173 protein-coding genes and 9 pseudogenes (1 of these 182 running past the window's edge) are annotated in these 230,686 nt (G+C 71.3%); 90 read left to right on the top strand and 92 right to left on the bottom strand.

Features of this window, described 5'->3' with window-relative positions:
- The 4 genes from ABZV77_RS02300 to ABZV77_RS02285 form a co-directional block, all read left to right on the top strand.
- Window positions 1-9, top strand: the 3' end of a protein-coding gene (locus ABZV77_RS02300; RefSeq protein WP_356249365.1) for a Tat pathway signal sequence domain protein. It extends 783 nt beyond the left edge of the window; only the last 9 of its 792 coding nucleotides appear in the window; its start codon lies beyond the left edge, outside the window; the stop codon is at window positions 7-9.
- Between the two features lie 64 nt (window positions 10-73).
- Window positions 74-1,393: a copper amine oxidase gene (locus ABZV77_RS02295; protein WP_356249363.1), complete on the top strand. Its 1,320-nt coding sequence runs from the start codon at window positions 74-76 to the stop codon at window positions 1,391-1,393.
- A gap of 103 nt (window positions 1,394-1,496) precedes the next feature.
- A complete protein-coding gene (locus ABZV77_RS02290; RefSeq protein WP_356249361.1) occupies window positions 1,497-2,738 on the top strand; it encodes an SAV2148 family HEPN domain-containing protein in 1,242 nt (413 codons plus the stop codon).
- A gap of 136 nt (window positions 2,739-2,874) precedes the next feature.
- Window positions 2,875-3,585: a 3'-5' exonuclease gene (locus ABZV77_RS02285; RefSeq protein WP_356249359.1), complete on the top strand. Its 711-nt coding sequence runs from the start codon at window positions 2,875-2,877 to the stop codon at window positions 3,583-3,585.
- A 4-nt stretch (window positions 3,586-3,589) separates the two neighbouring features.
- On the opposite strand, the gene ABZV77_RS02280 is transcribed toward ABZV77_RS02285, so the two are convergent.
- Entirely contained in the window at window positions 3,590-4,453 is an 864-nt protein-coding gene (locus tag ABZV77_RS02280) for an aminoglycoside phosphotransferase family protein (RefSeq protein WP_356249357.1), read from the bottom strand.
- Between the two features lie 170 nt (window positions 4,454-4,623).
- Between ABZV77_RS02280 and ABZV77_RS02275 the strand changes: the two genes are divergently transcribed.
- Genes ABZV77_RS02275 through ABZV77_RS02265 form a run of 3 tightly spaced genes read left to right on the top strand, consistent with a single transcriptional unit; the run spans window position 4,624 to window position 7,672 of the window.
- On the top strand, window positions 4,624-5,547 hold the full coding sequence (locus tag ABZV77_RS02275) for a sugar ABC transporter permease (RefSeq protein ID WP_356249355.1): 924 nt from the start codon (window positions 4,624-4,626) through the stop codon (window positions 5,545-5,547).
- Window positions 5,547-6,380 (top strand): carbohydrate ABC transporter permease, encoded by an 834-nt coding sequence (locus ABZV77_RS02270; RefSeq protein ID WP_356250148.1) that lies wholly within the window; start codon window positions 5,547-5,549, stop codon window positions 6,378-6,380. The genes ABZV77_RS02275 and ABZV77_RS02270 overlap by 1 nt, the downstream gene beginning before the upstream one ends.
- Window positions 6,380-7,672 (top strand): sugar ABC transporter substrate-binding protein, encoded by a 1,293-nt coding sequence (locus tag ABZV77_RS02265; RefSeq protein ID WP_356249353.1) that lies wholly within the window; start codon window positions 6,380-6,382, stop codon window positions 7,670-7,672. Before ABZV77_RS02270 ends, ABZV77_RS02265 begins: the two co-directional genes overlap by 1 nt.
- Here ABZV77_RS02265 and ABZV77_RS02260 read toward each other — a convergent pair.
- Window positions 7,669-8,358: a response regulator transcription factor gene (locus ABZV77_RS02260; RefSeq protein ID WP_356249351.1), complete on the bottom strand. Its 690-nt coding sequence runs from the start codon at window positions 8,356-8,358 to the stop codon at window positions 7,669-7,671. The genes ABZV77_RS02265 and ABZV77_RS02260 overlap by 4 nt on opposite strands.
- Window positions 8,355-9,584 carry a sensor histidine kinase gene (locus tag ABZV77_RS02255; protein WP_356249349.1) on the bottom strand — a complete coding sequence of 410 codons (1,230 nt, stop codon included), beginning with the start codon at window positions 9,582-9,584 and terminating at the stop codon, window positions 8,355-8,357. Before ABZV77_RS02255 ends, ABZV77_RS02260 begins: the two co-directional genes overlap by 4 nt.
- Before the next feature lie 222 nt (window positions 9,585-9,806).
- On the opposite strand from ABZV77_RS02255, the gene ABZV77_RS02250 reads away from it, so the two are divergent.
- Both ABZV77_RS02250 and ABZV77_RS02245 read left to right on the top strand, forming a co-directional pair.
- On the top strand, window positions 9,807-12,032 hold the full coding sequence (locus ABZV77_RS02250) for an MMPL family transporter (RefSeq protein ID WP_356249347.1): 2,226 nt from the start codon (window positions 9,807-9,809) through the stop codon (window positions 12,030-12,032).
- Window positions 12,029-13,627 (top strand): alpha/beta hydrolase, encoded by a 1,599-nt coding sequence (locus tag ABZV77_RS02245; RefSeq protein ID WP_356249345.1) that lies wholly within the window; start codon window positions 12,029-12,031, stop codon window positions 13,625-13,627. Before ABZV77_RS02250 ends, ABZV77_RS02245 begins: the two co-directional genes overlap by 4 nt.
- On the opposite strand, the gene ABZV77_RS02240 is transcribed toward ABZV77_RS02245, so the two are convergent.
- Complete coding sequence (locus tag ABZV77_RS02240) at window positions 13,606-14,454, bottom strand: helix-turn-helix transcriptional regulator (protein WP_356249343.1); 849 nt, start codon at window positions 14,452-14,454, stop codon at window positions 13,606-13,608. The genes ABZV77_RS02245 and ABZV77_RS02240 overlap by 22 nt on opposite strands.
- A 129-nt stretch (window positions 14,455-14,583) precedes the next feature.
- Here ABZV77_RS02240 and ABZV77_RS02235 point away from each other — a divergent pair, with 129 nt between their 5' ends.
- Window positions 14,584-15,993, top strand: coding sequence for an MFS transporter (locus tag ABZV77_RS02235; RefSeq protein WP_356249341.1), 1,410 nt, complete (start codon window positions 14,584-14,586; stop codon window positions 15,991-15,993).
- A 60-nt stretch (window positions 15,994-16,053) separates the two neighbouring features.
- Here ABZV77_RS02235 and ABZV77_RS02230 read toward each other — a convergent pair whose 3' ends face one another.
- The gene (locus ABZV77_RS02230) at window positions 16,054-17,130 is read right to left on the bottom strand and encodes a hypothetical protein (RefSeq protein ID WP_356249339.1); all 1,077 of its coding nucleotides are present in this window, start codon (window positions 17,128-17,130) and stop codon (window positions 16,054-16,056) included.
- A 192-nt stretch (window positions 17,131-17,322) separates the two neighbouring features.
- On the opposite strand from ABZV77_RS02230, the gene ABZV77_RS02225 reads away from it, so the two are divergent.
- From ABZV77_RS02225 to ABZV77_RS02190, 8 genes and pseudogenes are all read left to right on the top strand, one after another.
- Complete coding sequence (locus ABZV77_RS02225) at window positions 17,323-17,718, top strand: MarR family winged helix-turn-helix transcriptional regulator (RefSeq protein ID WP_356250146.1); 396 nt, start codon at window positions 17,323-17,325, stop codon at window positions 17,716-17,718.
- Between the two features lie 13 nt (window positions 17,719-17,731).
- Window positions 17,732-19,031 (top strand): annotated as a pseudogene (gene mgt / locus ABZV77_RS02220) (macrolide-inactivating glycosyltransferase).
- Window positions 19,032-19,211: 180 nt separating this feature from the next.
- Complete coding sequence (locus tag ABZV77_RS02215; RefSeq protein ID WP_356249337.1) at window positions 19,212-20,213, top strand: CDP-alcohol phosphatidyltransferase family protein; 1,002 nt, start codon at window positions 19,212-19,214, stop codon at window positions 20,211-20,213.
- 365 nt (window positions 20,214-20,578) lie between these two features.
- Complete coding sequence (locus ABZV77_RS02210) at window positions 20,579-21,787, top strand: S8 family serine peptidase (protein ID WP_356249335.1); 1,209 nt, start codon at window positions 20,579-20,581, stop codon at window positions 21,785-21,787.
- Window positions 21,788-21,860: 73 nt separating this feature from the next.
- Window positions 21,861-22,412 carry a DUF1697 domain-containing protein gene (locus tag ABZV77_RS02205; protein WP_356249333.1) on the top strand — a complete coding sequence of 184 codons (552 nt, stop codon included), beginning with the start codon at window positions 21,861-21,863 and terminating at the stop codon, window positions 22,410-22,412.
- On the top strand, window positions 22,405-22,773 hold the full coding sequence (locus tag ABZV77_RS02200) for a nuclear transport factor 2 family protein (RefSeq protein ID WP_356249331.1): 369 nt from the start codon (window positions 22,405-22,407) through the stop codon (window positions 22,771-22,773). The genes ABZV77_RS02205 and ABZV77_RS02200 overlap by 8 nt, the downstream gene beginning before the upstream one ends.
- Before the next feature lie 18 nt (window positions 22,774-22,791).
- Window positions 22,792-23,799, top strand: a complete 1,008-nt coding sequence (locus ABZV77_RS02195) for a 2-dehydropantoate 2-reductase N-terminal domain-containing protein (protein WP_356249330.1) — start codon at window positions 22,792-22,794, stop codon at window positions 23,797-23,799.
- 85 nt (window positions 23,800-23,884) lie between these two features.
- Entirely contained in the window at window positions 23,885-24,541 is a 657-nt protein-coding gene (locus tag ABZV77_RS02190; RefSeq protein WP_356249328.1) for a DsbA family protein, read from the top strand.
- Between the two features lie 19 nt (window positions 24,542-24,560).
- Here the strand turns inward: ABZV77_RS02190 and ABZV77_RS02185 are convergent, their stop codons facing one another.
- The 16 genes from ABZV77_RS02185 to ABZV77_RS02110 form a co-directional block, all read right to left on the bottom strand.
- The gene (locus ABZV77_RS02185; RefSeq protein WP_356249326.1) at window positions 24,561-25,106 is read right to left on the bottom strand and encodes a GNAT family N-acetyltransferase; all 546 of its coding nucleotides are present in this window, start codon (window positions 25,104-25,106) and stop codon (window positions 24,561-24,563) included.
- A 52-nt stretch (window positions 25,107-25,158) separates the two neighbouring features.
- Window positions 25,159-26,016 carry a hypothetical protein gene (locus ABZV77_RS02180; RefSeq protein ID WP_356249324.1) on the bottom strand — a complete coding sequence of 286 codons (858 nt, stop codon included), beginning with the start codon at window positions 26,014-26,016 and terminating at the stop codon, window positions 25,159-25,161.
- Window positions 26,017-26,027: 11 nt separating this feature from the next.
- The gene (locus ABZV77_RS02175; RefSeq protein ID WP_356249322.1) at window positions 26,028-26,792 is read right to left on the bottom strand and encodes a sirohydrochlorin chelatase; all 765 of its coding nucleotides are present in this window, start codon (window positions 26,790-26,792) and stop codon (window positions 26,028-26,030) included.
- A 6-nt stretch (window positions 26,793-26,798) separates the two neighbouring features.
- On the bottom strand, window positions 26,799-27,710 hold the full coding sequence (locus ABZV77_RS02170; RefSeq protein ID WP_356249320.1) for an ABC transporter permease: 912 nt from the start codon (window positions 27,708-27,710) through the stop codon (window positions 26,799-26,801).
- The gene (locus tag ABZV77_RS02165; protein ID WP_356249318.1) at window positions 27,697-28,488 is read right to left on the bottom strand and encodes an ABC transporter ATP-binding protein; all 792 of its coding nucleotides are present in this window, start codon (window positions 28,486-28,488) and stop codon (window positions 27,697-27,699) included. The genes ABZV77_RS02170 and ABZV77_RS02165 overlap by 14 nt, the downstream gene beginning before the upstream one ends.
- Window positions 28,489-28,522: 34 nt before the next feature.
- The gene (locus ABZV77_RS02160) at window positions 28,523-29,626 is read right to left on the bottom strand and encodes an aliphatic sulfonate ABC transporter substrate-binding protein (RefSeq protein WP_356249316.1); all 1,104 of its coding nucleotides are present in this window, start codon (window positions 29,624-29,626) and stop codon (window positions 28,523-28,525) included.
- A gap of 202 nt (window positions 29,627-29,828) precedes the next feature.
- Window positions 29,829-31,205, bottom strand: a complete 1,377-nt coding sequence (locus ABZV77_RS02155) for a GTP-binding protein (RefSeq protein WP_356249315.1) — start codon at window positions 31,203-31,205, stop codon at window positions 29,829-29,831.
- Window positions 31,206-31,207: 2 nt separating this feature from the next.
- Window positions 31,208-32,146 carry a sulfate adenylyltransferase subunit CysD gene (cysD, locus tag ABZV77_RS02150; protein ID WP_356249313.1) on the bottom strand — a complete coding sequence of 313 codons (939 nt, stop codon included), beginning with the start codon at window positions 32,144-32,146 and terminating at the stop codon, window positions 31,208-31,210.
- On the bottom strand, window positions 32,143-32,724 hold the full coding sequence (gene cysC / locus ABZV77_RS02145) for an adenylyl-sulfate kinase (RefSeq protein WP_356249311.1): 582 nt from the start codon (window positions 32,722-32,724) through the stop codon (window positions 32,143-32,145). The genes cysD (ABZV77_RS02150) and cysC (ABZV77_RS02145) overlap by 4 nt, the downstream gene beginning before the upstream one ends.
- Window positions 32,721-33,437, bottom strand: a complete 717-nt coding sequence (locus ABZV77_RS02140) for a phosphoadenylyl-sulfate reductase (protein WP_356249309.1) — start codon at window positions 33,435-33,437, stop codon at window positions 32,721-32,723. The genes cysC (ABZV77_RS02145) and ABZV77_RS02140 overlap by 4 nt, the downstream gene beginning before the upstream one ends.
- Window positions 33,434-33,613 carry a hypothetical protein gene (locus ABZV77_RS02135; protein ID WP_356249307.1) on the bottom strand — a complete coding sequence of 60 codons (180 nt, stop codon included), beginning with the start codon at window positions 33,611-33,613 and terminating at the stop codon, window positions 33,434-33,436. The genes ABZV77_RS02140 and ABZV77_RS02135 overlap by 4 nt, the downstream gene beginning before the upstream one ends.
- The gene (locus ABZV77_RS02130; RefSeq protein ID WP_356249305.1) at window positions 33,610-35,307 is read right to left on the bottom strand and encodes a nitrite/sulfite reductase; all 1,698 of its coding nucleotides are present in this window, start codon (window positions 35,305-35,307) and stop codon (window positions 33,610-33,612) included. Before ABZV77_RS02130 ends, ABZV77_RS02135 begins: the two co-directional genes overlap by 4 nt.
- Before the next feature lie 147 nt (window positions 35,308-35,454).
- Window positions 35,455-35,538, bottom strand: coding sequence for a putative leader peptide (locus ABZV77_RS02125; RefSeq protein ID WP_317850486.1), 84 nt, complete (start codon window positions 35,536-35,538; stop codon window positions 35,455-35,457).
- 112 nt (window positions 35,539-35,650) lie between these two features.
- Window positions 35,651-36,238, bottom strand: a complete 588-nt coding sequence (locus ABZV77_RS02120; protein ID WP_356249303.1) for a GNAT family N-acetyltransferase — start codon at window positions 36,236-36,238, stop codon at window positions 35,651-35,653.
- 44 nt (window positions 36,239-36,282) lie between these two features.
- Entirely contained in the window at window positions 36,283-37,581 is a 1,299-nt protein-coding gene (locus ABZV77_RS02115; RefSeq protein WP_356249301.1) for a GAF domain-containing protein, read from the bottom strand.
- A 266-nt stretch (window positions 37,582-37,847) separates the two neighbouring features.
- Window positions 37,848-39,482: an acyl-CoA dehydrogenase family protein gene (locus ABZV77_RS02110; protein ID WP_356249299.1), complete on the bottom strand. Its 1,635-nt coding sequence runs from the start codon at window positions 39,480-39,482 to the stop codon at window positions 37,848-37,850.
- 17 nt (window positions 39,483-39,499) lie between these two features.
- On the opposite strand from ABZV77_RS02110, the gene ABZV77_RS02105 reads away from it, so the two are divergent.
- Window positions 39,500-40,672 (top strand): YihY/virulence factor BrkB family protein, encoded by a 1,173-nt coding sequence (locus ABZV77_RS02105; RefSeq protein ID WP_356249297.1) that lies wholly within the window; start codon window positions 39,500-39,502, stop codon window positions 40,670-40,672.
- Window positions 40,673-40,704: 32 nt separating this feature from the next.
- On the opposite strand, the gene ABZV77_RS02100 is transcribed toward ABZV77_RS02105, so the two are convergent.
- Window positions 40,705-41,541, bottom strand: coding sequence for an NAD(P)H-binding protein (locus ABZV77_RS02100; protein WP_356249295.1), 837 nt, complete (start codon window positions 41,539-41,541; stop codon window positions 40,705-40,707).
- Window positions 41,542-41,688: 147 nt separating this feature from the next.
- Here ABZV77_RS02100 and ABZV77_RS02095 point away from each other — a divergent pair, with 147 nt between their 5' ends.
- Both ABZV77_RS02095 and ABZV77_RS02090 read left to right on the top strand, forming a co-directional pair.
- The gene (locus ABZV77_RS02095) at window positions 41,689-42,627 is read left to right on the top strand and encodes an AraC family transcriptional regulator (RefSeq protein ID WP_356249293.1); all 939 of its coding nucleotides are present in this window, start codon (window positions 41,689-41,691) and stop codon (window positions 42,625-42,627) included.
- A 10-nt stretch (window positions 42,628-42,637) separates the two neighbouring features.
- On the top strand, window positions 42,638-43,363 hold the full coding sequence (locus ABZV77_RS02090) for a DUF6597 domain-containing transcriptional factor (protein ID WP_356249291.1): 726 nt from the start codon (window positions 42,638-42,640) through the stop codon (window positions 43,361-43,363).
- On the opposite strand, the gene ABZV77_RS02085 is transcribed toward ABZV77_RS02090, so the two are convergent.
- Window positions 43,360-43,776: a VOC family protein gene (locus tag ABZV77_RS02085; protein ID WP_356249289.1), complete on the bottom strand. Its 417-nt coding sequence runs from the start codon at window positions 43,774-43,776 to the stop codon at window positions 43,360-43,362. The genes ABZV77_RS02090 and ABZV77_RS02085 overlap by 4 nt on opposite strands.
- Before the next feature lie 140 nt (window positions 43,777-43,916).
- Between ABZV77_RS02085 and ABZV77_RS02080 the strand changes: the two genes are divergently transcribed.
- Together ABZV77_RS02080 and ABZV77_RS02075 are read left to right on the top strand one after the other, a co-directional pair.
- Window positions 43,917-44,588, top strand: coding sequence for a DUF4389 domain-containing protein (locus tag ABZV77_RS02080; RefSeq protein WP_356249287.1), 672 nt, complete (start codon window positions 43,917-43,919; stop codon window positions 44,586-44,588).
- A 37-nt stretch (window positions 44,589-44,625) separates the two neighbouring features.
- Entirely contained in the window at window positions 44,626-45,036 is a 411-nt protein-coding gene (locus ABZV77_RS02075) for an NUDIX hydrolase (protein ID WP_356249285.1), read from the top strand.
- 9 nt (window positions 45,037-45,045) lie between these two features.
- Here the strand turns inward: ABZV77_RS02075 and ABZV77_RS02070 are convergent, their stop codons facing one another.
- Both ABZV77_RS02070 and ABZV77_RS02065 read right to left on the bottom strand, forming a co-directional pair.
- Window positions 45,046-45,816 carry a hypothetical protein gene (locus ABZV77_RS02070; protein ID WP_356249283.1) on the bottom strand — a complete coding sequence of 257 codons (771 nt, stop codon included), beginning with the start codon at window positions 45,814-45,816 and terminating at the stop codon, window positions 45,046-45,048.
- A gap of 43 nt (window positions 45,817-45,859) precedes the next feature.
- On the bottom strand, window positions 45,860-47,281 hold the full coding sequence (locus ABZV77_RS02065; protein WP_356249281.1) for a hypothetical protein: 1,422 nt from the start codon (window positions 47,279-47,281) through the stop codon (window positions 45,860-45,862).
- A 54-nt stretch (window positions 47,282-47,335) separates the two neighbouring features.
- Here ABZV77_RS02065 and ABZV77_RS02060 point away from each other — a divergent pair, with 54 nt between their 5' ends.
- Entirely contained in the window at window positions 47,336-48,157 is an 822-nt protein-coding gene (locus ABZV77_RS02060; protein ID WP_356250144.1) for a dienelactone hydrolase family protein, read from the top strand.
- Window positions 48,158-48,169: 12 nt separating this feature from the next.
- On the opposite strand, the gene ABZV77_RS02055 is transcribed toward ABZV77_RS02060, so the two are convergent.
- Complete coding sequence (locus ABZV77_RS02055; protein ID WP_356249279.1) at window positions 48,170-51,031, bottom strand: glycoside hydrolase family 2 TIM barrel-domain containing protein; 2,862 nt, start codon at window positions 51,029-51,031, stop codon at window positions 48,170-48,172.
- Between the two features lie 185 nt (window positions 51,032-51,216).
- On the opposite strand from ABZV77_RS02055, the gene ABZV77_RS02050 reads away from it, so the two are divergent.
- On the top strand, window positions 51,217-51,918 hold the full coding sequence (locus ABZV77_RS02050) for a pyridoxamine 5'-phosphate oxidase family protein (RefSeq protein WP_356249277.1): 702 nt from the start codon (window positions 51,217-51,219) through the stop codon (window positions 51,916-51,918).
- Between the two features lie 27 nt (window positions 51,919-51,945).
- Here the strand turns inward: ABZV77_RS02050 and ABZV77_RS02045 are convergent, their stop codons facing one another.
- A complete protein-coding gene (locus ABZV77_RS02045; RefSeq protein ID WP_356249275.1) occupies window positions 51,946-53,232 on the bottom strand; it encodes a hypothetical protein in 1,287 nt (428 codons plus the stop codon).
- Window positions 53,214-54,491 carry a hypothetical protein gene (locus tag ABZV77_RS02040; protein ID WP_356249273.1) on the bottom strand — a complete coding sequence of 426 codons (1,278 nt, stop codon included), beginning with the start codon at window positions 54,489-54,491 and terminating at the stop codon, window positions 53,214-53,216. The genes ABZV77_RS02045 and ABZV77_RS02040 overlap by 19 nt, the downstream gene beginning before the upstream one ends.
- Window positions 54,492-54,690: 199 nt before the next feature.
- Here ABZV77_RS02040 and ABZV77_RS02035 point away from each other — a divergent pair, with 199 nt between their 5' ends.
- Window positions 54,691-57,231, top strand: a complete 2,541-nt coding sequence (locus ABZV77_RS02035) for a polysaccharide lyase family 8 super-sandwich domain-containing protein (RefSeq protein WP_356249272.1) — start codon at window positions 54,691-54,693, stop codon at window positions 57,229-57,231.
- A gap of 33 nt (window positions 57,232-57,264) precedes the next feature.
- Here ABZV77_RS02035 and ABZV77_RS02030 read toward each other — a convergent pair whose 3' ends face one another.
- Window positions 57,265-57,471: a ferredoxin gene (locus ABZV77_RS02030; RefSeq protein WP_356249270.1), complete on the bottom strand. Its 207-nt coding sequence runs from the start codon at window positions 57,469-57,471 to the stop codon at window positions 57,265-57,267.
- Window positions 57,472-57,480: 9 nt separating this feature from the next.
- Window positions 57,481-58,698, bottom strand: coding sequence for a cytochrome P450 (locus ABZV77_RS02025; RefSeq protein ID WP_356249268.1), 1,218 nt, complete (start codon window positions 58,696-58,698; stop codon window positions 57,481-57,483).
- A 304-nt stretch (window positions 58,699-59,002) separates the two neighbouring features.
- Here ABZV77_RS02025 and ABZV77_RS02020 point away from each other — a divergent pair.
- Together ABZV77_RS02020 and ABZV77_RS02015 are read left to right on the top strand one after the other, a co-directional pair.
- A pseudogene (locus ABZV77_RS02020) lies at window positions 59,003-59,440 on the top strand (GNAT family N-acetyltransferase); the annotation flags it as partial.
- 177 nt (window positions 59,441-59,617) lie between these two features.
- Window positions 59,618-60,397, top strand: coding sequence for a class I SAM-dependent methyltransferase (locus ABZV77_RS02015; RefSeq protein ID WP_356250142.1), 780 nt, complete (start codon window positions 59,618-59,620; stop codon window positions 60,395-60,397).
- Here ABZV77_RS02015 and ABZV77_RS02010 read toward each other — a convergent pair.
- The 4 genes from ABZV77_RS02010 to ABZV77_RS01995 form a co-directional block, all read right to left on the bottom strand.
- Window positions 60,373-60,915 carry a hypothetical protein gene (locus tag ABZV77_RS02010; protein ID WP_356249266.1) on the bottom strand — a complete coding sequence of 181 codons (543 nt, stop codon included), beginning with the start codon at window positions 60,913-60,915 and terminating at the stop codon, window positions 60,373-60,375. The two genes, ABZV77_RS02015 and ABZV77_RS02010, sit on opposite strands and share 25 nt — an antisense overlap.
- Window positions 60,916-60,944: 29 nt before the next feature.
- Window positions 60,945-61,874 (bottom strand): hypothetical protein, encoded by a 930-nt coding sequence (locus ABZV77_RS02005; RefSeq protein WP_356249264.1) that lies wholly within the window; start codon window positions 61,872-61,874, stop codon window positions 60,945-60,947.
- A gap of 24 nt (window positions 61,875-61,898) precedes the next feature.
- Window positions 61,899-63,416 (bottom strand): hypothetical protein, encoded by a 1,518-nt coding sequence (locus ABZV77_RS02000; RefSeq protein ID WP_356249263.1) that lies wholly within the window; start codon window positions 63,414-63,416, stop codon window positions 61,899-61,901.
- Window positions 63,417-63,610: 194 nt separating this feature from the next.
- Complete coding sequence (locus ABZV77_RS01995; protein ID WP_356249261.1) at window positions 63,611-64,387, bottom strand: methyltransferase domain-containing protein; 777 nt, start codon at window positions 64,385-64,387, stop codon at window positions 63,611-63,613.
- A 284-nt stretch (window positions 64,388-64,671) separates the two neighbouring features.
- Between ABZV77_RS01995 and rsgA the strand changes: the two genes are divergently transcribed.
- Window positions 64,672-65,790 (top strand): ribosome small subunit-dependent GTPase A, encoded by a 1,119-nt coding sequence (rsgA, locus tag ABZV77_RS01990; RefSeq protein WP_356249259.1) that lies wholly within the window; start codon window positions 64,672-64,674, stop codon window positions 65,788-65,790.
- A 214-nt stretch (window positions 65,791-66,004) separates the two neighbouring features.
- On the top strand, window positions 66,005-67,435 hold the full coding sequence (locus tag ABZV77_RS01985) for a DNA-3-methyladenine glycosylase 2 family protein (protein ID WP_356250140.1): 1,431 nt from the start codon (window positions 66,005-66,007) through the stop codon (window positions 67,433-67,435).
- 44 nt (window positions 67,436-67,479) lie between these two features.
- On the opposite strand, the gene ABZV77_RS01980 is transcribed toward ABZV77_RS01985, so the two are convergent.
- Together ABZV77_RS01980 and ABZV77_RS01975 are read right to left on the bottom strand one after the other, a co-directional pair.
- Window positions 67,480-67,962, bottom strand: coding sequence for a DUF456 domain-containing protein (locus ABZV77_RS01980; RefSeq protein ID WP_356249257.1), 483 nt, complete (start codon window positions 67,960-67,962; stop codon window positions 67,480-67,482).
- 41 nt (window positions 67,963-68,003) lie between these two features.
- Complete coding sequence (locus ABZV77_RS01975; protein WP_356249255.1) at window positions 68,004-69,029, bottom strand: helix-turn-helix domain-containing protein; 1,026 nt, start codon at window positions 69,027-69,029, stop codon at window positions 68,004-68,006.
- 220 nt (window positions 69,030-69,249) lie between these two features.
- Between ABZV77_RS01975 and ABZV77_RS01970 the strand changes: the two genes are divergently transcribed.
- The 3 genes from ABZV77_RS01970 to ABZV77_RS01960 all read left to right on the top strand — a co-directional run bounded on the left by ABZV77_RS01970 (window position 69,250) and on the right by ABZV77_RS01960 (window position 76,510).
- Complete coding sequence (locus tag ABZV77_RS01970; RefSeq protein WP_356249253.1) at window positions 69,250-73,020, top strand: S8 family serine peptidase; 3,771 nt, start codon at window positions 69,250-69,252, stop codon at window positions 73,018-73,020.
- 130 nt (window positions 73,021-73,150) lie between these two features.
- Complete coding sequence (locus tag ABZV77_RS01965; protein ID WP_356249251.1) at window positions 73,151-74,647, top strand: protein phosphatase 2C domain-containing protein; 1,497 nt, start codon at window positions 73,151-73,153, stop codon at window positions 74,645-74,647.
- Between the two features lie 120 nt (window positions 74,648-74,767).
- Complete coding sequence (locus tag ABZV77_RS01960; RefSeq protein WP_356249249.1) at window positions 74,768-76,510, top strand: pyruvate dehydrogenase; 1,743 nt, start codon at window positions 74,768-74,770, stop codon at window positions 76,508-76,510.
- Between the two features lie 215 nt (window positions 76,511-76,725).
- On the opposite strand, the gene ABZV77_RS01955 is transcribed toward ABZV77_RS01960, so the two are convergent.
- Complete coding sequence (locus tag ABZV77_RS01955; RefSeq protein ID WP_356249247.1) at window positions 76,726-79,770, bottom strand: glycoside hydrolase family 38 C-terminal domain-containing protein; 3,045 nt, start codon at window positions 79,768-79,770, stop codon at window positions 76,726-76,728.
- 177 nt (window positions 79,771-79,947) lie between these two features.
- On the opposite strand from ABZV77_RS01955, the gene ABZV77_RS01950 reads away from it, so the two are divergent.
- Window positions 79,948-80,433, top strand: a complete 486-nt coding sequence (locus ABZV77_RS01950) for an ATP-binding protein (RefSeq protein WP_356250138.1) — start codon at window positions 79,948-79,950, stop codon at window positions 80,431-80,433.
- Window positions 80,434-80,463: 30 nt separating this feature from the next.
- Here ABZV77_RS01950 and ABZV77_RS01945 read toward each other — a convergent pair whose 3' ends face one another.
- Both ABZV77_RS01945 and ABZV77_RS01940 read right to left on the bottom strand, forming a co-directional pair.
- Window positions 80,464-81,540, bottom strand: a complete 1,077-nt coding sequence (locus ABZV77_RS01945; RefSeq protein WP_356249245.1) for a DUF2637 domain-containing protein — start codon at window positions 81,538-81,540, stop codon at window positions 80,464-80,466.
- Between the two features lie 222 nt (window positions 81,541-81,762).
- Window positions 81,763-82,644 carry a (2Fe-2S)-binding protein gene (locus tag ABZV77_RS01940; RefSeq protein WP_356249243.1) on the bottom strand — a complete coding sequence of 294 codons (882 nt, stop codon included), beginning with the start codon at window positions 82,642-82,644 and terminating at the stop codon, window positions 81,763-81,765.
- Window positions 82,645-82,860: 216 nt separating this feature from the next.
- Between ABZV77_RS01940 and ABZV77_RS01935 the strand changes: the two genes are divergently transcribed.
- Complete coding sequence (locus tag ABZV77_RS01935) at window positions 82,861-83,514, top strand: GntR family transcriptional regulator (RefSeq protein ID WP_356250137.1); 654 nt, start codon at window positions 82,861-82,863, stop codon at window positions 83,512-83,514.
- A gap of 38 nt (window positions 83,515-83,552) precedes the next feature.
- Here the strand turns inward: ABZV77_RS01935 and ABZV77_RS01930 are convergent, their stop codons facing one another.
- Entirely contained in the window at window positions 83,553-84,314 is a 762-nt protein-coding gene (locus ABZV77_RS01930) for a hypothetical protein (protein WP_356249241.1), read from the bottom strand.
- Window positions 84,315-84,500: 186 nt separating this feature from the next.
- Window positions 84,501-86,177 (bottom strand): PucR family transcriptional regulator ligand-binding domain-containing protein, encoded by a 1,677-nt coding sequence (locus ABZV77_RS01925; RefSeq protein WP_356249239.1) that lies wholly within the window; start codon window positions 86,175-86,177, stop codon window positions 84,501-84,503.
- Window positions 86,178-86,515: 338 nt separating this feature from the next.
- On the opposite strand from ABZV77_RS01925, the gene ABZV77_RS01920 reads away from it, so the two are divergent.
- From ABZV77_RS01920 to ABZV77_RS01900, 5 genes are all read left to right on the top strand, one after another.
- A complete protein-coding gene (locus ABZV77_RS01920) occupies window positions 86,516-87,406 on the top strand; it encodes an FAD binding domain-containing protein (RefSeq protein ID WP_356249237.1) in 891 nt (296 codons plus the stop codon).
- Entirely contained in the window at window positions 87,406-87,999 is a 594-nt protein-coding gene (locus tag ABZV77_RS01915; RefSeq protein ID WP_356249235.1) for a (2Fe-2S)-binding protein, read from the top strand. The genes ABZV77_RS01920 and ABZV77_RS01915 overlap by 1 nt, the downstream gene beginning before the upstream one ends.
- A gap of 2 nt (window positions 88,000-88,001) precedes the next feature.
- Window positions 88,002-90,392, top strand: a complete 2,391-nt coding sequence (gene pucD / locus ABZV77_RS01910; RefSeq protein ID WP_356249233.1) for a xanthine dehydrogenase subunit D — start codon at window positions 88,002-88,004, stop codon at window positions 90,390-90,392.
- Window positions 90,393-90,624: 232 nt separating this feature from the next.
- A complete protein-coding gene (locus ABZV77_RS01905; RefSeq protein ID WP_356249231.1) occupies window positions 90,625-92,082 on the top strand; it encodes an NCS2 family permease in 1,458 nt (485 codons plus the stop codon).
- A 44-nt stretch (window positions 92,083-92,126) separates the two neighbouring features.
- Complete coding sequence (locus ABZV77_RS01900) at window positions 92,127-93,314, top strand: XdhC/CoxI family protein (RefSeq protein ID WP_356249229.1); 1,188 nt, start codon at window positions 92,127-92,129, stop codon at window positions 93,312-93,314.
- Between the two features lie 32 nt (window positions 93,315-93,346).
- Here the strand turns inward: ABZV77_RS01900 and ABZV77_RS01895 are convergent, their stop codons facing one another.
- From ABZV77_RS01895 to ABZV77_RS01850, 10 genes are all read right to left on the bottom strand, one after another.
- Entirely contained in the window at window positions 93,347-93,799 is a 453-nt protein-coding gene (locus tag ABZV77_RS01895; protein WP_356249228.1) for an SRPBCC family protein, read from the bottom strand.
- A gap of 55 nt (window positions 93,800-93,854) precedes the next feature.
- Complete coding sequence (locus tag ABZV77_RS01890) at window positions 93,855-94,664, bottom strand: polysaccharide deacetylase family protein (RefSeq protein ID WP_356249226.1); 810 nt, start codon at window positions 94,662-94,664, stop codon at window positions 93,855-93,857.
- Window positions 94,665-94,740: 76 nt separating this feature from the next.
- Window positions 94,741-95,292: a hypothetical protein gene (locus ABZV77_RS01885; RefSeq protein ID WP_356249224.1), complete on the bottom strand. Its 552-nt coding sequence runs from the start codon at window positions 95,290-95,292 to the stop codon at window positions 94,741-94,743.
- Between the two features lie 39 nt (window positions 95,293-95,331).
- Complete coding sequence (locus ABZV77_RS01880) at window positions 95,332-95,757, bottom strand: hypothetical protein (protein WP_356249222.1); 426 nt, start codon at window positions 95,755-95,757, stop codon at window positions 95,332-95,334.
- 25 nt (window positions 95,758-95,782) lie between these two features.
- Window positions 95,783-96,595, bottom strand: a complete 813-nt coding sequence (locus ABZV77_RS01875) for a hypothetical protein (RefSeq protein WP_356249220.1) — start codon at window positions 96,593-96,595, stop codon at window positions 95,783-95,785.
- A 49-nt stretch (window positions 96,596-96,644) separates the two neighbouring features.
- Window positions 96,645-97,208 carry a hypothetical protein gene (locus ABZV77_RS01870; RefSeq protein ID WP_356249218.1) on the bottom strand — a complete coding sequence of 188 codons (564 nt, stop codon included), beginning with the start codon at window positions 97,206-97,208 and terminating at the stop codon, window positions 96,645-96,647.
- Window positions 97,209-97,235: 27 nt separating this feature from the next.
- Window positions 97,236-98,810 (bottom strand): hypothetical protein, encoded by a 1,575-nt coding sequence (locus ABZV77_RS01865; protein ID WP_356249214.1) that lies wholly within the window; start codon window positions 98,808-98,810, stop codon window positions 97,236-97,238.
- 12 nt (window positions 98,811-98,822) lie between these two features.
- Window positions 98,823-100,181 (bottom strand): aminotransferase class V-fold PLP-dependent enzyme, encoded by a 1,359-nt coding sequence (locus ABZV77_RS01860; RefSeq protein WP_356249212.1) that lies wholly within the window; start codon window positions 100,179-100,181, stop codon window positions 98,823-98,825.
- A 948-nt stretch (window positions 100,182-101,129) separates the two neighbouring features.
- Complete coding sequence (locus ABZV77_RS01855) at window positions 101,130-103,487, bottom strand: glycosyltransferase family 39 protein (RefSeq protein ID WP_356249210.1); 2,358 nt, start codon at window positions 103,485-103,487, stop codon at window positions 101,130-101,132.
- Window positions 103,488-103,681: 194 nt separating this feature from the next.
- Window positions 103,682-107,608, bottom strand: coding sequence for a hypothetical protein (locus ABZV77_RS01850; RefSeq protein WP_356249208.1), 3,927 nt, complete (start codon window positions 107,606-107,608; stop codon window positions 103,682-103,684).
- A gap of 1,161 nt (window positions 107,609-108,769) precedes the next feature.
- Here ABZV77_RS01850 and ABZV77_RS01845 point away from each other — a divergent pair.
- Window positions 108,770-111,841, top strand: a complete 3,072-nt coding sequence (locus tag ABZV77_RS01845; protein WP_356249206.1) for a hypothetical protein — start codon at window positions 108,770-108,772, stop codon at window positions 111,839-111,841.
- A gap of 15 nt (window positions 111,842-111,856) precedes the next feature.
- On the opposite strand, the pseudogene ABZV77_RS01840 reads toward ABZV77_RS01845, so the two are convergent.
- The 6 genes and pseudogenes from ABZV77_RS01840 to ABZV77_RS01815 form a co-directional block, all read right to left on the bottom strand.
- A pseudogene (locus ABZV77_RS01840) lies at window positions 111,857-113,446 on the bottom strand (glycoside hydrolase); the annotation flags it as partial.
- A 38-nt stretch (window positions 113,447-113,484) separates the two neighbouring features.
- Window positions 113,485-114,927: an RICIN domain-containing protein gene (locus ABZV77_RS01835; RefSeq protein WP_356249204.1), complete on the bottom strand. Its 1,443-nt coding sequence runs from the start codon at window positions 114,925-114,927 to the stop codon at window positions 113,485-113,487.
- A gap of 50 nt (window positions 114,928-114,977) precedes the next feature.
- Window positions 114,978-116,741, bottom strand: coding sequence for a beta-galactosidase family protein (locus tag ABZV77_RS01830; protein WP_356249202.1), 1,764 nt, complete (start codon window positions 116,739-116,741; stop codon window positions 114,978-114,980).
- 63 nt (window positions 116,742-116,804) lie between these two features.
- On the bottom strand, window positions 116,805-117,764 hold the full coding sequence (locus ABZV77_RS01825) for a carbohydrate ABC transporter permease (protein WP_356249200.1): 960 nt from the start codon (window positions 117,762-117,764) through the stop codon (window positions 116,805-116,807).
- 3 nt (window positions 117,765-117,767) lie between these two features.
- Window positions 117,768-118,679, bottom strand: coding sequence for a sugar ABC transporter permease (locus tag ABZV77_RS01820; protein ID WP_356249198.1), 912 nt, complete (start codon window positions 118,677-118,679; stop codon window positions 117,768-117,770).
- Window positions 118,680-118,709: 30 nt separating this feature from the next.
- Window positions 118,710-120,047 (bottom strand): sugar ABC transporter substrate-binding protein, encoded by a 1,338-nt coding sequence (locus tag ABZV77_RS01815; protein ID WP_356249196.1) that lies wholly within the window; start codon window positions 120,045-120,047, stop codon window positions 118,710-118,712.
- A gap of 331 nt (window positions 120,048-120,378) precedes the next feature.
- Here ABZV77_RS01815 and ABZV77_RS01810 point away from each other — a divergent pair, with 331 nt between their 5' ends.
- Together ABZV77_RS01810 and ABZV77_RS01805 are read left to right on the top strand one after the other, a co-directional pair.
- Entirely contained in the window at window positions 120,379-121,428 is a 1,050-nt protein-coding gene (locus tag ABZV77_RS01810; RefSeq protein ID WP_356250135.1) for a LacI family DNA-binding transcriptional regulator, read from the top strand.
- A gap of 51 nt (window positions 121,429-121,479) precedes the next feature.
- Window positions 121,480-122,496, top strand: a complete 1,017-nt coding sequence (locus ABZV77_RS01805) for a hydroxyacid dehydrogenase (RefSeq protein ID WP_356249194.1) — start codon at window positions 121,480-121,482, stop codon at window positions 122,494-122,496.
- 10 nt (window positions 122,497-122,506) lie between these two features.
- Here the strand turns inward: ABZV77_RS01805 and ABZV77_RS01800 are convergent, their stop codons facing one another.
- A complete protein-coding gene (locus tag ABZV77_RS01800; protein WP_356249192.1) occupies window positions 122,507-123,544 on the bottom strand; it encodes an LD-carboxypeptidase in 1,038 nt (345 codons plus the stop codon).
- Window positions 123,545-123,677: 133 nt separating this feature from the next.
- Between ABZV77_RS01800 and ABZV77_RS01795 the strand changes: the two genes are divergently transcribed.
- From ABZV77_RS01795 to ABZV77_RS01775, 5 genes are all read left to right on the top strand, one after another.
- The gene (locus ABZV77_RS01795) at window positions 123,678-124,538 is read left to right on the top strand and encodes an ABC transporter ATP-binding protein (RefSeq protein ID WP_356249190.1); all 861 of its coding nucleotides are present in this window, start codon (window positions 123,678-123,680) and stop codon (window positions 124,536-124,538) included.
- A complete protein-coding gene (locus tag ABZV77_RS01790; RefSeq protein WP_356249188.1) occupies window positions 124,535-125,518 on the top strand; it encodes an iron-siderophore ABC transporter substrate-binding protein in 984 nt (327 codons plus the stop codon). Before ABZV77_RS01795 ends, ABZV77_RS01790 begins: the two co-directional genes overlap by 4 nt.
- Before the next feature lie 4 nt (window positions 125,519-125,522).
- The gene (locus tag ABZV77_RS01785) at window positions 125,523-127,589 is read left to right on the top strand and encodes an iron ABC transporter permease (protein ID WP_356249186.1); all 2,067 of its coding nucleotides are present in this window, start codon (window positions 125,523-125,525) and stop codon (window positions 127,587-127,589) included.
- Between the two features lie 184 nt (window positions 127,590-127,773).
- On the top strand, window positions 127,774-129,306 hold the full coding sequence (locus tag ABZV77_RS01780; RefSeq protein ID WP_356249184.1) for a SulP family inorganic anion transporter: 1,533 nt from the start codon (window positions 127,774-127,776) through the stop codon (window positions 129,304-129,306).
- Between the two features lie 202 nt (window positions 129,307-129,508).
- Complete coding sequence (locus ABZV77_RS01775; protein WP_356249182.1) at window positions 129,509-129,991, top strand: STAS domain-containing protein; 483 nt, start codon at window positions 129,509-129,511, stop codon at window positions 129,989-129,991.
- An 8-nt stretch (window positions 129,992-129,999) separates the two neighbouring features.
- Here the strand turns inward: ABZV77_RS01775 and ABZV77_RS01770 are convergent, their stop codons facing one another.
- From ABZV77_RS01770 to ABZV77_RS01745, 6 genes are all read right to left on the bottom strand, one after another.
- Window positions 130,000-130,533, bottom strand: coding sequence for a VanZ family protein (locus ABZV77_RS01770; protein ID WP_356249180.1), 534 nt, complete (start codon window positions 130,531-130,533; stop codon window positions 130,000-130,002).
- A 37-nt stretch (window positions 130,534-130,570) separates the two neighbouring features.
- Entirely contained in the window at window positions 130,571-130,963 is a 393-nt protein-coding gene (locus ABZV77_RS01765; RefSeq protein WP_356249178.1) for a DUF2267 domain-containing protein, read from the bottom strand.
- 71 nt (window positions 130,964-131,034) lie between these two features.
- The gene (locus ABZV77_RS01760) at window positions 131,035-131,955 is read right to left on the bottom strand and encodes a YihY/virulence factor BrkB family protein (RefSeq protein WP_356249176.1); all 921 of its coding nucleotides are present in this window, start codon (window positions 131,953-131,955) and stop codon (window positions 131,035-131,037) included.
- A gap of 387 nt (window positions 131,956-132,342) precedes the next feature.
- Window positions 132,343-132,777 carry a hypothetical protein gene (locus tag ABZV77_RS01755; RefSeq protein WP_356249174.1) on the bottom strand — a complete coding sequence of 145 codons (435 nt, stop codon included), beginning with the start codon at window positions 132,775-132,777 and terminating at the stop codon, window positions 132,343-132,345.
- Window positions 132,778-132,811: 34 nt separating this feature from the next.
- The gene (locus ABZV77_RS01750) at window positions 132,812-133,075 is read right to left on the bottom strand and encodes a hypothetical protein (protein ID WP_356249172.1); all 264 of its coding nucleotides are present in this window, start codon (window positions 133,073-133,075) and stop codon (window positions 132,812-132,814) included.
- The gene (locus tag ABZV77_RS01745) at window positions 133,072-133,485 is read right to left on the bottom strand and encodes a DUF2089 domain-containing protein (protein WP_356249170.1); all 414 of its coding nucleotides are present in this window, start codon (window positions 133,483-133,485) and stop codon (window positions 133,072-133,074) included. The genes ABZV77_RS01750 and ABZV77_RS01745 overlap by 4 nt, the downstream gene beginning before the upstream one ends.
- Window positions 133,486-133,669: 184 nt before the next feature.
- On the opposite strand from ABZV77_RS01745, the gene ABZV77_RS01740 reads away from it, so the two are divergent.
- From ABZV77_RS01740 to ABZV77_RS01720, 5 genes are all read left to right on the top strand, one after another.
- Window positions 133,670-134,605: an anti-sigma factor RsbA family regulatory protein gene (locus ABZV77_RS01740; RefSeq protein WP_356249169.1), complete on the top strand. Its 936-nt coding sequence runs from the start codon at window positions 133,670-133,672 to the stop codon at window positions 134,603-134,605.
- A 194-nt stretch (window positions 134,606-134,799) separates the two neighbouring features.
- The gene (locus ABZV77_RS01735) at window positions 134,800-136,641 is read left to right on the top strand and encodes an APC family permease (protein ID WP_356249167.1); all 1,842 of its coding nucleotides are present in this window, start codon (window positions 134,800-134,802) and stop codon (window positions 136,639-136,641) included.
- A 285-nt stretch (window positions 136,642-136,926) separates the two neighbouring features.
- Window positions 136,927-137,370, top strand: a complete 444-nt coding sequence (locus ABZV77_RS01730) for a hypothetical protein (RefSeq protein ID WP_356249165.1) — start codon at window positions 136,927-136,929, stop codon at window positions 137,368-137,370.
- Complete coding sequence (locus tag ABZV77_RS01725; RefSeq protein WP_356249163.1) at window positions 137,367-139,475, top strand: bifunctional polysaccharide deacetylase/glycosyltransferase family 2 protein; 2,109 nt, start codon at window positions 137,367-137,369, stop codon at window positions 139,473-139,475. The genes ABZV77_RS01730 and ABZV77_RS01725 overlap by 4 nt, the downstream gene beginning before the upstream one ends.
- Entirely contained in the window at window positions 139,472-140,608 is a 1,137-nt protein-coding gene (locus ABZV77_RS01720) for an LCP family protein (RefSeq protein WP_356249161.1), read from the top strand. The genes ABZV77_RS01725 and ABZV77_RS01720 overlap by 4 nt, the downstream gene beginning before the upstream one ends.
- Window positions 140,609-140,626: 18 nt before the next feature.
- Here the strand turns inward: ABZV77_RS01720 and ABZV77_RS01715 are convergent, their stop codons facing one another.
- Entirely contained in the window at window positions 140,627-141,976 is a 1,350-nt protein-coding gene (locus ABZV77_RS01715) for a phosphatase PAP2 family protein (protein WP_356250133.1), read from the bottom strand.
- Between the two features lie 99 nt (window positions 141,977-142,075).
- The gene (locus ABZV77_RS01710; RefSeq protein ID WP_356249159.1) at window positions 142,076-142,429 is read right to left on the bottom strand and encodes a PRC-barrel domain-containing protein; all 354 of its coding nucleotides are present in this window, start codon (window positions 142,427-142,429) and stop codon (window positions 142,076-142,078) included.
- A gap of 215 nt (window positions 142,430-142,644) precedes the next feature.
- Between ABZV77_RS01710 and ABZV77_RS01705 the strand changes: the two genes are divergently transcribed.
- Window positions 142,645-142,884: a hypothetical protein gene (locus ABZV77_RS01705; RefSeq protein WP_356249157.1), complete on the top strand. Its 240-nt coding sequence runs from the start codon at window positions 142,645-142,647 to the stop codon at window positions 142,882-142,884.
- A 22-nt stretch (window positions 142,885-142,906) separates the two neighbouring features.
- Here the strand turns inward: ABZV77_RS01705 and ABZV77_RS01700 are convergent, their stop codons facing one another.
- Window positions 142,907-143,368: an Rrf2 family transcriptional regulator gene (locus tag ABZV77_RS01700; RefSeq protein WP_356249155.1), complete on the bottom strand. Its 462-nt coding sequence runs from the start codon at window positions 143,366-143,368 to the stop codon at window positions 142,907-142,909.
- Between the two features lie 155 nt (window positions 143,369-143,523).
- Here ABZV77_RS01700 and ABZV77_RS01695 point away from each other — a divergent pair.
- The 4 genes and pseudogenes from ABZV77_RS01695 to ABZV77_RS01680 form a co-directional block, all read left to right on the top strand.
- Window positions 143,524-144,201, top strand: a pseudogene (locus ABZV77_RS01695) (FAD/NAD(P)-binding protein); the annotation flags it as partial.
- An 801-nt stretch (window positions 144,202-145,002) separates the two neighbouring features.
- Window positions 145,003-145,521, top strand: a complete 519-nt coding sequence (cysC, locus tag ABZV77_RS01690) for an adenylyl-sulfate kinase (RefSeq protein ID WP_356250131.1) — start codon at window positions 145,003-145,005, stop codon at window positions 145,519-145,521.
- On the top strand, window positions 145,518-146,459 hold the full coding sequence (gene cysD / locus ABZV77_RS01685) for a sulfate adenylyltransferase subunit CysD (RefSeq protein ID WP_356249153.1): 942 nt from the start codon (window positions 145,518-145,520) through the stop codon (window positions 146,457-146,459). The genes cysC (ABZV77_RS01690) and cysD (ABZV77_RS01685) overlap by 4 nt, the downstream gene beginning before the upstream one ends.
- Before the next feature lie 2 nt (window positions 146,460-146,461).
- Window positions 146,462-147,784: a GTP-binding protein gene (locus ABZV77_RS01680; protein ID WP_356249151.1), complete on the top strand. Its 1,323-nt coding sequence runs from the start codon at window positions 146,462-146,464 to the stop codon at window positions 147,782-147,784.
- On the opposite strand, the gene ABZV77_RS01675 is transcribed toward ABZV77_RS01680, so the two are convergent.
- The 8 genes from ABZV77_RS01675 to ABZV77_RS01640 form a co-directional block, all read right to left on the bottom strand.
- On the bottom strand, window positions 147,776-148,513 hold the full coding sequence (locus tag ABZV77_RS01675) for a sulfotransferase family protein (RefSeq protein ID WP_356249149.1): 738 nt from the start codon (window positions 148,511-148,513) through the stop codon (window positions 147,776-147,778). The genes ABZV77_RS01680 and ABZV77_RS01675 overlap by 9 nt on opposite strands.
- Window positions 148,514-148,582: 69 nt before the next feature.
- Window positions 148,583-149,575 carry a methyltransferase gene (locus tag ABZV77_RS01670; RefSeq protein ID WP_356249147.1) on the bottom strand — a complete coding sequence of 331 codons (993 nt, stop codon included), beginning with the start codon at window positions 149,573-149,575 and terminating at the stop codon, window positions 148,583-148,585.
- Window positions 149,572-150,390, bottom strand: a complete 819-nt coding sequence (locus ABZV77_RS01665) for an alpha/beta fold hydrolase (protein WP_356249145.1) — start codon at window positions 150,388-150,390, stop codon at window positions 149,572-149,574. Before ABZV77_RS01665 ends, ABZV77_RS01670 begins: the two co-directional genes overlap by 4 nt.
- Complete coding sequence (locus tag ABZV77_RS01660; protein ID WP_356249143.1) at window positions 150,387-153,635, bottom strand: amino acid adenylation domain-containing protein; 3,249 nt, start codon at window positions 153,633-153,635, stop codon at window positions 150,387-150,389. Before ABZV77_RS01660 ends, ABZV77_RS01665 begins: the two co-directional genes overlap by 4 nt.
- A gap of 25 nt (window positions 153,636-153,660) precedes the next feature.
- On the bottom strand, window positions 153,661-153,873 hold the full coding sequence (locus tag ABZV77_RS01655) for an MbtH family protein (protein ID WP_356249141.1): 213 nt from the start codon (window positions 153,871-153,873) through the stop codon (window positions 153,661-153,663).
- Window position 153,874: 1 nt separating this feature from the next.
- Window positions 153,875-165,862, bottom strand: a complete 11,988-nt coding sequence (locus ABZV77_RS01650; RefSeq protein ID WP_356249139.1) for an amino acid adenylation domain-containing protein — start codon at window positions 165,860-165,862, stop codon at window positions 153,875-153,877.
- A gap of 99 nt (window positions 165,863-165,961) precedes the next feature.
- Window positions 165,962-166,903 carry a TauD/TfdA family dioxygenase gene (locus ABZV77_RS01645; protein WP_356249137.1) on the bottom strand — a complete coding sequence of 314 codons (942 nt, stop codon included), beginning with the start codon at window positions 166,901-166,903 and terminating at the stop codon, window positions 165,962-165,964.
- A 148-nt stretch (window positions 166,904-167,051) separates the two neighbouring features.
- Window positions 167,052-176,711 (bottom strand): amino acid adenylation domain-containing protein, encoded by a 9,660-nt coding sequence (locus ABZV77_RS01640; RefSeq protein WP_356249136.1) that lies wholly within the window; start codon window positions 176,709-176,711, stop codon window positions 167,052-167,054.
- A gap of 442 nt (window positions 176,712-177,153) precedes the next feature.
- Between ABZV77_RS01640 and ABZV77_RS01635 the strand changes: the two genes are divergently transcribed.
- The 16 genes from ABZV77_RS01635 to ABZV77_RS01560 all read left to right on the top strand — a co-directional run bounded on the left by ABZV77_RS01635 (window position 177,154) and on the right by ABZV77_RS01560 (window position 201,890).
- Window positions 177,154-185,214: an amino acid adenylation domain-containing protein gene (locus ABZV77_RS01635; protein ID WP_356249134.1), complete on the top strand. Its 8,061-nt coding sequence runs from the start codon at window positions 177,154-177,156 to the stop codon at window positions 185,212-185,214.
- Window positions 185,215-185,274: 60 nt separating this feature from the next.
- Complete coding sequence (locus ABZV77_RS01630) at window positions 185,275-185,529, top strand: acyl carrier protein (RefSeq protein WP_356249132.1); 255 nt, start codon at window positions 185,275-185,277, stop codon at window positions 185,527-185,529.
- Window positions 185,526-186,761, top strand: coding sequence for an acyl-CoA dehydrogenase family protein (locus tag ABZV77_RS01625; RefSeq protein WP_356249130.1), 1,236 nt, complete (start codon window positions 185,526-185,528; stop codon window positions 186,759-186,761). The genes ABZV77_RS01630 and ABZV77_RS01625 overlap by 4 nt, the downstream gene beginning before the upstream one ends.
- Window positions 186,751-187,791, top strand: a complete 1,041-nt coding sequence (locus ABZV77_RS01620; protein ID WP_356249128.1) for an HAD-IIIC family phosphatase — start codon at window positions 186,751-186,753, stop codon at window positions 187,789-187,791. The genes ABZV77_RS01625 and ABZV77_RS01620 overlap by 11 nt, the downstream gene beginning before the upstream one ends.
- A complete protein-coding gene (locus ABZV77_RS01615; RefSeq protein ID WP_356249126.1) occupies window positions 187,788-188,381 on the top strand; it encodes a cupin in 594 nt (197 codons plus the stop codon). Before ABZV77_RS01620 ends, ABZV77_RS01615 begins: the two co-directional genes overlap by 4 nt.
- A 99-nt stretch (window positions 188,382-188,480) precedes the next feature.
- Window positions 188,481-188,630 carry a hypothetical protein gene (locus ABZV77_RS01610; RefSeq protein WP_157868926.1) on the top strand — a complete coding sequence of 50 codons (150 nt, stop codon included), beginning with the start codon at window positions 188,481-188,483 and terminating at the stop codon, window positions 188,628-188,630.
- 183 nt (window positions 188,631-188,813) lie between these two features.
- Window positions 188,814-190,793 carry a radical SAM protein gene (locus ABZV77_RS01605; RefSeq protein WP_356249124.1) on the top strand — a complete coding sequence of 660 codons (1,980 nt, stop codon included), beginning with the start codon at window positions 188,814-188,816 and terminating at the stop codon, window positions 190,791-190,793.
- A gap of 12 nt (window positions 190,794-190,805) precedes the next feature.
- Window positions 190,806-193,370, top strand: a complete 2,565-nt coding sequence (locus ABZV77_RS01600) for a RiPP maturation radical SAM C-methyltransferase (protein WP_356249122.1) — start codon at window positions 190,806-190,808, stop codon at window positions 193,368-193,370.
- Between the two features lie 6 nt (window positions 193,371-193,376).
- Window positions 193,377-194,063 carry a class I SAM-dependent methyltransferase gene (locus ABZV77_RS01595; protein WP_356249120.1) on the top strand — a complete coding sequence of 229 codons (687 nt, stop codon included), beginning with the start codon at window positions 193,377-193,379 and terminating at the stop codon, window positions 194,061-194,063.
- A gap of 802 nt (window positions 194,064-194,865) precedes the next feature.
- Complete coding sequence (locus tag ABZV77_RS01590; protein ID WP_356249118.1) at window positions 194,866-195,900, top strand: hypothetical protein; 1,035 nt, start codon at window positions 194,866-194,868, stop codon at window positions 195,898-195,900.
- A gap of 103 nt (window positions 195,901-196,003) precedes the next feature.
- Complete coding sequence (locus ABZV77_RS01585; protein WP_356249116.1) at window positions 196,004-197,530, top strand: amino acid permease; 1,527 nt, start codon at window positions 196,004-196,006, stop codon at window positions 197,528-197,530.
- Window positions 197,531-197,586: 56 nt separating this feature from the next.
- On the top strand, window positions 197,587-198,387 hold the full coding sequence (locus tag ABZV77_RS01580; RefSeq protein WP_356249115.1) for a GNAT family N-acetyltransferase: 801 nt from the start codon (window positions 197,587-197,589) through the stop codon (window positions 198,385-198,387).
- 179 nt (window positions 198,388-198,566) lie between these two features.
- Window positions 198,567-199,208 (top strand): HAD family hydrolase, encoded by a 642-nt coding sequence (locus ABZV77_RS01575; protein WP_356249113.1) that lies wholly within the window; start codon window positions 198,567-198,569, stop codon window positions 199,206-199,208.
- 108 nt (window positions 199,209-199,316) lie between these two features.
- Window positions 199,317-200,492: a helix-turn-helix transcriptional regulator gene (locus tag ABZV77_RS01570; RefSeq protein WP_356249111.1), complete on the top strand. Its 1,176-nt coding sequence runs from the start codon at window positions 199,317-199,319 to the stop codon at window positions 200,490-200,492.
- Between the two features lie 319 nt (window positions 200,493-200,811).
- A complete protein-coding gene (locus tag ABZV77_RS01565) occupies window positions 200,812-201,294 on the top strand; it encodes a hypothetical protein (RefSeq protein ID WP_356249109.1) in 483 nt (160 codons plus the stop codon).
- Window positions 201,295-201,548: 254 nt separating this feature from the next.
- Window positions 201,549-201,890 carry a DUF397 domain-containing protein gene (locus ABZV77_RS01560; protein ID WP_356249107.1) on the top strand — a complete coding sequence of 114 codons (342 nt, stop codon included), beginning with the start codon at window positions 201,549-201,551 and terminating at the stop codon, window positions 201,888-201,890.
- 413 nt (window positions 201,891-202,303) lie between these two features.
- Here ABZV77_RS01560 and ABZV77_RS01555 read toward each other — a convergent pair whose 3' ends face one another.
- The 3 genes from ABZV77_RS01555 to ABZV77_RS01545 are packed head-to-tail and all read right to left on the bottom strand — an operon-like array spanning window position 202,304 to window position 204,963.
- Window positions 202,304-202,990: a response regulator transcription factor gene (locus tag ABZV77_RS01555; protein ID WP_356249105.1), complete on the bottom strand. Its 687-nt coding sequence runs from the start codon at window positions 202,988-202,990 to the stop codon at window positions 202,304-202,306.
- Window positions 202,991-202,995: 5 nt separating this feature from the next.
- Complete coding sequence (locus tag ABZV77_RS01550) at window positions 202,996-204,147, bottom strand: sensor histidine kinase (protein ID WP_356249103.1); 1,152 nt, start codon at window positions 204,145-204,147, stop codon at window positions 202,996-202,998.
- A gap of 27 nt (window positions 204,148-204,174) precedes the next feature.
- Complete coding sequence (locus ABZV77_RS01545; protein WP_356249102.1) at window positions 204,175-204,963, bottom strand: hypothetical protein; 789 nt, start codon at window positions 204,961-204,963, stop codon at window positions 204,175-204,177.
- A gap of 392 nt (window positions 204,964-205,355) precedes the next feature.
- Here ABZV77_RS01545 and ABZV77_RS01540 point away from each other — a divergent pair, with 392 nt between their 5' ends.
- From ABZV77_RS01540 to ABZV77_RS01525, 4 genes are all read left to right on the top strand, one after another.
- Window positions 205,356-205,865 carry an RICIN domain-containing protein gene (locus ABZV77_RS01540; protein WP_356249100.1) on the top strand — a complete coding sequence of 170 codons (510 nt, stop codon included), beginning with the start codon at window positions 205,356-205,358 and terminating at the stop codon, window positions 205,863-205,865.
- 180 nt (window positions 205,866-206,045) lie between these two features.
- Entirely contained in the window at window positions 206,046-207,485 is a 1,440-nt protein-coding gene (locus ABZV77_RS01535; protein WP_356249098.1) for a vanadium-dependent haloperoxidase, read from the top strand.
- 137 nt (window positions 207,486-207,622) lie between these two features.
- A complete protein-coding gene (sigK, locus tag ABZV77_RS01530) occupies window positions 207,623-208,207 on the top strand; it encodes an ECF RNA polymerase sigma factor SigK (protein WP_356249096.1) in 585 nt (194 codons plus the stop codon).
- Window positions 208,204-208,959 carry an anti-sigma factor gene (locus tag ABZV77_RS01525; RefSeq protein ID WP_356249094.1) on the top strand — a complete coding sequence of 252 codons (756 nt, stop codon included), beginning with the start codon at window positions 208,204-208,206 and terminating at the stop codon, window positions 208,957-208,959. The genes sigK and ABZV77_RS01525 overlap by 4 nt, the downstream gene beginning before the upstream one ends.
- 52 nt (window positions 208,960-209,011) lie before the next feature.
- Here ABZV77_RS01525 and ABZV77_RS01520 read toward each other — a convergent pair whose 3' ends face one another.
- The 6 genes from ABZV77_RS01520 to ABZV77_RS01495 form a co-directional block, all read right to left on the bottom strand.
- Complete coding sequence (locus ABZV77_RS01520; protein WP_356249092.1) at window positions 209,012-209,812, bottom strand: DUF1295 domain-containing protein; 801 nt, start codon at window positions 209,810-209,812, stop codon at window positions 209,012-209,014.
- The gene (locus tag ABZV77_RS01515; RefSeq protein WP_356249090.1) at window positions 209,809-211,119 is read right to left on the bottom strand and encodes a cyclopropane-fatty-acyl-phospholipid synthase family protein; all 1,311 of its coding nucleotides are present in this window, start codon (window positions 211,117-211,119) and stop codon (window positions 209,809-209,811) included. The genes ABZV77_RS01520 and ABZV77_RS01515 overlap by 4 nt, the downstream gene beginning before the upstream one ends.
- Window positions 211,116-212,399: a cyclopropane-fatty-acyl-phospholipid synthase family protein gene (locus ABZV77_RS01510; RefSeq protein ID WP_356249088.1), complete on the bottom strand. Its 1,284-nt coding sequence runs from the start codon at window positions 212,397-212,399 to the stop codon at window positions 211,116-211,118. The genes ABZV77_RS01515 and ABZV77_RS01510 overlap by 4 nt, the downstream gene beginning before the upstream one ends.
- Entirely contained in the window at window positions 212,396-213,136 is a 741-nt protein-coding gene (locus ABZV77_RS01505) for a DUF1365 domain-containing protein (protein ID WP_356249086.1), read from the bottom strand. Before ABZV77_RS01505 ends, ABZV77_RS01510 begins: the two co-directional genes overlap by 4 nt.
- Window positions 213,133-214,449, bottom strand: a complete 1,317-nt coding sequence (locus tag ABZV77_RS01500) for an FAD-dependent oxidoreductase (protein WP_356250129.1) — start codon at window positions 214,447-214,449, stop codon at window positions 213,133-213,135. The genes ABZV77_RS01505 and ABZV77_RS01500 overlap by 4 nt, the downstream gene beginning before the upstream one ends.
- Window positions 214,450-214,661: 212 nt before the next feature.
- The gene (locus ABZV77_RS01495; RefSeq protein ID WP_356249084.1) at window positions 214,662-215,315 is read right to left on the bottom strand and encodes a fasciclin domain-containing protein; all 654 of its coding nucleotides are present in this window, start codon (window positions 215,313-215,315) and stop codon (window positions 214,662-214,664) included.
- A 196-nt stretch (window positions 215,316-215,511) separates the two neighbouring features.
- On the opposite strand from ABZV77_RS01495, the pseudogene ABZV77_RS01490 reads away from it, so the two are divergent.
- A pseudogene (locus ABZV77_RS01490) lies at window positions 215,512-215,716 on the top strand (molybdopterin-binding oxidoreductase); the annotation flags it as partial.
- Window positions 215,717-215,793: 77 nt separating this feature from the next.
- Here ABZV77_RS01490 and ABZV77_RS01485 read toward each other — a convergent pair.
- From ABZV77_RS01485 to ABZV77_RS01475, 3 genes are all read right to left on the bottom strand, one after another.
- Window positions 215,794-216,501, bottom strand: a complete 708-nt coding sequence (locus ABZV77_RS01485; protein ID WP_356249082.1) for a class F sortase — start codon at window positions 216,499-216,501, stop codon at window positions 215,794-215,796.
- A 59-nt stretch (window positions 216,502-216,560) separates the two neighbouring features.
- A complete protein-coding gene (locus tag ABZV77_RS01480) occupies window positions 216,561-217,403 on the bottom strand; it encodes a hypothetical protein (RefSeq protein ID WP_356249080.1) in 843 nt (280 codons plus the stop codon).
- A 201-nt stretch (window positions 217,404-217,604) separates the two neighbouring features.
- The gene (locus ABZV77_RS01475; protein ID WP_356249078.1) at window positions 217,605-217,877 is read right to left on the bottom strand and encodes a hypothetical protein; all 273 of its coding nucleotides are present in this window, start codon (window positions 217,875-217,877) and stop codon (window positions 217,605-217,607) included.
- Window positions 217,878-218,047: 170 nt separating this feature from the next.
- Here ABZV77_RS01475 and ABZV77_RS01470 point away from each other — a divergent pair, with 170 nt between their 5' ends.
- Both ABZV77_RS01470 and ABZV77_RS01465 read left to right on the top strand, forming a co-directional pair.
- Entirely contained in the window at window positions 218,048-218,698 is a 651-nt protein-coding gene (locus tag ABZV77_RS01470) for a fasciclin domain-containing protein (RefSeq protein WP_356249076.1), read from the top strand.
- Between the two features lie 113 nt (window positions 218,699-218,811).
- Window positions 218,812-219,822, top strand: coding sequence for an NAD-dependent epimerase/dehydratase family protein (locus tag ABZV77_RS01465; RefSeq protein WP_356249074.1), 1,011 nt, complete (start codon window positions 218,812-218,814; stop codon window positions 219,820-219,822).
- Window positions 219,823-219,867: 45 nt separating this feature from the next.
- Here ABZV77_RS01465 and ABZV77_RS01460 read toward each other — a convergent pair whose 3' ends face one another.
- Together ABZV77_RS01460 and ABZV77_RS01455 are read right to left on the bottom strand one after the other, a co-directional pair.
- A complete protein-coding gene (locus ABZV77_RS01460) occupies window positions 219,868-220,980 on the bottom strand; it encodes a HAMP domain-containing sensor histidine kinase (protein WP_356249072.1) in 1,113 nt (370 codons plus the stop codon).
- Window positions 220,981-220,982: 2 nt separating this feature from the next.
- A complete protein-coding gene (locus tag ABZV77_RS01455; protein ID WP_356249070.1) occupies window positions 220,983-221,756 on the bottom strand; it encodes a response regulator transcription factor in 774 nt (257 codons plus the stop codon).
- 123 nt (window positions 221,757-221,879) lie between these two features.
- Here ABZV77_RS01455 and ABZV77_RS01450 point away from each other — a divergent pair, with 123 nt between their 5' ends.
- From ABZV77_RS01450 to ABZV77_RS01440, 3 genes are all read left to right on the top strand, one after another.
- The gene (locus ABZV77_RS01450; RefSeq protein ID WP_356249068.1) at window positions 221,880-222,659 is read left to right on the top strand and encodes a glycosyltransferase family 2 protein; all 780 of its coding nucleotides are present in this window, start codon (window positions 221,880-221,882) and stop codon (window positions 222,657-222,659) included.
- Window positions 222,660-222,765: 106 nt separating this feature from the next.
- Complete coding sequence (locus tag ABZV77_RS01445) at window positions 222,766-223,383, top strand: DUF2064 domain-containing protein (protein ID WP_356249066.1); 618 nt, start codon at window positions 222,766-222,768, stop codon at window positions 223,381-223,383.
- Window positions 223,380-224,186: a methyltransferase domain-containing protein gene (locus ABZV77_RS01440; RefSeq protein WP_356249064.1), complete on the top strand. Its 807-nt coding sequence runs from the start codon at window positions 223,380-223,382 to the stop codon at window positions 224,184-224,186. Before ABZV77_RS01445 ends, ABZV77_RS01440 begins: the two co-directional genes overlap by 4 nt.
- A gap of 364 nt (window positions 224,187-224,550) precedes the next feature.
- On the opposite strand, the gene ABZV77_RS01435 is transcribed toward ABZV77_RS01440, so the two are convergent.
- Window positions 224,551-225,795: a molybdopterin-dependent oxidoreductase gene (locus tag ABZV77_RS01435; RefSeq protein ID WP_356249062.1), complete on the bottom strand. Its 1,245-nt coding sequence runs from the start codon at window positions 225,793-225,795 to the stop codon at window positions 224,551-224,553.
- 113 nt (window positions 225,796-225,908) lie between these two features.
- Between ABZV77_RS01435 and ABZV77_RS01430 the strand changes: the two genes are divergently transcribed.
- Window positions 225,909-227,348 (top strand): hypothetical protein, encoded by a 1,440-nt coding sequence (locus ABZV77_RS01430; protein WP_356249060.1) that lies wholly within the window; start codon window positions 225,909-225,911, stop codon window positions 227,346-227,348.
- A 166-nt stretch (window positions 227,349-227,514) separates the two neighbouring features.
- On the top strand, window positions 227,515-227,955 hold the full coding sequence (locus ABZV77_RS01425; protein ID WP_356249058.1) for a hypothetical protein: 441 nt from the start codon (window positions 227,515-227,517) through the stop codon (window positions 227,953-227,955).
- A 41-nt stretch (window positions 227,956-227,996) separates the two neighbouring features.
- Here the strand turns inward: ABZV77_RS01425 and ABZV77_RS01420 are convergent, their stop codons facing one another.
- Window positions 227,997-228,527, bottom strand: coding sequence for a 2'-5' RNA ligase family protein (locus tag ABZV77_RS01420; RefSeq protein ID WP_356249056.1), 531 nt, complete (start codon window positions 228,525-228,527; stop codon window positions 227,997-227,999).
- 67 nt (window positions 228,528-228,594) lie between these two features.
- On the opposite strand from ABZV77_RS01420, the pseudogene ABZV77_RS01415 reads away from it, so the two are divergent.
- From ABZV77_RS01415 to ABZV77_RS01400, 4 genes and pseudogenes are all read left to right on the top strand, one after another.
- Window positions 228,595-229,085: pseudogene (locus ABZV77_RS01415) on the top strand (IS5 family transposase); the annotation flags it as partial.
- 608 nt (window positions 229,086-229,693) lie between these two features.
- Window positions 229,694-229,780 (top strand): annotated as a pseudogene (locus tag ABZV77_RS01410) (hypothetical protein); the annotation flags it as partial.
- A gap of 6 nt (window positions 229,781-229,786) precedes the next feature.
- Window positions 229,787-230,098: a hypothetical protein gene (locus ABZV77_RS01405; RefSeq protein WP_356250127.1), complete on the top strand. Its 312-nt coding sequence runs from the start codon at window positions 229,787-229,789 to the stop codon at window positions 230,096-230,098.
- A gap of 5 nt (window positions 230,099-230,103) precedes the next feature.
- A pseudogene (locus ABZV77_RS01400) lies at window positions 230,104-230,219 on the top strand (IS5/IS1182 family transposase); the annotation flags it as partial.
- 191 nt (window positions 230,220-230,410) lie between these two features.
- On the opposite strand, the pseudogene ABZV77_RS01395 reads toward ABZV77_RS01400, so the two are convergent.
- A pseudogene (locus tag ABZV77_RS01395) lies at window positions 230,411-230,686 on the bottom strand (fusidic acid esterase FusH); the annotation flags it as partial.

The raw sequence follows: 230,686 nt of genomic DNA, 5'->3' as shown, positions 1-230,686 counted from the left end.
CTCGGCTGATCCCGGCCGCCCACGCACGACACCACACGCCAACTTCTCCTCGTACGAGGGAGTCCACTCCGCAATGCACGTCAACAGACTTTCGCGCGCCCGCAAAAGGGTCACCATGGCCCTTGCGGTCTCCGCGCTCCTCGGCGGCGCCGTCGGCGTCGCCGCACCCGCATCGGCGGCCCCGCAGGCGCCCCCGGCCGCACCCACGGCCGCGGCCGACTGCAGTGACGCCTACAAGATCGAGCAGACCGTCGACGGCGGCACGACCTGGCGCATGTGCTGGCACTACAACACGCTCTCCGGCCTGATCCTCGACAAGATCAGCTACCAGCCGAAGGGCGAGCCGAAGCCGATCCCCGTCCTCACCAGCGCCCGGCTCGCCCAGGTGCACGTGCCCTACGACGACGGCCAGGCCGAGTACGACGACGTCACCGGCACCGACTTCGGCCAGGCCCTGCAGAACCTCAACCCCGGCGAGTGTCCCGGCGGCACCATCAAGACCGTGAAGGTCCCGCACCGCGGCAACGTGAAGGGCCTGTGCGCCACCACGCGCGCGCGGGGACACGCCTACCGCCTCAACGACGACCAGAGCACCGGCGGCACCGGCAAGGTCTACACCGGCCAGGGCAAGGACCTGCTCGTGTACACCGTGAACAAGGCCTCCTGGTACGAGTACATCACCGAGTGGCGCTTCTCCTCGGACGGCACCATCACCTCCAACGTCGGCGCCACCGGCAGCCTCTCGCCGTACGACTACGACGGCGGCGACAGCCGCGGCTGGCCGATCGGCAAGGGCGACCAGGCCAAGGCCGAGAGCCACGCCCACAACGTCTTCTGGCGGCTCAACTTCGGCTTGGACGGCTCCCCGAAGGCCAAGGTCGAGCAGTACGACTCCAAGGTCACCCCGCCCACCGGCGACGGCAGCCCCACCACGAAGACCACCCGCACCAAGGTCACCAAGGAGCTTGCGGGCGACCGCAAGGACATGCGCTGGTGGCGCGTGGTCAGCAACACCGGCAAGAACAAGGACGGCCACCCGCGGTCGTACGAGATCGTGCCCGGTCCCAGCACCAAGCACGCGGGCCGCGAGTTCACCAAGCACGACGTGTACTTCACCCAGTACAAGAAGTGCGAGCAGTACGCGAGCAACAACCCGGGCTGCCCCAACGGCACCCCGGACAGCGTCGACAAGTGGGTGAACGGCCAGGCCATGGACCACCCGGTCACCTGGGTCCACGTCGGCTTCCACCACATCGCGCGCGACGAGGACCAGCAGCCGATGCCGGTCCACTGGCAGGGCTTCTCGCTGGCCGCGCGTGACGTCACCGCTATGAGCCCGCTCACTCCGCAGGACCTCGCCAACCAGAACGGCCAGCCTCCGCTGGGTCGTTGAGAAACCACCCTGCCCATCGGGCTGCACCGCCCGCCGCTCCCGGAGTACCCTTCCTTGATCGTTGACCGGGGGAGTGTTCGCGGGAGCGGAAGGCGGTGCGCGGGTGAGCTCGGGCGGGCGGGAGCTGCCCCCTGGTGACGAGGGTCACGAGGGGAGCTCTGGGGACGTACCCCCCGGAGCGGTGTCCCTGGCCCGGCCGATGGAGATGGGATCTCAGATCGGACCGGAACTGGACTGGGATGCCGACGCCTGGCGCGAGGTCCGTACGCGCGCACAGCGCGCGGGCCGGGCCTACATCTGGCTGAACCTGGTGGAACAGCGGCTGCGCGCGGTCGTGGCCGCTGTTCTGCGTCCCGTCTACGAACCCGTCCACGCCGACGACTGGGTCGTCGCCGCGGCGGGCCCGGCCGGGCAAGAGTGGGTGCAGCGGGCCGTCGCCGTGCGCGAGGTGAGCCGCCGCAAGGGCTATCTGCTCGACCCCGCCGACGACAACGTCCTCAGCTTCCTGACGCTGCCGCAGCTCCGCGAGCTCATGGTGCAGCACTGGCCCTGCTTCGAGCCGTACTTCGACGACCGGCGCGACGTCGAGCTGGCCCTCGACGAGCTGGAGGTCACCCGGAACGTCGTCTCCCGCAACCGCGCCCTCTCCGAGACGGTCCTCGCCCAGGCCGAGCGCGCCTCGGCCCGGCTCCTGGACATACTCGGCTCGGGCACCGACACGCCCTCCGCGCGGCGGCTGCCCGTCGACGCCGTCGAGGACCTGGTCGGTGACCGGTACGCGGACGTGGTGGCCGTGCACTCGGACCGGGTGCGGCTCCTGCGGCAGTTCCCCGCCGAGGACATCTTCGGCGGCGCCCGTCGCCTGGACGCGATCGGCATAGGCCTCAACCTCCTCGTGCAGAACTTCTCCGGGCGCCGCCTGGTCAGGCTCGCCGAGTCCGGCTGCCGGGTGCGGCTGCTCTTCCTCAACCCGGCGAGCAGCGCGGTCAAGCGCCGGGAGCGTGAACTGGGCATAAAAAAGGGCGAGTTGAGTCGCTCCGTCGAGATGAACATTCTCCACTCGCGCCGGGTCAGGGCGCGCCTGCGGGACCCCGGCGCCTTCGAGATCCAGGTCTTCGACGAGACGCCGCGCTTCACCGCCTACCTGGTCGACGGGGACGGCGCGGACGGCATCGGCGTCGTCCAGTCGTACCTGCGCAGGACCCGTGGGATGGAGGCGCCGGTCCTGGTGCTGCGCGGCGGAAGCCGGGTGGTCAAGTCGGGCGATCCGGGCGAGGGCGGTCTTTTCGCGACATACCGCGAGGAGTTCGAGGTGGCCTGGGCGGACTCGCGTCCGGTGTCGTGACTCCTGCCGTGACTCCTGCCGTGACTCCTGTCGTGATCCCGCGGACGGGTGAAGTGGAATCCGCCCCTCGGATTGTCAGTGGCGCATGGGATCGTGGTGGTCACTGGGGGAAAGCACCACGAAGAAGGGGGCGGCCATGGGCTGGCACCGGGAGCTGCTGATCGGTTTCGACCTGGAGACGACAGGGACGGATCCGAGCGAAGCGCGCATCGTCACCGGAGCGGTGATCGAGGTCAAGGACGGCGAGACGCTGGGGCACCGCACCTGGCTCGCCGATCCGGGAGTCCCGATCCCAGCCGAAGCCGTGGCCGTGCACGGCATCACGAACGAACGGGCGGCGGCCGACGGCCGCCCCGCCGCCGAGGTGGCGGACGCCCTCGCCGACGTCCTGACGTCGTACTGGCAGTCGGGCGTCCCGGTCGTGGCGTACAACGCGGTCTTCGACCTGAGCCTGCTCTCCGCCGAGCTCCGCAGGTACGGCCTGCGGTCCCTGCGCGACCGGCTCGGCGGCATCGACCCCGGCCCGGTGATCGATCCGTACACGATCGACCGCTCCGTCGACCGCTATCGCAAGGGAAAGCGCAACCTGGAAGCGGTCTGCAAGGAGTACGGAGTGCTCCTGGAGTCCGCCCACGACGCCGCGGCCGACGCCCAGGCGGCCGCCCGCCTCGCCTGCGCGATAGCCGACCGCCACCCGAAGGTCGCCTCCCTCGGCCCTGCGGACCTGCACCGCAGCCAGATCGAGTGGTATGCGGAATGGGCCGCGGACTTCCAGAACTTCCTGCGCAAGAAGGGGAAGGCGGACGCGGTGGTGGACGGCGTGTGGCCGCTCCGAGAAGAGGGCTGACCGCTCAGAAGGGGTACCAGCGGACTTCGGCGTCCCCGTCCCGGAGGGAAGCAACCCGCCGGCGGAACTCGACGAGCGCCTTCGGATTGGCGGGCGCATGCTGCGCGACCCACGCGCAGCTGGCCGTCTCCCGGGCGCCCCGCAGCACGGCGCACCCCTCCCACTCCCGCACGTCCCAGCCGTACGTGGACACGAACCCGTCGTACGCCTCCGGCGCGAGTCCGTACCGATCGCGGGAGAGCGCCATGACGACCAGGTCGTGCTCCCGCAGGTCGAAGGAGAAGGTCTCCAGGTCCACGAGCACGGGTCCGTCCGGGCCGACCAGGACATTGCGGGGCAGCGCGTCCCCGTGGATGGGCCCCGGAGCGAGGCGGGGCTTCAGGGCCGAGGCCGCCGCCGCGAACCCGTCCCTGCGCTCCCGCAGATAGTCCGCGTCGGCCGGATCGACCGCGTCGCCCGCCAGCCGCAGCCACCGCTCCACGCCACCGAGCAGCTCCCGGCGGGGAAGGTCGAAGGAGGGGGAGTCCAGTTCGTGCACGAGACGGATCAGCGCCGCAAGGTCACGCGGCTCGGCGGGGCGCACCGCGTCCGGCAGCCGGTGCCAGAGCGTCACCGGATGGCCGTCCACCAGACGGGCATCGGGCTCGGCGGCCCGCACGGCGGGGACGCCCGCCTGCTCCAGCCACCGGGCGACGGCCGACTCGCGCCGCGCCCTCGCGAGGAGCTCGGGGGCCGCGCGGCCGATCTTGACGACCAGCTCGCCGACGGCGAACACCGCGTTCTCGCCGAGGGCGAGCAGCCGGGCCCCGCCCGCCGGAACCGGCAGATCCGCCGCGTCCAGTACGTCCCGCGCCCGTGCCTCGTCCATCTCGTGCCTCCCGCACCCGTTGCCCCGTTCGCCCGACAGTCTCGCATTCGCACAGGCCAACCGGCTTGCGAGGGCGCGCAGCTGCTTGACGTATCAAGATCACATCAGCACGATGACGGAGGCCGCCGGGGCGGCCGGACCCGAACAAGCCGCCCGAAGGAGCCGATCCCGTGACATTGGCGACCGCAACGAAGCGGTCAGCGAGAGGCACGCAGGGACGCGGAGCCGCGGATCACGGCGCGTGGTTCCTCGTGCTGCCCGCCCTCATCCCGATCCTCGTCCTCAGCGTCGGCCCGCTCCTCTACGGCATCGCGCTGGCCTTCACCGACTCCCAGGCGGGCCGCACCGAGCCCACCCAGTGGGTCGGCGCCCTGAACTTCCAGGACCTGCTGCACGACACGCTGTTCTGGGACTCGTTCCGGATCGGCCTGGTGTGGGCGTTCGGCGTCACCGTGCCGCAGTTCTTCCTCGCGCTCGGCCTCGCCCTCCTGCTCAACCAGCCGCTGCGGATGCGCTGGCTGGCGCGGGCGCTGGCGATCATCCCCTGGGCGATGCCCGAGGTGGTCGTCGGCATCATGTGGCGGCTCGTCTACCACCCGGACGCGGGCGTGCTCAACGAGACGCTGTCCAACCTCGGCCTGGGGGAGGGGAAGGACTGGCTGACAGGGACCGCCACCGCGCTCTTCGCCGTCATCGTCGTCGGCATCTGGGCCGGTATGCCGCAGACCACCGTCGCGCTGCTCGCCGGACTGCAGAACACCCCGCGCGAGCTGCACGAGGCCGCCGCGATGGACGGCGCGGGCGCCTGGCGGCGCTTCCGCACGGTCACCTGGCCCGCGATCAAGCCGATCGCCCTCGCCATCACGGCGCTGAACTTCATCTGGAACTTCAACTCGTTCGCCCTGGTCTACGTCCTCACGCAGGGCGGCCCCGGCGGCCGCACCCGCCTGCCCATGCTCTTCGCCTACGAAGAAGCGTTCCGCTACGGCCAGTTCGGCTACGCCGCGGCCATGGGCTGTGTGATGGTCGCGGTGATCTCCGTGATCCTCGCCGTCTACCTCGTCGGCCGCCTGAAGGGAGACGACGAGGCATGATGCGTACGAAGAAGACGACCCGCGCCGCGCAGTACCTGGCACTCGCCGGTTACCTGGTCTTCCTCGCCTTCCCGTTCCTCTGGCTGATCTCCACGGCCTTCAAGCCCGCGCGGGAACTGGGCAGCCTGCACCCCACCTGGATCCCCAAGGACCCGACGCTCGACAACTTCCGGCAGGCCTTCGACGAGCAGCCGCTGCTCAGGGCCGCGGGCAACTCCCTGATCGCGGCGCTCAGCGCGGCCCTGATCGCGGTCGTCATCGCGACACCGATGGCGTACGTCATGGCCAGGCACCGCAACCGCGTCGCGAAGGCGGCCACCGGATGGGTGGTGATCAGCCAGGCGTTCCCGTTCGTCCTGATCATCATCCCGCTGTTCCTGATCCTGAAGAACCTGCACCTGATCAACTCGCTGCTCGGCCTGATCATGGTGTACGTGGTGTGGTCGCTGCCGTTCGCGCTGTGGATGCTCGTCGGATACGTCCGCGCGGTCCCCACCGAGCTGGAGGAGGCCGCCGCGGTGGACGGCGCGAGCAAGGTCCGCACCTTCGTCTCGGTCGTCGCGCCGCTGCTCGCGCCCGGGATCGTGGCCACCGCGATGTTCGCCTTCATCACCGCATGGAACGAGTTCTTCTTCGCGCTCGTCCTGCTCAAGACCCCGGAGAAGCAGACGTTGCCGGTCATCCTCAACCGCTTCATCGGCACGGAGGGCGTCGCCGACCTCGGCCCGCTCGCGGCGGCCGCGTTCCTCGCGACCATCCCCTCGCTCGTCATCTTCGCGATCATCCAGAAGCGGATCACGGGCGGCATGCTGGCGGGGGCGGTGAAGGCCTGATGCGCACGGCACCGCGGCTGTTCTCCGCCGTCGCCGCCCTCACGCTGCTGCTCGCCGGATGCAGCGGCGACTCCGGGGACGACGACGGGAAGATCACCCTCCAGTTCCAGTCCCTTGCCTGGCAGAAGGAGTCCGTCGACGCCAACAAGGCGCTCGTCAAGGAGTGGAACGCCACCCACCCCGACGTCAAGGTCGAATACCTCCAGGGCAGTTGGGACAGCGTCCACGACCAGCTGCTCACCTCCTTCGAGGGCGGCGAGGCGCCGGACATCATCCACGACGCGTCGGACGACCTCGCCGACTTCGCGTACGGCGGCTATCTCGCGGACATCGGCGACCTCCTGCCCGAGCGCCTCAAGTCCGACATCCCGGAGCGGAGCTGGGAGACGGCGACCTTCGACGGGAAGGTCTACGGAGTGCCGTTCCTCCAGGAGCCGCGCGTCCTGATCGCCAACGCCAAGTGGCTGAAGGAATCGGGCGTGCGCATCCCCACGCCGGAGAAGCCGTGGAGCTGGCCGGAGTTCCGGAAGATCACCAAGGAGCTCGGCGACGGCAGCGACGGCAAGTACGGCGTCGCCTGGCCGCTGAAGGAGCCGGTCTCCGCCACGCTCAACCTCTCCATGTCGACCGGCGGGAAGATGTTCCACCGCGGCGCGGACGGCAAGGTCGACGTCCGCTTCGACAAGGCCGACGAGATCATGCCCCGTACGGTCCACGACCAGGTCAACGTCGACAAGAGCGCATCGGGCACGACCCTCGGCATGGGCGGGTCCGACACCCTGCCCGGCTTCTTCGGCGGCAAGTACGCGATGGTCCCGCTCGGCTTCTCGTACCGCCAGCAGATCGTCCAGCAGGCGCCCAAGGGCTTCGACTGGCAGGTGCTGCCCGCCCCGGCCGGTGCGGAAGGGCTCGCACAGGGCGTCAGCCCGCAGACCCTGTCCGTCGCCGAGGACAGCGCGCACAAGAAGGAGGCGGCCGAGTTCATCGACTTCTTCCTGCAGCCGAAGAACATGGTGAAGCTCGCGCGCGGCGACTGGATGCTGCCGACCGGCGCGGAAGCGCTGAAGGACCCCGCCCTGCGCACGGCGAAGGACGGCTGGTCCGCGGGCACCGCCCTCTCCGAGCACCTGCGCCCGGCGCCCGCCCAGTCCGTGCGCGGCTATCCCGAGTGGAAGGACAAGGTCGCGACCCCGGCGCTCCAGGAGTACTACAGCGGGGCGATCGACCTCGACGAGCTGCGGAAGCGGCTGGTGAAGGACGGGAACCTGGTGCTCGCCAGATACCAGCGCTAGGGCCGTCCCGCCTGCACGAGCCCCGACTCGTACGCCGCGATGACCGCCTGCGCGCGGTCGCGGACGCCGAGCTTGGCGAAGATGCCGGTGGCGTGGTTCTTCACGGTCTGGACGCCGATCGCCATCTGCCCCGCGATCTCGGTGTTGTCGAGGCCCGATGCGATCAGCCGCAGCACCTCTACCTCGCGCGGGGTGAGCCCGGACAGGTCGGCGCCCGGCGGGTGCGGCACCGGGGCCGGGGCCACGAACGTGGCGAGCAGCCGGGTGAGCAGCCGCGGGGCGACGACGGCCTCGCCGCGGTGGACGGTGCGCAGCGCGGCCACCAGTTCCTCGGGGGAGACGTCCTTGGGCAGGAACCCCGAGGCCCCCGCCCGCAGGGCGCCGACCACGTGCTCGTCCATGTCGAAGGTGCTGAGCGCGAGGACCCGGCACCGGGGCAGCTCGGCGGCCAGGCGCTCGGTGGCCCTGACCCCGTCGAGCACCGGCATGCGGATGTCCATCAGGACGACGTCGGGGTGCAGTTCGTGGGCCGCCGCGATGGCCTGCTCGCCGTCGTCCACCTCGCCGATGACCTCGATGGCGGGGTCCGAGCGCAGGATCAGGGAGAGGCCGCGGCGCACGAGCGGCTGGTCGTCGGCGATGAGCACAGTGATCCGGCCGGGGCCGGATTCGGTGGGGGAGGTCATCGGGTCGTCCCGCCCTTCTTGTACGTGTCGGCTTCGGGGGCATCGGCTTCGTACGTGTCGGCGGGCAGCGGCACACTCGCGACCACCGCGAACCCACCCTCCGCACGGCGGCCGACCTGGAGGGAACCGTCGTGCAGAGCGACGCGTTCCCGCATGCCCAGCAGACCGTATCCACCGCTTCCGCCGGGCGCCTTGCCGTCACCGGCGCCGTCGTCGGTCACCTCGACGGAGACCCGGTCCGGGAGGTAGGCGAGCCGCACCGTGGCGCGGGCGGGACCCGCGTGCTTGCGGGCGTTGGTCAGCGCTTCCTGGGCGATGCGGTAGAGCGTGAGCCCGACGGTCATCGGCAGCGGCCGGGGCCGCCCGGTGACATGGAGCTCGGCGGGCAGCCCCGCGGCGGTCGAATCGGCGACGAGCCGCTCGATGCCGTCCACCCCGGGCTGCGGCTCCGACGGCGTCTCCTCCGGGCCCTCGGCGCTGCGCAGGACACCGAGGAGCTGCCGCATCTCGTGCAGGGCCGTGCGGCCCGAATCCTCCAGGGTCACCAGCGCCTCGCGGGCCGTCTCGGGATCGCGGTCCATGGTCGACCTGGCGCCGCCGGACATCAGGTACATCGTGGTGATGTGGTGGGCCACGATGTCGTGGAGCTCCCGTGCGATGCGGCGCCGTTCCTCGGTCACCGCGCGGTCGGCGAGGAGCTTGCGGTTGATGTCCAGCTGGCTCTTCCACTGCCGCACGGCCAGGCCCACCGCGACGATGAGGCAGGGCGTGACCAGCACGTCGGTGATGCCCATGCCCAGGAAGGCCACGTCGTTGTGCAGATACCGCGCGGTCTGCACGGGCGCGGTGGCGACGACGCCCAGCACCACGGCGCGCCGGTCGCTGTACCTGGCCACCGTGTAGAGCGCCACCGCCACGGCGCCGCCGTAGCTGTTCGACATCGGCGCGCCCGGGTCCACGGCAAGGCCCAGGTTGACGGCCAGTTGCACGACGAGGACCGCGCCGAGCACCGGCAGGGGGTGCCGGCGCCGGAAGAGCAGCGGGAACAGGGAGAGGCAGATCAGCAGGACGCCCGGCACGGTGACGGGTGCCCCCGGCCCTTCTTCGCCGGGCGCGCAGTAGGCCAGTACGTCGAGCGTCACCGCGGCGACGGCGACCGCCGCGCCGCCCCATGACGGCCGTGCCTTTCCCGCGGGTGGTACCGGAGGGAAGAAATCGCGTCCCATCCGGGCGCCTCCACAGTGAGCTGATCGAGCCGGGCCATCTCTTTTCCGCACCATTACATCCCGTACCGTCGGGCGTTTGATCGGCGCGGGGTCGGTTCTTGTCCCCAGTACTGGAGTACTGCCTGCGGCGGAGTGCCGGACCCGGGTCCCGGGTGCGTCCCCTTCCGGCGGCCGACGTTCTCAAGGGGCCCCGCGTGATGACCTGTTGGCATGATCCGCAAGTTGACCTCTTTCTCCACCCGGCATCGATGGCTGACGGTCGTCGTATGGACCGTTCTCGGTGCCGCGCTCTCGTTCGCGGGAAACGCGATGATGTACGACGTCACCGACTCCCAGGCCGGGGACTTCCTGCCCAAGAAGTACGACTCGGCCGTGGCGCTGCGCATCGCCGAGGAGGATTTCGGGACCAAGCCCGACCCCAATGCGCTGACCGTGCTCGTCGCCAGGGACGACGGCAGGAAGCTCACCCCCGCCGATCAGCGGCGGATCGCGGGCACCGCGGCCGACCTGGGCCGGGAAAGGGTCGCCGCGGACCAGCCCGAACCGCTGATGAAGGACCATTCCCAGACCCCGCGGGTCGCGCCGGGCGCGGTGGCTCCGGACAAGAGTTTCCGGCTCCTCACGGTGTCGCTCGACGGAAATCCCAATGACCCCGGTCTGCAGGACGTCTACAAGAAATTCCGTGACCATGCGAAGGACGAGTTCGCGGACGCGGATCTGCGCGTCGGATTCACCGGCGGAATCGCTTCCACGGTGGACAACGCGGATGCCGAGGAAAGCACGGCGGCCGTCGTCGCCGGTCTGACGATGGGCCTCATAGTTCTGCTGAACGTGCTGGTTTTCCGCAGCCTGGCGGCCGCAATCGTGCCCCTGATCGCGGTGGCCCTGATCGGCGGTGTCGCCTCGGGCGCCGTGGTCGGTGCGGCAAAGCTCTTCGACATCGACCTCGACCCGTCCACTCCCTCACTGATCGGCGTCGTACTTCTCGGCATCGGCATCGACTATTTCCTCTTCCTGATGTTCCGGTTCCGGGAACACCTGCGGAACCATCCCGAGCAGAACGCCCGGGCCGCGGCGGCCGAGACGACCGGGCGGGTGGGCAGCGCGATCACGTCCGCGGCCCTGACGATCGTGGCGGCGTTCGCGACGCTGGGCCTCGCGAGCTTCGGCCAGTTCCGGGTCCTCGGTCCCGCCATCGCGATCTCCGTACTCGTGATGCTCCTGGCGAGCCTCACCCTCATGCCCGCCCTCCTCGCCGTGCTCGGACGCGGCATGTTCTGGCCCGCGCGTGCCTGGAAGAAGGAGCGCACCGGCGGGATCGCGGCACGCCTGGGATACGCGGTGAGCAGCCGCCCGCTGCGGTACGCCGTCGGCAGCCTGGTGCTGCTCGGTGCGCTTGGCGCGGGCGCGGTCGGCATCAAGATGAGCTACGACCAGCAGGGACTGCACGAGACCGCCGCCGTCAGGACCGCCGAACAGATCTCCCGCAGCCTCCCCCCGGGCGTCTCCGACCCGCACACCGTCTACGTGCGCAGCACCGACGGCGGTGACATCAAGCCGAGTTCACTCACCGGCATGACCCGCTCCCTGGCCAAGGCGGAGGGCGTCGGCGAGGTGGGGAAGCCGGTGCTCAGCAAGGACCGCACGGCCGCGCGGGTCGACCTGTTCCTGAGCGTCGAGTCCGATACGCAGCAGGCCCGCGACCTGGTCTCGGGCCCCGTCAGGGAGACGGCGGCGCGCACCGCGCCCGAGGGCACGGACGCCTACGTCACGGGGACGGCCGCGATCTTCGCCGACATCTCGACGGCCGTGGAGAAGGACCTGCGCCTGGTGTTCCCGGTCGCCGCCCTGCTGATCGCGGTGATCCTCTTCCTGCTGCTGCGCTCCCTGCTCGCGCCGGTCGTGCTGATGATCGCCGTGGGTCTCGGGTTCGTGGCCACCCTCGGCGCGAGCACGCTGCTCTTCCAGCACGGACTCGACCGGCCCGGGGTGTCGTTCACCCTGCCCCTGGTGCTCTTCCTCTTCGTCGTCGCCCTCGGCACCGACTACAACATCCTGATGACCGACCGGATCAGGGAGGAAATGGAGAAGCCGGTCCCGGCGCGTACCGCGGTGGCCGAGGCGGTGCGGCACACCGCGCCCGCCATCGCCACGGCGGGCATCGTGCTCGCGGGCTCCTTCGCCAGCCTCGCCGCGAGCCCCGCCACCCAGGAGATCGGCTTCGCCACGGGCCTCGGCATCCTCCTCTCCGCGCTGGTGCTCTCCCTCGTCCTGGTGCCCGCGCTGGCCGCGCTCCTGGGCCGCGGCCTGTGGTGGCCCCGCCGTTCGGGCCGGACACCGGGCCGACACCACCACACACCGCAGAGCCCGCCGCCCGCGCCCGAGCAGCAGCACCACTACCCGTACGCGTCCGCCCCGGCGCACTTCGAACACGAAGGACGCATATGAACACCGCGCCCCGCATGCTGTCCGCCGTCGCTGTCGCCCTTGCCGTGGCGGCCGGGGCGACGGGATGCGCGACGAGCGAGGACTCCCCGGCGGGCGCGAGTGCTGCCGCCGCGAACAGCTCCCGCACCGCCGCGCACGCCACCGAGATGAAGGGACTCGACCGCTTCTACCACCAGCGCCTCGACTGGGGCCCGTGCAAGGCCCCCGCCCTCGGCAAGACCGGCACACAGTGCGCGAAAGTCACCGTTCCGCTCGACTACGCCGCACCCGATGGCCCCACCCTCTCCCTCACCGTCTCGCGGCTGAAAGCCACCGGAACGGACCGCGAACGTCGCGGCATCCTCCAGACCAACCCCGGCGGACCCGGCGGCCACGGGCTCGGGATGCCCGCGCAACTGCGCGCCAAGATGACTCCACGCGTGGCGGCCGCGTACGACGTCATCGGCATGGACACCCGCGGCCTCGGCGAGAGCTCGCCGCTCGACTGCGGCCTCGACAGCCTCTCCTGGTTCCGGGGCGCGGGCTTCGACCGGGCCTCGTTCGACCGGGTGGCGAAGAAGTCGGCCGACGAAGCGCGCAAGTGCGATGCGAAGTACGGAGACAAGCTGGCGCACTACTCCACCCGCAACATCGCGCGTGACGTGGACGTCGTGCGCGGCGCGCTCGGCGAGCGCAGGACGTCCTGGTTCGGCCAGTCCTACGGCACCTATCTCGGCGCCGTCTACGCGCAGATGTTCCCCCGCAAGGTCGACAGGCTCGTCCTCGACAGCGCCATGAACCCCCGTGACTACGGTCTCCCGATGTTCCAGGCCATGGGACCGGCCAATGAGAAGGCCCTCGACGACCTGGCGCGCTGGGCCGCGCCGCGCGACGGGGAGTACCGCCTGGGGAAGACGCCCGCAGCCGTGCGGGCCACCGTCGAGGCCCTGGTCCGGCGGTCCGCAGACCGGCCCATCGAGATCGGGGGCGACCGGCTCGACCACGAGAGCCTGCCGTTCGTCCTCTACTTCCTCGGTACGGACGACTTCGACAACGCCGAGTACGCCCGCACGCTGCGGCTGCTCGTCGACGCCGCGGCGGGGCGGCCCGTCGAGCCGTCGCAGCGCCTCAAGGGGCTCCTCGATGCGATGTTCCGCACCGGCCCGCAGGAGACGGGGACCGGCAGGGACTACGCCGCCACGCTCGCCATCCTGTGCGCCGACACCACCGCGCCGGGCAACGCGGAGTGGTACCGCAAGGCCATCGAGGAGGCCCGGCCGAAGCAGCCGGTGTTCGGGCCCTTCCACAACGCGCCGATGCCGTGCGGCTGGTGGAAGCAGAAGCCGCGCGAGCCGCGCGTCGAGATCGACAACGCCCTGCCCGCGCTGCAGATCCAGGCCACCGGCGACACCCGCACCACCTACGAGCAGGGACTCGGCATGCACCGGGCGATGCGCGGCTCCAAGCTGGTGACCGTCCCGGTCCGCACCCACGCGGTGTTCGTCGGATACCCCAACGCCTGTGCCGACAAGGCCGTCAACGACTATCTGCTGACCGGCGAGCTACCGACGGGGGACTACACCTGTCCGCGCGATCAGCGGCCGAACAACTCCTGAAGCAGGGCGTGTTCGGGGCTGTCCTCCGGAGCGGTCATCACCACCAGCTCGATCTGCTCGGGCCCCGGCAGCAGATAGCCGGTGTACGCGAGGGTCAGCGGGCCCGCCGCCGGGTGGTTCAGCCGCTTGTGGCCGGTGTTCGGCCCGCGCACCTCGTGTTCGTTCCACGCGTCGGTGAACAACTCGCCTCCGGAAGCCGCGAGTTCGGCGAGGAGCGGCTCCTCGCCCGTGCGTCCGGCGAGGGCGTTGCGGAGGCGGTGGACGTTGCCGCGCGCCACCGTCTCCCAGTCCGTGTACAGCTCCTTGGCCCGCGGGTCGCAGAGGGCGAACCACGCGAGGTTGCGGCGGTGAGGCTCGAGCGCGCCGAAGTCCGTCACGAGCCAGGCGGCGGCAGCGTTCCAGGCGAGCACGGAGCGCATGGGGTCGACCAGGTAGGCGGGCCAGACCGTGAGCGCCCGCAGCAGGTCGAGCGCCGCCTGCGGGGCCTCGGGCGGCGCGGACGGCACCGGAGGCGCGGGCCGCGCCGTGATCCGGTGCAGATGGCCGCGGCCGTCCGCGTCCAGGCGCAGGGCGGTGGCGAGTGCGTCGAGCACTTCGGGTGAGGGGCGGCGCTGGCGCCCCTGTTCGAGGCGCGTGTAGTACTCGGGGCTGATCCCGGCGAGCGCGGCGACCTCGGCCCGCCGCAGCCCCGCGAGCCGCCGCCCCGCGGTCCTCGGCAGCCCGACGCACTCGGGGGTGAGCCGCGCACGCCGAGTCCGCAAGAACCTTGCCAGCTCGGTCGGCCGGGCCTGCGGGGAGCCGGGGGCCGGTGCGGGGTGCGCGGTCATGGGACCAGTGTCCGTGCGGATAATCGGCCGGGGCCAGCCCCAGGGGTGGCCCCGACAGGGCCACCCCCGCCGGGGAGCCCCCTCACCGGTACCTGGTGCCCCGGCACGCCCCCGCGAAGGCTGCCACCCATGAGCACTCCCGCATCCCGCACTCCGCGGCCCACCGCCCCTCAGCCGACCCCACCGAAGTCCGCCCCCGCGCCGCCGCGCCCCGCGCTGCTCGCGCTGCTCGTGCTGAGTGCTGCCGCCGGGCTCGACGCGGGCAGTGTCGCCGTGTTGAACAGTGCGCTTCCCGCTCTCGGTGCGGAGTTCGGGGCGGCCCCGCAGGCGTTGTCCTGGGCCGTCAGTGGTTATGCGCTCGCCTTCGCCGGGCTGTTGCTCGCCGGGGGAGCCCTCGCCGATCGGTTTCCGCGCCGCCGCGTGCTGACCGCGGGGCTGCTCGCGCTCGCCGCGGGGGCCGTTCCCGCCGTGGCCGCGAGCGACTTCTGGATGGTCGCGGCGGGCCGGGTCGTGCAGGGTGCGGGCGCCGCGATCACCGTTCCGGCGGCGACTGCGCTGGTCGCCGACCTGTACGCGGCGGGCCCCGCACGCTCCCGCGCCCTCGGCGTCTTCGCCTCGGTGCAGGCGGGCAGTTACGGCGCGGGGCTCGTCCTCGGCGGAGTGCTCACCGGAGCGGCGGGCTGGCGGCTCGTCTTCGCGGTGCAGGGCGCGGCGGCCCTGCTCACCGCGCTCGCCGCGGTGCGCGCGCTCCCGGCGGGCGCGCCGGACAGGACCCGCCGCGTCGACCCCGTCGGCGGCGCGGCCCTGGTGGCGACGGTCGTCCTGGTCGTCCTCGGCGTCGATCTGCTCTCGCACCGGGGCGCGGGGCGCCTCTTCGCCGTCGCCGCGGCGGCGGGCGCGGCCGGTGCGGCGACGCTGTGGTGGCGGCGCGGTGGCGACGCGCTGCTCGACCGGGCGCTGCTGCGGATCCCGACGGTGCGGACCTCCGCGGCCCTGGCGGTGGTCTTCTACTTCTGCGTGAACGGCTCGCTCTTCTTCGTACCGCTGTATCTGCAGGACGTACGAGGAATGTCACCGGCCCGGTCGGGGCTCGCGGTCCTGCCGGTCAGTGCGGCCGTGACCGCCACGGCACTGCTCGCCGGACGCCTCCTGGAACGGTTCGGCGCGCGGGCCGTCCTCACGACGGGACTGCTGCTGACCGGGGGAGGGGTGCTGATGTGGTGCCTGACGGAGCATCAGAGTACTTACTGGTGGCCGGTGTTCGTGGGTCTCGTCGTGACCGGGATCGGGCAGGGCCTGACCTTCCCCGCGCTCACGGCCCTCGGCCTGCGGGGCGTCCCGCGGGGCCGCCAGGGCGCGGCGTCCGCGGTGACCGCCACGGCACTGCAGATCGGCAGCGGGCTCGGCCCCGCGGTCCTCGCCGGAGCGGCTTCGGCGGCCGGTCCGTCGGCCCTGACGGGCCAGCACGTCGCGTTCGCCGCGGCGGCGGGCACGGTGGCCGTGGCGGGGGTGGTGGTCGGGGCGCGCCGGGCGGGGTGAGCGGGTGGGGCGACCACGTCAGGGCGGCGCCCCGTTCCCGGGTGGCGCCGCCCTTCCGCGTCAGACCGCGACCGACTCCTCCATCTCCTCCTCCTGGGCCCCGCGCTCCTGCCCCCGAGCCGCGTGCCGGGCGGGTGCGGGAGCCGCCGCGGGCCGCTGCCGCCGCTCCCAGAGCCCGGCGACTGCGACGAGCAGCAGGCCGAGCACCAGCCACCCGGCCAGCGTCCACACGTGCGGGGCCAGACCGTGGCCGCCGAAGTAGAGGTGGCTGCGGATGCCCTCGACGAAGCCCGCGCCGTTCCAGAACGCGTGCAGGGAGCCGAAGAAGCCGTTCTGCAACTCGGGCCGGAAGAGCCCGCCGGACGTCGTGAAGTTGAGCATCACGAAGAGCACCATCATCGCCAGCGTCGTCCAGCGCTTCAGGAACGTGTGCAGTCCGATGCCGATGAAGAGGATCCCCGCCGCGTACAGCCAGCACATGGCCCACACGCCCCACAGGCCCTGGTGCACCAGGTGGAAGACAGGCCCCGCGAGCGCCGCGCCGATCAGGCTGACGGCGAAGGAGACCCCCACGACGAGCCCCGCCCTGGCCCGCATCCGCAGCCCCGCGCCCGCCGCGCCCAGCACCGCGACCGACGCGTACGAGCCGATGCTCACGGCGACGAGCAGGAAGAACAGGCCCTGGCCCGTGGGGTCGTCCTCGACGGGCGGCGCCACGTCGGTGACCTTCAACGGCAGGCCCTGCCGCGCGGCGACGGGTGTGAAGAGCTTCTGTGCCGCTGTGGCGCTCATGTCGGACCCGGCGGTGGCCACGATCAGCTCGGGCGACTTCGCGTCGGGCACGTAGGCGCCCGCGATGTCGAGGGACTTGAGCGCGTCGACCGCCTGCTCGCGGTCGGCGAGGGTACGCACGTCCAGGGCGTCGCCCGCCTTGTCCTTGATGCCCTGCGCGAGGGCCTGGGTCTGCGGGCCCGACCCGACGACGGCGATCGGCATGTCGTTCGGCTCGGGCGTCACGAACGCGCCCATGTAGGCCAGGCCCATGCCGAGGCACATCAGCAGGGGCGTGACCAGGTGGAGGAGGACGTGGCGCAGCGCGTCGCGCAGTCGGGGGGCGGGTTCCGCGGTGGCGGACATGGAAGATCTCCGGGGACTCGGCAGGTGGTTGGCCTGAGGGTGGTTGGTATATGCAACTCAAATGGTTGGCATATACAACTCTTTTCGATGTTGTACTCTACAACCATTCGCGGAGAGGGAGAAATCGTGACGGATCGAGACGGTGACCGGCCCGGCGTACGGGACGAGTCCATCGAGGTCATCCAGCGGGAGATGACCGCGTTCGCCCGGCGGGCGCGCGCCACCGCCGCGCGGATGCACCCCGAGCTCTCGCTCGTCTCCTTCACGCTGCTCGCCCACCTCGAGTTCCAGGGGGGCTGCCGGGCCACGGATCTGGCCGCGCACTACACGCTGGACAAGTCGACGATCAGCAGGCAGGTGGGGGCACTGGAGAAGGCCGGGCTCGTCGAGCGGCGGCTCGATCCGGCCGATCACCGGGTGCACGTGCTGCACCTCACCGACCGGGGCAACGAGGTCCTCGTGCAGGTCGGGGACGCCCGTCGGGTCGCCTTCCAGGAGCGGCTCGCGGGGTGGAGCGGGGCGGATCTCTCGCAGTTCGCCGACTATCTCCTCCGTTACAACGAGGCCGCGGTCGAAGGCCCGGCGTAGCCCAAGGCCTCACATGAGGTTGCACGAGACGTCTCGTCTCGCATAAGATCCGGGGCATGACCTCATCCCGGCCTGCCCACATCGCCATGTTCTCGATAGCCGCCCACGGGCACGTCAATCCGAGCCTCGAAGTGATCCGTGAGCTGGTCGCGCGCGGACACCGCGTCACGTACGCCATTCCGCACGCCTTCGCGGAGAAGGTCGCCGAGACCGGCGCCGAGCCGCGGCCCTACGCCACGACGCTGCCCTCCCCGGACGACGACCCGGAGGCGTGGGGCACCGAGCTGATCGACAACATCGAACCGTTCCTCGCCGATGCGATCGCCGTACTCCCCGAGCTGGCCCGCGCCTACGAGGGCGACGAGCCCGACCTCGTCCTGCACGACATCACCTCCTACCCGGCCCGCGTCCTCGCCCGCCGCTGGGGCGTCCCCGAGATCTCGCTCTCGCCGAACCTCGTCGCCTGGGACGGGTACGAGGAGGAGGTCGCCGAGCCGATGTACGCGGAGCTGAAGGAGACCGAGCGCGGCAAGGCGTACTACGCGCGCTTCCACGCCTGGCTGACGGAGAACGGCATCACCCAGCACCCCGACCCCTTCGTCGGGCGCCCGCCGCGCTCGCTCGTGCTGATCCCCAAGGCGCTGCAGCCGCACGCCGACCGGGTCGACGAGGACGTGCACACGTTCGTCGGCGCCTGCCAGGGCGACCGGGCGGCGCAGGGCGACTGGGAGCGGCCCGCGGGCGCGGAGAAGGTGCTGCTCGTCTCGCTCGGCTCGTCCTTCACCAAGCAGCCCGGCTTCTACCGTGAGTGCGTCGAGGCCTTCGGAAGCCTGCCCGGCTGGCACGTGGTGCTCCAGGTCGGCAAGCACGTCGACCCGGCCGCACTCGGCGAGCTGCCCCCGAACGTGGAGGTGCACTCGTGGGTGCCGCAGCTCGCGGTCCTCAAGAAGGCCGACGCCTTCATCACGCACGCCGGGGCGGGCGGCAGCCAGGAAGGGCTCGCCACCGCGACGCCGATGGTGGCCGTGCCGCAGGCCGTGGACCAGTTCGGAAACGCCGACATGCTCCAGGGGCTCGGCGTGGCCCGGCATCTGCCGATGGCGGAGGCGACCGCGACGACGCTGCGTGAGGCTGTCCTCGCGCTGGTCGACGACCCGGAAGTGGCCCGCAGGCTGGGGGAGATCCAGGGCGCGATGGCCGCGGAGGGCGGCACGAAGCGGGCGGCGGACCTCATCGAGGGGGAACTGCCCCTTGGGGCAGAAAAAGGATTGCCCCTTCGGGCAGATGTAACGCTCCGTGGCGCGATTGGATAACGGCCCGGTCATTCGGTAACGCTCAGGTAACGCAACACCGTCCTGGCAGAGTCATCGACTCGTCCCACAAGGTTGACCGTTACCCCCGGTCAAAGGTTGCACGCCGGAGATCTTGTTCCTTGAACGAACTACTTCCTAGCGTGAGATGAACTTTCGTCGAACGCCAGGAAGTTGACCCCCATGCGTCGAGACATACCGCCCCTCGCCGAGGTGCGCCGCATCACCGAGAAGAAGCGCGACGCGTGGTGGACCGTGTTGCTTGTCGACCCGGTCGCCACGCCGCTCGTGCGGTTCACCGCGATGCGGACGCGCGTCACGCCCAACCAGATCACCTGGGGTGCGTTCATCCTCGGCCTCGGCTCGGCGGCGTGCTTCGCGCTCGGTGACTGGAAGTGGCTGGCCCTCGGCGCGGTCATCTACCACCTCAGCTTCATCTTCGACTGCATGGACGGCAAGCTCGCCCGCCTCACCGGGCAGGGCTCCGTCTTCGGCGCCTGGCTGGACTTCGTCTTCGACCGGATCCGCGTGATGGTCTGCGGCGTCGCGCTGATGGCCGGGCAGTACGACCGCACCGGCGACACCTTCTACATCTGGCTCGCCCTCGGCGTGGTCGCGCTCGACACCCTGCGCTACATCAACTCGCTGGAGATCTTCAAGATCCGGCACACCATGCGCAAGCAGATCAAGACCCGCATGCGGGCCGCGCGGCGCGCGCAGAACGAGGCGGAGCTCGCCTTCATGGAGGACCTGCTGCGGGAGAACCCCTCGGCGGACATCGAGCAGGACCTGCAGCGGGCCGCGGGCGAGGCGGTGGACTACGTCCCGCTGCCGCCCGAGGAGGGCGAGGCCGCCGGTGCCGACGGGGAGGCGGCACCGGTGCGCAAGGCCCAGGTGATCGACCTGCACCAGGAGTTCCGGCGGAAGTTCCCTGCCTATCTGCGGGCCCGTTCCTTCCTGCTGCGCCACCGTATTCGCGCGCACCTGGTGAGCGGAATCGAATTCCAGATGGGCGTCTTCATGATCGGCCCGCTCTTCGATGTGGTGATGCCCGCGACGATCGTCTCCGGGGCGCTGCTTCTGGTCTTCGAACTCGCCATCATCTACAAGCTGCTCCTCTCGACGCGTGACTTCACGCGGACGATCGACTCCTTCGAGGAGCAGAAAGTCCCCGCCGCCGTATAACGCCCACCGCGGCGCGGTACGTGTATTTCCCGACGCCGGTCGGGCTGGACTCCCCAGCCCGACCGGCGTTGCCCGTGTGGCACAAAGTGCCCACTGTTACCGCGAGTTGGGGGTGTTGTGGCCCGGGATGTCCGATCAGGTGCTACAGATCCGGTTTGTTATTACGGAACCTTGTTGAACAAGTCACAGCTGTATGAAGGTATTGATCTGCGCGCGTCAATCCGCCAGTGTTTCGTCCCAACACCCGGAGATCTTCCGGGCCTCAAGGGGTGTCGCAACGAACTTGTTGTCACGGCACGCCCTTGGACGACAGCTGAATAAAACCCCCCACATCCCCCCACACAGCACTGAGGAGACCCCTCTTCATGGCAACTCACAAGCGTGCCCGCACGATGAAGCTCACCGCCGCGATAGCCACCGCCGCCACCGCGGTCGGTGTCACCGTCTTCGCGACCTCGTTCGCCGGTGCGGCCACCCCCGCCGAGGGCAAGGTGTACGGCCTGGACGCCAAGGGTGCCGTGGCCGGCAGCTACATCGTGATGCTGGACGAGAAGGCCGACAAGGGCGCCAAGTCCGACCTCGCCAAGGAGTACGGCGGCCAGCTCAAGCACAACTACTCCTCCGCGATCAACGGCTTCTCCGCCAAGGGCCTGAGCGAGACCGACGCCAAGCGCCTGGCCGCCGACCCGGCCGTCGGCAAGGTCGTCCAGTCGAAGAAGTTCTCCATCGACGCCACCCAGGACAACCCGCCGTCGTGGGGCCTGGACCGCATCGACCAGGACGACACCGCGGGCGACAAGAAGTACACCTACCCGGACGCCGCGGGTGAGGGCGCCACCGCGTACGTCATCGACACCGGTGTCCGCGTCAGCCACAAGGACTTCGGCGGCCGCGCCACGTCCGGCTTCGACGCCGTGGACAACGACGACAACGCCGACGACGGCAACGGCCACGGCACGCACGTCGCGGGCACCATCGCCGGTGACGCGCACGGCGTCGCCAAGAAGGCGAAGATCGTCGCCGTCCGCGTCCTGGACGACCAGGGCTCCGGCACCACCGAGCAGGTCGTCGCGGGCATCGACTGGGTCACCAAGAACCACAAGGGCCCCTCCGTCGCCAACATGAGCCTCGGCGGCGGCGCGGACGAAGCCCTCGACGCGGCCGTCAAGAAGGCGATCGACGCGGGCGTGACCTTCGCGGTCGCCGCCGGCAACGAGTCGACCGACGCGGGCCAGGGCTCCCCGTCCCGCGTGAAGGAGGCCATCACGGTCGCCTCCTCCACCAAGGACGACGAGCAGTCGGACTTCTCCAACTACGGCTCCGTCGTGGACATCTACGCCCCGGGCTCGGACATCACGTCCGACTGGAACACCGGTGACGACGCCACCAACACCATCTCCGGTACGTCGATGGCGACCCCGCACGTCGTGGGCGCCGCCGCCGTCTACGTCGCGGGACACCCGGACGCCAAGCCCGCGGACGTCGCCAAGGCGCTGACCGACGGTGCGACCGCGGACAAGATCTCCAACCCGAGCGAGGGCACGCCCAACAAGCTCCTGAAGGTCGTCGAGTAATCCTCGCCGCCCGCTGAGCCGCGGCCGTCGTGCCCACCCCCACGGGGCACGGCGGCCGCTTTATCGTGTGCGTATGGCGATCAAGACATACGCGGTGCTGCTGCGCGGCATCAATGTGGGCGGCCACAAGAAGGTGCCGATGGCCGAGCTGCGCACGCTCCTCGAAGGGCTCGGGCACGGCGGCGTACGGACGTATCTGCAGAGCGGCAACGCGGTCCTCGCCGCGGACCACGGCGACGAGGAGTCGCTGGCCGCCGAGGTGCGGGCGGCGATCGAGGAGCACTTCGGCTTCGCCGTCGACGTCCTCGTGCGCGACCACGCCTATCTGAAAGCGGTGGCGGACGCCTGCCCGTTCCCCGCGGCCGACCTCGAAGCGAAGCAGCTGCACGTCACCTACTTCTCCGGGCCCGTCGACCCGGCCCGCTTCGCCTCCGTCGACCAGCAGGCCTTCCTGCCGGAGGAGTTCAGGCTCGGCGACCGCGCCCTCTATCTGTACGCCCCCGACGGCCTCGGCCGCTCCAAGCTCGCCGAGCAGCTGGCGAAGCCCCGCCTGACCAAGGGCCTCATCGCCACCACCCGCAACTGGAACACCGTCGCCCGGCTGGAGGAGATGACCCGTGCCTGAACTCACCCCCGCCGTCGAGGCCGCCGTCGAGGCCGAACTGCGGCTCCTCGACCCCGAGGTGCGCGTCTCGCCCGAGCTCTTCGGCGCCCTGCTGCACCCGGAGTTCACCGAATTCGGCGCCTCGGGCACACGGTGGGACCGCGCGTCGATCGTGCGGGTCCTCAGGGCGGCCAAGGAGCCCGACGCCGCCCCCGTCACGGTCTCCGGCATGCGGGGCGTGCAGCTCGCCGACGACCTGGTGCACCTGACGTTCGACACCGAGAGCAACGGCCGCCGGGTCCACCGCAGTTCACTGTGGCGGAAGTCGGAGAGCGGCTGGCGGATCTGGTTCCATCAGGGCACGCCGTTCAGCGAGGGATAGCGAGGAGTGGGGTCACGCATGCGCTACATCATCATCGGGGCAGGGGCGGTCGGCGGCACCGTGGGCGGGCGGCTCGCCGAGGCGGGGCACGAGGTGGTCCTCGTCGCCCGGGGCGCCCACGCCGCCGCCCTGCGCGGCGGCGGGCTGCGCCTCAGGACGTCCGAGGGAACCCGCACCCACCGGCTGCCCGTCGTCGAACAGCCCTCCGAGCTGGGCGAGTTGGACCCCGACGACGTACTCTTCCTGGCCGTCAAGACCCAGGACGGCGCCGCGGCCCTCGACGCCTGGGGCGGACGCCCGGTGACCGGCGGCGGCACCGCGGCCGAGCGGCTCCCGCTGGTCTGCGCGCAGAACGGCGTGGAGAGCGAACGCATCGCCCTGCGCCGCTTCCGCCACGTGTACGGCGTGTGCGTCTGGCTGCCCGCCTCCCACACGGAGCCGGGCGAGGTGTCCGCCGCGGGCGCCCCGTACTCGGGCATGCTGCACATCGGCCGCTACCCGGCGGGCACGGACGAGACCGCCCGCCGGATCGCCGCGGACCTGGAGAAGTCGCGGATCCTCGCGCCCGTCGTCGCCGACGTGCTCCGCTGGAAGTACGCGAAGCTGCTGGCCAACCTGGCCAACTCCGTCGAGGCGGTCACCGGGCCGATGACCGGTGACGAGGCCGGGAACCTGTACGCACGGGCCCGCGCCGAGGGCGAGGCCGCGTTCACCGCTGCCGGGATCGTGTGGGTGGGCGACGAGGAGCAGGCGGAGACCCGCGGCGACCGCATCCGCCTCGAACCCCTCGACGGCTCCCCGCGCGGCGGCGGCTCCTCCTGGCAGAGCCTCGACCGCGGCACGGGCAGCATCGAGGCCGACTACCTCAACGGCGAGATCGCCCTGCTCGGACGGTTGCACGGGGTGCCCACCCCGGTGAACGACGCGCTCCAGAGGGTGGCCAACGCCTTCGCGAGGGAGCGGCGGCCCGCGGGCTCGATGACGGTGGCGGAGCTGGCCCGGGAGATCGACGGCGAGGGCGGGTGACCCCACTGCTCCGTACGAAGTGGCCCGGCCGGGCGGGGTGTTAATGGCCCACAAGCAGGGGCCATTGGCTGGATAGTGTCGGGACATGACGAAGCCCGACGCCACACCCGATGCCACGCCGGACGCCACCGCCCACGCCCCGACCCGGGTCGACTTCTACTTCGACCCGGCCTGCCCGTTCGCCTGGATCACCTCGCGCTGGATCCTGGAGGTCGAGCGCCACCGCGACCTCGACCTGCGCTTCCACGTGATGAGCCTCTACTTCCACAACGAGGGCAACGAGCTCCCGGAGTGGTACCGCGACCTGGTCGACCGCTCCCTCACCCTCACCCGGATCGCCGCGGCCGCCGCCGAGCGGCACGGCGAGGAGATCCTCCGGGACCTCTACACCGCCTTCGGCACCCGGGTCCACCAGGAGAAGAACGAGGACTTCGACGAGGTCGCCGCGCAGTCCCTGGCCGAGCTCGGGCTTCCGGCCGAGCTTGCGGCGGCGGCGCGCGACGCCGCGTACGACGAGCCGCTGCGGCGCAGCCACGACGCGGGCAAGGACCCGGCGGCCGACGGCTATGTGGGCACGCCGACGATCCACGTCGACGGCACCGTCTGGTTCGGGCCCGTCCTGCGCGCGATCCCGCGCGGCGAGGAGGCCGCCCGGCTCTTCGACAGCTTCCGCGTCCTCGCGGGCCACCCGGACCTCTTCGAGCTGAAGCGCACCCGCACCGGCGGCCTGGACTTCTCCTGAGCTCCCGGGGGCGGGAGCCTCAGGGCGTGCCGGGTGCGACCGGTGCGACGGGCTCCCCGGGGAGCCGCGAGGTGAGGTGCAGGGTGACCCTGCCGTCCTCCTCGGGGATCTCGCGGATCCGTACGTAGCCGAGGCGCGCGAGGACGGAGAGGGACGGGGCGTTCTCGGAGTCGACCGTCGCGTGCACCTCGGCCAGGCCCAGCGTCTCGTGCCCGTACGCGGTGAGGAGCCGGGCCAGTTCCGTGCCGAGCCCGAGGCCCCAGCTGTCCCTGGTCAGGCCGTAGACGATCTCGGTGCCGTCGAGCCAGGTCTCAGGCGATGGCTTGACCTCGGCATGGCCGACGTAGCGCCCCTCGTGCCGGACCGCCCAGACGGGGAAGCGGTCCTCCGGGTAGATCAGGTCGAGGATCCGGCCGAACAGGGCGCGGTCCTCCGCCGCGCTCTGGATGCCGTCCCCGAACCAGCGGCCCACGGCCTCGTCCTGGAAGAGCGCGACGAAGTCCGCCTCGTCGGAGGCGACATAGGGCGAGAGGGAGAGTCGTTCGGACCTCAGTTCGGGCGTCATTGGCGTGACGGTAAGGGGGCGGAGACGGGGCCGCAAGCCGATTCGGCGGTGCTCAGCCCGCCACCCGCGGCAGCCCGATGGGGTTCGGGAAGGGCAGGACGTCCGACTCCAGGATGCGGCGGACCGCCGGTTCGAGCGCGGTGAGGAGCGCGTCCGCCTCCCCCCTGGGCAGCGGGCGGAGCAGCCGCCCCGCGAGGCGGTCCGTGTCCTCCTCTATCAACTCCCGCTTGCTGACACCGTGTTCGGTGACCCGGTCCGACGTGTCGAGCAGCCCCATGTAGCGCATCCGGTCCACGGAGGCGGCCCACTCCTCCTCCGTCCAGCCCCGGTCCTGCCGGATACCGGCCGCGTCCACCCGGTCCGTCGCGGCGGCGAGGACCAGGCTCTCGCGGGCGTCGAGACCGTGATCGGCGAGGACCGCGACATGCGCGTCGCCCCGGAACTCGCGCACGCACGTGATCAGTTGCCAGAGCCGCTCGACCGGATCGGAGCGGTGCGCCAGATCACGGTTGGCGGCGAACAGCGGACGCGCGAGCGACGGCGCGTCCTCCACCATGGCCATCAGCGGGTCATTGACCTTTGCCGCCAAGTCCTCGATGGACGGCACCAGTTGGCGCAGCGCGGCAGCCGTGACGCGGGCGCGCTCCTCGATGACCCGGTCCGGCGACGCGTACTCCCACGCCGACGGCAGGGCCCGCGCCACCATGCCCGGCGCGAAGACGCCGAGCGCCGCGGCGGCCACCCCGGGGCCGACCCGCCCCATGGGCGCGGTACGGGCCGCGAAGTACCCCATCCAGAAGCCCTTGAGTCCCACGGCTCTGCCGAGGCCGCGGCAGCGCTCCTCGAAGTAGACCACCGCGTGCAGGGGTTCGGTGCGCAGCCACAGCGTGCGGGATCGACTCGGGGTCATGAACCCACAAGCTAGGCCAGTGCGGGAATCCGCGCCAGGGGAGCAACGGGGCAGGTGCCAGGCGCATACGCCTCGTCGTAGCGCCGTAGCAGCAGACTCGCCACTTCCGGTGCGGGGCCGAGGACTTCGGCCAGCACGTCGGCGTCGGCGGCACCCCGCGCGATGCGGTCCGGCAGGAAGCCGGGGGCCAGGACGTAGGGCGCGACGGCCACCCGCCGCACCCCCTCCACGGCCCGCAGCGCGCGCACGGCGTCCTCCGTGCGCGGCAGAGCCGCGGAGGCGAACGCAGGCCGCACGGCGCACCAACCGGTGCACCGCCACTCCCGCGCGATTTCAGCGATCACTGCGATCGCCTCCGGGTCCGATGACCCCGCCGAGGCCAGCACGACCCCGGTCGAGGACTTGTCGGCGGGGTCGAGCCCCGCCTCGTACAGGCGCCGCTCCAGGGCGGAGACGAGCAGCGGCGAAGGGCCGAGCACCGCCGCCTGCCGGATGCGCAGTGCGGCCGGTGCTTCGCGCAGCACCGCGGGGATGTCCGACTTCGCGTGGAACGCGCGGGTCAGGAGCAGCGGCTGGGCCACCACGTCCCGTACGCCCTCTGCGGCGAGCCGCTCCAGGACGCCGGACACGGTCGGGGCGTTGAAGTCGAGGAACCCCGTCTCCACCCGCAGTCCCGGGCGCAGCGACCGCACCCGGCGCACCAGCGCGCGCACGGTCGCGGCGTGCCGCGGGTCGCGGCTGCCGTGGGCGACGAGGAGCAGGACGGGACGGTGCACGGCGGTTCAGCTCCTTCCGACGAGGCCGCGGCTGCGCAGGACCCAGCGCTCAAGGGGGCTGAAGATGAGCAGGTCGATGGCGATGCCGACCAGGAGGATGAGCAGGATGGCTTCGAAGACCATGGCCATGTCGCTGGCGTTGCGGCCGTTCTCCAGAAGTTGGCCGAGTCCCACGCCGAGGTCGGGGAAGGACGCGATGATCTCGGCGGCCATCAGCGAGCGCCAGGAGAACGCCCAGCCCTGCTTGAGTCCGGCGACGTAGCCGGGCAGGGCGGCAGGCAGCACGATGTGCCAGGTGCCCTTCAGGCCGGTGGCGCCCATGGTGCGCCCGGCCCGCAGGAACAGCGGCGGCACCTGGTCGACGCCGGAGACCAGGCCGTTGGCGATGGAGGGCACCGCGCCGAGCAGGATCACCGTGTACATCATCGAGTTGTTCAGGCCCAGCCAGATCACGGCGGGCGGCACCCAGGCCACCGAGGGCAGCGACTGCAGGCCGGACAGGATCGGGCCGATCGCCGCCCGGATGAACCGCACCCGCGCCACGATCAGACCCAGCGGGGTGCCGATGAGCAGGGCGAACAGGAAGCCGAGCAGGCCGCGCGAGACGGACGTCCAGATGTAGCCGAGGAGCTCGCCCTCCAGCCACGCCTGGTGCGCCACGTCCCACACCGCACCCGGCGAGGGCAGCTTGCTGGGATCGTCGACGATCTTGAAGGTGACCAGTGCCTGCCAGACGAGCAGCACCAGCACCACCGCGGTGAACGGCGGCAGCACCTTCTGGACCAGGACCTGGCGCACGGGCATGCGGGTGGGGCCCGTCTGCGCATCCAGTGCGTCCAGGCCCGCCTCGAGTCCGGCGAGGTCCTGGCCGTTGCCGGACTCCTTGACCGCTCCGGTCGTCGTCTCAGTGCTGGCCATGGCGGCGGATCTCCCCACGCAGTTGTTCGGTGATCTCGACGGACAGTTCCGCCACGGCGGTGTCCTCGATGCGGCGCGGGTGGGGGATGTCGACCCGCCACTCGTGCGCCACCCGGCCGGGGCGCGACGAGAGGAGCACGACGCGCTGGGCGAGGCGCACGGCCTCGCGGACGTTGTGCGTGACGAAGAGGACGGAGACGTCTCTCTCGCGCCAGATGCGGGTCAGCTCGTCGTGCAGGACGTCACGCGTGATCGCGTCGAGCGCCGCGAACGGCTCGTCCATCAGCAGCAGTCGGCTGTCCTGGGCGAGCGCGCGGGCCAGCGCCACGCGCTGGCGCATGCCGCCGGAGAGCTCGTGCACCCGCTTGCCGTACGCGCCCTGCAGCCGGACGAGCGTGAGGAGCTCCTCGGCCTTCGGGCGGCGGTCCGCCTTCGGCACGCCGCGCAGTTTCAGGGCGAGTTCGATGTTCTTGCCCGCGGTCAGCCAAGGGAAGAGCGCGTGCTCCTGGAACATCAGGGCCGGGCGGCCGTCCGTCGTGATGGCGCCCGCGGACGGCTCGTCGAGCCCGGCCACCAGGTTGAGCAGCGTCGACTTGCCGCAGCCCGACGCTCCCAGGAGGGTGACGAACTCGCCCGGTGCGACATCGAGCGTGATGTCGTCCAGGACCAGCTGCGGTCCGGCGGGGCCGCCGAAGGACTTCGAGACGTGCTCGATCCGCGCGGCGTGCTCGGCCGGGGTGCGGGTGTCCTCCGCGGCCTTGGCGAGGGTCGTTGCCATGGTCGTCACCTCCTGGGAACGTCGTCTTCCGGGGCTACTTGACGCCGAGTCCGGCGTCGTCGACCGGGGACTCGCCCTCGGCCTTGAGGACCTTGTTCAGCGGACCGAGGTCGTAGATGCCCTTGAGGTCGGGCTTCTTCAGGAGACCGGCCTTGACCGCGTGGTCGGCCTCGGCGTCCAGGGTCGCGGCGAGCGGGTCGTTGGTCGTCTGGATCGACTTCCAGGCAGGGTCGAGCACCTCGGCGGGCAGCGGCTTGCCGGCGTCCGTCTTCAGCCGCTCGTTCGCGGCGGCCTTGGCCTTCTCCGGGTTCTTCGCGATCCACGCGTTGGTCTTCACGGCGCCGCGCAGCACGGCCTCGACGACCTTCGGGTGCTCCTTCAGGAACTCCTGCCGCACGATGATGTTGGTGATCACGAACTTCTTGTCCGGCCACAGGTCGGACTCGTCGAGAAGCACCTTGCCGCCCTCGGCGACCAGCTTGGACGCGGTCGGCTCCGGCACCCACGCGCCGTCGATGGAACCGGACTTGTAGGCGTCAGGGGTGATCTTGTTGTCGGTGCGGACCACCGATACGTCGCCCTTGCCGCTCTGTGCGTCGACGTCCCAGCCCTGCTCGGCGGCCCAGTTGAGGAAAGCCACGTCCTGGGTGTTGCCGAGCTGCGGGGTGGCGATCTTCTTGCCCTTGACGTCCTTGAGGGACTTGATCTTCTCGGGGTTGACCACGAGCTTCACGCCGCCGGAGGCCGAACCGCCGATGATCTGCAGGTTCTTGCCCTGGGACTTGGTGTAGCCGTTGATGGCGGGAGAGGGGCCGATCCAGCCGATGTCGATCGACTTCGCGTTCAGCGCCTCGATCTCGGAGGGTCCGGCGTTGAACGTCGCGTACTTCGCCTCCGTGCCGCCGAGCTCCTTCTGGAACAGGCCTTCCTGGTTTCCCACCAGGGCGGTGGCGTGGGTGAGGTTCGGGAAGTACCCGATCTTCACGCTGTCCAGGCCGTCGATCTTCTTGGCACCCTCGGCGACCTTGGACTTGCCGTCCTCGTCGGAGCTGTCGGAGCCGTAGCCGCAGGCGCCGAGCGCCAGGGCGAGGAGGGGCAGGGCCGCGAGTGCGGCGAGTCGGGTACGTGAAGCAGGCACGGGAGGTGGTCCCCTCGTTGGCCCGGGCGCACGCCGTCAGGTCGTGGCCGGGAGATCGGCAGGTCTTCGTTTTCGCGGTCGTCGAACGGAAGGCGTTACTCCGCACATCGCGCGACTCCGCCCTGCCCGCTGCCGAGGGCGCCGCTGCCGATGCGGCCGCCCTCCTTCGCGAACGTCGCGTATACGTCTACGTAGGTCATGGTCAGAAGTCCCATCCGTCGTCACTGCCGTCGGCGGGGGCGACCGGCTCCGCGGGGGCGTCGGTGGGCGCGGCGAATGCGTCGCCCGCCATGCCCGCCGCCAGCGTCGTGCCGTCCGCGGGATCGATCAGCAGGAACGATCCGGTGCGGCGCGAGTCCGCGTACGTGTCGAGCGCGAGCGGCTCGGCGGTGCGGATCTTGACCCGGCCGATGTCGTTGGCCACGAGCTGGCCGGGCTCCGGGTGCTGGGAGAGGTCGTCGAGGGTGAGCCGCGACGGGATCTCCTTGACGATCGCCTTGACCGTACGGGTGGTGTGCTTGAGCAGCACCCGCTGGCCGACGGAGAGCGCGGTGTCCGCGACGTGGCAGACCGTCGCCTCCACGTCCTGCGAGGTCTTCGGGACGTCGCCGCTCGGCACCAGCAGATCGCCGCGCGAGATGTCGATGTCGTCCTCCAGGAGCAGCGTGACGGACTGCGGCGTCCACGCCACGTCCACCGCCTTGCCCAGCAGGTCGATCCCGGTGACCTTCGAGGTCCGCCCGGAGGGCAGCACCGTCACGGACTCGCCGACGCGGAAGGTACCGGCCGCGATCTGGCCCGCGTAGCCGCGGTAGTCGGGGTGCTCGGCGGTCTGCGGACGGATCACGTACTGCACGGGCAGCCGTGCGTGGCAGGAGGCGAGGTCATGGCTGACCGGGACCGTCTCCAGGTGCTCCAGGACGGTCGGGCCGCCGTACCAGTCCATGTTCGACGACGGCTCGACGACATTGTCACCGGCGAGCGCCGAGATCGGGATGGCGGTGATCTCCGGGACGCCCAGCTCGCCCGCGTACGCGGTGAACTCCTTGGCGATCTCCGCGAAGACCGTCTCCTCGTACGCGACGAGGTCCATCTTGTTCACGGCGAGGACCACGTGCGGGACGCGGAGCAGCGCGGCCACCGCGGCATGCCTGCGGGTCTGCTCGATGACGCCGTTGCGGGCGTCGACGAGGACGACGGCGAGGTCGGCCGTGGAGGCGCCGGTGACCATGTTCCGGGTGTACTGCACGTGGCCCGGGGTGTCGGCCAGGATGAAGCGGCGCCGGGCCGTCGCGAAGTAGCGGTAGGCCACGTCGATGGTGATGCCCTGCTCGCGCTCGGCGCGCAGGCCGTCGGTGAGCAGCGCCAGGTCGGGGGCTTCGGCGCCGCGGCTTGCCGAGGCGCGCTCCACGGCCTCCAGCTGGTCGGTGAGGACCGACTTGGAGTCGTGCAGCAGGCGGCCCACCAGCGTGGACTTGCCGTCGTCGACGGAGCCCGCGGTGGCGAACCGGAGCAGGGTGGTGGCCGAAAGCTGCTCGGTGGAGAGCGGCTTCACCGGCTCGGTGGTGCTGTTGCTCATGGTTAGAAGTACCCCTCGCGCTTGCGGTCTTCCATCGCGGCCTCGGACATCTTGTCGTCGGCGCGGGTGGCGCCGCGCTCGGTCAGCCGGGACGCGGCGATCTCGGTGATGACGGCGTCGAGCGTGGTGGCGTCGGAGTCGACGGCGCCGGTGCAGGACATGTCGCCGACCGTGCGGTAGCGGACGAGCCGCTTCTCGACCGTCTCGCTCTCCTTGGGGCCGCCCCACTCGCCCGCGGTCAGCCACATCCCGGAGCGCTGGAACACGTCGCGCTCGTGGGCGAAGTAGATCCCGGGGAGCTCGATGTCCTCGCGGGCGATGTACTGCCACACGTCCAGCTCGGTCCAGTTGGAGAGCGGGAAGACGCGGACGTGCTCGCCGGGCGCGTGGCGGCCGTTGTAGAGCTGCCAGAGCTCGGGGCGCTGGCGGCGCGGGTCCCACTGGGAGAACTCGTCGCGCAGGGAGAACACCCGCTCCTTGGCGCGGGCCTTCTCCTCGTCACGGCGTCCACCGCCGAAGACCGCGTCGAACTTCTCGCTCTGGATCTTCTCCGTGAGCGGTACGGTCTGCAGCGGGTTGCGGGTGCCGTCCGGACGCTCGCGCAGCTTCCCTGCGTCGATGTACTCCTGCACGGAGGCGACGTGCAGCCGCAGCCCGTGCTCGGCGACCACGCGGTCGCGGTACTCGAGGACCTCGGGGAAGTTGTGTCCCGTGTCCACGTGCAGCAGTGAGAAGGGGATCGCCGCGGGGGCGAACGCCTTCAGCGCCAGGTGCAGCATGAGGATGGAGTCCTTGCCGCCGGAGAAGAGGATCACCGGGTTCTCGAACTCGCCCGCCACCTCGCGGAAGATGTGGACGGCCTCGGACTCCAGGGCGTCCAGGTGGCTGAGCGCGTACGGGCTGTCGGTGCCCTCGTCGGTCACTGTGGCGACGGTCGTCATGCGAGACCCCTTTCGGTGAGCAGCGCGTGGAGGGCGGCCGCGGACTCCTGCACGGTCTGGTCCTGCGACTCGATGCGCAGGTCGGGCGAGTCCGGTGCCTCGTACGGGTCGTCGACCCCGGTGAGACCGGAGATCTCGCCCGCCGCCTGCTTGGCGTACAGGCCCTTCACATCGCGTACGGAGCAGACCTCGACCGGCGTCGCGACGTGCACCTCCAGGTACCCGGTGCCGTTCGCCTGGTGGCGCTTGCGCACCGCCTCGCGGCTGTCGGCGAACGGGGCGATCACCGGCACCAGGGCCAGCACGCCGTTGCGGGCGAGGAGTTCGGCGACGAAGCCGATCCGCTGCACGTTGGTGTCCCGGTCCTCGCGGCCGAAGCCGAGGCCCGCCGAGAGGAACGTGCGGATCTCGTCGCCGTCGAGGACCTCCACGCGGCGGCCCTCGGCGCGCAGCAGGCCCGCCAGTTCGTACGCGATGGTGGTCTTTCCGGCGCTGGGCAGGCCGGTGAGCCAGACGGTGGCTCCGGTCGTCACGTGGTTCTCCCGGGTCGGTTGCGGCTCGGTCTGCGGCGCGGTCATCCGTGGATCCCGCATTCGGTCTTGGCGTTTCCGGCCCAGCGGCCGGCCCGCGTGTCCTCGCCCTCCAGGAGGCGGCGGGTGCAGGGGGCGCAGCCCACCGAGCCGTAGCCGTCCATCAGGAGCGGGTTGGTGAGGACGCCGTGCTCGGTGACGTACGCGTCGACGTCGTCCTGCGTCCAGCGGGCGATCGGCGAGACCTTGACCTTGCGCCGCTTCTCGTCCCAGCCGACGACCGGGGTGTTCGCCCGGGTCGGCGACTCCTCGCGGCGCAGCCCGGTGGCCCACGCGGTGTATCCCGCGAGACCCTCCTCCAGGGGCTGCACCTTCCGCAGCTTGCAGCACAGGTCCGGGTCGCGGTCGTGGAGCTTCGGGCCGTACGTGGAGTCCTGTTCGGCCACGGTCTGACGGGGCGTCAAGGTGATGACGTTGACGTCCATGACGGCCTCGACGGCGTCGCGGGTGCCGATGGTCTCCGGGAAGTGGTAACCGGTGTCCAGGAACACGACGTCGACGCCGGGCCTGGCCCGCGCGGCGAGGTGGGCGACGACCGCGTCCTCCATCGAGGAGGTCACGCAGAAGCGTGCCCCGAAGGTGTCGGCGGCCCATTGGAGGATCTCCAGGGCGGAGGCGTCCTCCAGGTCGCGCCCGGCCTGCTCGGCGAGTGCCTTCAACTCGTCGTCCGTGCGCGGCTTCTGATCCTGAGCGGTCGTCATATCTGGCTCTCTCCACTGCTGGTCTGCTGAACGCCCCGGGCGAGCAGCCCGAGGAACTTCAGCTGAAAGGCCCGATTGCAGCCCGCGCATTCCCACGCGCCGTGACCGGCCTCGTTGGGGCGCAGGTCCTCGTCGCCGCAGTAGGGGCAGTGGAACGGGGCGGCACGCTCGCTCACTTGAGGGCCTCCTCGGACGCGCGGGCGGTCCAGGTGGCGAAGCGCTCGCCGTCCTCGCGCTCCGCCTCGAAGCGCTTCAGGACCCGCTCGATGTAGTCGGGCAGCTCGGTTGCGGTGACCTTCAGGCCGCGGACCTTGCGGCCGAATCCGGCGTCGAGTCCGAGGGCGCCGCCCAGGTGCACCTGGTAGCCCTCGACCTGATTGCCCGCGTCGTCGAGCATGAGCTGGCCCTTGAGGCCGATGTCGGCGACCTGGATGCGGGCGCAGGCGTTCGGGCAGCCGTTGATGTTGATGGTGATCGGCTCGTCGAACTCCGGGATGCGGCGCTCCAGTTCGTCGATGAGCGAGGCGCCGCGGGCCTTGGTCTCGACGATGGCGAGCTTGCAGAACTCGATGCCGGTGCAGGCCATGGTGCCGCGCCGGAAGGGCGAGGCGTTGACCCGCAGGTCGAGCGCTTCGAGTGCGGAGACGAGCGGGTCGACCTGCTCCTGCTCGACGTCGAGCACGATCATCTTCTGCTCGGCGGTGGTGCGCAGACGGCCCGAGCCGTGCGCCTCGGCGACCTCGGCGATCTTCGTGAGGGTGGTGCCGTCGACGCGGCCGACGCGGGGTGCGAAGCCGACGTAGAAGCGGCCGTCCTTCTGGCGGTGCACGCCGAGGTGGTCGCGCCAGGTGCCCGCGGGCTGCTCGGGGGCGGGCCCGTCGGTCAGCTTCCGCTGCAGGTACTCGTCCTCCAGGATCTGCCGGAACTTCTCCGGGCCCCAGTCGGCGAGGAGGAACTTCAGGCGGGCGCGGTTGCGCAGGCGGCGGTAGCCGTAGTCGCGGAAGATGCCGATCACGCCGCCGTACACGTCCGGCACCTCGTCGAGCGGCACCCAGGCGCCGAGGCGCACGCCCAGCTTGGGGTTGGTCGAGAGGCCGCCGCCGACCCAGAGGTCGAAGCCGGGGCCGTACTCGGGGTGGTGCACGCCGACGAAGGCCACGTCGTTGATCTCGTGGGCGACGTCGAGCTGCGGCGACCCGGAGATCGCGGTCTTGAACTTGCGCGGCAGGTTCGAGAAGTCGGGGTTGCCGATGAAGCGGCGCTGGATCTCGTCGATGGCGGGGGAGCCGTCGATGATCTCGTTCTCGGCGACGCCCGCCACGGGGGAGCCGAGGATGACGCGGGGCGTGTCACCGCACGCCTCGGTGGTCGAGAGCCCCACGGCCTCCAGGCGCCGCCAGATCTCGGGGACGTCCTCGATGCGGATCCAGTGGTACTGGATGTTCTGGCGGTCGGTGAGGTCGGCGGTGCCGCGGGCGAACTCCTGGGAGATCTCGCCGATCACGCGGAGCTGCTCGGTGGTCAGCCGTCCGCCGTCGATGCGCACGCGGAGCATGAAGTACTCGTCGTCCAGCTCCTCCGGCTCCAGGATCGCGGTCTTGCCGCCGTCGATCCCGGGCTTGCGCTGGGTGTAGAGGCCCCACCAGCGCATACGTCCACGGAGGTCGTTCGGGTCGATGGAGTCGAATCCACGCTTCGAATAGATCGTCTCAATACGTGTCCGCACATTGAGACCGTCGTCGTCCTTCTTGAACTGCTCGTTCCCGTTGAGCGGTGTGAAGTGACCGACGGCCCACTGGCCCTCGCCGCGGTGACGGCTCGCCTTGCGGCGGGGCGTGGCTGGGGCAGGCTTTTCTGGCGTGGCGGCCATGGCGGTACGTCCTTCGGGGCAGCGGGAAAGCGGCTCTGACCTGCGGATATGGCATACGTCCGCAGATGCTGGACACATGCGGGGACGTACGCGCGGCGCTGCGCAGGGAGGGGGTTCAGTGGATGGGGAGCGGCTGTGCTGAGTAGATCAGCAAGCCGGACACATGGCGCTGGACATGCGGCCGAGGTCGACGTGACGTCGACTCACCAAGGCGTTTCCAGTGCGATCCATGCCGGAAGCGTGTCACGGGACTTTCGGCCCAGTCCAGCATTATCCAAAATGCGGACACCCTTGTCCCGCATCGTGGACAAGGGTGTCGTCGGTCACAGCGACGTGCGGGGCGTCAGTCGCGGTCGGCCCCCGGCCACGGGCCCGGCGTCGGCACGTCCGGCTCCTGCTCGACCTTGGTGTCGAAGAGCTTGAAGCCACGCCGCTCGTAGTTGTCCATGGCGTGCTCGCCGTCCTTGGAGCACGTGTGCAGCCAGACCCGCTCGGTCGGCGCGAGCCCCGGCCACCGGTCGGCCAGGTCCCAGGCGCGCGCGACGCCGTGCGACAGGAGGTGGCCGCCGATCCGGCGCCCCCGGAAGGCGGGGAGCAGACCGAAGTAGACGATCTCGACGACACCCTCCGCCGCGCCCCCGTTCTCCCCGCGCGCCGCAAGCTCCACGTACCCGGCCGGTGTCCCCTTCTCGTACGCGACCCACGTCTCCACACCCGGCCGGTCGAGCAGCTTCTGCCACTGCGCATAGGAGAGGGAGAGCCGGTCCGACCAGCGGATGTCCCCGCCGACGGACGCGTAGAGGAACCGGCTGAACTCCGGCGAGGGAACTTCGGCGCGCACGATCCGGACGTCGCCGTCGGGCGCGGCGGCCGGGAGCAGATCGGCGGGCGACGTCTGCTCCAGGGACCAGGTGGTGACAGTGATGCTCATGGGGCTCAGAGAATCATGTGCCGCATCGGGGGGCCACGTCGCCCTCAAGGCTCCGTGAGCCGCCGCGCCGCGCGGACCGCGGGCGCCATCGAATGGGGCAGCAGGTCCGCCGGGCTCCTCGGTGTGATCACGTCGACGTCCACGTCCTCGGGGAAGCGGTAGGGGCGGTGGGCGAGCAGCCCGCCCAGGTAGCGCCGCACGCGGGAGAGCTCGGCGCGCACCGTCACCGTGCGCGCCGGATCGCCGAACATGTCCTCGGCAAGCCCCGAGGCCGTGCGTCCCGTGCGGTACGTACACAGGAGGTAGAGGAGCTCGGCGTGGCGCGGGCTCAGCTCGTGCGTCCAGTCGTGGGCGCCGCCGAGCACCGAGAGCGTCCAGCGGCGCGGGCTGCTCACGTCCAGGACGAGGCGGGTCGCGGCGACCGGCTGCGGCACGTCACCGGGGTTCTCCAGGCGCAGCAGCCACCCGCCGGGCAGCGGCTCCACCAGGCAGGAGCCCAGCGCGGGGAGCCAGCTGTGACCTGCCCCGAAGGACTTGGGGAGCGTCAGCCGGTCCGCGGGAGGCATGCCCGTCACCGCGGCGGTCCAGCCGTGCACGTCCACCGCGAGCGCCCGCCCGTCGAGACGCGCGAGCACCGGCGCCGCCACCGCGCGCAGCCGGTCGAGCGCCGTCACGTGCCGGTCCCGCAGCCGCGCCTCGCCGAGCTTGGCCACCGAGTCGACCAGGGCGAGCGTCGAGGGATGGATGCTCTGCAGCGGGCCGCTGACGTCGACCACGCCCAGCAGCCTGCCGTCACGCGGATCGGTCACCGGGGCGCCCGTGCACGTCCACGGATGGTGGGTCCGCACGAAGTGCTCGGCGGAGAAGACCTGCACGGGGCGCCGCACCACGAGCGGCGTCCCTATGCCGTTCGTGCCCACGACGTTCTCGCCCCAGTCCGCACCCGGTTCAAATCCGAGCGAGTCGGCCTTGCGCAGCACCGCGGCGCTGCCCTCGCGCCACAGCACCCGCCCGTCCGCGTCGCTGACGACCATGATGTGCTGCGCCGCGTCCGCCACGGAGACCAGCGCGTCGCGCAGGACGGGGAGGATCTCCATGAGCGGCGAGGCGCGGCGGCGCTCCTCGAGATCCTCCTCGGTCAGCAGCCGGGACCGGTGGTCGTGGTCGGGGTCGACCCCGCCGAGCAGCATCCGCTCCCACGAGTCGCCGATCACCGGACGCGGCAGGACCCTCGGCCGCCGTCCGGACAGCGTGGCGTCGCGCACCCCCTTCAGGAGGTGTGCGGCGTGCGCGAGATCCATGGCGGACATGTGCGCGAGATCTATCGTCGAGGGGGCGTTCATGACCACTGGGTCCTTTCCGGCCAGACCAGTGTGCGGGGGCAGCCAATTCATCGTGCCCCCTGTGCGCCTCCCCGGGCGCCTCATCGGCGATGAATCGGAAGGACGGCACGGCGAGTTGCAACCTCTTGCAACCCTGGCCGATGCCCGGACGGTGCACGAATCTGGACAACAACGCCGCCCGTGCGGTGTTCACGCTCCTCAAGGGGCCTGAAAGACGGGGGTGGTGCCGTGTCGGCGCAGCACCACCCCCGTATCGGCCCCAGCGGCTAGACGCCGGGAGCGGACCGCTCCACCACCGCCGACAGATCGAGGCTGTGCGGCAGCGTGCCGAACGCCGCGCCCCAGTCCCTGCCGAGCCGCGAGGCGCAGAACGCGTCGGCGACCTCGGGCGGCGCGTACCGCACGAGCAGCGACCCCTGGAGCACCAGCGCCATCCGCTCCACGAGCCGTCGCGCCCGCCCCTCGATGCCCTCCAGGTCGGCCAGTTCGGTCAGCAGGTCCTTGATCGCGCCGTCCAGGCGGTGGTCGGCGCCGCGCGCCTTCCCGACCTCCTGGAGGAACGCGTTGAGGGCCCGCGGCTCGCGCTGCAGCGCCCGCAGCACGTCCAGTGCCTGTACGTTCCCCGAGCCCTCCCAGATGGAGTTGAGCGGCGCCTCGCGCAGCAGCCGCGGCATGCCCGACTCCTCCACGTAGCCGTTGCCGCCCAGGCATTCGAGGGCCTCGCCGACCAGCGGCGTGCACCGCTTGGTCACCCAGTACTTCGCCGCGGGCACCGCGAGCCGCAGGAACGCCTGCTCCTGCTCGCTCCCGTCGTCGTAGGCCGCCGCGAGCCGCAGCGCCAGCGTCGTGGCCGCCTCGGACTCCAGCGCCAGATCGGCCAGTACGTTGCGCATGAGCGGCTTGTCGACCAGCCTGCCGCCGAACGCCTCCCGGTACGTGGCGTGGTGCACCGCCTGCACCACGGCCTGCCGCATCAGCGCCGCGGAGCCGATCACGCAGTCGAGGCGGGTCGCCGCCACCATCTCGATGATGGTGCGCACCCCGCGCCCCTCGTCCCCGACCCGCCGCGCCCACGTCCCGTCGAACTCGACCTCGCTCGACGCATTGGACTTGTTGCCCAGTTTGTCCTTGAGCCGCTGGATGGCGAACGCGTTCCGCGAGCCGTCCTCCAGCACCCGGGGCACCAGGAAACAGGTCAGCCCCTGCTCGGCCTGCGCAAGCACCAGGAACCCGTCCGACATGGGCGCGGAGCAGAACCACTTGTGCCCCGTCAGCGCATAGGTCCCGTCCTCCGCGAGGGCCTGCGCGCGCGTCGTGTTGGCGCGTACGTCGCTGCCGCCCTGCTTCTCCGTCATCCCCATGCCGAAAATGGCACCGGCCTTCTGGGACGCGGGACGCAGCCCCGCGTCGTACGCGGTCGAGGTCAGGCGCGGCTCCCACTCGGCGGCGAGCGCGGGGTCGGCACGCAGCGCGGGCACCGCGGCGTGCGTCATCGAGATCGGGCAGCCGTGGCCCCCTTCGGCCTGTGTCCACACCAGGAACCCGGCGGCTCTGCGCAGATGTCCGCCGGGCCGCGACCAGGCGGTGGTCAGGCCCGCGGAGACGGCCTTGCCGAGCAGCCGGTGCCACGCGGGGTGGAACTCGACCTCGTCGATCCGGTTGCCGTAACGGTCATGTGTGTGCAGAACGGGAGGATTCTCGTTCGCCTGGTCTCCCCACTTCTGTGCCTGGGCGGAACCCGCGGCCCGGCCGAGCAACGAGAGCTCGGCACGGGCGGAATCGAGGAGCGTCGGATCCAGATGCCGCTCCACCCCCTCCACGAGGGCCCGGTCGGACGTGAATACGTCATATCCCACCAGGGGCGGAGCCTGGTTGGTCACTGTGTGGGTGCTGGCTGCCATGCCGCTACGGTAAGGAGGTGCACCAGGCAAAAGAAACACCCGGGCGGCCGTCAGGCCGCTGGAACCGGGCCCGCGCTCTCTACCGGAACGTCTCCATGCGCAGGACCGCCTGGCTGCTGCTCAAGGACACCGTCAACTCGTGCATCGAGTACCGCATCCTGGGGCTCGCGGCCGAAGCGGCGTTCTTCACGCTGCTCTCCGTCCCGCCGCTGCTGCTGAGCCTCATCGGGCTGCTCGCGTACGTCGACCGGTGGACCGGCGCGGACACCATCACCAGCCTGCAGAGCAACATCCTGGAGGCCTCCCGCACGGTCCTCTCCGACCGGGGCGTCCACCAGATCGCAGAACCGATACTGGACGACGTGATGCGGGTCAGCCGCCCCGACGTCATCTCCATCGGGTTCCTCTTCGCCCTGTGGTCCGGCTCGCGCGCCGTGAACGTCTTCATCGACACCATCACCGTGATGTACGGCCTCGACGGCGCGCGCGGCATCGTCAAGACCCGGATGCTCGCCTTCGGCCTGTTCATCGTGGCGCTGCTCATCGGCTCGATCGCGCTGCCCCTGATGGTGGCGGGCCCGGACGCGGTGGTGAAACTCCTGCCGGGCTCCACGACGGTGGTCCAGATCCTCTACTGGCCGGTCGTCGTGATCCTCTCCGTGGTCTTCCTGACGACGCTGTACCACGTGTCAGTGCCGGTGCGTTCGCCGTGGGTCGAGGACATGCCGGGCGCGCTGATCGCGCTCGCGATGTGGGTGCTCGGCAGCTTCCTGCTCCGCATCTACCTCACCAGCACGGTGGAGGGCCCCACCATCTACGGCTCGCTCGCGGCGCCCGTCGCCGTGCTGCTGTGGATCGGCGTCTCGGCGTTCGCGGTCCTGGTCGGCGCCGCGGTCAACGCGGCCATCGACCGGGTCTGGCCGTCCGTCGCCACGGCCGCGGCACGCGCCGCCAACGACCGCATAAGGGAGGCGCAGGCCGCCGAGGTGGTGGCCCGAGCGGCCGCCGCACGGGAGGCGGTGACGGAGCCGGACGACCCCGACGACCCCGAGATGCCGTCCGAGTTCCCCGAGCGCTGGTCGCGCTTCCTGCCGCCCGACGACGTGCAGTCGCGGCTGCGGACGCCCGCGAAGCAGCCGAAGCACGCGAAGCGGAACGGGAGCGGGCCGGGTGACACCCCTCCGGAGTGAGGCGTCCGGGGCGCCGCCCCGGACCCCGCTCCTCACACGCCGGAGGGGCTGAAACTGCTCCACACCCCCGCCTGCGCGCATTCGCGGGCAAAGGACGCGAAGTCCCTGGGGTCCCGGCCGAGCACCTCCCGTACCCCCTCGGAGAGCTTCGCGTTGCGGCCGTCGAGGCTCGTCTCGAACAGCTCGATCAGGAACTCCACTTCCTCGGCGGGCACCCCGAACTGTGCGAGGGCCGCCCCGTAGTCACGGGCGGACACCGGCACGTACGTCATCTCCCGCCCGGCCGCCGCCGCGACCTCCGCCACCGCCTGCCGGAACGAGAGCAGCCGGGGTCCCGTGAGGTCCAGGGTCCGGCCCGTGAACCGGTCGCCGCCGGTCAGCGCGGCCACCACCACGTCCCCGATGTCCCGGGCGTCGATGAACGGTTCGAGCACCTCACCGGCGGGGAACACCAGCTCCCCGCCCCGCATCCCGTCGAGCAGCGGTCCCTCGCTGAGGTTCTGCGCGAACCAACTGGCCCGCACGACGGTCCACTCGGCACCCGAGTCCCGCACCGCCTGCTCGGTCGCGTGCGCCTGGTCCTCGCCGCGCGCCGAGAGCAGCGTGAGCCGCCGCACGCCCGCCGCGACCGCCTCGCGGGCGAACGCACCGACCGCATCGGCCGCGCCGGGAGCCCCGACGTCCGGCAGATACGCGAGGTGCGCGGCGTCGGCGCCGTGCAGTGCGCCCGCCCAGGTCGACCGGTCCGTCCAGTCGAACCGCACCGCGCCGGACCGCGAAGCGGCCCGCACCGTGAGCCCGGCCGCCTCGGCCGACTCCACGACCCTGCGGCCCACCCGCCCGGTCGCGCCCGTCACCAGAACCGTCATGTTCGTGCTCGTCGTGCTCGTCGTGCTCGCTGTGTTTGCTGTGTTCGTCGTCATACATGTCAGTCAACTGCCGTGCGGGCCGGGGAACCATCGCCGAGGAGCTCACGGCCATACGCGTGCGTCTACGCGTACCTCTACGCTGCCGCCATGGACGTACTCGCCGGACTGCTGGAGGGACCGCGCGCGCGGGGAGCCTTTATGATCCGCGCGCTGTTCGACCCGCCCTGGTCCGTCCGCATCGCGGACGAAGCCCCTATCTCGGTCATGGTCATGGTGCGCGGGGACGCCTGGATCTCCCCGGCGGACGGGACGCCCGCCCAGCGCATCCGCCCCGGCGACCTCGCCATCGCCCGCGGCCCCGACCACTACACCTGTGCCGGGGACCCCGCCACCGCGCCCTTCGCCGAGATCCAGCCGGGGGAGCGCTGCGTACCGCTCGACGGCGCCCCCGTGGCCCGCTACCGCGACCTCGGCCCGCGCGCCTGGGGCGAGGGACGCGACAGCTCCGTGGAGATGCTGATCGGCACCTACCAGATGCAGGGCGAGATCACCGGACGGCTCCTCGACGCGCTGCCGCCCCTGCTCGTGCTGCCCGGCGAGGTGTGGCAGTGCCCGCTCACACCGCTCGTCGCCGAGGAGATCGGCAAGGACGAGCCGGGCCAGGCCGTCGTCCTCGACCGGCTCCTCGACCTGCTCCTGATCGCCGCCCTGCGCGCCTGGTTCTCCCGCCCAGAGGCCGAGGCGCCCGCCTGGTACCGGGCGATGGGCGACCCGGTCGTCGGCCGCGCCCTGCGGCTGCTGCAGGACGACCCGGCCCACCCCTGGACGATCGCGGACCTCGCGGCGAAGGCGGGCGTCTCGCGGGCCGCGCTGGCCCGGCGGTTCGCGGACCTCGTGGGGGAGCCCCCGATGACGTACCTGACGAACTGGCGGCTCGCGCTCGCCGCCGACCTGCTCCGCGACAGCGGGCTGACCATCGGCTCCATCGCCCGCCGCGTCGGGTACGGCAGTGCGTTCGCCCTGTCCGGCGCCTTCAAGCGGGTGTACGGGGTCAGCCCGCAGGAACACCGGGGGAGCCCGGCGTAACCTGGATCCCGTGGCCACAGAGAGCGTCGCGCCCGGCGACTACCGGGAGCGGCCGTCCCGGCTGACCGGCGCGGTCGTCTGGACCCGCGTGGCCACGGGCGCCCCCGGCGACACCCGCCCCGTGCTGCCCGACGGCTGCATGGACCTGCTGTGGACCGAGGGCAGGCTGTTCGTCGCGGGCCCGGACACCCGTGCGTACGTGCCGGAGGCCGTGGCCCCCGGCAGCCGCTATGTCGGCATCCGCTTCTACCCCGGCACCGCGCCCGCCTTCCTCGGCGTCCCCGCCCATGAACTCCTCGACCGGCGGCAGGAGCTGGCGGACCTGTGGACCGCGGCCGAGGCGCGCCGCCTGACCGAGCGGGTGGACGGCGCGGGCGATCCGATGGCCGTCCTGGAGGCCGTCGCCGTGGAGCGCGCCGCCGACGCCGAACCGCCCGACCCGCTGCTCGCCCACATCGTCGCTTCGCTGGGCGCGGGCCGCTCGGTCGCGCGCACCGCGGCGGACGCGGGCGTCAACGCCCGTCTGCTGCACCGCCGTTCGCTGCCCGCCTTCGGCTATGGACCCAAGACGCTGGGCCGGGTGCTGCGTCTGCAGCGGGCGCTCGCGCTGGCCCGCGAAGGCATGCCGTACGCGGCTACGGCGGCCGTCGCGGGCTACGCCGACCAGGCTCATCTGGCCCGCGACGTCAAGGAGTTGACGGGAGCGCCGCTCGGCACGCTGCTCGGCGGTCCCTAGGGCTCCAGCGGCGCGAAGAGGTCGACGCCGTTGCCGTCCGGGTCGAGCACGACCGCGTACCGCTGGCCCCAGGGCGCGTCGAACGGCTTGAGCTCGCTCGCGTGCCCGGTGGACGTCATGTCCTCGTGCACCGCGTCGACCCCGGCGGGCGTCCCGCAGTGGAAGGCGAGCCCGATCCGGCCCCCGCCAGCGGGCGGCTGCCAGTCCGGGTGGAAGGAGCGGACGGTCGCCTCCGTGTCGAAGGCGATGCGCAGACCGCCGGGGAGCGCCGCCTCCACGTGCGGCTGGCTCTCGGCCCCGGCGGGGAACTCCAGGCCGAGCCTGCGGTAGAAGGCGAGCGTGGCGGTCAGGTCGGAGACGACGAGACCGATCAGGTCGAACCGGGGGGTGGGTGCTTTCGGAGTGCTGTTCATGTCCGCAGCGTAGGCAGCGGTCCCGTGCCCGGTCTTGAAGGAAACGGACACGGCGCCTCTTCTTGTCGGAGGCCGCTTTCGGCCGTACATGGAAAGGGGAGAGCGGGTGCGGCCCCGTACCCGCGAGGGAGATGATCGCCATGGTGTCGTCCGCGCCTCCTCCACTGCACAAGCACCTGGCGGGACCGGTCCGGCTCCGGGCGGAGTACGACCCCGCGCCCTCCCGCTGGCTGTGGCTCGTCAAATGGCTCCTCGCGATCCCGCACTACTTCGTCCTCGCCTTCCTCTGGATCGCGTTCTTCCTGGTCACCGTGGTCGCGTTCGTCGCCATCCTGATCACGGCCCGCTATCCGCGCGCCCTCTTCGACTTCAACGTCGGCGTGCTGCGCTGGACCTGGCGCGTCGAGTACTACTCGTACGGCGTGCTCGGCACCGACCGCTATCCGCCCTTCTCGCTGCACGACGTGCCGGACTATCCCGCGCACCTGGAGATCGACCGTCCGGAGCGGCTCTCCCGCGGTCTGGTGCTCGTCAAGTGGTGGCTGCTCGTCCTGCCGCAGCTCGCGGTCCTCTTCCTGATCACCGGCGCCTACCGCGTCAACGGCGGCCTCACCGGGCTGCTCGCCGTGTACGCGGGCGTGGTGCTGCTCTTCCGCGGTCACTACCCGAGGGGCATGTACGACCTCAACGTAGGACTGCACCGTTGGGGCGCGCGGGTGGTGGCCTACGGCACTCTGCTGACGGACGTCTACCCTCCGTTCCGCCTCGACCAGGGAGAACGCGAACCGGTGGCCGACGAGCCGCTGCCGTGACTGTCACGGTCCCCGATTCCCCGCTACGTTGGAGGACATGGACTATCCCGGTGACAACCGGCTCGCGGCGGCTGTCGTGGTGTTCCGCCGCCGTGTGCTGCTCGTGCGTCGCAGCGAGACCGAGCGGTTCCTGCCCGGCGTGTGGGGCGTGCCGTGCGGGAAGCTGGAGCCCGGCGAGAGTCCACGGGACGGCGTCCTGAGAGAGCTCAAGGAAGAGACGGGACTCCTCGGCAAGGTGCTGCGCAAGGTCGGCGAATCCTCCTTCGTCAGTACGTACCACGGGCACGAGGTCAAGAACTGGCAGGACAACTTCCTCGTCCGGCCCCTCACCTTCGACGTGGTCCTGCCGATGCCCGACCAGGACCACCGCTGGCTCGACCCCGCCGAGCTCGGCACCGTCCGGATCGACGACTACAACCGCGAGATCGTCCGCCAGGCCTTCAGCTAGCCCATCCAGCTAGTCCATCGGCCCGTCGGCGAGCAGCCCGGCCAGCGCCGAGAGCTCCGCCAGATAGTCGTTCACCTCAAGAGGCTTCTTCGCCACCGCACGCCCCGCCGCGTCGGCCGCCTCGTCCGAGTGGGCCCCCTCCGCGGCCCCGGACCCCGCGAACACATCCGTGTACCGCCGCCGCCCTGCCCCCGTCTCCAGGAACAGCGTGACCGCGGGCTCTGCCGAGACGCACCACGCACGGTGCAGGACATGTGGCGGCAGCGCATAGCCGCTCCCCGCCGTGTACTGCGCGCTCTGCACGAGACGCAGCCGCGCGCCGCCCGCGGGCTCCAGGAGCCAGTCGCCCTCCTCGCCCGTCAACGACTCCCGGTACCAGGACGTGGCGATGCCCTCGTCCGCGCCGGGGTTCGCGGGCTCGTACAGCTCCATGCCGAGCGTGCCCCGCGCCACGTACGAGGCGAGCGGGGAGCGGTGGTTGTGGATGTCCTCGCGGGTGCCGCGGTCCGGGTGCCACACGTGCGCGCGCAGCATGTGCCGCGGTCCGCCGTCGATCAGGAGCAGCTTGTCGAAGCCGAGGACGTGGCGGTACGAGAGGAGCGCGCACCCCGAAGGGTCGCCGACACCGGTCGCCAGTTCGCGCACGAGCGGCAACAGGCGTCGCGGGGCGCCCAGTTCGGCGACGGCGGCGCGGGCCTCCCGCACCAGTTCGTCACCCGCGGGACCGGCCAGTGACTCCGCCAGGAGCCGCCTGGCGTCCTGGACGTGCCGACCACCCAATGCACTCTCCCCCTCGTCCGCGCACCCGCCCCGCGCCGGGGGCTCAGCCACCCGGCTGATACATCCATACGGCATGTGCCCGCAGCGCCGAAAGGCCTTGGTAGGTCATCCACAGCGGGTAGGCGAGATCGTCCCCGTCCCACGTCCAGATCCCGTTGTCCTGCTGCCGCCACACGGACGCGGCCGACCCCGCGAGCATCTCCTGCCAGACCGCCTCCCGGTCCTCGTCGGCGGCGACCGCGGGCGCGTCCGGAGTGAGCAGCGCCCGCACCACCCAGGCCGCCGAGAAGTGCCGCACGGCGAGCACCTCGGAGCGCGACGCGTCGACGGGATGCGGCCTGCGGACCGTCTCGTGGCCGCTCTCCAGGTCCTCGCAGCCGTCGTGCGCGGGCCCGGGGCAGGAGAGCAGCCAGCGGATGCCCTCCTCGCGCGTGGCGCGGGCGTTCGCGTCCTCGCCGAGCACCCGGGCCGCCCGGTCGAGGGCGACGACGGCCTGCGCCGTGTGCACGGCAGAGGGCGCCACCGTCCTGCCGCGCGGCGGGGTGAGCCGGGAGCCCCAGCAGCGCCGGTGGCCGCGCGCCGGATCGGTGACGGCCCCGTCGACGAGCGCGTCCCGCAGCACCGGCAGGGCGGGCGAGCCGGGCGCGGCGCGCAGCAGCCCGCGCAGGACCGTGGTGACGACGTGGGTCAACTCGGCGCCCGCGGGCTCCAGTTCGCGGGTGAAGCGCTCCGTGCAGCGCGCCGCCTCGGTGGCGAGCAGCCGGGAGTCCGCACCCGCCCGCGCGAGTGCGCCGAGCACCAGCGCGGTCACCTCGGGGCGCCCCACCGTGCCCTGCGAGCGGGCCGCCCAGCCGCCCTCGGGCAGGCGCAGCCGCCACAGCGTCTCCACCAGCTCGGAGGTGCGCAACCGCCCGTCGGGCATGCCGAGTTCGAGGGCGATGTGGAGTCCGTACGCGGTGCCGGTCGGTGTCGGCCGTACCGGCTCCGGCTGCTCGTCGAGGGCGTGCGGCCAGCCGGTGAGGCGGCCGTGCGGCGGGTCGTCGAAGACCGTCAGGCGCTCGACGAGGGTGGCGTACGTCGCGGCGGAGAGCCCCGGCAGCGGCCCCGGCGCTCCCGGTGCAGTGGGGGAGGGGGAGGGTGCCGCTCCCGGCAGCGGGCGGCGCGGCGAGGGCACCCCGTCCGGACCGCCGGTGTGCCCGTCGCCGGACGCGCCCCTGGCCCGCAGCAGCGCGGCGGCCAGCCAGGCAGAGATCCCCGTGCCGAGACCGCTGACCACGGCGAGCGAATAGCGGGCCGTGTCCCCGAACAGTGCGTCGGGCAGCAGCCCCACCAGAGCCTGGAACACGGCATAGCCCACGGCGACGGGACCGAACCGCCCCAGCCACGTCACCATCCGCCCCGACGGCGGGTCGGGAGGCGGTTCGGGTGGCACGGGAGGCCCGGCGGGGTCTGTGCTTGCGCGCATGCGTGCTGTAGGCATGAACTCCACCTACCCATATGACACTTGAGACGAAAGGGAGTGAGCAGCGTGCGGGATTCGGAACCGACGGCGGATCTCACAGGATGGAACAGGGCCCCGTTCACCGGGGCCGGTCTCACCCATGATGTCCATGAGAAAGGGACAGGCCCAGGGGTCGTCCTGGTTCCCGAGATCCCGGGCGTGCACCCCGGAGTCCTGGGCCTGGGCGAGTACTTGGTGAAGCAGGGTTTCACCGTTGCGATCCCGTCCCCGTTCGGCGAGCCGGGCCGCCCGATCTCGGTACCGTACGCCATGGGCGTTGCTGGCCGGGTCTGCGTCGCCTCCGAGTTCCGGGCCTTCGCCACCAACGCCCGGCGGCCCTTCGCCGACTACCTCCGTGCCCTCGCCCGCGACCTGGCCGCCCGCACACCGGGTCCGGGCGTCGGCGTCATCGGCATGTGCTTCACGGGCGGCTTCGCGCTGGCCGCCGCCACGGACGACGTCGTCCTCGCGCCCGTGCTCAGCCAGCCCTCGTTGCCGCTCCCGGTGAGCGCCGCGCGCCGGGTCGACCCCGGCATGTCCCGAGATGAGTTCGACACGATCGTCGCCCGCACCAAGAACGAGGGCCTGTGCGCGCTCGGGCTGCGCTTCAGCGAGGACAAGCTGGTCCCGCGCGACCGCTTCGCCACCCTGCGCCGCCACTTCGGCGACGCGTTCGAGGTCATCGAGCTCGACTCGTCGCCGGGCAACGAGGCGGGGTTCGCGAAGTCGGCGCACTCCGTGCTCACGGAGGAGGTGCGCGAGGTGCCGGGGCACCCCGCGTACGCCGCGCGCGAGCGGGTCGTCCAGTTCCTGCGGGAGCGGCTGGCCCCCACGGGGTGAGGGCCGGGAGGATCAGCCGTCCACCACCGAGAAGATGCAGCTCAGTGACGACGGCCGGGGGGTGGCGCGGAGTTCGTACTGCGGCAGGACGCCGGGACCGCACGACTGGGTGCCGATGCCGTGCCGGTCGATGTCGAGGTTGACCCAGACCGTGTCGCCGGGGGTGAGGTCGGTGCGGTGGCGGGCGGCGTCGAGTTGTTCGGTGGTCCAGCGGCGGGCGGTGAACGCGGGGGCCCCGTCGCTCTCCACGCGCAGCCCGCCGACCTCGGCCCAGCGGACGGCGGCGCGGGCCCCGTTCTCCTGCGGGCGCACGTACGGCGTCTGCAGCGCGTCGACGTCCGACTCCCAGACGCCGATCAGCGAGGCGGCCGCGGTGTCGGGATAGGCCTCGCCGGGCCCGCCGCCGAACCACCGCACCCGTCCCGCCGCGCCCGGCAGCCCGAAGCGGATGCCGAGGCGCGGCAGCGGCACGGTCCAGTCGCCCTCCGGTGTCACGGACATCCGCAGCAGCAGCCTGCTGCCGTTCGACGCCCAGTGGTACTCCGTGCGCAGCGCCAGATCGCTCGCCGCGGGCGCCACCCGGGTGCGCACGGTCAGCCCCTCGTCGGTCGGCTCGACGGCGTCGACGCGGTGCTGCATCCGGTGCAGGCCCAGTGCGCGCCAGCGGGCGGCCACGGACGGTTCGGGGCGCCAGGGCATGCCGTTGTCGTTGTCGGTGGGGGCCCGCCACACGTCCAGGCGCAGGCCGGTGATCTCGCGGCCGTGCAGGGCGAGGAGGGCGCCGGTGCGGGCGTCGAAGGACGCGGGGCCGAGCGTGATCCGCCTGCCGTCCGCGTCCGCCACGGGCGTCGCGCCACCGGGCACGGGCAGGATCATCCCGTACTCGACGGGCAGTTGGGCCCACGCCACGACGTGCCCCTTCGCCGCCCACGCCGTGTCCTCGGCGAGCGAGGCCCGCACCGTCCACTGGGTCTCGGCGTCCGGGTCCCTGCGCGGCGGGGGCGGCAGCCGGACCTCCGTGCGCTCGCCGGGGCCGACCTGCGGCACCGCGAGGACGCCCTCGGCGACCGTCGTGCCGTCCTTCTCGTACGACCAGGTGAAGAGGAGGTGCGAGAGGTCGGCGAAGTCGTGGAGGTTGGTGATCGTGACCGTGCCGGAAGGACCGTCGCCCTCGATCCGGACCGGCTCGATCACCTTCTTGTACTCGACGAGCCCGGGGGACGGCGTCCGGTCGGGGAAGACGAGGCCGTCGCAGACGAAGTTCCCGTCGTGCAGCTCCTCGCCGAAGTCGCCGCCGTACGCGTACTCGTACGCGGGGTGCGCGATGCCGTGGTCGATCCACTCCCAGACGAAGCCGCCCTGCAGCCGGTCGTACGTCTCGAACAGCTGCTGGTACTCGCTGAGTCCGCCGGGTCCGTTGCCCATCGCGTGCGCGTACTCGCAGAGGAGGAACGGGAGCCTTCGCCGCTTCTCCGGTCCCTCGTCCTCACCCCTGCCGATGCGCTCGACCTCGGCGTGGTCCGCGTACATCCGTGAGTACACGTCCGTGTCCGCGCAGGACCGGTCGCCCTCGTAGTGGAGCAGGCGGCTGTCGTCGCGCGCGCGGATCCAGTCGGCCATCGCGGCCAAGCCGCGCCCCGTCCCGCACTCGTTGCCGAGCGACCACAGGACCACCGAGGGGTGGTTCTTGTCGCGCTCGACCATGCGGGCCGCGCGGTCCAGGAGGGCGGGCGTCCAGCGGTCGTCGTCGACCGGGTTGGCACGCCAGCCGACGGCCCCGAAGCCGTGGGTCTCCAGGTCGCACTCGTCGACGACCCACAGGCCGAGCTCGTCGCAGAGGCCGAGGAAGGCGGGGTGGGGCGGGTAGTGGCTGGTGCGGACGGCGTTGATGTTGTGACGCTTCATCAGCAGGACGTCCGCGCGCATCGTTTCGACGTCGAGGGCACGGCCCGTCGCCGGGTGGAACTCGTGGCGGTTCACCCCGCGGAAGAGCAGGGGGCGGCCGTTGACCTTGATGGTGCCGTCCTCGACGGCGACCGTGCGGAAGCCGACGCGCAGCGGGACGCGCTCGCCGGGCGTGGCCAGCGTCGCGTCGTACAGCCGGGGCGTCTCGGCCGTCCACGGCTCCACGGCCACGGCGACCTCCTCGCCGGTCGCCACGTCGATGCCCAACTCGGCGACGGTGACGCGCCCTTGGACGTCCGATTCGACCCGCAGCGTGCCCGTGCCCGTGCGGTGGTCGTAGGCGGCGTGGACGAAGAAGTCGCGGGCGCAGCCCTCGGGCCGGTGCAGCAGCGTCACGTCACGGAAGATGCCGGGCAGCCACCACTGGTCCTGGTCCTCCAGGTACGAACCGGCGGACCACTGGTGGACGCGGACCGCGAGGACGTTGCCCCCGGGGCGAAGCAGCTCGCCGACGGCGAACTCGTGGGGGAGGCGCGAGCCCTTGAAGTCGCCGAGCTCCGTGCCGTTCAGCCAGACGCGGGCGCAGGACTCGACGCCGTCGAAGCGGAGGACGGCGGCGCCGTCCCGCGGCCAGTCGGCGGGCAGGTCGAAGGTGCGCAGGTGGTCGCCGGTGGGGTTCTCGGTGGGTACGCGCGGCGGGTCCAGCGGGAACGGATAGTGCGTGTTGGTGTACTGGGGCGCGCCGTGGCCCTGCAGCACCCAGTGGCCGGGCACCGCGATCTCGTGCCAGGCCCCGCCGTCGTATCCGTCGGCGGCGAAGGTGTCGTCCTCGGTGTCGGCGGTGGGGGAGAGGCGGAAGCGCCATGGGCCGTTGAGGGAGAGGGTGGCGGCGTCCGACGTCGCGTACCACGCGCGGGGCGGGAGACTGCCGGTGCCGGGGGACACGTCCTCGTGGTGGGGAAGCTCCATGGGTTCCATGAGACCTCGCGGGGGCGGGGGCCCGCCATCCTCCAGTGGTGGCAGTCGTTGGATTCTTCGGGGCGGGCTTGGACACGTGACGCGTGTACTGCGCATATCGTTCCGTGTCGCGCGCCGTACGACGAATTCCGCAGAGCTATGGCCATCTGTGCGCGGTATCGGTAGCTTGGCGCGACGTGAACGATCACCAAGAGCAGCGAAACGGCGCCGCGCTCCCCGCGACCCTGCCCGTCACCGACCGCACCCGCCACCGCCGCCTGCGCGAGCAGGGCAGCCTGGACCGCGCCGATCTGGAAGCCGTCCTCGACGCGGGCTTCGTCTGCCACCTCGGCGTCCTCGTCGACGGCCGCCCGATGGTCGTGCCCACCGTCTACGGCCGCGACGACACCCACCTCTACCTGCACGGCTCCGTCGCCAGCCGCAGCCTCGCCGCCGACCCCGACGCGCCCGTCTGCGTCACCGTCACGCACATCGACGGGCTGATCCTCGCCCGCTCGGTGTTCGAGCACGGCGTCAGCTACCGCAGCGCGATGATCCACGGCGTCCCGCGCCAGGTGACCGACCCCGAGGAGAAGCTGCGCGGACTGCGGCTGCTCACCGAGCACGCGACGCCCGGCCAGTGGGACTACGCCCGCCGCCCCAGCCGCAAGGAGCTCGCCGCGACCACCCTGCTCGCCCTCTCCCTGGCGGAGGCCTCGGTCAAGGTCGCGGCGGGCCCGCCGGACGACGGCACGGGCCCGGACGCCGCCCTCGGCATCTGGGCGGGCAACCTGCCGCTGACGGCCACGTGGGGCGCGCCGGTGCCGGATCCGCTGCTGCCCGCAGACATCGAACCGCCGCGGCACATCGCGGGGCGGAGCGGGACCCGACAGGGGTGAGCCCACGTGGCGGCCTCGCGCGGGGCCTCAGGGGAGTTCCGGCGCCCCGCAGCCGTGGGCCCGCGCCGAGCGCTCCGCGAACTCCTTGAGCGCGGCGCGCTCGTACGCCAGGTCGGCCGCGGACGGCTTCTTGCGGTGCTCGTCGTACGAGCCGCTCCTGTCCGCCTGCCACGCACCTTCGTCCCGCACCGTGAACAGCGCGGGGCCGCTCCCGTCCCGGCAGGCCGCGCTCGCCCAGTGGCCGCCGTCCACCAGCCGTCCCGCCTCGGCCTCGCCGGGGCCCGGCTGCTCCGTGTACGCGCCGTGGCGCTTCTCGTAGGCGAGGCGATCGGTCTCCGCGTACGGGCCGTAGGACGCGGTGAGGTGGTAGCGGGGCGTGTCGTCCGACCGCAGGGTGCCCGGCGGTTCGGGCCGGTCGCCCGCCACGACGCACACCTCGACGGGGCTGTCGGCGCGCGCGGACTCCCAGGCCCGGGAGAGCCGCGCGCCCCGGTCGGGGATGCCCCGGCAGGTCCCGGACGCGTCGGCGACCGGCACGCTCTCGTCGCTGTTCACCGGGAGCGCCACCGTGCGGGGCGGCTTGCCCAGCTCGGCGTCGCACCCCCACTTGCCGGAAGCCTTCGCGGCCGTGCCCGTGGCGATCCGCGCGAAAGCGGCCCGGCGGCGCGGGTCGTCCAGCGTGACGTCGTCGTCCTTCGCGTCGACGGTGACGAGGAGCCCGCCGCGGTCCCCGGCGCAGTCCAGGAGCGTCGTCACGGTGGCGCTGCTGCTGTGGGCCGGGCTCGTGCCGTCGGACTCGGCGGTCGTGAACAGGCCCCGCCAGCCGTTGCCGAGCCCGACGGGCGGCAGTTCGGCCGCCGGTTTCGGGTACGTCGGTCCCCTCTCGAAGGCGCGTACGGACGCGGGGTCCACCCCGGTCTCGTCACCGCGCCGCTGCGGCACGCTCTGCACGGTGACCTGGACCTCGGCCCTGTTCGAGTTGCCGCCCGCCACGGGCGCGCCGTCGCCGGTGACGCCGCAGGTGACCGTGCGCTCCTTGGCCCGGTCGCCGTCCAGGTCCTCTTCCGCCAGGAGCACGTCCACCCGGCCGGGCTTCTTCTCGAACGGCCCGTCCCCGAGCACGTCCCGCAGCTCGCGCGAGGGCAGCACGCCTTCGCACGCCTCGTCGAGCACCTGCTGGGCCATGCGGTGCTCGCGCGGGCCGCCCCACCAGTAGTAGCCGCCCGCGATCAGGGCCAGGGCGACGAGCGCCCCGCAGGACGACAGGACGACGCGCCCGGTCGTCGTCTGCCGGCTCAGTCGCGCCCGCGCCACTCCGCCACCTCTCCCATGATCTTCGTGTGGTGGCACTGCGAACGCCGGGGCCACCCGTCGGGCGCCGCCAGATAGCGGTCCAGCACGGTGTGCACCTTCCGCGAAAGGCGCCGCTGGTCCTTGGGTTCGACCACGACCTTGCCTTCCTCCAGGCCGTAGTCGAAGTCGAATTCGGGGGTCACCGACACGCGGTGATAGGTCGGACCCGCCATGCACTCGGACCGGGCCCACAGGGCGAGCTGCGGGTCGTCGCCCGACTGCTCGACCGTCACGGGCTTGTCGTGCGAGGCCGTCCCGGGGCCGGGATTCCTGGGGTCGGGCACCAGCGACTTGTCGGCGTACTCGCCGTACGCGCCGCCCGCCAGGACGCCCGACCAGCTCTGCGCGCCCGCCGCTTTGACCGTGAGGTGGCCGGGGGAGCCCGCCGTGTCCTCCCACTGCCCGCCGCAGGCGCCGGTGCGCCGGTTGTACACCGAGTCGTTCCCGCCGTAGGACCACTTGCCCGGTGTCGACCCCAGCCCCTTGGGGGAGAGCCACGCGCAGAGCTCCGGCGCCTTCGCCGCGGCACCGCCGGGCTCGGTGCGCAGCGGCTCGCTCCCGCAACCCTGCTTGCGCGCAACCCAGTTGGCGACCTTCGCGGCCGTCCGGGCGGCGGCGATCCGCTCGGCCTTCGGGACGTCGTACTCATCCGCGTCGTCCGCATCGGACGGCAGCTCCACCGACACGAGCAGGTCCCGCACCGAACGGCCCCGCCCGTCCAGCCCCTTCGGGCAGTCGACGAGCAGGGAGGCCGACGCCGCCGCGCCGGTGCCCCACCGGTCCGTGGCGCCCGTGCTGCCCGTCGCGCTCGGCGGCAGAGGCAGGCCGAAGTCGCCCGTCACACCGCCGGGGGATGTGCGGTCGGGCACCGCCTCGGCCCGCACCCGGGCCTGCACCTCCGCTGCCGATGCGCCGCCGTCGCCGACGTAGGCCAGGGTGCAGTCGAGCAGCGCGCGGCTCTCCTGCCCGGACTCCAGCAACGTTCCGTACGCGTCCAGTACGCCCCGCTCGTCATCCGGGGCGGAGGAGTACAACTCCTCCCGGAGCAGGCCCGCACAGCCGCGCGTGACCAGCTCACGGTTGGCGTCGAGTCGGTCCTCGCGCTCCTCGGCCCGCGACACCGCGAACCAGGTCACCGACGACGCGGCCAGCAAGGTCACCACCAGAGCGGCCACCAGCCAGGTGCGCCTGCGCACACGCGGCGCGCCCGTCTCGGGCATGGCGCTCCCCTTCCCCCGTACCCGGCACCATGATCGGAACGGACGCTATCAACCGGGCGGGACGCGCCGGGGCCGGGGACCCTTGTCGCCGGTCGGGGCGTCTGCTTGACTCCGCACGCCGCACGCCCCCCGAACGCTCCCCGGACGTCCCGCAATCCGCCCCGCACTCCCGGACCGCCCCTCGCCGTTGGAGGCCGCCATGGAGCTCACCCGCAGACGCCTGTTGTCCGCCCTGTCGGCCGCCGGACTGCTGGCGGTGGTCCCCGTCGGCCCGGCGGACGCCGCCGCGGGGGAGGAGGGCCGCGCCCGGCTCGTCGCCAACACCGTGGCCGTCTTCGCCGGGACCGCCGACTCGAACGTACGCCCGGAGACCGCCGCGAAGCTCGCGGCCGTCGAGCGGACCGCGCGGGCCGGTCTGAAGGCGATGGACGACGCGGGTGAGGGCGAGCTCTTCGCCGGTCTGGTGCTCGGCACCGACGAGGCCAACCTGAACACCGCCTTCCGCAGGCTGTACGAGATCGCCCTCGCCACCCGTACCCCGGCCCTCCCTCCGGACCTGTACGGCAGCACGGCCGTGCAGCGCCGGGTGCTCGACGGCCTGGCCTGGCTGCACGAGCGCTACTACGGGGACCAGTCCAAGGGCTACTACGGCAACTGGTTCCACTGGGAGATCGGCATATCGCAGCACGTCAGCAAGACCCTCGTCCTGCTGGCCGACGCCGTGTCCGCCGACCGCCCCGACCTGCTGCCCACCTACGTCGCCTCCATGGACGCCTATCTGCGCAACGGCGTCGACGGCGACGTGGACCTCGACTCGCGCTTCCACACCGGCGCCAACCTCGCCGACATCACCACCAACCGGATCCTCCAGGGCGCCCTCCTGGGCGAGCCGGGCGAGGCCCGCATCCGCAAGGCCCTCACCGATCAGCTGACGGTCTTCGCCACCATCGACCCGTACCACCTCGACCACCAGGTGACGGACGGCCACTACGCGGACGGCTCCTTCATCCAGCACTCGTCCGTCGCGTACACCGGCTCGTACGGCAAGGGCCTGCTCACCCGCGTCGTACAGACCCTCAAGATCCTCGACGGCACCGGCTTCGCGCACGGCGAGGAGCTCGTGCCGACCGTGTACGGGTGGGTGCGGAACGGTTTCGCCCCGCTGGTGTTCGAGGGCTGGATGATGGAGATCGTGAAGGGCCGCGCGGTGTCGCGCCCCGACTCCGGATACACCGACGTGGCGGTGGTCGTCGAGGCCGTCGTCGACCTCTCCTCGCTCGCCGCCGGTGCCACGGCGACCGCGCTGAAGAGCTACGTCAAACACGTCAGGGCCACCTCGCGCGCCCCCCTCGATCCGGCCCGCTTCGTCTCACCGGTCAGCGTCGTGCGGTACGCCGACATCCTCGACGACACCACCGTGCCGCCCGCCGACCTCAACCCCGCCGCGCGGAGCGTCGCGTTCAACGCCATGGACAGGACGGTGCACCGCAGACCGGGCTACGCCTTCGCGCTCGCGCGGAGCTCCGACCGGATCAGCAAGTACGAGTACATGAGCGGCGAGAACCTCATGCCGTGGTTCCAGGGCGACGGCGCGTACTACCTCTATCTGTCGGGACAGGACCAGAGCCGGGCGTACGGCGTCGACTACTACACGACGGTCTCGCCGTACGGCCTCGCCGGTGTCACCGCGCCCGTCGAACAGCGACGTACCGTACCGGAGTTGTACGGCAAGCAGTACTACGACAACCCCGGCCACCCCCTCCACTTCACGTCGTCCTCCGAGTCGCAGAACAAGTACGTCTACTTCCCGCGCGGCACCAATCCCCATTCAGGTGGCGCCGTCCTCGGGGCGTACGGCGCGGCGGGGATGGTGCAGTCCAGCGACGTGGCGTACCGCGACCGGGCGCTGCTGCCCGACGACTTCGTGGTGTACCGGGCCGCGACGGCGACGAAGTCGTGGTTCCTGCTGGACGACGAGATCGTGGTGCTCGCCGCCGACGTCGGTGACGGCGCGGGGCGGGCCGTCACCACGACCGTCGACGCCCGCACCGCGGCCGCCGGTGACCGGATCTCCCTCACCGGGGCGCTCCGCGACGGCCGCCCCTGGACCGGGCCCGGCACCGCCGACCTGCGCTGGCTGCGCTACGCCAACACCACGGAGGGCACCGCCGTCGGGTACGTCTTCCTCGACACGCCGAAGGTGCGGGTCGCCCTGGACGAGGTCACCCGCAGCCGCCGGGTCGTGCGCGCCGCCAACTCCGATACGGCCGTGACCCGTTCGGTCCTCGGCGTCACCGTCGACGGGGCGGCCGGTGCGCGACCGGCCCGCCTCGCCTACGCGCTGGTGCCGAACGCGGGAGAGGCCCTGCTGCGCGCCCACCGCCATGGGCCGCTCAAGGTCCTCGCCAACTCCGGGCACCTGCAAGCCGTCACGCACACCGGGCTCCGCCTGACGGCCGCCAACGCCTTCACGCAGGGGCGGCACGAGACCGCGGGCCTGCGTGTGCACGGCCCCGCGTCGGTGATCGTCCAGCGCGGTGGCGACGGAGCCGTGCGCGTCGCGGTGTCCGACCCGACGATGGACCGGGACACCGTGACGGTCCTGCTCCGTGGCCGCCCGCTGCGGATGGCCGCCGGGGACCCGGAGATCCGGGTGAGCAGGGCCCCCGGCGGCACCCGCATCGAGGTCGACACCCATCACGCGTACGGCAGGAGCTTCACGGTGACGCTGCAGGAGTGAAGTTCCGGCCCCACAAGCACATGTGACGGAGCCTCAGCCGTTCCCTTCCACACTGATGGCCTGCACCGGGCACGCCCGCGCGGCCTCCCGCACCAGCGGATCGCCACCGCCGTCCTGACGCCCCGGCAGCACCTCGCTGAGGCCGTCGTCGTCCTGGGTGAAGATGCCCGGCGCGGTGAGCGCACACATGCCCGCGCCCACGCACCGGTCCTTCTCGATGTGAATCGTCGTCACCTCCATGGCTTTCCCCTACCAGGTGACGGGGAGTTCGATCATCCCCTGGATCGTGTCGCCCGCCTTGAACGGGATGTCCTCCGGGGGTGCCGCGAGCCGCAGCCCAGGCAGGCGTTCGAAGAGGGTCCCCAGCGCGATCTCCAGCTCGGCGCGGGCGAGGTTCTGGCCCAGGCACTGGTGGATGCCGAAGCCGAAGGCCAGGTGGTGCCGGTCCGGGCGGTGCCAGTCCAGGTCCTCGGGGCCCTCGAAGACCGTGCCGTCGCGGTTGATGAGGGACGTCGCGAAGACGACGCCGTCGTTGACGCGGATGGTGCCGGCCGGGGTCTCGATCTCCTCCTTGGCCACCCGCAGCAGCCCGTCCGCGATGGACAGGAAGCGCAGCAGCTCCTCTACCACGCCCGGCATCAGCGGCGGATCGGCGCGCAGCCCGGCCTTCAGTTCGGCCAGCCGGTCGGGGTGCTGGAGCAGCGCGAACGTGCCGAGCGAGATCATGTTCGCGGTGGTCTCGTGCCCGGCGATCAGCAGGATGGTGGCCAGCCTGACCAGTTCCTCCGGATCGACGGTGCCCGACGCGAGCTGCCCCTGGATCAGTTCGTCGAGCAGTCCGTCGCCGGGTTCCTTGCGCTTCTTGTCGATCAACTCGTAGAAATAGATGTCCATTTGGTCCCGGGCCGCCTGGGTGTCCTCGGCGGTGGGGCCGCGCAGCAGCCGTCTCGACTGCTCCTCGAAGAACTCGTGGTCGCCGTAGGGCACCCCCAGCAGGGCGCAGATCACCATCGAGGGCACGGGCAGCGCGAAGGCGCTCACCAGCTCGGCGGACGGGCCCTGTTCGACCATGGCGTCCAGGAGCAGGTCGACCGTCGCCTGGATCTGCGGGCGCAGGGCGGCGATGCGCTTGACGGAGAAGCTGGGGATCAGCATGCGGCGCTGTACGTTGTGCTCCGGGTCGTCGACGCCGAGCAGGGCGATGCGGCGGTCGCGGAGCCGGGCGAAGCGTTCGGTCGCGACGGGGAAGGCCTCGTTCTCGCGGTCGGCGGAGAGCCGCGGGTCGATGAGCAGCTCACGGGCCGCCGCCCGCCCGGTGACCATCCACACGGAGCGGCCGTCGTAGAGGCTGACGCGGGAGAAGGGCGGGTCCTCGCGCAGGGGGGTGTACGCGGTCGGCGGGTGGTACGGGCAGGTGCGGTCCTGGGGGAAGGCGATGGATTCGGTGGGGTTCGTTGTCTCCGTCATGGAAGTACCTCGCAAGCGCAGTTCGTCCCTGATCCGTCCCCATTGGATGGCTGAGGCAACTAATTCGTCCACGACAAGACCGGCCAGATCGCCGACGCACGGGATCTGTCCGGAACAAGTCCCTCCGCTCAACCTCCCTGCGTCTATGACTCCGCGATGACTCCGCGGGCGCGATAAGGCGACTGCACCGCCATTCAGCCGCCCGACAGCCGCCGTTGAGGCCTGCCGGAGGAGACAATTCCGGCCGAGTACACGCACCGCCGTGCGAAGATCCGGAGCGACCGCGCGGCCACTGTGGAGGACGATGATGTTCGCGATACCCCTGGGCGACGGAGCCGAACTGCGGCCGCTCGAACCCTGGCAGGCCGAGGAGTTCCTCGCGCACATGGACCGCGGCCGCGACTACATCGGCCGCTACGTCGGACTCCCCGGGATCACGGCCGACCTGGCCTCCGCACGCGCCTGGCTCCAGGTGTACGCCGACAAGGCCGCCGCCGACACCGGCCGCCTGTACGGCATCCGGCTCGAAGGGCGACTCGTCGGCGGCGTCCTCCTCCGGGCCTTCGACACGGCGACGGACACCTGCGAGGTCGGCTGCTGGCTGGAACCGGACGCCGCCGGACGCGGCCTGGTCACCCGCGCGGTGCGCGTCGTCGTCGACTGGGCGGTCGACGTGCGCGGCATGCACCGGGTGGAGTGGCTGGTGGCCCCCGAGAACACCCCCAGCGTCAACGTCGCCAAGCGGCTCGGCATGAGCCGCGAAGGACTCAAGCGCGAGGACGACCCCTACCGGGGCGTACGGCAGGACACCGAACTCTGGTCGGCGCTCGCACCCGAGTGGCATGCGGCACGGCAGCCCGCTTCCCCCCGCGGCACGGACACGACGGACACGACCGATGCCGAGTACGCGAACCCGCGCCTGGCCGCGCTCTACGACGCCCTCGACCCCGACCGCTCCGACCTCGACGCGTACGTCGACATGGCGACGGAGTTCGGCGCGCGTCACGTCCTCGACATCGGCTGCGGCACCGGGGTCCTGGCGCTGCGACTGGCCGGGCGAGGCATCGACGTCGTCGGCGTCGACCCGGCCGCCGCCTCCCTCGACGTGGCCCGCGCCAAGCCGGGCGCCGACCGGGTGCGCTGGATCCACGGCGACGCGACGGCGCTCCCGCCCCTCCAGGTCGACCTGGTCACCATGACGGCGAACGTCGCCCAGCAGATCACCGCCCCCGACGCCTGGCGGGAGACCCTGCGGGCCGCCCGCGACGCGCTGCGGCCGGGCGGACACCTGGTGTTCGAGACCCGCGTCCCCGCCCGGCGCGCCTGGCAGAACTGGAACCGCGAGGCGTCGCACGCCGTGCGAAGGATCACCCCGGGCACCGGCACGGTCGAGACCTGGGTCGAGACGACCGCGGTCGAAGGCCCCTTGGTGTCGTACCGCTGGACCTACGCCTTCGCCGGGGACGACGAAGGGAACGGCGCAGGAGAGGTACTGACATCGGACTCCACACTGCGCTTCCGCGAACGCGCGGAGATCGAGGCGGAACTGACCGCGCAGGGATACGTGCTGGACGAGGTCCGCGACGCTCCGGACCGGCCGGGGCGGGAGTTCGTGTTTGTGGCGCGGTGGCCGGGGGCGGGCCCGGGGGCGGAGGCGGGGCGGGGTGCCGCTGCTCAGCTCCGGCCGAGGTCGGCGTAGAGAGCGATCTGGATCCCCAGCCCCACCAGGGCCGCGCTCTCGACGAGGGAGACCGTGACCAGCAGCCCGGTGAGGTGCCCGTGGATCCAGAAGACGGTCAGTGCGGCCGCGGGGCTGACGCAGAAGGCCAGCAGGTCCACGGCGAGCTGCAACTTCTTGCGGCTCCCGCGCCGCTGGTCCCGACGGTGGGCCGCCTCCCAGCCGAGCACGCCGTCACCTCCGACCGCGTCGGTCAGATGGCGGGTCAGGTCGGTCCGGATGTACTGCCCGATGGCGGAGATCTTCTCGTCGTTCACCAGGTAGGTCCAGCCGAGCAGCACGGAGAGGGGAGGCAGGAGCAGGAGCAGTGCCGTCCTGCTGGCGGACGGGATCGTCGCGGCGATCACCGCGGCGGTGGCGGCGAGCATGGCGTAGATGAGGTTGTCCCGGAGGGTGATGCGGCTCTTCTGCTCGGCCTTCAGCTGCTCGTACTCGACGAGGAGCACACGCCCCCGCGTCACTTCTTCCGGTTCCGCCATCCCTCTCCCTCACGCTCGCCGCGGCTCCCTCACGTGAGATGGGGCAGCAGCGAACCGAACACGAACGCCGCGTTCCTGCTGGCGATCTCGTGGTGGCTGTCGTCCTTGTGCGAGTCCGCCGCGTCGGAGATCCCACGGACCACGAGCCAGGCCTGCGCGGCGTCCGCCCCGCCCAGGGCCGCGTGCACGGCCGTCGCGAGCCCGGCGCCCTCCGTCTCCACGGCGAGGATCTTGTCGTTGTACTCACGCAGATAGCGACGCTCATCGGCCCCCACGTCCGCGAGCACGGCCTCGCCGGACCCGATCGGCCCGCGCAGCGCCCGGTGGCCGGGGGACTCGGGCAGCGCCCAGGGTTCGCCGTGAGCCGTGAAGAAGCTGTTGACGGCGTGCTGGACGCCCGCCGTCACGGTGTGGGCGCGGCCACGGCGCAGGACGCCGTCCGATGTCACCCTGCGCGGCTCGTAGTGGATGACCTCCTGCGCGACGACGACATCGCCGAGGCAGGCGTCCGGATGGATGGAGCCTGCGATGCCCACCAGGACGATCAGGCGTGGGGCGTACTCCCTGCGCAGCTGCTCGACCGCGCTGCCTGCGGAGTGCTGCCCGGGGAGCAGCGACTGGGTGACGGTCACGCGCACGGGCCGCGTGTCGCCTGGGCGGGCTCCGTGGGTTTGATGGGCCTGATGGGCTTCGCCGGTGAACTCGTGAAAGATGACGCCCTGTTGGGTGCGTGTCACGGCGTGGGTGCCCCACTTCGAGAGCGCGTCGATCACGGCGCGGGTCTCCACGCTGAGCACGGTGACCACGCCCGCGTCCCAGGCCTGTTCCCGCACGCTTCGGTCCTCGGCGGGCTCGGGCGCGACGCCGTGGTGGGTCACGCTCGTGCCCACACCCATGGCGGTCGCACCCTTGATGGTGACGTTTCCCGGGCCGCTGTTCTCGATCCCGTAATTGCTCATCCGGAATCCCCCCCATTCCATCCGTCACTTGGAGACGCTGGTGTTCTCACCCATCGCTGTGTCGCCCAACTCGATATTTCCGGAACCCGTGTTGATGATCCCGTTGTTGAGGATGGCGGTGGCCCGCTGCATGAACTCGGTGGTGTCGACGCCGTGTTCCTTGAGGAATTCCCCGACCGTGGCCAGCAGGCGCCGTTCGATGACCTTGGCGTGCTTGGCGACATCGAAGGTCTGGAAATAGCTTTCGTCCGCCTCGATGGAGGCCATTTCCCGTGCGCTGAGTTCGGCGCCGATGTTGTTGCCGCGCTTGAGGCTCGACGCCGTCGCGTCGGGTGCCGCGCCGACGGACCCGAGCAGCAGGGCGGCGGCGCCCAGCAGCCGGAAGGGGGCCCGGACGGCCGACGGAAGGTGCAGGACGCCGGTGAAGGCGGCGCGGACCACCGCCATGCGCCCGGTCCTGCCCACGACGTCGACCGCGTGGTACTCCAGCCGGGTCGGCGCGAGGCCGCAGGTGGTGAACTCGATGTAGAGCGTGCGCCCTTGCAGCGACACATGGACGAATATGGTCGTCACCAGGTCGCCGCCCCACGACTCGACCCGACAGGTCAGATAGTGACGGGCAGTCTCCGTGGGGCTGTCGAGCATGCGCCGCACCAGGGCTGCGTCCGGCGAGGCCTTCAGCTCACTCGCGTAGCTCTGCGCGTAACGGCCCTCCACGAAAAGGGAGTCGTTCACCATGAGACCCGGCAGCCTGGTCTCGGGGTCGTCCTCCGTACCCAACGCGGTGATGGCGCGGCGCAGTTCCTCCACGAGGTCCCAGGTGGGGAACGGCTTCTTCGCGAACTCCACGTCCTTCTCGCCGCCGATCCCCTTGGCCTCGACGAGGCGCTGGGCGAAGGACCAGGTCCCCAGGTGCCTGCCGCTGCCGATGAACGGCGTGTTCGCCCTGTACACGACCATCGGGTGCCGCTGCTGGCCGTCGATGACGGAGAGCCGTCGGCTCGTCCGCATGGGCTGCTCCGCCGCCAGCTGTGCCCGCAGCCGGTTCAGGGCGAGCTGGCGCAGGATCCCCGCCGCCGCCAGCACGAAGCAGGGGGCCGCGGCGATCAGGGCGGCGGCGGTGAACCCGCGCGCCCCGTCGTCCGCGACCAGCACGCCACCGGCCACGACGGTGGCCAGTGCCGCGACAACCAGGCCCCTCTCATGGACATGTGACAGAGACTCAGGAACACGCGCCCGGTCGTCGTCATCATCATCGGCGGCGCCGCGCGCACCGTACCGGCCGGGCAGGCGTGCGGCGATCGGGGCGAGGAGCGCGAGGTCGACGAGCACCGTCGTGGCGAAGAACGCGGCGACGGGCTGAACGACGTAGGCCGTGCAGAAGATCGCGAGGATCAGGGCGTCCGTGACGGTCGAAAGCCACCAGGCGCGCCAGGCATGCGCGAGGACGGGAACGAGATCGTAGCCGTAGGAGGGGGCGACGCGGCGTTTGCGCGCGTTGTAGACCTCTTGGATGACGGCGGTGCGATATTGGGCGTCCATGTAGACGCCTGCGCACAAGCGCCGCGTCGCGGCTCGGTCCTGCTTACCCAATGACCCCACGGGTGTCTCGGGTATCGCCATCTGTCCCCCATTGTTCCCCAGTTGTGCCCCCGTCCGGGAACGTGGGAGGCAGCGTAGTGACGGCATTTCCGCGGCAACAGTTCATTGCCGGACGAAAGTGCGTCGCCCCGGGGCTATTTCCGGGAGCAGATCACGCTCACCAGAGTGAACGTTGCGAAGAAAGGGCCCTCTGAAAGGGAAGTGAACCATTGGCGGCCGCGTGTTCCGTCGATGTGGCCCGCCTCTATGGCGCGCTGGGTGTTGCGGCCAAGGCCCAGGACGTGGTCCGCCTCCTCGAAGTCCAGGAGGACCGGGGCGGTGGCGGTCGTCGTCTCGACGGTGAAGCCCGCCCGCTCGGCGTGCCGGGTGAGGCTGCGGCCGATGGTGGCGTTACGGACCGCCTCCGATGTCGTGTAGCGGGTGAACGCCCGGCTCGTTTCGAGGTCCTCCGCGTCGACGATCAGCGTGTCCCAGTCCGGTTCGACGAGGCCGACGCGGGCTCCCGGGCGGGTGGCCAGGTGGAGTTGGGTCAGTACGTCGGCGGGTTCCGCGGCGTGCATGAGCACGCGGTCGATCTTGGCCCGATCCACGGTGCCGGGCTCGACGGGGAGGGCGTGGGCGTCGCCCTCGCGGAGCTCCACGGTCGGCAGGCCGCTCGTGCGGTGCCGGGCCGCCGCGAGCATGGCCGGGCCACGGTCCACGCCGATCACGCCGCCCCGCTCGCCGACGCGCTCCGCGAGCGCCGCCAGGTCGGTGCCGGGACCGCACCCCACGTCGAGGGCCGTCTGCCCCGTTCGTATGTCGAGGCGGTCGAGCAGGTCCCGCTTGTAGTCGCGGCCTGTGGGGGTGGCCGCGGTGCGGAGCATGTACGCGGCGGGGTCGGGCCGGGCCGTGCCGAGAGTCGTTGACATGGGGGGAGTCAATCAGTGCGCCGGTGCGGGAATCGGGGCGACGGGAAAAGCGGTGGTGGTCCGGGTGGGGGTGTCGCTAAGCTCTGGGTGTTCCCAGGCGGCCGTCCGGCCGCCCGGTTCGGCCGAGCAGATCTGGAGGTGTTGACCGATGGCTGTCGTTGCGATGGGCACTGCCCGCATTCGGAAGTTCATCAAGTCCACCTCCGTGGTCACCGGCTGACCTGATCTCTCTCCGCGCCGACAGCGTGCGCGGATGCCGGGGCCACCCCTGTGAAGGGTCCCCCTTGTCTTCCTCTTCTCTTTCTCCGTTCTCCTCTCGTACCTCCTCGCACCCCCTCGTCCCGTACGGCTGGGACGCGGACTGGGAGGCCGAGTTCGCGCCGTACGCGGCGCAAGGTCTGGTGCCCGGACGCGTCGTCCGGGTGGACCGCGGGCAGTGCGACGTCATCACCGCCGACGGGACCGTGCGCGCCGACACCGAGTTCGTCACCCCGCGCGACCCGCTGAAGGTCGTGTGCACCGGCGACTGGGTCGCCGTGGACGCGGACGGCACCGACCCCCGCTACGTACAGGTGTATCTGCCGCGACGCACCTCCTTCGTACGCTCCACCTCCTCCAAGCGGTCCGAGGGCCAGATCCTCGCGGCCAACGTCGACCACTCGATCATCGCGGTGTCGCTCGCCGCGGAGCTCGACCTCGCACGGATCGAGCGGTTCCTCGCGCTCGGCTGGGAGTCCGGCGGCCAGCCCGTGGTCGTCCTCACCAAGGCCGACCTCGTGCCGGACGCCGTCACGCTCGGCCATCTCGTCGAGGACGTGGAGACCGCCGCGCCCGGCGTGCAGGTGCTGCCGGTCAGCTCCACGTCCGGGGACGGCGTCGACGTGCTCGCCGCGGTCGTCTCCGGCGGTACGTCGGTGCTCCTCGGCCAGTCCGGCGCGGGCAAGTCGACGCTCGCCAACGCGCTCGCCGGGGCCGACGTCATGGAGGTACAGGCGATCCGTGACGTCGACGGCAAGGGCCGCCACACCACGACGACGCGCAACCTCGTCCTGCTGCCCGGCGGCGGCGTCCTCATCGACACGCCGGGGCTGCGCGGAGTCGGCCTGTGGGACGCCGAGAGCGGCGTCGGGCAGGTGTTCTCCGAAATCGAGGAACTGTCGGCCCGGTGCCGGTTCCACGACTGCGCCCACGACGCGGAGCCCGGCTGCGCGGTGCTGGCCGCCGTCGAGGACGGCACGCTTCCTGAACGCCGCCTCGACAGCTACCGCAAGCTGATCCGCGAGAACCAGCGCATCGTCGCCAAGACGGACGCCAGGGCCCGCGCGGAGCTGCGCCGCCAGTGGCGGTTGCGGGGGGCGGAGGGGCGGGCTGCGATGGAGGCCAAGCGGGGGCGCGTGCGCTGAGCTTGAGCAGTGTGGGGTTCTGGGGGCTTGGGGGCGTGGGGAGCTGCGGGTGTGTTGTGGCTGGGCGCGCAGTTCCCCGCGCCCCTGGGGCTGCGCCCCTAGGGTTGCGGCCCTGGGGGCTGCGGCCCCCAGGGGGGCGGGGCTCGGTGGGGGCGGGTTCCGTGTCTGAAATCCGCCAGCCCGGGCGTCGGCGCGGCTTCACAATGGAGGTGTGATCGATGAAGAGACCAGGTACGAAGCCGTGCGCAGCAGGGACGCCCGCTTCGACGGGGAGTTCTTCTTCGCCGTCGAGACGACCGGCATCTACTGCCGCCCCAGCTGCCCCGCCGTCACCCCCAAGCGCAAGAACGTCCGCTACTACACCACCGCGGCCGCCGCCCAGACCTCCGGTTTCCGCGCCTGCCGCCGCTGCAGGCCGGACGCCGTCCCCGGCTCCGCCGACTGGAACGTGCGCGCCGACGTCGTGGGCCGCGCCATGCGCATGATCGGGGACGGCGTCGTCGACCGCGAGGGCGTCCCGGGGCTCGCCGTGCGCCTGGGCTACAGCGCCCGGCAGGTGCAGCGCCAGCTCACCGCCGAGCTGGGCGCGGGCCCCGTCGCCCTGGCGCGGGCCCAGCGCGCCCACACGGCCCGCGTCCTGCTGCAGACCACGGACCTGCCGGTCACGGAGATCGCCTTCGCCGCCGGATTCGCCAGCGTCCGGCAGTTCAACGACACGATCAAGGCGGTGTACGCGCTGACGCCGACCGCCCTGCGCGCCGCCGCCCCCCGCCGCGGCACGGCCCGCGCCACCCCCGCCGCCGGTATCCCGCTCCGCCTCGCCCACCGGGGCCCCTACCGCGCCGACGCCGTCTTCGACCTGCTCGCCCACGAGGCGGTCACCGGGATCGAGGAGATCACCGGCGATCGGGGTGCCCGCACCTACCGCCGTACGCTCCGGCTGCCCTACGGCACGGGCATCGTGGCCGTCCAGGAGGCGCACCACGACGCCACGACCGGCCCCGGCACCGGCTCGGGCAGCGAGGCCGTGCACCGCGGCGGCTGGCTCGACGCCCGGCTGCACCTGACGGACCTGCGCGACCTCACCACGGCCGTACAGCGCCTGCGCCGCCTCTTCGACCTGGACGCCGACCCGTACGCCGTGGACGAGCGGCTCGGGGCCGACCCCCGGCTCGCCCCGCTCGTCGCCGCCAGGCCCGGGCTGCGGTCGCCGGGCACCGCCGACCCCGACGAGTTCGCGATGCGTGCGCTGGTGGGCCGGGCGGGCGCCGAACGCCTCGTGGCGCGGTACGGCAAGGTGCTGGACGCCCCGTGCGGTGGTCTCACTCACACCTTCCCCGCCCCGGCCGCGCTGACCGCCGAACCGGGCGCGCCCGGCGCGCTGGCCGCGGCGCTCGCGGACGGCTCCCTGCGCCTGGACGCGGGCGCGGACCGCGACGACGCGGAGGCGACGCTCCGCGCCCTGCCCGGCCTGGACGCGCGGACGGCCGCGGTCATCCGGATGCGGGCGCTCGGCGACCCGGACGTGGCCCTGCCGGGCGGGCCCGAGCCGGTCCTGGACGCATGGCGCCCGTGGCGCTCCTACGCCCTGCGCCACCTCGCCCTCGCGGGTGCAGCGGGTTCAGTGAGTTCAGTGGGGTCATAAGAGGGCCACCCCGACGGCCGGTGAGAGAGACCGAAGACCAGGCCTCAGCCCCAAAGCAGCGCCCCCAGCCACGCACCCACGATCAGCAGGCACGCAAACAGCTCCGTCAGTACGCTGCTCCCGCCCATCCGCATCGCCGTCCGCGTCGCCGCCACCGCCTCGCCGTGGCCGCCGAGCCGCAGCCGTTCCCCGGCGTAGATCCCGCCGATGAAGCCCGGGACCGCCCCGATCACCGGCAGGACGCAGAAGCCGAGCAGCGCGCCCGCCCCGGCGAAGACCGCCATCCGGCCCGTCGCGCCGCTCTCGCGCAGCCGCCGGGGCGGCAGCTGCCAGCGCACGGCCTGCGCCGCGAGCAGCGCGACCGTCGCGCCGACGAGGATCCCCCAGGCGAGGCCGTTCGGGTCCTGCAGCGTCCACCAGAGGACGGCGGCCCACACCAGCCACGCCCCGGGCACGCCGGGCACCAGCACTCCGCACAGGCCGAGCAGCATCACCACGCCGACCAGCAGGAGTTCCCATGCTCCCATCTGCCCAGGGTGCCGCAGATCCGGCGAAACCGCAGGTCAGGTTAGTCCTGGTACGGGTGACCCGGCAGCGGCGGCGGCTGCTGCCGTCGCGCTACCCAGTCCCTTTCGTACGCGTGCCAGCCCAGCTGGAGCCGCGTCGTCACTCCGGTGAGCTCCATCAGCCGCTTCACCCTGCGCTGCACCGTGCGCAGCCCCAGGTCGAGCTGTTTGGCGACGCTCGCGTCCGTGAGACCGGCCAGGAGCAGGGAGAGGATCTCCAGGTCCGTGCCGTCGGGGCCCTCGGGCGCGTCTTCGGCGAGGGTGCTGCCGTCCTCGCCGATGCGTAGCGGCAGCGCATCCCGCCACACCGCCTCGAAGAGGCCCGTCAGCGATTCCAGCAGGCCGCTCGCGTGCACGACGAGCGCGGCGGGTTCCGCCGTGCGCGAGGTCAGCGGCACCATCGCGAGCGTGCCGTCGGCGATCACCAGCTTGGTCGGGACGCGGTCCACCACCCGCACCTGTTCGTCGCGGCCGATCGCCGTCGAGAGCTCCACCAGGCCCGTCGGCAGGTCCAGGACCGTGCGCTCGACCACGACGCGGTAGCGCACGCCGCGGTCCGTGGCCTGCTCCTCGGCGCTGTTCTCCGTGCCGGTGATGGCGACGGGGCTGCCGGTCACCAGCGCGCACACCTCGGCGCTCGCGCCCAGCTGCAGCTGGAGGAAGCGCTGCGAGACGGCGGCCGCCCCGGTGACCACCTCGACCAGGTCGTGGACGGTGGGCTCGGTGGCCTGCGCGCGGTACTCCTCGGCGAGCAGGGTCGCCGCGAGCTCGGCCTTCTCCAGTTCGTGCCGCTGCTGGGTGAGGAGCGCGCCGAGGGCGACACCGGGCGGCGCCGCCACCCAGCGGCCCGCCCTGCCGGACGCCTGCGCGGCCAGGCCGTGCCGCTCCAGGCGGCGCAGCGTCCGCTCGGTCTCCGGCTCGCCGAGGGTGAGCCTGCGCGCGAGATCCGCCACGTCGGCGGCGCCCACCGACACCAGCGCCCGGTACGCCGACTCGTGCGTCTCGTCCAGCCCGATCGCTGCCAGCATGCGGCGACGTCCCTCCCCAAGGCTCCGTTCGGACGGCGTCGTGGCGGGAAACAGCCACGGCGTAAACCCGCCCCGGCCCATCATCCCCGCACCACCCGTCTCTCTGCCAAGGTGACGCCACCGCAGCACCAACCGCGGCCGCTTATGCGGCCTTTGGGCCCTATTGGCCTGCGGCCCTGCATGCCCACCACCTGCATGCCCACCAACCCTGGGGAGAGCGATGCGCCCGATCTCGCGTACGGCACTGGGGGCGGCGTCAGCCGTCGCCCTCGCCGTCACCGCGGCCGCCCCGTCCGTGGCCGAGCCACGTGCGGCCGTGACGGAACGACCGCCGCTGACGGGGACCGCGCCACAGGGTGCCGCACGGGACGGGGGAAGCTCCGTCGTCACCCTCGTCACGGGCGACCGCATCCTGGTGAGATCCGACGGCAAGAACGGGGCGGGGGCCAGCGCGCTGCCCGCCGAGGATGGCACGACGCCGCTGATCCAGACGCGGCAGTCCGGCAAGGACCTGTACGTCTACCCCGAAGGCGCGGTCCACGCCATCGCCGACGGCCTGGTCGACGAGGAGCTCTTCAACGTCACCGGGCTCGTCCGCCAGGGCTACGACGACGCGCACGCCAAGAAGCTGCCGCTCATCGCCGTGTACGACAAGTCCGTCGACGTCGCCCGCGCGGTGCCCGCCACCCCGCGCGGCGCCGAGCGCGGCCCCGTCCTCGAACCCGTCGACGGCGTCGCACTGAAGGCCGACAAGAAGAAGGCCGCCGCCTTCTGGGCGGAGATCACGAACTCCAAGTCCCGTGCTGCGGGCGACCTGAAGAAGCTCTGGCTCGACGCCAAGGTCGAGGCCACCCTCGACAGGTCGACCAAGCAGGTGCACGCCCCCGAGGCCTGGGCCGCGGGCTATGACGGCAAGGGCACCAAGGTCGCCGTCCTCGACACCGGGGCCGACGCCGAACACCCCGACCTCAAGGGCCGCATCGGCGCGACGAAGAACTTCACCGACTCCCCGGACACCGAGGACCGCCAGGGCCACGGCACCCACACCACCTCCACCGTCGGCGGCTCCGGCGCGGCGAGCGGCGGCAAGAAGAAGGGCGTCGCGCCCGGCACCGAGCTGCTGCACGGCAAGGTCCTCAACGACAGCGGCTCCGGCGCCACTTCGTGGATCATCGAGGGCATGCAGTGGGCCGTCGACCAGAAGGCCGACGTCGTCTCGATGAGCCTCGGCAACCCGGCACAGACCGACTGCACCGACCCGATGAGCACGGCGACCGAGGAGCTCGCGCAGTCCGCGAAGAACACCCTCTTCGTCATCGCGGCGGGCAACACGGGCCCCTCTCTCAACTCCGTCTCCTCGCCGGGCTGCGCGCCCGGCGTCCTGACCGTCGGCGCCGTCGACCGCGACGACACCACCGCCCCCTTCTCCAGCCGCGGACCCGCGTTCGGCTCGCACACCCTCAAGCCGGAGATCGCCGCGCCCGGCGTCGGCATCTCCGCGGCTGCGGCGGGCGGCCGGGGCCTGCACGCCTACCAGTCCATGAGCGGTACGTCGATGGCGACCCCGCACGTCGCGGGCGCCGCAGCCCTGGTCAAGCAGCGCCACCCCGACTGGAGCGCCCGGCAGATCAAGGCGGCGCTCGTGTCCTCCGCCGACAGCCGCATCCCCGGTGACGCCCGCGAGACCGGCGGCGGACGCCTCGACGCCAAGGCCGCCATCGACCAGCAGGTGCTCGGCTCGCCCGCCGTGCAGGGCGGCAGCTTCGGCTGGCCGCAGGACTCCTCGGACCGCACGACGGTCGACGTGCCCTACACCAACACCACCGACAAAGCAGTGAAGTTGAAGCTGTCGCTCCAGGGCGTCACCGGCAACGACGGCTCCGCGGTCCGCTCCGGGGTCGCGAAGCTCGGCGAGCGCTCCGTGACCGTCCCCGCGGGGGCCACCGTCAAGGTGCCGCTGAAGATCACCCCCGACGCGGACCTGAAGCGCGCCCAGTACGGCGACGTCACGGGACGCGTCCTGGCCACGGCCGACGGCGGCGCCCGCGTCTCCACGCCCTTCTCCCTCTACGTCCAGCCGGAGACGGTCAGCCTCCGCGTGAAGCTGATCGACCGCGAGGGCAAGCCCGCTGACGGTTCGTCATCCGTGGATCTCATCGGCACCGACACCGCCTCCGGCGAGCGGCGCTTCAACGAGGGCGCGAACGACCAGACGTACCAGGTCAGGCCCGGTTCCTACTTCCTGACCGGCTTCATAGAGACCCGGGACGCCGAAGGCGACCGGAAGCTCACCGACTCCCTCGCCCATCTCGCCCGTCCGCAGGTCGAGGTGAAGAAGGACACCACGATCACGCTCGACGCCCGCAAGGCGCACCGCCTCGCCGTGCGGACGGACAAGCCCTCCGAGGTGCTCGGCGCCACCCTCGCCTTCGCCCGCACCTGGGGCAAGGACAACTGGCTGCACGCGGGCACCGCGGCGGGACCGCGCACCATCCGCTCCTACTACCAGTCCGTCGAGGGGAAGCCCGCCGACGGCACCTTCGAGTCCGGCAGCTACTGGCGCGCCGCGGCGCCCCAGATCTCCGAACTCGCCGTCGTGGGCGGCAAGAAGCTGCACCCGCTGACCGCGTCCACCGGCTCCGCCAACCTCGACGGCACGGGCAGGGCAGCCGTCGTCGACGCGAAGTCGGGCACGGCGCAGGAGCTCGAAGCCGCGGGCGTCAAGGGGAAGATCGCTCTGGTGAAGGCCCCCGACGGCGGTGACGTCGCGGCCGTGGCCAACGACGCGAAGAAGGCCGGGGCGGTCGCCGTCCTCGCCCACCGCGCGGCACCCGGCCGCTGGTACCCGTCCGCCGGATTCACCGGCTCTCCGCTGCCGGTACTCGGCATCCAGCCGGACGAAGCGGCGCACGTCCTGTCCCGACTGGCCGCGGGCAAGACCGAGTTGACGTGGCGGGCGACCGCCAGCAGCCCCTACGTCTACAACCTCGCGTTCCCCGAGACGGGACAGATCCGCGACGACCGCACCTACCGCGTGCGGGACAAGGACCTCGCCGCGAACGAGGCGACGTACCGGGCGATGGGCGAGGCCGCGGATTACGTGGACCTGCCCTCCGCGGTCCGGCCCACCGGGCTCGAGATCTACTTCGGCAGCCTCGCCTCGGTCCCGGCACCCGGCAAGCGCACCGAGTACTACTCGGCGGGCACGACCGGCTGGGGCCACCAGGTGTCCAGCAGCTTCCCGTACGGCGAGTTCATGATCGACCCGGTGCGCACGTACAAGAAGGGCGAGCGCCGCACGGAGACCTGGTACGACGGTGTCCTCACGCCCGGCACGCCGCGCGACGCGGCGGGCAGGCCCGCGCTCGCCGGTGAGCGCCAGGGGAACCTGATCGGGGTCGCCCCGGGCTTCTGGGCCGACGCCGAACACGGCGGGATCCAGGGGAGCTTCGGCGACATCGGTTCCGTGCAGCTCAAGCGGAACGGCGAGGTCGTGGGGGAGTCCGGCTGGCCGTCCGGGGTGTTCAGCGTCCCGGCCGAGGACTCCGCGTACGAACTCACCCTCTCCACCACGAAGATCGGCTCGCGGGTGTGGCACCGGTCGACGTCGACGGAGACGACCTGGTCGTTCCGCTCGCACCTCGACGAGAACGCCGCCTCACAGGGCATCCCGATGCTCTTCCCGCGGTACGCCCTCGCGGAGGACGGACTCAAGACCCTGCCCGCGAAGGACGGACAGCGGATTGAAATCGGCGTGACGGGGCACGCGGGGTACGAGCCCGGCGCGCTCACCCAAGCGAAGCTGTCGTACTCGTACGACGAGGGCCGGACGTGGACGGCGGCGACCACCGCCGAACACAGCGGAAAGTGGAGCGCGACCGTCAACCACGCGGGCGCTTCCGGCAAGCAGGTCTGGCTCAGAACCCAACTGACGGACGCCCATGGCAACTCCGTCTCACAGACCGTGGCCCGCGCCTACGACGTGCGCTAGTCACACCGGCCCCGCCGGGCGGTCCTCCCGTGGGGGGTGGGCCCGCCCGGCGGTCCCCGTTGTCGCCGAGATGGCCGGAATTTCCGGATGCACCGTTTTCGTACGGCCTCCGCGGTGGAAAATTAGGGGCATGAGCCAGCAGGGGGACAGGCCCAGCGGTCGCGACGACGACTGGTGGGGACAGCTGTACGACGACGCCGCGCCGGACACGGGTCCGGCCCCCGCACCGGACACCCTGGACGACAGGTTCGCCTCGGCGGCGGACGCGGTGCAGGGACCCTTCCCCGCCCCGCGCGCCCCCGCAGACCCTGCCTCCGCGGACGCCCGCGCACCGGCCGGGCAGCCAGCACCCCCCGATCCCTTGATGCCCCCGGCGCCCTTGGCACCCCCGGCGCCGCCCCGCGTCCCGCCCACCCCGCGCACCCCGCCCCTCTTCACCGCCCCCGCCCCCTGGGCGCCGCCCACCGCTCCCGGTGGCCCGGTGACCTTCCCGGCCGGAGCGGGCGGGACCAGGGGCGGTTATTCCGTGGCGTCGACGGAAGAGCCGCGCGGCGGCGAGCCGACGTCGCGCGGGCCCGATGCCGACGGGGCGACCATGGCGGTCTCGGCGGGCGGGCCCGCCCTCCGCGGCGACGAGGGCGCGGAGCCGCGCGGCGACGCCGAGGGCATCGGATACGTGGGGGACGGTCCGCCGACCTACGAGCCCGAGCCCACCGTGCTGCCCGCCGCCGACCCGGACGACCTCGGGGACCTCGTCGCCGACACCGTGCTGGACGGCGCGCGGTACGGGGCGGGCACCCTGCGCGCCGCGTCCGTGCGCGGCGACTCCGCCAGGTACCGGGGCGAGCCGCGCCGCGACGCCCTGCTCACCGCCCGCTTCGGCACCGGCGAGGACGCCCTCGTGCTCGTCGCCATGGCCACCGGCGCCCGCGCGACCCCGGGCGCGCACCGCGCCGCCGCCGAGGCCTGCGACTGGATCGGCAGGGCCGTGGGCCGCAGCCACCGGCGGCTCGCCGAGGACATCAGGGCCGCCCGGCGCGGCGACCTGAAGTCGGGCCTGCACCGCCTCACGGACCGCAGCCTCGGCAAGCTCCGCGCGCACGCCGCCGACCTGGGCCTGGAGCCGGACGAGTACACGGCGTCCCTGCGGTGCCTCCTCCTGCCCGCCGACCCCCGATGTCGTACGCGCGTCTTCTTCGGCGTCGGCGCGGGCGGCCTCTTCCGGCTGCGCGACGGCGAGTGGCAGGACATCGAACCGCACGTGGCCGACGCCACCGGCGAGGCCGTGGTCGGCTTCGGCTCGCCGCCCCCACCGCCCCCGGAGAGCGACCGGCTCACCATGGACCTGGGGATCACCACACCCCCGAGCCCCTACGAACCGGCTCCCGAGCCGCCCCGCGACCCCTTCCGGTTCCGCGCCTCGGTCGCCCGCCCGGGTGACACGCTCGTCCTGTGCAGCGGCGGGCTCGCCGAACCGCTGCGCGGCGAGCCCGAGCTCGCCGAACACCTCACCCGCAGATGGGAGAAGGGCGGCCCGCCCGGCCTCGCCGCCTTCCTGGCCGACGTCCAGGTGCGGGTCAAGGGGTACGCCGACGACCGGACGGCCGCCGCGGTCTGGGAGGCATGACCGCCGCACCTGTGAATTCATGGACCAGAGGAACGACCGAGCAGAAGGACGAGTGAAGTCCTGGTCCACGGGTCACCCGGGGTGAACCACGGTTCACCAGCGTCGAGAGGTGCGTACAGCATGGCCAAGCAGAACGTCGCCGAGCAGTTCGTCGACATCCTCGTCCGCGCGGGCGTCAAGCGCCTGTACGGAGTCGTCGGCGACAGCCTCAACCCGGTCGTGGACGCCATCCGCCGCACCAAGGAGATCGACTGGATCCAGGTGCGGCACGAGGAGACCGCCGCCTTCGCGGCCGGTGCCGAGGCCCAGATCACCGGGAACCTCGCCGCCTGCGCGGGCTCCTGCGGCCCCGGCAACCTCCACCTGATCAACGGCCTCTACGACGCGCACCGCTCCATGGCCCCGGTGCTCGCGCTCGCCGCGCAGATCCCGTCGAGCGAGATCGGGCTCGGGTACTTCCAGGAGACCCACCCGGACCAGCTGTTCCGCGAGTGCAGTCACTACAGCGAGATGATCTCGACGCCGAAGCAGATGCCGCGACTGCTGCAGACCGCCATTCAGCACGCCGTCGGCCGGAGCGGCGTCAGCGTCGTGTCGCTGCCCGGCGACGTGGCGGCCGAGCCCGCTCCGGAGAAGGCCGCGGAGACCGCGCTGGTCACCTCCCGCCCCTCCGTGCGCCCCGGCGACGCGGAGCTCGAGCAGCTCGCCGAGATGATCGACGAGGCGGACAGGGTCACCCTGTTCTGCGGCAGCGGCACGGCGGGCGCGCACGCCGAGGTGATGGAGTTCGCCGAGAAGATCAAATCTCCGGTGGGCCACGCCCTGCGCGGCAAGGAGTGGATCCAGTACGACAACCCGTACGACGTGGGCATGAGCGGCCTGCTGGGGTACGGCGCCGCCTACGAGGCCACGCACGAGTGCGACCTGCTGATCCTGCTCGGCACCGACTTCCCGTACAACGCCTTCCTGCCGGACGACGTGAAGATCGCCCAGGTCGACGTCCGCCCGGAGAACCTCGGCCGTCGCTCGAAGCTGGACCTCGCCGTCTGGGGCGATGTGCGCGAGACCCTGCGCTGTCTGACCCCGCGCATCTCGCCGAAGTCGAACCGCAAGTTCCTCGACAAGATGCTCAAGAAGCACGCCGATGCGCTCGAAGGCGTGGTGAAGGCGTACACGCGCAAGGTCGAGAAGCACGTCCCGATCCACCCCGAGTACGTCGCGTCGGTCCTCGACGACCTCGCCGCCGACGACGCGGTGTTCACCGTGGACACCGGGATGTGCAACGTCTGGGCGGCCCGCTACCTCACCCCGAACGGCAAGCGGCGCATCATCGGCTCCTTCAGCCACGGCTCGATGGCGAACGCCCTGCCGCAGGCGATCGGCGCCCAGTTCGTCGACCGGAAGCGGCAGGTCGTCTCGATGTCGGGCGACGGCGGCTTCTCGATGCTGATGGGTGACTTCCTCTCCCTCGTCCAGCATGATCTGCCGGTGAAGGTCGTCCTGTTCAACAACTCCTCGCTGGGCATGGTGGAGCTGGAGATGCTCGTGGCCGGGCTGCCGTCCTACGGCACGGCGAACCACAACCCGGACTTCGCCGCCGTCGCCCGTGCCGCGGGGGCGTACGGCGTGCGGGTGGAGAAGCCCAAGCAGCTCGCGAGCGCCCTCAAGGACGCCTTCGCGCACAAGGGCCCCGCCCTCGTCGACATCGTGACCGACCCGAACGCCCTCTCCATCCCGCCGAAGATCAGCTCGGACATGGTGACCGGCTTCGCCCTCTCCGCCAGCAAGATCGTGCTGGACGGCGGGGTGGGCCGGATGCTGCAGATGGCCCGCTCGAACCTGCGGAACGTGCCGAGGCCGTGAACCCTTTCGGACCCCGGCCCCGGCACGCCGGGCGGTCTCAGAGCCTGTCTTTGAACCCCCGCCTGCGCCCCGACGCCCGGCACGCACGCTCGGCGCACGGCGGCCCAGGACAGGTGGGGGGGGCACCAGTCACGGGCCGCCGCACACCGATCGCACGCACCGACCGCCGCTGCGCCCGCGCTCCGCGCGAACGACGGGGGTTCAAAGACAGGCTCTCAGGCGGGCCGCAGCCGCACCGTGACGATCTGGAACGGCCGCAGCGCGAGGGTCAGTCCTGCCTCGCCCGTCTCCGCCTCGTGCAGCGGACGTTCCAGCAGGTCCGTCACCTCGGCCCGGGCCACGGGGAAGGACGTGCGGAGCGTGGCCGCGGCCCGCCCGCCGCGCGACTCGTAGAGCCGTACGACGACGTCACCGCTGCGGTCGTCGGCGAGCTTCACCGACTCGACGGTGACCGCCGGATGGTCGACGGCCACCAGCGACGGCAGGACGGGGGAGTCCGCCACCCGCAGCGGCAGATTGAGCGCGAGCCCCTCCGCCACCGCGTCGCCGGTGCCCGCGCCGGGCAGCAGCGCGTAGGTGAACCGGTGCGTGCCCTGGTCCGTCTCGGGGTCCGGGCTGTGCGGGGCCCGCAGCAGCGTCAGCCGGACGGTGGTGCCGAGCGCGCCGCCGTGCTCCGCGCGCGTCACGTCGTGGCCGTACGTCGCGTCGTTGAGCAGCGCGACGCCGTACCCCTCCTCGGCCACCCGCAGCCAGCGGTGCGCACAGATCTCATAACGCGCCGCGTCCCAGCCCGTGTTGGCGTGCGTGGGGCGGTGCACATGGCCGAACTGGATCTCGGCCGCGGACCGTTCGGCATGCACGTCCAGGGGGAACGCGGCCTTGAGGACCTTCTCCGACTCCCGCCAGTCGACGTCCGTGACGACGTCCAGACGCCTGCTGCCCGCCGCGAGCCGGATCTCCTGCGTGATCCGCGACTCCCCGAAGCCCCGCACCACCCGCACCGCGACCCGCAGCGGCCCGTCCTCGACGAGCTCGACGGACTCGGCGTCCGTGAGGTCGGTGTGCCTGCGCCGGTAGTGCTTGTCGAGGTCCCAGGCGTCGTAGTGCGTGGGGTGGTCGGGGTGCAGCTGGAGGAGGTTGCCGGGGGCGGCGAGCACCTCGCGGCCCTCGTCCAGGTCCCGCACGGAGGCGAGCAGCCCGGCGGTGTCCACGGTGACGCTCAGGTGCTCGTTGGTGAGGATGATCGTGTCGCCGGTGGTGTGCGCGACCGCACCGGCCCCGGGGTCCCGGGCCGCGTCCAGGCTCTGTGTGCCGAGCGCGGGCACGTCCACGCGCACCAGCGTGCCGTCCCCCGGGTCGACGACCTCGCTGCGGGCGTACGGCGAGGCGTTCAGCGCCGCGGGGCCGCCCGCGCCCAGGGAGCGCACGGCCGACGCCGTGATCTCGTCCAGCTCGGCCAGGACGCGCTCGTAGGTGTCGCGCGCCTCGCGGTGCACCCAGGCGATCGACGAGCCCGGCAGGATGTCGTGGAACTGGTGCAGCAGCACGGTCTTCCACAGCCGGTCGAGCGTGTCGTACGGATAGACGTACGCGGGATCGCGCACCGCGGCGGCCGTGCACCACAACTCGGCCTCGCGCAGCGCGTGTTCACTGCGCCGGTTGCCGCGCTTGGTGGCGGCCTGCGTGGTGTACGTGGCGCGGTGCAGCTCCAGATACAGCTCGCCGGACCAGACGGGGGCCTGCGCGCCGTACTCCTCCTCGGCCGCCGCGAAGAACGCCGAGGGCTTCTCGATCTCGACGCGCGGCGAGCCCTCCAGGGAGCGCAGCCGCCGCGCCCGCTCCATCATCTCGCGGGTGGGCCCGCCCCCGCCGTCGCCCCAGCCGAACGGCACCAGCGAGCGGGATGCGCGCCCCTTGTCGGCGAAGTTCCGCTCGGCATGGGCCAGTTCGGCGCCGTGGAACTGTGAGTTGTAGGTGTCCACGGGCGGGAAGTGGGTGAAGACGCGGGTGCCGTCGATGCCCTCCCACCAGAAGGTGTGGTGCGGCATCTTGTTGGACTGGTTCCAGCTCAGCTTCTGCGTGAGGAACCAGCGGATGCCCGCGAGCTTCGCCAACTGCGGGAACGCGGCGGTGTATCCGAAGGAGTCCGGCAGCCAGATCTCCTCCGTCTCGACGCCGAACTCCTCGCGGAAGAACCGCATGCCGTGCGTGATCTGCCGCGCGAGCGCCTCGCCGCCCGGCATGTTGGCGTCCGACTCGACCCACATCGAGCCGACCGGAGCCCAGTTGCCGTCCGCCACCGCCTTCTTGATGCGCTCCCAGATGTGCGGCTGGTGCTCCTTGACCCAGGCGTACTGCTGGGCCTGCGAACAGGCGAAGACCAGCTCCGGATACTCACCGGCCAGCGCCGTCACATTGGCAAAGGTGCGCGAAGCCTTGCGCACCGTCTCCCGCAGGGGCCACAGCCACGCCGAGTCGATATGCGCGTGCCCGGCTGCCGATACGCGGTGGGCGCTCGCGTGGGCGGGCCTCGCCAGCACGTCGGCGAGTTCCGCGCGGGCCGCGGCGGCCGTGCCCGGCACATCGTGCAGATCGAGGGCGTCGAGCATGTCCTCCAGGGCGCGCAGAATCTCGTGCCGACGCGGACGGTCGGCGTCCAGTTCCTGCATCAGCTCGGAGAGGACCTCGATATCGATGATCAACTGCCATACGTCCTCGTCCAGTACGGCGAGGTCGGCAGACGCGAATGGGTAGATCGGGGTATTGCCTGCGGTCAGTATGTCGCCGAGGGGGGTCGGCACGAAGTCGTGCAGAACGGCGGGATTGGCCGCCGCCTCCAGAAGTAGGTGCACCGTTTCGCCGCCCTGGGCAGGGGAGGCCACGGGAATATGCCGATTGCGCGGGTGAATGCCCTTGAGCGGGACGCCCGCCGCGTCATGGACGAGCCCCTCCGCCTGGAAGCCGGGTCCGTCCCCGGTGAACCCGGGATCGATCACGACCTCGACCCGGCGCCCCCGCCATGCGTCGGGCACCTGCCCTTGAATCCGGAACCAACTGGTCGACCAGGGACTTCCCCACTCCGTGCCGGTCTCGAAGGGCTCGTACTCCGCTTCGAGCGCGGCCTCGACGGGCACCGGCTCGCCCGGCGCATGCCAGACGGAGAGGGTCAGCGGCGTGCGCCGCGCGTACTGGGCGGGACGGATGAACTGGCGCAGGGCGCGCTCCAGGCGGCCCTCCACCAGCAGTCTGTCGTCGTGCACTCGTGCTCCTCGGGACGCTCGACGGTGGGGTCCTCCGCTTCACTTCCCCCCAACTCCCGGATGCACCCTCCACCAGTGGTTGATGATTCGACAAGCGTGCCTCGACCGGCCCGGGGCATGCATCCCGAGAAGCTGTTCGAGCAGGGGGGCAGAGACATCGCTTTGTGGGCGGGGGTCATGACGAGGCAGTCACAAGGGGGCGGTCCCGGTAGCGTCGGGGCCTCTTCGCCGAAGGTACGGAATGAGAGAACCGGTGAAGCGCGGGGCGAGCCCGACCGGGGTCAGCTCACGCGGCGGCTGGGGAGATCGGATCTGCGTGCGGTGTCCGAGGTCAGGAAGGCTCTGAGGGAGCTTCTGAGGCACTGGGGCAAACCGGGAAGATCCGACGTGGCCGAACTCCTCACCAGCGAGCTGGTCACGAACGCACTGGTGCACACCGATCACGACGCGGTCGTCACGGCGACCGTGGGCCCGCGCGGTCTGCGTGTAGAGGTGCGCGACTTCGTGGGGCGCCGCCCCGAGCCGCGGGTACCGAACGCCGACGACGGTACGAGCGGCAGGGGCCTGATCCTGGTGCAGTCCCTCGCCGACTCGTGGGGCGTGCGGGCGCACGGAGTGGGGAAGGCGGTGTGGTTCGAACTGGACGACGGCGGCGCGGCCTGAGCCTGCCGCCGCCGCCCGGTCCTGGCGCGATCAGCCGAACTGCTGCTCCAGGTCCTTCAGTTTCTGCTCCAGCGAGTCGAGCCGGGGCAGGGCCTGCGTGTCGTCCTCGGCCGTCAGGTCGACGGTGACGGGGGTGGCGGGCGTCGTGCCGTCAGGGCCGTTCTTGACGGCCTGGAGGGAGGGACGGGAGCGTACCGGCAGCTCTTCCTGCGTCGCTATTGCAGGGTCCGCGCCGACCTGCGCGGACCCGGCGGCCGGTGCGACGGCCTGCATCTCCACCTGACGGCCGCCGCCGCGGCCCTGCCAGTTCCGGTGGCCCCTGCTGAGGGCCTTGAGCCGCGCGCGATCCAGCTTCTCCTGGTCGCGCCTGCGCAGCCGGGTCTGCTCCTTCTCACGGCGGTCCTCCCGGACCTCCTCGACGGCCTCGTCCAGGGTGCGTACGCCTTCGAGGAGCATCAGCGACCAGGCGCCGAAGGTCTCACGGGGCGCGCGCAGCCACCGCACGATGCGGATCTGCGGCAGCGGTCGCGGCACCAGGCCCTGCTCGCGCAGTGCGGCCCGGCGGGTCTGCTTCAGCGCGCGGTCGAAGAGGACCGCCGCCGAGAGCGACATTCCCGAGAAGAACTGCGGAGCGCCCGCGTGGCCCATTCCCCGTGGCGCGTGGACCCAGTTGAACCAGGCGGCCGCGCCCGCGAACGTCCACACGAGGAGGCGCGAGCCGAGCGCCGCGTCACCGTGGCTGGCTTCCCGCACGGCGAGGACGGAACAGAACATCGCCGCGCCGTCGAGGCCGAACGGGACCAGATACTCCCAGCCGCCGGTGAGGCTGAGGTTCTGTCGGCCGAAGCCGACCAGGCCGTGGAAGGAGAGCGCCGCGGCGACGGCCGCGCAGCAGAACAGCAGCACGTAGGAGGCGGTTCCGTAGATGGCTTCCTTGCGTCTGCGGCGTTCCTCGCTGCGCTCCCACGAGTCGTCGCTCTCGCTTCCCTTGGCTGCTTTCGCGTGGCCTCGCTTGCCGCGTGTGACCACCGCAACCGCCACCAGCAGGCCCAGGAGCAGGACACCACCCGGAAGCAGCCAGTCCAGCGATATGTCGGTCAGTCTCATCTGGGGGTCCCTTGCATCGCGGTAGGGCGTATCGGGCGCCATATTGACTCAACCCCGATGGCCCTCAAGGGGTTTCGGGGCAAGAGGCCGCCAAGGGAGTGCAAGGGAGCACGCACGGCGTACTTTTGCTCGAACTCGCGGAGCAGCGCCGGGTGTTGAGTTCGATTAAACGTGCGCGAAAGGGTGGTTCGGACGAATGGGGGGTCCGGACGGCAGGGTGAATCAGGCGGAAGCGGTGGCCGCGGCGTCGGCGCTGTCGGCGCTCAGTCGCGCGATGCGCTCCGCGTCGCAGGTGCGCGGGCAGGTGACGCAGGTGTCGTCGGGGCGCAGCGTGTAGAACATGCAGCAGCTCGCCCGGTCGCGGGTCGGCAGCGTCTCGCCGTTCGGACCCGTCAGCTCCCGGAAGCCCGCCGTGCCGACGTACGGCTTGGTGGCGCCGGGCAGCAGCCGCTCCAGCTCCGTCATCGCCCGCTGTTCCTCGCCGAGGAGGTGCGCGACGTACCAGAGGCCCTCGACGATCTCGTCGGTGGCGACGCTCCACAGGGCGCGCGAGCGGCGCCGCATCCGCGGGCCGAAGCCGTCCAGGAGCGGGCCGAGGTGTTCGGCGACCGCGGCCCGCACCTCCGCGCGCAGCGCCTCCTCGTCCGGCACGACGTGCGCGCCGGGCAGGGCCGCGGCCGGGTCGTCCGGCAGACAGGAGAAACCGGCGGTGCGTACGGCCATCCGGCCGAGCGTGCGCTGGAAGGAGACGTTGGCGACCGGGAAGCGGGGGACGCGGCGGTGCAGGAACCAGGGGACCGTGATGAGCAGGGTGGCGGGCCAGGCATAGCGGTGCAGACCGAAGCTCGCCACCACGTCCGGGCGGGGCCGGACGTCGTAGTCCTTGAGGACCTGTGCGTTGTCCCAGGCCAGGAATGCGTCGAGGTCGGCCCCGCCCTCCGCGAGCCGGGCGGCGGTGACCCAGCCGCCGCCCTGTGGGGCCTGTTCCTCGTGACCGAGTTCGGCGATGCGCAGTCCGGAGTACACCTCGCCCAGGCGGGCGTAGGAGTCCGCTACGGCACTGGGGGCGCCCTGGGCGGGTGCGGCCAAGGTGGGGACGGACATGCGGGGGACCACCGAATCGCGATCGATAGCAGGTTAGCCTTACCTTACCCGACGTGATCGAGGTTTCAACTCCGGTCGTGTCCGCCTATGGTGCCTCTCGTACCTTTCACAGCAATCAATAGCGATCAACAGTGATCAGGAGCGGGGCGGGCGCACGTCGTGGAGCAGACCGGAGCACGCGAGGGGGCTGCCCCCGCAGGGACGCCGCGCGTCCGGGTGCCCGCGCAGGCGGGGACGCGGCAGGCGGTCCGGCGCAGCTCCGTGCGCGGCCAGATACTGGCCGCGCTGCGGGCCGCCCTCGTCGGCGGCGAGCTCGCGCCCGGCGAGGTGTATTCGGCGCCCGCCCTCGGCGAGCGCTTCGGCGTCTCCGCGACGCCCGTCCGTGAGGCGATGCAGCAGCTGGCCACCGAGGGCGCCGTAGAGGTCGTCCCCAACCGCGGCTTCCGGGTCGTGGAGCGCGGCACGCGGGAGCTGGCCGAGCTGGCCGAGGTGCGGGCGCTGATAGAGGTGCCGGTGATGCTGCGGCTCGCCCGCACGGTGCCCGCGGCCCGCTGGGCCGAGCTGCGGCCGCTGGCCGAGGCGAGCGCGACGGCGGCGGCGGGCGGCGACCTCGCGCGCTACGCCGAGTCGGACCGCGCCTTCCACGGCGCCGTGCTCGCCCTCTCCGGCAACCAGCAGCTGGTGCAGGTCGCGGACGACCTGCACCGCCGGTCGCAGTGGCCCCTGGCGAGCGGCCCCGTCGCGGGACGCCGGGCCGACCTGGTGGCGGACGCGGCCGAGCACATGGCCCTCCTGGACGCCCTGGCCGCTCAGGACCTGCCCGTGGTGGCCTCGCTGGTCCAGGAACACTTCACGGGCGCCTCGGGCTGAGAGCCTGCCTGGGCGCCCGTGCGGTGCTGCGGGCGGCGTCAGACCGCGGGGGCCGGTGGCTGCAGGTGCTGGGCCAGCCAGGACGGTACGCCGCCCAGGAGGCGGAAGAGGCGGGTGGCCTCGGCGCGCAGGCGGGTGGCCTCCGGTTCCGGCTCCGCATCCGCAAGGGCGGCCAGCGCGGGAGCCGTGCCGACCAGATAGCCGAGCTCCTCTCGGATGCGCAGGGACTCCGTGAAACCGTGCCGCGCCTCCGCCAACTCCCCGTCGCGCAGGGCGAGTCCGGCGAGATGGCGCCAGGTGAAGGAGAGCAGCAGCGGGTCGGAGTGCGCGGTGGCGCCCGCGTGCGCCCTGCGGTACGCCGCCTTCGCGGACTGCGGCGAGTCCGCGATGTGCTCCGCGATCAGCCCGCGGCGGAAGTCGAGCAGGGGCCGCCCCGGGGCGTTCGGGGCGAGCAGCGCGGCCGCCCTGCCGAGCGCCGTACGCGCTTCGTCGGCCCGGTCGCGTACGTTCAAGACGGTGGAGGCGTACGCCAGTTGACCCCGCTCGCAGGCCGCGGCGCCCCGGTCGTCGTCGTCCTCGGCGAGCGCCTCCGCGGTCCGCAGGCCGTCCTCCGCCTCGCCCCAGCCGTCACCGGTGAACAGGCACCGCTCGACGAGGAGCGCCGTCCTCTGGAGTGCTGCCGCGGCCCCGGCACGCGAGGCCAGCAGCGCCGCAGCGTCGGTCCAGCAGCCGCGCGAGCGCAGCCGCCATACCGCGGTCTGGAGTGGATCGTGCTCTGCAGTCGTTCCGGTACCAGACATGGCGGTATGCGCCACGTTGCCCTCCCCGAGCACACCATTGAGCTGTTGAGTCGTGGGCGAATCTCAGCATGGATCGCGGCACCGGGCCAAGAGGCTGGGTGAAAGATTTCACAAAGGGTGGGCCGGGAAACGGGTCGGGCCCGGCCGGCGGTTCGTCGCCGCAGACCGGGCCCGTACCGGATGACCTCAGCTCATGCGCAGCGCGAGGAAGAAATCGAGCTTGTCCTCGAGGCGCGAGAGATCACGACCCGTCAACTGCTCGATACGGCCCACCCGGTAGCGCAGCGTGTTGACGTGGAGGTGCAGCCGCGCCGCACAGCGCGTCCACGAGCCGTCGCAGTCGAGGAACGCCTCCAGGGTCGTGATGAGCTCCGCGCGGTGGCGCTGGTCGTACTCGCGCAGCGGGTCCAGGAGCCGCGCCGTGAACGCCCGGCGCACATCGTCCGGCACGAAGGGCAGCAGCAGGACGTGCGAGGCCAGCTCCTGGTGCCCGGCCGCGCAGACCCGGCCGGGGCGCGCCGCGGCGACCCGGCGGGCGTGCCGTGCCTCCTCCAGGGCGCCGCGCAGCCCCTCCGCCGAGTGCACGGACGCGCTGACGCCCAGCGTGAGGCGGCCGTCGCCGTCCAGGCCCGCCGCCAGCGGGTCGCGGACGGACGCGAGGAGCGAGTCCGCGAGCAGGCCCGTCTCGGGACCCTCGTGCTCGCCGGGGACCGCGGGCAGCGGCACCAGGGCGATCGCCTCGTCGCCGGTGTGTGCGACCGCGATCCGGTCGGACGGCTCGGGGCCCGACGCCGTCGGGTCGACGAGGATCTCCTCCAGGAGCGACTGGGCGACGGGACCGCCGTCGATCTCCCCGCCCTCCCACTCCACGCGGGCCACCACGACCTGCCAGTGCGGAGCCGTGCCGAGGCCGGGCAGCAGCACCGGGGCGGCGACGCGCAGCCTGGCCGCGATCTCCGCGGGGGCCGCGCCCGTCTGGACCAGTTCGAGGACCTCCTGGGCCAGCCTGCGGCGCACCGTGCGGGCCGCGTCGCGCCGGTCGCGCTCCACCGCGATCAGCTGGGTGACGCCCTGGAGCAGGTCGAGCCGCTCCTCGGGCCAGTCGCCCGCGTCGGCCTCCACCGCGAGCACCCAGTCGGAGAGCACCGACTCGCGCACGTCGCGCGAGGCGCCGGCCGCTCCCCGCCCACTGGTCCGAATGGGGAACAGCGAGTACGTGACCGAGTCCACCGTCACCCGGTGCGGGCCGCGCCGCCCCGTCCTGACGGCCGCCAGATGCTCCCCGGCGAGCCGCGCGCACAGCGGCGCGGGCAGGGCGATGCCGGCCGCGCTCGACCCGGCGATCACGCGCCCCGCGGGCGAGAGCACCCAGGCCCGCAGGTCCAGGTCGGTGCCGAGCAGGTCGAGGACGACGTCGGGGCCGCCGCCCGCGGGGCCCGAGGTCATCAGGCGGCGGTGCCGGTCGACGACGGCCGCCAGGTCCCCGGCGCGCTCGCCGGACACCTGGCGCACGACGTGCTCGGTGATCGTCGCGAAGGCCACGGACTCGTTGACCGCGAAGAGCGGCAGGCGGTGCCGGGCGCAGGCAGCCACGATGTCGTCGGGAATGGCGCCCAGCTCGGCCTCGCCCGCGGCCAGGGCGGCGACGCCCGCGCTCGCGAGGATCCGCACGAAGGGCTCCGTGTCCGAGGCGTCGCGGCGCCAGGCGAGGCCGGTGAGGACCAGCTCGCCGCCCGCCAGGTACCTGCTGGGGTCCCGCAGGTCCGTGGTCATCACACCGCGCACGGTGCGGTCCAGCTCGTCCTCGCCGCCGAGCAGCCGCAGGCCCAGCGCGTCGGTTTCCAGGAGTGCGCGCAGCCGCATGGTGTCGTCGCCGCCGATCTGTCTCGAATGGTGTGTACAAACATGTGCGCTCTGTAGCGCCGGGGCCCTGTGCCGCCGTGGGTTCGGGGTTTCCGGGGGGAACCCGCGAGGTTACTGGGGCCCGTTCTTCATACGAATCTACAAGACGCGCGCCTTGGCCAGCCAACTCCTTCATGGTTTCGGTGACTGACCCCATCGGACGAGCGAGCGGTGTACTTGGCCCACTCCGCGTTAACAGCACATGAACGAGCAGTCGAGGGACCAACGGCCCGAGTGGCCGGAACGGAATGCTCCCGTCCCTCGAAGCGAACGACCCTCGATACGAAGAAGAGAGCCTCATGGACTTCCTTCGCCCCGCCAGCTGGGAGGAGGCGCTCGCCGCCAAGGCCGAGCACCCCACGGCTGTGCCGATTGCGGGTGGCACCGACGTGATGGTCGAGATCAACTTCGACCACCGTCGTCCCGAGTACCTGCTTGACCTCAACCGCATCAGTGAGCTGAGCGAGTGGGAGGTGGGCGAGGAGACCGTCCGGCTCGGTGCCTCCGTCCCGTACACCAAGATCATGGAGGAGCTCCGCACGGAGCTGCCCGGTCTGGCGCTCGCCTCGCACACGGTCGCCTCCCCGCAGATCCGCAACCGCGGCGGCGTCGGCGGCAATCTGGGCACGGCATCTCCGGCGGGCGACGCCCACCCGGCGCTGCTCGCCGCCGACTGCGAGGTCGAGGTGGAGTCCGTGCGGGGCTCGCGCCTGATCCCGATCGACGAGTTCTACACCGGCGTGAAGCGCAACGCCCTCGCCGCGGACGAGCTGATCAAGTCCGTCCACATCAAGAAGGCGGACGGACCGCAGCAGTACTCGAAGGTCGGCACCCGCAACGCGATGGTCATCGCCGTGTGCGCCTTCGGCATCGCGCTGCACCCCGAGACCCGGACCGTGCGGACCGGCATCGGATCCGCGGCGCCCACCCCCATTCGGGCGAAGGCGGCCGAGGAGTTCCTGAACGCGGCGCTCGAAGAGGGCGGCTTCTGGGACAGCAGGAAGATCATCACCCCCTCGATCGCCAAGCAGTTCGCGGAGCTCGCCTCCGGAGCGGCCAACCCGATCGACGACGTACGCGGCACGGCGAACTACCGCCGCCACGCCGTCGGCATCATGGCCCGCCGCACGCTCGGCTGGACCTGGGAGTCGTACCGCGGCGAGGGCCGCAGCACTGAGGGAGTCGCATAATGCGCGTGAACTTCACGGTCAACGGCCGTCAGCAGGAAGCGGACGACGTCTGGGAGGGCGAGTCCCTCCTCTACGTCCTGCGTGAGCGCATGGGGCTTCCCGGTTCCAAGAACGCCTGTGAGCAGGGCGAGTGCGGTTCCTGCACCGTCCGGCTCGACGGCGTACCGGTGTGTTCGTGTCTGGTCGCCGCCGGTCAGGTCCAGGACCGGGAGGTCGTCACCGTCGAGGGCCTGGCGGACTACGCCAAGCACCGCGACGAGGCCCACCCGGGCGGCGCCTGCGGCTCCGTCTGCGGCGGCACCACCCTCCAGGAAGCCCGCCAGTGGCAGGCGAAGGGGACGGACAGCCAGACCGGCGAGGGCGGCGAACTCTCCTCGATCCAGCAGGCGTTCATCGACGCCGGTGCCGTCCAGTGCGGCTTCTGCACCCCGGGTCTGCTCGTCGCGGCCGACGAGCTCCTGGAGCGCAACGCGTCCCCGTCGGACGCCGACATCCGCGAGGCGCTCTCCGGCAACCTCTGCCGCTGCACGGGTTACGAGAAGATCCTCGACGCGGTACGCCTGGCGGCCGCCCGTCAGGAAGAGACGGTCTGATCATGGCTGGAACCAAGACCACCACGGGCGCGCCCACCGACGTCACCCAGAAGCACAACAAGGGCGGCATCGGCGAGTCCACGCTCCGCCCGGACGGCACCCTCAAGGTCACCGGCGAGTTCGCCTACTCCTCGGACATGTGGCACGAGGACATGCTCTGGGGCCAGACGCTCCGCAGCACCGTGGCGCACGCCGAGATCGTGTCGATCGACACCGTCGAGGCCCTGAAGACGCCCGGCGTCTACGCCGTCCTGACGTACGACGACCTGCCGGCCGGGATGAAGAACTACGGCCTGGAGATCCAGGACACCCCGGTCCTGGCCCACGGCAAGGTCCGCCACCACGGTGAGCCGGTCGCCCTCGTGGCCGCCGACCACCCGGAGACCGCCCGCCGTGCCGCCGCGAAGATCGTGGTCGAGTACAAGGAACTGCCCGTCATCACCGACGAGGCATCGGCGACCGCTCCCGACGCCGTCCTCGTGCACGAGGGCCGCACCGACGAGTACATCGAGCACGTCCCGCACCCGAACATCGTGCACAATCAGCCGATCATCCGGGGCAACGCCGAAGAGGCCGCCAAGAAGGCCGACTTCATCGTCAAGGGCGAGTACACCTTCGGCATGCAGGACCAGGCCTTCCTCGGCCCCGAGTCCGGCCTCGCCGTACCGGCGGAGGACGGCGGCGTCGACCTGTACGTCGCCACCCAGTGGCTGCACTCGGACCTCGAACAGATCGCCCCGGTCCTCGGCCTGCCCGAGGACAAGGTGCGCATGACGCTCTCCGGCGTCGGCGGCGCGTTCGGCGGCCGCGAAGACATCTCGATGCAGATCCACGCCTGCCTCCTCGCGCTGCGCACCGGCAAGCCGGTCAAGATCGTCTACAACCGCTTCGAGTCCTTCTTCGGCCATGTGCACCGCCACCCGGCGAAGCTCTACTACGAGCACGGCGCCACCAAGGACGGCAAGCTCACGCACATGAAGTGCAAGATCGTCCTGGACGGTGGCGCCTACGCGTCGGCCTCCCCGGCGGTCGTGGGCAACGCCTCGTCCCTCTCGGTCGGTCCGTATGTGATCGAGGACGTCGACATCGAGGCGATCGCCCTCTACTCGAACAACCCCCCGTGCGGCGCGATGCGCGGCTTCGGCGCCGTCCAGGCCTGCTTCGCCTACGAGGCCCAGATGGACAAGCTCGCCGACAAGGTGGGCATGGACCGGGTCGAGTTCCGCCAGCTCAACGCCATGTCGCAGGGCACGCTCCTGCCGACCGGGCAGCCGGTCGACTCGCCCGCCCCGGTCGCCGAGATCCTGCGCCGCGTCAAGGCCCGCCCGCTGCCGCCCGAGCGCCAGTGGGAGTCCAGCGAGGGCGCGGACGTCCGCGCCCTGCCCGGCGGACTCTCCAACACCACGCACGGCGAAGGCGTCGTCCGCGGCGTCGGCTACGCGGTCGGCATCAAGAACGTCGGCTTCTCCGAGGGCTTCGACGACTACTCCACCGCCAAGGTGCGCATGGAGGTCATCAACGGCGAGCCGGTCGCGACCGTGCACACCGCGATGGCGGAGGTCGGCCAGGGCGGCATCACCGTCCACGCGCAGATCGCCCGCACCGAGCTCGGCGTCCAGCAGGTCACCATCCACCCCGCCGACACCCAGGTGGGCAGCGCCGGTTCGACGTCCGCGTCCCGTCAGACGTACGTCACCGGTGGCGCGGTCAAGAACTCCTGCGAGCTCGTCCGCGAGAAGGTCCTGGAGATCGGCCGCCGCAAGTTCGGCTCGTACCACCCCGCGTGGGCCACCGCCGAACTCCTCCTGGAGGGCGGCAAGGTCGTCACCGACGGTGGCGAGGCCCTCGCGGACCTGGCCGAGCTGCTCGAGGGCGAGACCGTCGAGATCGAGGCCGAGTGGCGCCACCGCCCGACCGTGGCCTTCGACAAGAAGACCGGTCAGGGCAACGGCCACGTCCAGTACTCGTTCGCCGCGCACCGCGCGGTCGTCGAGGTGGACACCGAGCTCGGCCTGGTCAAGGTCATCGAGCTGGCCACCGCCCAGGACGTCGGCAAGGCGCTCAACCCGCTCTCCGTGGTCGGCCAGATCCAGGGTGGTACCACCCAGGGCCTGGGCGTCGCGGTGATGGAGGAGATCATCGTCGACCCGAAGACCGCGAAGGTGCGCAACCCCTCCTTCACGGACTACCTCATCCCGACCATCCTCGACACGCCGACCATCCCGGTCGACGTGCTCGAACTGGCCGACCCCAACGCGCCCTACGGCCTTCGCGGCATGGGCGAGGCTCCGACCCTGTCGTCCACCCCTGCCGTCCTCGCGGCGATCAGGAACGCGACGGGCCTCGAGCTCAACAAGACGCCGGTGCGTCCCGAACACCTCACCGGTACGTGATCCCTCACTGAGGGACCGATCCCCCCGCTCGGGGATCCGCAAGGTTCTCCGAGCGGTGTGTGCCTGCCAGGAACGTCACACTTCCGCCGACCACACCGCTCGGAGCTCAACTCCCGTCTCCTTCGAGGGAGATGTCGTTCGTCTCGGGCCGTCCCCCGGGTCGTGCAGCCAATGCACCATCCCAAATCCCGCGACTCCGCGGGTGCCCCTGTGAACCTTGGGAGTAGGCACCATGACCCAGTCATCAGTGGAGCCCAAGACCACCGCGGAGGACGCGGGCCCCGGCTCGCGCGTCCCGGCCGGCAGGTCTTGGCTCGATCGGTACTTCCACATATCCCGGCGGGGATCGACGGTCGCGCGTGAGGTGCGCGGCGGCATCACCACCTTCATGGCGATGGCGTACATCGTCCTGCTCAACCCCCTGATCCTGTCCGGCAAGGACGCGGCGGGGGACACCATGGGCCAGAAGGCCCTGATCACCGCGACGGCACTCGCCGCGGCGGTCACCACGCTCCTGATGGGCTTCGTCGGCAAGGTGCCGCTAGCCCTGGCCGCCGGACTCTCCGTGTCCGGTGTGATCTCCTCGCAGGTCGCGCCCGAGATGACCTGGCCGCAGGCCATGGGCATGTGCGTGATGTACGGCGTGGTGATCATGCTCCTGGTGGTCACCGGGCTGCGTGAGATGATCATGAATGCGATCCCGCTCGCCCTCAAGCACGGCATCACCATGGGCATCGGTCTCTTCATCGCGATCATCGGCCTGGTCAAGGGCGGCTTCGTGCACCCCGGCAAGGCCACCGTGCTCAGTCTCGGCCCCACCGGCGAACTCCAGGGCTGGCCCGTCCTGATCTTCGCCTGCACCCTGCTCCTGATCTTCATGCTGCAGGCGCGCAACACCCCCGGCGCGATCCTGATCGGCATCATCACGGGCACCGTCGTGGCCGTTGTCCTCAACGCCCTCGACGTGATCGACCCCAAGCAGTGGGCGAACGGCGCCCCCGAACTGCACGGCAGCGCGGTCTCGTCACCCGACTTCTCGCTCATCGGCGACGTCGAGTTCGGCGGCTGGGGCGAGGTCGGCGCGATGACGGTCGGCATGATCGTCTTCACGCTGGTGCTCGCCGGGTTCTTCGACGCGATGGCCACCATCATCGGCGTCGGCACCGAGGCCAACCTCGCCGACGAGAAGGGCCGCATGCCGGGCCTGTCCAAGGCGCTGTTCATCGACGGCGCGGGCGGCGCCATCGGCGGCGTGGCGGGCGGCTCCGGCCAGACCGTCTTCGTCGAGTCCGCCACCGGAGTCGGCGAGGGTGCCCGCACGGGTCTCGCCTCCGTCGTCACCGGCCTGTTCTTCGCGGGCTGCCTCTTCTTCACGCCGCTCACCGCGATCGTGCCGCAGGAGGTCGCATCGGCCGCGCTCGTCGTCATCGGAGCGATGATGATGATGAACGCCCGGCACGTCGACTGGGCCGACCGCGCCACCGCCATCCCGGTCTTCCTGACCGTGGTGCTCATGCCCTTCACGTACACCATCACCACCGGTGTCGCGGCGGGCGTCATCTCCTGGGTCGCCATCAAGATCGCCCAGGGCAAGGCGCGCGAGATCGGCGCCTTCATGTGGGGCCTGACGGTGATCTTCATCGTCTACTTCGCCCTCAACCCCATCGAAGGATGGCTGGGCGTCCACTGAGGCGCTGAGCCCTCCGCACACCCGTAGAGCCTGAGGAGGCCGAGATGCTGGACATCGCCGACGAGCTGAACCGGTGGGTCGAGCAGGGACGTGACTTCGCCGTCGCCACCGTGGTGGCGGTCGGCGGGAGCGCGCCCCGGCAACCCGGCGCCGCGCTCGCCGTCGACAGCGAGGGCACGGCGATCGGCTCGGTCTCCGGCGGATGTGTGGAGGGCGCTGTCTACGAACTGTGCCTGCAGTCCCTGGAGGACGGCGAGACCGTCCTCGAACGCTTCGGATACAGCGACGACGACGCCTTCGCCGTGGGCCTGACCTGCGGCGGCATCATCGACATCCTCGTGACCCCGGTCCGCGCGGACTCCGCGGCCAGGCCGGTGCTCGCCGCCGCCCTGGCCGCCGCATCCGCGGGGGACGCGGCAGCCGTCGCCCGGGTCACGTCCGGGCCCGCCGAACTCCTCGGCCGTGCCCTCCTCGTCCGTACGACAGACACGACAGACACGACAGACACGACAGACGCGGCAGGCGCGTACGAGGGCGGCCTCGGCGGACACCCCGAGCTGGACCGCACGGTGGCGGGGGAGGCCCGCGCCCTGCTCGACGCGGGGCGCACCGCGACGGTGGAGATCGGCGCGGACGGCTCGCGGTGCGGTCAGCCGCTCGTGGTCCTCGTCGAGTCCAGCGTCCCGCCGCCCCGCATGATCGTGTTCGGCGCGATCGACTTCGCTTCGGCGCTGGTCCGCATGGGCAAGTTCCTCGGCTACCACGTGACCGTGTGCGACGCCCGGCCCGTCTTCGCGACGCCCACCCGCTTCCCCGACGCCGACGAGATCGTCGTCGACTGGCCGCACCGCTACCTGGAGCGCACGGAGGTCGACGGCCGCACCGTGCTCTGCGTCCTCACCCACGACGCCAAGTTCGACGTGCCGCTGCTGCAGCTGGCACTGCGGCTGCCCGTCGCCTACGTCGGAGCGATGGGATCGCGCCGCACCCACGAGGACCGCAACGTACGCCTGCGCGACGTCGGCGTCACCGAGATCGAGCTGGCGCGCCTGCGCTCACCCATCGGCCTCGACCTCGGGGCCCGTACGCCCGAGGAGACCGCCCTGTCGATCGCCGCGGAGATCGTCGCCAACCGCCGCGGCGGCACCGGGATCTCCCTCACCGGCGCGCACACCCCCATCCACCACGACGGATCGCGCGAGCTCTCCGGGCGGATCGGTTCGGTCGCCTGAGAGCACGGCCGCCCGAGAGCTCCCCGACGGCTTCAGCGCGGTGCCGGTCCTGCCGCGATGAGCCGGTCCGCGGCCCGGCCGAACATCCGCCGGGCCACGGACGACAGCACCCCGTCGCACACCGCGGGCAGCCACCGCACGCGGAGGTCCTCACGCCACACCACCGCGGAGCCCCGGCCCGCGGTGGGATACACCTCGATCTCCGCCCAGCCCGTCACGAACGTCCCGCGCTTCTCAAGACGGAGCCGCCCCGGCGCGGTGCCGTCCGGCGGAGACCACTCGACGACCTCCATCACGTCGTCGAAGCCGACGGGCCCCAGCGCGCTGCGCGCGACGAAGACCGTGCCCACGTGGGTGGGCGGGGGAGTGCGGACGGTGATGCGGGTGAGCGGGGCGACGTCGCCGTGCCGCTCCCAGGTGGTCAGCCGGCGCCACGCCTCGTCGGCGGGCAGGGGGGTGTCTCGGGTGATCTGGAAGATGGCCACGCCTCTGAGCGTGCCAGACGCCGTTCCTTCTCCCGCGCAGATTCCCCGAGAGGTCCTAGCGGTAGACCTTGCCCGGCTCGGCCTTGCCCGGCGCGAGGAGCTGGGGAACCGTCACGAACACGTAGCCGCGCTTCTTCAGGCCGTCTATGACGCCGGGGACCGCGGGGACGGTGCCCTTGTAGATGTCGTGCAGCAGGATGATGCCGTCCCGCTCGGTCTGGTCGAGGACCCGCTTCGTTATCAGCTTGGAGTCATTGGTCGTGTAGTCCTTCGCGGTGACGGACCACAGGATCTCCGAGAGGCCGAGCTCCTTGGAGAGCTTGTTGATGTCGTCGTTGGTGCGGCCCTGCGGCGGGCGCATCAGCGTCGGCTTCTTGCCTATGAGCTTCTCTATCGCGTCGTTGGGGCGCTCCAGCTCGCTGCGCGCCTCCTTCGCGTCGATCTTCGTGAGGATCTTGTGCGACCAGGTGTGGCTGGCGACCTCGTGCCCCTCGGCGTCCATCTGCTTCACGAGCTCGGGGTACTTCTCTATGTGGTTCTTGCCGAGCGTGAAGAAGGTGGCGTGGACCTGCTTCTCCTTGAGGATCTTCAGCAGCCTGGGCGTGTTCTCGCTGGGGCCCGCGTCGAAGGTCAGCGCCACGCACTTGGCCTTGCGGCAGTCGACGGTGCCGAACTTCCCCTGGTCCGCGGCCTTCGCCGCCGCGCCGTCCTTGCGCACGGTGCTCGGCGAGGTGGTGTCGAGCTTGGTGCACCCGGTCAGCGCGAGGGCGAGAGCCGCCCCCGCCGCGAGGACGGGGGCGGTGCGACGGAACCTCTTGGCCGAGGACGTCGTCTTGGAGAAAGATGGCGTGTTCATGGGGGGCATGCGCCCACTATACACAGGGCGTATACACCTGATTCATACCGCCATCCGCTACCGGAAAGCCCAGGTCAGGACCGGTTCAGACCGGAATCACCCGGATCGAGGGGTGGATGCCCGTGTTCAGGTACAGCCGCTCCTTCTTGCCCTCCTGCTCCAGCTCCATCACGAGCCGGTACCGGTACAGACCGGGCTTGGCGGTGCTCATCACCGTGCCCGCCCAGTAGTAGTAGACGGGGGTGTACTTGTCCCGCATGCGGTCGGGCATCCCGTAGATCTTCAGCTCGTTGAAGATCCGCCGCTCCGCCACGTCCTCCTCGTCACCCAGCTCGGTGTCGAGGAAGACGACGTTGTTGATCTTCGGCATGGGCGGCCAGGTGCCGTCGAGGCGCTTCTCCATGTCGATCGGGCGCACGATCCAGTTGATGACCTGGCCCTGCTTGCACACCGTCTCCAGGGACGACGTGCCCTGCCCCTTGCCGCCGATGCTGTTGTCCATCATGTACATCGAGTCGCTCAGCGAACCCGTCGACGTCGCCCGCTCCATGTTGATGAGCGTCACGATGTTGAGCTGGACCGAGTTCAGCTGACCGGGGTTCTGCTTCTCCACGCCGCTGCGCGCAGTAGTGCTCACCGTGCCTCCTTCGCGTACACCGTCATGACTGCCCGGTCCCTAGCCGACGAGGGACGACGACAGGGTGGTGGTGATCGGTTCGTCCCTCGTGCCGAGCTTGAACTTGATCTGGTACGTGATCGGACCGGCGTCCTTCTTCACCGTCCCGGTCCAGTACGCGACGTCGGTGCCGGGGTACACCTTCCGCTCCGGCTCGCAGATCTCGCTGTCGATGATGATGTCGTCGATCGCGACGAACGCCTCGCACTCCAGCGCGAGACAGTTCCACAGGATCTGGTCCCCGCGCCGGGCCTTCGTCTGCAGCTCCTCGGTGCCGAACCCCGTGGACCCGCCGGACTTGTTCGTGTCGTACATGTACAGGTGGCCGTTGAGGTTGCCGGCCGCGAGCGCGCCGACGGCGTCGACGACGGCGGTGATGGAGATCGGCCGCTTCACGGCGGCTTCCCGCCTCGGTTTGGTGGTCATGCGGTCCTCCTCTTCCGGTGGTGGCTCAGGCGTCGCGGCCGGGGCGCGGGCCAGGGGGGATGGGCAGCGGGCCGATGCCCGCCTTGGTGAAGGCGTTGCGCCGCGGCTCCGAGGTGATCTTCAGGGCCGACGCGCACGTCAGGTTCACCGGGTCCCACCGGAGTTCGCCGTTCGTCTGCACCAGCTTGTGCAGCTGGATGCGCATCATGTACGAGTACGTCCCGGGGCGGGACGTGTCGACCGTCGCCGACCAGTACCAGCCGTCGGTCACCATGTCCGGCGAGCCGTACTCCGCCGGATACATGATCTTCGAGTCCACGGCCTCGCCGTAGACGTCGGTGATCACCGGCGCCGGGTAGCTCGCCGCGGCCGTCGCGTCGTCGGTGACGACCTGCCCCATGACGTCGACGATCTTCTGTCCGGACATCCGGCCCCGGGTGCGCCGCGTCGTCTTGACCCGGGTGCCCACGCTCCGCCGGATGCGGTTGAGCTCGGCCGCGGCGTCGGCGCTCGGCACCGTCGACTTGGCCGCCAGCTCCTGCAGTTCGGCGAGGGCCTCCTCGTCGGTCTGCCGGGCCCGCTCGACCTCGTAGCCGCGCGGCACGGTCGGCGGGATGGAACCCAGGCTGTACGGCAGCCAGTTGAGGACCTGCTCGCTGGCCTGGGAGCCGTCCCGCCAGTACGAGCCGTTGATCGCGGTCACCAGCTCGCTGGTCCCCTGGTTGTCGGAGCCGTGCAGCTTCATGTTGTCGAACAGGTAGGTGTTGCCTTCTAGCGTGCTGGACGCCAGCGCGTTGCCGACGTCCACGAGCACGATGATCGCCAACTGTTGGGGCATGATTCCGCCTTCGTCGTCGTTCCCGGCTTTGCCGTCGTCGTGCCGGCCGCTACTGACACATCAACGCGGGTGAATCGATGGACATGACGCTGTTGGAGCCCTCGTACATCTGGAGCTCGAGCCGGTACTGGTACGGCACGCCCGGCGTCATCCAGTGCGGCACCACCCCGGTCCACACGTCGAGGTCGAGCTTGTCGCCCTCCTCCTCCTTGCCATGTGCCGACTGGCTGTAGCCCGACTGGCCTGACTGGCCCGACTGGCCCTGTGCTGCCTGCCCTTGAGGCGCCTGGCCCTGAGCCTGCTGGCCCTGGGCCCCGGCGCCCACGGCCCCGGGCGGGGTCATGGCGGGCCCCGACGCGGCCGCGCCGTTGTGCCCGCCCGCCGGTGCGAACGAGATGCTCTTGATCTCGACCGGCGTCTGCAGGTCCAGGGCGAGCGCGGTCCAGGACACGACCTGGCCGGGCTTGACGACGGTGACGAGGTCCGCCGTGCCCTGATGGGTGCTGTCGAAGGCCCCGTCGTCCACCATGCAGAGGTTGCCGTCGAGCAGTGACTTGACCGACAGCGCTCCGATGACGTCCACGACGGCGATGATGTTCACCTGCGTTTTCATACCGCTCCTGTTCATTCCATTCCCTGCCTAGCCGCGGTCCCGGACCAGCGGGACCTTTCCGACGGCGGTCCGCTCGATCTCCGCGGACAGCCTGGGCACGAACTTGAGCTGGAGGGTGTAACCGGTCTTCTCGATCGACGCGGCGTTCGCCTCGCCGTGGTTGAACAGCGAGAGGGCGCGCGGCAGCGCGTTCACGAACACCTGCTGGAGCCCGTAGGGGCCGAGCACGGTGTCGGCGCGGTAGGTGAGGCCCAGCACGTCGTCGACCGCCGCGTACAGGGTGATCGTCCTGCCCTCGCGGTGGTTGACGAACTGGATGTCGTGCGCCACCGCGTCCAGGTCCACCACCTCGGCGGCCTTCAGCTCCTCGCGCAGCGCCGCATAGGCCCGCGCCCCCGAGTACTGGCTGTCGTTGAGATGCAGTACGTCCCCGGTGCGGCCCGCGAACTCGAACTGCCGGGTCTTCAGCCCGGGACCGTCCGTGCGCGGCCGGTGGATCATCCGGTCGCCCAGCTTCAGCCGCAGCAGCGGCGTCTCGTGCGCGTGCAGCCGCGTGACGACGAGCTCGCCCTCCTCGCCCTCGGGCACCTGGCGGCCGTCCTCGTCGACGATCTCGATGAAGTGCAGGCCCGGCACCGAGGAGAGGTAAGGGGACGCCGCATCGAGCTGCAGGCCGATCGTCTCCGCCTGGGTGGCGGCGAAGTAGCTGAGGATCGACAGGTTCGGGTACAGCGCCTGGAGCTCCACCCGCTTGCGCTGCGGCAGTACGCCGCTGCCGTACAGGGCGACGCGGAAGCTGTCGCGGTACTCCTGGCGCATGCCCGCACCGAGCTCGGCGAGGATCGCGATGCCCGCCGAGATCCCCATCAGGGCCTTCGGGCCCTTGTAGGAGAACATGTGCTCGAGCACCGGGGCCGTGACGGGGCCCGCGCCGACGTAATTGACGCCCGGCACGTGCTGCAGCACACCGCCGACCATGGTGCCGCTGCTCCACATCTGGTAGTCGGCCAGGGTGGTGAAGAGCCACTTGGGGTCGCTGCCCGCCAGATGCCGGGCGAGTTGGTAGGCCCCCATGAAGCGGCCCGCGATCTCATAGGTGTCCTTCAACTCCCGCAGGGAGTAGACGACTTCGAGCGGTCTGCCGCCGCTGGTGCCGCCGCTCGCGACGATCTCGAACTCGCCGCGGGTCAGGGGCACCACCATGCCCGGCCGCGAGTCCATGAAGAAGTCGCGCTGGACGTCCTTGTCCGACAGCGGGATGCGCTGCCACTCCTCGTACGTCGCGGGAGCGCGTCCGATACCGGCGCCGCGCAGCCGCTCGCGCCACAGCGGGTTGAGCAGCGCGGTGTTCACCATCTGCTGGAGGCGGCGCAGCACGACCGCGTCCTGGATCTCGTGCGGGATCTCGCTGTACAGCGTCTGGCAGACCCGCTCGCACTCGCGCATCTTGCTCGCGAACGAGGGGAGCACGGTGACGGCTTCGACGGACTCCGGCTGCAGCTCCCAGTCGGGGATGAGCCAGTTGGCCAGTTCGCGGGCGCCGCCGGGAGCAGGCGCGGGCAGTGGAACATGAGGTGCCTGTGGAGCGTGCGATGTACTCAACATCCGTCCCCTCTAAGCTTTTTCCGTACTCTCTTCTCCGTCGAGCAGGTCCTGCGCCGTCCTTTTGATTTCGGAAAGCAGCATCCTGAAATGCTCGCCGGTGATCTGGTGGTTCATCATGACCACGCGCAGCGCCGCCACCCCGTCGAGGTTCACCTTCGAGATGAAGAAGTTCCCCTCGAATTTGATCCGGTTCCTGATGGCGATCTGCAGATGGTGCACGTCCTTCTTCTCGAGCCGTCTGCCGAGTTTCTCTTCGAGATTGGCCGGGTGGTAGCGGAAGCACAGGATGTTGGCTTCCGGCCGGTGCAGGGTCTCGAAGTCGGGGTCGGCCCTTACGACGTCGTGGGCCTCCTGTGTCAACTGGCAGAGATACTCGATTTTCTCCGCGAACAGGGCCCGTCCGTAAATGGCCCACAGTGCCCACAGCGTCATGATCATGGGACGCTTCGTGCACTCGAAGTTCTTTCCGCCGCTGTCGAAGGCGGTATAGACGTCCTGCTCCTCGTCGAAGACGTAGCTGGCCTTCTGCCGGAATGCCGAGAGGGCGGTCTCCTTGTTCCGGTAGAAGAGCATCGTGCAGGGCGATGGCACGAACATCATCTTGTGCGCGTCCCAGGTCAGGGAATCGGCCTTCTCGATGCCCCGCAGCTTGTCGCGGAGCGCGTCGGACACCAGCAGGCTCGCGCCGTGCGCGCCGTCGATGTGCAGCCAGATGCCCTTCTCCCGGGCCACCTCGGCGAGTTCGTCGATCGGGTCGAAGGCGCCCACCGACGTACTGCCCGCGGAGGCGACCATGCAGAACACCTTGAGGTTCTGCCGCTCGGCCGCTTCGAGGGTGGCGCGCACCTCGGCGGGGCAGATCTGCTGCTGCCGGTTGAGCGGCAGACGCACGAGCTGTGCGTCGCCGATGCCGAGCACACCGGCCGCCCGCGCCACGCTGTAGTGCACGTCGGCGCCCACGGCGATGGCGGGCCGGGGCTGGCCGCGCACCGCTGAACCGCCCTGTGACCAGTACCCGGGCAGCTTTTCGTTCCTGGCCGCGAGCAACGCCGTCAGGTTGGCGAGCGAGCCGCCCGACGTGGTGATCATGGTGAAGCGCTCCGGGTCCCAGCCGATGAAGCGATTCAGCTCGTCGGCCATGATCCGCTCCACGGCGTTGGGCAACTGGCCAGCCTCGTAGAACGAGGACGGCTGGTTGACCACGGAGCTGACGAAGTCGATGACGCCCGCGAGCGGTACGACTCCGGAGAACTGCCGCCCCATGTACCCGGGGGAGTGGACCTGGATCCCCGTCCGGATGTAGAGGTCGATGATGCCCGCCAGCCTCTCCTCGTCGAAGGCGGCGATCTTGTCGTGCTCGGTCGTCATGAGGGCCCTCGCGGCCTGCGAGAGCCTGGCCGGCTCGATCAGCTCGAGGCCTCTGATCGAGATGTCCGACAGGTGTTTCTCCAGCTTTGCGAGAGCTGTTTCCGAGTTCTCCCGGAACTGCTGCGGATCGAAAGCGTCCAGCAGGAGTGCGCTCTGATCGGACAGTAAGCCACTCCGTTCCGATCCGGGATCACTCGAGCGAGATTCCGTCACTAGGGTCCCCCCCTTGGAAATCCCCCGTGTACCCGACATGGTTGTTCCGGTGTGCGCCGACAGGGCGAGGCAGGCATTTCTTCGGCGTCACCGCAAAGGCTTGCCGTCCGGCTGATCAAACCGGACGGCACTTCCTTTCCCGGCGACGCGCGATCGGCGCAAGCCGCACGGATTCCCCCCTCGAAGAGTTCTGCGCAGCTGTCATCTCCCCGGCATGGTCAGTGCCTGCCCCCACAGCGACCACCGTAGGCGTCGTCCATTAATCGAGAAATCGAAAGTCTGGGTTCTGTCCGAAAGGGAGCGCGGACCATCTGATGGTTCGTCACTCAACAGTTGTCACACCCGCATCCGTAGCCTTCCGGGGCTCCAAGGGGGCTCCTCGCTTTTCGGACAGCATGCCTTGGGCATGTGCACGGCAGATAGGTAAAAGGGCAGTACCGGAGGCGGGTGTCCGGCGATGCAAGGCCTTTTCTGCCAACCTCGGACCCGGCCTCGGGGAAGCCCTTGCCGTCCCTGCGGGGCGCCTCGATCGGGGCGGATATTTCCCGCTCCGTCACGACGATTCGGCCACACGAACGATGGGGCGGCCGAGTGTTCGAATGGCGCGGAAGGGTGTGCCTGCGGAAGCTTCGGGTGCGGTGACTGCGAGGGCCCGGTGGGAGCGGGGTGCGGTGACCGTGCCAGCGGATGTCGCTGGGACGGCCACCGCTCCTCCCCCGGTCGGTGGCGCTGGGGTCAGCGGCTTGTGGCGTCGGAGGGCTCGCAGCGGTACAGGGTCTGTGTGGGTGCCTTCGGTGTTTTTGGTGTCTTCGGTGCTTTCGGTGTCTGCGAGTTCTTCGGGTTGCCGCCGCCGGTTGCTCCGTACGCGCGTGGCTCGACCTCGGCGCAGGCCGACGCGACCCAGGCGCTGATCTTCGACGTCTTCGTGCCCTCGTCGGTGACCAGGGCGAAGCGGAGGTCACCGGTGGCGACGAGGTGCCGGTACTCGGAGAGGGTGACGGGCTGGGCGTGCAGTCCGGTGAGCGGCAGGACCGGCGTGCCCGCGGCGTAGATGTACGGGGCCGAGACCTCCCAAGTCTCAGTGGACAGCGTGTACTTGGCGGCGCTGTCGCGCTTCTCTGCGTACTCGACGTTCTCGATGTATTCGAGGATCCTGCGCTGATCGGGCGTCAGGGAGGTGCGGACCCTGACGTCGGCCGCGCGTACGGTGCCCGTGCCGGTTCCCGTTCCCGTCGAGATTCGGGTGTCGGCGCCCGGCCCGGCGTAGGCGTCGACCGCGCTTCCTCCATACCGTTCGTTCAGTACGGACAGCGACCATGTCGTCGGTGCGGCGAACATCGCGACGGCTGCGGCGAGCAGGCCGCCGAGCGCGATCCTGTGCGCGGACTTGCCTGTGGTCCTGCCCGTGGTCTTCGGGAAGCGGCCGAGGGCGATGACGGCGATGAGTGCGGCCGCTACGACCAGCGGGACCAGCCAGGGGGCGAAGCCGGTGTGTGCCCGGGCCAGATGGACCGTCCAGGCGGCCTCGACCACGACGACCGCGGGGAGGAGCCAGGCGCGGGCCGTCCCCCGGGCCGCGGCACGGTGTGAACGCCACAGAGTGACGGTCCCGGCGGCGGACAACGCGACGAGCGGGGGCGCGAGGACGGCCACGTACGCGGTGTGGGGAAGGTTGCCGAGGGCGCTGAGCACGGCGGCCGCGGTGATGAGCCAGGTGCCCCACATCAGATGACCGGCCCGGCCCGGGTGGGTGCGGGAGGCCTTGCGGTGTCGGGCGAGGCCCAGCGCGAGGGAGATGAGCGCGAGCGGGTACAGCCAGGCGATCTGGGGTGTCAGGCGGGGGCTGCGCAGGAGCTTGAGCCACAGGGCCGTCCTGGAGGGGGACTTCGGGTTGATCTGGTTTCCGGTGGGGGTGGCGGTGGCGGCCGGTCGCCTCTCGGAGGGACCGCCCGAGGGCTTCGGTGCCGCGCCGCCCTTGTCTCGGCCCGCTCCGTCCGGCGCTGTGCGGTTGCCCGTGCCGTCTGGCCCTGTGCGGTTGCCCCTGCCGTCCGGTCGCGTGCGGTTGCCCGTGCCGTCCGGTCGCGTGCGGTTGCCCGTCCCGTCCGGTCCCGTGTGAGGGCCCGTTCCACCCCGCCCCGTGCTGTTGCCGGTCGCCGGGGGCGTGCGGGTGGCCCCGCCGTTGCCCCAGAGCCCGTTGCTGCTGGTGGGGGCCGCCCCATCGATCAATCCCGCGTGCAGCCGGTTGAAGCCGTTGTAGCCGAAGACCATCGCGGCCGCGCTGTTGTCCGTCGAGCCGTCCACGTATGGGCGGTCGCGCTCCGGCGTGAACGTCATCAACGCCACCCACGACAGCGACACCGAGAACATCACCACGCCCGCCACGGCCAGTTGGCCGATGCGGCGCCGCAACCGGACCGGCGCCGCCACGAGATAGCCGACGCACAGCGCGGGCACGATGATCCAGGCCTCCATCATCTTCGCCTGGAAGCCGAGCCCGATCCACAGCGCGCTCAGCAGCAGCGACCGCAGCCGAGCGGAGCGCACCGCCTTCTGGTACTGGTCGGCGGCGAGCACGAGGCACATCGTGACCGAGCCGTCGAGCATCGCGCGGCCGAACATGGAGGCCGCCACGGGCGTCACCGTGAGCAGCCCAGCGGCGAGCAGCCCGGCGGCGGGCCCCTGCCAGCGGCGCACCAGCCGGTACATCACCAGTACGGAGATCACGCCCATGACGCACTGCGGCAGTGTCAGCGCCCAGGCGTGGAAGCCGAAGATCCGCGCCGAGAGCGCCTGCGGCCACAGGAAGCCGCCGATCTTGTCCAGGGTGAGCGTGGCGGACGGATCGAGGCCGGTGAACAGGAACGCCTCCCAGCTCACCGACATGCTGCGCGCGGCCACCGAGTAGTACGGGGCGAAGCCGCTGCTCGTGATGTTCCACGTGTAGAGCAGGGCGGCGAGACCGGCGATGCCGAGGAGCGCGGGCCTGGCCCACCGGGGCTGGCCGACGGGCGAGCGCCAGAACCGCAGTCGGCTCCGGGGCGGCCGGTCCGGCGAGGGCCGGGGCGCAGGGGGTGCGGTGGTCAGGGAGGTCATGACCTCTGCTTCTACCGGTACGGGGTTGTCCGGGGTCGGACGCGCAGCACCGGACAACAAGCTCCGGACAACAGGCACCGGACAACAGGCACCGGACAACAAGCTCCGGACAACAAGCTCCGGACAACAAGTACCGGACAGCAAGCTCCGGACAAGAGGTTCCGAGCAGCGTGGTCCTCCGGCGGCCGATGGTGTCAGCGCGCGCAGGCCCGCCGGGGCCACTCGCCGTCCGGGGCGTTGAGGTAGCGGGCGCGTTCCGCCCCGCTGAGATCCCGGCGCAGCGAGCGGCAGATCCGGTCGACGGCCTCGCCCGTGCCGCGGAGCACGCCCCAGAGCCGCAGCGTGCCGTCCTCGCCGCCGCTGGCGACGGTACGTCCGTCCGGGCTGAACGCCACGGACCACACGGCGCCTTCGTGCCCGGCCAGGACGGAGTTCTGGAGCCCGGTCGTGGCGTCCCACAGCCGCACGGTGCCGTCCCGGTCCCCACCGGCCACCGTCCGCCCGTCGGGGCTGAACGCCACCGACTGGGCGCCGCGGCGGTTCCCTGTCAACGTGGCGCGGGCCGTGCCCGTGGCCGTATCCCAGAGCCGCACCGTGCCGTCCTCGCTGCCTCCGGCGACGGTGCGCCCGTCCGGACTGAACGCCACGCTCCGTACCGGGGACTTGGTGCCGGTGCGCAGGTCGCGGGTCCTGCCCCGGGCGGCGTCCCACAGCCGAAGGGTTCCGCCGTCGCCTCCGACGGCGACGGTGTGTCCGTCGGCTCCGAACGCCACGGACCAGACGGTCTCCCGATGCCCGTCCGACGCGCCGCGCGGCTCGCCGGTCTCTGCGTTCCACAGCCGTACGTCTCCACCGCCGCGCCCCTTGCCGGCGACGGCGACGGTGCGCCCATCGCGGCTGAACGCCACGGCATGCACCGCACCTTGAGGCCCTGTCAGCACTTTCCGCGTCCTACCGGTCACCGCGTTCCGCAGCCGTACGGTTCCGTCATCGCCGCCGCTGGCGAGAGTGCGCCCGTCAGGGCTGAACGCCACCGTCCGTACGTCCCCCTGATGTCCCGTCAGCACCCGCCGCGTCCTGCCATTGGCCGCGTCCCACACCCGTACGGTGCCGTCGCGGGCGCCACCCGCCACCGTGTGCCCGTCCGGACTGAAGGCCACCGACCGCACGGCACCCTGCCGACCGGTCACCGTGACGCGCTCCCTGCCGGTCGCCACCGCCCACACCCGCACCGTGCCGTCGCGTCCGCCGCTGGCCACCGTGCTCCCGTCCGGGCTGAACGCGGCGGCGGACACCGAGCCCCGGTGCCCGGCCAGCACCGCGCGCAGTGACCCGGTCGCCGCGTCCCACAGCCGCACGGTGCCGTCGTGCTGGCCGCTGAGCACCGTGCGGCGGTCGGGGCTGAAGGCCACCGACTCGGCGTCCCTGCGGCGTTCGGCGACCGTGCCGCGCTCCTTGCCGGTGGCCACGGTCCACACGCGTACGGTGCCGTCGCGGGCGCCGCCGGTCACCGTACGGCCGTCGGGGCTGAACGCGACGGACGCGACGGTACTGCGTCGCCCGGCCCGCAGGACGTGCGCCTTGCCGGTCGCCGCGTCCCACAGCCGTACGGTCCCGTCGTCGCCCCCGCTGGCGAGAGTGCGCCCGTCCGGACTGAACGCCACGGTCCGCACGGCCCCCTGATGTCCCGTCAGCGTGCGCCGTTCCTCGCCGGAGGCCGCGTCCCACACCCGTACGATGCCGTCGCGGGCGCCACCCGCCACCGTGCGCCCGTCAGGGCTGAACGCCACGGCTCCCACCTCGCCCCGGTGGCCGCCGGTCGCGAGGGTGCGCGACGATCCGGTTGCCGTGTTCCACAGCCGTACGGTTCCGTCGTCGCCGCCACCGGCCACGGTGTGCCCGCCAGCGCTGAACGCCAGGCTGTTGACGCCTCCTTGATGTCCTGTCAGCACTTTGCTCTGTCTGCCGGTCACGCTGTTCCACAGGCGTACGGTCCCGTCCTTGCCGCCGCTGGCCACGGTCCGGGCATCGGAGCTGAAGGCCACCGCCTTGACCTCGCCCCGGTGCCCCTCCATGCGCTGTTGCAAGGGGAGTGAGGCCGCGGCGAAGAGACCGGCGGTGGCCTCGGGGGTGGGGCGGATCCGGTAGGCGTACACCGCGAGGAGCGAGGCGAGGTCGGAGTCGGCGGAGAGGAGGGCGGCCGACTGCGCGGCGAGCTGCCGGGACAGGGCGCTGCGCTGCTCGGCGACGGCCTCCCGCCGGTTGCCCTCGCTGGTCCGGAACTGGTCCCAGGCGAGCAGGCCCGAGAGCAGCGCGAGGAGCAGGAGGACGGAGAGGGCGAGGGTGAAGCGCCGCAGCCGCCGGGTGGTGCGCGCCTCGGACAGCCGCTCCCGCTCCCTGGCCGCGGTACTGGCTGCGAGGAAGTCGTGCTCCAGGGTGGTGAGTTCGGGGTGGGGGTGCGCTCCGTGGGCGGAGGGGCTGTCACCGGAGGGGGTGCCGTCGTCGGCGGCGTGGGCGGTGTGGAGGGTGGAAGTGCCGTCGGCGGAGGTGGGGGCGAAGGAGTCCTCCGCCGCGTCGAGGCGCGTGCCGCGGTACAGCGCGCCCGGGTCGCGGTGCTCGCGGTCCCACGCGGTCGCCGCGTCGCTCAGCCGCTGGCGCAGCAGCAGCCCCGCCCGGTCCTCGTCGATCCAGTGGCGCAGCCGCGGCCAGGCCTGCAGCAGGGCCTCGTGTGTGAGCTCGACCGTCTCCGTGTCCAGGGTGATCAGGCGGGCCCTGGCCAGCGCGTCGAGGACCGTCCGCACGTCCGCGGGTCCTGAGCCCGCCGAGCCCAGGGAGTCCAGGTCCGCGCGGGCCGGTCGCCGCCTCGTGGCGTCGGTGCCTTCGCCGACCGCGACGAGGCGCAGCAGGAGTGCGCGGGCCAGCCGCCGCTGACCGTCGTCGAGACCGGCGTGGACCGCCTCCGCGGTCTGGCCCAGTGCGTGCCGGATGCCGCCCGCGGCCTCGTACCCGGCGAGCGTGAGCGTGTTCCCGCGGCGGCGTCGCCAGGTCTCGCGCAGTGCGTGGGAGACCAGCGGCAGCACCGTGGCGCGGCCGGTGGCATCGGCGATCACCCGGGCGAGCAGCGCCCCCTCGACCGTGCAGTCGGCGCGCGCGGCGGGCCTGCTGATCGCCCGGCGCAGCTCGTCGGTGGTCATCGGGCCCACCAAGAACTGGGCGTCGCGCAGGGCTTCCACGAGCTCCGGGTGCTGTGCGCAGCGGGCGTAGAAGTCGGCGCGCACGCCCAGTACGACGCGTGTCCGGCTGTTGGGCGTCCGGGCGGCGGTGAGCAGGGCGGTGATGAACCGCGTGCGTTCCCGGTCGTCGGAGCAGAGCGTGAAGATCTCCTCGAACTGGTCGACGACCAGAAGGAGTTCGGCGTCGTCGGGCTGGTCGGCCAGCGCCTTGAGCACGGTCAGGTGCAGGGCTCGCGGGTCCGTCACGAGGTCCGTGTGCAGGGTGGTCGCGGAGCCGTCGGTGACGGCGGCGAGGCGTGCGGCGCACTCTTCGAGGGGGTGGGCGCCGGGTGCGAGGAGGACGGTGGTCCAGCGGGTCCCGCTCCCGGCCCCCGCGCCGTCCCGCACACGGGGCAGCAGCCCCGCCCGCAGCAGCGAGGACTTCCCCGACCCGGACGCGCCGAACACGGCGAGGAAGCGCCGGGAACGTACCCGCCCGACCAGGTCGTCGGTGAGCTGTTCCCGCCCGAAGAACCAGGCGGCGTCCTCCGGCTGGAACGCGGCGAGTCCCACGTACGGCCCGCGCTGCTCCGGATCGTCGGAGCCGAGCACCTCGCCGGTACGGTCGTCCGTGGCCGCGAGCCGGGCGCCGAGCGCACGCCACCTCGCCTCCCATACGGCCACGTCCCCGCCGCACGCCCGCACGTAGGCGAGCGTGACCGGCAGGCTGGGGAGCCTGCGGCCGCCCGCCGCGTCGGCCAGCGTCGTCGAGGAGTAGTGGGCGTCGCGGGCCAGCCGACGGTACGGGGGACTGCCTGCCTTCTCCCTCAACCGCCGCAGATCGGCGGCGAACCCGGTGAGCTCGCCACCATCCTCCTCCAGCGGCCGCTCGCCCCGTGGCACCGTCACCACCCCCGCCCCTCATTGTCCGGCCCGGCCGCCCGCCCTCCAGCGGCCGGAACCGGACAATCCACCGGCTCAGTGGGTACGGGTCCACCAGTGGGCGAGGACGAGGAGAAGAGGCCCCGACATGTCGGCCACGCTGAGGACGGCGTGGCGACGGGCCGCCGACCAGAGGGACGGCGCCCGGCCCTCCACGGGGCGATGAAGGCCCTCTCCCGTTCTCCCTCCCTTTCTCCCGTCGTCATCACCTTCGTACGGCATGCGAACCTCCGCTCCTCAAGGGGGCGTTGCCCCTGGCCGCACCTTGCGCGCGGCCGGTGACATCACCTTGCTGCCGCCCGGCCCCTGCGCCCCGTACTCCCGGGCGGAGCGGGCGGACCGGGCGCGCCCGGCGAACTATCCTGCTGGTCGGCGCCCTCACGAACCGGCACCCGGAACACCCGATCCGGGTGGAACGGGCGTCGGCATGCGCGGGGGAGGGACGGGGCGATGGGTTCGGCTCGACAGCGGCTGTGGGCACACCTGCGCGGGCTGCGCGCGAGGGCGGAGGCTGCCCGGCGCGCCCAGGGGCTCTCCGACTCCCAGGCCACGGTGGAGCGCGAACTCAAGGCCTCGGGCCGCGGCGGCGCATCCGGTTTCTCCGGCCAGCGGATCAACGACTGGACGCCCGAAAAGCCGGAGTCCATGAGCATCCCCCAGCCACGCAGCCACGACCGGGTCGTCGCGCTCGCGGGCCTCTGGGCCGAGTGGGCGGGAGAGCCACCGCCCGGCCGCGCCCTGCGGAACCTGCTGGACGAGGCCTGCGACGAGTGGCGGCGCAAGCGCACGAACGGTGCGTCTGGGCGGGCGTCCGCGGAACGGGGTGCGTCCGCGGGACGGGGCGCGTCGGCGGGACACGCGGCCCCTGCCGGGCAAGGCGTGTCTCCTGGACACAGTGCGTCTCGCAATGCAGCGGCGCCTGGCGGACACGGGACGTCTTCCGAGCACGGGTCCCCTGCTGGACACGGCGCGTCTCCCGAATACGGGCCCTCTGCCGGACACGGCGCGTCTCCCGAATACGGGCCCTCTGCCGGACACGGCGCGTCTCCCGAATACGGGCCCCCTGCCGGACACACACCCCCTCCCGCACGCCGAACGGCAAGAACCCTCACCCCCTGGCTGCTCGAGGTGCGCGAAGCGCCCCTGCCCGGCCGCCCCGCCGCACCACCCACCCCGCCCACGGCCCCCACCCTCACCCCCTACCTCCCCCGCACCCACGACCACGCCCTCCGCGAACACCTCAAGTCCGCCGCGTCCGGCGGCCCTTCCGCCCTGGGTGTGTTGACCGGCGATTCGTCGACCGGCAAGACGCGGGCCCTGTACGAAGCGGTCCTGGCTGTGGCGCCGGACCGCCGACTGCTCCGGCCGCCCACCGCCCGCGCCCTGCTCGACCTGATCGACCGCGGCGAGGTGGGCGAAGGGTGTGTGCTGTGGCTGAACGAGGTGCAGCGGATTCTGCTCGACCGGGAAGGGGACGACGCCGCGGTCGCGCTGACCGCCGTCCTCCAGGAACAGCCCGGCATCGTCGCCGTCGCCGCCCTCTGGGAGGACCCGTACTGGCGTCAGTTCACCGCGGAGGGGCAGCGCGACGACCCGTCCAGGCACACCAGGGCCCTGCTGAAAGGGGTCCACGCGCAGCGTTTCAGGGTCCCGCACCGCCTCACCCCCGAAGAGCTCGACCAGTGGCGGCAACTCGCCCGCGACCGCGAGGACGCCCGGCTCCACTCCGCAGGGCGGGCCGGTGCGGCCGACGGTCAGGTCGTCCAGCACCTCAGCGGCGGGCCCGAGCTGCTCGACGCCTATGTGAGCGGTCCTGAGGGGCACTTCACCCCGCGCGAGCACGCCCTGGTCACCGCCGCCCTCGGCGCCCGCAGGCTCGGCCACCAGACGCCGCTCGGCGGCGACCTCCTCGCGGCGGCGGCCGACGCCTCCCTCGCCCCGCACCACCGGGCCTCCCGCGCCGACTGGGCCGCCACCGACCTGGCGGCGCTGACCGACGGCGTGCGCGGCGACGGCTCGCGCGCCGACATCCGCAGCACCCTCACCCCGCTGCGCGCGGTGCGGGCGTCCGCCGGGGCCAGGCCCCGCTACGAACCCGCCGACTACCTCCTCCAGCACACCGCGCCGCCCCACGCGGCCCCGCCGGGCACCGTGGCCCTGTGGGAGGCGCTCGTCCGGCACACGGTCGATACCGAGGACCTGCACCGGCTCCAGGCTGCGGCCTGGCGGCGTGGACTGTTCCGGTACGCCCTCGGGCTCGACCGGCGGGCCGCGCTCGCGGGCAGTGACGACGCGTGCGTACGTATCGTCGAGCGCACCCGGCGACACCCCGACGCCGCGCGAGCCGCCGCCTGGGCCGCCGCGCACGTGGGCCTGTCGGACGACCGGGCCGTGCACGAGCTCCTTGCGGCGCTGCACGCATCAGGAGACCAGGAGGCCGTGGACACGCTCGCGCGGCGCCTCGTCGAGGCCGCCGACCCGGCGGACGTGCAGGCCGTCGGCGAGCTGGCCGAACGCCTGGCGGAGGCCGACGTCACGGACGCAGTCGTCGATGCCCTCGTCGACTCCCTGGCCGCCCACGTCGACCGGACCGCCACGGAAGGAATCGTCTGGGCGCTGCCGCACCTCGCGAAGGCGACCGCGGGGCGGCCCGCACGGCGCGTCGTCGGACCGCTGGCGCACCGCGCCGCCACCCACGCGGACCTGACGAACACGTGGCGCACCACCCGGCTCCTGGACGTGCTCGGCACCGTCGGTGAGCCCCGCGCGGTGGCGGTCCTTGCCGCTCGCATCGTGGCCGGGGCGGCGGACCTCGAGCCAGGCGCACTCCCCTGGCTGATCGGCGCGTTGCGGCAGGCCGGGGCGGACCGGGCCGCGCGCGACCTGCTCGCCCTCGACCCCGCCGCCCGCACCGGGCTCACCGACGTCGGCACCGTCTCGCGGCTCCTCCAGGTGCTCGGGGAGGCCGGGGACGAGGACGGTGTGCGCACCGTGCTCGGCCGCTCGCCCGCCCGCCACATCGACGTCGTCGGCCACCCGGACTTCTTCGACATCACGTCCGTCCTGTGCGGGTTCCTCGTAGCGCTCCGGGAGTTGGGGGCCGAGGAGGAGTTCGCCGTGCTGGCCGAGCGCGTGGCGGAGGGGGCCGACCTGGAGGACGCGGAGGCGATGGCGTCGCTGCTCGACCTGTTCCACCACACCGGCAGGCCCGAGCTCGTACGCCGGGTGCTGGCACGGCAGCCGGTGACCGGGCTCTTCTACGAAGACCCGGAGGAACTGCGGGGGCTCCTGTGCGCGCTGCTCGCGATCGGTGCGGACGCCGAGTTTGAGGCGCTGGCGTCGGAGGTGGTCTCCCACGTGCCCCTCACCGAACCGGACGCCGTCGGGGAGGTCGTCGTACTGCTGTGGGAGCTCGGCGGGGAACGGGCCCTCGCCCCGCTGATGGCGGCGGCGCTCGCCCACACGCCTGCGGACGAGACGTTCTTCCTGGTCCGGGAGTTGTCCCTGGCCGGTGCGCAGGACGCAGCCGCCCGGCTGGCCCGGCACATCGCCGAGCACGTCGAGAGGCCGAGCGTGGACGCCATGGAGTTCGTGCTCTGGGCCTTCACGGAGGTCGGTCAGTCGGAGGCGGTGGAGGTCCTCTTCGACCGCGGCCTCCTGGACGGGCTCGACGCGGTCGACTACGAAGGCCGGGAAGCGCTCGCGGACCTCGTGGACACCCTGTGTGCGGCGGGCAGGAGGGAGGCCGCCCGGAACATCGCGGACCGGGCGGCCGCCGCGGTCGCGCTCACCGACGTCTACGCCATCAGCACCCTGCTGAAGGCCTTGACCGCCCACGGCTTCACGCAGGCGCGCGCGGTCCTGATCCGACGGGCCGCCGCGGGGGCCGAACTGACGCACATGAACAGCGTCGCCCGGCTGATCGAGGAGTTCCTCGCGGCCGGGGCCGTCGACGCCGTCGACGAGGTCCTGCGCCGCGACCCGCTCGGGCAGATCGACCGGGGCTGGGCCACGGAGAGCTGCCACGAAGCGCTCGTGGCCGCCCTCCGCAGAGCGGGCGCCCCGCAGGCGGACGAGTACGCCCGGTGGGCGCGCGGCGCCGGAATGCTGCCCGTCGAGCCCTGCCTGCCGCACGGCGTGGAGCTCGACGGCAGCCCTGCCGCCCCCTGGTCCTGGGCGAGCGTCATGGCGCAGGCCTGACGGCCGTCAGGAAGCGCCGTCGACGACGAAACTGGTGACGGACTCGGCCGGGACGGTGAAGGTGGCCCTGCCGTCCGTCACCGGGACGGGGTCCCGCTCCTCCAGTGCCCCGCCCGCGCTGGTGACGACCGGCGTCATCGTGGCGTCCGGCGACACGCGGGAGAACTTCGAGAGGTCCACCGTCACCGACCGCTCCTCCCCGCCGGAGTTGACGTGGACCACGGTGGCGCCGCCCCCGTCCGCGCGGACCGCCGCTGCGCTCGACGTGTCGTCGACCGTGACCAGCCGGTCGCCCGGCCGGATCGTGTGCGTGAAGTTGCGGGCGGTGTCGAACTTCGTGTTGGTCCTGATCGGACACGTCTTCAGGGTGTCCTTGGCGGTGCAGTCGAAGGGCAGCTGGATGCTGCCCCAGTTACCGCCCCGCTCGCTCTCCCCGCCGGGCTTCATGTTGTTGTAGTCCTCGACGGGCTGCCAGAACACCCAGGCGGACGGCTCCAGTTCACGCAGGTCGTCGACCATGTGCTGGGCCAGGCCGAGGCCGGACTTCATGTCGGTGAAGTCCTGCCCGTCCGGATCCCACTCACCCTCGACCTCGCTCATCCACAGCGGCTTCCCCGCCTCCTTCGCCAAGTCACGTACGGCCGTACGGCCTTCGGTGCCGTACGTGTGGACGTTGAGCCGGTCGACGAGGTCGCGGACCTCGGTGGGGTAGGAGTTCCAGTTCTTGGCGAACAGGGTGGGGTTGGTCTCGTCCATCGCCGATGTCTTCGCGCCCGTGCGGGACTTCGCGAGTTTCGGGGCGAGCGCGCGGAGTACCTTCTGCTGGAGCTCGGGGCCGATGTGGGCGCCCTCCTGGCGTCCGCCGACGGGCTGCGCGTCGGAGCCCAACGTCGTACTCCAGTAGTCGGTGTTGGGCTCGTTGAACGGGGCTATCGTGTCGACCTCGATGCCGTGCGCCTTCTCCAGGCGTTCGGTCGCGCCCGTGAGGTACGCGGCGAAATCGTCGACGGACTCCTCCTTGAGCTGGTCCTCGGTGGCGTCGAAGCCCCCGGACACGTAACCGCTCTTCGTCATGAACCAGGGCGGCGAGTTGCTGAACGTCTCCCAGTGGTCGATGTCGCCCTTGATGCGGTCGACCCACCACCGCTGTGTCCTGTCCGCGTCGGGGTTCCAGTGGGCCGGGTCGTCGGGGTCCCACCACTCGGTGTCCTCACGGGTGGTTCCGGCGGGCGCCCGCCACCAGCCCTGGACGGCCCCGCCGGGGCGCAGATAGTCCTTCACGCCGGGGGCGTTGCCGCCGCCGATGTTGTAGCGGGCGATGTTGAGGCCGAGCCCGCTGTCGCCGAAGACGAGGTCGGCGAGCTCCTCGCGGACCTCCGGGGGATAGCCGCCGGTGGCGTTGGCGAACCAGACGAGGCTGGTGCCCCAGCCCTCGAACTCCTCCTGGGCACGGGAGGGATCGGGCTGAACGGTGACCGTGGGGGGAGCGGCTGCCTGGGGTGGGGCCGCCGCGAGGACGGTCGTGGTGGCCAGGGCCGTGGAGCCGAGAGCCGTGAGCAGCCGCGTACGACGTGTGCGGTGTATGTGGCGTGTTCCGTGTGCCATCGTGTTCCCTTCTCCGGGGGTGTCGATCGGCTCGGAGGTCAGGCCGTCGTGCGGCGCTCGAACTGCTGGCTGGTGCCGTCCCCGCAGGTCTCCTGCACGAGGCGGGCGCCGTCCGCCGTGGATTCGTCGGCGACGGCGAGGCACTTGTCGCTGTGCCGCGCCACCAGCCGGTGGGCGGCGTCGCCCCGCTCCTCGAACCGCCACTGCTGGTTGGCGCCGGAGGTGCAGCGGTACTGGTGCACGGTGGCGCCGTCAGCGGTGGATTCGTCGGCCACGTCCAGACACTTGCCGCTGTGCTGGGCGAGCACACGGACGTACCCGCCGCCCGCGTCCTCGAACCGCCACTGCTGGTTGAGCCCCTGGTCACAGCCCTGCTGGGCGACCTCCGCACCGTCGGCGGCCGAGTCGCCCGAGACGTCGACGCACTTGCCGCTGTGCCGGGCGGCGAGGCTGTGGCGGGCGTCGCCGCCCACACCACTGACGGCTCCGGTCTCCGTGTCGAGGGAGATCTGCGGGTACCACGGCAGGTCCATGGTGGTCCTGGTCGGGAAGGCCAGCGGCAGCCAGACGTACTGCGAGTCGTTGACCGTGCCGCCCATGGAGTTGCCCCAGCGGTCGCCCATGTAGAGGTACGAGGTGGCCGATGAGCCCTGCACCGGAAGGACGAAGGCGGCCTGCGAGCCGTAGGCCGTGTCGTTGCCGACGTCCTTCATCTCGCTCCACGGGCCCGCGAGGCTCTCGGCGGTGGCGTACTTCTGCTGGTTGGGGTTCCAGCCGCTGGTCCCCGAGGTCAGCATGAAGTAGACGCCGTCGCGCTTGAACAGCGCCGGAGCCTCTCGCCACTGGCCCGGCCAGGGGTTGGCCACCTGCTTGTCGTAGCCGGTGAAGTCGTCGTCGAGCCGGTAGATGTGCAGGTCGGCGTTGTTCTCCGTGGCCGTGATCTGGTACGCCGTCCCGTCGTCGTCCTGGAACAGCGTCTGGTCGCGGGAGGTGGTGCCGCTCGGCGGCCGGAAGCTGCCCTTCCAGGTGTAGTCGCCGTCGACGGTGTCGGAGACCGCGACGGCGGCGCGTGCCTCGTTGTAGTCCTTGCCGTTCTCCTTGTGCATCCACATGACGAACTTGTGGGTGGCCTTGTTGTAGATCACCTTCGGCCGCTCGATGTACGAGACGTCGAGCTCCGGGTCGCTGGCCCGGGTCAGGACGTTCTTCCTGAACTCCCAGGTCTTCAGGTCGGTCGAGCGGTAGACCGAGACCGCCTTGAACGTGTTGTCGGCGTTGCGGTTCTCACCGAACCAGTAGTAGTGCGAGCCGACCTTGAGCACGCCGCCACCGTGGGCGTGGACGCCGTTCCCGCCGGTGTCGGGGAACTGCGTCGCGTTGGTGACGGTGACCGGTGCGGCCTCCGCGCTGGTCGAGGCGGTCAGCAGCAGGAGCACGCTTGCGCATGCGGCCAGCGCTGGCCTGAGGGCACGTCGGAACATCGGGCTTCCTCTCGGGTGGGGGGGAAACTCAGGTGCGGTGCGGGGGCGGCTCAGGGCGCCACGGGGCCGAGGTCCGGGGTGTCCGTGAGCAGCGCCCGCCTGCCGGTGGTGGCCTGCAGCTCCAGGAGGACGACGTCGTTGGAGCCGGGGCGCAGGACGGGGGAGGGGACGTAGAGGGTGCGCTGCGGGCCGCGGTTCCAGTACCGGCCCAGGTGGAAGCCGTTGACCCAGGCCTGGCCCTTGGTCCAGCCGGGCAGGGCGAGGAAGGTGTCGGCCGGGACGGTCACGTCGAACGTGCCGTGGTGGAAGGCGGGCACCGAGTCGGTGGTGGACCTGTCGGGGGTGAAGGGCACCGCCGACAGGTCGTCGAGGGGCAGGGGGTGGCAGTCCCAGCCGAGCAGGACCGTGCCGTTGAGGTCGACCGGGCCGAGCAGGCCCTTGGGGGCGCCGATCCGCGGGCCGTAGTTGACCCCGCCCATGTTCTCCACGAGCACGTCGAGGACCGCGCCCGCGCGCGGCACCCGGACGGGCAGGGTCTCCTCGTGCCGCTCGCGTTCGAGTACGCCGACGGGGGCGCCGTCCAGGAAGACCTGGGCGCGGTCGCCGACACCGCCGGGGAAGCACAGCAGGCCGTCGCCCGCCTCGGGGACGGTGGTGCGGTAGAGCGCGTATCCGGCGCGCAGGCCGAGCTCGTCCATCGTCGCGGGCAGCTCCGACCGCACGCCTTCGGCGAGGACGTGCGCGTACGGCAGGAGCGGCGCGCGGCGCCCGAACTGAACCTCGGTGTGCGGGAGTTTGGGGCTCGGGGCCGGTACCGGCCGGTCCGGCACCGGTGCGTGGCGGGCGATGACCTCGCGGAAGGCGTGGTACTTCGGCCCGGGGTCGCCGGACTCGGTGAGCGGGGCGTCGTAGTCGTAGGAAGTGACGATGGGCGCGTAGGCGTGGTCGTGATTGGCGCCGTTGGTGAACGCGAAGTTGGTGCCGCCGTGGAACATGTAGATGTTGACCGAGGCGCCCGCGGAGAGCAGCAGGTCGAGGTCGGCGGCGGCGTCGGCCGCGTCCCGCACGTGGTGGGGTTCGCCCCAGTGGTCGAACCAGCCGATCCAGAACTCCGCGCACATCAGCGGCCCTTCCGGCTGGTGCTCCCGGAGGCGGGCCAGCGAGGGGGCGACGCGGCTGCCGAAGGTGCCGGTGACGAGCGTGCCAGGCAGGGTGCCCGCCGCCAGGTGCGCGGGGTCGGCCTGGTCGCAGGTGAACAGCAGCTCCGCCACCCCGCGCGAGCGCAGGGCGAGCTCCAGGTGCTTCAGATAGGCGGTGTCGTTGCCGTAGGCGCCGTACTCGTTCTCCACCTGGACGGCGATCACGGGGCCGCCGGACGCGGCCATGTGCGGCAGGAGCGCGGGAAGCAGCTGGTCGAGGTAGCGGTCGAACGCGTCGGTGAAGCGGGGGTCGCTGCTGCGCAATCTGATGTCAGGGTCCGCGGTGAGCCACGAGGGCAGTCCGCCGCCGTCCCACTCGGCGCAGATGAACGGCCCGGGGCGCAGCAGGACGCGCAGGCCCTCGGCGTGGGCCAGCCGCAGATAGCGCGGCAGGTCGAGGAGGCCGTCGAGGACGATCGGGCCGTTCGGGTCGGGCTGGTGGAGGTTCCAAGGGACGTACGTTTCGATGGTGTTGAGGCCCATCAGGCGGGCCTTGCGCAGCCGGTCGGTCCACTGGGCCGGGTGGACGCGGAAGTAGTGCATCGCGCCGGAGACGATCCGGAACGGCTCGCCGTCGAGGAGGAAGCCGTCGGACGTCGTGGTCAGTGCGGGCATGCGAAATCTTTCCTTCGGCTACGGGGGTGTTCGTGGGGGCCTGAGGGGGGGGAGGGGGAGGAGCTACTCCTTGACGCTGCCCGCCGCGAGACCCGACTGCCAGTACCTCTGGAGCAGCAGGAACGCGGCGATGAGCGGCAGGATGGTGATCAGCGACCCGGTGATCACCAGATGGAAGACGGGCTGGCCACCGGCGGTCGCCGCCTGCGCGTTCCAGGAGTTGAGCCCGAGGGGCAGCGGATACCAGTCCGGGTCCTTGATCATGATCAGCGGCAGGAAGTAGTTGTTCCAGGTGTGCACCATGGTGAAGAGCAGGACCGTCACCGTGCCCGGGGCCAGCTGCGGCAGGCAGACCTTGAAGAAGATGCGCAGCTCGCCGGCACCGTCCATGCGGGCGGCCTCCATCAGCTCGGTGGGGATGGCCTCGCTGGCGAAGACCCACATCAGATAGAGGCCGAACGGCGAGATCAGGGACGGGATGATGACCGCCCACGGGGTATTGGTCAGGCCCATCTCGCTGAACATCAGGAACGTGGGGATCGCGAGGGCGGTGCCCGGCACCGCGACCGCGCCGATGACGACGGCGAACACCGCGCGTTTGCCGGGGAAGGCGAACTTGGCGAGGGCGTACCCGCCGAGCACCGCGAGGACCGTGGCGCCGCCCGCGCCTAGGACCACGTACAGCAGCGTGTTCAGGAGCCAGCGGGTGAAGACGCCGTCGTCGTAGGTGAACGTCTCGGTGATGTTGTCCCACAGCGCGAAGTCGCCGCCGAACCACAGCCCGAACGACGAGGCCAGGCCCTTCTGCGACTTGGTGGCACCGATCACGAGCCACGCCAGCGGCAGCAGCGAGTACACCACCACGAGGCCGGTGAGAGCGGTCAGCAGGACACTGCGGCGGGGCCGGGCGACGCTGTGCTGCCGCCGGGCACGCGGATCGGCGCGCAGCCGGGGGGCCGAAGGTGCGCGGCGCCGAGGGGGGACGGGCGCGGCCTCGGGGGTGACGGTGGTGGGGCTGCCCATGGGTCACGCTGCCTTTCGCATGCCGCGCAGCTGGACGACGTAGGCGACCACCATGGTGATCAGGCCCATGACGATGGCGACGGTCGCGGCGTAGTTCTGCTGCTGCCCGTTGAACGACAGCGAGTACGTGTAGAGGTTCGGCGTGTACGAGGTGGTGATGGCGTTCGGCGCCAGGTTCTGCAGGATGCTCGGCTCGTTGAAGAGCTGGAAGCTGCCGATGATCGAGAAGATCGTGGCGATGGCCAACGCGCCCCGGATCGCGGGGAGTTTGATGGCGGTGATGACGCGGAGCTGCCCGGCGCCGTCGATCTCCGCCGCCTCGTAGAGGGACGTGGGGATCACCCGCAGCGCGGAGTAGAAGATGAGCATGTTGTAGCCCGCGAACTCCCACGTGACGATGTTGCCGATGGAGGCGAGGACGAGGCCGGGCGAGAGCGGGTCGGGCAGGGTGGTGTTCAGGGCGTCGTTGAGGTCCCCGACCAGGCCGAACCGGGTTCCGTAGAGAAAGCCCCACATCAGCGCGGCGACCACCGCGGGCACGGCGTACGGCAGGAAGATCGCGATCCGGAAGAAGCTCTTCCCGTACAGTCGGCCGCTGTCCAGCGCGAGCGCCACCACCAGCGCGATGCCCAGCATGATCGGCACCTGCACGGCGAGGAACATCCCGACCCGGCCGACGCCCTCCCAGAACTCGCGGTCCTGGAGGGCCCGTTGGTAGTTGTCGAGCCCGACGAACGTGGTGCCACCGATCAGCCGGTCCTGGAAGAGGCTCAGATAGACGGAGTACGCGATGGGGGCGAGGAAGACGAGGGCGAAGACGAGGGCGAACGGGCCGATGAACCCCCATCCGGTCCAGGACCGTCGCGACGTGCGCACGGGACGGGGGCCCGCGGCCGCGGATTGCACAATTGCCATGGTGTTTCCTCGGTTGGTCTTGACCTGGGGCTACTGGACGGTGAAGCCCTGTTCCTTGCCGTACTTGACCGATGCGTCCTGCCAGGATCTGAGGCCCTGCCGAAGGCTGGTGCCGCCGACGTACGCCTTGCCGACGGTGTCGTTGAAGACGCTGTTCGCGTAGACCTGGTAGGGCAGGTAGGACCAGCCGGGGACGACCTGCTGCGCGGACTCGGCGAGGACCTGGTTGATCCGCTGGCCGCCGAAGTACGCCACCTTCTTGTCCCGGAAGGCGGGGGAGCCGAGGTGCTCGGTGGTGGCGGGGAACGTCCCCTCGTCGATGCGTGTCTGCACGCCCGCCCCGACGGTGGCGTACTTGAGGAACGCGTACGCGAGGGTCTGCCTGGCGCCGGCCTGCGTCAGGACGAGTGAACTGCCGCCGTTCTCGGCGGACTTGCCCGCGCCGCTCTCCCACTGCGGCATCGGCGCCACGCGCCACTTGCCCGCGGCGGCCTTGACGCCGGACTGGAGGCTGGCGGGCATCCACGCGCCGATCACCAGCGTGGCGATGCTGCCGTCGCCGAGGCCCTTGTACCACTCGTCGCTCCACGACGTCACCGACGCGAGGAGCTTGTCGTCGATGAGCCGCTGCCAGGAATCGGCGAACTTCTTGCTGCCCGCGTCCGCGAAGTCCACGCCGACCCGGGTGCCGTCGACGGAGTAGGGCTTGCCGCCTGCCTGCCAGATCATGCTCGTGGTGAAGCCCGCGTCGCCCGTGTCGTTGGTGATGTACGCCTTCGGGTCGGCGGCGTGCAGCTTCTTGGCCGCGGCGAAGTACTCCTCCCAGGTCTTCGGCACCTTGATCCCGTGCTTGTCGAAGACCTCCTTGTTGTAGAAGAGGGCCATCGGGCCCGAGTCCATCGGCAGCCCGTACACGCCGTCGGTCCCGGCGCGCACCGCGTTCCATGGGCCAGGGGTGAAGGCGCCCTTCAGCTTGTCGGCTCCCAACTCCCGCAGATCCACGAGGGACTTGGCGAGGGCGAACTGCGGTAGCGCGTAGTACTCGATCATGGCGATGTCCGGCACGCCCTTGCCCGCCTTGATGGCGTTCTGCAGCGCGGTGTACGCGTCGGTGTTCGTGCCCGCGTTGACCAAGTCGACCTTGACCTCGGGGTACTTGGCCATGAAGTCCGCGACGACCGGCTTCATCGGCTCGTCCCAGGACCAGACCGTGATGCTGCCGCCCTTCTTCAGTGCGGCCCGCAGGTCGGCGTCGGACAGCGGCTCCGCACCCGGGCTGCCCTCGTCGGAGGAGCCGCAGGCGCCCGCGGTCAGCGGCACCGACAAGGCGGCGCCCATCAGCAGGGCCTGACGCCGGGATATGGCCATGGTGTTCCCTTTCGTGCGTGTTGCGGGGGAGCGTGGTTACGTAAACATGGCCTGGACCGCGCGGCGGCGGAGGCTTCAGGGCGAGCGGGGTGTGGGGGTGGCGGTGGGGTCAACACCGCGATGTTTACGTAAACTTCGGTAGCGCGTACGGTGGCACCCGTCACAGCGGCCGGTCAAGGTTTCTCACACGTAAAGTTCCACGCGGTGTCCGTGGGACGGAGGAGGAGGGGCGATGGGGCTGAGCGAACGGGGAAGCCCGCTTCCCGTTCACGGCGGCGCGCAGCGCGGCGGATCGGGAATCCCCGGCGGCCGACGCAAGCAGCGCGTGTCCATGGCCGATGTCGCGCAGCGGGCGGGCGTCTCCTCCCAGACGGTCTCCCGGGTGTCCAACGGCCACCCCGGCGTTGTCGCGGCCACCCGGGAGCAGGTCCTGGAGGCCATGCGCGACCTCGGCTACCGACCCAACAGCGCGGCCCGCGCCCTGCGTTACGGCCAGTTCAACACCATCGGCGTCATCCTCCTCAACCTCTCCGCCACCGGGCGCAGCCAGACGGTCGGAGCGATCTCGACCCATGCGGCCGCCGAGGGGTACGCCATCACGATGATCCCCATCGACGTGCCGACCCAGGACAACGTGCTGGGCGCCTTCACCCGGATGGGCGAGCTGGCGGTCGACGCCGTCATCGTCTTCATCGAGGTGCACCTGCTCGACGCGGGCACGGTGACGCTGCCGCCCGGCGTGCACGTCGTCGTCGTGGACACCGACTCCGGCGACCGCTACCGCGTGGTCGACACCGACCAGGTGGGCGGCGCCCGCCTCGCCGTCCGGCACCTCCTCGACCTCGGCCACGACACCGTCTGGCACGTGGCGGGGCCCGAGGAGTCGTACGCGAGCGAGCGGCGCGCCCGCGCCTGGCGCGCCACCCTGGAGGAGGCCGGACGCCGGGTCCCGGAGCCGGTGCGGGGCGACTGGTCGGCCGACTCGGGCTACGCGGCGGGCCTCGCGCTCGCCGAACTCCCCGACTGCACCGCGGTGTTCGCCGCCAACGACCAGATGGCGCTCGGTCTCCTGCGCGCCTTCCACGAGCGGGGCAGGTCCGTCCCCGAGGACATCAGCGTGGTCGGCTTCGACGACGTCCCGGACTCCGCGCACTTCATCCCGCCCCTGACGACGGTGCACCAGGACTTCACGGAGGTGGGGCGGCGGAGCGCGGTGGAGGCGCTGCGCCAGATCCGCGAGCGGACGCCCGCGACACCCGGGACGGACCTGGTGCCTACGCGGCTGGTGGTGCGCGAGAGTACGGCGAAGGCGAAGGTGAAGGCGAATGCGAAGGCGCACGTACCGGGGTCGGCCCAGGCCCCGCCCCCGACGCCTCATTGAGCGGATGACTCTTCCCGTACCGAGCTTCTCCCCGTACCGAGAAGGAGAAAGATGTCACCGTCCCCGCAGCCCAGAGCCGCCCTCGCCATGTCCCGGAGGGCGGCCGACGCCGTCCTGGAGCCGTCGGCCCTCGCCTCCCTCCGGCAGGTGACCACCCTCGAACCGCCGCCCCCGCTCGACGACTTCGGCACCGAACGCGCGAAGGCCGTCCTGGCAGGGACGGAACTCCTCGTGACCGGCTGGGACTGTCCGCCGCTCACCGCCGAGGTGCTCGCGGGTGCCCCGGACCTGCGTGCCGTGGTCCACACGGCGGGCTCCATCCGCGGCCACGTCACCGACGCGTGCTGGGAGCGCGGCATCGAGGTGTCATCGGCCGCCGCGGCCAACGCGCTGCCCGTCGCCGAATACACCGTCGCGATGATCCTGCTCACCAACAAGCGCGTCCTGGAGAGCGCCCGCGACTTCCGTGCCGCACGCACGGCGGTGGACTGGGTGCATACGTCGCGCAGCACCGGCAACTACCGCCGTACGGTGGGCATCCTCTCCGCCTCCTTCATCGGACGCCGCGTCATCGAACTGCTGCGGCCCCACGACCTGCGGGTGCTGCTGCACGACCCGTACGTGTCGGAGAAGGAGGCCGCCGCACTCGGCGCGGAGCTCGTGGCGCTCGACGACCTCTTCGCGTTCAGCGACACGGTGAGCGTGCACGCCCCGCTCCTGCCCGCCACCCGCGGCCTCGTCACCCGCGAACTCCTCGCCGCCATGCGCCCCGACGCCGTCCTCATCAACACGGCACGCGGCCCGATCGTCGATCAGGACGCGCTCACCGAAGCCGTCACCGCGGGCCGCATCCGCGCCGTGCTCGACGTCACGGACCCCGAAGTCCTGCCGCCTGAGCACCCGTTGTGGTCCGCGGACAACGCCCTGCTCACCCCGCACCTGGCGGGCTCCCTGGGCAACGAGTGGCGGCGCCTGGCCGAGCGAGCCGTGGACGAGGTGCGCCGCTGGGCGGCGGGCGACGGCTTCGCGCATCCGGTGCGCCGCGACCGGCTGGCGTACCTCGCGTGACCGGCTGCCCTCACGGCCGGGGCGCGGTCTCGCCCTGAGCGGTTCGTACCGCAGGTTCGAGCAGTGACAGGCTCCGCTGCCGTGCGTCGAGGGCGACGCGGATGCCGACCGGCATCGGCAGGTTCGGCCCCGCATGGCCGAACTCGACGTTGCCGAGGACCGGGATGTCGCGGTCGCCGAGGACGTCGAGGACCAGCTCGGGCAGGGTCGGGGATGCCCCGGGGGATGCGTCGTGCCCACCGAGGCCGTGGATCTCGCGCGGCACGCCCACGACCATGCCGGAGATCCGGTCGAGGATGCCGCTGTGCCGCAGCACCTGCAGATAGCTCCACACATGCGCCGCCTGACTGCCCATCTCCTCCCAGAAGAGCACCGCGCCGTCGAACCGTTCGAGCGGCAGGGCGTATCGCGTCGCCTGGGTCAGCGCGATGCGATTGAGCAGCCCGCCGATGAGCACGCCTTCGGCACGACCGGCACGCCAGCACTCCCAGGTGGGGCTCGCGGGCAGTGCGCCGATCGGCTCCGTGCTGGTCAGCAGCGTCGAGTAGAGCTTCTCAAGTTCCGCTCTGCGCGCCTCGGGTGCGGTCTGCCAGGCCCCGCCTAGGCCGGGTGTGGCCAGGTCGGCGTGGAAGCCGACCAGGCCCGTGCGCGAGTGGAGGACCAGGTGCAGGAGCGAGATGTCGCTGTAGCCGAGGATCGGCTTGGGGTCGGCGGCGATGGCGTCGACGTCGATCAGGTCGAGGTAGCCGAGCGCCGCCGCGCCGCCGTCGTGCGCGATGACGGCACGCACTTCGGGGTCGCGCAGGAGTGCGTTGAACTCCGCGGCGATCTCCGCGGGCGGGGCCGCGTGCCACCAGTGGCGGCGCCCCGCTTCGAGGAGCGGCGCCCGGCGCACGCGGAATCCCATCCGCTCCAGCACGGTCACCGACCGCTCCAGGTCGGGTTCGTACTCGCTGTGGAGGGGTCCGGACAGTGAGGCGATGACGACGAGGTCGCCGGGCGCCAAGGCGCGGGGCCGAAGCGGTGGGGACAGCGCGGTGCGGGTCATCGGTGCAGTATCCCGACCGTCCGCGACGGCATGCCAAGGATTTACCGGGGGCCGATCTGGCCGGATACCCCCTTGTGCCCCGTAAGTAGAGGCCTGTTTCAAACCTTGCTTAGGTTAGGCTAACCTCTGCTGCGTGCATGTAGGTGAAGAGACCACAGCGGCCCGGCGCCCCCCAGGTCATGAACTGTCGGCCACGGGCGTCACCGTGGCGTACGACGGCGTCGACGTCGTCCACGACGCCTCGATGACGCTGCGCCCCGGCGAAGTGACCGTCCTGGTCGGGCCGAACGGCAGCGGCAAGTCGACCCTGCTGCGCACCCTCGCCCGGCTGCAGCGCGCACGGACCGCGGAGCTCGTCATCGACGGCGACACCGACGGCCTCGCGCTGAGCCCCCGCGCGTTCTCCCGCCGTGTCGCCCTGCTCACCCAAGGGCGCCCCACACCCAGCGGCCTGACCGTGCGGGACGTCGTCGAGTTCGGCCGCTACCCGCACCGCGGCCGCTGGGGCAAGGCCGACCCGGACGGCCGGGCCGCGGTGGACCGCGCGCTCGCCATGACGGGCGTCACCGACCTCGCCGAGCGCGGCGCCGAGCACCTGTCCGGCGGCCAGCTCCAGCGCGTCTGGCTCGCGGGATGCCTCGCCCAGGAAACGGGCGTGCTCCTGCTCGACGAGCCCACGAACCACCTGGACCTCCGCTACCAGGTCGAACTCCTCGACCTGATGCGGGACCTGGCGGACGACCACGGCATCGCCGTCGGCGCCGTCCTGCACGACCTCGATCAGGCCGCGGCCGTCGCCGACCGGATCCTCCTGCTCGACGAGGGGCGGGTCGTCGCGGACGGCGACCCCGAAGAGGTACTGACACCGCAGCGGCTCACCGACACGTACGGCATCCGCATCGAAGTCGACTCCGACCCCCTCACCGGCCGCCTGCGCACCCGCGCCATGGGCCGCCACCACTCGCGAAGCGAAAGGCTCAGCACCACCTCATGAGACGCCTCCTGATCACCGCGGCGGCCGCCACCGCCGCGGCCCTCGCCCTGACCTCCTGCGGCACCACCGAGCCCGCCGCCGACGACGCGAAGAAGAACGGCGGGTCCCTCACCCTCACCGACGGCACCGGCGCCGAGGTGAAGCTGCCGAACGGGCCCGCCAAGAAGGTCGTCGGCACCGAGTGGAACGCCGTCGAGAGCCTGATATCGCTGGGCGTCGCCCCGACCGGCGTCGCCGACGTCAAGGGCTACAAGGCCTGGGACACCGCCGCCCCGCTGAAGAACGACCCCAAGGACATCGGCACCCGCGGCGAGCCGAGCATGGACACCATCGCGTCCCTGAAGCCCGACCTCATCATCGCGACCACCGATCTGCCCGCCGCCGCCGTGAAGCAGCTGCGCAAGATCGCCCCGGTCCTGAACCTGCGCCCCGCCGACGCCGCGGACCCGATCGGGCAGATGACCGCCAACCTCGACCTCCTCGCCGAGGCCACCGGCACCACCGAGCAGGCCACGCAGCTCAAGAAGGACTTCGAGGCGAAGCTCGCCGAGGGCAAGAAGGCGCTCGCCGACGCGGGCCGCGGCGGCGCGAAGTACGCCTTCGCCGACGGCTACGTCACCGGCAACCAGACCTCGATCCGGCCGTACACCGACGGCTCGCTCATCGGCGCCGTCAACAAGAAGCTCGGCCTGAAGAACGACTGGACGGTCAAGGGCGACAAGGCCTACGGCCTGGGCGCCACCGACGTCGAGGGCCTCACCAAGCTCGACGACGACGTGCACTTCGCCTACATCGGCAACGACGACGACAAGGGCAGCAACCCGTTCTCCGGCGTCCTGAAGAAGGACAAGGTGTGGACGTCGCTGCCGTTCGTGAAGAAGGGCAACGTGCACCGGCTGCCCGACGGCATCTGGATGTTCGGCGGCACCGAGTCGATGAATCAGTACGTCGACTCCGTCGTCGAGGCGCTGAAGAAGTAGCACCATGGCCGTCACCGCAACCACCCCCGCCACCCGTCCGTCGGCAGCCGCGTCCCGGACCGGCGCGGTCGCGGTGACGGCCGCGCTGCTCCTCCTCGTCGCCGCGCTCGCGGTCGTCGACATCACCCAGGGCACGGCCGCCGTCGGGGCGCCCGAGATCTGGAAGGCCCTCACCGGCCGGGCCGACACGGCCGACAGCTCCGTCGTCATCGCCTCCCGGCTGCCGCGCATGACCGCAGGGCTCCTCGTCGGCGCCGTACTCGGCATGGCGGGCGCCGCGCTGCAGGCCGTCAGCCGCAACGTCCTCGCCGCGCCCGACACCCTCGCCGTCAACGCCGGTTCGTACGCGGCGCTCGGCGTCGCCGCCGCCACCGGCATCTCCCTGCCCTTCCTCGCCTCCTCCGGCATCGCGTTCGTCGGCGGCCTCGCGGCGGCGGCCGTCGTCCTCGGGCTCTCCGGCCTCGGCGCGGGCACGGTCCGCCTCGTCCTCGCGGGCAGCGCGCTCACCCTCGGCCTCACCGCCGTCACCGAGGGCCTGCTCCTGCTGTACCCGCAGGAGACGGAGGGCCTCTACAAGTGGAACCAGGGCAGCGTCGCGCAGAACGGCTTCGACGGCGTGCTGCAGATGGCACCCGTCGCCGCCGTCGGCCTCGCCGGTCTGCTGCTGCTCGCCCGCAAGGTCGACGCCCTGGCACTCGGTGACGACGCCGCGCGCGGCGTCGGCGTACCGGTCCGCGCCACCCGCGTCACCGCCGTCGTGCTCGCCGCGCTGCTCTCCGCGTCCGCCGTCACCCTCGCGGGCCCCATCGGCTTCGTCGGCCTGTGCGCTCCCGCCCTCGTGCGCCCGCTCGCCCGCAAGCTCCGCGGGTTCACCCGCTCCCGCGTGAGCCTCCCGGCCGCGGGGCTCACCGGCGCGGCCCTCGTGCTCGGCTCCGACGTGCTGCTGCGCGCCGTCGTGCCGTCCGACGTGGCGGTCGCCGTGCCGACGGGTGTCGTCACCAGCCTGGTCGGCGCCGTCTTCCTGGTCGTCATGGCCGCGCGGGTGCGGGACACGGCCGGTGCCGCCCCGCCCGAACGGCTGCGCATCCGGAGCCGGGGCGTCTTCATCGGCACGACCGCCGTCCTCGTGGCCGCCCTCGTCGGCCTGGTCATCGCCTCCGTCCTCGTCGGCGACAGCAAGCTGCTGATGGGCGACGTCATCAACTGGGCACAGGGCAGAGCGGGCCAGACCGTCTCCTTCGTGCTCGACACCCGGGTACCGCGCGTCCTCGCCGCCCTGCTCGCCGGAGCGGCACTCGCCGTCGCCGGGACCCTCGTGCAGGCCGTGACGCGCAACCCGCTCGCCGAGCCTGGCGTACTCGGCGTGACGAACGGCGCCGCCCTCGGCGCCGTCCTGCTCGTGACGACGGTGCCCGCGGCCGGGTCGTGGACCATCGCGGGCGGCGCGTTCGCGGGCGCCGCGGTCAGCGCGCTCCTCGTCTTCGGCCTCGCGGCGAGGGGCGGGTTCCAGCAGAACCGGCTCGTCCTCGTAGGATTCGGCGTCGGCACCGGGGCGACGGCCGTCATCAGCATGCTCATCATCCTCACCGACCCGTTCAACGCGACGAAGGCGCTCACCTGGCTCGCGGGCTCCACCTACGGGCGGACCCTGCCCGACGTGGTGCCCCTCGCGATCGTGCTGGCCGTGGGCCTGACCGTCGCGGTCGTCCGCCGCACCGAACTCGACCTCGTGTCGCTCGACGAGGACACCCCACGGCTGCTCGGCCTGCAGCTGAGCCGCGGCCGCCTCGGCTTCCTCCTCCTCAGCGTCCTGCTGAGCGCCACCGCCGTGGCCGCCGCGGGCACCATCGGCTTCGTCGGGCTCGTCGCACCGCACGCCGCGCGGGCGCTCGTCGGCCGCCAGCACGTGCGCGTCGTGCCGGTCGCCGTGCTCCTCGGCGCCATCCTCGTGTGCACCGCCGACCTGGTGGGCCGGACGGTGATCGCACCGGCGCAGCTCGGCGCGGGGCTGATGACCGCGGTGATCGGCACGCCGTACTTCCTCTATCTGCTGGTACGCAGCCGTCGTTGAGGGAGGGCGGTGGCCGAAGGGGGCGGTGATGTCCCCGCGATAGGGTGGGAGACCTTCGGGGACGGCCCGGCGCTGTCCCCGCCCCCCCTCCGCGGGATGTTCTCCTCCCGCGACTCCGAGCCGTGTCGGGGCCGACGACGCCCCCGGGCGGAGACCGACGCCCGAGCACGACAGGTAGCCCTTCTTGCCCACGCCCACGCCTTCCGCGCCGCCCACACCCTCCGCGCCGTCCCCTGCCGCCAGGCTGCGCGGTCTGCGCCCCGACTGGCTGTCCGACCCGAAGGTCTGGCGCACCGAGATCCTCGCGGGTCTCGTCGTCGGACTGGCCCTGATCCCCGAGGCGATCTCGTTCTCGATCATCGCCGGGGTGGACCCCGCGATCGGCCTGTTCGCGTCGTTCACCATGGCCGTCACCATCTCCGTCGTCGGTGGCCGCCGCGCGATGATCTCCGCGGCGACCGGCGCCGTGGCCCTGGTGATCGCCCCGCTCAACCGCGAGCACGGCTTCGGCTACCTGGTGGCCGCCGTCATCCTGGCCGGTGTCTTCCAGATCGCCCTCGGCGCGCTCGGTGTCGCCAGGCTCATGCGGTTCGTGCCGCGCAGCGTGATGGTCGGCTTCGTCAACGCACTCGCCATCCTGGTCTTCATGGCGCAGGTGCCGGAGATGCACGACGTGCCGTGGCCCGTCTATCCGCTGCTCGTCGGCGGTCTCGCGCTCATGGTGTTCTTCCCGAGGGTCACCAAGGTGATTCCGGCGCCGCTCGTCGCCATCGTCGTCCTGACCACCATCACGGTCGCCGCGGGCATCGCCGTGCCGACCGTCGGCGACAAGGGCGAGCTGCCCTCGTCCCTGCCGGTGCCCGGCCTGCCCGACGTGCCGTTCACGCTGGACACCCTGACCACCATCGCCCCCTACGCGCTCGCCATGGCGCTGGTCGGCCTGATGGAGTCCCTGATGACGGCCAAGCTGGTCGACGAGATCACCGACACCCACTCCTCCAAGACCCGCGAGTCCGTCGGCCAGGGCATCGCCAACATCGTCACGGGGTTCTTCGGCGGCATGGGCGGCTGCGCCATGATCGGCCAGACCATGATCAACGTACGCGTCTCCGGCGCCCGCACCCGTCTCTCCACGTTCCTTGCGGGCGCGTTCCTGCTGGTGCTGTGCGTCGTCTTCGGGCCGGTGGTCTCCGACATCCCGATGGCGGCGCTGGTCGCCGTGATGGTGATGGTGTGCTTCGCGACCTTCGACTGGCACTCCATCGCCCCGAAGACGCTCAGGCGGATGCCCGCAGGTGAGCTCGCCGTCATGGTCATCACCGTCGTCTGCGTGGTCGCCACCCACAACCTCGCCGTCGGCGTGGTCGTCGGCACCATCACCGCCATGGTCATCTTCGCCAGGCGCGTCGCCCACTTCACGAACGTCACCTCTGCCACCGGCCCCGACGGCGCCAGCGTGGTCCACTCCGTGACCGGCGAGCTGTTCTTCGCCTCGTCGAACGACCTCGTCACGCAGTTCGACTACGCGGGGGACCCGGACCGGGTCGTCATCGACCTGTCGTCCGCCCACATCTGGGACGCCTCCACGGTCGCCGCGCTCGACGCCATCACCACCAAGTACGCACAGCGCGGCAAGACCGTCGAGATCATCGGCCTGAACCGGCCGAGCGCCGAGATCCACGAGAGACTCAGCGGTGAACTCACCGCTGGTGGCTAGTGGTGTAGACCAATGTCATCAACGGCCCCGATCGGCGAACCGCGGCGGGCGGCATCTTCGCAGGTGGGGGCCGTAGTGGCAGGTGAGGCCGGACGAGACCCCTATGGCGGAGCCCCTGGCCAGCGTGGTATAGACGTATGAAAGAAGTACCTTTCGGCCCGCCTCGGCCGACAGGCGGCTTACCGCCGGAAGGTCTGCTCCCGTGCAAGCTTCAGATCACGCTCCCGCTCCTGATCATGCTGCCGCTCCCGAGCGCGCTCCCGCGCCCGAGGGCGACCCCGCGGCGGACGGCGATCCTGCGATCGCGGCTGCGGCCGCCGAGCGGGCGCACACGCACAAGACGCCGTGGCTGCCCAGCCCGGGCACGGCGCGCAGGCTGCGCCGCGCGGGCATCGCGAGGGTGCTCGTCACCGGCTGCCTGGTCCGCGTGAGCCTGCGCGGCGAGATCACCTCCCGCCAGGCCGACTCCCTCGCCGCGCAACTGCGCGACCTGGTGCAGGACGGCTGCCGACACCTGATCGTGGACCTGTCCGAGGTCACCTACCTGGCCAGGGAGGGCGCGGGCGTCTTCTTCGGCACCCTGCGGGCCCTCAGGGAGGTCGGGGGCTCCCTCGCCGTACGAGGCGCCTGCCCCCGGTCCGCCGCCACGCTGCACTGCCTCGGCATGGGCCGTCTCTCGGAGTAGGCCGCCGGTCAGGCGTCGACCGCGTTCCGCCGGGTGAACCGGTGCCACCAGTGCCGCCGCCGGGGATGCAGGGCCCGGCCCAGGCGACGCCCCAGCACGAGGTAGCCGAGCAGCGCCCCCGCCGTGTTGAGGATGACGTCGTCGATGTCGAAGGTGCGGCCCGTCACGAACGCGCCCTGCGCCAGCTCGACCAGCACCATCGTCACCGCCGTGGCGATCCCCACCCGCACGAGTCCGCGCGTGCGGGGGAGCACCACGGGCAGCAGCACGCCGAACGGCACGCCCAGCAGGATGTTCCCGCCGAGCTGCTTGACGGTGTCACGGAAGGCGGGCTGCGCGAGGTACGCGTCGATGGAGTCGCCCGGGGTGAAGTTGCTGTGGGTCAGCGCCTCCGAGCTCGCGGACGGTTCGAGCGTCAGCCTGGCGAGCACCACGGCGAAGCCGACCATGCAGGCGAAGGCCGCCAGGATGATCGCGACCCGGGCCGACGGCGGCAGGGGAGCCGCGCGCCGGTTCTTTTCGGAACGTCCTGTTCGTGCCATCAGCGCCTCCAGGGGGTGCCAGGAAAGGACCGTTTCCTCAGACCGGTTCGATGCGGCCGAACAGCCCCGCGTGCCCGGGCGGGAGCTGGGTGAGGATGCGGCGCAGCAGCGCGTCGTCCGCCACGTCCGCGAGCGTGCCGAGCACGGAGGTGACGACGCGGCGCGCCCCGGCCGTGTCGTCCCCGGTCCGTGCGGCCACCGCGTCGACGAACTCTGCGGCGGACAACGGCTGATCGGCGGGCTCGGCCTCGCCCACCAGGTCCCCGCACCGGTCGGGCAGCAGCCGGGCCAGGTCGGTGCGGTCGTCGCCCACCAGGTGCGCGCCCAGGACGACCAGCACGTTCTCGACGGCACCCGCCGCCTGCTGGCGACTGGTGAAACTTCCACGCTCCTGAACCCGGTCGAGCAGCGCTTCCAAGGATGTATCCATGCGAGTCCCTCTCGTGGCATCAACCGCTGATCCCGTACCCGGAGAGGGCCACCTGATGCCTCATCGCATTCCTATGCGGCAGCGGCGGCCCGCGCGCGCTCCACCTCCACCGTGAACTGCGCCCCGGCGAGCAGCGCCAGGTTGGACACCCACAGCCACACCAGGAAGACGACGATGCCCGCGAGGGAGCCGTACAGCTTGCCGTAGGTGCCGAACACGGTCGCGTACAGCGTGAACAGGCCGGAGGAGACCAGCCAGAGCAGGGCGGACAGCAGCCCGCCGGGCAGGATGTGACGCCAGCCGCGGGCCTCGGGCGGGGCATTGCGGAAGAGGACGAGGACGAGCAGCGCCACCAGGCACACCAGCGCGGGCCACTTCAGGACGGTCCACGCGGTCTGACCGGCGTCACCGAAGCCGATGCCGTGCCCCACGCTCTCGGCGACCGAGCCGCTGAGCACGAGCAGCAGCGCGCTGGCGACCAGCAGGGCGAGCAGCATGACCGCGGTCATCAGCACGCGGTGCCCCTTGCGCCAGACGGGACGGCGGTCCTCGACCCCGTGCATCGCGTGCAGCGCCCGACGGAACACGGCCGCGTAACTGGACGCGGACCACAGTGCGCTGACGGCCCCGGCGATCACCACGGTGAGCGCCGCGGAGCGTGCGTCCGCCATGTCGCTGAGCGCTTGGTGCAGGGAGCGGCCCGATTCGGCGGGGACCCAGTCCGTGACCTCGGCGATGAGCTCCTGGGTCGTGGCGGGGCTGACCAGGCTGATGAGGCTGACGGTGACGAGCAGCGCGGGGAGCAGGGCGAGGATCGCGTAGTACGTCAGCGCCGCCGCCCAGTCCGACACGTCGTCGTCCCACATCGACACGGGGGTGCGGCGCAGGGCGGTGCGCCGCAGGGCCCACGGCGACGGGGTGCCGGCGCCCGGCTTGCGGCCGTGTGGCGCCAGGGCGGGCGTTCCGTGGACGGCGGACGGTGAACTGTCCATAGGGCTGCTCTTTCTTGCATGTCTTGCCTGCACGTCGGCGACGCGGATGCCGCCTCGTGTTCCCTTTTGCGTTCCCTTGTTCTGCTTCCCTGCCTGCGCTGTTTCGTGCTTCGCCGTACGAGGGAGGGCGGGCGGCCGCCCGGGGGAGGCCCTGAGGGGGCCGCGGTGAGCCAAGGGGCGATATGACAGAAGCCCCGGACTCCCACGTACGGAGTCCAGGGCTTGTCTGGAGCGCTGGGCAGGCCTTGCACCTGCATTTCCCCGCAGGAAGCGGGGCGTCTTTCCTTGGACGACCAACGCCTGTCCCCCGACCGGAAGTCCGGCTTGAGGAGGCGATATTGATCTTATCCCATCACGGGGGCTGCTCCGTACCACCGTGCTTCGTGCTCACTCGCAGAAGACCTGCACCGTGGAGTCGGAGTCCGTGACGTCGATGGTGACGTCGTCGAGCTGGTCGACGAGGTCTTCCAGGTGCTGCGGCTTGAGTTCGGCGAGGTCGATCGGGAAACCCGACCTGGCCAGCTCCGAGTCGACCTTCGTGAGCGCCGCAGGAGGGAGGAGGCTGGTGAGCCGGACCCCGGCGCGCAGCAGTTGGAGCGGGACCCGGATGTTGACCCGGCTGCGTCCGTCGCCGCCGGAGTCGTCCGGGGCGTCCACCATCACGCGCAGGTACTTGGGGCGGCGCGACTTCGGGCGGGGCGGGGCGCCGGGCGAGGGCTCGGACCGGTCGTGTTCCAGGGCGCCGATCAGCCGCTCGGCCTCGTCCGCGGTGATCTTGCCCTCGGCCAGCATCTCCAGGACCTGGCGGCGTTGCTCGTTCATCGTTGTTCTTCCCCTCCGGTTCATCTGCTCTGCCTCATCTGACGCTCACCAGGAAGGCCATGGGGCCGTCCTCGATCTCGAACCGGGTGCCGGGCAGCGCCCACAGCAGCCGCCCCGCGCCGATCAGCGCGCCCACGGGGCGCACCCCGGTGACGGCGCACGCGATCACTCCGCCCAGCACGGCGAGCAGCAGCAGCGGCGAAAGCACCAGCGCGACCGGCACGACGGGGACGTACAGCCTCCGTCGGCGTCCGTCGGATGAGCGGCGCCAGCGGACCGTCACCAGCTGCGGTATCACGGGGACCCCTCCAGCTCGGCCAGTGCCTCCTGGGCGCTGATGTCCCCCCGCCGCAGCCGTTCGACGACGTCGGCGGCGCCCGTGGTGCCGGTGGGTGCCGGGTCGGTCTCCACGAAGTCGAGCTGCTCGGAGATCCGGTTCAGCCGGGACTTGACCGTCGGATAGCTCACCCCGAAGGTCCGCTCCATCTCCTTGATCGACCCGTGCGACCGCACGAACGCGGCGATGAACACCTGGTCCTCGACGCTGAGCCGGGCCAGCTGCGGAGGCTCGAACTGCCCCTCGATCGCGATGCCGCTGTCGACGAGCCGGGCCCGCTCGACCACGAACGGCCGTCCCTGCGTCAGGTCCGTCAGCTCCTGCCACTCCACCCTCGGCTCCCTGCTCTCGATGTCGCGTCTGTGATTCATTTGTACCTTGAGTTTTTTAAGATGACAACGCATCGAAGTTAATTTTCTCAATGTGGCGTTGAATCCGGCCCTGACCTTGCCCCGGGCCGGGGCGAGCAGCCGTTCTACTCCAACTCGCCGTTCTTTCAAGCCAGGTGGGAGATAATGGGCCACCGACCCGTCAGCGATCGAGGTGTCCCACCCCATGAGTGCCACGCCCTGGACCGATCCCTTCGTCCACCCGGCGCTGTTCTACGGGGACCGGGAGGAGTACCTGGCGGGCACCGTGCCGTTCGTCCGTGCGGGGCTCGACGCGGGTGAAGCGGTGGCGGTGGCGGTCCCCGAGGGCAATCTCGGACTCATCAGGGACGCGCTGGGGGAGCGGGCCGCGCAGGTGCGGCTGCTCGACATGGCGCAGGCGGGGCGCAACCCCGGGCGGATCATCCCGCGCGTGCTGCGGGCCTTCGCCGACGCCCACCCCCACGGGCGGGTGCGCATCATAGGCGAGCCGATCTGGGCCGGTCGCACCCCGATGGAGTACCCCGCCTGCGTCCAGCACGAAGCACTCATCAACCTGGCGTTCCAGGGGCGCGCGGCGACCATTCTCTGTCCGTACGACGAGGCGAGCCTGCCGGACGCGGTCCTGGCCGACGCCCATGCCACCCACCCCACGGTCATCCGGTCCGGCAAGCACGACACGAGCGCGGCCTACGCGCCCGACGCCGTGGTCTCCCGCTACAACCAGCCCCTGACGGCCCCCCGCGGCGTTCCGCGGGTGACGTACGCGCGGCACTCGCTGTCCGAGGTGCGGCATCTCACCATCCTCCGGGCCGCCGAGCTCGGCGTGCCCGAGTCCCGCCTGGAGGACTTCGCGCTGGTCGTGGCCGAGTTGACGACCAACAGCGTGGTGCACGGCGGGGGCTCGGGCGCGCTGCGGATCTGGGCCGCGGACGGCCACGTCGTCTTCCAGGTCAGGGACGCCGGTGTACTCACCGATCCGCTCGCGGGCCGCCGCCCCCCTGCCAGGGACCAGCGCGGAGGGCGGGGCCTCCTCCTGGTGCACATGCTCGCCGACCTCGTCCGCGTCCACACGGACCCCGTCCTGGGCACGACCGTCCACTGCTACTTCCAGTACTCCTGACGGCCGCACCCCGTCCCCCTCGCCCGCCCCGTCAGGGGTCCGTATGGAACGGACCCCGCGGCATGAAGGACCCGTAAGGGCCGGGCTTCCGGGGTCACCGGCGGACGGAACCTGAGAGCACCTGCCCACGACGTGCCCGTGAGGGGCCGTCGGGGTTCGTGGGGGCCTTCGGGTCCGTGAAGGAGTGCGCGCAGATGTCCGTCCTGACAGCCGGGTCCGGTACCGCGGCCACCGCGGAGGCGGCGCCGGACTCCGGCGAGAAGCACCGGCTCACCGCCCTGACCGGGCTCGCCGCGCTCTCCCTCGACGCGCTGGCGTCGGTGGCGTACGGGCCGGAGGCGATCGTCCTCGTGCTCGCCGTGGCCGGCGGTCACGGCCTCGGGTTCACCCTTCCCGTGACCCTCGCCATCGCGGGCCTGCTCGCCGTCCTCGTCGCCTCGTACCGCCAGGTGATCGCCGCGTTCCCGGACGGCGGCGGCTCCTACGCCGTGGCCAAGCGGCACCTCGGACGCCGCACGAGCCTCGTCGCGGCGGCCTCCCTCGTCCTGGACTACGTGCTGAACGTCGCCGTCGCCGTCACCGCCGGTGTCGCCGCGCTGACCTCCGCCTTCCCCGGGCTGTACGGCGACCGGCTGCTGATCTGCCTCGTGGTGCTCGCCCTGATCACGGCCGTGAACCTGCGTGGCATCGTCGAGTCCGCGAAGATCTTCATCGCCCCCACCGCCGTCTTCGTCGTCGCGGTCTTCGCCCTGATCGCCGTCGGCCTGTTCCGGGACGGACCCGTCTCGACCGCGGCAGCCGAAGGCCACGCCGCCGTCCTCACGGACAACGCCACCACGGTGGGCGCCCTGCTCCTGCTCAAGGCCTTCGCCTCCGGCTGCTCGGCGCTGACCGGCGTCGAGGCCATCGCGAACGCCGTGCCCTCGTTCCGCGAGCCGCGGGCCAGGCGCGCCCAGCACGCGGAGATCGTCCTCGGCGCCCTGCTCGGCACGATGCTGATCGGCCTCGCGGTGCTCATCTCCCGCTTCGGCCTGCACCCGGTCGAAGGCGTCACCGTCCTCGCCCAGCTCGCGGACGCCTCCCTCGGGCACAACTGGGCCTTCTACGTCATCCAGTTCGCGACCATGGTGCTGCTCGCCCTGTCCGCCAACACCTCGTTCGGCGGCCTGCCCGTCCTGCTGGAGCTGCTCGCCCGCGACAACTTCCTGCCGCACGTCTTCGCGCTGAAGGCAGACCGCCAGGTGCACCGGCACGGTGTGCTCGCGCTCGCCGCCGTGTCCGCCGCGCTGCTGCTGTTCTCGGGCGGCAACACCAACACGCTCGTGCCGCTGTTCGCGATCGGCGTCTTCGTCGGCTTCACCATCGCGCAGACCGGCATGGTGCTGCACTGGCGGCGCGAGCGCGGCGCGAACTGGCGCGGCAAGGCACTGCTCAACGGCTTCGGCGCGCTGCTCACGGGCGTCAGCGCGGTCGTCGTGACCGCCACGAAGTTCCACGACGGGGCCTGGCTGATCGTGGTCGCGCTGCCGCTGCTCGTGCTCTCCTTCGAGACCGTGCACCGCGCGTACGCGAGGATCGGTGAGCGGCTCGGCATCGGCCGGGTGCCCGAACCTCCGTGCCGCGCCCGCTCGTTGGTGATCGTGCCGGTCGGCAGCCTGTCGAAGCTCACCTGTGAGGCGCTGAACACGGCGGTCTCGCTCGGCGACGAGGTGCGCGCGGTGACGGTGACGTACGGCGACCGCGAGGACCGTGAGGCCGCGGCGGCGCTGCGCCGCGACTGGGAGCTGTGGAACCCGGGCGTCGACCTGGTCGAACTCCCCTCCGAGCACCGTTCCGTCGGCGGCCCGGTGGCGGCGTACGTCCGACATGTCCATACGAACCGCCCCGACATCCGGATCACGGTCCTCATCCCCGAGACGGAACCGGCCCGCCTCTGGCAGCGGACCCTGCAGAACCGGCGCGGCGCCGTCGTCGCCCGCGCCGTGCGCAAGAACACAAACGCGGCGATCTGCCGCCTCCGTTTTCGCCTGACATAACGGTTCCATCTGGCCTGATCTGCGGCGATTCGCCCGACTGTCCTGCTCTGGCTGCCTGTTGCCGTGGCAGGAGGGTGCCCGAGTAGGGTCGGGGGCTGCGTGACGGCCGACGGGCCGCACACCGGCCTCCCCGGCCCCACCCGGCCCCACCCGGGACGGGGCACGGCACCGGAATGCGGCTTCCGACGTCTCACGTGTGCGCTGCACCAGCAGTACGGCGGGCCTCCGGGCCCGTACCCCCCACACAAAGAGTCGCGCCTGCGCGGCCGCAGATCAGGAGCACCAGTGCAAGGCACCCCCCACATAGCCAGCACACCGCACGACGGGCGATGGTCGTCCACCCAGCCCTGCCCGCCGCACACGGCGGGCGACGCACCGCCGCGCATGCCGCACCGCACGGTCGCGGCACGCGCGGCGCCGATGACGCAGCGCCCCGAGGCCGCCGCCGCCCCGCAACTCCCCGTCTTCATCGACGAGTCCGGCTGGCGCAGGCGCACCCTCCAAGGCATGGCCCTGCTCGTCGGCTGCGGCTGCCTCGGCTACCTGCTGTTCGCAGGCACACTGATCAGCGACCTCGGAACCCCCGTCGGCACCCATCCCCCGAGCACGACAGGAACGGACACGAGGAACGTACCGGCGCCCGGCGCCCCCGCCGGCAACGACGGCCACCACCGCAAGCCTCCCTCCGGGAGATCCGTTCAGCCGCCGGCCGGAGACGCGGCGCAGTGAGTCGGCGTGCCGATGTCCGGCGGCCGCCGCGCGGACACTGGCTCGTGCTTCTGCTGGTCCTTCTGGTGGTTGCCGTCGCGCTGCTCTTCGAGGGGTGGACGACCCACCAGGTCGACGCCGCGCGCACCAAACCGCTGTGCACCCGGCCGATCCCGCGCAGTGCCGATGACGGCAAGCCGCTGCTGCGGTTCGGCCCGAAGGGCGTCACCACCACGGGCATGCCGCCGGGGACCGTCGCGCTCACCTTCGACGGCGGACCCGACCCGGTGTGGACGCCGCGCCTGCTCGACCTGCTGCGCAAACACCACGCGCAGGCGACCTTCTTCGTGTACGGCAAGGACGCGGCCAAGCACCCCGAGCTGATGCGACGGATCCTGTACGAGGGCCACGAGATCGGCTCGTACACCTACAGCGGCGGTGACCTGGGCGTCGCGTCGCCGCTGCGCGCACGCCTCGAACTGTCCCTCACCCAGAGCGCCCTCGCGGGCACGGTCGGCATCAACACGACCCTGCTGCGGCTGCCGCACACCACGGCAGCCGACACGCTCTGCGGCCCCCAGTGGCCCGCCGCGAAGCGGGCGGCCGACCAGGGATACCTGGTGGCCGCGTCCGACCACAAGGACCGCAAACCGTGGCGGGGCGTGGTGACCCAGCACAGCCAGACCGACCTGGGCTTCCACGAGGCCCAGGACCTGCTGAACGACCACCGCGTCAAACGGTTCACCACCATCAGCGGCGGCCTCGGCAGGCCCTCCTTCGCCGACGAGGTACCGGTCGTCCAGGAGATCAAGGGCGAGGGCCTCATCTGGACGCAGCAGCTCGGGCACGCCTTCCTCACCGTGATGGTGTGGACGCTGACCCTCACCGGCGTACTCGGCGTCCTGCGCATGCTCCTGTTCGCGGTGTTCGCCCGGCTCCACGTGCGCAGGCTGCACCGGTACCGCCCCGGGGCGCCACGGCTGCGCGAGGTGCGGGACCCGGTGACGGTCCTGGTGCCCGCGTACAACGAGGAGGCGGGCATCGCCTCCACCGTGTACTCACTGCTCGCCTCGACCTACCCGCACTTCCAGATCATCGTCATCGACGACGGCTCGTCCGACGCCACCGCCGACATCGCCGAGGACATCGAGGACCCCCGGGTCACGGTGATCCGGCAGCCCAACGGCGGCAAGCCCAGCGCCCTCAACACCGGCTTGGCGCACGCCCGGCACGACATCGTCGTGATGGTCGACGCGGACACCATCTTCGAGCCCGAGGCGCTGGCCCGGCTCGTCCAGCCGCTCGCCCACCCGGCGGTCGGCGCGGTCAGCGGCAACACGAAGGTCGGCAACCGGCGCCGCCTGCTCGGCAAGTGGCAGCACCTCGAGTACGTCCTCGGCTTCAACCTCGACCGCCGGATGTTCGAGGTCCTGGAGTGCATGCCGACCGTGCCGGGCGCGATCGGCGCCTTCCGCAGGGACGCGCTGATGGGCGTCGGCGGTGTCAGCGACGAGACCCTGGCCGAGGACACCGACCTCACGATGGCGCTCTGGCGGGCCGGCTGGCGCGTCGTGTACGCGGAGTCGGCGGTCGCCTGGACCGAGGTGCCCACCACGCTGCGGCAGCTCTGGCGCCAGCGCTACCGCTGGTGCTACGGCACCCTCCAGTCGATGTGGAAGCACCGCAGGGCGGTGACGGAGCTCGGGCCCGCCGGACGCTTCGGCCGCCGCGTGGCGATCTACGTCACGCTGTTCCAGATCGTGCTGCCGCTGTGCGCCCCGGTCGTCGACATGTTCGCCCTCTTCGGCGCGGTGTTCCGCGACCCCCTGGAGGCCGCCCTCGTCTGGTTCGGGTTCCTCTCCGTCCAGCTGGTCACCGCCGCGTACGCACTGCGGCTCGACCGCGAACGGCTGCGCGTGCTGTGGGCGCTGCCGCTCCAGCAGCTCGTCTACCGGCAGCTGATGTACCTGGTGGTCATCCACTCCGTGATCACGGCACTGCTCGGCACCCGCCTGAAGTGGCACAGCATGAAGCGGGCGGGCACGGCCGACCCGTATCTGGTCGAAGGGCCGCCCCCGTCGCCGCCCGAGGACGAGCGCCGGAGCCTCCAAGGGAGTCGCACATGAGGGAAGGAACGGAAGGGACCGCGGAGTTCACCGAGGGGACGGAGGGAGACGAAGGGGAGGAAGGGCAGTGGTCGGACGGCTCCGTCACGCGGGAGCGGTTCGCCGAGCGGCCCAGCTCCCGCTACGGGCCCCGCCGCGCCCATGCCCGCCGGCCGAAGAAGCGCCGGAGGCTGCGACGGGTGGTGCTCGTCCTGCTTGCCGGTGTGGTCGTGGCGGTGGGCGGTACGTACGGCTGGGCCGAGACCAGGCTGCAGCGTGACGTCGACCTGGGCGCGTACGGGGACCGTCCGCCGCCCGGCGAGGGCACCAACTACCTCATCGTGGGCTCGGACAGCCGCGACGGGCTCTCCGAGACCGACGTGAAGGACCTGCACGCGGGCGGCGGCGGAGGGCGGCGCACCGACTCGATGATGCTGCTGCACACCGGGTCCAACGGCGCCACGATGGTCAGCCTGCCGCGCGACTCCTGGGTCACGTTGCCCGGCCGCCTCGACACCACGACGGGCAAGACGAAGCGCCCGGAGGGGGACAAGCTGAACGCCGCCTTCTCCTACGGCGGCCCCGAGCTCCTCGCGCACACCATCGAGCGGAACACCGGCCTGCGCATCGACCACTACGCGGAGATCGGCTTCGCCGGGTTCGTGAACATCGTCGACGCCATCGGCGGCGTACGGATGTGCCTGGACCGGGACATCAAGGACGAGAAGTCGGGCGCCGACCTGCGCAAGGGCTGTCAGACCCTGAACGGCAAGCAGGCGCTGGCCTTCGTCCGCCAGCGGCACCAGGAGCGGGAGGGCGACCTGGGCCGGTCGAAGAACCAGCAGAAGCTCCTGTCGACCCTCGCCCACCAGGCGGCCCGCCCCGACATCCTCTTCGACCCCCGGGAGATCGGTCCGGCCGCGCAGGCCGGGCTCGACACGCTCATCGTCGACGAGGACATGAGCCTGCCCGAGCTGAGCAGGATGTTCCGCGCCGTGCAGAGCGTCTCGGGCGGACACGGCAGGCGGCTGAACGTGCCCGTGTCCGGCATCGGCATCCCCACGTCCAAGGGGAACGTGCTGAAGTGGGACGCCGAGAAATCGGCCCGCCTCTTCGACGACCTGCGGCACGACAGGCCGCCGACGGCCAAGTGACTCAGACGGCCAAGTGACTCAGACGAGCTCGGGCGCAGGCGGCTGCGTCGGTGACTCCGGCTGTGACTCCGCCTGGGGCCCTGCCTGCCGCGGCGGCGGCACCGGCGCGGGCTCCGCGTCCCACGCCCGGGTGGTCCGCAGATAGCCGTAGAGCACCGAGGCCATCGCCAGTACGACGAGTGGTCCGGACACCCACGGGTGTTCGGCCATCTCCATCGGCAGATAGCGGTACGACACCAGGAGCGCGGTGAGGACGGCGGTGCCGTAGGCGACCAGCCGGATGCCCGCCCGGTCCCAGCCGCGGTCGAACGTGCGCAGGGCCGCCTCGACCGTGAGCGAGAAGACGACGCCCGCGATCAGATCCACGCCGTAGTGATAGCCGAAGCCCAGCGTGGCGGTGAGCGTGGCGACCAGCCAGAAGGTGCCCGCGTACCGCAGCAGGCGTGAGCCCTTGCGGGAGTGTACGAAGATGGCGACGGCCCATGCCGTGTGCAGGCTTGGCATGCAGTTGCGGGGGGTGATCCCGTCGTACGGAACCGGGTGCGGGGCGCTGACCGGCGGTGGCGTGTGCGGCCACAGGTTGGCCACCGCCCACTCCACACCGCCGGTCCCCGAGGTGCCGGGGCCGTAGGCGAAGATCGGCCCGACCACCGGGAAGATCATGTAGACGGCGGGTCCGACGAGGCCGATGACCAGGAAGGTGCGCACCAGGTGGTGGCGCGGGAAGCGTCCTTCGGCCGCCACGTTGCGCAGCTGGTAGAGGGCGACGGCGACCGCGGCCACGGCGAGCTGTGCGTAGACCAGGTCGGTCACGTGGGTGGGGATCGAACCGCTGGCCTTGAGCAGTCGGCCCGCCAGCCACGACGGGTTGCCCAGCGCGTGATCGGCGACGGCCACGTACGGGTCGAGCACCGTGGGGCGGGTCTTCGCCGTGATCAGCAGCCAGGTGTCACCGGTCTTGCGGCCCGCCACGAGCAGCAGACCGAGTCCGACGCCCTTCAGCAGCAGGATGCGTTCCTCGCCGGTACGGCGGGTGATCGCGAAGACCGCGCAGCCCAGCATGGCCCAGAGGGCTCCGTTGCCGAAGAACTGGCCTTCGGGCACGTCGGCGTCGACCGCCCACCGCACCAGCACGAAGACGGCGTCGATGCCGATCGCGGCACCGGCCGCGATGAACCGTTGCCGCCAGGTGAGCACCACCATCATCAGCGCGAGACCGCCGTAGAGCGGCCCCGGTTTGGGCGGGAACAGCACCTCGCGCGCCTGATTGGTGATCGGCCCCGGCACGCCGCCGTAGTGACGGGCGGCGACCTCCAGCGCGACGAGCATCACCAGGGCCACCACACCCGCCCCGGCCCACAGGAGCACCCGTGGCCGACGCCACGGGGCGCGCTCCAAGCTGCGGTCTATTCGCGAATACACCCGCAAACTATAGGTTTCTTTCGGCCGACTCGGCTCACGGGGGAGTCAGCTTCCGGGGTGGTCGGCATAGTGCTCGTCGATGTGCGCCCGGTAACCGGGGTCGGTGACCCGTAGGTCCCTGTCGAATCGAGGGGCGGCCCTGACGTGCTCCTTCGTGTGGGGCACGTGCACGGTACGGGTCGCTTCGTCGACGTGTGAGACGACCCAGAGGGGCAGCAGCACCTTCTTGCTCAGCAGTGTCCCGCCGGTGTCGACGACGAGGTGGTCGGGCGCCACTTCCTCCGAGACGGCGTCCACCGTGCCGATCGAGCCGTCGCTGCCCTCCACCGCGCAGTCCAGGAGACGGGCGACGGGGATGTGGCTTTTCGGGGTCCCGGAGGCCGGGAGTCTGTCGGTCATCGCGCGGTTCCTCTCCGCCGTGAGCGGCCTCAGCATGAGTGCTCTGCGTAACGCGTGGTGACCACATGCTCGCGGCGGCGTGGATGAAACGTGATTCCTTGGCCGTCCGTAAAGAGGGGCATCTGGGCGGCGTTGCGGGACCTTCACATCTCGGGGCCGGTTAAGGCGCAGGAGAGGGGCACCCGGTAGCGGACGCCGCGGGGAGGTTGCCGCAGATGCTGGTTGTCGCTCTACTGCTGTTGCCCGTCATGGGCCTCTTGCTGATCTGCATGGACCGGGTCGAGGGCATGCTCGACGGAGACTCCTCGCCACCCCACGGGCGCCATCGACGCCATCTGCGCCTGGTCTCCGGCCACGGCGGACGCCCCCGGCAGTCCGGGGCGACCGGACAGCACCGCGAGGGGCGCCGCGACGACCACGCCGACCGCGATGACCGCGACGACAGGGCGGCCTGAGGCCCGTGCCCGACCGGCCCGGCTAGGACGGGTACCGGACGTCCTCCCGGTACTCCTGCGCCTGCTGCTGGACCGAGGGCGGCAGCTCGCCGTCCGCCAGGTCGGCGAGCGTCACGCGCTCCAGGACCTGGCGCAGACTCACGCGCACCGCACGCCACACGTCCGGCAGCGCGGCCGCCGGGCCCGGATAGCTGAGGTCGCTGAGCTTGAGATCGCGGAAGTTCGCCAGCGAACCGTCTATGGCACGGATGACGTCGGCGATGGAGATCTCCTCCGGCGCCCTGGCGAGCCGGTAGCCTCCGTCGGGGCCGCGGGTGCTGTGCACGAGGCGGTGCTGCCGCAGCTCACGCAGGATCGACAGCAGGAAACGCACCGGGATGCCCTGGGAGTCGGAGAGTTGCTCGGCCTTCTGCGGTGACTGCGGACTGCGCGCGAGTTCGGCCATCGCCCGTATCGCATAGTCCGTCCGGGCCGTGATCCGCATACGAACCAGCCTCCGTAGGTCGGTCGGGGCCACGCCAGGTCGCTTTAGGTCAACCTACCGTTGCTTTCTGTCATTTGACGAACCGTTGGGAGCGCTGGGTCCACCCCCTGACATATAACCTATCGAATTGGTGGACAATCTCTGCGGAGGTGCAGATGCCCAGCACACGCGCACATGTCCCACACAGACTAGTGGTGTTGGGTGCCGGAGCCGCCGGAACCATGGTCGTCATCCATGGTGCCGACGAGGCGGTCCGGCGGCGCCAGCCGGTGGAGATCACGGTGGTCGACCCGAGCCCGCTGACCGGCGCGGGCGTGGCCTTCGCCACGGACGACCGACGGCATCTCCTCAACGTCCCCGCGGGGGGCATGAGTTGCCTCCCGGACCGGCCCGACCACTTCGTCGACTGGCTCGTCAGGCACCGCGAACCCACCGCGACCCCCCGCTCCTTCGTCCCCCGGGGCCACTACGGCGCATATCTCGCCGCCACAGCGGCCGCCTCCGTCGAACGGGCGGCAGGCCTGGTGACCTTCCGGCGGCTGCACACACGCGCGACGGCCTGCGCCTGGCACGGCGACCTCGCCCAGGTGGCCCTCGCCGACGGCACCCGCCTCGACGCCGACAGCGTGGTGCTCGCGACCGGCCCGCTGGCGGGCCGGGCCCGGTGGGCGTCGCCCGAACTCCGCGCCTCCAAGCGGTTCGTGGGCGACCCCTGGGCTCCCGACGCGCTGGCGGGCCCGCTCGCGGACGAGGCGGACGTGCTGCTCGTCGGTAGCGGCCTCACCGCCGTGGACGTCGCTCTGACCCTCGCCCGCCCCGGTCGTACGATCCATGTCCTGTCCCGCCACGGCCTGCTGCCCCACGCCCACGCCGTCGCGCCGCTGCCGCCCGTGGCGCCCGCGGAGCCCCTGGAGGGGCTGCCGCTGCCCCGGCTGCGTACGGCGGTCGTGCGGCACGTCCGACAGGTGACGCGCGCGCACGGCGACTGGCGTCCGGCCGTCGACGGCCTGCGGCCGCTGACCGCCCGCCTGTGGGACGCGCTGGGGGAGGAGCAGCGGGCGGAGTTCCTGCGCACCGACCGGCCCCGATGGAACGTGCTCCGGCACCGGATGGCACCGGAGACGGCGGAGGCGGTCACCCGGCTCAGAACCGCCCGGCGCCTGCGCCTGCACGTGGGCGAGGCCGCCGAGACCCGGATGGATCCGGACGCGCTGACCGTCACGCCGACGGGCTCGGAACCCGTGCGGGTCGGCTGGGTGGTGGACTGTTCGGGGCCGGGTCTGCGCCCGGCCGACTCCTGCGACCCCCTGCTCACCTGTCTGCTGTCGTCGGGGCTGGCCGTGCCGGGGCCGCTGGGCATCGGGCTGGCCGGTACGCCCGAGGGGCAGCTGCGCTCCCGTGACGGATACCGCTCGCTGTGGACGCTCGGCGCGCACCGGCGCGGCGAACTGTGGGAGACCACCGCCGTCCCGGAGATCCGGCAGCAGGCCGCGGGGCTCGCGCGAGCGATCCTCGATACGGTTCCGGGTTCCGCCGGACGGCGTGCCGGGAGCAGCCCGTCGGATACCGAGCAGACGCCGCTCGTCGTCTCCTCCCCGCCCTCGGCCCGGGTCCGCCGCCCCTCGGGCTTCACGGTGTGGCTCACCGGACTCCCCAGTGCGGGAAAGAGCAGCGTCGCCCAGGAGCTGGCCGCCCGGCTGCGGGCGGAGGGCCACCGGGTGGAGGTCCTCGACGGGGACGAGCTCCGCACGAACCTCTCGACGGGGCTCGGCTTCTCCCGCGAGGACCGCGACACGCACGTGCGGCGCGTCGGCATGGTCGCCGAGGTGCTCGCCCGCAACGGCGTCATCGTGCTGGTGCCGGTCATCGCGCCCTACCGCGCCAACCGGGAGAGCGTCCGGCTGCGCCACGACCTCGCGCGCATCCCGTATCTGGAGATTCATGTCGCGGCGCCCGTCGAGGTCTGCTCGGTGCGGGACGTGAAGGGGCTGTACGCCAAGCAGGCCGCCGGTGCGATCCGGGGCCTGACCGGTGTGGACGATCCGTACGAGGCGCCCGAGCGGCCGGATCTGCGGCTGCACACGCACCGCGAGCCGGTCTCGGTCTCGGCGGACGGCATCCACCTCATGCTCACCGAACGGGGGCTGATATGACCGTAGTCGCGTCGACCACCGCCGAGCTGCCGACCGGCGGCGCACCCCTTCTCTCGCACCTGGACGTGCTGGAGTCGGAGGCGGTGCACATCTTCCGCGAGGTGGCGGGCGAGTTCGAGAACCCGGTGATGCTGTTCTCCGGGGGCAAGGACTCGATCGTCATGCTGCACTTGGCGCTGAAGGCGTTCACACCGGCGCCGGTGCCTTTCGCGCTGCTGCACGTCGACACGGGGCACAACTTCCCCGAGGTGCTGGCCTATCGGGACCGTGTGGTGGCCGCGCACGGGCTGCGGCTGCACGTCGCGTCGGTGCAGGAGTACATCGACCGGGGCGTCCTCAAGGAGCGCCCTGACGGCACCCGCAACCCGCTGCAGACGCTGCCGCTGACGGAGAAGATCCAGAGTGAGAAGTTCGACGCGGTGTTCGGCGGTGGACGCCGTGACGAGGAGAAGGCGCGTGCGAAGGAGCGGGTGTTCTCGCTGCGCGACGAGTTCTCGCAGTGGGACCCGCGCCGTCAGCGCCCCGAGCTGTGGAACCTGTACAACGGGCGGCACGCGCCCGGCGAGCACGTCCGCGTCTTCCCGCTCTCCAACTGGACCGAGCTGGACGTGTGGCAGTACATCGCCCGCGAGGACATCGAACTGCCCGGGATCTACTTCGCCCACGAGCGCGACGTGTTCCGGCGCTCCGGGATGTGGCTGACCGCGGGCGAGTGGGGCGGTCCCAAGGAGGGCGAGACGGTCGCGAGGCGGCAGGTGCGCTACCGCACGGTCGGCGACATGTCCTGCACCGGCGCCGTCGACTCCGACGCCACCACGCTGGACGCCGTGATCGCCGAGATCGCCGCGTCCCGGATCACGGAGCGGGGCGCGACCCGGGCCGACGACAAGCTCTCCGAGGCCGCGATGGAAGACCGCAAGCGCGAGGGGTACTTCTAACCATGACCACGACGGCGCAATCGACCACGACGGCGCAGACGACCACGACGGCGCAGGCCACCGCGTCCGAGGTGCTCCCGGACACCACCCTGCTCCGGTTCGCCACCGCGGGCTCCGTCGACGACGGCAAGTCCACCCTCGTCGGACGGCTGCTGCACGACTCCAAGTCGGTCCTCACCGACCAGCTGGAGGCCGTGGAGCGCGCCTCCGCGAGCCGCGGCCAGAACGCCCCGGACCTCGCACTCCTCACCGACGGCCTGCGCGCCGAGCGCGAGCAGGGCATCACCATCGACGTCGCCCACCGCTACTTCGCCACGCCACGCCGCCGCTTCATCCTGGCCGACACGCCGGGCCACGTGCAGTACACCCGGAACATGGTGACGGGTGCCTCCACCGCCGAGCTGACGGTGATCCTGGTCGACGCCCGCAACGGCGTCGTCGAGCAGACCCGCCGCCACACCGCCATCGCCGCCCTGCTCCGCGTCCCGCACGTCGTCCTCGCCGTGAACAAGATGGACCTCGTCGCGTACGAGGAGACCGCCTTCGCGAAGATCGCCGAGGAATTCACCGCGTACGCAGCCGAGTTGGGCGTACCGGAGATCACCGCCATCCCGATCTCGGCGCTCGCCGGGGACAACGTGGTGGAGCCGTCCGAGCACATGGACTGGTACGGCGGCCCGACCGTTCTCGAACATCTGGAGACCGTGCCCGTCGGCGACGACCTGGCGCCCGGCTCCGCCCGGCTGCCCGTGCAGTACGTGATCAGGCCGCGGACCGCCGAGCACCCCGACTACCGGGGCTACGCGGGCCGGATCGCCGCCGGGACGTTCCGCGTCGGCGAGGAGGTCACGATCCTGCCGTCCGGCCGGACCACGAAGATCTCCGGCATCGGCCTGCTGGGCGAACCGGTCGAGGTGGCGTGGACGACGCAGTCGGTGACGATCCTGCTCCAGGACGACGTCGACGTCTCGCGCGGCGACCTGATCGTGCCGACCGAGGAGGCGCCCGCACTCACGCAGGACGTGACGGCGACCGTGTGCCACGTGGCCGACGCGCCGCTGACCGTCGGGCACCGGGTGCTGCTCAAGCACGGCACCCGCACGGTCAAGGCGATCGTCAAGGACATCGCGTCCCGGCTCACGCTCGACGACCTGTCTCCGCACCCGTACCCGGGACAACTGGTCGCCAACGACATCGGCCGGGTGCGGATCCGCACCGCCGAGCCGCTGCCCATCGACTCCTACGCCGACTCCCGGCGCACCGGCTCGTTCATCCTCATCGACCCGAGCGACGGCACCACGCTCACCGCGGGAATGTCATCCTGACCGGTCCGCCAGGAAGGACCGCATCCGCTCGTAGAAGGGGAACTGGTACGCGTAGTACGACGCCAGCGTCGCATTGTTCTCGACTCTGTCCTGATAGACGCGAGGAACGTAGTCGAACCCTTTGCTCCGCGCCGCGTCCGCGTGCCATTCCCTGGTGCGGCTCCACTCGTCCCGGTTCTCGGGCTCCCACGAGAGAGCGGACTCCATGAAGTCGATGCCGACCCGGTCGCAGTAGTCACGGACCACGGCGTCGGACTCGTCGGCCAGCCGCTCCGCCGCGAAAACCACGGGGCAGGCCCCGATGCTCTCGCGCACGGTGCGGAATATCTCGAATTGGTACTCGAAACCGATCTCGGAGCAGGTGATGTCCGGCTTCATCGCGTAGTGCGACGAGATCACCGCTTCCGGGTTCCGGATCAGGAAGGTGTGACAGCCGATCTTGGGGAAGTCCGGGGCGTCGACGATGTCGTAGCGGTACTCCGTCGTCTCCTTGACGAACACCCGGCGGCGCGTCGAGATCTCCTGGAGCGTGTCCAGGAGTTCACGCTGGTCGGTTATCTTCTCGCCCTCCACGACGGCGTACCCCTGCACCACGAGGCTGGAGAACGGCTCGTGGACGACGAGGTGGTCACCTCTCTGGATCATCATTCTCAAGAAGGCGGTGGAAAGGCTCCGCGGAGGGCTCCAGAGGAACAGAAGATTGTGCCCGTGTTGTGGTGCGCCATTCATGAGGAAGCTCCATTCCGCTGCATAACTGTTCGCCCGTCCGGGGAATTTCGGCTCAGCCGCCCACCGGGGCTACCTCTTGTGGCCGATGACCACGTGCTTCTCGCCGCCGGACCGCCGCACCTCGCAGTCGCCGAACCCGGCCCGCTCCAGCAGGGCGACGAACTCGGCGGCCGTACGGTGCTTCCCGGCCATCTCGATGTGCATCACGAGGTTCATCGCGGCGGTGGCCAGCGGACCGCTGCGGTCGTCCTCGAAGAGGCGGTCCATGATGAGGACCCGGCCGGGCGCCCGGCACGCGCGGTACGCCTTCTCCAGCAACGTGACGCAGGTGTCGTCGTCCCAGTCGGAGAGGATGTAGCCGAAGGCGAGGCAGTCGCCCTGCGGGAGTTCGTCCGCGAAGAAGTCGCCGCCGACGAAGTCGAGGCGGTCGGCGACCGGTCGCGCTTCGGCGTCCTCGCCGACCAGCGGGCCGACCGCAGGCATGTCGAAGACGGTGGCGCGCAGCGCGGGCTCGCTGAGCAGCGCCGCCACGGCGAACGGGCCGGTGGCCCCACCGACGTCCACGAGGTGCTTCGTCCCCGCCATCCCGGCCAGGACGGCCAGCTCCTGCGAGGCGCCGAAGCTCAGGTCCCACATGGCGCGCATGAAGTCCCGCAGCGACTCGGCGTCGCGGTACACGTCGTCGAACGGGGACGCCTCCGAGGTCGGCTTCCCCTTGGCGAGGTAGCTGTCGAGGCGGCCGAGGCGGCCCTGGGTCTCCAGCGTGAGGTGCTTGATGAAGCCGCCCAGGTACCGGCTGTTGCGGGGGTCGAGGAACGGCGCCGCGTCGGAGGCCAGGGAGTATGCACCGCCCGTCGCGCGGGTGACGACGCCGAGGGACGTCAGGACGAGCAGCATGCGGTCCAGGGTGTCCTCGTCGATGTCGAGGCGCTCGGCGAGGACGGTGACGGTGCCCGGGCCGTCCTCGATGAGGGAGGTGAACACTCCGTGCTCGACGGCGGTGTGAAGCACCGGAGTGGAGAGCAGTCCGTAGACGGCGTTCTCAAGTGCGCTGGGCATCATGCGTGGTGCTCCTCGGTCATGTCGATCTCTCGTACCAGTTCGGCCAGTTCCTGCGGATGGCTGACGTGCGCGGCGTGACCCGCACCGGCGATCTCGGCGAACCGGCCGTGCGGCAGCAGCTCGGCGAGCCGCCGCGCCACTTCCCTGTGGTGCGCGGCCGACCGCGATCCGGCCGCCACCACGGTGCGCAGCGGAAACGTCAGCGGGTCGAACGCGGGCGCGTCGACTGTGGGGTCCGTCATCTCGGAGATGAGGGCCTCCCCGTCCGCGGCGAGGTCGGAAGGACGGGCGCGGGCCAGGTGCAACCGGCTTGCCGGGCCCAGGAGTTCGGCGAGCATGGCCCGCGTCGCCTGCTCCGGACCTCCCTGGGCGGCGGCGTCGCGCACGGTCCGCTCCCACGGGTCGTCGGCGGGCCACCAGGGCAGCCAGCGCACCGGGGGTTCGACGGCGACGATCCCTGCGACGCGCGACGGGTCGGCGGCCGCGGCGGCCAGGGCCACCAGCGCGCCGTAACTGTGACCGAGTACGACCGGCGGCGCGTCCAGCTCCGCCAGAGCCGCGCGCAGGTCGTCCACGTGCACCTGGAAGTCGACGTCCGCGCCCCCGAGCGGGCGGGACGCGCCCCAGCCGCGCCGGTCGTAGCCGAGGACCGGACGGCCCGGCAGCTGATCGACCACGCGGCGGAACGTGTCGCTGCGGTCCACCGAGCCGTGCACGATCAGCACGGGCCGGGCAGCCGTGTCCGTCCCGTCCCCCCACGTACTGATCACCGGCCGCGCCCGCGCTGTTCCGGTCTGCGTCGTTCCGTCGTTCACTGAACCGTTCGCCCCTCGCTCACAAGCTGCACAAGTCCGGCCAGGGTCGGTTCGTCGAGCAGTCGCTGGATGTCGATCACCATGCCGAAGCGGTCCTCCGCGGCCGCCATGAACTCGGCCATGGCCAATGAGTCGCCGCCCGCGGAGAAGAAGTCGGTGTCCAGCTTCACGTGCACCTGCGGCACACGCAGGCACGACGAGAACAGCTGAGCCAGCTCCCAGGTGACGTGGGTGGACCCCGCGGCGGCTCCCGGCACGGCTGCGGCAGGCACCGCAGGCACCGCAGGCACCGCAGGCACTACGGGCACCGTAGAAACCGCAGGCACTACGGGCACCACCGGTATCGCAGACACCTCGGCCACCGGCACGGCAGCCGTCTCGTGCCGCTGCCCCACCTTCCCGATCGAGGTGATCGGCAGTTGCTCCGTGACGGTGAACACCGCCGGAATCATGCCGCCGTGCAGCCGCTCGGCGAGATGGCGACGTACCGCGGCCTCGTCCCAGGACCCCGGTTCCTCGGGCACCACGTAGGCGTGCAGCCGGTTGTCGCGCTCGACGGCGTGGCAGGAGGAAACCCCGGGCGCCTTCTCCAACACCCGCTCCACCTCGTACAGTTCGACGCGCTGCCCCCGGATCTTGACCTGCCGGTCGCGGCGGCCGACGTACTCCAGGGAGCCGTCCTCCCGCCAGACGCACAGGTCACCGCTCCGGTACATCAACCGTCCCGGCCGCCCCGCGAAGGGGTCCGGCACGAACGAATCGGCCATGAGGTCGGGGCGCCCCAGATAGCGGCCGACCCCGATCCCCGCGATGTACAGCTCGCCCGGACTTCCGGCAGGGAGCAGCCGCTGCTCCTCGTCCAGGACGTAGACGCGCTTGCCCGCGACCGGACGCCCGATCGGCGGGTCCTCCTCGCCGGAGCACTCGTGCCAGGTCGTCCAGACCGCCGCCTCTGCGGGGCCGTAGAGGTTGAGGAGCCTGCGGCCCGGTGCCGTCCAGCGGCGGACCAGGGCGCCGGGCAGCCGCTCGCCCGCGAAGGCCGCGATGCGCAGGTTGGGCAGCGGATCGCGCCCGAGCACCGACCACACCGACGGCGTCATGATGGCGACGCTCACCCGCCGCTCACGCAGCAGCCGCAGCAGCGGCGGGCCGGGGGTCAGGTGCGCGGTCCGCGCGACGACGAGCGTCGCCCCGCACAGCAGGGCCAGGACGGCCTCGGAGATGCACCCGTCGAAGTTCAGCGACAGGAACTGCAGCACCCTGTCCTGCGGCCGGATCCGGAACACCGTGCGCTGCGCGATGTGCAGGTTCGTCAGCGCCTCGTGGCTGTTGGCGATGGCCTTCGGCCGACCGGTGGTGCCGCTGGTGAACACGATGTAGGCGGTGTTGCCCGGTCCGACGCCGGTGATCGGCGGGGCGGCGGCGCGCACGGCCGGATCGAGCCGTACGACGTCCGCCGGGACGTCCAGGGCCGCGATCCGGTCCCCGGTGGCGTCGTCGGCGATGACGAGCCGCGCGGACGTCTGCTCCAGCATGGTCCTCAGCCGCTCGCCGGGGCAGTCGGCGGCGGCGAGCAGGAAGGCGCCCCCGGCCTTGGCCACGGCCAGGATGGCGACCACCAGCCGCACGGAGCGTTCCATGCTGATCGCGACGACCGTCTCGGGCTCCACGCCCAGCTCGCGCAGCCGGTGCGCGGCCCCGTTCGCCAGCGCGTCGATGTCCGCGTACGAGTACACGACGCCCTCGTCCTCGACCGCCGTGCTGTCCGGCGCAAGCCGGGCCCGCTCCTCGAAGAGGAGCTGCCAGCAGACCTGGGCGGCGCCGTCGTCGTCGGCCTTGGTGTCGTTCCACTCGGCGACGATCTGGTGCCGTTCGAGATCGGTGACCGCCTTGGCCGCGGGCACGGCGTCGACCGCTCGGCCGTCCGGCGACTCGCTCTCGGCCGTCTCGGCCGTACGGCCGACGAGCACCGCGGCCCGGCGCCGGGAGCGCGTGTTGCAGTGCGGCCCCCACTCCACCGGGTCCGCCTCGGTCGGCGAGAGCCCGAACCGCTCGTAGCGCTCGACGAACCCGAGGATCGCCCAGCGCGCCAGGCGTTCGGCGAACGGCGCACCCAAACAGTAGTGCGGACCGGAGCCGAACCCGAGGTGGCGGCCCTCGCTGCGCGTGATGTCGAAGGCGCCGGGGTCGGTGAACTTGCGGGGGTCGAGGTTGGCCGCGGCGAGCAGGACGAGGACTCCGTCCCCGGCCGCCATCCGCGCCCCGCCGATCTCGATGTCACGCGCGGCATGCCGCCCCACGTACTGGCTCGACCCGTCGATCCGCAGCACCTCGGCCACGGCGGAATCGGCGAGCGCGTGGTCCTGCCGCAAGTGCCGCAGCTGCTCCGGGTGGTCGGCGAGCAGCAGCAGCCCGCTGGAGACGAGGTGCGTCAGGGTCTGGTAGCCGCCCGCGACCAGGACCATCGCATTGGCGGCGACGAGGTGGAGCAGCTCGGCGGACGGTTCCTCCGCGGGATCGGCGGCGAAGTCGTCCCGCAGGGCCGTGGCCAGGGTGGAGACGAGGTCGTCGCCGGGCGCGGCGAGGCGTTCGGCGGCGAGCTCGCGCAGCCCGGCGAGCGCCTTGTCGAGAAGCGGGACCGTCTCCAGGTCGGCCCGGCTGGGGAAGGTGGAGACGCTGCTGAGCAGGCGCTCGTACGCGTCGGCCCACGCGGTGAGCTCCGCGCCGCGGCCCGCCATGCCCAGCAGATGGGTCATCAGGTGCTCGGGCAGCCGCTCGGCGAAGTCCTTCACCAGGTCGACGGTTCCGGCGTCGGGCAGCGTGTCCAGGACCCGGTCGGCGATCGCCCGCAGGACGTCGTCGTGCCGTTGCAGACCGGCCGGTGAGAACTCGCCCCGCAGGGCGTTCCTGATCCGGGTGTGGTCCGGCGGGTCGTTGAAGAGGAACTGGGCGGACAGCATTTCGGCGGTCGGCACGATGCCGCTCATGCCGCGCGCCGCCAGGTCGTCGGGGGAGTGGTGGCGCGCGGACGAGAACGCCCGGTGGTTGGCGAGGATCTCGACCGACTCGGCGTACCCGGAACAGACCCAGACGCCTCCGACCTCGTCGTAGAAGACGGGCGGCAGCTCGGCGATCGCCTTCCAGTAGAGCCCGGGGTCGGCGATGACCTCGGCACGGCGCAAATTGTGGATGCCGTGCCGCGCACGGTCGTAGCCGGCAGCGGGACGGGCGGTCGGGGAGCCCACGCTCTTCCCTCTCTCCTTGCTCGTCTTACTTGTCGGCCATGCGCTGCGCGATGCTGCGCGGGCGCATGTCGGTCCAGTTCTCCTCGATGAAGCGCAGGCAGGCCTCGCGCGTGTCGCTCGGGTGCGCGGTGGTCCAGCCCGCGGGCACGTCGACGGTGACCGGCCAGAGCGAGTGCTGGTTCTCGTCGTTGACGAGCACCAGGTAGGTGCCGTCCGGGTTCTCGAAGGGGTTCGTCATGTCAGCTCCTTGAGGGCTTGCTGGATGGGAGGTTCTGCAGGGGAAGGTTCTGAAGGGTGCGGGAGAGGATCTCGCCCACGGGCTTCAGGACGTTCGGCAGCAACATGTCGTCGTGGGAGCAGGGGACTTGGTGCTCGTCGACCTGTCCGTCGACGTGCGGCGTCCAGGCGTCCAGTCCCTTGTCGGGCGCGGTCCGTGACCCGTCCCGTCCCAGGCCCGCGGTCAGCACGAGCAGGTCGCCGCGGAACACGCCGGGCGAGAACGCCGCGCCGATGCCCGCGTTGTGCCGCAGCGTGTGCGCGAAGGTACGGAGGTCGTCCGGCGTCAGATTGGCCATCACCGCGCCGACCTGCTGGAAGAACGCGCTCAACGCGGCCGGTGTCAGGGGCTCGTCGGCGCCGACGGTGGTGATCGCGGACGGATCGTAACCGGCGTTCGCGGCGATCATCCGCAGCATGCTGTCCTCGTCCGCGGGCACCGGCTCGACGCCGTCCTTCGCCGCGGCGGGGAAGGCGTCCAGGAGCGCCAGGAGGGCGATCTCCTCGCCCCGTTCCTGGAGTTGCGTGGCCATCTCGAAGGCGACGAGACCGCCGAACGACCATCCGACGAGGTGGTACGGCCCGCTGGGCTGCACCGAGCGCAGCTGCTGCACGTAGTCCGCGGCCATCGCCGAGAGCGTCGCCGGGGGCTCCGCGCCCTGCAGCAGCGTGCGGGCCTGGAGGCCGTAGAGCGGGTGACCGGGCGGCAGATGGTCCTTGAGGTGGTAGTACCCCCAGCTGTGCCCGCCCGCGGGGTGGACGCAGAAGACCGGCGCCCGATCCCCCTCCGGATGCAGCGGCAGCAGGACATCACCCTGCGCCTTCGCCGCCCCGCGGAGCCGTCCGGCGAGCCCGGCCACGGTGGGTGCCTCGAAGAAGTCCCTGGGCCGCAACTGCGCGCCGAGGGCGGCACGGATCCGTCCGATGAGGCGCATGGCGAGCAGGGAGTGCCCGCCGAGCGCGAAGAAGCTCGCGTCGCTGCCGACCCGGGCGACGTCCACGCCGAGTACCTCGGCGAAGAGGCCCGCGATGATCCGCTCGTGCGGGGTGCTGGGGGCCCGGGTGGGAGTGCCGGCGGTGGCGCTGGTGTAGTCGGGTGCGGGGAGTGCCTTGCGGTCCAGTTTTCCGTTGGGGGTCAGGGGCAGGGCGTCCAGGGGGACGAGGGCGGTGGGCACCATGTGGTCGGGCAGCCGTACGGCGACCGCCTTCTTCACCTGGTCGATGTCCACGACGTCATCGGCCACGACGTAGCCGACGAGGCGCCGGTCGCCGGGCCGGTCCTCGCGGATGACGGCAGTAGCTCTGATGACACCGGGGCACGCGGTCAGCGCGGCTTCGATCTCGCCGAGTTCGATGCGGAAGCCGCGCAGCTTGACCTGGTCGTCGGTGCGCCCGAGGTAGCGCAGGCTGCCGTCGGTGTTCCAGGCAGCCAGGTCACCGGTGCGGTACATGCGCGACCCGGCGGGCCCGTACGGGTCGGCGACGAACCGCTCCGCGGTCAGCCCGGGCCGGTTGAGATAGCCCCGTGCGAGCCCGGCACCGGCGACGTACAGCTCGCCTGCGACGCCCGGCGGGACCGGTCGCAGCGCGGCGTCCAGGACGTACACCCGCGTGTTCGCGATCGGACGCCCGATCGACGGAGCGGCTCCGCCATCACCACGGGTCAGCTCGGCGGCCGTCGACCAGATGGTCGTCTCGGTGGGCCCGTACACATTCGTCACCGCCCGGCCGACCTCGCAGAGCGTCTCCGCCAGGGCCGAGGAGACGGCCTCGCCGCCCACCAGCACACGGCGCAGCCCGAGACTCGTCGCCCCGGGCGCCGCCGCCAGCTCCCGCCACAGCGAAGGCGTCGCCTGAACCACGGTGACCTCGGCGTCGGCGATCAGCCGGACCATGGCGAGCGGCTCGTTCACCACCGTCGCGCCGGGCAGCACGACCCCGGCGCCGCACAGGAGCGGCAGGTAGATCTCCAGCCCGGCGATGTCGAACGCGACCGTCGTCACGGACAGGAACCGGTCCCCCTCCCGGACACCGATCCGGCCCCTCATGTCAGCCATGAAGTTGGCGAGACCTCGGTGCGGGACGGTGACGCCCTTGGGGGTGCCGGTGGAGCCGGAGGTGTAGATGACGTAGGCGGGATGGGCGGGGTCGGGTGTGGTGGTGGGGTCGGTGGGGTCGAGCGCTGCTGTGCGGGTGTGGTGGACGGGCTCGTCGAGGTGGAGGGTGGGGGTGTCCTCGGGCCAGAGGTCGGTGGTGGTGGTGTCAGTGAGGACGAGGGTGGGGCGGGCGTCCGCCAGCATGAAGTGGATGCGGTCGACCGGGTACGTGGTGTCGATGGGCAGGTAGGCGGCGCCTGCCTTCAGCACCGCGAGCAGGGCCGTGATCAGGTCCGGCGAGCGGGGCAGGGCGAGGGCCACGATGTGCTCGGAGCCGACGCCCCGCTGGATCAGGTGGTGTGCCAACTGGTTGGCGCGGGTGTTGAGTTCGTCGTACGTGAGGTGGGTGCCGTCGGCGATGACGGCGATGGCGTCCGGTGTGGCCGCGGCCTGTGCCTGGAACAGCTCGGGCACGGTGGCGGTGGGCACCGCGGTGGCCGTGTCGTTCCACTCTTCGAGCACCCGGTGCCGCTCGTCGTCCGACAGGACGTCGACGGAGGCGATGCCTTGGCCGGGATCGGCCACGACCGTACGCAGCACGCGCAGCAGCCGCTCCACCAGCGCGCTCATCGTGTGCTGCTCGAACAGGTCGCTGCGGTAGGTGAGGGAGCCGAGGATCCCGTCGGGGGAACCGTCCTCGCCGTGCCGTTCGGCCAGGCTCAGGGCCAGGTCCGTGCGCGCCGCGTGGTAGCCCGCGGGCCGCACCGAGGCATCGAGCCCGCCGAACTTCAGCTCTGCGCGCGGGGTGTTGTTGAAGGCGAGCATGACCTGGAAGAGCGGGTGGTGGGCGAGGGACCGGGTCGGGTTCAGCGCCTCGACGAGGCTTTCGAAGGGGACGTCCTGGTGGGCGTAGGCGTTGAGGTCGCTTTCGCGGACGCGGTCGAGGAGTTCGGTGAAGGTGGGGTCGCCGGACAGGTCGGTGCGCAGCACGAGCGTGTTGACGAAGAAGCCGACGAGGTCGTCGAGTTCTTCCTCGCCACGGCCTGCGACCGGGGTGCCGATGGGGATGTCAGTTCCCGCGCCGAGTCGGTGCAGGAGTGCGCTCAGGGCGGCCTGCAGCACCATGAACATGGTCGTTTGGCGCGACCGTGCGAGGTCCGTCAGGGCTTGGTGCAGTTCGGCCTCGATGTGCACCGGGGCCACACCACCCTCGGATCCTGCCTGCTCCGGGTAGGGGTGGTCGGTGGGCAGGTCGATGCGGTCGGGGAGCCCGGCCAGGGCGTCCTTCCAGTGGGTGAGCTGGGCGGACAGGAGGCTGTCGGGGTCGTCGGCTTCGCCGAGGAGTTCGTGCTGCCAGAGGGTGTAGTCGGCGTACTGGACGGGGAGCGATTCCCACGCGGGAGTACCGCCCGCGCAACGGGCGGCGTAGGCGTTGCTCAGGTCGCGGGTCAGCGGCCCCATGGACCAGCCGTCGCCCGCGATGTGGTGGATGACCAGTGCGAGGACGTGCTCGTCGACGGCGTCCTTGAGGGTGAACAGAGAGGCTCGAAGGGGCAGTTCGGTCGCGAGGTCGAAGGGGTGGCGGACGGCGTGGTCCACCGCATCGGCCAGGTCCGATTCGGCGATCGTCCCGACGCTGACTTCGGGGTGGGCTTCGGCGGCGGGCCGGATGTCCTGGAACGGCTGGCCGTCGTGGTCCGGGAAGACCGTGCGCAGGGCCTCGTGCCGCGCGACCACGTCGTTGAGCGCGGCGTGCAGCGCATCGACGTCCAGGGCGCCGGACAGCCGCAGGACCACCGGCACGTTGTACGTCGGGTTGGGCCCGTCCAGCCGGTAGAGGAACCACAGCCTGCGCTGCGCAAAGGACAGCGGTGTCTGTTCCGGACGCGTGGCGGGCGTCAGCGCGGGGCGCGCGGCCAGGCTCGTCGGTACCGCAACCGTCCGTGCGAGGGCGGCGACCGTCGGCGCCGCGAAGAGGTCGCGTATCGCCAGGTCCACTCCCATCACCGCGCGTACGCGGCCGACGAGTCGCATGGCCAGCAGGGAGTGCCCGCCCAGATCGAAGAAGCCGTCGTCCACGCCGACCTGATCGAGGCCGAGGACTTCGGTGAAGAGTCCGGCGAGGATCTCCTCGCGGGCGTCGCGCGGGGCCCGGGAGGAGGTGGACGTGCCGCTGTAGTCGGGTGCGGGCAGTGCCTTGCGGTCCAGCTTGCCGTTCGGCATGAGGGGGAGTTCGCTCAGGACCAGGACGGCGGACGGGACCATGTAGTCCGGCAGGCGGTCGGCCACCTGGGCGCGCACGGCGGACGGTTCGGCGTGACTGCCGCCGTCGCTCACGACGTAGCCGACGAGGCGTCGGTCGCCGGGGCGGTCCTCGCGGATGACGGCAGCGGCGGCCCGGATGCCGGGACAGGCGGTCAACGCCGCCTCGACTTCGCCGAGTTCGATGCGGAAGCCGCGCAGTTTGACCTGGTCGTCGGCGCGGCCGAGGTAGCGCAGGGTGCCGTCGCTGTTCCAGGAGGCGATGTCACCCGTGCGGTACATGCGGGATCCGGCGGGTCCGTACGGGTCGGCGACGAAGCGCTGCCCGGTGAGTCCGGGCCGGTTGAGGTAGCCGCGGGCGACGCCGGTTCCGGCGACGTACAACTCGCCGGGCACACCGGGTGGTACGGGGGACAGCCCGGCGTCCAGGACGTAGGTACGTGTGTTGCCGATGGGGCGGCCGATGGGTGGTACCGCCGCGCCCGAGAGTGGTTCGCTCAGGGTTGCGCAGACGGTGGTTTCCGTGGGGCCGTAGGCATTGACCATCCGCCGCCCCGCGGACCAGCGTTCGGCCACGTCGGGTCCGCAGGCTTCGCCGCCCACGACGACCGTCATCGTGTCGGGGACCTGGGTCACGTCCAGTACGCCCAGTGCGGAGGGCGGGACCATGCAGTAGGTCACGGCCGCGTCGGTGAGTACGCGTGCGAGGGCGTCGCCGGGGGCGAGTTCTTGGGCGTCGGCCACGACGAGGGCTGCGCCGGACAGCAGTGCCAGGCTCCAGTCCCAGGTGGCCGCGTCGAAGCTGGGGGAGGCGAATTGCAGCACTCGGCTGCCCGGCCCCACATTCAGGCGGGGCGCGGAAGATGCCACGAGGCTCACCAGGCCCGCGTGGGTCACCACGACGCCCTTGGGCACGCCTGTCGACCCGGAGGTGTAGATGACATAGGCGGGATGGGCGGGCCCGGTCATGGTCGCGGCAGGACCCGTCGGGTCACAGGCCGCCAACTCCGCCTGGATGACGGCGTCGTCGAGCCGCACGACTGGCGTGTTCTGCGCCCACAGCTGCATGGTCGTCGTGTCCGTCACCACGAGTGCGGGGCGGGCGTCCTCGACCATGAAGTGGATCCGGTCCACCGGGTATCCGGTGTCGATGGGCAGGTAGGCGGCCCCGGCCTTCCACACCGCCAGCACGGCAACGATCAGCTCTGGCGAGCGCGGCAACGCAAGCGCCACCACCTGCTCCGGCCCGGCGCCCCGCTCCACGAGCAGCCGCGCGAGCCGACTCGCCCGCGCGTCCAGCTCGGCGTACGTGTGGACGGTGCTGCCGTCTGCCGCCACCAGCGCCGCGGCATCCGGGGTCTGCGCGACCCGTGCCGCGAACATGGCGGGCGCCGTCTCCTCCGGGACCTCCACCGCCGGACCGGTGGCCCACGTGTCTGCCACCCGCCCGCGCTCATCGGCCGAGAGCAGCTCCACCGCCCCGACCCGCTGACCCGCATCCTCGGCCATCGCTGTCAGGATCCGCACGAGACGGTCGAGGAGCGCCTCCGCGTCCGGGGAGGCGTAGCTGTCGGTGCGGTGGTCGAGGCGCAGCCGCAGCTCGGGGCCCGGGACGACGACGAGGCTCAGCGGGTAGTGGGCGCCGTCGTGGCCCGTGGCTCCGGTGACCCGCAGACCTCCGTCGGTATCCGCCTGGGCGGTACGGGGCGACAGGTAGTTCTCGAAGGCGACGACGGTGTCGAAGAGGCCCCCCGCGCCGCCGGTACCACCCGCACCGCCGGTACCACCCGCACCGGCCGCCCGCTGTATCTCCGTCAGAGACACGTGCTGGTGCGGCAGCAGCGCGCCCTGCTCGTCCTGCACCCGCCCCGCCAGATCGGCCCACGTGTCCTCGGCACGCAGCCGTACCCGGACCGGAACCGTGTTGATGAACAGGCCGATCATGTTCTCGATGCCCGGGATCTCCGGCGACCGCCCCGACACCACGGCGCCGAAGACCACGTCGTCCTGACCGGTCGTCCGGCCGAGGAGTACGCCCCACGCGCACTGCACCAGGGTGTTGAGGGTCACCCCGGCGCGGCGTGCCTGGGTGTCGAGTGCCGTCGTGGTGTCCGCGTCCAGGTGGGCCACGAGCCGCTCGGGCAGGGGCGCGGTGCCCGGGGCCGCCGAGGGTGCGACCGCCGCCGCGTACGTCGGCTCGGCCCCCGCCAACGCCTCGGCCCAGGCGTCGTGCGCCGCGGTCCGGTCGCGCTCCACGAGCCATGTCAGGTAGTCGCGGTACGGGGTCGTCCTGGGCAGGGCGGCGTCGTCGGCCCCGTCCGCGTACAGCCGGTACAGGGCGAGGAGTTCATTGATGTGGAGGCTGGAGGACCAGCCGTCGGTGAGGATGTGGTGCTGGGTGATGACCAGGCAGTGCCGGTCCTCGGCCAGGCGGACCAGGGCGAACCGCATGAGCGGCGGCCGCGCCAGGTCGAAGCGGCGCGCCCGCTCCTCGCTCAGGAACGCGTCCAGGGCAGCCTCGACGTCAGAGCCGACGTCAGAGCCGGCGCCTGTGCGCAAGTCCACGTCCTGCCACGGCAGTTGCGTGCCGTTCTCGACGATCTGCACCGGCCGGTCCAGACCCTCGTGGCAGAACGCCGCCCGCAGGTTGGGGTGGCGCTCCAGCATGCGCTGTGCCGCCGCCCGCAGGGCATCGCCGTGTACGACGCCGCCGAGGCGGAGCGCCATCTGGACGGTGTAAACGTCGCGGGCGTCCGGTTCGGCGCCGTCGGCGAGGGCGTGGAAGAGCATCCCCTCCTGGAGCGGGGACAGCGGCCACACGTCGGCCAGCTCCGGGTACTGCTCCTCGATGCGGGCGACCTGGTGGTGGGTGAGGTCGACGAGGTCGAGGTCGCTGGGGGTCCGGCCCGCGGGCGCGGAGCCCTCGGCGTGCGTGCCGAGTGCGGCGAGCGCGGCCAGCCAGGCGTCGGCGAGCTCCTGCACGCGGTCGTGGGTGAAGAGGGCCTCGGGCCACTTGAAGGTCGCGCTCAGCCGGGAACCGTCGGCGGAGTCCACGGTGACGGCGTTGATCATCAACGGGTGCGGGGCCTGCATCCGCGGGTCCAGGCCACCGAGCGACGGGCTGCCGGGCACCTGCTGCCAGTCCGCGGCCGTGGAGTCGGCGCCGGGGGCAGGTACCGCGAACCTGCCGAGGTAGTTGAAGGAGACCTGGGGGTCGGCGAGCCCGGCGAGGGCGGAGGTCGTCTCCGGGTTGAGGTGGCGCAGCAGTCCGTAGGCGAAACCGCTGTCGGGGACGGCGCGCAGCTGCTCCTTGACCAGTTGCAGCGCGCGGCCCACCGCGGGCCCGCCGGTGTGCAGCTCGGCGGCCGGTACGGCGCCCGGGTCGAGCCGGACCGGCGCCATGCTGGTGAACCAGCCGACAGTGCGGGAGGTGTCGGCCCCTGCGAGGTCGTCGTGGCGGCCGTGTCCCTCCAGGTCGATGAGCGTGCCGGTGTGCCGGGAGTCGTCGCGCCAGTCGGCGAGGGCGACCGCGAGCCCGGTCAGGAGCATCTCGTTGGTGGTGGAGTGCAGCGTGGCGGGCGCGCGGGTGAGGAGCGCCTCGGTGAGCCGGGCCGGTACGGTCACGCGCAGCGAGGCCAGTGTGTCGGCGGTGCCGTGCGCGGAGCGGTCGTCCGTGTCCTGTCCGAGGCGGGGCTCGGGCCGGGACAGCATCTCGGTCCACCGGGGCAGCGCCGCGGCGGTCCGGGGCTCGCGGGCCAGCTCCGTGAGCCTGCGGGCCCACTGCCGGAACGACGTGCCGACCGGCGCCAACCCGGGCGTCCGTCCGGCGAGTACGGCTGCTCCCGCGACGGCGAGATCCGGCAGCAGGATCCGCCAGGAGACCCCGTCCACCACCAAGTGATGGATCGTCAGGAGCAGTCGGCCCGGCTCCTCGGGCCCGTTGTCGAACCAGACGGCCTGCAGCATGACCCCGTCGTGCGGGGCGAGCCGCGCGCGGGCCTGCTCCGCGTGCTGGACGAGGAGTTCACGCCGCCGCTCGTCGTCGAGACCGGCGGTCACCACCTGGGTGAGAAGCGGCTCGACCGACACCGCACCGGCGGCCGGGACGTCGAGCATCCAGTCGGCACCCGAACCCGCAGCCGTACCCGCACCGGCGTCGCTGCCGTCCCGCACGAGTCGAGCCCGCAGCACGTCGTGGTGATCGACGAGCGCCTGAAGGACGTCGCCGAGCTGTCCGCGGCCGATGCCGCCGGGCACTTGTACGAAGACGGACTGGTTGAAGCCGTCGAAGGGGTGGCCTGGTTCGAGGAGCCAGTGCATGACGGGCGTCAGCGGTACCGCGCCCACTCCTGAGCGGTCGACGTCGGTGCCGTCACCGCCGCCCCCGTCCCCGTCCCCGTCGCCGACCGGCCGCGCCCTGCGGGCCAGCGCCCCGGGCGTCTGGTCCTTGAAGATGTCGCGGGGCGTGAGGTCGAGGCCGCGTTCGCGGGCGCGGGTGACCAGGACGATGGAGCTGATGCTGTCGCCGCCGAGGGCGAAGAAGCCGTCGTCGACGCCGACCTGGTCGGCGTCGAGCCCCAGGACGTCGGCGAAGAGCTCGGCGACGACCCGCTCCTGCGGGGTGCCGGGGGCCCGGGTGGGGGTGGCGCGGGCGTAGTCGGGCACGGGCAGCGCCCTGTGGTCCAGCTTTCCGTGGGCGCTCAGGGGCAGCGTGTCCAGGACCACCACGGCCGTGGGCACCATGTACTCCGGCAGCCGCGCGGCCACGCTCTTCTTCACCTGGTCGACATCGATGCCGATGCCGACGACGTCATCGGCCACCACATAGCCGACCAGACGCCGGTCGCCGGGGCGGTCCTCGCGGATGACGGCGGCGGCGGCCCGGATGCCGGGACAGGCGGTCAACGCGGCGTCGATCTCGCCGAGTTCGATGCGGAAGCCGCGCAGCTTGACCTGGTCGTCGGCACGGCCCAGGAACTGCAGCGTGCCGTCCTGGTTCCACCGCACCAAGTCCCCGGTGCGGTACATGCGTGACCCGGCGGGCCCGAACGGGTCGGCGACAAAACGTCCCGCGGTCAACCCGGGCCGGTTGAGATAGCCACGGGCGACACCGGCCCCGGCCACGTACAACTCACCAGGAACCCCGGGCGGCACGGGGGACAGTCCCTCGTCCAGGACGTACGTCCGTACGTTGGCGATCGGGCGTCCGATCGGCGGCACCACCGCCCCCGACAGCGCCTCGCTCAACGTCGCGCAGACCGTGATCTCCGTCGGCCCGTACGCGTTGAACATCTTCCGCCCCGCGGACCAGCGTTCCACGATCTCCGGACCGCAGGCCTCACCGCCGACGATCAGCGTCAGCGTGCCCGGCAGCGACTTCTCGGACAGTACCCGCAGGACCGACGGCACCAGCGTGCAGTGCGTGATCTCCTCGGCGCGGAGGAGTTCGAGGAGATCGGGCCCGGGCGTGAGCCGGTCCGCGTCGGCGAGCACCAGCGTGCCGCCCGTCAGCAGGGCCGTGAAGAACTCCGAAGCGGCGGCGTCGAAGCTGGGCGACAGGAACTGCAGCACCCGGGAGCCGACACCGATGCCCCACTGCTCGCTCTGCGCGAGCGCGAAGTTGGCGAGCCCCCGGTGCGGGACGGTGACGCCCTTCGGCGTGCCGGACGACCCCGAGGTGTAGATGACGTACGCCGGATGTGCGACGTCCAGGGCGCCGACCCGGTCGGCGTCGGTGAGGTCGGACGCGTCCAGGCCCGCGAGGTGCTCACGGACCGCGGGGTCGTCGAGGACGACGACGGCCGTGTCGTCCTGCTCCGACAGGAGCTCGCGGGCGCCGGAGTGGGCCAGGACGAGGCCAGGACGGGCGTCCCGCAGCATGAAGCGGATGCGGTCGACCGGGTAGGTGGTGTCGAGCGGCAGATAGGCGGCGCCCGCCTTGAGCACCGCGAGGAGCGCGGTGATCAGGTCGGCGGACCGGGGGATGGCCAGCGCCACGATGTCCTCGGGGCCGACGCCCCGCTCGACCAGGAGCCGGGCCAGACGGTTCGCGCGGGCGTTGAGGTCCGCGTACGAGACGGGGACGCCGTCTGCGACGAGCGCGCTCACCTCGGGCAGGGCCAGCGCACGCGCCTGGAACAACTCGGCCGCGGTACCGGCGAGTTCGGGCGTGGACGTGTCGTTCCACTCCTCCAGGACCCGGCGCCGCTCGTCGCCCGACAGCACGTCGAACGACGACACGCGCCGCTCCGGGGCGGCGACGCCGCTCTCCAGTACGCGGATGAGCCGCTCGGCCAGGGCGGTGACCGTGGCGTGGTCGAACAGGTCGGTGCGGTACGAGACCACACCGCTGATCCCGTCCGCGGCGCCGTCGGCGTCGTGCTGTTCGGCGAAGCTGACGGACAGGTCCATGCGGGCGGACTGGAGGCGGACGGCCTGGGGAGACGCCTTGAGCCCGCCGAACTCCACGGCCGCGCGCGGGGTGTTGTTGAAGGCGAGCATGACTTGGAAGAGCGGGTGGTGGGCGAGGGACCGGGTCGGGTTGAGGGCTTCCACCAGGCTTTCGAAGGGGACGTCCTGGTGGGCGTAGGCGTTGAGGTCGCTTTCGCGGACGCGGTCGAGGAGTTCGGTGAAGGTGGGGTCGCCGGACAGGTCGGTGCGCAGCACGAGCGTGTTCACGAAGAAGCCGACCAGGTCGTCGAGTTCTTCCTCGCCACGGCCTGCGACCGGGGTGCCGATGGGGATGTCAGTTCCGGCGCCGAGCCGGTGCAGGAGCACGCCCAGGGCGGCCTGCAACACCATGAATACGGTCGTCTGGCGCGACCGCGCGAGGTCGACCAGCGCCTGATGCAGTCCGGCCTCGATGCGCACCGGGACGGAACCGCCCTCGGAACCCGCCTGTTCCGGGTAGGGGCGGTCGGTGGGCAGGTCGATGAGCTCCGGCAGCCCGGCCAGCGCACCCTTCCAATAGGTGAGCTGGGCGGACAGGAGACTGTCGGGGTCGTCGGCCTCGCCGAGGAGTTCGTGCTGCCAGAGGGTGTAGTCGGCGTACTGGACGGGCAGCGGCTCCCACGCCGGAGCCCGGCCCGCACACCGGGCCGCGTAGGCCGCGCTCAGGTCGCGGATCAGCGGCCCCATCGACCAGCCGTCACCGGCGATGTGGTGAATCACCAGAGCGAGCACGTGCTCGCCGCCCAAAGCGTCCACGGCGTCCACGGCGTCCACCGCGCTCACCGCGTCCTCGACGGTGAACAGCGTCGCCCGGAGGGGAAGTTCGGTCGCGAGGTCGAACGCGTACTGCACCGCACGGTCCACCGCGCCGCTCAGCTCCGCCTCGGTGACCGTCTCGACGTCCACCACCGGCCGCGCCTCGGCGACCGGGCGGATGTCCTGGAACGGCTGGCCGTCCGTGTCCGGGAAGACCGTGCGCAGGGCCTCGTGCCGCGCCACCACGTCGTTCAGTGCGGCGTGCAGCGCATCGACGTCCAGGGCACCGGACAGGCGCAGCACCACCGGCACGTTGTAGGTCGCGCTGGGACCCTCGTACCGGTACAGGAACCACAACCGACGCTGCGCATACGACAACGGCACCATGTGTTCTTGCGTTCCCCTCGTGTCATAGCAGCAGCTTCAGCGCCGGTCCGTCCCGCGCGATGTGGATCCGGACCCGGGCCCGGATCCGGCAGGTTCAGGTCACCCGGACATGGCGACCAGGACGCGGCGCGGCCCGGTGTAGGGGCGGCGGCCGTGCGCCACGGCCACGTTGTCGATGAGGAGCAGGTCGCCCTCGTACCAGTCCACGTCCACCGCCGCGGCCAGACCGTTGTCACGGACGTGCGCCACGTACTCGTCAGGAATGGGGGTGCCGTCGGCGAACGTCACCGACTGCGGCAGCTCGTCCTCGGTCATCAGCTCGGCGAGCATCGTCGCGGTGTCGGCGTCGAGTCCGGCGAGGTGCCACTGGTCGAACTGGTTGAACCAGACCTCGTCGCCGGTGACCGGATGCCGCACGGTGGCGGGGCGCAGCTGCGTGATCCGGAGGCTGTCGTCCGCCTTCCACTCCCAGGAGACGTCGGCATCCGCGAGGTGCGCCGCCACCTCGTCCTTGTCGGAGGTCTCGAACGTGTCCTGCCAGCTCTTGCCGAACCCGGCGCCGCTCTGCAGGTTCTGCGTGTAGCGGATGCCCTTGCTGAAGGCGGCCCTGACGTCCTCGTCCAGGGAGCTCAGCCACAACGTGCCGTCGACGACCGGTGTCGCGCCCCCGGTCTCCGGGCTGCGCTCGCAGTAGAAGGCGAGCCGGGACGGCCAGCGGCGGGCGTAGGACAGCTCGTTGTGCATGGAGATGGTGAACTCGGCCGGGTACTCGGTCGAGGTGTAGACGTTGCTGCCGACCTTGGTGCGGGGCGAGTTGCCGTGCACGTAGGCCAGCCGGTTCGGCAGCAGCAGGTCGAGCGCCGAGCCGACCTGCTCCTGGGACGTGCCGAAGCCGCGGAAGACCAGGGCCTTGTTCGCGAGGAGCAGCTCGGCGGTCTTCGCCGTGTCGCTGATCGCCGCCAGCAGGCCCTCGTGGTCCGCCGCCACCCCCGCCGTGTCCGGCGTCACCACATGGGGTGTCCAGTCGCTCGACTTGCTCACGTCGCTTCTCCTCTGTTCCCTGTGACTTCCGGCTCCGGCTCCGGTGCCACGGACGTCCCGCTGTCCTGGCCCGCGCCCGTTCCGGCTCGTACCGCTTCGGCTCGTTCTGCTTCGACTCGTTCCGCTCCGGCCACCGGCCGGGCCGTGCTCACGTCGTCCCGCGCGACCGCGGCCGCAGCTTGGGCCTGGGCCTGGCCCGGGCGCCGCCCTGGCTCTCCAGGTGCTCGGCCAGCTCCGCCACCGTCGGCTTGGTGAAGACCGTCCGCAGGTCGACCTCCGCGCCGACGACGGTGCGGATGCGGCCGATGAGGCGCGTGGCGAGCAGGGAGTGCCCACCGAGGGCGAAGAAGTTGTCGTCGACACCGACCGAATCCAGGCCGAGGACCTCGGCGAAGAGCCCGACGAGCGCCTCTTCCCGGCCGTTGCGCGGAGCCCGGGTGGGGGTGGTGGCGCTGGTGTAGTCGGGTGCGGGGAGTGCCTTGCGGTCCAGTTTTCCGTTGGGGGTCAGGGGCAGGGCGTCCAGGGGGACGAGGGCGGTGGGCACCATGTACTCGGGCAGTGCGCGCCTGAGCCGGTCCTGCAGGCCTTGCAGATCCTGCTGGTCGAAGGCCTTGCCGCTCTCGGGTACGACGTATCCCACCAGGCGGTGGTCGGCGGGCCGGTCCTCCCGGATCACGACGGCGGCGGCCGCGACGCCGGTGCCGGCTACGGCGGTACCGGCATTCAACGCTGCCTCGATCTCGCCGAGTTCGATGCGGAAGCCGCGCAGCTTGACCTGGTCGTCGGTGCGTCCGAGGTAGCGCAGGGTTCCGTCGTTGTTCCAGGCAGCCAGGTCGCCCGTGCGGTACATGCGCGACCCGGCGGGCCCGTACGGATCGGCGACGAACCGCTCCGCGGTCAGTCCGGGCCGGTTCAGGTAGCCGCGTGCGAGCCCGGCACCGGCGAGGTACAGCTCGCCTGCGACGCCCGGCGGGACCGGTCGCAGCGCGGCGTCCAGGACGTACACCCGCGTGTTCGCGATCGGACGCCCGATCGGCGGAGCGACACGAGGGTCGCTGTCCACGGTGCACGGGTGGTACGTGACGTCGACCGTCGCCTCCGTCGGCCCGTACAGGTTGTGGAGCTGCGCGGCGGGCAGCACGGTGTGGCAGCGCGTCACCAGATGCGCGTGCAACGCCTCGCCACTGCTGAACACCCGCCGCAGGGAGACACAGTGCCCGGCCGACGATTCGTTCAGGAACGCGTCGAGCATCGACGGCACGAAGTGCGCCGTGGTGACGCCCTCGCTCGCCACGAGACCGGCCAGGTACCGGGCGTCGTTCTGCCCGCCGGGCTTCGCCAGGACCAGGGACGCGCCCTGCAGCAGCGGCCAGAAGAACTCCCACACGGACACGTCGAACCCGGCCGGTGTCTTCTGCAGCACCCGGTCGTCGGCCCCGAGCCCGTACTCGGACTGCATCCAGCTCAGCCGGTTCACGACCCCGGAGTGCGGGACGGTGACGCCCTTGGGGGTGCCGGTGGAGCCGGAGGTGTAGATGACGTAGGCGGGGTGGGCAGGGTCAGGGGCGGCGGTGGGGTCGGTGGGGTCGAGTGCCGCTGTCCGGGTGTGGAAGGCGGGGTCGTCCAGGAGGACGGTGGGGGTGCCTTCGGCCCAGAGGTCGGTGGTGGTGGTGTGGGTCAGGACGAGGGTGGGGCGGGCGTCCTGGACCATGTGGCGGATGCGGTCCGCCGGATAGCCGGTGTCGATGGGCAGGTAGGCGGCGCCCGCCTTGAGCACGGCGAGGAGTGCGGTGATCAGGTCGGGGGACCGGGGGATGGCGAGGGCCACGATGTGCTCGGGGCCCACTTCCTGCTCGACCAAGTGATGGGCCAACTGGTTGGCGCGGGTGTTGAGTTCGTCGTACGTGAGGTGGGTGCCGTCGGCGATGACGGCGATGGCGTCCGGCGTGGCCGCGGCCTGCGCCTGGAACAGCTCAGGCACGGTGGCAGCGGGCACCGCGGTGGCCGTGTCGTTCCACTCTTCGAGCACCCGGTGCCGCTCGCCCTCGGACAGGACGTCGACAGAGGCGACGCGCTGACCGGGGTCGTCCGTGACGGCGCGCAGCACCCGCAGCAGCCGCTCCACCAGCGCGGTCACCGTGGCCTGCTCGAACAGATCCGTGCGGTACGCGACCGACCCGTCGATACCGCCCGGTGCGTCGCCCCCGCCCTGCCGCTCGGCCAGGTGCACCGTCAGGTCCATCCGCGCGGCCCGGATACGGGCCTCCTGCGGGGTCGCCTTCGCCCCGGCGAAGGCCAGCTCGCCGCGTGGATTGCTGTTGAGGCCGAGCATGACCTGGAAGAGCGGGTGGTGGGCGAGGGACCGGGTCGGGTTCAGCGCCTCGACGAGGCCTTCGAAGGGGACGTCCTGGTGGGCGTAGGCGTTGAGGTCGCTTTCGCGGACGCGGTCGAGGAGTTCGGTGAAGGTGGGGTCGCCGGACAGGTCGGTGCGCAGCACGAGCGTGTTGACGAAGAAGCCGACGAGGTCGTCCAGCTCCTCCTCACCTCGTCCCGCGACCGGGGTGCCGATGGGGATGTCAGTTCCCGCGCCGAGCCGGTGCAAAAGCACGCCCAGGGCGGCCTGCAGCACCATGAACACGGTCGTCTGGCGCGACCGCGCGAGCTCGACGAGAGCCTGATGCAGCCCGGGCTCGATCCGCACCGGAACGACACCGCCCTCGAACCCCGCCTGCTCCGGATACGGGTGGTCGGTGGGCAGGGCGATGCGCTCCGGCAGCCCGGCCAGCGCATTACGCCAGTAGCCGACCTGCGCGGCGAGGAGGCTCTCCGGGTCGCTCTCGTTGCCGAGGAGCTCGCGCTGCCACAGGGTGTAGTCCGCGTACTGCACCGGCAACGGTGTCCATGCCGGAGCACGGCCCCCGCGCCGGGCCGCGTAGGCCTCGCTCAAGTCGCGGGACAGCGGCCCCACCGACCAGCCGTCACCGGCGATGTGGTGGATCACGAGGACGAGCACGTGCTCGGCACCCACGCCACCCACGGCGTCCACCGAGCCCACCGCGTCCTCGACAGTGAACAGGGCGGCCCGGAAAGGCAGTTCGGTCGCAAGGTCGAACGCGTACCGCACCGCACGGTCCACCGCGCCGCTCAGCTCCGCCTCGGTGACCGTCTCGACGTCCACCACCGGCCGCGCCTCGGCGACCGGGCGTACGTCCTGGTACGGCTGGCCGTCCGTCTCCGGGAAGACCGTGCGCAGGGCCTCGTGGCGCGCCACCACATCACCCACCGCCGCCCGCAACGCCGCCGCGTCCAGCGCGCCGGAGACGCGGAGCACCGCGGCGCCGTTGTACGTGGCGCTGGGCCCCTCGAACCGGTACAGGAACCACAGCCGACGCTGGGCGAACGACAGCGGCATCCGCTGCGGACGCGCCACGGGCACGATCGGCGGGCGCGCCTCGGGGCTGCCGCCGAGCTGCCGGGTCAGGCCCGCCACCGTCGGGGAGTCGAAGAACGCCTTGATACCGAGCTGCGCGCCCATGGCCCTGCGGATGCGGCCGATCACACGGGCGGCCAGCAGTGAGTGTCCGCCCAGGTCGAAGAAGCTGTCGTCGACGCCGACCCGCTCGGGATCGATGCCGAGGACCTCGGCGAACAGGGCGGTGAGGATCTCCTCGTGCGGGCCGCGCTGCGCCCCGTCCGGCCGCCTTCCGGTACCGGTACCGGTACCGGCACCGGAATCGGCGAGGTAGTCGGGGTCGGGCAGCGCCTTGCGGTCCAGCTTCCCGTGGGCGGTGAGCGGCAGGGCGTCCATGACGACGATCGCCGCGGGCACCATGTACTCCGGCAGTCGCGCCGCGAGACGGTCCCGCACCTCCGCGGGGTCGACGCCGCCGTCGGCCTCCGGGACGACGTAACCGACCAGGCGGCGGTCCCCTTCCTGCTCCTCGCGCACCACCACAGCCGCCCGCGCGACCCCGGCGCAGCGCGTCAACTCTCCCTCGATTTCGCCGAGTTCGATGCGGAAGCCGCGCAGCTTGACCTGGTCGTCGGCGCGGCCCAGGTAGACGAGGGCGCCGTCGGCGTTCCAGCGGGCCAGGTCGCCGGTGCGGTACATCCGGGACCCCGCGGGCCCGTACGGATCGGCGACGAAGCGCTGCCCGGTGAGGCCGGGCCGTCGCAGATAGCCCCGCGCCAGGCCGACGCCCGCCACGTACAGCTCGCCGGGCACGCCGGGCGGCACCGGACGCAGGCCCGCGTCCAGGACGTACACCTGGGTGTTGGCCATCGGGCGGCCGATCGGGACCGGCCCGTCCGGCACCTCGTCGCCGGGCTCGATCCTGAACTCGGTGCAGTTCACCGAGGCCTCGGTAGGCCCGTACACGTTCATGACGGTCACGTCGGGGTGCCGGTCGCGCCACTTGCGCAGCGTCTCGCCGAGCAGCGCCTCACCGCCGAGCAGCAGCTCCTTGCGCGGGGAGACCTCCTCCGGGAGGCCTTCGAGCAGCGCCAGGTGGCTGGGCGTGGCCTTGAGGAAGTCACAGCCGAGCGCACGCGTCTCCGCGGTGTCCGCGAGCCCGTCCCGCAGCTCGGCGAGCACCACGCGGCCGCCCGAGACGAGCGGTGTGAAGAGCGCGGTGATCGAGAGGTCGAAGGAGAGGGACGTGTGCAGCAATGCCACGCCCCGGGCTCCCGGGTAGCGACGGCTCGTGTCCCGCAGATAGTCGGCCACCGCGGAGTGCGGCACGACGACGCCCTTGGGGGTGCCGGTGGAGCCGGAGGTGTAGATGACGTAGGCGGGGTGGGCGGGGTCCGGTGCGGCGGTGGGATCAGTGGGGTCGAGTGCCGCTGTCCGGGTCCGGAGGGCGGGGTCGTCCAGGAGGACGGTGGCAGTGCCCTCGGCCCAGAGGTGGGCGGTGGTGGTGTCGGTCAGGACGAGGGTGGGGCGGGCGTCCTGGACCATGTAGCGGATGCGCTCCGCGGGGTACGTGGTGTCGATGGGCAGGTAGGCGGCACCTGTCTTCAGCACCGCGAGCAGGGCCGTGATCATTTCCGGCGAGCGGGGCAGGGCGAGGGCCACGATGTGCTCGGGCCCCACTCCCTGCTCGACCAAGTGGTGTGCCAGCTGGTTGGCGCGGGTGTTGAGTTCGTCGTACGTGAGGTGGGTGCCGTCGGAGATGAGGGCGACGGCGTCCGGCGTGGCCGCGGCCTGCGCCTGGAACAGCTCCGGAACCGTGCCGGGCCCCGCGGGCACAGCGGTGTCGTTCCACGTCCGGAGCATCTCCTGCCGCTCCGCGAACGACAGCAGGTCCACCGACCCCACGCGCTGCTCGGGATCGTCGAGGAGGCTCGCGAGAGCCTGCCTGAACCAGCGTCCGATGGCGTCGACGCGCTCCCGCGAGAACCGGTCCGCGTCGAACTGCAGGGCTCCGTCGATCCCCTGCGGTGCACCGTCCGGGCCGAACCGCTCCCGCAGGGTCAGCGTCAGGTCCCGGCGCGCGGCCTGCGTGTTCCAGGAGGAGGCCGTGAGGCTCAGCCCGGGGATGTCGAGCTGCTGCGCCTCGTGGTTCTGCAGCGTCAGCATCACCTGGTACAACGGCTGGTGGTCCGTGGTACGGGTCGGGTTGAGCGCCTCCACCAGGCTTTCGAAGGGCACGTCCTGGTGGGCGTAGGCGTTGAGGTCGCTTTCGCGGACGCGGTCGAGGAGTTCGGTGAAGGTGGGGTCGCCGGACAGGTCGGTGCGGAGCACCAGCGTGTTGACGAAGTTGCCGATGAGGGTGTCCAGCTCCTGCTGGGCCCGGCCTGCCGTCGGCGTGCCGATCGGGATGTCGGTCCCGGCGCCGAGGCGGTGCAGGAGCACGCTCAGGGCGGCCTGCAGCACCATGAACACGGTGCTGCGCTGCCCCTTGGCGACCCGGACGAGCTCCGTGTGCAGATCCGAGGTCAACGACAGCTCCGCCACTTCCCCGCGCCGGTCGCCCGACGCCCGCTCGGCGAGGTCGGTGGGCAGGTCGATGCGGTCGGGGAGCCCGGCCAGGGCGTCCTTCCAGTGGGTGAGCTGGGCGGACAGCAGGCTGTCGGGATCGTTCTCGTCGCCGAGGAGCTCGTGCTGCCACAGGGTGTAGTCGGCGTACTGGACCGGCAGCGGCTCCCACTCCGGAGCGCCACCCGCGCAACGGGCCGCGTAGGCGGTGCCCAGGTCACGTGCCAGGGGGCCCATGGACCAGCCGTCGCCCGCGATGTGATGGATCACCAGAACGAGGACGTGCTCGTCCACGGCGTCCCCGACGGTGAACAGAGCGGCTCGGAGAGGCAGTTCGGATGCGAGATCGAAGGGGTGGCGAACGGCGCGGTCCACCGCACCGGCCAGCTCCGCATCGGCGACCGTTTCGACGCTCACTTGGAGTTGGGCTTCGGTGGCGGGGCGGATGTCCTGGTACGGCTCGCCGTCCGTGTCCGGGAAGACCGTGCGCAGGGCCTCGTGCCGCGCCACCACGTCGTTCAGCCCGGCAAGCAGAGCCTGCGTGTTGAGGGCGCCGGAGAGTCGAAGCACCACCGGCACGTTGTACGTCGCGCTGGGCCCCTCAAGCCGGTACAGGAACCACAGCCTGCGCTGCGCGAACGACAACGGCATGCGGTCGGGGCGCGCTGCGGGCGCCAGCGCCGGGCGGTCGACCGGGTGCGTCGTCGCTTCCAGCGTGCGCGCCAGGGCGGCGACCGTCGGCGCCGCGAAGAGGTCGCGTATCGCCAGGTCCACTCCCATCACCGCGCGTACGCGGCCGATGAGACGCATGGCCAGCAGGGAGTGCCCGCCCAGATCGAAGAAGCCGTCGTCGACACCGATCCGGTCGAGGCCGAGTACCTCGGTGAAGAGTCCGGCCAGGATCTCTTCACGTGCATCGCGCGGGGCCCGGGAGGAGGTGGACGTGCCGCTGTAGTCGGGTGCGGGCAGAGCCTTGCGATCCAGCTTGCCGTTCGGCATGAGGGGGAGTTCGTCGACGGTGACGAAGGCTGCGGGGACCATGTGGTCGGGCAGCCGTGCGGCGACGGTCTTCCTGACCTGGTCGACGTCGACGACCTTGTCGGCCACGACGTAGCCGACGAGGCGTCGGTCGCCGGGCCGGTCCTCGCGGATGACGGCAGCGGCGGCCCGGACGCCGGGGGACGCGGTCAGCGCGGCCTCGACCTCGCCGAGTTCGATACGGAAGCCGCGCAGCTTCACCTGGTCGTCGGCGCGGCCCAGGAACTGCAGCGTGCCGTCCTGGTTCCACCGCACCAAGTCCCCGGTGCGGTACATGCGTGACCCGGCCGACCCGTACGGGTCGGCGACGAAGCGTTGTGCGGTCAGTTCGGGCCGGTTCAGATAGCCACGGGCGACACCTGCCCCGGCCACGTACAACTCACCCGGCACACCGGGCGGCACCGGAGAGAGCCCGGCATCCAGCACATACGTCCGTACGTTGCCGATGGGTCGGCCGATGGGCGGAACCGCCGCGCCCGAGAGCGGGTCGCTCAACGTCGCGCAGACGGTGGCTTCCGTGGGCCCGTACGCGTTGACCATCCGCCGCCCCGCGGACCAGCGTTCGGCCACGTCGGGTCCGCAGGCTTCGCCGCCCACGACGACCGTCATCGTGTCGGGGACCTGGGTCACGTCCAGCACACCGAGTGCGGAGGGCGGGACCATGCAGTAGGTGACGCCCGCGTCGGTGAGTACGCGTGCGAGCGCGTCGCCGGGGGCGAGTTCCTGTGTGTCGGCCACGACCAAGGCTGCGCCGGACAGCAGTGCCAGGCTCCAGTCCCAGGTGGCCGCGTCGAAGCTGGGGGAGGCGAATTGCAGCACTCGGCTGCCCGGCCCCACACCCAGACGGGGTCCCGATGCCGCCACGAGGCTCACCAGGCCCGCGTGGGTCACCACAACGCCCTTGGGTATGCCCGTCGACCCGGAGGTGTAGATGACATAGGCGGGATGGGCGGGCGTACACGGAGCCAGGTCCGCAGCGTCCAAGGCCGCCAACTCTGCCTGCACGGCCGCGTCGTCGAGTCGCACGACTGGCGTGTCTTGCGCCCACAGGGAGGTGGTCGTTGCGTCCGTCACCACGAGTGCGGGGCGGGCGTCCTCGACCATGAAGCGGATCCGGTCCACCGGATACCCGGTGTCGATCGGCAGATAGGCCGCTCCCGCCTTCCACACCGCCAGCACGGCGACGACCAGTTCCGGCGAGCGCGGCAACGCAAGCGCCACCACCTGCTCCGGCCCGGCGCCCCGCTCCACGAGCAGCCGCGCGAGCCGACTCGCCCGCGCGTCCAACTCGGCGTACGTGTGGACGGTGCTGCCGTCCGCCGCCACCAGCGCCGCGGCATCCGGGGTCTGCGCGACGCGTGCCGCGAACATGGCGGGTGCCGTGTCCTCCGGGACCTCCACCACCGGGCCGGTGGCCCACGTGTCTGCCACCCGCCCGCGCTCGTCGGCCGAGAGCAGCTCCACCGCCCCGACCCGCTGACCCGCATCCTCGGCCACCGAGCTCAGCAGTCGCATCAGGCGCCCGGCGATGGCGTCGACCGTGCGGTGGTCGAATCGGTCGGTGCGGAAGTCGAGCCGCAGCTTGAGGACTTCGCCGGGTGACACGGCAAGGCTCAGCGGATAGTGGGTGGCGTCGCGCCCCTGCGTGGCCGTGGCCGTGAGGCGGGATGCCCGGCGGTCGGCGGAGGTGTTGCGGTCGGCGGGGAAGTTCTCCACGGCCATGACCGTGTCGAAGGCGTCACCGAGTCCCGCCGCCTGCTGAATGTCCGTCAGGGAGAGGTGCTGGTGCGGCAGCAGCGCGCCCTGCTCGTCCTGCACCCGCACGGCCAGGTCGGCCCACGTGTCCTCGGACCGCAGTCGCACCCGGACCGGCACGGTGTTGATGAACAGGCCGATCATGCTCTCGACGCCCGGGATCTCCGGCGACCGCCCGGACACCACGGCACCGAAGACGATGTCGTCCTGACCGGTCATCCGGCCGAGGAGCACACCCCACGCGCACTGCACGAGCGTGTTCAGGGTGACGCCCAGGCGGCGGGCCTGGGCCTGCAGCGAGGCCGTGGTCTCCTGCGGGAGGTGCGCGACGAAGCGTTCCGGGAAGGCCGCTGCCAGGACGTCAGTACCGGCGGGAGCAGACTCCGTTGAGAGCTGGGTGGCTTCCGCACCGGTCAGTGCGCGGGTCCAGGCCTCGCGTGCACCCTCGCGGTCCTGCTCGGAGAGCCAGACCAGGTATTCGCGGTAGGGCGTGACGGGAGGGAGGTCGCTGTCGTCGCCCTTGGCGTCGTACAGGGCGAGCAGTTCCCGCACCAGCAGGGACGACGACCAGCCGTCGATGAGCACATGGTGCTGGGTGATGACCACTCTGCTGCGGTCGGCCGCGGGGGAGTTGTCGCCTTCGGAGTGCGTGATGAGCGCCATGCGCAGCAGCGGCGGGCTGTCGAGGTCGAAGCGGCGGGCCCGCTCGGTGTCGGCGAACGCCCGCAGTTCGGCTTCGGTCTCCCCGGGCGACAGGTGGGTGAGGTCGACCTCTGTCCACGGCAACGTGACCTCGCGCGCCACGACTTGGACCGGTACGTCGAGGTCGTCCACCCAGAACGCGGCGCGAAGGTTCGCGTGCCGGTCGAGCAGGGCCTGACCGGCCGCGCGCATGGCCTCGGCGTCCAGGGCGCCGTCGAAGTCGAGGATCAGCTGCACGACATAGGCATCCGGTCCCTCGTTGTCGGCAAGGGCGTGGTAGACCAGCCCCTCCTGCAGCGGAGACAGCGGCCAGATGTCCTCAAGGTCATGCGACAAGGTTGATCCACTCTCCGTACCAGGCGCTGCAACGTGCCGAGGAAGCCCATTGACAGTGCGCGTGACCACTTCACCGGAACCGGGTTGCGGCCGTCCGCCCGCTGATTCCCGCGCCGGATCGAGGGAGCGGAATGCTGGGCGTCGGTGTGCCGCACACACCGGTTATGAATGTCTTGGGCGGTCGCGCACAAAGAAGAAGAGGGCGCGTGTCGTCAGTGTGGCCCAAGAAGTTGGGAAAGAATGTCAGCTCGGCTTGTTCACCCGAGTCGCCAGGGAATAACCCGCCGCTGAGCCAGATGTGCCCGCGGTGTCCCCCTGAGGAATGTCTCCACGGCCCCTCCTCCGTTCACAGTGCTCCCCCCGTATCGGAGCCATGAGTTGAAGGGACACTACAACCGTCGCCGCATACCTGTACATGTGACGCCCGTCACAAGGGTGTCCGATGCAGGTCGAGGCTTTGGTTTGGATAATGCGCCAGGACGTAAAGCCGCAGAGCGGGGCGTCCTGCCCGAACCTTACAGAGCGGATGTGTCGGTGGCAGTGCAAACAATGCGGCCGGGGTCGGTTGACGCGATGTGTGATTATGTGGACGCCCGGCGAGTGTCGGGGTGGATGCATGTCACTGCGGGGGACTTGGATGACTGGTCCGATGGATGAGCTATGGCCCCTGACGGCTGCCCAATCAGGAGTGTGGTATTCCGCTTCGCTCGGGCCCGGGTCGTCGGTCTACAATGTCGGCGAGCGGGTCGAAATCCACGGACCGATCAATCCGGAGATTCTCGAGAAGGCATACGGGGCGGCACTCGCGGAAGCGGAAACGCTGCGGTTCGTCGTTGCGGAGGGCCCGGAAGGGCCGGTCCAGATTCCCGGCCGTGCCGAGCAGGTGGCCGTGCGGCGACTGGACTTCACCGACCAGGAGGATCCGGGCGCGGCGGCCGAGGCGTGGATGGCGTCGGACGTGGCGTCCGCGTTCGACCTCGGACAGGGGCCGTTGTACGCTCCGGCCCTGCTCACGGTCGGTGTGAGCCTCCACATTCTGTACAGTCGCTACCACCACGTGATCATGGATGCCTGGAGCTCCGCGCTGATCACCCGGCGCACCGCCCAGCTCTACTCGGACGCGGTGGCGGGCCGTCCGGACAGCGGGACCCCGCTCTCTCCGTTCCGTGATCTGGTGGCGCGCGAGGCGTCCTATCGGGATTCGGAAGAGTACGAAGAAGACCGCCGCTATTGGCTCAAGCGTCTGCAGGACGCCCCCGATCCGGTAACGCTCTCCGGCCGCCCTCACCGCACACCCCAGAACATTCTTCGTAGGCGGACCACGCTCAGTGCGGGCCTTTCGGATCAATTGCGTTCCGCCGCCGCCGGACTCGGTGTCAGCCTCTCGGTACTGGCGGTGACGGCGACCGCCGCATACGTCAGCGGTGCCACCGGAGAGAGCAGGATATCCGTCGGGCTCCCGCTGTCCGGCCGTCTGGACGAGGTCGAGCGGAATACACCGGGAATGACGGTCAATGTTGTCCCGCTGTTCATCGCGGTACGGCCGGAACTGCCATTGAAGAAACTGGCCCGACAAGTCTGGGCGCAGACGACCCGGGCTTCGCGGCACAGCCGTTTCCGCATGGAAGATCTGCGCCGCGAGCGCATTCGGATGTCGGGGGAGAGCCTTCCCCACGGCCCCGTCGTCAACGTCATGTCATTCGATTATGACATTCGCTTCGACGGTCACCCGGCAAAAGCGAGCAGCCTCTCGCAGCGTCACACCGAAGACTTCTCCTTCGTCTTCTACGAGGGGGAACACGAAGGCCGCATCGAGGTGTACTTCGATGCGAACGACCGTATGTACAGCCGGGCGGAAATGGACGCCCACGCCGAGCGATTCCTGCTATTCCTGGAGCGTATGGCGCAAGCTCTGCCGGACCAGCCGATCGGTTCGGTCAGCCTGCTCGGCGCCGATGAGCGCGAGCGTGTCCTCGGCGAGTGGGGCAGCGGTCGCGCGGTGCGCGTGCCGGAGGGCACGGCGTCGGCACGTTTCGAGGCGCAGGCCGCGCAGGCTCCGGATGCCGCGGCGCTGGTGACGGCGGACGGCCGCGTCGCGTACTCGTACGCCGAGTTGAACGCCAGGGCGAACCGTGTCGCGCGGCTGCTGGTCGAACAGGGCGTAGGACCCGAGCAGTTGGTGGCGCTCGCGCTGCCGCGGTCGCCGGAACTCATCGTGGCCGTCCTTGGCGTACTCAAAGCGGGTGCCGCATATCTGCCATTGGACGTGGAGTATCCGGCGGAGCGCATTCGCTTCATGATTGAGGACTCCCGGCCGCGCGTGATGCTGGTGGACTCGCCATCCGCCGCCACGCCTGCGGGAGCATCCGACGAGTGCGCCGTCGTCTCGCTGACCGACCCGGCGGTCGAAAGCCGCCTGGCGACTTTGTCGCCCGCTGATCTGACGGACGCGGACCGGCTCGGCGCGGCGGCGCCGGAGCAACCGGCGTACGTCATCTACACATCGGGTTCGACCGGCACCCCCAAGGGCGTGGTCGTCCCCCACCCGGGCCTGGTGAATCTCGCCCTCGCGCTGCGCGATCACTACGGGATCGGCGCCGGGAGCCGCGTGCTGCAGTTCGCGTCGCCGAGCTTCGACGCCGCGGCGTCGGAGATCTTCCGAACTCTGCTGGCAGGCGGGGCACTTGTCGTGGCTGACCCGGTGGACCTGACGCCCGGGGAGGCGCTGACGCGTGTCCTGGTCAACGCGGGCGTCACCCACTGCACCCTCCCGCCGTCCGCGCTGAGCGTGATGGACACGGCGACCGTTCCGGCGGCGATGACGCTGATCGTGGCGGGCGAGGCCTGTGACCCGGGCACGGTGGGGATCTGGTCCGCGGGCCGTCGGATGTTCAATGCGTACGGGCCGTCGGAGGCCACCGTGTGCTCGACGGTGAGCGATCCGCTTTCCGGGGCGGTGGTACCGCCGATCGGTCGGCCACTCGCCAACATACGGACGTACGTGCTGAATGCCGGACTGTCTCCGGTTCCCCCCGGTGTGCCGGGTGAGTTGTACGTCGCCGGGGCCGGTGTCACGCGTGGCTATCTCAACCGCCCCGGGCTGTCCGCGCAGCGCTTCGTCGCCGATCCCCTCGGCCCTGCCGGGTCGCGCATGTACCGCACGGGTGACCTGGCGGCCTGGAACGACGACGGCACCCTGCGCTTCCTGGGCCGTGCCGACGACCAGGTGAAGCTGCGCGGCTTCCGCATCGAACTCGGCGAGGTCGAGGCGGCGTTGACGGCCTGCCCCGGTGTGCGGGCGGCCGCTGCCGTCATCCGTGAGGACCGGCCCGGCGACCGGCGTCTGGTCGGCTATGTCGTGGCCGATGATGATGACGCCGTCGACATCGACCAGGTGAAGAAGACGGTCGCCGCACGGCTGCCCGACCACATGGTCCCCGCGGCCGTCGTCCCCATCGGCGCGGTGCCTCTCACACCGAACGGGAAGGTGGACCGCAAGGCGCTGCCCGCACCCGACTACAGCAGTACGTCCGCCTCGTCCCGGGCTCCCCGGGATGCGCGTGAGGAGATCCTTGCCGCGCTCTTCGCGGACGTCCTCGGCGTCGACCGGGCCGGTGTGGACGACAGCTTCTTCGAACTGGGCGGGCACTCCCTGCTGGCCATGCGCCTCATCGGCCGCATTCGCGCGGTCATGGGTGTGGACCTGGTCATCCGCGACCTGTTCGCGGCCCCGACGATCGCCGCCCTGGCGCGCACGCTGGAAGCGACGACGCACCCGGTCGACCGCCCGGCGCTGGCGCCCGCCGCGCGCCCCGACCGCATGCCGTTGTCGTTCGCGCAGCGCAGGCTGTGGTTCCTGTACCGGCTTGAGGGGCCCAGCGCGACGTACAACGTGCCGGTGGTCCTGCGGCTGTCCGGTGCCCTGGACGTCGACGCGCTGCGCGCCGCGCTGAACGACGTGGTGGCGCGGCACGAAGCCCTGCGCACGGTCTTCCCGGACGTCGACGGCCGCCCGTACCAGGACATCCGCCCGGCTGCGGAGGCGCGGCCCGAGGTGAGCGTAGAGACGGTCACCGAAGCGGAACTGACCGGTGCGGTGGACCGCGCCGTCCGCCACCCCTTCGACCTCGCGACCGAACTTCCCCTCCGCGCAGCTCTGTTCAGCGTCGAGAATGCCGCCGACGAGCACGTGCTCGCGCTGGTGATCCATCACATCGCAGGGGACGGCTGGTCGATGGGCCCCTTGGCCGGTGATCTGGGTGCCGCTTATGCCGCGCGACGCGCGGGCCGGGCGCCGTCGTGGGCGCCGCTGCCGGTCCAGTACGCCGACTACACCCTGTGGCAGCACAAGGTGCTGGGCGACGAGAACGACCCCGACAGTGTGCTGACCACCCAACTCGACTACTGGAAACAGGCGCTGGACGGGCTGCCGGAGCGCCTGGAGCTGCCGACCGACCACCCCTATCCGGAGCAGGCCGGATACGAGGGCGCGTCGGTGCCGGTGTCGGTGGACGCCGAGGTGCACCGGGCCCTGGTCGCACTCGCGCGGTCACGGCAGACCACCGTGTTCATGGTGCTGCAGTCCGCCCTCGCCGTGCTGCTGCACCGGCTCGGCGCGGGCACGGACATTCCCCTGGGCACGCCGGTGGCGGGCCGGGGCGAGGAGGAACTCGACGACCTGGTCGGCTTCTTCGTCAACACCCTCGTGCTGCGCACCGACCTGTCCGGCGACCCCACCTTCGCCGAACTCCTCGACCGGGTCTGCACGACGAACCTGACCGCCTACTCCCATCAGGACATCCCCTTCGAGACGCTGGTCGAGGCGCTCAACCCGACACGGTCCCTGGCCCACCATCCCATCTTCCAGGTGATGCTCGCCTTCAACAACATCCCCCGCACCACACCGGACTTCGTCGGGGTCACGGCCACGCCGAGCACCGTCCGGGTCGAAGCCGCCCGGATGGACCTGTCCGTCAACCTCATCGAACAGCGCGACGCCGACGGTGCAGCTGACGGGATCGGCGGTGTGATCTCGTACCGCACCGACCTGTTCGACCACGCCACGGTCACCGGCATGGCCGATCGGCTCGTCCGCGTGCTCAAGAGCGTCGCCACCGACGCGGAGCGCCGCGTGGGGGCGATCGAGCTGCTGTCGGGCGACGAGCGGCACCGCATCCTGGAGGAGCGGAACGACACCGCCGCGCCGGTGCCCGCTGCCACCGTGCCCGAGCTGTTCCAGGCACAGGCCGCGGCCACACCGGACGCCGTCGCCCTCATCTCCGACGGCAACCACCTCACGTACGACGAACTCAACACCCGCGCCAACCAGTTGGCGCACCTCCTGATCGAGCAGGGCGTCGGCCCCGAGCACATCGTCGCCCTCGCCCTGCCCCGCTCACCTGACCTGATCACGGCCCTGCTCGCGGTGGTGAAGGCAGGCGCCGCCTACCTGCCCATCGACACCGCCTACCCGGTCGACCGCATCCGCTTCATGCTGGCGGACGCCCGCCCCACCCTCGTCCTGACCGACGCCACCACCACCGACCTCTGGCCCGAGGGCACCCCCACCCTCCACCTCGACGACCCCGCCCACCAGACCCGGTCGGCCACACGGGAGGGCACCGACCCGACCGACGCCGACCGCCTGGCACCACTGGACCCCGCCCACCCCGCGTACCTCGTCCATACGTCGGGTTCGACCGGCACGCCCAAGGGCGTGGTGGCCCACCACGCGGGCCTGGTGAACCTTGCTCTCGCGCAGAGCGGCCAGTGGGGGATCGGTGCGGGAAGCCGCGTGCTGCAGTTCGCGTCGCCGAGTTTCGACGCCGCCGCGTCGGAGGTCTTCACCGCCCTGCTGACGGGTGGCGCGCTCGTGGTGGCCGACCCGGACCGGCTCATGCCCGGGGAAGCACTGACGTCCGTCCTGGTGGACGCGGGCGTGACCCACTGCACCCTGCCGCCGTCCGCCCTGAGCGTGATGGACACGGCGACCGTTCCGGCGGCGATGACGCTGATCGTGGCGGGCGAGGCCAGCGACCCGGGCACGGTGGGGCGCTGGTCGGCCGGGCGGCGGATGTTCAATGCGTACGGGCCGTCGGAGGCCACGGTGTGCGCGACGGTCAGTGAGCCGTTGTCGGGCGCGGTGGTGCCGCCGATCGGCGGGCCCATCGCCAACGTACGCACGTATGTGCTGGATGTCGGGCTGTCTCCGGTGCCGCCCGGGGTGCCGGGGGAGTTGTACGTGGCCGGGGCCGGTGTCGCCCGTGGCTATCTGAACCGCCCGGGGCTGACCGCGGAGCGGTTCGTCGCCGATCCGTACGGGCCCGCCGGGTCGCGCATGTACCGCACGGGTGACCTCGCCTCCTGGAACAACGACGGCAGCCTGCGCTACCTCGGGCGCACCGACGACCAGGTGAAGCTGCGCGGCTTCCGCATCGAGCTCGGCGAGGTCGAGGCCGCGCTGACCGCGTGCCCCGGCGCCGTGAGTGCCGCTGCCGTCATCCGCGAAGACCGGCCCGGCGACCGGCGCCTCGTCGGCTACGTCGTGGCCGATGACGTCGTAGACGTCGACCAGGTGAAGAAGGCGGTCGCCGTACGGCTGCCCGACTACATGGTCCCGTCCGCCGTCGTGGTCCTGGACGCGCTGCCGCTGATGCCGAGCGGCAAGCTGGACCGCAAGGCGCTGCCCGCACCCGACTACGCGCCGGCCACCCGCACCCGCGCCCCGAGCACCCCGCAGGAGAAGGCCCTCACCGACCTCTTCGCCGACGTCCTGGGGCTCGACCCCGACCGCGTCGGCGTCGACGACGGCTTCTTCGCCCTCGGCGGCGACAGCATCAGCTCCATCGTCCTGGTCAGCCGGGCCCGCGAACGCGGCCTCGACCTGACACCGCGTGACGTCTTCCGGCATCACACCGCGAGGCAGCTCGCCCACAGAACGGGAATGCTGGCGGGCGGCGGCAGCCACAGCGCGTCGGAGGCGGACGACGGAACCGGTTCGGTTCCGCTGACGCCCATCATGCGGTGGCTCGTCGAGCCCGAGCACACGTACGAGGCGTTCTTCCAAGCGCGGCTCGTCCAGGTCCCCGCAGGTGTGGGACGCGAGCGACTTGTCGACATCCTGACGGCCCTCATCGACCGTCACGACCTCCTGCGGGCCCGGCTCACGGGGGACGGAGTCCAGGACGACTGGGCGCTGTCCGTCCCTCCGGCGCGGAGCCCGCAGGCCCTCACGGCCGACGCGGCTCTGACCCGGGTGGACTGCGCCGACGCGACGGCGGCCGAGCGTGCACGGCTGCTTGCCGAGCACGCCACGCAGGCGCAGGGCCGTCTGGCGCCGCGCGACGGAGTCATGCTGCAGGCCGTCTGGTTCGATCACGGCTCCCAGGAGCCGGGCCGCCTGCTCCTGACGATCCATCACCTGGTCGTCGACGGCGTCTCGTGGCGCATCCTGCTGCCCGACCTCGCCGCCGCGGGAGCGGCCGTGCTCGGCGGCCGCGCTCCGGAGCTGGCACCGGTGCCGACCTCCTTCAAGCGCTGGGCGGAGCAGCTCCAGACGCTCGCGGGCGAACCGGAGGCCACGGACTCCCTGCAGCACTGGACCGATGCCCTGTCCGACCCCGGACCTCCCCTCGGCCGTCGCAGGCCGACTCCGGGCGAGGACACCGCGGCGCGGCTCGACTCGCTGCGCGTGACGGTTCCGGTGGAGTTGTCGGAGGCGCTGCTCACGCGGGTGCCCAGCACGCTGCACGCCGGAATCGAGGACGCGCTCGTGACGGCGTTCCTGCTCGCGGTGAACCAGTGGCGGATCGCGCGAGGTGAGCCGGGTGCCGCCGGTGCGACGTCCCTCCTGGTCGATGTCGAAGGGCACGGGCGTGAGGACCTGTTCGCGGGCGCCGACACCTCGCGGACGGTGGGCTGGTTCACGGCCGTCGCCCCGGTGCGGCTCGATACCGGCAGGGTGTCCTGGGGCGAGGTCCGGCGCGGCGGTCCGGCCGCCGGGCGGGTCCTGCAGCGGGTCAAGGAGCAGCTGCGTGCCGCGTCGGAGCGGCGCATCGCGTACAGCCTGTTGCGCTACCTCAACCCGAAGACCGCGCCGGGACTCGCCGCGCTTCCCGGCGCGCAGGTGGCGTTCAACTACTTCGGGCGGATCGGCCTCGGCCGCTCCCACCCCGAGGGTGACTGGCAGCAGGTGAGCGGCGGTACGCCCACGGGCGGCCTCGACCCCCGGATGGGTCTGACGCACGCCCTGATGGTGAACGCAGCGACGACGGAGGGCCCGGCAGGACCGGAGCTGTCCGCGACGTGGTCGTGGCCGCGTGACGTTCTGACGCGCGGGGACGTGGAGCAGCTCGCCGAGGGCTGGATCACTCACCTCAAGGCGCTGGCCGCGCACGCCGACGGGCCCGACGCGGTCGGCAGGACGCCGTCGGACCTCTCCCTCGTCAACCTCAGCCAGAGCCAGATCAGCCGACTTGAGAAGAAGTGGCGCGGCAAGCGGTGACGCCCTGAGCGTCATCGACACCGCCCTGTTTGACCATGTGAGTTGGAGTGTGATGTTGCAGTGACCGCCGTCTACGAGGACGCAGCCGTCCGATCCCGTGTTCTCGACTTCCTGTCGCGCTACGTGGACGACCCCGCCGAGCTGGAAGGCATCCAACTGATCACCGGTGGGGTGCTCAGTTCGCTGGCGACCGTTGCGCTCGTCAGCCACCTCGAGAAGGAGTTCGGCGTCGACATCGACGACGACGACCTGGAGATCGAGAACTTCGACACGCTGGACAGCATCGTGCGGTTCGTGCAGGGGAAACAGGCATGAGCCAGCCGCCGCCGGACGCGGCCGCGCTGGGGCGGCTGCTGCTGCCGCTGGCCGACGAGATCGAGGCGGCGAAGGCGGTGCCCGAGCACGTCCTCGCGGCGGTCGTCCGGTCCGGTGCGATGGCCGCGATGGTGCCCGCGGAGTACGGGGGACGGCCGCTGAGCCACCAGCAGTACGGCGAGCTGAGCCGGGCGGTGGCCCGCACCTCGGCGTCGCTGCAGAGTCTGCTGACCGTGCACGGAATGGTGTGCGCGAGCCTGAGCCGCTGGGGGTCGGAGGCCGTCCGGCAGCGGCTGCTGCCGCGTCTCGCCGCGGGTGAACTCGTCGGGGCGTTCGGCCTCACCGAGGACGGCGCGGGCAGCGACGCGGGGGCCGTCGGGACGACGGCTGTGCCGGAGGAGGTCCCGGCAGGCGCCGGTGCGACAGACGCCGGTGCGACAGAGGCCGGTGTGACGGACGCTGGCGCGGCGGAAACCGTGTGGCGTCTGGACGGCACGAAGCGCTGGCTGTCCTTCGGCCGGCTCGCCGACTGCTTCCTGGTCTTCGCCAAGCACGGCGACCGCAGCGTCGCCTTCCTCGTCCAGCGGGACGACCCGGGCGTCACGGTCGTCCCCAGTCGGCCCACCAGCGGCTTCCGCAGCGCCATGCTGGCCGACCTGCACCTGGACGGCTGCCGTGTCCCCGCCGACCGCATGGTGGGCCGTCCCGGCTTCGGCGTTTCCCAAGTGGCGGGCGGTGCGCTGTCGTTGGGGCGGCTCTGTGTCGCGTACGGCTCCCTCGGGATCGCCGAGGCGTGCTGCGACGCGATCATCGGCCACACCAGCAGCCGCAAGCAGTTCGGCGGGCGGCTGATCGATCTGCAGCTCGTACGCGGGCTCGTCAGCGACGCCGTGCTCGACACCGAGGCGGCGCGGCTCCTGTGCGAGCAGGCGGCGCGGGCCATGGACACCCAGGACGACTGGCTGATCCAGCACGTGCTCACCGCCAAGCTCGCGGCGTCCCGTGCGGCGGACCGGGCCTCGGCCGCGGCAGCCCAACTGCACGGCGCGGCAGGCATGGTGGAAGGCGGACCGGTGGACCGCTGGGTGCGCGACGCACGGGTGATGCAGATCATCGAGGGCAGCACGCAACTGCTGCAGGACCTTCTGGCCGAGGAGAGCCTGCAGCGCTTCCGGGTGCGCAGGCGCCACCCGCAATATCCTTTCGAAGCAGGAGCCGACTGTGCCGAGTGAGCTGGTCAAGTGTGTCGTCTGGGACCTCGATGACACGGTGTGGGAGGGCATCCTCTCCGAAGGGCCCGGGGTGAAGCTGCGCCCCGGCGTCCGTGAGCTGATCGAGACGCTCGACCAGCGCGGCATCCTGCAGTCGATCGCCAGCAAGAACGACGAGAAGGCCGCCCTCGACGAACTCGAACGCCTCGGCATCCGCGACTACTTCCTCGTCCCGCACGTCTCGTGGCAGCCCAAGTCGGGGCTGGTCCAGAGCATCGCGGAGCGGCTCAACATCGGCCTCGACACGCTGATGTTCGTGGACGACTCCGCCTTCGAGCGGGCCGAGGTCGAGTTCGTACATCCGCAGGTGCGGTGCGTGGATGCCGTCGAGACCGTGGACCTGCTCGACCGCCCGGAGCTGACCCGGCCGGTGACCGAGGACGGGCGCGCCCGCCGCACGCTGTATCTGCAGGCGGAGGAGCGCACCGCCTACGAGAAGTCGTTCGCGGGCCCGCAGGTCGAGTTCCTCAGGTCGCTGGACATGCGCCTCGCGATCGAGGTGGCCACCCCCGAGGACCTGGAACGCGCCGCCGAACTCACCGAGCGCACCCACCAGCTCAACACCACGGGACTGACCTTCTCCAAGGCGGAGCTGCGCGAGCTGATGGACAGGCCGGACCAGACGCTCCTGGTCGCCCGGCTCTCGGACCGCTTCGGCACGTACGGCACCATCGGCCTCACCCTGGTCGGCAAGACGGAGGAGGAATGGCGGATCCGTCTGTTCCTGATGTCCTGCCGCGTGATGGGCCGCAACGTCGGAGGCGCCATCCTGCGCTATCTGGCACAGACGGCAGACGCCGAACACGTGCGTCTGACGGCGGACTTCAAGCCCACGGACGTCAACAAGGCGATGTACACGGTCTACCGCCTTGCGGGCTTCAAGAAGACCTCCGTCGAGGACCCCGTGCGGGTGCTGGAGATGGCCCCCGGCCTGCCGCACACCTACCCCGACTACCTGGCCCTGTCGCTGCCCTTGAGGAGTGCGCCATGACCCTGCTGATCACGTGGTCGGATGCCGGCCCCGACACGGTCGTACGCCGGACCGTCGAGCCCGGTGAGATCGCCGCCGCGCTGGCCCCCGCGGGCGTCCGCTACGAGCAGTGGGCACTCCGCGCCGACGTGCCCGAAGACCCGGACCCCGCAGCGGTGTTGAACGCCTACCGGGACGATGTGGACGGCCTGGCCGACGCCGAGGGATTTGCCACCATCGACGTCGTGGGGCTGCGCCCGCGCAAGGACCTGGGGTGGCGGCTGACCGCCAAGGCCGAGCGGCGGAAGTTCCTCAGCGAGCACACGCATGACGACGACGATGAGGTGCGGTTCTTCGTCGCGGGCGCCGGGGCCTTCTATCTGCACGTCGGCAGTGAAGTGCATGCGGTGCTGTGCGAGGCGGGGGACCTGCTGTGGGTGCCGCGCGGGACCAAGCACTGGTTCGACATGGGTGCCGCTCCGTCGTACACCGTCATTCGCTTCTTTCACGACGAGGACGGGTGGGTCGGCAACTTCACCGGCAGCGACATCGCTTTGAAGTTCCCTGATTTCGACGCGCTCGCGGCGGACCGGCTGACCATGGCTCAATAGTGCTCTTGACCGTGATGAAACCGCACAGGGAGCCTGTTCCAGGACAGAAGGCCCACAAGGCTACTCCTGTTTCGTGTTCCACTCGCGTATGGAGGTTCCATGGACATCCAGATGAGCACCGAGGTCGACAGCGACCTGGGTGAACTCGAAGTACTCGAGATGGACGAACTGCAAGTCAGCGGTTCGTCCACGGCCTACAACTACATCGCCAAGAACGCGGACCGTTCCTCGGAGATATCGGGGGGCTGACCGGCCCGGCCGCATGGCTTCGCGAGGAGCTCACAAGATCTTCCGCATTCTCCGGCGCTCTGCGTCCTGCGCGCTGCCGGAGTGGGCGCCTTGTGAGCTCCTTCGGTTCTCTGCGGGCCGATTCGGACTTCCAGCACCTCGCGCACCCGGTCGGCTCCATCCGTCCGGATCAGGACGGATGGCATGGATCTCTTGCTGCTCTTTCCGCCGCTCACCGAGGCAACTCTCTTTCCGTATCTGAGTCTGCCCTATCTCGCCGGTCACGTCCGCCGGTCCGGTTTCAGCGCACATCAGGTCGATCTGAGCATTGAATTGGTCCATCGGCTCCTGGACGGCCCGGCGCTCACCCGGGAGGCCGCCGCCCTGGACACGGCGCAGGACCTGCCGACCTGGTACCGGGCGGCGGTGGCCGATGCCGCCCTGGAGCATCTCGGCGAGCTGCGTGACTTCGTCCTGACGAAGGACCCGGCGCCCGGCCTCGGCCCCGTGCGCGCGGTGCGACTGGCCCGGCAGGCCGCCCAACTGATGGTGCGCGAATCGCCGTTGTCGCAGGTGTGGGACGACTTCGACGCACTCGACCGTGCGGTGCTCAGCCTCTCGGACACGCAGCTCGGCTCTCTCGACTTCGCGACCCGGAATCTGCACGCATTGCTGACGGAGGCGCTCGACGAGTCCGCGCCGCGGGCGGTCGGCATCTCCGTCGCCTTCTTCAGCCAGTTGGCACCGGCGCTGCTGATCGCCCGGTGGATCCGGCTCCGGCACCCGGGCTTGCCCATCTGCCTCGGTGGACAGCAGGTCATGCTGCGCCACGACGAACTGGCCGCGATGACCTCGGTACGTACAGCGGTGGACGCGCTCTGCGTCACGGCGGGCGAAGAGCCCCTGGAGCGCTGGCTGGCCCATCTCACCGGAAACACTTCGCGCTCCGACGTGCCGGGGATGAGGTGGCTGAGCCCCGGAGAAGGCGCGACGGCCCCCAGCCGAATGCCCACTCTCCACTTCAAGGACGTGGGCGCCCCCGACTACGGCGGGCTGAAGGTGCACTCCTACCTCAATGACACCGTCGTCCTCTCCATGGTGTCCTGCGTGGGCTGTTACTGGGGACGCTGCATCTTCTGTTCCTACGGCAACCGGTCCCTGGAACGCGGGGCCTACCAGCAGGCTTCCCCGAGGCAACTCGCGGACGCGATAAGCCGGATCGTGGAGAGCACCGGAATCGACTTCGTCACCGTCGTCGACGAGAACACCAATCTGCGACTGCTCGCCCGGGCCATGCGGCTGGTGCGCGAGAGCGGTCTCCACGTCCGTTTCAATACACGCAACCGGCTGGAACCGATCCTCCTCGATCCGGCCTTCTGCAAGGAACTGGCCGACCTCGGCTGCGAGGGAATGGCCGTCGGCTACGAGGGCGTCACACAGCGACTGCTCGACAAGCTGGACAAGGGCGTCGATGCCGCGGACTTCCAGGCCATCCTCGACAACCTCGCGGCGGCGGACATCCGGGTCAACCTCTCGGTCATGGGCGGCCTTCTGGACGAGACGGAGGAGGAGGCCGAGGAATCGCTCCGCTTCCTGGAGCGCAATCGGGAGAAGTTCGCCATTGATGCCTTCGAGCTCATGGTGGCCGAGCCGGAAACCCGTCTGGTGGCCGATCCGGAACGCTTCGGAGTGGTCCTCGACGACAGCTCCGCTTCGTTCGCCGACAACCGAGAGCTCAATTACTTGGGCGGCAGGGTGGGCAGGCGGCACTCCGTCGTCGGCGGACCCGGGCGCTCCGACATGCTCAAGCGGCTCAAGTACGGGATGCGCCGGATCTCGGCGGCTGCGGGCGGGGCCGCCAAAGCCATGGAAGTCACCGAAGCCGCAGGTCAGCCCCCAGCCAAGCGCATCGCCCTGCGCCCCCATCCCTGGATCCGGAGTGCTCCGGCGAGGTTTGACCTGCGCGGCCCGGGCGGCGGCTCCACCCTCTTGGCCGATCCGGTACGGGAACAGGTCTACTCATTGCCGAAGAATCATGTGACCCGAAGCACCGCGCCCGGTGGGCCCTTGATCGCGACCAGTGCGCAGGGCCGGTCCCTTCTCGGCAAACTCGCCGCCGCGGACGTGGGTGCCATGGACGCCCTGTGCGACGAGCCGCTCACGGCAACGCGTCCGTCACGCTGAAGGAGTCACACGGTGCACATCACGCTGGTCAATATGCCCTGGGCCTCGATCGACTTCCCTTCCCTGGCTCTGGGAATTCTCAAGCAGCGCGTCGCGGACGAGTTCCCGGACAGTCGCGTCGACGTCGTGAACGCCAATCTGGACTACCTCGACTGGATCACCGAGCGGGCAGGGCTGACGCGCGAGGAGTACAACTTCTGCTGGGACTCCTACTTCACCGGCTACAGCGAGTGGATCTTCTCCTCCGCGCTGTACGACGATCCGCAGTGGCGCAACACCGAATTCGCGGATCTCGTGGCGGGAGCGGTCCCGGGGGACATGCTCAACAAGGGGCGGGAACTGCACGCGCTCGCTCCCGAGTACATCGAATCCCTGGTCACCCGCATCCTCGCCGACCGGCCCGACGTCGTCGGGTTTTCGACGACCTTCGCGCAGAACAGCGCCGTGCTCGCCGCGGCCAGGCTCATCAAGAAGACGGCACCCGAGGTGTGTGTGGTGCTGGGCGGCGGGAATTGTGACGGGCCGCAGGGCGCCGCGCTCCACCGCGGTTTCCCGTTCATCGACTACGTCAATCGTGGTGAGGGAGAGCTGTCGTTCACGCGGCTCCTCTCCAGTCTTCGCGACAAGTCGAGCCCCGCGGACATTCCCGGGCTCTGCTGGCGCGCCGCGGACGGCACGTCGCACGCCAACGCCATGAGCGCGGCTCCTTTGCCTGCGTCGGCACTGGTCACACCGGATTACACGGACTACTTCGAGCAGCACGCGGCCTCCCGCGCCGGAGCCATGGCCGAGCCCCATTTGGTGGTGGAGAGCTCACGCGGCTGCTGGTGGGGTCAGAAGCACCACTGCACCTTCTGCGGGCTCAACGGTTCGTTCATGGAGTTCCGCAGCAAGAGCCCGGACCGGTTCGTCGAGGAACTGCTCGCGATGACCGAGCGCTACCAGGTGCTCAACGTCGCCGTGGCGGACAACATCCTCGACATGAATTACCTGCGGTCGATGGTCCCGAGGCTCGCGGAGGCCGACTGCGACCTGCGCATCAGTTACGAGATCAAGTCCAACATGCGCCGCGAACAGCTGGCCTCCCTCGTAGCCGCCGGAATCCACTATGTGCAGCCCGGCATCGAAAGCCTCAACGGCCGTGTGCTGAAGCTGATGGACAAAGGCGTGACCGGCTGCCAGAACGTCCGCATGATGCGCGACGCGGAGTCGGTGAGCCTCGGCGTCGTGTGGAACTACCTCTTCGGTTTCCCGGACGAGACCGAAGAGGATTACGACGCGGTGATCGACCAGTTCCCCGCCATCCACCATCTCGCCCCGCCCAACGGGGTCACCCGCATAGCCATCGAACGCTTCAGCCCCTACTTCAACCGCCCGGAACTCGGCTTCGGCGACCTGCGGCCCGCCGCGCACTACGCGGTGATCTACGACCTCCCGGAATCCGAACTCCGCGACATGGCCTATGTCTTCGACGCGGCGCACCAAGGCATTTCCACCACGCACGCGGAGCGGTTGGAGAAGGCCGTCGAGACCTGGCGCCACGAGTTCCCCCGGGGGCGGCTGACGCAGTGCGACCTGACGGACTCCATAGTCCTCACCAACACCCGCCCCGGTTTCACCTGGCGAACCCGGACCATCGAGGACCCCTGGGAGATGGCCGCGTTCCGTCTGCTGGAACAGCCCTGCACGAGCGACGTACTGCTGAAGAAGCTGCGATCGGGCGATCACGACATCGCCGCGGAGGACCGGTCGGCGGACGACCTGTCGGCCTTGCTCGCCCGCTGGCGCACGCTGGGACTGCTCTTCGAAGACGGCGGCCAGGCCGTGCACGTCGTCCCGCATGCCGCCAACCAGGACCTCATGCGCTGGGTGACCCGCGACGGCAGTCCGGCACTGGTGCCCGCACTGCTGGACGACCACGGCTCGGCGGACCGCGTTCCGGAAGCGACCGCGGCGACGACACTCCGGTCCTGGCGGGAACGCGACGAAGAGACGCGCGCCAGGGACGGCATATACCTGGGGGAGGAGCGGTACGAGAACACGCCCGTGCAGACCGTCTCGGACCTGGTCGCGCGGGGCGCCCGGCATGTCGCCCTCCCCGAGCCCCTGATCCTCGGTCAGGACGACCTCGAAGGGGACCGGCAGGCGGTCCGCGGACTCACCCACGTAAGGGAGTTGACGGGACACGGTCTCTCCGTCGACTGGGACCTGGACCTGGGCGCCGAGACCGCACGATGGCGGCTGTTCAGCCACCTGTACCCGCCGCGTTCGCTGGCGGGCCCCGACGGTGACGCCGTCCTCGACCAGTGGCGCACCACGTTCCACATGAACAAGTGCGGCTACCGGCGTGGCACGGGCTTCATCGAGGTCACCGACCTGCGCCTGGGGAAGCAACGGCGCGTCGTCATGCGGAAGATCAACAAAGCGAAGCTGGCATCGCTCCTGGACGGCGCCCCCGTCTCGGATTTCCGCCAACCGGAGACAGCGGCGTTCACGAAGTCAGGCCTGGTCCACCAGGTCGGCTCCCTCCTGTGGTGGTTGCCCTCCCGCATCACCCGCTGGCCGGTCGTGGGGTGACGGAACATGACTCGTGACGAAGCCGCCTTGCCGCTGCGCTCCCTCAACGCTGCTGAGTGGGACCGCACTTACGACTCCACGGTCGTCGGATGGGACGAGGAGCCGCATCCGGCGCTCGGCGAACTCCTTGCCGAGCATGCCCCACCCCCGGCCCACGTACTGGACGTCGGCTGCGGCCTCGGCACCACCGCCCGTTGGCTCGCCGACCGCTCGTACACCGTGACGGCCTGCGACTTCTCGGCCCAGGCGATCAAAGAGGCCCGGCGCCGCGCTCCGGCCGGTTCGGCGGTGTCGTACGAGGTCCTGGACGTCAAAGGCCATGTGCCCCTGGACCCGTTCCCGGTGGTCCTCGACCGCGGTGTGCTGCACACCTGCCCCACGCACCGCGAGCGTCGGACGTTCGCCGAGTCGATGGCCCGGTTGTGCAGGCCCGGCGGGCTGTGGGTACATGTCGGGGCGGCCGCGCTCGACGAGGAGGACGCCCTGGACCAGTCGCGCGGGCCGTCCTGGACCACGGAGGAGACCTTCCTCGACGCGGTGTCGCCGTGGTTCACGGTGCTCGACCGTCGGATCGCCGACTTCGGACGGCGGACGGGCGTGACGGACTGGCCCGCTCGGTACGTCGTGCTCCGGCGGAGCGAGACCTTCACCACCCGGGAACGGCCGCACATTTCACCCCAAGACGACAGCTGATCACAGTCAGTGACCACCGCATCGAACTGGCCGAATGATCGGGTGACTTGAAGACCGCCATCGGGACGCCCGCGCAAGCCTGACCACGGCACCCCGAACGGCGCCGACGCACGAGGAACATCCCCCAATTGGCCTGGACCATAAGCGAGTTGACCGTCTGTTTCCGGCAAGTGGCGGTGCCCAGGCGCGACGGACGGCATCGGCGTCCCCGAAGGGCCGGGCGTGCTCGTGGTGAGCGGTCGTGCGGTCCGGCAGCGGACAGCACGACCGGCCCGGCTCGTGTTCAGCCATGGGCCCGTCCACCAGCGGCTCACCCGCTTCCGCTCAGCGCGGAGGCCCTGTTCCACCTGCACATGAGCACGCGGTCGCGAGCGTCCGAGGGGCGTCGGCGCACCGTCCGAGTGTCGCGGTCGGCGGGTCCGGTCACGGATGGCGACGTTCGTTTACCGCGTGGCTGAAAACAGCAGCTGAGTAACCCAACAATCTTGGGATTCTCTGGTCATGCGCCTCTCCAGGCACTTAAGTACCTCTGAGGCACTCGCTATCGGCCAAGAGCGAAAGCCGACGTCCGCGTTTTCCGCCAGCGGTCGCCTCCACCCTGCTAGTCGGCCCACACCGCTGTCCTCCGCACGACCGTGCCACCCGTCCCAACTGCCCCGAGGGTCCTTCCGCCTATGGCCGCCCGTGCACACCGTCCGGTGTCGTGCTCACATCACCCGGCGAGCCGCAGTGCTCACGGCAGCGGACAGCAGGCGACCCGCCGCAGAGCACGCCCTGCGCGGCCGGGCCGAGGTGACCGCTGATGGAGAGTTCGAACCCGGCGGGCCGGGCGAACCCGGTCGGCCGAGACGCAGACCTCTATGCGGCGGTGCAGGACATTCAGGCGGGCTACTGGATGCAGATGCGGCAGGTCCTTGCCCGGACGGGCACCTGGCCGCAGTGGACGTCCCGCACCCAGGTCCTCGGGGTCGTCGCGGCCCAGGCCAACGTCGTCGAGCTGTGGCTGAAAGAGGAACCGGAGAGCCTCGCCGCGCGGGTGATGTACGCCAGAGTCGCCACCGAACGCGTGCTGCAGGCCCACCGGAAGAACTGGGCGCGTGACTACCGGCGGGCAGGGGACCTGGAGAAACTGGTGGCCCGGGCCCGGGACGCGTGCCACAAGGCGGGCGAGGGGAACCCCGACGACGCGGTGCCCTGGATCTGCCGCCTGGCCCTGGCCGAAGCGGACGCGGCGGGACTCTACCCGGAGCACCACGTGGCTCCGCCACCCCATGAGTATCTGCTGCCCGGCGGGCCGTGGGGCCTGCTCGGGGAAGTGCACCGACGGGATCCGTTCAACCGCGAGGCCTGGCACCGCATGTCCCAGGCGCTCCAGGCCCGCCCGGGCCCGGCGGGCCATCAGGCGGTCGCGACGGACTTCGCCCGCTGGACGGTCTCTTTCTCGCCGCCCGACTCGCCACTGCTCCTGCTGCCCCTCTATGCCCGTGTGCAGGAGCACCGGGAGCGTCAGGACAGTGGCGCCGAGGTCATGCTGAACCTCCTGTGGACCAGGGAGGACACCACCCGTGCCATCACGCAGGCATTCGAGGGCTGGTTCCAGAAGTGCGATCCGGCCACCAGCTCCCAGCTGGATCTGAACTACCTCGCCTACGCCTTGGCGAGGGGCGGCTTCGCCCAGTGGGCGTCCGAAGTGTTCGATGCCATCGGCGACTTCGCCACTCCTGCCCCATGGCAGTTCGACTCCCGGCACCCCGAGGGTCAGTGGCGGAAGGCATTCGAGGAGGACCGCGTCGCCTGTCGGAGATCCCAGCCGCGGAACACGGGAAGACACCCGTGACCGCCGACCCGGCCCCACGGGCGGGCGCCACCACGGCCCGCCGGTGGCCCGGCAGCCACCCCACCTGCATCCCCCCATTTCAGCTTTCCTGTGCGGAGAACCCATGACCTCGGTAAGAGCACCGCGCCAGCAGGCGAACCCGGTCGACGACGACGGTGAGGACGCGCGCCTCCTCCAGTCGCTGGGCTACACCCAGCAACTGCACCGCCGGATGGGGGCCTTCGGCAACTTCTCGGCCTCCCTGTCGGTCATCTCGATCATGTCGGGGACCTTGCTCCTGTTCGGCTACGGCCTGAACTCGGGCGGCCCCGCGGTGATCACGTGGGGGTGGCTCGCCGTCGGGCCCCTGGTGCTGTGCCTGGCCGCGGCCCTGGCGGAGATCACCTCCCGCTACCCCACGAGCGGCGGCCTGTACTACATGGCCCGCCAGCTCGGAGGCGAGCGCTGGAGCTGGTACACCGGCTGGCTCAACCTCCTGGGCCTGCTCGGTGGAATAGCCGCCCAGGACTTCGGCATCGCGACATTCACCGCCGCGTGGCTGAACCTGCAGTTCGACTACACGGCGAGCTCGGGCTCCCTGCTGGCCATCTACGCGGTCATCCTCGCGCTGCACGCGGTCCTGAACCTCTTCGGCACCCGGCTGATGAACATCCTGACGTCCATCAGCGCGTGGTGGCACCTGGCAGGGGCCGTCGTCATCATCGGCTCCCTGGCGCTCGTGCCGTCCCACCACCAGTCGGCCGGTTTCGTGTTCTCCGAGTTCACCAACAACACCGGCTGGGGCGCCCCGGCGTACGTGATCCTGCTCGGCATGCTGCTGCCGGTCTTCGCCCTGGCGGGCTACGACACCTCGGCCCACCTGAGCGAGGAGACCAACCATGCCTCCGTCGCCGCGGCTCGCGGGGTCTTCCGTTCGGTGGCGGTGTCCTGGATCGCCGGCGGTATCCTGCTGACCACGCTGCTGTTCGCCATCCAGGACTACACCGCGACCCTGGCAGGACCGACCGGCGTACCCGTGGCGCAGATCCTCCTGGACGCACTGGGCATGGCGGCGGCCAAGGCCCTGCTGCTCGTGATCATCGTGGCCCAGTTCCTGTGCGGCTACACCGTGACCGCCAGCGCCAGCCGGATGATCTACGCCTTCGCCCGCGACGGTGCCCTGCCCGGATCGACGCGCTGGAAGAAGCTCAGCCGCCGCACCGCCATCCCCGCCAACGCGGTCTGGCTCGCGGTCGCCGTGGCCTTCGTGCTCGCGCTGCCGTCCTTGTACTCCTCGACGGCGTTCGCGGCGGTGACCGCCATCTCCGTCGTGGGATTCACCTCGGCCTACGCCATCCCGGTGCTGCTGCGACTCATCCACCGCGACCGATTCACCCCGGGGCCCTGGAACCTGGGCCGCTGGAGCCGTCCGATCGGCTGGATCGCGGTGGTGTGGGCGGCCGCGGTGACGGTGCTGTTCCTGCTGCCCCAGAGCAGCCCGGTCACCGCCACCACCTTCAACTACACCCCCGTGGCCGTAGTGGTGGCCTTCCTCATCGCCGCCCTGTGGCGCCGCTTCGGACGCGACTCGTACCATGTGCCCCGCTCCAGTTCCTCCACCGAGGACAAGCAGTACGAGGGCATCATCTGATGTCGGCGACACCGCGTGCCGCCCCCTCCACGACCTCAACGCCCCACGGGAGTACGGTGACCGGCCCCACGGAGTCCATCGAATCGGCACAGCAACTCGCCGTGGCCTGGCGCGCCATGGTCCTCGACCGCGATGCGGACGCGGACGTGCGCGACCTCCCCGGCATCGCCGTCCGCTGGGCCGACTGCAGCTTCTCGTTCTACAACTGCATCACTCTGACCGAGCCGGGAGCGGGAGCCGATCTCGTCGCGGAGCGCCTGACCCAGGCGGCGGACGTCATGCGCGCGAAGAAGCACCCGGGCTTCCTGTGGCTCTTCGAGGACCTCCTCGACGACGAGGCCCGCACCGCGCTGGCCCCGGCGGCCGAGCGGGCCGGTCTGCAGTACGCCTTCCCCGGCACGGGCATGGCCGGAGACCTGCTGCCCGTCCCCGACCCGGCCCACCCCGACCTGACGTTCGTACGTGTACGCACCGACGAGCACCTGCAGGCCTACGCGGACCTCCAGTCGCGCGCCTACGGGTTCCCCGTGGAGGAGGGCCGCGACGGCCTGGTCGGATCCGCGCGCTGGAAGAGCGAGATGTACGCCTACCTGGCCCTGCGCGGCGACGTCCCGGTGGCGTGCGCCACGACGGTCGAAGCGGCTGGCCGCCTCTTCGTCGCCTTCGTCGCCACCGACCCGGACTGGCAGCGAAAGGGCTACGGCGAGGCAGTCACGCGCAAGGCACTGCACGAGGGCGCCCAAGCCACCGGCCTGACCCGCGCCACCTTGCACGCGACGGTCGCCGGAGCCCCCGTCTACCCGCGTATCGGCTTCAAGCCGAACACACCCATCCACTTCTACAGCCTGAAGGACTGAGCCGCCGAGCCGGGCCCGGCGTCGGCGTCCGATCCGGATGCGCTGATCTGCCGTCGTGACGGAGCTCCGGCCCAGTACGTGTGAACAGGCCCCCTCCCACCTTCGGGTGGGAGGGGGCCTTTCGCCATGCCCGCGGGCCGCTTCGTCGCATTCTCTGCGGGCCCGACTAGGGTTCCGGAATGATCCGCACCATCGCTTTCGACGTAGGCGAGACCCTTGTCCGAGACGACCGCCACTGGGCCTCGTGGGCCGACTGGCTCCATGTGCCACGTCATACCGTCTCGGCGCTCGTGGGCGCCGTGGTCGCTCAAGGGAAGGACAACGCCGAAGCGCTCCGCCTCATCCAACCGGGCCTGGATATCCCGTCCGCGTACCGAGCCCGTGAGGAGGCGGGCCGCGGCGAGTACCTCGACGAGACCGACGTGTACGAGGACGTCCGACCGGCTCTGGCGGCACTGCGGGATGCCGGTCTCCGCGTCATCGTCGCGGGCAATCAGACGGTGCGCGCGGGTGAGCTGTTGCGAGGTCTCGACCTGCCTTCGGACCTGATCGCCACGTCCGGTGAGTGGGGCGTGGCGAAGCCGTCGGCCGAGTTCTTCGAGCGCCTCATCGCCGAGGCCGACTGTCCAGCCGAGGAGATCCTTTACGTGGGCGACCACCCGCAGAACGACACGCTGCCCGCGCACGCGGCCGGGCTGCGCACGGCTCACCTGCGACGCGGACCGTGGGGTCACCTGTGGGCGGAGGACTCCGAGGTGATCGCGACCGCGGACTACCACGTCAACTCGCTCATGGACCTCTTGGCGATCGCCTCACACTGAGCGTCAACGAAGCGGCCCCACCGTCAGATTGCTGGTGGGGCCGTTCCACGCACCAATGTGTGATCACGCGGGTACGGTTCGAAGTCGACGCCTCGAACTGGAGCGAGTATGCCCGCGCTTGACGATGGCCACGTGGGGCAGCGCATCGCCGCCACCCGCAAGGCGAAACGCCTGCGACAAGCTGATCTGGCTCGTGAGGCGTTCGTGTCGCTCGCGATGGTCAAGGCGATCGAACGTGGCGTCCGCAAGCCCAGCGATGCCACTCTCGAAGCGATCGCCGCAGCGCTCGGCGTGGACCCGACTCGCCTGCTGACCACTTTCACGGGCACCGAGCGGCGCGTACATGCCGCGCTGCCGGACGTGTCCGCGAGCATCGCCGCATACGACGTCCCCCTTGGCCTGCCGAACCGCACCCTCGACGAACTGCGTCGCGCGGTCGACGAAGGGGTGCATTGGCGGCTCGCCGCGCAGTACGGCCTGATCGCCCAGCACGCCCCGGTACTTCTCAGCGACGCGCTCGCCGCATTCCACGCCGCCGCAGACCGCCGGGTCGCAGCCCGCGTCCTGGTGGGCGCCGCTCGATCCGCCGACGCCGTGGCCTACAAGTACGGGGCCCGTGACCTGTCTGCCCGTCTCATCGAGCTCATGAGGTGGGCAGCCCCGTACGCGGAGGACCCGTTATTGTCCGCGTCGGTGGCGTACGTCCGCACGGAGACGTTCTTCACCGCGCGTGCACATGCGGCCGGCGCTCTTGCACTGGAGGCTGCAGTCGACGCGGCGCCCGCTCCGTCCAGCGCCGATGCTGTAGCCGCCCGCGGCGCCCTGCACATGCGGGCCGCCGTCATCGCCGGCCGCGACGGCAACGCAGACGCTGCTGACACGCACCTCGCCGAGGCCCGGCGCCTGGCGCAGCTTCTCCGCGAGGGTACGTACCTCGGTACCGCGTTCGGCCCGGAGTCCGTGCGTGTGCACGAGGTGTCCGTGGCCGTCAGCCTCGGACACGACCACATCAACCGTGCGTTCACCCTCGCGCGGAAGTGGGCGCCGTCCAGCGATCTGCCGGCCGAGCGCCGCTCCGGGTTTTGGATCGAGTTGTCCCGGGCGCAACTGTGGGGCAATCGCTTCAACGATGCCTTCGAGTCGTTGAAGGTCGCACGGCTGATTGCTCCACAGCACACGCGTGAACACCCGTGGGCCCGTGAAACCGCCGCAACCCTCCTGCGGTTGAAGCGCGCCGACGAGGAGTCTCTCCACCACTTCGCTGACTGGCTCGGCGCCGTCTGACGCAACAGCCCCCGGGGATACAGGCCGTATCCCTTACTCGGCCACCGAGCGCCCATGATCTGTGCATCAACGCAACGAAACAGGTCAGGGGCCCGATGACGCGCCAGATGACACGCGAGGAGGCACTCCTCGCGCCTGTGAGTGAGGTGAGTATCGCCCGCCTTCACGGGCCGGCGTGCTGGGACTGCGGGGCGGTGACACGCACACGCATCAAGGCCGGGGTCGTGATCGACGAGAGCGGTCAGGCATGGCCTGAAAGGACGTTCGGCCGTAACCGCAAGGTGCCCGCCCCGCGGCTTCTTCCTGGCCGGGTGATCGAATGATCACTGCAAGAGAGCCCTCGGCGGTATTCGACTGGTTGGCGCGTGCTCAGCAGGAGCCGCGCCACGCCCACCGGGAATGGGCGGAACGGGGCATCGCCCTCCTGCCTCTGGGCACGCGCTTCAACGCGGTGTGCCTGCCCGCCCGGCTTGTGTACTCCGCAGCCGGGACCGACGACCTGGGGATCGCGACGCAGACGCTCGCCGAGTTGCTCGACGGACCAGTCGTCCACAACCGGCCGAAGCACGAGTACTACGCGCTCGTCGAGCGCACGCCCACGATGCGGTGGACGCAGGAGTACCGCGAGGCTCCCATGCTGGGGTCCGGCCATTTCCTGTCCGTCCCGGCCTCCGACCTCACCGGCCCGACGGGCCTGTACTGGGCGGTGCGCCCCCGCATCGTGGGCGACTTGTGCCCCGTCCAGTCCGTCGCCGCGCTGGTGCGCATCGCCCGCAGCGAGTCGCAGCGGAGCCAGCGGTGACCCTCGTGGAGACGACCGTTGAGGAGCGGCAGGCGCGGCGGGCGTACGGGGATCTCCTCGCGCACTTCGAGGAGTGCGCGCCCTGCCGGGTCGAGAACTACTGCCCGGTCGGGGAGCGACTGCGCCGCGCCCACCGGGCCACGCGCTGCGCTCTCCACCTGACCACAGCCAGTACCGCGGCGCGCGGCCCGCATTCGCCTGAGGGAGCCCCATCCACCCCAGCCCCGGAACCCCACCCCCACAGGAGGCGCCACATGGGCACGCTCACCAACGGCAGGACCACGATCCCCTACGACAACTGGAACGCGCCGCGCCTGGACTGGCGCAAGGCGGGCCGCACCGACCTCGACCCGATCCTGAAGGACTGCGTAATTCTCGCGGCCGCACCGCCCGCCCAGGGCCACCCGCACCACAGCATCCCCGACGGCACCCGCATGATCGCCATCAGCGACGACAAGGACCCGGCCGCCCCGGTACTGCTCATGAGCCGGGTGGAGATCAGCAAGTTCTTCGACGGGGTGATCGCAGGTGAGTTCGACGACTTCCGGGCGAGCGACGACGAACTCCAAGCAGCCGCGGCAGACACCACAACCTGACCCAGACGGCACGACGTACGAGGCCCCGCGCGACAACGGTCGCTCGTTGGAGAGCGGTCCGGTCTGTTCGGAGCACGAGGGGCCACCGCTTCGTACGATCCGAAGCTCGGCAGGCTCCAGCATCTGCCTGCTCTGCACACCCCTCGGATCGACACCCGCGCACACGGCGGCAATCGCGCACCGGCAGAACGCGATCCTGGACAACCCGTACTGGCGTAAGGGCGGACGGCTGACGTGATCCGCCCGGCGAGGAGGCCCGGTGCCACGCACCAAGCGGAATATCTCGGGTGCTGGAGGGGGCGGAGGCGGCTGGAGGGCCAGGGGCCTCCTGGAAGCGGGTCCTCGATCCCGGCCTCCTCGGCACCGACGAAGACCCCTCTGCCGTTGAATAGTTCAAGCCATCAAAGTCACCGTCACATCCCAGGGCGAGGGTCGCCCACGAGTCCGGTCTCGTAGGCGACGATCACGAGTTGGGCGCGGTCGCGTGCATGCAGTTTGGCGAGCAGGCGCCCGATGTGAGTTTTGACTGTGGCCAGGCTCAGGTGGAGGTGGACTGTGATCTCTGTATTGGACAGGCCGCGGGCGATCAGGCCGAGTACCTCCAGCTCGCGGTTGGTGAGGGCGTCCAGCGAGCGGCTCGGCCGTCGCGTCGGCTCCGGGCGGCGGGCGAACTCCGCGATCAGGCGGCGGGTCACCGTAGGAGCGAGCAGTGCCTCGCCCGCAGCGACCACTCCGATGGCGGTGAGGACCTCGCTCGGTGCGGTGTCCTTCAGCAGAAAGCCCGCGGCGCCGGCGCGCAGGGCGGCGTAGACGTAGTCGTCCAGGTCGAAGGTGGTGAGGATGAGGACGCGGATGCCGGACAGGGCCGGGTCCGAGCAGATCTGCCGGGTGGCCTCAATGCCGTCCAGTCTTGGCATGCGTACGTCCATCAGTACGACGTCCGGCCTTCCCCGGCCTGCCAGTTCGACGGCCTCCGCTCCGTCCTCGGCCTCACCCACGGCGATCATGCCGGGCGTGTGGTCGACAAGGACGCGGAAGCTGCCGCGCACCATCGCCTGGTCGTCGGCGATCAGCACCTGGATCTCGGGCTCGTCAGTCATGCTGGTTACTTCCCTTCGGCGGGCAGCCGGACGGACACCGCGAAGCCGCCCTCAGGGCGGGGGCCCGCCTCGAAACTGCCGCCGTACATCATCGCCCGCTCTCGCATCCCCAGAAGGCCGTGTCCGCCGGGTAGTTGGCGGTTGGCCGGAGCGTGTCCGGGCGATGGGCCCTCATCCTTGATGTCGATGCGGATCTCGCGCTTGTCCGCCTCGACCGTGACCTGACAGCGGGTCGGGGCGGCGTGCCGGACAGCGTTGGTGAGGGCCTCCTGGACGATCCGGTAGATGGTCAGCTGCGTGCCCTCGGCCAGGCCCTGCGTACCGTGCACCGTCAAGCCGACGTCAATCCCTGCCCGGTTCGCCTCCGCGGCGAGCGAGTCAAGGCGGTCGAGGTCCGGTACAGGCCCCAAGGGCGCACCTTCGGTGCGCAGCACTCCGAGCGTGCGTCTCATCTCGGCCAGCGCGGAACGGCTTGTCTCCTCTATGACCTTGAGCGCGGCCCGTGCCTCCTGCGGGTCGGCCTCCGCCACATGCCCGGCGACACCCGCCTTGACGGCGATCAGGCTGAGGTTGTGCGAGACGATGTCGTGCAGCTCGCGGGCGATCCGCAGGCGTTCCTCGTCCAGCGCGCGCTCGGACCGACGCCGCTCGTCCCGCCCGGCTTCGGCCCGGCGGCCGCGCACGGTGAACCCCAGACACCAGGCCCCGCCGATCACCAGCAGCACCAGTCCGGCCACCCCTACGGCACCCCGCCAATTCTCGGTGGGAGTGATCACCGCCTCGCCGAGGTAGACGGCGCCGCACGCCACCGGCAGTGTCAGCGCGAGTGCGGGTACGGACCGGCGGGCGGGCTCGGCCAGTCCGACGAGGTAAGCCGCCAGACCGGCGGCGAAGTAGGGCTCGCGAGGAAGGTCGAGGAGCGACGCCGAGGCCAGAGCCGCGAGCACGGCCCCCAGGACCACGAGCGGCCACCGTCGGCGTACGGCGATCGGCAGGCCGACCGCGGCGGCGATCAACCAGCCGAGCCAGACCGGGCCTTCGTAGGTGGGTTGGCCGTCGTCGGCGGTCAGCTGGGCGAAGCCCACATACATGGCGGTCAAGGCCAGGGCCACGCCTAGGTCGAGGGCGTACAGATGGCGCTGCCCCTTGGGCTTCATGGCCCGACCGTACCGGTACGGGTGCACTCAGCCGGCCTGTCCGAGCAGCACCAGCAGCCCGAGCGTCACCAGGGTCAGCGGCACCCAGCGCAGCACCGCCTTCCGGCTGGGGCGGGGCCCTTCACGAAGCAGCGCCAAGCCGAACGGCACCAGCCCGGCGCACAGTCCGGCCAAGGCCACCAGCGACAGCGGGGTAGTCCCCTTGAGCACTCCAAGAGGCAGTGCCGCTGTGAGGCCGAGTGCGGCAGCACGGACAGGGCCGAGGACTCGGGTGCGCCAGGCTCCGACGGCGAGGACGATCCACCCCGCGAGGATGGCGATGTTCAGCGCAGCGAAGACGTGGAAGGCGCCGTAGCCGGCGGAGACCGCCTCGGTCGCAGCTTCGACTCCCTGGGAACGCACCAACTGAAAGGCCAGGTGGTCCACTCCTGCGTGGAAGGCGCGGGCGAACAGTCCGAACATCACCAGGCCCCCGCCCCACAGGCCCCAGCCGGCACTCCGGCCCCCGATCCGAGCGGCCATCACGGCCACAGCGGGCCAGAGCAGCAGGCTGCCTGCGGCAAAGAGACCGTACGCGGTGGCCATCAGAGTGGGATGCCGCTCGTACGCGGCGAGCTGGTCGGGGTAGAAGAAGTGGAAGCGGGCCCGCAGTGACGCGCCGGCCAGCATCAGGAGCGGGCCGAGCACCATCGACGTGCCACCCACCCAACGTCCGGGGAAGCCGGTGCCCTCCAGCCGCTCCACCGGCAGCGCGTCACGCAGTCGGACGCCGATCGTGACGGCCGGGGCGGCCATGGATGTCGTCGTGTTCTTCATGCTGACGACGATGCCTCCGCCGCCCTTGCGGGGCGTCGAACCAAGATCTGAACTGCGGCGTCAGACCTGGGTATGGCCTATGGCCTATGACCTGTCGAGCGCCGGAACTCCCGACCTGACCGCGCGCCCGGCCTCGGTCCGGCTCAGGCGATCACTGCTCTGTGCCGGCGCCGGCCCTGAATGATCAATTCAGGCAAAATTTGTACATTTAACCCCGACTTCGTTGTCGGTGCCAAGCCTCGGTGGAAGACTCTGGCGCTTGTACGGAGAACCATGCCAGCCGCTCCAACGATCAGCCTCGTGGCCCGCGGCACGCAGCTCCTCGACTTCGCGCGAAACCGGTGCCGTTCGGGCTCTTCCCAGTCTCTTCGTGTGAAATCCGGAGAACGCCCATGACCGCACGACGAAGCCTGTTCGCTCTCCTCACCGCGATGTCGGCCGCGCTGGCCCTCTCGGTGGCCGCAGCACCCGCACAGGCCGCAGGGTTCAGCCCGATCAACGTGTGGAACTCCAGCCACTGCCTCGACAACGCCACCGAGAACGCGGCGAAGCTCCAGATGTGGTCCTGCACCGGTGGTTCCGAGCAGAAGTGGCTCGAGGGGTACAACACCCAGACCGGCCTGTTCACTTTCACCAACCAGCGCACGGGCCGGTGTATCACCGCCCCGGCCTCGGGAGCGGGTACGGCCACCATGGCGTTCTGCGACGCGGGCTCAACCGCTCAGCAGTGGCGCGTCTACTACGCGGACAATCCGCCCTCGCCGCCCGCAGGCTGGTACGACGTGTGGCAGAACGTGGCCAGCGGGTACTGCCTGTCGACACCGAGCGTGGGCAACGGCACCCTCGTGAAGACGACGACCTGCGATGCCTCCGTCCAGTACGAGAGGTGGCACCAGCAGTAGCGGTCGTCCTTCGCGGCCAGCACCCTGATGCTGTGGCGCACCGGGACTGGGTTTCGGCCAAGCAGCCGCCCGGGGCCGGTCATTCCGCCGCGAGTGGTGTCCACCCACCCCGCACCGACGCGAGGATCTCGCCGCCGCCACTGCGGAGGCGCTCCAACAGTCGTGTTCAGGGGGTTGACCATGTCCATGTACACCCGCACCGTCAACGACAAGCGGACGGCGCACCGCCGCCGGGCTCTGGCGATGGCGGCGGTCCTGGCCGCCGCGGGCACCACACTGACCGCGCTGCCGCAGCAGGCCCACGCTGCCCACGCGGCGCTGCCGCCGCAGACCATCGCGGACCCGGTGCACTACTGGAACGACGTGCTCATGGAGGTCGTACGCAGAGAGGGCGGCGGCCCGGGGCCGATGTCCAGATCCGCCGCGATGCTGAACGCCGCCATCTACGACGCGGAGTCCTCGTACCAGCTCAAGTGGAAGGGCAAGATCACTTCGGAGCCCTACATCCACGCGGAGAAGTACGCGGGCTGGCTCGAGGGCCCCGACGAGGAGGAGCGGGTCGTCGGCCGCACGGCCTACAACATCCTGCTCGGGCTCTACCCGGGGCAGACCAACTACCTGGACGCCCGGTTCCGGGCACGGTTCGGCACGGAGCCGACCGACTTCGACCTCCTCGACACCACGGTCGTGGGGCCGATGGTCAAGCAGATGCGGGACGCCCGCAACGGCGACGGGTCCGACAACGACCAGGTGTACGTCGCGGACAACAAGCCCGGTGCCTGGCGGCCCACCAGCTACCCCGACATGGTCGACCCCAGCTGTACCCAGGCCAGCCAGGCCGTCACCCCGTTCTGGGGCCAGGTCAAGCCCTTCGCGCTGACTTCGGGCTCGCAGTTCCGGCCGCCGACCCCCGGCCTGTACGGCACCTACGAGAAGCTGCTGGCCAGCGACGCGTACAAGCAGCAGGTCCAGGCGGTACGCACGGTCGGCGCCGACAAGCCCACGGCCGCGACCCCCAACATCGAGCGGACCCCGGAACAGGAAGCAGTGGCCTGGTTCTGGGCGAACGACGAGGACGGCACGTACAAACCGCCGGGTCAGCTGCTCCAGGCCACCCGTGAGGTCGCGACCCAGCGCAAGCTCAACACGTACGAGAACGCCCGCCTGTTCGCGCTCGTCTCGATCGCGATGGCGGACGCGGGAATCGCGGTGCGGGACGTGAAGTACCTGACCCCGATCGACTTGTGGCGGCCGGTCTCCGCCATCCGCGACGGCGGTCTCGACCCCGACTGGAAGCCCCTGCTCAAGACGCGCGCCGGAGTGAACGTCAGCCCGTGCTTCCCGGCGTGGGCTTCCGGACACGCCACCTTCGGGGCCTCCTGGGCCGGGGTGATGAAGCGGTACTTCGGCAACGACAACATCGCCTTCACCATGACCACCGATGAGCCGCAGTCCCCGGTCAAGTCCCGCTCGTTCACCAGCTTCGGCCAAGCCGCCCGGGAGGACGCTCAGAGCCGGGTCTGGCTCGGCGTCCACTTCCCCTGGGACGCCGAGGACGGACTCACCCTCGGCGACAAGATCGCTGGCCACGTCTACACGACCAAGCTGCGCAAACTCTGACCGGTCGGCGCGGCGCCTGGAGGCTGCCGGGTAGCGACCAATTGTTACAGGGCGTGAAGGGAATTGGTTGGCTGGACCAATCCATGGGTGCGTGGGGCTCGGATCACCCCCGGAGACACCTGACCCCGGAGGGCCCCGTGAAAGAAGCCGTACGCATCAGCAGACACCCATCCGCCGAGCCGGATCTGCAAGAGCTCGTGGGCCGTGTCGCTCTCGGCGACGAGGAGGCCTTCGCCGCGGTGTACGACGTGGTGATGGGCCCGGTCCTCGGCACCGTACGTGCTGTCCTGCGCGACTTGGCACAGTCGGAAGAGGTGGCGCAGGACGTGCTCGTGGAGGTCTGGCGGACGGCTCCGCGCTACCGTCCCGATCGCGGGACGGCGATCAATTGGATCCTGACGCTGGCGCACCGGCGCGGGGTCGACCGGGTGCGTTCGGTGGAGGCCGCCGCGGCACGTGACCGCAAGGCCGCGCTGCTCGATCGCACTCCGGATTTCGACCAGGTGACGGAGCAGGTGGAAGCACGCCTGGAGCGGGAGCAAGTGCGGCGCTGTCTGCGCACTCTGACCGAGATCCAGCAGCAGGCTGTCACGCTCGCGTACTACCGTGGGCTGACCTACCGGCAGGTTGCCGAAGCGCTGGCGGTGCCGCTCGGCACGGTCAAGACCCGGCTGCGCGATGGGCTGATCCGGCTGCGTGACTGCCTGGGGGTGACCGCGTGAGCACCGCAGATCTGCACACCCTCACCGGTGCATACGCGCTGCACGCGCTCGCCGGCGACGAGCGGGCGGCGTTCGAGCGACACGTGGCCGACTGCGGAGCGTGCGCCCAGGAGACCGCCGAACTGACCGCCACCGCGGCCCGCCTGGGCCTGGCTGCCACGGTGACGCCCCGTCCTGCCCTGCGCGACGCAGTGCTGCGCCGGATCACGACGGTGCGCCAGGACTCTCCGCGCGGACCGGGCCTGTCCTCGGCCGGCCGGACGCCCGTCATCCGGCGCCGCCGTATCTCGCGCTGGGCGCTCGCCGCTTGTCTCGCGGCGGCCACCGCGCTGGGCGGCACCGCGCTGTGGCAGCACCAGCGGGCCGAGGACGCCCTTGAGCAGGCCAGGCGGGCGGAACAGGGGACCGACCGGATCGCCGCTGTGCTCGCGTCTCAGGATGCCAGGACCAGTACGGCGGAGCTGGACGGCGGTGGCACCGGCACTGTCGTGGTCTCCAAGAGTCAGGACAAGGCCGTGTTCGTTGTCTCCGGGATGGCGCGTCCGCCCCGCGGGAAGGTCTACCAACTCTGGTTCAACGACGGCGGAACCATGCGGGCGGCGGGTCTCATGGACGCCGGGCGCACCCACCAGGCCGTGCTACTGCACGGTGCCGTCGAAGGAGCCTCGGGCATGGGAGTCACCGTCGAGCCCACTGGCGGCTCGGACCGCCCGACCTCCGATCCGGTGGCACTGATGGCCTTTCCGACCTGACCTGGACTGAGGACGCGCGGGACGGCCTGCCCCGGGCAGGCCGTCCCGCGTTTCAACGGCGCGGTGGCAGCGGGAAGAAGCCGCTGGTGCGGGCAGCGTACGCGGCGTAGCCCGGGCGGTCGGCCATGTGCCGTTCCAGGAGTCGTTTCCCGCTTCCCCGGGTCAGCAGCAGGCTCATCACCAGCGGCGAGACGACGGTGACGACGGCCGCTGGAAGCGAGTCCGCGGCGATGAGGAACAGCCCCCACCACACGCAGAAGTCCCCGAAGTAGTTGGGGTGGCGGGTGTAGCGCCAGAGCCCCCGGTCCATGATCTTCCCCCGGTTTGACGGGTCCGCCTTGAACCGGGCCAACTGGGCGTCCCCCACCGCTTCGAAGAACATGCCGACAGCCCACAGCACGGCTCCGGCCCACGCGATGCCGGTGAGTGGTCCCGGTACGTACTGCGCGGCCTGGACGGGCAGCGACACGAGCCAGATGAGTGCGCCCTGGAGCAGGTAGACCATGCGCAGGGCGTAGAGGGTCCGGTTTCCGGGGGCCCTGGCCAGCAGCTGTTCATAGCGCGGGTCCTCGCCGTGGCCGCGTCCGCGCCGGGCGATGTGTCCGGCCAGGCGCAGACCCCAGACGGCCGTCAGCACGGTCACCAGGGCCCGCCGAGCCGGATCACCGGCACCGGCCGACGCCAGGAGGCTCGCTACGGCGACGGCGGTGAAGCCGAGCCCCCAGGCGATGTCGACGATGCGGTGCAGACCCTTGCGCACAGCCACGGCGAAGGTGGCGAGCATGACGCCGAGAGCGGCGGCGGCCGACCAGCCGAGGCCGGCAGCGAAGTCGGCCCAGGGGAAGCCGTTCACAACTGGTCCAGCCCGAGGTACCAGTCCTGCGGCGTGGCGGGCAGACCGCTGCCCCCGGCATCTGCTGGGCGGACGGCGAGGATCTGGTCGACGCCCATCCGATGCTCCTCGAATGCGAGGCCGCCGCCGACCAGGTACAGCCGCCAGACGCGGGCCGTTTCCTCGCCGACGAGCTCGACGACCTCGGACCAGCGTTCCTCCAGGGTGCGGTGCCAGGCGGCGACGGTGCGTACGTAGTGCTCGCGCAGCGACTCCACCGAGCGCACCTCCAGACCTGCTCCCTCCAGCAGGCCGGTGGTCTCGCTCAGCGGCCGCATGTGCATGTCGGGTGCGATGTACGCCTCGATGAAGGCGCCGCCGCCCGGCGCGGTCGCCCCGCGCGACATCTGCTGGACGAGCACGCGGCCCAGCGGCCGCACCAGCCGGTGCAGCGTCCCGGCGAAGGCGGGGTACTCGGCGTCGCCGACGTGCTCGCCCATCTCGACGGTGGCGACCGCGTCGTAGCCGCCGCCCGCGATGTCCCGGTAGTCCTGGCACACCACGTCCACCCGGTCGGTCAGGTTCCGCTCGCGTACCTGTTCCTGCACGTGAGCCGCCTGCTCGCGGGCCAGAGTCACCGCAGTGACCTGAGCTTTGTACCGTTCGGCCGCGTACAGGGCGAGGGAGCCCCAGCCGCAGCCGATGTCGAGCAACCGGGATCCGGGGACGAGACCGAGTTTGCGGCAGATGAGTTCCAGCTTGGCGCGCTGGGCGTCGGCCGAGGTGAACTCCGGTGCGTCGCTCGCCCAGTATCCGCAGGAGTAGGCCATCGTCTCGTCGAGGAGCATCCGGTAAAAGGCGTTGGAGAGGTCGTAGTGGTGGTGGATTGCCGCCCGGTCGCGGGACCTGGTGTGCAGGGCGCCGCGCAGCCTGGCCTGGGAGGCGGGCGGCTGCGGAGGCGGGCCCGCGGCGCCCAGCCGGGCGGCGGTGGCAGTCGCGCGGGCCCGGTCGGCGAGGGTGAGGCGGGGCGGGTGCAGGCTGTGTTCCCGGGCCGCGGACCAGATGGCGCGCAGCCCGGTGGCCAAGTCGCCCTCGATCTCCACCTCACCGGTGACGTAGGCCTGGGCGAGGCCCAACTCGCCCGGCTGCCAGAGCAGTCGGCGCAGTGCACGCCGGGACCGCACGACCACCACGGGGCCGTCACACGGACCGGCCTCGGTGCCGTCCCAGGTACGCAGGCGGACCGGGAGCGGCCCGCCGAGCGCGGTCTCGGCGAGTGCGGCGAGGCGGTGGGCGGCACCGGCCCGTGCCGCGCGGGTGGAGCTCATCGGGGGGTGTCCTCCTTGGTGAGCAGGTACTGCTGGACGTCCAGGTATCCGGAGCGGAACCCGGCTTCGGAGTAGGCGAGATAGAAGTTCCACATGCGGCTGAACGTCTCGTCGAAGCCCAGCGCCGTGACCTCGTCCGCGTGCTGTGTGAACCGCTCGCGCCACAGCCGCAGCGTTTCGGCGTAGTGGGCGCCGTAGCCGTCCCGGCGGGAGATCGTGAGGCCGGTGTGGTCTCGTACGGTCTCGTCGACCGCCTCCACCGACGGCAGCAGACCGCCGGGGAAGATGTACTTCTGGATCCACGTGTACGTGTCACGGCTGGCCAGCATGCGGTCGTGCGGCATGGTGATGGCCTGCAGGACGGCCCTTCCGCCGGGGATGAGCCGTTCTTCCAGGGTGCGGAAGTAGACCGGCCAGAACTCGTGACCGACGGCCTCGACCATTTCGACGCTGACGACTGCGTCGTAGGTGCCGCGTGCTGCGCGGTAGTCGCACAGCTCCACCGTGACCCGGTCGGACATTCCGGCTGCCGCGATGCGCTTGCGGGCGAGGTCACGCTGTTCGTGGGAGAGAGTGAGCGAGGTGACCTGTGCACCGCGTGCGGCGGCGCGGATCGCGAGCTCGCCCCATCCGGTGCCGATCTCCAGTACACGGGTGCCCTCGCGGACTTCGGCGAGGTCCAGCAGGCGATCGATCTTGCGGTGCTGGGCGTCGGGCAGCAGGGGCCACTCGGCGGGAAAGCCACGGAAGACGGCCGAGGAATAGGTGAGCGACTCGTCCAGGAAGAGCGCGAACAGGTCGTTGGACAGGTCGTAGTGGTGGCTGACGTTGGCCTGGGAGCCGGTCGGCGTGTTGCTCCGGGTCGGCGGCTGACGCATTGCCCACATTCCGCGCAGCCGCTGCAGAGGGGCGGGGACCAGCTCGTGTGCGTGCGCGGCAAGCACGGTGAGGGCGGCCACCAGGTCGGGAGCATCCCACTCGCCCGCCATGTACGACTCGCCGAACCCGATCAGTCCGTGTCGGCCGATCCGGCGGTGGAAGGCCTTCGGCAGGTGGACGTCCAGGGCCGGGCCTCCCTGGCCCAGCACGGTGCCATCGGCGAACCGCGCACGCAGCGGCAGCCGTCGCAGGGCGTGCCGGACGACGGCTTCGGCGATCGCGGTGCGGGCGCGGGAGGCTGCCGGTAGTGCCGCGACATCCGGCCAGCGTTGCGCGTCCACTGCGCAGCGCGTCGCAGTGGCCGGGGCTACGGGGGAGGGGTGGGCCTCGGCTGTTGTCATGGAGCGTTCTCCGGGGTCCTGGGTTCGGGGTGGTGGGGACGGGGCTGGACGGGCAGCCCCTTGAGGTACAGGCGGATGCCGTGCAGTCGGATGGCCGCGGACACGGCGAGCGTGGACCAGGGCCTGCGCAGGGAGAGCCGCAGCAGGGTGCGTGTACTGGCGTCCTGCCTGACGCCGCGTACGGTCGCGGTGAAGGGCCTGCCGCCGTCGCGCTCGAGGTGCACGGTGAGGTCGAGCCGGTCGCCGGGCGGGGGCAGCCGCATCCGGTAGCGGCCGTCGACGGGGAAGAACGGCGAGACGTAGAAGCTCTTCTCCGTACTCGCCCTGCCCGCGCCGTCGGGATGCAGCAGGTAGCAGTGGCGTCCGCCGTAGGTGTTGTGGACCTCGGCGACGACACATCGCAGGGTGCCGTCAGGGCTGTGGCACCAGTAGAGGGTGAGCGGGTTGAACACGTGTCCGAGGACACGTGCGTGGGTGAGCATCACGACCGGGCCGCCCTTGAGGTCCACTCCGTGCGCGGACAGGAAGGCGTCGAGGCCCTCGCGGAGGGACGGCCGGTCCCCGTCGAAGTGATCGCGCGCGTCGAAGCGCGCCAGCGGCTTCAACAGCGCGTGCAGTTCGGGAGGATGGTCGGGGTCGATGAGCCACATGTAGGTGCGATGCCGCAGGGCGTAGCGATGCGGAGCGGTGCGCACGTGGGCGATCGCGACGCTGTACAGGGCCGGGGCCCGGCTCACCACGGCACTCCCAGCGCCGCGGCGGCTGCGACACCGGAGCGGCAGCCGTCCTCGTGGAAACCCCAGCCGTGATAGGCACCGGCGAACGCCGTTACGGCGCCGCTCAGTTCGGGCAGCCGCTGCTGGGCGGCCACCGACTCCGGTGTGTAGACCGGATGCTCGTAGACCATGCGGGCCCGGACCCGGGCTGCGTCGACGCGGCCCTCGCCGCCGAGTGTGACCACGTACGTCTCGGGGGCGTCCAGGCGCTGGAGCCGGTTCATGTCGTAGCTGACCCGCACCCGGTCGGTGCTCGCCGTGCAGGACGGCATCAAGTAGTTCCAGGAGGCTCGCGCGGCCCGGGCGCGCGGCAGCACGCTGGTGTCGGTGTGCAGAAGCGTGGTGTTGCGGGAGTACCGGAACGCGCCGAGGACTTCCTTCTCCCGCGGCGTGGCGTCGGACAGCAGCTTCAGGGCCTGGTCGGGGTGAGTGGCGACGACCACCGAGTCGTAGCGGTGGGTGGTGCCGTCGTGAGCGATGAGGCTGACGCCGTCCGGGTGCCGCTGGAGTGCCCGGACGGGGGCCGCCAGGCGGATCTCGTGCAGGTTTGCGGCTATTCGGTCGACGTAGGAGCGGGATCCGCCGGTGACGGTTCGCCACGTCGGCGACCCGCCCACCGAGAGCAAGCCGTGGTGTTTCAGGAACCGGAACAGGTACACGGCCGGATAGCGCTGCGCGGTGGCCGCGTCACAGGACCACACGGCCGCCACGAGCGGTGTCATGAAATGCGTACGGAAGTAGGAGGAGAACCCCTCACGGTCCAGGAACTCGCCCAGCGTGAGCGCGTTGTCGTCCTCCTGCGCGAGCAGGCGCCGTGCGGCCCGGTGGAAGCCGGGCACCTGTGCGAGGAGACGCAGGTAGTCCGGTCGCAGGGCATTGCGGGGGCGGGCGAACAGCCCGGCGGGGCCGCGGGACCCGGCGTACTCCAGGCCGCATCCCTCGCACCGTACGGACATGCTCATCTCCGAATCCTGCGTGGCGATGCCGAGTTCGGTGAACAGGCGCAGGAGGTTCGGGTAGGTGCGGCGGTTGTGCACGATGAACCCGGAGTCGACGCGGTGTCCGGTGCCGTCGGACGACGTCAGGTCGTGCGTGTGGGCGTGTCCACCGAGCCGGTCGTCGGCCTCGTACAGCGTGACGTGGTGGACGCGGGCGAGCAGGTGCGCGGCGGTGAGTCCGGCCACTCCGCTGCCGATCACGGCGGTGCGCCGCCGCCCCGGCTCTCCTGGCGGGTGCGACTCCTCGGCCTCCCGTGGGATGCCCCCCGGCGCCATCGACATCGCCTCTCCTTCCACCCGGCTGTTTTCGCGGTCTCATGTGTTATCCGGAGCCGATCAGGGGGCGGATTGGAGAAAGATGATCTGTTCTTCCCACGCCTACGGGGTACCGTCAGTGACTGACAGTGATCGGAGCTGTGCACCGCGCCCACCGCACGAACGCCGGAAGGTGCCTGGCCGAGAGGCTGCCGGGCACACTCCCGGTCGGCTCACTTCTTGGGCATCAGGACGCTGTCGATGATGTAGACGTTGGCGTTGGCGGTCTTCACGTTGCCGCAGACCACGTTGGCGGAGTCGTTGACCTTGTAGGACTCGCCGGAACCCGAGGTGGTCAGCTTCGACTTCTCCAGCGTTTCGAACGAGCCCTTCTCCAGGTCCTTGGGCGCGAGCTTCTTGCCGACCACGTGGTACGTGAGGATCTTGGTGAGCTGGGCCTTGTCGGCGAGGACCTTGTCCAGGTCCGCCTTCGGGATCTTCGCGAAGGCGTCGTTGGTCGGGGCGAAGACCGTGATGTCCTTGGCGTTGTTCAGCGTGTCCACCAGGCCCGCCTTCTTCACCGCGGACACCAGGGTGGACAGGGCCGGGTTGTTGGACGCCGCGGTGGCGACCGGGTCCTTGGCCATCCCGTCGAACGAACCGGCACCGTCCTTGGGCACCGACGAACAGGCCGGACCGAACGGCTCGCTCATCGTCCCCATGTCGTCCGAAGGGCTGGAGGCATCGGACTTCTCCGAGGACGCGCCCGAGGAAGAGCTGTCGGCTGCCTTGTCCTTGGAGTCGCTGTCGGAGCAGGCGGTCAGGGCCAGCGGCAGCATGGCGGATACAGCGACGGCAACGGCGACACGACGGAATCGAGTCTGCATGAAAATCCCTCAGCGATCGGATTCGTGAGAGCCCTCTGCTCTCATTCGCCGCTAATCCGGAGCGGCTCGCCTCATGGATTGGTCCCTCACACGAAAGAGTGACTAGCCCCGGTCAGCGCTGACGTGACTGCCCCACGGTTGCGTCGCCGGGGCGGTGATCACCCTCAGCTCTCGTGACGGGAGCGCTGGTACGAGCATCGATACACCCAAGCCGTTCGGCCGCCCCCGGGCCGGCACCGCCATGGTCGCCGGAGTCGCCTGGGCCCAGCACCGTGGCATCGACAAGGTCGAAATCCGCGTCGACGACGGACCGTGGCAGGAGGCCCGCCTTGCCGCCGAGGACACCCGGGACACCTGACGGCGCCTCCGGCTGGCACTCGGTCGTCCTCACCGTCGACTGAACAACCATGCTGCGCCGCTCTCCGGGATGACAATGGCCTTCCTGAGGCTGAAGTGCCGCACTTGCAGTCCCAGTTGGTCAGGTGCGGGTTCCCGTGAGGGTCGCATAGACAACGATGTTGTCCGAGTACCGCCGGTCGGCCTGGGAGTAGTCGCCGGCGCAGGTGATCAATCGGAGTCCTGCATGGTCGATGTTCCGGTAGACCTCGACCGTCGGGAATTCGGCCTTGGGGTACTGCGCGACCCGGTCGACGGTGAACTGGGCGGTGACTCCGTCCTCGCGCTCCACGACGATGGCCTGGCCCTTCTTCAGCTTGGCGAGGTTGAAGAAGACCGCGGGCGTCCCGTTCCAGGTGACGTGGCCCGCGATGACGGCCGGGCCCTTGGCGCCCGGTGCCGGACCCGGTCGGTACCAGCCCGCCTTGGCGGGGTCGCGCGGTGTCTCCATCTCCTGGCGCCGGTCAAGGCCCAGCCGCTCCAGCGGCGAAGAGACGCCGAGCGAGGGGATCGCCACCCGCACCGGGTCTGACGCTGCCAGCGGTGCGGGGCGGTCGCGTCCGTGCGGACCGCCCCGCGTCGGCGCAGATTCACCGGGGCGGTCCGACGCGGCCGCGGGGGTGTCCGCGCGGTCCGCCCGGCCGGGAGGGGCGGGCTGCTGCCGGGCCAGGCCCGCCACCAGCAGCAGTACGCCCACGCCGAGCAGGGCGAACGCCCCGGCGGCCAGACCGAGACGCCGCCGGGTGCCCCGGGCTGCATCGTGTTGTCCGGCCCGCTCCGGTTTCCTCATGGATCCCTCCCCTGCGCATCCGCCGCTTCGCGCGCCCGCCCGGCGGGCGCGCGGCTTGGTCAGCTGTCCGTGGGTTCCGTGCGGCGTCCGGTGCCGTGGCGGCGTACGGCGAAGAGGCCTCCCGCGGCGAGCAGCGCCGCCGCGCCTCCGGCGATCAGGCTCGGCGACTCCGTGCCGCTCGTGCTGCCGGTGCCGGTCTCTACGCCGCCGACGGGCATGGAGCCGACGGCGGCGCCCCGGACCATGCCGCAGTCGGCGGGGGCGGTGGCTTCCTGGGGCAGCTTGGGATCGAGTTCGCTCTTGCCCTTGCCGAAGTCGTACTCGTTGTTGTTGTTCGGGTCGATGCCGTGCTGCACCACGTGCAGGTCCTTGATGTGGTCGGCCACGTCCTGGGAGACGGTGATCGTGCGCGAGTAGGACAGCGTGCCGTCCTCCTTGGCGGTGGGCATGCGGTCCACGGCCAGGCCGCTCTTCTTGGAGGTGTCGCCCTTGGTGGTCAGGGAGATGTTGATGTCTCCGTAGGAGGGCAGTCCTTCGGCGGTGGTGACGATGCCGTCGCTGTTCTTGTCCGCGCTCGCGTCCGGGCAGTGGAAGTCGTGGCCGTCGGTGGAACCGTGGATGTGCTGGGCGTGCGGCTGCCCGGGGACGAGCCCCTTGGCCTCGATCTTCACCGTCAGCTTCGTGCCGTCAAGGCTGAGCAGGGCAGTGCCCTGCGAGCCGGACTTGTTCAGCGGCTCGAGGTTGATCTGATACGCCTGGTCGGCCGATGCCGATGCCGATGCCGATGTGGAGGTCTTGGCGGCGTGTCCGTCGTGCGCGAGCGCGGGCGTCGCCGCGGCCAGGCAGAGCGCCGAGGGCAGGGCCAGCCATGCTGTCGTACGGGCCGTGCGCTGAGCTGTCACGATCCAGCATCCCCTTCCGGTGGCCCAACTCGACTACTGCTGGGCGCGTTTCTGTCATGGACACCCATAATTCGAAGCTGATCCGGTCGGGGATTGGTCTTGATGTGACGGGCACCGATGGCACATGCCGGAACCGCCGATCGTCAGGGCCCGGGCGACCGCCGAGGCTGAGGGGGCTGGCGCACCGTGCAGGCCGCCGGGTCAGTGCGCCCCGGCGCCGTACTCGGCATGCGCGACGACATGGCCCTCGTCGCCGGTCTCCGGAGGAGGCGGTGCGGGAAAGATGCCCCGGTGCGCTTCCGCCGTCAGCCGGGCCATCAGCTCATCGAACTCCTCGTCCGTCACCACAACCACCTCACACCGTCTCTTCACTGGTAATTCGTCGCAGGCAGGCTCGCGGATGGGTTGCCCCTCCACGGCAGGCCGGGTTCCGAACCACGGCCCGGAGACGATCCGGTCGAGCTGGTCGGCCACGCGACAACCCGTACGGGCGCTGACGCCACACCCGATGACACCACCGGCAGCAAGGGCCCGCGTCACTCTTTAGTGGAAGCAACCCATCCGTATCCCGACCGGCAACGGATGAATGCTGACCGGGGGCAGACAGCCCTCGTGCACATGCACACGATCACTGAGGGATCCTCATGCAGACTCCAGGCCGCCGTATCGCCGTCGCCGTTGCCGCCGCGGCGCTGCTTCCGCTGGCGCTGACCGCCTGCTCCGACAGCGATGCCAAGGGCAAGGCCTCTGACAGCAAGCCCGTCGGCGCCTCCGAGGAAGCGGACAAGACCCGCCCGGTCGACGAGATGGCGAGCATGGACAGGCCGTTCGGTCCGGGATGTGCGTCGGTGCCCAGGGACGGCGCGGGCTCCTTCGACGGCATGGCAAAGGACCCCGCCGCGACCGCCGCGTCGAACAACCCGGACCTGTCCACGCTGGTGGCAGCGGTGAAGAAGGCCGGTCTCGTGGACACGTTGAACAGTGCGAAGGACATCACGGTCTTCGCGCCGACCAATGACGCGTTCGCGAAGATCCCCAAGGCGGACCTGGACAAGGTCCTCGCCGACAAGGCCCAGCTCACCAAGACTCTCACCTACCACGTCGTGGGGCAGAGGGTGGATCCGGCGGACCTCGTGAAGGGTTCGTTCGAAACGCTGGAGCAGTCCAAGCTCACCACGTCGGGCTCCGGCACGTCCTACAAGGTCAACGGCAGCGCCAACGTGGTCTGTGGCAACGTGAAGACGGCCAACGCCAACATCCACATCATCGACACCGTCCTGATGCCCAAGAGCTGAGCTGCGGGGCCTCACCGGCAAGCCGGACCGGTCGGCCCGGAGATCCTTACGGAGCGGTGACGCGTCCGGCGCGGCGCTGGGCCGGACGCATCGCCGCGCCTAGCGTGCGAGACATGCGTGTACTTGTCACCGGCGGAGCCGGCTTCATTGGATCCCATGTCGTCGAGGCGCTCGCGTCTCGCGGGCACGAGCCCGTCGTGTTCGACGTGCGCGAGGACGCGGGCGCGGACGTCAGGGATCCCGACGCGGTGCGCCGCGCGTTGTCGGGCGTGGACGCCGTCTGCCATCAGGCGGCGATGGTCGGCCTGGGCGACGGCGTCACCGACGCGGCGGAGTACGTCTCGCGCAACGACCTCGGCACCGCCGTCCTGCTCAGCGCGATGGCGGCCGCCGGGGTGCGCAGGCTCGTCCTTGCGGGGTCGATGGTCGTGTACGGAGAGGGGCGGTACGTCTGCGACCGGCACGGGGTCGTCCGGCCGGGGCCGCGGTCCGCCGACGACCTGGCGGCCGGGCGCTTCGAGCCGACCTGCGTCGTCTGTGGCGCCCCGCTGGCCCCCGGCCTCGTCGCGGAGGACGCCCCCGCCGACCCCCGTAACGTATACGCGACGACCAAGCTCGCCCAGGAACATCTGGCGGCCGCTTGGGCCCGTTCGACGGACGGTTCGGCCGTGTCGCTGCGCTACCACAACGTCTACGGTCCCCGGATGCCTCGCGACACCCCGTACGCGGGCGTCGCCTCCTTCTTCCGCTCGGCGCTCGCCCGCGGCGAGGCACCCCGCGTCTTCGAGGACGGCGCGCAACGGCGGGACTTCGTCCACGTACGGGATGTGGCGAGGGCCAACGTCGTCGCGATGGAAGCGAGTTCGGACGATCCGCGCGGCGGCTCGCTGCGGGTCTACAACACCGGCAGCGGTGACCCGCACACCGTGGGGGAGATGGCACGGGCGCTGGCCGCCGCGTACGGCGGCCCGGACCCCGTCGTCACCGGCGAGTACCGGCTCGGCGACGTCCGCCACATCACCGCGGACTCCTCCCGCCTCCAGGCCGAGTTGGGCTGCCGTGCCGAAGTCGGCTTCGAGGAAGGGATGAAGGAGTTCGCGGGCGCGCGGCTGCGGGGCGAGTAGCGGGCGGAGGAAGCGGCCCGCCGCTCACGCCTCGGCTACGGGCGCTCAGGCCTCGGCCACGGGCAGCGTCACCTCGAAGCGGCAGCCGCCGGGAATGTTGCGTACGTCGGCGCGGCCTTGGTGGGCCTCCACGATGCCGCGGACGATGGCCAGGCCGAGGCCCGCCCCGGCCGGGGGCGTCCTGGCGTGTGTGCCGCGCCAGCCGGTGTCGAAGACGCGCGGGAGGTCCTCCTCGGGGATGCCGCCGCAGCCGTCCGTGACGGACAGCACCACACCCTCGGCGGACCGTTCCGCCGTCACCGCGACCGTGCCGTCGGCCGGTGTCCTGCGGATCGCGTTGACCAGCAGATTGCCCAGCACCCGGCTCATCTCCTTGCCGTCCACTTGCACCGGCACCGGCTCCACGCGGTCGCCGACGAGCCGCACACCGTGTTCGCGGGCGAGCGGGTCGGCGCCCGCGAGGGCGTCGCCGACGAGGTCGTACACAGACATGCGCGACGGCGACAGGACGAGGGCGCCGACGTGGATGCGGGAGAGTTCGAACAGGTCTCCCACCATGTCGTTGAGGCGCTCGACCTCGGTGCGGATCTGCCGCAGATAGCGGCCGGAGTCGGCGGCGACGCCGTCCTCGAGCGCTTCGGACATCGCACGCAGGCCCGCGAGCGGGGTCCGCAGGTCGTGCGAGATCCAGGCGACCAGTTCGCGGCGGGAGGCCTCCAGGGCGCGCTCGCGGTCGCGCGACTCGGCGAGCCGGGCGCTGGTGGCCGCGAGTTCCCGGCTCAGCTCCTCCAGTTCCGCGGTGGCCGGGACACTCGGGGCGGCGAACGCGCCTCCGTTGCCGAACGAACGGGCGGCGACGGCCAGTTCACGGCTGCGGGCGACCACCCACCGGCCGAGCAGCAGCGCCGTGGCCAGCGAGACGACGGCCGCCATCGCGACGACCGTGGTGACCACGGTCAGGTCGTGCGACGAGAGGAACATCGCCTGGGCCACGGCCAGCGTCCCCGCCAGCATCGCGCCCACGGCCACGGAGGCCACGACCGCGATCGAGGCGGTGAGCGAGCGGCGGCGGAGCAGCCGGAGCGCGACCGCACCGAGCAGCCCGGCCGCCACCGCGCCGAGGAAGGCGAACAGGGCGATGAGGAGTGTGTCGCGCATGGTCAGTTCTCCGGAGGGGCGAGTGCACCGTCGGGGGTCGGCGCCCCGGTGGCATCGAAGCGATAGCCGACGCCCCACACGGTCTGGATCAGGCGGGGGCGGGCCGGGTCGTCCTCGACCTTGCCGCGGAGCCGCCGGACGTGGACCGTCACGGTCGACAGGTCGCCGAAGTCCCAGCCCCAGACCTCGCGCATCAGGTCCTCGCGGCCGTAGGCGCGGCCCGGGTGGGAGAGGAAGAACGACAGCAGGTCGAACTCCCGCAAGGTGAGGGCGAGTTCGGCGCCGTTCTTGGTGGCGCGCCGGGCGGCCGGGTCGGCGGTCAGACCGGCCGCGGCCAGCGTCTTGGTACCGGTCCCCGGCTGGGCGCGGCGCAGCACCGACCCGACCCGCAGGACCAGTTCCCGGGGGCTGAACGGTTTGGTGACGTAGTCGTCCGCGCCGACTTCGAGGCCGAGGATGCGGTCGTCCTCGTCCCCGCGCGCGGTGAGCATGATGACCGGCACGGGGCCGCGCCCGCGCAGCCGCCCGCAGACCTCCAAGCCGTCCATGCCGGGCAGCATCAGGTCGAGGACCACCAGGTCGGGGTGGTGCTCGGCCGCGCTGGCCAGGGCGGCGGGTCCGTCACCCGCACGGTCCACGACGTACCCGGCGCGATCGAGGTATCCGGCGACGACCTCGGCGACGGTCGGGTCGTCGTCGACGACGAGGACCCGTTCGGCTCCGGTGGTCCGGTGCTGGGCGGGCCCGGCGTCTGTCGGGCTGTGCGGCTGCTCCATGCCGCCAGCCTCGCACCACGGGCCCGTCCGCGCCGCCTCCGGAGTGCGGGCCGCCTTCGACGTCCGTGTTTCGTAAGGATCTGAAGTCTGATATGTCCGAATCATGCTCGTAGGGTGAAAGCCATGACCACCTTTCCCCCCGATCCGACGGATCCCGCACGCCCGGACGCCGTCCCCACCCGGACCGACGGCGGTTCCGCACGGCCCGAAGTCGATGTGGTCCTGCCGTGCCTCGACGAGGCGGAGGCCCTGCCCTGGGTGCTGGCCCGTATCCCGCGGGGCTGGCGTGCCCTCGTCGTGGACAACGGCTCCACCGACGGTTCGGCCGAGATCGCGCGCGGCCTCGGCGCGACCGTGGTCCGGGAGGAGCGGCGCGGCTTCGGGGCCGCGTGCCACGCGGGCCTGACGGCCGCCACCGCCGACATCGTCTGCTTCTGCGACTGCGATGCCTCGCTCGACCCCTCCCTGCTCGTCCCCTTCGTACGCGAAGTGCGGGCAGGCGAGGCCGATCTGGTGCTCGGGCGCCGCCGCCCCCGGAGCCGGGGCGCCTGGCCCGCGCACGCCCGCGCCGGGAACTTCGCGCTCGCCCGGATGCTGCGGCGGCGCTCCGGGCTGCGCCTGCACGACCTGGGGCCGATGCGCGCGGCCCGCCGCGAACAGCTGCTCTCCCTCGGCCTCACCGATCGGCGCAGCGGCTATCCGCTCCAGATGGTGGTCCGTGCGGCCGATGCGGGCTGGCGCGTACGCGAGCACGACGTCCCGTACCTGCCGCGTACCGGCGACTCGAAGGTGACGGGCACCTGGCGCGGCACCTGGCAGGCCGTGCGGGACATGAGCCGTGTCCTGGCCGAGCCGTCTACGGCCCCGGCGGCGGCCCCGGCCCCGGCGGCGCGGCGGGGCTGAACCTTCGGAGCTCTTCTCCGCCCTTGATCCGGCCCTCGCCCTCGCCCTCGCACGTCGGCACCACCTGTTCCACCCGCACCACCCGCTCCTCCAGGAGGAAACTTTCGTGACCACGCTCCTCGTCATCGCCAAGGCACCGCTCCCGGGGCGGGTGAAGACGCGACTCACCCCGCCCTTCAGTCCGCACGAAGCTGCACGTCTCGCCGAGGCGGCGCTCGTGGACACCTTGCACGCGGTCGCGGCGGCGCCCGCCGAGCGCCGCGTCCTGGTCCTCGACGGAGCGCCGGGGCCCTGGCTGCCGCCGGGCTTCGAGGTCGTGCCGCAGTGTGCGGGTGGCCTGGACGAACGGCTCGCCGCGGCCTTCGCGGGCTGCGCCGGTCCGGCACTCCTCATCGGCATGGACACCCCTCAGGTGACCCCGGAGCTGCTCACCGTGGACTTCGAGGGCCGCGAAGCGCTCTTCGGCCCGGCGGAGGACGGTGGCTTCTGGGCGCTCGGTCTTGCGGCCCCCGACCCCGAACTGCTGCGCGGTGTACCGATGTCGACGCCCACGACGGGAGCGATCCAGCGGCAACGGCTGGTGGCGGCGGGCCTGCGCGTGGGCGATCTGCCAAGCCTGCGGGACGTGGACACGGCCGCAGACGCGGAAGCCGTCGCCGCGGGGGCGCCGCACGGGCGGTTCGCGGCCGAGCTGGCGCGGCTCGGGGCGGTCGCGGGCCGATGAGCACCGTCCGTGAGCCAGGGCCGTCGGCGACCGGTGCCGGTCGCTGCCTGCTCGATGCCCCGGCGCCCTCCTGGGGCGCCGACCCCTACGCCGACGCGCTGCGCGCGGGCGGCGGCCCGCTCTTCCTCCGCCGCGCCGACGGCTGGCTGCTGCCACTGGAAGTGGAGCGCTGGTGCGCGGGGGCCGACGCGGCGGACCTGGAAGTGGTGGGGCGCTGCGAGGGCGCCGTGCTGGACATCGGCTGTGGGCCCGGACGGCTCGTCGCCGCGCTGTGCGCCCGGGGCAGGCGTGCCCTGGGCATCGACGTCAGCGAGGCCGCCGTCACGCATACCGTCAAGCTCGGCGGCCAGGCGCTGCACCGGTCCGTCTTCGCGCCGCTTCCCGGTGAGGGCCGCTGGGGCACCGCCCTGTTGCTGGACGGCAATGTCGGCATCGGCGGTGACCCGTCCGCGCTGCTCGACAGGACCGCCGAACTCCTCGAACCCGGAGGCCTGTTGATCGCCGAGACGGCGCCGGTCGACATCGACGAGCGGGTCGACGTCCGCCTCGTGCCCGCCACCGACCTGCACGGCCTGTCCGAGAGCCCCTTTCCCTGGGCCCGTCTTGGCACGCCCGCCCTGCTCCGGTACGCCGGGCGTGCGGGGTGGCGCGCGGCGGGTCAGTGGAGCGCGGGCGGGCGCTGCTTCGTCGCGCTGCGCAGTCGCAGTACGAAGAGCAGTGCCGAGCCGCCGAACAGCGCGGCCGTGATCAGCAGCCACCGGGCCAGGAAGCCGTCTGCGGACAGGCCGGTGGCGGACGCGTAGCGTCCGGTGGCGCTCCCGCTGATCAGCGGAAACCACACGAGCAGGAGCAGCCCGGAGAGCGCGGCCGGTACCCGTAGGTACCCGACCCGCTCCCGGTGCCGACGGCCCGCCGCCCGCACGAGCGCGTGATCCAGGGCCGTGTACAGCGGCAGCAGCACGAGGTCGTGCACGAGGGCCGCCCCGACGAACCACAAGGCCACGCCGAGCCAGTCGTTCGCGAGGAGGCGCACTCCCGCGTAACCGGCGAGGGTGAACGAACTTGCCAGCAGCAGCAGTTGGAGCGGGCTGCCGAGCTTCGAACGCCATCGGCGAGGGTCCGTCGGAGGCAGGCTCTCGCCCACAGGGCGAGGACGGCGAGGGCGCATCACAGTTCTCCGAACGTCATCCGGGCCACCCACTTGGTGTTGAGCACGCCGGGTGCGGCAGGCACGATGATCCGTGCCGGGTGGCCGTGGTCGGGGGTCAGGTCCTTGCCGTTGACCCGCAGGGCGAGCAGGGAACGGGCGTCACCGACCTGGTTGGCGCGCAGGGCGGCACGGCGGAAGGCTCCGTGCCGCTGGAGGGACTCCACCAGGACGTCCGGCGGATCGTCGTGGCCGACCAGCGCCGCGAGGTCCCGCAGCCGCAGCCCCTCCCACCATTGGTCGGACGTCGACCAGCCCTCCACGCAGGCGATGGGCAGCCGCGCGTCGTGCAACGGGCGTTCCAGGAGTTCTGACCGGCTGAGCCGGACGGTGCCACCGCGTCCGACGAGCACGAGCCGCCACGCGTCCTGCGCCGTCTCGCGCTCGCGGATACCCGCGTACGAAGCCGTCTTGTTGATCTGGAATCCGCCGGGGCCGCCCGGCTCAGAGCCTCCGTGGGGCGCGAGCAGGGCGGTCTCGCGCAGCGGCCCGTCGAAGCTGCGACCGGCTGTCGTCCCGAACAGGAGGAGCGAGCCCCCGGCGACGAGACCGAGGGCCCCACGCCGCGACACGGTGGGGTCGGCGGGCCGCGGAGAGACCAGCTCCCCCTGCTCCACCCGCACGTCCCTCCGGGGTCCGCGCAGCTCGCGCAGATTCCGCAGAGCCGTCGGCAGCCGCAGCACCACGTGCGCGAGGAAGGCGGCGAAGAACACCCACGCCCCGTAGAAGTGCAGCGGATAGAAAGAGCCGGGGAAGAGGTAGTCGAGCTGCACGTTGAGCACGCCCGTCACGAACTCGAAGAGTGCGCCGCCCACCAGCAGGAGCAGCGAGATCCGCTCCAGGGCGTGGGTGAGGGACCGCGCGGGCGGCAGCGCGAACAGCTTCGGCACGACCGACCAGAGCTTCGCGAGCAGGACGGGAATCAGGGTGACCCCGAGCGTGACATGGACGCCCTGGGTGAGCCGGTACAGCCAGGGCGGGTCGGTCGGCCACGAGAACAGGTAGAGGCCGAGTAGCCCCTTGTCCGGGGTCTTGTCGTTCACAGGGGCGAGGTTCGGGTTGTACGCGGCGTACGAGAGCAGGCCCGTCACGAACAGCACGGTGATCCCGCCCAGCAGGACGACGCCGAGCACGGAGGTGAACCGGGGCCCGCGCACGGGGCTGCGCCAGAAGCCCGGGGACGAGGGGAGCAGATGGTCGCGCATGACCCGAAGGTAGGCCGGGAGCACCCCGAAATAGGGTGCGCGACTCATGACGAAACGCTGACGTCACGGCCGTGCTCGGCCCCGTCGGCCCGGTCCCGGCCTAGCGTTCCGGTGTGAACCGCGATCTTCTGCGTGACCTGGTCACCGCCCTGATGGCCGCCCTGCTCGTCGTGACAGCCGTCGTCATCGGCACCGCCGTCGAGAACTCCGACGGCACCCTCCGTGTCAACTGGCCTCCGCTGTACGCCCACTGGGACCCGCACCTCGGCCCCGGCACCCCGGCCGCCGTGGTCGTCGCGGCGGCCGTCATCGCCTACGGCCCGACGCTGGCCGCCCGACTGCGGTGGCGCACGCTGCTGTGCACGCTATGGGCCGTCACGACGGCCTGGACCATCTCGCTCGCCCTGGTCGACGGCTGGCAGCGGGGCATCGCCCGGCGGCTGACCACAAAGTACGAGTACCTGCAGGTCATCGACCGCTTCGACGACATCCCCGGCACTCTGCGGGACTTCACATGGCACATTCTGATCGACTCTCCCGACCACTGGCCCGCGCACGTCGCCGGACATCCGCCGGGCGCGACCGTCACCTTCGTGCTCCTTGACCGGGTGGGTCTGGGGGGCGGCGCCTGGGCCGGACTCTGGTGCATCCTGGTCGGCGCCACGGCCGGTGCGGCCGTCCTGGTGACGGTACGGGCACTTGCCGGGGAGCGCATGGCACGGCGGACCGCCCCGTTCCTGTGCCTCTCGCCCGCGGCCGTATGGATGGGCACATCCGCGGACGGCTACTTCGCCGCGGTCGCGGCCTGGGCCGTGGCGCTGCTCGCCCTGGCGGCAACAGGCCACCGACCACGCCTCACCGCGCTCGGCGCGGGGCTGCTCTTCGGACTGACCTGCTATCTGTCCTACGGGCTCACGCTGTTCGCACTCCTCGCGGCGGCCGTGCTGGTCCTGGGGCAGGACCGCCTCCGGGGCAGCGGGCTGCGCGCCCGGCTGCGGCTGCTGCCCTCCCTCCTCGCCGGGCTCGCCGTGGTACCGCTCCTGTTCACGCTCGCGGGGTTCGACTGGTGGGAGGCCTACCGTCTGCTGGTCGAGCGCTACCACCAGGGCGCAGGAGGCATCCGGCCCTACTGGTACTGGGCCTGGGCCAACCTCGCGTGCACCGTGCTCGTCGTGGGCCTCGCGACAGTGGCGGGCCTGCGCCGGGCCGCGGTGACTCTCGTCCGAGGGCGCAGGGACGTGCTGGCTCCGCTCCGAGGGCGCAGGGAGGTTCTGGCTCCGCCCGACGCTCCCGACGCCCCGCCGCGTCCATCGGACACCGCGCCCGACCACGCGGCGGGACCGCGACTGGCACTGCTCGTCCTGACCGCCTTCCTGGCCCTGCTGATCGCCGACCTCTCAGGGATGAGCAAGGCGGAGACGGAACGCATCTGGCTCCCGTTCGCACTGTGGCTGCTGCCCGCCTGCGCATTCCTTCCCCGACGCCGTCCCTGGCTCGCGGCGCAGGCCGCCCTCGCCCTGTCCATCAACCATCTGCTGCTCACCGGCTGGTGATCCCCTCAGAGCCGATCTCGGGAGGGCGCGCAGAGTGCGTAACAGGCGCTGCGCCTGAAGCACGCTCGTCGTCCATGGAGCCGTCCTGGTGTCGCAGCGCTGTTGGCCGACTGGCTGACCGGGGCCCTGGTGCGCGGGCGGCGGCCGGGCAGGCTAGTTTGCCCGGATGAGTCTTCTTGATGATGTGGCCGAGCGCGACGGCTGGCGGTGCTGGGTGTGTGACGAACCGGTCGACCCCGACGAATCGGTGAACGACCCGCGGGGGCCCAGCGTCGACAGCCGGACCGCCGACCGCAAGGCCAAGGTCGCCGAGCGGCTCGCGCACCGCGGGTGCAACAGCCGCAAGGGCGCGGTCAAGGTGGTCATCGCCTGGCCAGAGCGCCTGTACGTGGTCGAACCCGCGCCGCTGATCGCCGTTGCCGACAGGCTGGAGCGCAAGGGGGGCCGCGAGATGGTGGGCCGTTGTCCGACCAGGAAGGACGCCCAGGAGGCGGCGGATTGGCTGGTGGACCGGTTCTCCCGACTGCTGCCGGGGGTGCCGGTGACTGCTGGCGTCGAGGCGGGCGGCGGCCAGTTCCTCGTCGTCCTGGCCGCGGGCCGCCGCTGATCGGGGGTCACTCCTCAGGGCGGGGAGCTGGCGAGCGCTGTTTACTGCCGCCCGTCCGGGACGCCGAGCGGCGCGGTGAACCGCGGCTGCCAGCCTTCCTCCGTCAGCGCCACCAGCTGGACCGCTGTCGCACGGGTGCGCAGCGGCAGCAGGCTGCCGATCGCAGTGCGGACATGGGCGGCAGCTGTCGGATCGTCCGGGCCCATGGCGACCGTGACATGGGCGGCGGGCCGCGCCCCGAAGCGGCCGTTGTACGGGCGCAACTCGGGCCACTGAGCGTGGAACGCATCGACGATCGCTTGAAGTCCCGGAACGGCGACGGCGACGAAACCGGGCGCCGTCACGACCTCCTCCAAGAGCAGATCAGCAGCCGGAAATCTCGCAGCCAGGGAACGCACGCCCTCCTCGTCCTGATCCGTCAGCGCCGATTCCGGCACGAACGGGTAGAGGAGCGAGACGTGCGCGGGCAACCCCGGACGCACCAGAGCCGGGTCGATACGCCGCGCCGCGTCGAGGAGCGGGGTGGCATCGGGCAGGACAATGACGACGGCAGTGGTTCCTGGCTGTGGCACGCCGTCATCATCGCAGGCCGGTCCGCCTAGGTCGTGTCCGCAAAGTCGTTGGCTTGTTGGTCTGTTCGTGGTGCGTCGTCATGAGCTGACCGTTGAGTCGTGGGCGGTGATCGAGCCGTTGCTGGCTCTGCCTCGGATGGGGCGTCCGGTGCGGGACCGGCGTCAGGTCGTCAACGGGATCCTGTGGAAGCTGTCAACCGGGGCGGCCTGGCGGGATCTGCCTGAGCGCTATGGCCTGTGGAAGACGGTCTACGAACGCTTCCGCCGCTGGTCGGCCTGCGGCACCTGGGACCGCTTGCTGGCCCATGTCCAGCAGCACTCCGACGCCGTGGGCGCCGTCGACTGGGCCATCGTGTGCGTCGACTCCACCACCGTGCGGGCCCACCAGCACGCGGCCGGGGCCCGAAAAGAGGGGGGCTCTGGCCCGATGAGGCGATCGGCCGGTCCCGCGGCGGACTGACCACAAAGATCCACCTCGCCTGCGACGGACACGGCCGCCCCCGGACCAGACCGGAGCGGGTGGCCGCGGACAAGGGCTACTCGTCCGCGAAGATCCGCTACCAAGCCATGGTCACCATCCCTGCCTACAACTCTGGCTCCGCTGACTTTGCGGACACGACCTAGGGCGGTGCCGACGCCCAACCCCCGGATGGCGGCAGCCAAGGTCCGGTTGCAGTGGGCGTGTTCGACGAGGCCGGCCCGGACTGTTCGGCGAGCGCGTCGGTGCCGTGCCAGGTCGGATGTCCGGCGAAGTGGTGGGCCGTCCGGGTGGCCGGGACGACGATGACCAAGTCGGGGAAGAGCTCCAGCGGGCTGACGCCGCGATGGGGCGGAGGGCGCTCGCCATGAGGTCGCGCCCACTGCCACAACTGACGGCGCAGCCGGGATCATGGCTCGCGTTGCGCAGGCATGACGAGCGGCCCCCACCCCCTCTCGTGACTTTCCGTAGCCGTCGGTGGGCGTCGGAGTCCGCCGACGATCCGCCCCCTCACCTTCGACGGGTCCGTGTCTACGTCGTGCGTGATTCCGACGTGGGGAAGAGCGGCCGAGCGGTCCAGTCGTACTTCAACGGCGGGGCCTTGATCTTCGGCTCGGGCGAGATGTGCCGCTCCTCAGGCGCTCTCGCCGCCGCGAGCAGCGGACTCGTGACCTAAGCCGTCGACTACCGGATGCCGCCCGAGCACCCCTCCCCGGCGGCGCTCGATGACGCGATCACCGTCTACCGCCGTCTCCTCGACGAGTACGATCCGCGCGACATCGTGGTCAGGCGATGCCACACGGTGGCTTCGCGCGAGCCCCGGAGACGCGGAGCCCTCACAGCTCTTGTGGGTGAGCTGGCCGTTGCCGATCAGCAATTCCGGGTCTGGTGGGCCGAGCACCGCGTTGCGTACCAGGACTTCGGCCGCAAACGCGTTACCCACTCCATCGTTGGCGAACTCACCCTCGACTGGGACACCTTCCGCTACGCCGGTGCACCCGAACAGCAACGTGTGCTCTGGTCGGCCGAACCCGGCAGCCCGGACGCCGGACGACTGGCCGATCTGGCCCACGGCGCAGCCCAGAGCCCGTGACGTGCGGTCCGAGCCCCGTGGACCGGCGCAAGCCGGGCACCAAGACGCACGTCCTGTCGGACGCGAACGGACTGCCGGACTGCCCCTGGTCGTCGGGATCTCCGCGGCGAACGTCCACGACAGCGAAGGACTGAAGCCGATGGCGGCGGGACTCCACACGCAACACGACCCGCATCGCGGCCGCTACTTCAAGCCCCAACGCCTCCATGCGGACAAGGCTTACGACGTCCCCACCCTGCGACACCTGCGGTACCGCAACAGGGTGGCCGCAGCCGGATTGCTGCTGTCCGGCTGCGGCCACTCGATGAGCTGTCAGAGGGTGAGCATCACGGTGCCGCCGTCGAAGTAATTGCCCATGTTCTTACGGACGGACACCGTGCCGTCGTTGATTACGTAGGCGAACAGGTCGGCCTTCTTGTCGCCGTTGGCATCGGCGAACCGCAGCACACCCAGGTCCTTGCCGTCGACGAAGCGTCCCCAGCCGCTGGACCAGTCGGTGCCGCCGTCGAAGTGCGTGCCCATGTTCTTACGGACGACGACCTTGCCGTCACGGCGATGCTCGACCAGATCGGCCTTGCCGTCACCGGT

This window comes from Streptomyces sp. NPDC004732 (genome assembly GCF_040609235.1).
In the GTDB taxonomy this organism is placed as follows: domain Bacteria; phylum Actinomycetota; class Actinomycetes; order Streptomycetales; family Streptomycetaceae; genus Streptomyces.
Note: the sequence above shows the minus strand (reverse complement) of the source record. Positions and strands in the feature narration are given on the sequence as shown.

What these genes read in the sequence shown, in the direction of transcription:
- ABZV77_RS02230 (WP_356249339.1), bottom strand. Translation starts at nt 17,130, where the DNA reads ATGTCCGCCACCGCGGAACCCGCCCCCCGACTGCGCGACGCGCTGCGC.
- ABZV77_RS01540 (WP_356249100.1), top strand. Translation starts at nt 205,356, where the DNA reads ATGACCGCACGACGAAGCCTGTTCGCTCTCCTCACCGCGATGTCGGCC.
- ABZV77_RS02215 (WP_356249337.1), top strand. Translation starts at nt 19,212, where the DNA reads ATGCGTCGAGACATACCGCCCCTCGCCGAGGTGCGCCGCATCACCGAG.
- ABZV77_RS01765 (WP_356249178.1), bottom strand. Translation starts at nt 130,963, where the DNA reads ATGGATACATCCTTGGAAGCGCTGCTCGACCGGGTTCAGGAGCGTGGA.
- ABZV77_RS02280 (WP_356249357.1), bottom strand. Translation starts at nt 4,453, where the DNA reads ATGGACGAGGCACGGGCGCGGGACGTACTGGACGCGGCGGATCTGCCG.
- ABZV77_RS01920 (WP_356249237.1), top strand. Translation starts at nt 86,516, where the DNA reads ATGGACTTCCTTCGCCCCGCCAGCTGGGAGGAGGCGCTCGCCGCCAAG.
- ABZV77_RS02210 (WP_356249335.1), top strand. Translation starts at nt 20,579, where the DNA reads ATGGCAACTCACAAGCGTGCCCGCACGATGAAGCTCACCGCCGCGATA.
- cysC (WP_356249311.1), bottom strand. Translation starts at nt 32,724, where the DNA reads ATGACCGCGCCGCAGACCGAGCCGCAACCGACCCGGGAGAACCACGTG.
- ABZV77_RS02055 (WP_356249279.1), bottom strand. Translation starts at nt 51,031, where the DNA reads ATGGAGCTTCCCCACCACGAGGACGTGTCCCCCGGCACCGGCAGTCTC.
- ABZV77_RS01950 (WP_356250138.1), top strand. Translation starts at nt 79,948, where the DNA reads ATGACGAGGCAGTCACAAGGGGGCGGTCCCGGTAGCGTCGGGGCCTCT.
- ABZV77_RS01835 (WP_356249204.1), bottom strand. Translation starts at nt 114,927, where the DNA reads ATGTTCCGACGTGCCCTCAGGCCAGCGCTGGCCGCATGCGCAAGCGTG.
- ABZV77_RS01515 (WP_356249090.1), bottom strand. Translation starts at nt 211,119, where the DNA reads ATGAGCTCCACCCGCGCGGCACGGGCCGGTGCCGCCCACCGCCTCGCC.
- ABZV77_RS01785 (WP_356249186.1), top strand. Translation starts at nt 125,523, where the DNA reads ATGGCCGTCACCGCAACCACCCCCGCCACCCGTCCGTCGGCAGCCGCG.
- ABZV77_RS01485 (WP_356249082.1), bottom strand. Translation starts at nt 216,501, where the DNA reads ATGAGGAAACCGGAGCGGGCCGGACAACACGATGCAGCCCGGGGCACC.
- ABZV77_RS01965 (WP_356249251.1), top strand. Translation starts at nt 73,151, where the DNA reads ATGAGCCAGCAGGGGGACAGGCCCAGCGGTCGCGACGACGACTGGTGG.
- ABZV77_RS02085 (WP_356249289.1), bottom strand. Translation starts at nt 43,776, where the DNA reads ATGAACAGCACTCCGAAAGCACCCACCCCCCGGTTCGACCTGATCGGT.
- ABZV77_RS01705 (WP_356249157.1), top strand. Translation starts at nt 142,645, where the DNA reads ATGCTGGTTGTCGCTCTACTGCTGTTGCCCGTCATGGGCCTCTTGCTG.
- ABZV77_RS02295 (WP_356249363.1), top strand. Translation starts at nt 74, where the DNA reads ATGCACGTCAACAGACTTTCGCGCGCCCGCAAAAGGGTCACCATGGCC.
- ABZV77_RS01700 (WP_356249155.1), bottom strand. Translation starts at nt 143,368, where the DNA reads ATGCGGATCACGGCCCGGACGGACTATGCGATACGGGCGATGGCCGAA.
- ABZV77_RS01980 (WP_356249257.1), bottom strand. Translation starts at nt 67,962, where the DNA reads ATGGGAGCATGGGAACTCCTGCTGGTCGGCGTGGTGATGCTGCTCGGC.
- ABZV77_RS01940 (WP_356249243.1), bottom strand. Translation starts at nt 82,644, where the DNA reads ATGTCCGTCCCCACCTTGGCCGCACCCGCCCAGGGCGCCCCCAGTGCC.
- ABZV77_RS02255 (WP_356249349.1), bottom strand. Translation starts at nt 9,584, where the DNA reads ATGGGACGCGATTTCTTCCCTCCGGTACCACCCGCGGGAAAGGCACGG.
- ABZV77_RS01960 (WP_356249249.1), top strand. Translation starts at nt 74,768, where the DNA reads ATGGCCAAGCAGAACGTCGCCGAGCAGTTCGTCGACATCCTCGTCCGC.
- ABZV77_RS01500 (WP_356250129.1), bottom strand. Translation starts at nt 214,449, where the DNA reads ATGGCGCCGGGGGGCATCCCACGGGAGGCCGAGGAGTCGCACCCGCCA.
- ABZV77_RS01770 (WP_356249180.1), bottom strand. Translation starts at nt 130,533, where the DNA reads ATGGCACGAACAGGACGTTCCGAAAAGAACCGGCGCGCGGCTCCCCTG.
- ABZV77_RS02245 (WP_356249345.1), top strand. Translation starts at nt 12,029, where the DNA reads ATGAACACCGCGCCCCGCATGCTGTCCGCCGTCGCTGTCGCCCTTGCC.
- pucD (WP_356249233.1), top strand. Translation starts at nt 88,002, where the DNA reads ATGGCTGGAACCAAGACCACCACGGGCGCGCCCACCGACGTCACCCAG.
- ABZV77_RS01470 (WP_356249076.1), top strand. Translation starts at nt 218,048, where the DNA reads ATGCAGACTCCAGGCCGCCGTATCGCCGTCGCCGTTGCCGCCGCGGCG.
- ABZV77_RS01680 (WP_356249151.1), top strand. Translation starts at nt 146,462, where the DNA reads ATGACCACGACGGCGCAATCGACCACGACGGCGCAGACGACCACGACG.
- ABZV77_RS02040 (WP_356249273.1), bottom strand. Translation starts at nt 54,491, where the DNA reads ATGCCCGAGACGGGCGCGCCGCGTGTGCGCAGGCGCACCTGGCTGGTG.
- ABZV77_RS01890 (WP_356249226.1), bottom strand. Translation starts at nt 94,664, where the DNA reads ATGCCCCCCATGAACACGCCATCTTTCTCCAAGACGACGTCCTCGGCC.
- ABZV77_RS02120 (WP_356249303.1), bottom strand. Translation starts at nt 36,238, where the DNA reads ATGAGCATCACTGTCACCACCTGGTCCCTGGAGCAGACGTCGCCCGCC.
- ABZV77_RS01825 (WP_356249200.1), bottom strand. Translation starts at nt 117,764, where the DNA reads ATGGGCAGCCCCACCACCGTCACCCCCGAGGCCGCGCCCGTCCCCCCT.
- ABZV77_RS01675 (WP_356249149.1), bottom strand. Translation starts at nt 148,513, where the DNA reads ATGAATGGCGCACCACAACACGGGCACAATCTTCTGTTCCTCTGGAGC.
- ABZV77_RS01800 (WP_356249192.1), bottom strand. Translation starts at nt 123,544, where the DNA reads ATGACCCGCACCGCGCTGTCCCCACCGCTTCGGCCCCGCGCCTTGGCG.
- ABZV77_RS01650 (WP_356249139.1), bottom strand. Translation starts at nt 165,862, where the DNA reads ATGGTGCCGTTGTCGTATGCGCAGCGTCGGTTGTGGTTCCTGTACCGG.
- ABZV77_RS01875 (WP_356249220.1), bottom strand. Translation starts at nt 96,595, where the DNA reads ATGCCCCAACAGTTGGCGATCATCGTGCTCGTGGACGTCGGCAACGCG.
- ABZV77_RS02190 (WP_356249328.1), top strand. Translation starts at nt 23,885, where the DNA reads ATGACGAAGCCCGACGCCACACCCGATGCCACGCCGGACGCCACCGCC.
- ABZV77_RS02265 (WP_356249353.1), top strand. Translation starts at nt 6,380, where the DNA reads ATGCGCACGGCACCGCGGCTGTTCTCCGCCGTCGCCGCCCTCACGCTG.
- ABZV77_RS01595 (WP_356249120.1), top strand. Translation starts at nt 193,377, where the DNA reads ATGACTCGTGACGAAGCCGCCTTGCCGCTGCGCTCCCTCAACGCTGCT.
- ABZV77_RS01655 (WP_356249141.1), bottom strand. Translation starts at nt 153,873, where the DNA reads ATGACGAACCCCTTCGAGAACCCGGACGGCACCTACCTGGTGCTCGTC.
- ABZV77_RS02195 (WP_356249330.1), top strand. Translation starts at nt 22,792, where the DNA reads ATGCGCTACATCATCATCGGGGCAGGGGCGGTCGGCGGCACCGTGGGC.
- ABZV77_RS01590 (WP_356249118.1), top strand. Translation starts at nt 194,866, where the DNA reads ATGGAGAGTTCGAACCCGGCGGGCCGGGCGAACCCGGTCGGCCGAGAC.
- ABZV77_RS02065 (WP_356249281.1), bottom strand. Translation starts at nt 47,281, where the DNA reads ATGCGCGCAAGCACAGACCCCGCCGGGCCTCCCGTGCCACCCGAACCG.
- ABZV77_RS02010 (WP_356249266.1), bottom strand. Translation starts at nt 60,915, where the DNA reads ATGGCGGAACCGGAAGAAGTGACGCGGGGGCGTGTGCTCCTCGTCGAG.
- ABZV77_RS02030 (WP_356249270.1), bottom strand. Translation starts at nt 57,471, where the DNA reads ATGGAGGTGACGACGATTCACATCGAGAAGGACCGGTGCGTGGGCGCG.
- ABZV77_RS02080 (WP_356249287.1), top strand. Translation starts at nt 43,917, where the DNA reads ATGGTGTCGTCCGCGCCTCCTCCACTGCACAAGCACCTGGCGGGACCG.
- ABZV77_RS01510 (WP_356249088.1), bottom strand. Translation starts at nt 212,399, where the DNA reads ATGACAACAGCCGAGGCCCACCCCTCCCCCGTAGCCCCGGCCACTGCG.
- ABZV77_RS01670 (WP_356249147.1), bottom strand. Translation starts at nt 149,575, where the DNA reads ATGATGCCCAGCGCACTTGAGAACGCCGTCTACGGACTGCTCTCCACT.
- ABZV77_RS01745 (WP_356249170.1), bottom strand. Translation starts at nt 133,485, where the DNA reads ATGAATCACAGACGCGACATCGAGAGCAGGGAGCCGAGGGTGGAGTGG.
- ABZV77_RS01995 (WP_356249261.1), bottom strand. Translation starts at nt 64,387, where the DNA reads ATGTCAACGACTCTCGGCACGGCCCGGCCCGACCCCGCCGCGTACATG.
- ABZV77_RS02235 (WP_356249341.1), top strand. Translation starts at nt 14,584, where the DNA reads ATGAGCACTCCCGCATCCCGCACTCCGCGGCCCACCGCCCCTCAGCCG.
- ABZV77_RS01565 (WP_356249109.1), top strand. Translation starts at nt 200,812, where the DNA reads ATGATCACTGCAAGAGAGCCCTCGGCGGTATTCGACTGGTTGGCGCGT.
- ABZV77_RS02115 (WP_356249301.1), bottom strand. Translation starts at nt 37,581, where the DNA reads ATGAACGCCCCCTCGACGATAGATCTCGCGCACATGTCCGCCATGGAT.
- ABZV77_RS01710 (WP_356249159.1), bottom strand. Translation starts at nt 142,429, where the DNA reads ATGACCGACAGACTCCCGGCCTCCGGGACCCCGAAAAGCCACATCCCC.
- cysD (WP_356249313.1), bottom strand. Translation starts at nt 32,146, where the DNA reads ATGACGACCGTCGCCACAGTGACCGACGAGGGCACCGACAGCCCGTAC.
- ABZV77_RS02240 (WP_356249343.1), bottom strand. Translation starts at nt 14,454, where the DNA reads ATGACCGCGCACCCCGCACCGGCCCCCGGCTCCCCGCAGGCCCGGCCG.
- ABZV77_RS01575 (WP_356249113.1), top strand. Translation starts at nt 198,567, where the DNA reads ATGATCCGCACCATCGCTTTCGACGTAGGCGAGACCCTTGTCCGAGAC.
- ABZV77_RS01855 (WP_356249210.1), bottom strand. Translation starts at nt 103,487, where the DNA reads ATGACCTCCCTGACCACCGCACCCCCTGCGCCCCGGCCCTCGCCGGAC.
- ABZV77_RS01535 (WP_356249098.1), top strand. Translation starts at nt 206,046, where the DNA reads ATGTCCATGTACACCCGCACCGTCAACGACAAGCGGACGGCGCACCGC.
- ABZV77_RS02270 (WP_356250148.1), top strand. Translation starts at nt 5,547, where the DNA reads ATGCGTACGAAGAAGACGACCCGCGCCGCGCAGTACCTGGCACTCGCC.
- ABZV77_RS01545 (WP_356249102.1), bottom strand. Translation starts at nt 204,963, where the DNA reads ATGAAGAACACGACGACATCCATGGCCGCCCCGGCCGTCACGATCGGC.
- ABZV77_RS02095 (WP_356249293.1), top strand. Translation starts at nt 41,689, where the DNA reads ATGGACGTACTCGCCGGACTGCTGGAGGGACCGCGCGCGCGGGGAGCC.
- ABZV77_RS01465 (WP_356249074.1), top strand. Translation starts at nt 218,812, where the DNA reads ATGCGTGTACTTGTCACCGGCGGAGCCGGCTTCATTGGATCCCATGTC.
- ABZV77_RS01605 (WP_356249124.1), top strand. Translation starts at nt 188,814, where the DNA reads ATGGATCTCTTGCTGCTCTTTCCGCCGCTCACCGAGGCAACTCTCTTT.
- ABZV77_RS01455 (WP_356249070.1), bottom strand. Translation starts at nt 221,756, where the DNA reads ATGGAGCAGCCGCACAGCCCGACAGACGCCGGGCCCGCCCAGCACCGG.
- ABZV77_RS01755 (WP_356249174.1), bottom strand. Translation starts at nt 132,777, where the DNA reads ATGAACGAGCAACGCCGCCAGGTCCTGGAGATGCTGGCCGAGGGCAAG.
- ABZV77_RS02165 (WP_356249318.1), bottom strand. Translation starts at nt 28,488, where the DNA reads ATGGCAACGACCCTCGCCAAGGCCGCGGAGGACACCCGCACCCCGGCC.
- ABZV77_RS01790 (WP_356249188.1), top strand. Translation starts at nt 124,535, where the DNA reads ATGAGACGCCTCCTGATCACCGCGGCGGCCGCCACCGCCGCGGCCCTC.
- ABZV77_RS01560 (WP_356249107.1), top strand. Translation starts at nt 201,549, where the DNA reads ATGGGCACGCTCACCAACGGCAGGACCACGATCCCCTACGACAACTGG.
- ABZV77_RS01805 (WP_356249194.1), top strand. Translation starts at nt 121,480, where the DNA reads ATGTCACCGTCCCCGCAGCCCAGAGCCGCCCTCGCCATGTCCCGGAGG.
- ABZV77_RS01810 (WP_356250135.1), top strand. Translation starts at nt 120,379, where the DNA reads ATGGCCGATGTCGCGCAGCGGGCGGGCGTCTCCTCCCAGACGGTCTCC.
- ABZV77_RS02225 (WP_356250146.1), top strand. Translation starts at nt 17,323, where the DNA reads ATGACCGCGTTCGCCCGGCGGGCGCGCGCCACCGCCGCGCGGATGCAC.
- ABZV77_RS01615 (WP_356249126.1), top strand. Translation starts at nt 187,788, where the DNA reads ATGACCCTGCTGATCACGTGGTCGGATGCCGGCCCCGACACGGTCGTA.
- ABZV77_RS01625 (WP_356249130.1), top strand. Translation starts at nt 185,526, where the DNA reads ATGAGCCAGCCGCCGCCGGACGCGGCCGCGCTGGGGCGGCTGCTGCTG.
- ABZV77_RS02130 (WP_356249305.1), bottom strand. Translation starts at nt 35,307, where the DNA reads ATGGCCGCCACGCCAGAAAAGCCTGCCCCAGCCACGCCCCGCCGCAAG.
- ABZV77_RS02000 (WP_356249263.1), bottom strand. Translation starts at nt 63,416, where the DNA reads ATGGACGCCCAATATCGCACCGCCGTCATCCAAGAGGTCTACAACGCG.
- ABZV77_RS02075 (WP_356249285.1), top strand. Translation starts at nt 44,626, where the DNA reads ATGGACTATCCCGGTGACAACCGGCTCGCGGCGGCTGTCGTGGTGTTC.
- ABZV77_RS02185 (WP_356249326.1), bottom strand. Translation starts at nt 25,106, where the DNA reads ATGACGCCCGAACTGAGGTCCGAACGACTCTCCCTCTCGCCCTATGTC.
- ABZV77_RS01815 (WP_356249196.1), bottom strand. Translation starts at nt 120,047, where the DNA reads ATGGCCATATCCCGGCGTCAGGCCCTGCTGATGGGCGCCGCCTTGTCG.
- ABZV77_RS02035 (WP_356249272.1), top strand. Translation starts at nt 54,691, where the DNA reads ATGGAGCTCACCCGCAGACGCCTGTTGTCCGCCCTGTCGGCCGCCGGA.
- ABZV77_RS02180 (WP_356249324.1), bottom strand. Translation starts at nt 26,016, where the DNA reads ATGACCCCGAGTCGATCCCGCACGCTGTGGCTGCGCACCGAACCCCTG.
- ABZV77_RS01880 (WP_356249222.1), bottom strand. Translation starts at nt 95,757, where the DNA reads ATGACCACCAAACCGAGGCGGGAAGCCGCCGTGAAGCGGCCGATCTCC.
- ABZV77_RS01915 (WP_356249235.1), top strand. Translation starts at nt 87,406, where the DNA reads ATGCGCGTGAACTTCACGGTCAACGGCCGTCAGCAGGAAGCGGACGAC.
- ABZV77_RS01435 (WP_356249062.1), bottom strand. Translation starts at nt 225,795, where the DNA reads ATGCGCGACCATCTGCTCCCCTCGTCCCCGGGCTTCTGGCGCAGCCCC.
- ABZV77_RS01740 (WP_356249169.1), top strand. Translation starts at nt 133,670, where the DNA reads ATGAGTGCCACGCCCTGGACCGATCCCTTCGTCCACCCGGCGCTGTTC.
- ABZV77_RS01905 (WP_356249231.1), top strand. Translation starts at nt 90,625, where the DNA reads ATGACCCAGTCATCAGTGGAGCCCAAGACCACCGCGGAGGACGCGGGC.
- ABZV77_RS01930 (WP_356249241.1), bottom strand. Translation starts at nt 84,314, where the DNA reads ATGTCTGGTACCGGAACGACTGCAGAGCACGATCCACTCCAGACCGCG.
- ABZV77_RS02205 (WP_356249333.1), top strand. Translation starts at nt 21,861, where the DNA reads ATGGCGATCAAGACATACGCGGTGCTGCTGCGCGGCATCAATGTGGGC.
- ABZV77_RS01610 (WP_157868926.1), top strand. Translation starts at nt 188,481, where the DNA reads ATGGACATCCAGATGAGCACCGAGGTCGACAGCGACCTGGGTGAACTC.
- cysD (WP_356249153.1), top strand. Translation starts at nt 145,518, where the DNA reads ATGACCGTAGTCGCGTCGACCACCGCCGAGCTGCCGACCGGCGGCGCA.
- ABZV77_RS02025 (WP_356249268.1), bottom strand. Translation starts at nt 58,698, where the DNA reads ATGACGGAGACAACGAACCCCACCGAATCCATCGCCTTCCCCCAGGAC.
- ABZV77_RS01440 (WP_356249064.1), top strand. Translation starts at nt 223,380, where the DNA reads ATGAGCACCGTCCGTGAGCCAGGGCCGTCGGCGACCGGTGCCGGTCGC.
- ABZV77_RS01925 (WP_356249239.1), bottom strand. Translation starts at nt 86,177, where the DNA reads ATGCGGCTGCGCGCACTCCTGGAAACCGACGCGCTGGGCCTGCGGCTG.
- ABZV77_RS02100 (WP_356249295.1), bottom strand. Translation starts at nt 41,541, where the DNA reads ATGACGGTTCTGGTGACGGGCGCGACCGGGCGGGTGGGCCGCAGGGTC.
- ABZV77_RS02110 (WP_356249299.1), bottom strand. Translation starts at nt 39,482, where the DNA reads ATGGCAGCCAGCACCCACACAGTGACCAACCAGGCTCCGCCCCTGGTG.
- ABZV77_RS01830 (WP_356249202.1), bottom strand. Translation starts at nt 116,741, where the DNA reads ATGCCCGCACTGACCACGACGTCCGACGGCTTCCTCCTCGACGGCGAG.
- ABZV77_RS01975 (WP_356249255.1), bottom strand. Translation starts at nt 69,029, where the DNA reads ATGCTGGCAGCGATCGGGCTGGACGAGACGCACGAGTCGGCGTACCGG.
- ABZV77_RS01450 (WP_356249068.1), top strand. Translation starts at nt 221,880, where the DNA reads ATGACCACCTTTCCCCCCGATCCGACGGATCCCGCACGCCCGGACGCC.
- ABZV77_RS01945 (WP_356249245.1), bottom strand. Translation starts at nt 81,540, where the DNA reads ATGAGACTGACCGACATATCGCTGGACTGGCTGCTTCCGGGTGGTGTC.
- ABZV77_RS01860 (WP_356249212.1), bottom strand. Translation starts at nt 100,181, where the DNA reads ATGACGACCGAGCACGACAAGATCGCCGCCTTCGACGAGGAGAGGCTG.
- ABZV77_RS02285 (WP_356249359.1), top strand. Translation starts at nt 2,875, where the DNA reads ATGGGCTGGCACCGGGAGCTGCTGATCGGTTTCGACCTGGAGACGACA.
- ABZV77_RS01760 (WP_356249176.1), bottom strand. Translation starts at nt 131,955, where the DNA reads ATGGACAGTTCACCGTCCGCCGTCCACGGAACGCCCGCCCTGGCGCCA.
- ABZV77_RS01585 (WP_356249116.1), top strand. Translation starts at nt 196,004, where the DNA reads ATGACCTCGGTAAGAGCACCGCGCCAGCAGGCGAACCCGGTCGACGAC.
- ABZV77_RS01820 (WP_356249198.1), bottom strand. Translation starts at nt 118,679, where the DNA reads ATGGCAATTGTGCAATCCGCGGCCGCGGGCCCCCGTCCCGTGCGCACG.
- ABZV77_RS01555 (WP_356249105.1), bottom strand. Translation starts at nt 202,990, where the DNA reads ATGACTGACGAGCCCGAGATCCAGGTGCTGATCGCCGACGACCAGGCG.
- ABZV77_RS01735 (WP_356249167.1), top strand. Translation starts at nt 134,800, where the DNA reads ATGTCCGTCCTGACAGCCGGGTCCGGTACCGCGGCCACCGCGGAGGCG.
- ABZV77_RS02155 (WP_356249315.1), bottom strand. Translation starts at nt 31,205, where the DNA reads ATGAGCAACAGCACCACCGAGCCGGTGAAGCCGCTCTCCACCGAGCAG.
- ABZV77_RS01550 (WP_356249103.1), bottom strand. Translation starts at nt 204,147, where the DNA reads ATGAAGCCCAAGGGGCAGCGCCATCTGTACGCCCTCGACCTAGGCGTG.
- ABZV77_RS01870 (WP_356249218.1), bottom strand. Translation starts at nt 97,208, where the DNA reads ATGAAAACGCAGGTGAACATCATCGCCGTCGTGGACGTCATCGGAGCG.
- ABZV77_RS01970 (WP_356249253.1), top strand. Translation starts at nt 69,250, where the DNA reads ATGCGCCCGATCTCGCGTACGGCACTGGGGGCGGCGTCAGCCGTCGCC.
- ABZV77_RS01635 (WP_356249134.1), top strand. Translation starts at nt 177,154, where the DNA reads ATGCAGGTCGAGGCTTTGGTTTGGATAATGCGCCAGGACGTAAAGCCG.
- ABZV77_RS01900 (WP_356249229.1), top strand. Translation starts at nt 92,127, where the DNA reads ATGCTGGACATCGCCGACGAGCTGAACCGGTGGGTCGAGCAGGGACGT.
- ABZV77_RS02140 (WP_356249309.1), bottom strand. Translation starts at nt 33,437, where the DNA reads ATGACGACCGCTCAGGATCAGAAGCCGCGCACGGACGACGAGTTGAAG.
- ABZV77_RS02260 (WP_356249351.1), bottom strand. Translation starts at nt 8,358, where the DNA reads ATGACCTCCCCCACCGAATCCGGCCCCGGCCGGATCACTGTGCTCATC.
- ABZV77_RS01460 (WP_356249072.1), bottom strand. Translation starts at nt 220,980, where the DNA reads ATGCGCGACACACTCCTCATCGCCCTGTTCGCCTTCCTCGGCGCGGTG.
- ABZV77_RS01570 (WP_356249111.1), top strand. Translation starts at nt 199,317, where the DNA reads ATGCCCGCGCTTGACGATGGCCACGTGGGGCAGCGCATCGCCGCCACC.
- ABZV77_RS02170 (WP_356249320.1), bottom strand. Translation starts at nt 27,710, where the DNA reads ATGGCCAGCACTGAGACGACGACCGGAGCGGTCAAGGAGTCCGGCAAC.
- ABZV77_RS01720 (WP_356249161.1), top strand. Translation starts at nt 139,472, where the DNA reads ATGAGGGAAGGAACGGAAGGGACCGCGGAGTTCACCGAGGGGACGGAG.
- ABZV77_RS02005 (WP_356249264.1), bottom strand. Translation starts at nt 61,874, where the DNA reads ATGAGCAATTACGGGATCGAGAACAGCGGCCCGGGAAACGTCACCATC.
- ABZV77_RS01495 (WP_356249084.1), bottom strand. Translation starts at nt 215,315, where the DNA reads ATGCAGACTCGATTCCGTCGTGTCGCCGTTGCCGTCGCTGTATCCGCC.
- ABZV77_RS02125 (WP_317850486.1), bottom strand. Translation starts at nt 35,538, where the DNA reads ATGGATCGCACTGGAAACGCCTTGGTGAGTCGACGTCACGTCGACCTC.
- ABZV77_RS01425 (WP_356249058.1), top strand. Translation starts at nt 227,515, where the DNA reads ATGAGTCTTCTTGATGATGTGGCCGAGCGCGACGGCTGGCGGTGCTGG.